Consider the following 225,269-nt stretch of genomic DNA (forward strand, 5'->3'; position numbering starts at 1 on the left):
TCCGGCGAATAGGGATACAGCGGCTCGTAATTCTCCGCCACCACAACATGTTCCACGGTCCAGATCGAGTCCAGCCCGCATTCCTCGGCCGCCGCGGCGAACTCCCGCAGGAATCCCCCGTCGGTCACCAAACCATCCAAATACGGCATGAGCATGCCAATCCGCATCGGCCGCCCTCCATCCTTGCGAGTACGTCCCCTCAACGGGCCATACCTTCGAGCCTGGCGTGTAACCGCAGTCACAAACCGCGCCGATCCCGGTCAGCGAGATAGTAGAAACCCCAGCTCAACACCCCCGGCCGAGCCAACGACCAGAGGCCCCGCACCTGACGGCACGGGGCTGATTCATGGCGCTCTCGGGCGCGCGGAGCCGGCCGGGCGCGACACCCGGGCGGGCCAGGCACCACCCACTCCTCCCTCGGTCCGTGCCCCGGTGCGGAACGCACCGGCGCACGGGAGCTCCCGAGAGCTGGGTTAAATCTCCTTGCGCATCTGGGCGGTCAGCGGCTTCATGTAGCCGGAGCCCAGCAGGCGGCGCATGATGTTCATGGCCTTGGCGTCCTTGCCGATCAGGATGAGCGGCTTGTTCTTTCGGATGCCGCCCACGATGGTCTTGGCGCAGTCCTCGGGGCTGGTCTGGGCCAGGCGGTCGAAGTTGGCGGCCAGGTCGTCGCGGTCGCGGGTGGCGGCAGCCCTTGCCTTCCAAGCGATTTCGGTCTTGATCATGCCGGGGTGGATGCTGGAGACGCCCACGTTGTAGCCGGCGATGATCATCTCCTGGCGCAGTGCGTCGCTGATGGCGTGCATGGCGTACTTCGACGAGCTGTAGCCGCCCTGGCTCGGGCAGGCCACCAGGCCGAACATGCTGGAGACATTGGCGATATGCCCGTCACCGGAGGCGATCACATGCGGCAGGAACGCCTTCACACCGTGCAGGGTGCCCCAGTAGTTGATGCCGAAGATCCACTCCAGGTCTTCCCAGGAGACTTCCTCGATATTGGCGGTCAGCGAGACACCGGCATTGTTGATGACGATGTTCACCTTGCCGAAGTCGGTGACAACCTCGTCGGCGTGCGCATAAACAGCCGCGCGGTCGGTCACGTCCAGCTTGTAGGCGCGCGCCTTCGCGCCCTCCTTCTCGCACAGCGCCGCAGTCTCCGCGACATTCTCGAGATTGCGCCCCGACAGCGCCAGCTGCGCGCCATTGCGGGCGAGCTCCAGGGCCAGCGCCCGGCCGATACCGGCTCCGGCACCGGTGATGACGGCGACCTTGCCGTGGAAGTCCTTCATGGGTGTTTCCTTGTCTCGCAACGGAGTTACTACTGAGAGGTGAAGCCGCCGTCGGCCACGAATTCGGAGCCGGTGCTGTAGGAGGAGTCGTCGGAGATGAGGAACAGGACCAGATTGGCCAGTTCCTCGGGGCGGGCGGGCCGGGCGATCGGCTGATTGGCCGCGATATTCGCCGACCGATCCGAGGTGGCGACCATTTCGGTCGCCACGATCCCCGGGTGCACGGAATTGACGCGGACATTGTCGGCCGCGAATTCCTGTGCCGCCGTTTTGCTCATTCCGCGCACAGCCCACTTGGAGGCCACGTAGCCGAGGATGTTGTTGTAGCCGATCAGGCCGCCGGTGGAGGAGATGTTCACGATGGAACCCACTCCGGCCCGGCGCATGGAGCCGATGACGGCCTTCATGCCCAGGAACACACCGACCTGGTTGACGTCGATCACCTTGCGATAGTCGGCTTCCGAGAGCTTCTCGATCGGGTCCACGTGCACGATGCCCGCATTGTTGACCAGCCCGGACACCGGCCCGAAGGCCGCCTCGGTCCGCGCGACCACGTCGTTCCAGGCGGCCTCGTCGGTCACGTCGAGCGGAAAGAAGCGTGCGGCAGCACCGATTTCGGCCGCGACAGCCTCTCCGGCTTCCACCAGCACGTCGGTGATCACCACCTGCGCGCCCTCGGCGGCCAGCTTGCGGGCGAAGGCCGCCCCCATGCCGCGCGCGCCGCCGGTGACGATGACGACCTTCGAATCGACCCGTCCCATGTCAGTTCTCCTGTGCCTCTTCGGATTCGATGTCGGCGAGATGGTTGGCGGCGATGTAGCCGAACACCATGGCGGGACCGATGGTCGCGCCCGCACCGGCGTAGTCGTTGCCCATCACGGCGGCGGAGTTGTTGCCCGCCGAGTACAGGCCCGGGATGACCGCACCCTGATCGTCGAGCACGCGGGCGTGCTCATCGGTGACCAGACCACCCTTGGTGCCCAGATCGCCCGGCACCATCTCGACCGCGTAGAACGGGCCACGCTCGAGCGGGGCCAGGGTCGGGTTGGGCTTGACGGTTGGATCGCCGTAGTAGCGGTCGTAGGCCGAGTCACCGCGCCCGAAGTCCTCGTCGCGGCCGTTCACGGCGAAACCGTTGAAGCGCTGCACGGTGGCAGCCAGCTTGTCCGCGGGGACACCCAGCTTGGCAGCCAGTTCGGCGAGGGTGTCGGCCTGCTTGATGATGCCCGCGTCGAAGTACTTCTGGGGCAGCGGCCGCTTGGGGAAGTTGCCCAGGAACAGGTACCGGTCACGGAAGTTCTGATCGAAGATGAAGTGCGCCGGAATGCTGCCCGGCGCCTTCTTCTCCTGCTCGTACATCGTGTGCACGACATTCACGTACGGCGCGGACTCGTTGACGAAGCGTTGACCATTCGCGTCGACCACGATCGCGCCCGGCTGCGAACGCTCGGCCAGCATGAAGAACGGCGGGCCGTCGGGGTTGCGGACCGAAGGTCCCCACCACGCGTCGTCCATGAGATCGACTGCGGCCCCGGCCTTCTGGCCCGCCAGGATGCCCTCGCCGACATTCTCGGTCGCGCCCACGGTCCAGCCGGTGTCCTGCGGCCCGTCGATGTACTGCTTGCGCATCTCCAGGTTGTGCTCGAAGCCGCCCGCGGCCAGCACCACACCGCGCCGGGCCTTGATGGTGACCGGGCGACCCTCGTGCTCGGCCTGGATGCCGACCACCACGCCGTTCTCCACGATCAGTTCGGTGAGCGGGGTGTTCAACCACACCGGCACGCCCGCGTCCCGCAGCGACAGCCACAATCGGGCCGCGAGGGCCTTGCCCAGGCTCAGCGGCTTCGCGCCCTTGATCAGGTTGAACGCGGTCTGCGCGCCGACCTTCATGGCGGTCTTCTTGCCCGCCCACGTGCGCGCGATCATGTTCAGGTCGTGGAAGTCCCTGACCGTGATGGCGATGCCCTTGGGCGCGGACATGGTCGGGCGGTTGATCTTGTCCAGATCCGCGCCGAGCAGGCGGCCGTCGATGATCTTGGGCTCGATGCTGCGGCCCTGCGCCAGCCCGCCCGGGAACTCCGGGTGATAGTCGGAGTAGCCGCGGTCATAGGCGAACGCCCAATGCTTGGAGCGAGCCCCGATATAGCGGAACATCTCCGGGCCCTGCTCAAGGAAAGCCCGCTGCTTGGCTTCCGGAACCCGGTCACCGACAACGGCTTTCAGGTAGGTGCGGGCCATCTCCGGGCTGTCCGGCACGCCCGCGGCCTGCAGCACCGGGTTGTTCGGCACCCAGATGCCGCCGCCCGAACGCGCGGTGGACCCGCCGAACAGGCTGCTCTTCTCGATCAGGGTGACCGACAGGCCCCGGTAGGCGGCGGTCAGCGCGGCGGTCATGCCCGCTGCACCCGAACCCACGACGACGACGTCGAATTCGAATTCCATGAATCTCGATCCTTAATAGCCGCAGCTGGTCAGCATGCCGCCGTCGACGACGAATTCGCCTCCGGTGCAATAGCTCGAGGCATCCGAGGCCAGGAACAACGCCACCTCGGACACCTCGACCGGCTGACCCCAGCGCGGAATGGGCAATTCGGAGAAGAAACTGTTGCCGTCCACTCCGGACGCGCCCGCCACGGACGCCGTCATGGGGGTGGCGATACCGCCGGGATGAATCGAGTTCACCCGGATACCCGAGTGCCCCAGCTCCCGGGCGGCCGACTTGGTGAGCCCGCGCAACGCGAACTTGCTTGCGCTGTAGGCGGAAAGACCCGCCGCACCGACGAAGCCCTCGACCGAGGAGACATTCACGATGGACCCGCCACCGGCGGTGGTCAGCGCGGGCGCGGCCGTCTTGATACCGAGGAAGGAGCCGGTCACGTTGATGTTCATGATGGTCTGGAACTCGTCCAGGCTCATCTCGACAATGCGCTTGAACCGCAGGATCCCGGCATTGTTGACCAGCACGTCCAGCTTGCCGAACTTGGTGGTTGCTGCGGAAACCGCTGCCTGCCAATCGGATTCGCTGGTGACATCGTGGTGCACGTAGTGCACGGCATCGCCCAGCTCGGCGGCCAGGGCCTTGCCCTCGTCGTCGAGCACGTCACCGAACACGACCCGCGCGCCCTCGGCCACGAAACGGCGCACATGCTCCGCTCCCATGCCGCGCGCGCCACCGGTCACCAGCGCTACCTTGCCGTCCAGCTGTCCCACCGAATCCTGCCTTCCTCTGCTCGTCTCCCGACGCTAAGTCCGGATGCGCGAAGGCGGCACGGTGTGGTCCCGACCACTGAGACATCCCGATGACCTGAGGTTATGAGTGCAGAAGTATTCCGGTTAGACATAAGGCCCCGGTGGGGGTGCGGAAGCGTCGCGGCAAGGAGTCCGGATGAAGTTCTCGATGATCTTCGAGGCCCAGATGACCGATCCGACCGCCGCCCACGAAGCCCAGGTGCTGCGGGATTGTGTCGAACAGGCGGTGCTCGCCGACGAGATGGGCTTCGACGCGGTGTGGGCGGTCGAGCATCACGGGCTCAAGTGGTACGCGCACATGAGCGCCCCGGAAATCTTCCTGACCTATGTGGCCGCCAAAACCACGCGGGTGCGCATCGGCCACGGCGTGGTCTGCATGCCCTTCGGCTTCAATCACCCCGTCCGCACCGCCGAACGCGCCGCCATGCTGGACGTGCTCTCCGGCGGCCGCCTCAACCTCGGCGCGGGCCGCGGCGCGACCGCCGTCGAAACCTCCATGTGCGGAGTCGATCCCGACCGCACCTATCAGGAGGTCGAGGAATCCCTGCGGATGATCGCCACCGCCTGGCAGGACCCGGAGGGCGAATTCGAGTACCACGGTGAGCTTTTGGACATCGAGCCACACCACCTGCTGCCGCGACCGGTCCAGCGCCCGCATCCGCCGCTGTTCATGGCGTGCACCAAGAAAGACACTCTGAAACTGGCCGCCGACTACGGAATCGGCGCGCTGGTACTGGGTTTCGCGGGCATCGAGGAGATCGCCGAGCTACGCGGCATCTACGACGACGCCATTGCCGCACGCACCGGGGAACGGTTCGTCTCCACCGTCGTCAACGATCACTTCGCGGCACTGTGCCCGACCATCGTGCTCGACGACCGTGAACAGGCCCAGCAGATCGGCGCACGCGGGCAACGCTTCTTCGCACAGTCCATCAAGTACTACTACGGCGCGGGCCCGGTGCCCGACGAGGCCGTGGAACCCGGCGTCGACGAGGTCGCCAAGATGCGCGAAATCGCCGACGAGCACGTCGCTTTCCTGCACGAGGCCAAGATTCCGGTGAAGTCCGGATCCACCGCCATCTTCAATACCGAGCACGCCTACGGCAATGCCGACGACGCCATCGCGTACGTCGAACGCCTGCAAGCCGCCGGGGCCGACGAGATCCTGTGCCTGATCCAGATGGGCACCGTGCCGCAGGAAGCGTGCCTCGAAACCATCCGTCAGTGGGGGGAGAAGGTCATCCCCCACTTCCGAAATAAGTAGCAGAGAGCAGAAGGAAGTCGAAATGGCTGATCTGACAGGCAAAGTCGCCCTGATCACCGGTGCCGCGCGCGGCCAGGGTGCGGCCGAGGCGCGACTGTTCGTCGAGCGCGGCGCGAAAGTGGTCATCACCGACGTACTGGAGACCGAGGGCAAGGAACTCGCCGAATCCCTCGGCGAGGCAGCGCGTTTCGTGCGCCACGACGTCACCGACGCCGACAGCTGGGAGGCCGCCGTCAAGGTCGCCGTCGACACCTTCGGCAAGCTGGACGTCCTGGTCAACAACGCGGCCATCTACATCATGAAGCCGCTCACCGAGACCAGTCCCGAAGAGCTGGACCGGATCCTGCAGGTCAACCTGGTCGGCGCGTTCCGCGGCATCAAGGCCGTGCTCCCCGCCATGACCGCGGCCGGCGGCGGCTCCATCGTGAACATCTCCTCGCAGGCCGGACTCGAGGGCCTGATGAACCACTCCGCCTACGGCTCCTCCAAGTGGGGCCTGCGCGGCCTGTCCAAGATCTCCGCCCTGGAGCTCGGCCCGGCCCAGATCCGGGTCAACTCCGTGCATCCCGGCCCGATCGCCACCCCGATGGTCCCCTACCTGACCACCGGCCCCGGCAGCTTCCCGACCCTGCCGCTCGAGCGCACCGGCCTGCCCGAAGAGGTCGCCGAACTGGTCGCCTTCCTGGCGTCGGACGCTTCGGCCTACATCACCGGCGCGGAGGTGACCGTCGACGGCGGCCTCGCGGCGGGCAAGTTCATCCCGCGAAACATGTAGCAGCACAGCGAGATCCAGGAAGGACCGCAAATGACCCTGTCACCCGAATGGCAGACCTTCGTCGACGCCGCCAGCGCGGCGTTCCCGGCACTGGGCACCGACGTGCTCGACGCCGCCGAAGCGCGGGCCTTCCTGGCCGCCCGCCCCGCCCCCGCCGTGGCACCCATTCCCGTTGCGGCGGTCGAGGACTGGCTGGTCCCCGGACCTGAGGACGCCCCCGAGGTGCCGGTGCGGCTGTACCGCCCACTGGACGCCGAAGCAGTTCCGGGCGTGGTGGTCTTCTATCACGGCGGCGGATTCGTGCTGTGCGGCTTGGATTCCCACGACCGCTTCTGCCGCACCATGGCCAATGCCGCCGGGGTCATCGTGATCTCCGTCGACTACCGCCGCGCCCCCGACGCGCACTTCCCGGCCGCCGCCGACGACGCGTACGCGGTACTGCGCTGGGTCGCCGACAATGCCGAATCCCTGGGCGGCGACCCGGACCGGCTGGCCGTGGCCGGGGACAGCGCGGGCGGCAATCTCGCCACCGTCGCGGCCATCACCGCCCGCGACAACGGCGGCCCCGACATCGCCTTCCAGCTGCTCATGTACCCGATGCTCGACCCGAACTGCGACAGCCCGTCCTACACCTCCAACGCCGAGGGCTACTTCACCACGGCGGCGCATCTGCGCTGGTACTGGCAGCAATACCTGTCCTCGGACGCCGAGCGGTCCGACCCTTACGCCAATCCCCTGATCGCCGACCTGACCGGACTGCCGCCCGCGCACATCGCCACCGCCGAATTCGATCCACTGCGCGACGAGGGCGAGACCTACGGCCGCCTGCTGCGCGAGGCCGGCATCGACACCGAGATCCACCGCTGGAACGGCACCGTGCACGGTTTCATGTCGATGGCCTTCCATCTGCGAGAAACCGAGCGCGCCAACACCATCGCGTTCGAAGCGCTGCGGCGCGCGTTGGCCCGCACACCCGTCATGTGAAATTCCCAGTGGGTTCACAACCGGACGGGTTAGCATCGCTTGCGTTCACCCGTTTGAAACGTGAGGAAATCACTTGTCGGTCGCACGCCACATCTCGTCCGTGACAGGCACCGCTCTGGCGGCCATGACGCTTGCCGCCGCCGTCGCCGGTTCCGCGCACGCCGCGCCCGGCGGCTATGGCACGCTGGCGCTCTCACGCCTGAAGAACAGCGCCGTAGCCGAGTCCGACACCAGCAAGGTCGCCGCCGACGCCGCCGCGATCCGCAGCTGCGCCAACTACGACTGCGAGATCGTGCTGCGCTTCACCGACGGCTGCGGGGCAGTCGCCCAAGGCGCGGACGGCACCTGGGGCTGGGCCGTCGGCGGCAGCCTGGACGAGGCTCAGCAGAACGCCATCGCCGGACTGGGCCAGAGCGCTCCCCCGTTCCCGGACCTCGGCAGCGCCCAGGCCGTCGCCGCCCACGTGGTGGCCAGCACCTGCACCAAGGACTATCAGTAACAACGACTTTCGGGCCGGGGCTCAGTGCGGGTGCTGGGCCTCGTAGGCCGCGCGTTCGGCGGCGCGACGGGCCGCACGGGTCGGGTTCTCCAGATCCTCGGGGAAGCCGTGCTTCACCAGCCGATGCGCCCGGTTCATCGGCATGTAGGCGACGATGTAGAACAGCGCCAGCAGCACGCCGAGCAGGATCACCGCCAGCTTCAGCGCCACCTCACCCGGCAGCAGGAACGCCAGCGCGAAAACCGGGAGCATCGGCACCATTTGGCGCACGATGTGCCGCGGCACCGCCCAGGTGCCGGTGAGATCGTTGCGCACCCACTCCCGTAGATCCTCGGGCAGCACGCGCCCGCAGGTGTAGCCGATCCACTGAACAGGGTTGGGGCGCTTCATTTCCGGTTTCCCTTCATCGACTGTTCGGGGTCGGCTAACACCGATTGCCGCGCCGCGGCGTTGACCCGGCCGAGTACCTCGCGCAACTCCTCGAGATCGGCCAGGCTCACCCCCAGCCGCGCCACCACCGCGGGCGGAATCTTCTCGGCCTCGCGACGCAGCTCCCGCCCGGCGTCGGTCAGATCCACCACGAGACTGCGCTCGTTGTGGGCATCGCGCCGCCGGGTGATGAGCCCGGCCGCCTCGAGCCGCTTGAGCAGCGGGGAGAGCGTGGGCGAATCGAGTTGAATGGCCTCGCCGATGTCCTTGACCGACATCGGCGCCTCACCCCACAGCGCCAGCATCACCAGATACTGCGGATGCGTCAGCCCCATCGGTTCGAGCAGCGGGCGATACACCGCGAGCACCGCCCGATTCGCCACCGCCAGCGCGAAGCAAACCTGCCGGTCCAGCTGCAACGGGTCGATCGCCTCGAACCCGGTCTCCGCCTTCACGTCCACCGCTTCGCCCTCCTCGGTCGCCTTGGTTAGGGCAATAATAGTTAATGCACTAACTGTTAGTCGACGACTCGATGAGTAATTGGCGTCACATGCTCAGCCCTGCTGCTGCGCCAGCGACGCCATGAGGGTGACGATGCGGCCGGTATCCATATAGTCGCGGAACAGCGTGACCAGGCCGTCCTCGACGCGAATCACATTGACGGAGCTGCGAACCCACGCCCGCGGCTGATCCGGGCGGGTGATGTCGATATCGCACTCGGTGATGAAGAGGCCGGGCTCGGTGGTCTCATGCACGGTCGGGCGGATGCTGTGCACGACCACCCCGGCCATGACTCCACCGGACCAGCGTGCGGCGAGATAGTCGCGGATCTGCTCACGGCCTTCGAGGCGATCGGGCTGACCGGGGATCAGGAACGGGATCTCGAAGACGGCATCCGGGGCCATGAGCGCCGCGAAGCGGTCGGCATCACGGGAGGGCAGGCCCTCGAACAGGCGCAGGACGACGTCACGAGGGGTTTCGACGGATGTGGGCACCACTACCTCCAAAAACGGAACGTTGAACCCGTTTAATATTCGGGGCGTGCGCCCCGGTTGTCAACGGTGGGTACGCTGACGGAGTGACGGAACGCCCCCTGCGCGCCGATGCCCGCCGCAATCGCGAGCGGGTCCTGGCCGCCGCCCAGGAAGCCTTTGCCGCCGAAGGCATCTCGGTACCGCTCGACGAGATCGCGCGCCGGGCCGGCGTCGGGGCAGGCACCGTCTATCGCCACTTCCCCACCAAGGAAGCACTTTTCGAGGCGGCCATCGTCGATCAGGTGGACAAGATCACCGCGCACGCGCGCGAACTCACCGAGGCCGACGACCCCGGGACGGTGTTCTTCGACTACCTGGCGAAGCTCGTGCTGCAGGGCGGCGTCAAGCGCGACCTGGCCGACGCCCTGCGAACCGGCGGCGGACAATACCCGCGCACGGTGTCCGAGGATTTCAAAGCCGCTCTGGCCACCTTGCTTTCCCGGGCACAGGACGCCGGAGCGGTGCGGCCGGAGATCGGCGTCGACGACCTGCTGGCCATCATCAAGGGCGTCTTTCTCGCCGTACACGAGTCTGGGGCAGACCCGGGATTGCGCGATCGGATCTTCGCCGTGATCACCGACGGCCTGCGCGCAAACGTCGGGCAATAAGTCGCTGAAATATTGCGGAAGGAACTGAAACGAGGGCGAATCGCCCGCATAGTTCCGCAATGTCCGCACGTTTTTGCAACTCGGATGCTTTGATGCACCATGTGCTGATCGGTTGCCTTTCCGGCACCGCGGCCCGGGGCTGTTCTTCGAAGTTCATTCGTTCGAGTTGACGACAGGAGATCAGGTTCGATGAAGCGTGCGATCCGTGCCGTCGCCGTCACGGCTGGTCTGGCGGTGGCAGCCTGCGGCAACACCCCGAAACCCGAGGCCGCCCCGCAACAGCCACCCCCGCGCACGCTGACCGTCGGGATCAAATTCGATCAGCCCGGACTGTCGGTCCGGGGACCGGACGGCAAACCCCACGGCTTCGATGTCGACACCGCCGTCTACATCGCCGACAAGCTCGGCGTCACCCCCGAACACATCACCTGGCGCGAGGCCCGCTCGGAACAGCGCGAGGACCTGTTGAACTCCGGCACAGTCGATTTCATCGTCGCCTCCTACTCCATCACCGCCGCGCGCCAGCAACTCGTCTCCTTCGCCGGGCCCTATCTGCTGGCCGGGCAGGACCTGCTGGTGCGGCAGAGCGAACGCGCCATCGACCAGCCCGAGGACCTCGACGGGCGCACCGTGTGCACCGCCGAGGGCTCCACCTCCGCCGACAAGATCCGCCGCAGCTTCGCCCACAATGTGAAGCTCTCCACCCGGGATACCTACGCGCAGTGCGTCTCCGACCTGATCGCGGGCACCATCGACGCGGTCACCACCGACGACGTCATCCTGGCCGGATACGCCCACGAGCATCCCGGCGTGCTGCGTGTGGTCGGGCACCGGTTCACCCGCGAGCGCTACGGGGTCGGCGTGCACAAGGGCGATCTCGAGCTGCAGAACCGCGTCACCTCCGCGATCCGGCTGATGATCGACGACGGCAGCTGGCGGCGCGCCATGGAGGCGAATCTGGCTGCCAGTGGCTATAAGCCGATGCCCGCGCCGGTGGTCTTCAACGCACCCGATAAAGCCGTCGAACCCGGCGATCCGACCACCCTGGATCCCGAATTGGTGAATGCCGCCAAGGCCGTCGCCGCCACCTCCAATGCCCGTGACTGGGAAGGTTTCCGCTCCCTGGTCTGCCCCGAAACCGCCGACACCATCGACGAAATCGTTTTCCAGTACACCCCGCAATTCGACAAAAACCTCGGCGCGGAGGTGAAGAACGCGGGCTACACCAATACCGTCACCGGAGTCACACAAAACGACCCGAACTCCGCGACCTTCGCATTCCACGAAACCTTCACAAACGTCCCCGAGAAATACCGCAGCTACTTCAAGGACATCGACTACACCGGAAGCATGGTCCGCCGCAACGGCTCCTGGAAACTCTGCAGCCTGGCCGCCGACTTCGTCGAACCCTGAGCTGCTTCGGAGAACTCCGAGTTGGACGCGACCGCCGAAATAATGCGGTGCACCGGGACGGGCGGTGCACCTACCCTCGACGGCAGTCGAAAGAAAGGACAGTCCAATGTTTCCCGTCGAGCTGCGCGGTACTCGGGCGCAGACGCTCATGTGGGCCCACGAGCACGAGGTCGAACCGGCCGCACTGCAGCAGCTGCGCAATATCGCGCAACTGGAATGGGTCTACGGCGTACGGGTGATGCCGGACGTGCACCTGGGCAAGGGCGCGACGGTCGGATCCGTCATCGCCATGAAGGACGCGGTCGCCCCGGCGGCCGTCGGAGTCGATATCGGCTGCGGGATGGAAGCGGTGCTGACCTCGCTCACCGCGGCCGACCTGCCCGACAACCTGCACTCGCTGCGGTCGCGCATCGAAGCGGCCGTGCCGGTCGGGTTCGGCGCGCACGACGATCCGGTGAACGTGAACCGCTTGAACGCGGAGGTCTTCGGCCAGCACGCGGCCGGCACCACCATGCGGGCGGGCTGGGAGCGGTTCTGGAAGTCGTTCGACACCCTGGATCCGGCCGTGCACGTGCGAGAGTCCAAGGCGCACAAGCAGATGGGCACCCTCGGTGGAGGCAACCACTTCGTGGAAGTCTGCCTCGACACCGAACAGCGCGTCTGGATCCTGCTGCACTCCGGAAGCCGCAATATCGGCAAGGAACTCGCCGAGCGGCACATGGCCGTCGCACGCACCCTGCCGCACAATGTCGACCTGCCCGATCGCGATCTGGCCGTATTCCTTTCCGGGACATCGGAAATGGATGCCTACCGGCGCGACCTGACCTGGGCGCAGGAGTATGCGGCCCGCAACCGTGCCGTCATGCTGGCCCTGGTCTGCAAGGCGGTGAGCACCGAATTCGACGGTCTGGCAGTGCGTTTCGAGACACCCATCTCGTGCCACCACAACTACGTGGCCGAGGAGGTCATCGACGGGATGCCCATGCTGGTGACCCGTAAGGGTGCGGTGCGGGCGGGCGCGGGTGATCTCGCGCTGATTCCGGGCTCGATGGGTACGCGGTCGTATGTGGTTCGGGGCAAGGGAAATCCGGCCTCGTTCCAGTCGGCGTCGCATGGTGCGGGGCGGCGGATGAGCCGTAATGCGGCCAAGCGGCAGTTCACGGTCGCCGACCTGGTCGCGCAGACCGAGGGCGTGGAGTCGCGTAAGGACGCCGGGGTGATCGACGAGATCCCCGCGGCCTACAAGGACATCGACCAGGTCATCGCGGCTCAGGGCGACCTGGTCGACATCGTGGCCACGCTGCGTCAGGTGCTGTGCGTCAAGGGCTGAGTCGGGGCGTGCAGGGTTGAGACGGGTCAGCGGCGGCGGAAGGTCGCCGCTGCACCCGCACCCACCAGCAGGATGCCCACGATCAGCGGGAATCCCGTTTGCAGCCACTGGAACAGCGCGATGTGCATGTCATCGGACACCGGCAGATCACCGATCAGCCGGAAGGTGTCGTCCGGGAAGATGAAATGGATGATCCCGGGCAGCACCCCCCACACCAGCCCGGCGATCATGGTGCCCGCCGGCGAATAGGCGGCCATGGCCGCGACGATCAGGAACAGGATCGCGGCGATCAGGATCTCGAAGGTCGAGCCGACCCGGTCGGCGAAATCCCCGAGAATCGTCCACTGCCTGGTTCCCGCCGCGCCGCGAGCGGCCAGGGCAATGCCGACGGGGGTGATCAACAACCCCACCAGCGCGCCGGTCAGCGTTCGCGACACCCCGCCACTACTGCGAAACTGCGCCCCGGGCGGAGTCCACCCCGCGGGCGATGGGAACTTCTCCGGCATCTGCGTCTCCCTGCGCACCCCCGGACGCCCTTCGTGCCCGGAACCCTATTGTCCGTCCGCCCACGGGATTCCGCGCGATCTTGACCGCTCCGCAACCAAGGCGCTGTTCACCGGTGTTTTACAGCGCGAATGCGTGTCCGGTTGGGAGGATTTGTACGTTTGTCGCCGGTGTGAGATCGGCTGCGGCGGCACGGAAATGCTCCGCCCCGGCCCGGTCACCCTTGGTCATGAGACGGTCGCCGAGGGGCCCGCTGGAGAAGGCGTAGTGGATCGGCACCGCCACCCGTGGACGCAGGACACGGGCGAGATCGGCCGCCTCGACAGCATCCATCACCACCTGCTTGTTGAGCGCCGGGCGGATGCGCAGGCCGTTGACCGGGAGCAGAGCCAGATCCAGATCCGGGAAACGCCTTGCGATGTCGTCCAATTCGGCGATGCGCAGGGTGTCCGCGCCGAAGAAGGCGGCGTGACCGTCGGCGCGCAGCACGAAGGTCACCTCGGGGACGCCGTGGCTGGCCGGAGTGGCGGTCACCTCGACCGGCCCCAGCCGCGTGGACTGCCAGGGCGCGAGCTCGACCACGTTCGGAAACCCCGCCGCGCGCACCTGTTTCGCGAGACCCGGCACCACCGCGAAGGGCACCGACTTATCGGGATAGGTGATCAGCGCAGCCAGATCACAGTGGTCGTAGTGGCCGTGACTGATGACGATGCCGGATAACTCCGGCAGCTGGGCCGCGGTGGCGAAGGCGCGCGGTTCGCCCTGCCGATAGAAGCGGGTCTCCGACAGCCACGGGTCGGTGAGGATTCGGGCTCCGCCGAAATCGAGGAGGGCGCTGGCATGGACGACACGGGTCACGGTGAGCATGACGTTTCCTAACAAGACGGGCGTCTACTTAAACTAAGTAGACGCCCGTCTTGTTACCCTGTCAACGTGCCCGACCGACCCGTCACCGCCCGCAGCCGTAACCGCCGAGGCCAGGGCGCACTCCTGCGCGACGAACTCGTCACCGCCGCCAGCCGCCTCCTCGAAGACCTCGACGGCCAGGAGGCCCTGTCCCTGCGCGCCGTCGCCCGCGCCGCCGGCGTCGCCCCACAGAGCGTCTACCTGCAATTCGCCGATAAACGCGAACTCCTCACGGCCGTCTACCGGCTCCGTTTCGGCGAACTCCGCGAGGCGCTGCTGACCGCCCTCGCACCCATCCCCGAAACCGCTGCCGCCGAACGACTTTCCGCCCTGTGCCACGCCTTCGTCGACTACGGCGTCACCAATCCCGGCCACTACCGCGTCTTGTTCGGCACCGCCGGAACCCCTGGCTGGGAACCCACCACGGGTCAGCTCCCCGGCCTCCCCACCATGGAACTGCTCACCGCCACCGCGGCCGCGACCGGCGCCCCGGACCCCGCCGCCACCGCTCAATGCCTGTGGGCGGGCATGCACGGCCTCATCACACTGCGCCAGGATCGCCCCAGCTTCCCGTGGCTCCCCCTCGACCATCTGGTCGACACTCTCGTCTCCGCGCATCTGGCCGCTGTCCGCTGATCCACCCGAAACGAAGCATTTCAGCCGCCCCCAGGGCCTGAAATCGGGCCACTCGGGTGCGGTGTTCGGCCAACCGAATTCGCTCACGGCCGTGAGTCGGGGGTGCGAAGTTGGACCAAGATGCGGGCGGCGCGGGCGCGGTGTCGGTGCGGTGGGGCACGATGGTCGGCGTGACCTCAGCCGACTCGAATGCCTCCGACCTCGCCCCTGCCCAGCCCGGAGCGGGCGGATTGCGCGAGGACGCGGAACGGCTGCTGCGCGAGCTCGCCGGTCCCGCAGCGCGGCTGCGGGAGGACCAGTGGGTGGCCATCGAGGCGCTGGTGGTGGGGCGGCGGCGGGCGCTGGTGGTACAGCGGACCGGGTGGGGCAAGTCGGCGGTGTACTTCATTTCGGCGAAGCTGCTGCGGGCGCAGGGGCGGGGGCCGACGGTGATCGTGTCGCCGTTGCTGGCGTTGATGCGCAACCAGGTGGCGGCGGCCGAACGGGCGGGAGTCGTTGCGGCGACCATCAATTCGGGGAATGTCACCGAGTGGGACGACATTCACGCGCGCGTCGCGTCCGGGGACGTGGATGTGCTGCTGGTGAGCCCGGAGCGGTTGAACAATCCGGACTTCCGGGATTCGGTGCTGCCCAAGCTGGCCGCCGACGCGGGGCTGGTCGTGATCGACGAGGCGCACTGCGTCTCGGACTGGGGACATGATTTCCGGCCCGACTATCGCCGGATCCGCACGCTCATCGCCGATCTCGGGTCGGATGTGCCGGTGCTGGCCACCACGGCCACCGCCAACGACCGGGTGGTGACCGATGTCGCCACCCAGATCGGCACGGACACACTGGTTTTGCGAGGCAGCCTGGATCGCGAGTCACTGCACCTGTCGGTGGTGCGCATCGCGGACGCGGTCGAACGCACCGCATGGCTGAGCAAGCGCCTGCAGGAGCTGCCGGGCTCGGGCATCGTCTACACGCTGACCGTCGCCGCCGCCCACGATCTCGCCGACGTGCTGAACTCGCACGGGCACACCGTCGCCGCCTATACCGGCCAGACCGACCCGACCGAACGCGAACACCTCGAAATCGCGCTGCTGAACAACGAGGTGAAGGCGCTCATCGCCACCTCCGCCCTCGGAATGGGTTTCGACAAGCCCGATCTCGGCTTCGTCGTGCACCTGGGCGCACCCTCCTCCCCCATCTCCTACTACCAGCAGGTCGGTCGTGCCGGGCGTGGCACCGAACGCGCCGAGGTGGTGCTGCTGCCCGGCCACGAGGACCGCCAGATCTGGAGCTACTTCGCCTCGGTCGCCTTCCCCCGCGAACACATCGTGCGCTCGGTGCTCGCGGCCCTCGACACCGACCGCCCGCTGTCCACCGCCGCCCTGGAACCGCTGGTGGAACTCAACCGCTCCCGCCTCGAGATGGTGCTCAAGGTCCTCGATGTGGACGGTGCGGTGCGCCGGGTGCGCGGCGGCTGGCTGGGCACCGGCGAACCCTGGACCTACGACACCGAACGCTACGAACGCCTCAGCGTCGCCCGCGAGGCCGAACAGCAGGCCATGATCGACTACGAGGCCACCACCGGCTGCCGAATGACGTTCCTGCGCAGTCAACTCGACGATCCCGGCCTGGCCCTGGGCACCGTCTGCGGCCGCTGCGACAACTGCACCGGCACCCGCCAGGACACCACCATCGATCAGACCGCCCTCGCCGAGATCCGCACCCGCCTGGACCGGCCCGGCATCGATCTCGCGCCCCGCAAGCAGTGGCCCACCGGTCTGGCCAAACTCGGAATCTCCTTGTCCGGCAAGATCACCGGCGGAGCCGAGACCGGCCGCGTCCTGGGCCGCCTCAGCGACCTCGGCTGGGGCCAGCGCCTGCGCCCCCTGCTCGACGGCCCCGACGCCCCCATCCCGGACGAGGTATTCCGTTTCTGCACAACGGTGCTGCGCGAATGGGATTGGGCCGAGCGCCCCACCGCCGTCATCGCCCTGGACTCCGGCACCCGCCCGACCCTGACGCGTTCCCTCGCGGCCCGCCTCGCCGAGGTCGGCCGCCTCCGAGATCTCGGCGTCCTGCACCTGCGCCCCGACCTCCCGCCGGTCTCGGCCGCCAACTCCGCCCACCGCATCGCGGCCCTCCACAATGCCTGGGAGACAACGGATCTCAGCGCCGTCGACGGCCCCGTCCTGCTGGTAGACGCCCTCACCGACACCGGCTGGACCTTCACCATGGCCGCCCGCACCCTACGCGCCGCCGGCGCCCCCGCCGTCCTCCCCTTCGCCCTCGCCACCCCGTCCTGATTTCGCGCGTACCGTCGAATCGGGAGGGAGACACCATGACCGACACTCCGAACGACGAACCCGATCCGCGAGCACGCTGGCGCAAGCTACCGCCCGAGCCCACCGAGTTCATCGAGGAGAAGGACACCGAGCCCGCGGCAGTGGACTACGGGTCCGACTACGACCCGGACCGGGATGCTGCCCGGTACGGGACCGGGTAGCCCGGCAGCGCTCAGGCTTCCGCGGTGGGTTTGCGGTTCTTGAGATCGTCGATGGCGTCCACGTAGCGCAGCATCAGGCGGGCGAAGTCGAGCCGATCGGTCTCCGACCACTCAGCGGTGATGTATTCGAACGCGGCGCGCTGCTGCTTGCGGAAGCGGGCCATGAACTCCAGACCTTCGGAGCTGAGTTCGAGCACCGCGCGGCGACCGTCGAGCTGTGAAGGCACGCGGCGCAGATAACCCGCCTTGATGCTGTCGGTGACCATGCGGCTGGCCACCGACGGGTCCACGCACATGGCGGCCGCGATGCCGCCGACGGTCATCTCCCCGCTCTCCCCCACCTGCCCGGGCTGCTCCTGCGCGACCGCCGGGCAGCCGAGCACCACGCCCAACACCATGGCCCGGGTCGAGTCCTTGGTGGAGATGGGGTTCTCGACCTCCTGCAGGACGCCGCGCTTGAGCTTGCCGAATGCCGGGCCGATGGCATCGAGCAGCTCGTCGGGGGTGCGGTCGTCCGGTGTCATGTGCACATCGTATCTGCATGCGGTTCCGAATATATGTGTTGACTGTCAGATGTGTGCATGACAGCATGCATTTGTCCATATGCATGGATTCTCACTCGATCGGAGTTCGCCATGACCATCCTCGTCACCGGTGCCCGCGGCCAGATCGGCCGCGCCGTCCTCGACGCCCTGCACGCCCGGGGTCTCCCCGTCCGCGTCACCAGCAAAGACCCGTCCGCGCTCGACCTCCCCGCCGGAGTCGAGGCCGTCGCTCTCGGCGATGATCCCGAAACACTCTCCGCCGCACTGCAAGACGTGCGCCAGGTCTTCCTCTACGCCAACCCCACACTCGCCGACGCGTTCACCGTCGCCGCCGAGAAGGCCGGGGTCGAGCACGTCGTACTGCTGTCGTCCGCCGCGGTCGACGGCCCGAATCCCGACGGCAATCCCATCGGAGCGATGCACGTCGCCGTCGAAAGGTCGCTCGCCGCTTCGACTCTCGCCACCACGACCTTGCGTCCCGGCGGATTCGACAGCAATGCCCTCGGCTGGATCGAGGCCATCGCCGCCGGGCAGCCGATCGAGCTCCCCTTCCCGCAGGCCGCCCTGGCCATGATCCACCCCCTCGATATCGCCGACATCGCGATCGCCGCCCTCACCGGCGACGAATTGCGCGGTCGCACAGTCTCCCTCACCGGCCCGGAGCCGATCAGCTTCCGCGCGCAGATCGCCGAACTGTCGGCGGCCATCGGGCGCGAGATCCCCGTCGTCACCGTCACCCCCGAGGCCGCCCGGGAGCAGATGTTGCACACCATGCCGCCCTTCATCGCGGACGCGCTGCTGTCGACCTGGGCCGAGGTGGCCGACCACCCGCAGGCGCCGGCCGACACCACCGAAACCCTGCTCGGTGTCCCGGCCCGGACCTTCGGCCAGTGGGCCCGGGAGAACGCGGCCGCCTTCACCGCCGCCTGACCCACCCGTCCGGCGGCCCGCCGGAAGAGTTGCCGGGCCGTCACGGAAACCGCTGTCCACCTGGGGCGCGGCGCGTAGGCTCAGACAAATCCCGCAGTCGCCACAACGATCTTGGGGAGTTCATCATGGCGTCCGCAGCACCCAAAGCCCCGCCGCTGCCCCTCCTGCGCGCACTCGCCTGGTTCCGCGACGGCCTCGCCGCGCTGCACCGGCGCATGGTGCCCGGGCACATCGCATTACTGGAACTGTCCACCATCGGCTATCTCACCCAGGCCACGTGCGCCGCAGCCGAACTCGGCATCGCCGACGCACTCGCCGACGGGCCCCGGCAACCGGCCGACCTCGCGCGCGCCGTCGGCGCGGACGCCGACGCGCTGCGCCGGTTGATGCGGCTGCTCGTCAGCGGCGGCGTGTTCGCACAGCGGCGCGACGGGTCCTATCAATTGACCGCGATCTCGCAGTCACTGCGCGGGGACGCCGCGGTGTCGCTGCGAGATCTGTTCCTGCTCTTGGGTAACGACCTGCACCGCAGGACATGGACCCACCTCACCGACTCGGTGCGGCACGGCCGGTCCCAATGGCCCGAACTGGCGGGCATGGGGTTCTTCGAGTACGCCGAACAGCATCCCGAGGTCGGGGAGGTCTTCGACCGCGCCATGACCAGCGTCAGCTCGCTGGCCTCCGAACCTTTGCAGGCCGCCTATGATTTCGGCCATTTCGCCTCGATCGTGGATATCGGGGGCGGTCGCGGCAGCCTGCTCGTCGATATCCTCGAGCGTCATCCATCGTTGCGCGGCACCGTTTTCGACCTGCCGCGCGTCGTGGAAAGCCTGCCCGAACAACTGCTGGGACCGGGCCTCACCGGCCGCCTCACCTTCGAGAGCGGCAGCTTCTTCGACAGCGTCCCCAAAGGCAGTGACGCCTACCTGCTCAAGCACATCGTCCACGACTGGGGAGACGAGGACGCCGAACGCATCCTGCGCACCGTCCGCACCGCCATGGAGGCCGAGGCGCGCCTGCTGATCATCGAAATCGTCATGCCGGAACACCACCGGCCCCACCCGGGCAAGGTCATCGACCTGGAGATGCTGGTCAATACGCAGGGCGGCCGCGAACGCACCCAGACCGAGTTCGGAAATCTGCTCTCCCGCAGCGGTTTCGTGCTCACCCGCGTGGTGCACACGGCCGCGCCCGACTGTGTGATCGAGGCCCATCCGGCCTGGTGACGTGCCGGGCGCCGACGACGGTCCGGGTGCTGATCGCCCCAGGTAGCGATCACACCCGGACCCGTCGACGCTGCCCGTGTGGGCGGACGCGGCGCAATCCGCCCGCCCGTCACGGGCTGCCGCCTCCCTGCTTCCGTTGTCGCGCAGCAACTTTCAGGCGGAGCGACGGACGCGTGGGCCGACAACCCCTGCGGCCCGATCGGTCCAGCCGTCCGCCATCTGCGCCAACAGGAACCAGGCGGCGTGTACTTGTTCGTCCGAGACGTTCTCGGCCGTCTTGAGCAGATGCACGGCGCGCACATGCGCCGCCGCCATGGCGTCCACCACGGCCCCGAGCGATTCGGCCCGCGCTACACCCCTCGGCAGCGCCCGGCTCGACACCCACTCGTCGATGAACGTGACGAGTTGCGTGCGTAGTTCGTCGATCCCACCGGTATCGCCGGGCTGCTCCCGGCGCTGCAGGTGCAGTTCGGCCAGTGCCCGGGCCCAGCGGGTGACCATGTGGTCGTCGGGCTGATCGCCGATATGACCGCAGAAGGCCGCCAGCAGCTCATGCCAGTCGGGCAGTACCGGGCGATCGGCGAACCTGTCACGGCCGCTCGCCCGCCACAGCTGTGTGCTATCAGGTTGGGGTACGTACATACCTACCTCCACGGCGGTGCGGGCGCACCCGGGGCCGCGGGCGGTCACCGGACCGCGAGCCCGGCGCGGCAAGGGCGGACCGCGCCGGATCCGGGCAACCGCTATCGGCGAAGGGCACATCTCGATGCGGCACCGGGTGCTCTTCCAGGATGACCGCTCGGGCCGTCCCGCCCACTGCCCTTCCCCCGCCCTCCGACTGCCCCTGAACGCCGAGACCAACCGACCGGTCCGGCCCCGTTACTCTCCCTCTCCCCCAACGCAATTCGGCCGTAACCCGAAGCGCCCTTCGATTACACCTTGACCAGATCGTCGGCGTGGACGACCGGGCGCTGCATGCTGTCGGGGAGGTCGGAAGTGGAACGGCCCTTCATGGTTTCGAGTTCGTCGCTGTCGTAGGCGGCCACGCCGCGGGCCACGATCCGGCCGTCGGGGGCGATCAGGTCGATCACATCGCCGCCGTAGAAGTGACCGGTGACCTCGGTGAGGCCGGCGGCCAGCAGGGAGTGGCGGCGCTCGGCCACCGCGGCCACCGCGCCCGCGTCCAGATGCACCGCGCCGCGCGCGTCGGCGGCGTGGCGGACCCAGAACTTGCGGGCGGACAGGCGGGTGGGTCGGGGGGCGAAGGCGGTGCCGACGGTCGCGCCCGAAAGAGCCGCCGCCGCATCGGAAGCCGCGGCCAGCAGCACGGGGACGCCCGCATCCGCGGCCAGGCGGGCGGCCGACAGCTTGGAGGCCATGCCGCCGGTGCCGAGTGCGCCGCCGGAACCGGCGATCACGCCGTCCAGGTCGGCGCTGCTGCGCACCTCGGGAATGAAGTTCGCGGCGCCCTTGCGCGGGTCGCCGTCATAGAGGCCGTCGACGTCGGAGAGCAGGATCAGCGCGTCCGCGCCGACCAGGTGCGCGACCAACGCCGCGAGCCGGTCGTTGTCGCCGAAGCGGATCTCCTCGGTGGCGACGGTGTCGTTCTCGTTCACCACCGCGATCGCGTGCAGCGAGCGCAGCCGGTCCAGGGTGCGCTGGGCATTACGGTGCGGTTCGCGGCGGCCGAAGTCGCCGGCGCTCAACAGCACCTGACCCACCACCCGGTCGTAGCGGGCGAAGGAGGTCCCCCACGCGTGCGCCAAGGCCAGCTGCCCGACGCTCGCGGCCGCCTGCTTGGTGGCGAGATCCTTGGGGCGCTTGGACAATCCGAGCGGAGCCATGCCCGCGCCGATCGCGCCCGAGGACACCACGACGAGGTCCGAGCCCGCGCGCATGCGGGCCTCGACCGCGTCGGCGAGCCGGTCCAGCCGACCGGTGTCGAGACCGCCCTCCAGACTGGTCAGCGCCGACGAACCGATCTTGACCACGACACTGCGCGCGGACGCGATCGCCTGCCGCGCCGCGCTCAGCTCGGTGATCGGAGTGCCACTCGAAACCACTTGCACCACACCTCAATTCGCCCGCGATGCCGCAGCACCGTCGCACCCGAATCCGTCGTCCCACCACACCGGCCGCCCGCCTCGTCGCGAACGGCCCTGCGGCACAGCCCTACTCGTCGTCGTCGATCAGACCGCGGCGTGCACGCGAGGCGTGCTTGCGCTCCGCGGCACCGATACGTTCGGTCTGATCCAGGCGCGGGTCCACGCCACGACGGGTCAGCAACGTCTCCACACCGGCGGAAATCGAAGGCTCCCAATCGAAGCAGTAGTCCGCGATGGTCACCGAGCAACCCGGCTCGGCACCCAGCTTGACCAGCTCGTCCTCGACACCGAGGCGGGCCAGACGGTCGGCCAGGTAGCCCACGGCCTCGTCGTTGTCGAACTGGGTCTGGTTGACCCAGCGCTCGGGCCGCTCGCCGACGACGATGAAGCCGCCCTCGACCTCGGGATCGGGCAGTACCTTGAAACCGCTCTCGCCCTTGGCAACCGGGCGAATGATCTGCCGCTTCGGCTCCGCCTTCGGATGCGCCTTCCGGTACTCGGCGACCATCTCCGCGAGCGCGAAGGTCAAGGGCCGCAGCCCTTCCCGGCTCACCGCCGAAATCTTGAACACCGGCCAACCGCGCTTCTCGAACTCCGGCAGCACGAACTCCGCCAGCTCGTCGGCCTCCGGGATATCGGCCTTGTTGAGGATGACGATGCGCGGGCGATCCGCCAGATCGCCCAGGCTGGCATCGCCCACCAGCGCGGGCTGGTACGCGGACAGCTCGGCCTCCAGCGCATCCACATCCGAGATCGGATCGCGGCCCGGCTCCAGCGTGGCGCAGTCCACCACGTGGGCGAGCACCGCGCAGCGCTCCAGGTGTCGCAGGAAATCCAGGCCCAGGCCGCGGCCCTCGCTCGCACCCGGAATCAGGCCGGGCACATCGGCCACGGTGAAAGTATTGTCACCCGACTGCACCACACCGAGATTCGGCACCAGCGTGGTGAACGGGTAGTCGGCGATCTTCGGCTTGGCCGCCGACAGCACCGACACCAGCGAGGACTTACCGGCCGACGGGAAGCCCACCAGGCCCACATCCGCCACCGACTTCAGCTCGAGCACCAGATCGCGCTCTTCGCCGTCCACGCCGATCAGGGCGAAACCGGGAGCCTTGCGCGACTTGGACACCAGCGCGGCATTGCCCAGCCCGCCGCGGCCACCCTGGGCCGCCACATAGGTCGAGCCGACGCCGATCAGGTCGGCCAGGACCTCACCGTCGGTGCTCATCACCACGGTGCCGTCCGGAACCTTCAACAGCAGGCCCTCGCCCTGCTTGCCATTGCGGTTGGAACCCTCACCGGGCTTGCCGTTGCCGCCCTTGGCATGCGGGTGGAAGTGGAAGTCCAGCAGCGTATGGACATTGGGGTCGACCTCGAGGATCACATCCCCGCCATTGCCGCCGTTACCGCCGTCGGGGCCGCCCAGGGGCATGAACTTCTCACGCCGCACCGAGGCACACCCGTGCCCACCCTTGCCCGCGCTGACGTGCAAAACAACACGGTCGATGAATTTGGACATATCGGTGATCATCCTCCTTCAGGACTAGTCGTTTGCGATGCCGCTCGGGATGGCGGCTGCTTGGAAACAGCAAAGCGGGCCAGGGCTACTTACGAACCCTGACCCGCTAGGAAGCTAGTGGAGCGAACTCCGGTGCGCCGGTCAGGCGTTCACCGGCTCCGGAACCACGATGTTGATGGTCTTGCGACCACGCTTGGTGCCGAACAGCACCGCGCCCGCCTCGAGAGCGAACAGCGTGTCGTCGCCGCCACGGCCGACGTTGACGCCGGGGTGGAAGTGCGTGCCGCGCTGGCGAACCAGGATCTCGCCGGCCTTGACGACCTGACCGCCGAAGCGCTTCACGCCGAGCCGTTGGGCATTCGAATCGCGACCATTGCGCGAGCTGGATGCACCCTTCTTATGTGCCATTTCAAACTCCTCGTGCAGGGGTGACGAACCCCAAGTCGGATTACTTGATGCCGGTGACCTTCAGGACCGTCAGCTTCTGACGGTGGCCCTGACGCTTGTGGTAGCCGGTCTTGTTCTTGAACTTGTGGATACGGATCTTCGGGCCCTTGGTCTGTTCGACGACCTCGGCGGACACGGAAACCTTCGCCAGCTTGTCAGCATCGGTGGTCAGCTCGGCGCCATCAACAACCAGCACCGGCGACAGCGACACCGAAGTGCCCGGCTCACCCTCGATCTTCTCGACCTTCACCAGGTCACCGACCGCGACCTTGTACTGCTTTCCGCCGGTCTTGACGATTGCGTACGATGCCATCGGTCGGCTGCCCTTCTCTCTTTTCAAGTGCTCAGCACTCTGCTCACACGGCGGACATCCGATTCGCATCGGAAACCGCCGCAGACTGGTCTTGGTGGTATTCACCGCCGCCTCGGGCCATTGGCTCTCGGCTCTTTCGAACCGAACCGGCCCGCTCGCAGCACTAGTCACAAGAGAGTGCCATCGCGGGGGGCAGCGACTGACCAAGACTACAGGACCCCGCGACCCCCTCCAAACCGGGGTCATCCAGGTCTCACCTCGAGGTGTCGCGTTCTTACAAGAACGTCCGGCGCACCCCGGGCAGGATGGACCCATGCGAGCCACCGGAACCTTCAACGTCAAGTCCTTCGTCCCCACCGACGTCACCCCCGACCCGGCCATCACCACCGCGCTGCCGGTCGGCGTGGCCAAGCTGGAGAAGCAGTTCGAGGGCGAGATCACCGGGCGCTCGGCGACCCTGTTCACCTCGGCGTTCGACCAGGCGGCGGGCGTCGGGACCTATGTGGCGATGGAGTCGTTCGAGGGTGCGCTCAACGGGCGCGCGGGCACCTTCAATTTCGTGCATTGCGCTTCCACCGACGGCACCACCCGCACCGACATGTACTTCGCGATCGTCGCGGGCAGCGGCACCGGCGATCTGGCGGGCATCACCGGCACGGGTGACCTCCTCATCGACGCCGACGGCACGCATCGCATGGTGTTCGAATACGAGCTCGCCTGACCGTCCCGAAAAGAACTGTGGCCCCACCGGATTCCGGCGGGGCCACAGTCGTCTCTATCTACGGGCTAGTTCTCGCCCTCCGGCGCACCGGCGGGACGGCCCGCGGCACGACGACGCGGGCGAGCCCGCGGCGGAACCACGGCCGGGGCCAGCTCGTCGAGGTTGAAGCCCGGCTTGTCGGACTGATCCGCGCTGGAGAGTACGAACACCGCGGGTGCACTGTCCGCGGCCGGAGCCGAGACGGTACGTGCCACCCGGCGACGGGCGGGACGACGAGTCGACAGCACCGGCTCGGCGGTCACGGCCGTGCCATTGGTGCTCGGCACGGAGGCCTGCTCCTCGGGCTCGGCGTCCTCGGATTCGTCCTCGGCCACCGACCGTTCGGCCAGCGCGGCCTCGGCGGCCGCGTTCTCGGCCTCCCGCACGATGATCGACTCCGCGGCGGCGACATCGGCCACGGTCGCGGAATCACCCTCGGCCAGTACCGCGTTCGCCGCGTCGGCGGCCGCGATGGCATCCTCGTCCGCCGCGTGCGCGGCTTCCTCGGTAGCGTGCACGGCTTCCTCGTGGTGCGAGGCCATGGCCATGGCGACCGGGTGAGCGCGCTTGGCCGCGGCCTTCTCTGCCTGCTCCTCGTGCTTCTCGTGCTGGTCGGCCTTCTCCTCGACGACCGGTTCGACGACCGGGGTCTCGGCGGCGGCCGCGTTGCGGTCCTTGCGCCGGCGACGCGAACCCTCGCGACGCCCCACACCCTCACCGCTGTCACCGCCGGCCGGAGCCGACGACTCGACCGGGTAGTTGTGCACCAGGATGCCGCGACCGTGGCAGGTCTCACACGTGGTGGAGAACGCCTCGACCAGACCGGTGCCCAGCTTCTTGCGGGTCATCTGGACCAGGCCCAGCGACGTGACCTCCGACACCTGGTGGCGGGTGCGATCCCGGCCCAGGGCCTCGGTCAGGCGGCGCAGCACCAGATCCCGGTTGGACTCGAGGACCATGTCGATGAAGTCGACGACGATCATGCCGCCGATATCGCGCAGCCGCATCTGGCGCACGATCTCCTCGGCCGCCTCCAGGTTGTTGCGGGTCACGGTCTCTTCGAGATTGGACCCGCCCGCACCGGTGAACTTGCCGGTGTTGACGTCGACGACGGTCATGGCCTCGGTGCGGTCGATCACCAGGGTGCCGCCCGAGGGCAGCCACACCTTGCGGTCGAGCGCCTTGGCCAGCTGCTCGTCGATGCGCAGGCTGCCGAACACGTCGACGGCGTGGTTGTCGTAGCGCTCGACGCGGGCCAGCATGTCCGGGGCGACCGTGCGGACGTAGTTCTCGACCGTGGTCCAGGCCCGCTCGCCCTCGATGATGAGCTTGGAGAAGTCCTCGTTGAACAGGTCGCGGACGACCTTGACCAGCAGGTCGGGCTCCTCGTACAGGGTCTTCGGCGCGCCGGAACCCTGCTTGGACTGCTCCTCGATGGTGCGCCAAGTGGCCTGCAGCCGTTCGACATCGCGCGCCAGCTCCGGCTCGGAGACACCCTCCGAGGCGGTGCGGATGATGACGCCCGCGTCCTGCGGCACGATGTCGCGCAGGATCTCCTTGAGCCGCTTGCGCTCGGTGTCGGGCAGCTTGCGCGAGATACCGGTGGAAGTACCGCCCGGCACGTACACCAGGAAGCGACCGGCCAGGCTGATCTGCGTGGTCAGGCGGGCACCCTTGTGGCCCACCGGATCCTTGGAGACCTGCACCAGCACGGTGTCACCCGGGCGCAGCGCCTGCTCGATCTTGCGCTCCTTGCCGCCCAGACCGGCGGCCTCCCAGTTCACCTCGCCCGCGTACAGCACGCCGTTGCGGCCACGGCCGATATCGACGAAGGCAGCCTCCATCGACGGCAGCACGTTCTGGACCTTGCCCAGGTACACATTGCCGACCATGGACGCGGAACCCGTCGAAGTCACGAAGTGCTCGACCAGGATGCTGTCCTCGAGCACCGCCACCTGGGTGGTGGAGGTCGGGTGGTCCTGGAAGTGCTTCTCGCGCACCACCATCACCCGGTCCACCGCCTCACGGCGGGCCAGGAACTCCGACTCGGTCAGGATCGGCGGGCGGCGACGCCCGGCCTCACGACCGTCCCGGCGACGCTGACGCTTGGCCTCCAAGCGGGTCGACCCGCTGATGCCCTGCACCTCGTCGACATCCTTCGCGGCGGCGCGGCGCTTGCTGCGCGGCTCCCGCTCGTGCACGACGGTGTTCGGCGGGTCGTCGTCGGAGGTGGTCTCCGGCTCGTTGTCCTCACCGCCCTTGCGGCGGCGACGGCGGCGACGACGACGGCTGCTCGAGCCCTCCGGCACGGCCGCCTCGTCGTCTTCCTCGGACTCGTTCTCGGCGTCCTCGGCCGACTCGTCGGCCTCATCACCCTCGAGCTCATCGGACTCGTTGTCGCCGTGCTGTTCACCGCGACCCCGGCCGCGACCACGACGACCCCGGCGACGGCGGCGCGAGGTGCCCTCACGATCCGCGTCGTCCTTACCGGACTGCTCGCCGTCCCAGTCGCCCTCGTCCTCGGCGTCCTCGGACACCGGCTCCTCGATGACGACCTTGGGGCTGATGGCCTTCGGCGCGACGACCTCGACCTCGGCCTTTTCCTCGACGCGAGGCTTGCGCTCGGTGCGGCGCGCACGACGCGCCTCCTCGGCGGCCGCGGCGTCCGGGGCCTGGAACAGCGGGGCAGCCACGACGGGGGCTGCCACATACTGCACCGGCTCTTCGACGCGCGGGGTGCTCTGGAACGGGCTGGCGAACAGGCTGGTCTGCTTGGCCGCGGGGACGACGGCCGCCTCGGCGGCCTCCACCTCCTCGGCCGCGAGCTCGTCGGCGGCGCGATCGTCACCGGCGGCGATGGCCGCGTCGACGGTCGTCTCGGCGATCGGCTGCGGCGAGACCGGCTCGGCCACCTCGACGTCACGCGGACCGAAGGCGTCGCGCACGGTTTCCGCGACGGTACGGTCCAGACTCGATTGCGGGCTGCGCGCTTGCGCGCCCATCTCGGTCAGATGGGCCAGGATACGTTTGCTGGTAGTGCCCAGCAGCTTCGCCAGTGCGTGCACTCGGATCCGTTCCGGCAATTGTTCGGCAGCCGGGGTGATCTGAGCGCCCTCCCCGTCGCCGTTGCTCTGCGATGCTTCCAGCGGCTCTTGATCGGCCACGAATTCTCCTCGGGGCCCCCGGGCGCGTTCCTCCTAGGGAGTGACGCGGCCGTCGCGGGGGCGCTGTCTTGTCGGCCTCACGCCCGCGGGCGTGATGTCGTAAGTCTTCGCGTCGCGTGGCCCGTTATCACCGGTATCTCGTCGTTCGGGCTAACTGGTCACGTGGCGCCTGGTTGGTTTGGCTCGACGCCGCGTCACGAGCGTTCATCCAGCGTGCCTGCCCGACGGCCGAGTCTTGGGTAGCCGTCGGCGGCAGCGATGATCGTCCGTCGCTCCGCGATGTCAATCGAAGGTGGCTGACACACGCCGCAAACGGCCCGCGTCGGTCACTTCCAGAGCCAGTATCCCACACCACGTCGGGGCGTCGCGCCCACGCGGCCCGGAGCGGGCCTCGCGAGTCTCGCGGGCAGCCGCCGCCTCCGGGGTCCGGGGGTGGGCCCCCGGACCTGAACCGTGGAAAGTACGGGTGAAGATCAGAGAACGAACTCCGGGAACCACAGGGCGATCTCGCGCTTGGCGGACTCGGGCGAGTCGGAGCCGTGCACGAGGTTGTACTGGGTCTCGAGAGCGTAGTCGCCGCGAATGCTGCCGGTGGCGGCCTTCTCGACGGGGTCGGTGCCGCCGGCGATCTGCCGGAAGGCGGGGATGGCGCGCTCGCCATCGAGGACGATCGCGACGACCGGGCCCGAGGTGATGAATTCGATGAGCGATCCGAAGAACGCGCGCTCGCGGTGCTCGGCGTAGTGCTCGACCGCGATCTCCTCGGAGACGTTCACCTGCTTCAGGGCCGCGATCTTCAGACCCTTGCGCTCGATCCGGGTGATGATCTCCCCGATGAGGCCGCGGGCCACGCCGTCGGGCTTGATGAGTACCAACGTCTGCTCAGTCACAGCGCAACCTTAACCGGCGGGTACTCAGCGGGAAAAACGCAGACCGGGGACGATGCTTTGGTCTGTCTGTTTACGGCCCCGGTCTGTCTGTTTACGGCGAATTGTTCACGCGCCGGACATGCGCTGGCTGGGCAGGGTCCCGGCTTCCATGCGCTTCTTCACATCCGAGCGCAGGAATAGGACGAAGATCCAGACGGCGATGAAGACCACGCCGATCACCAGGATCGAAATGTGGATGAAGCCGCCGAGCAGCAGGGCCACCTGGAGAGCCAGGTTGAAGGGAATGGCCCAGGAGCGGCGCTGGACGCCCGCGCCCAGGAACATGATCACGGCCAGGCCGACGATGTAGAGGATCGACCACCAGTGCAGGCCGCCGCCGACCGCGCTGATCACCGGCAGCGCGAGCAGCACGGTGATGGCCTCCAGGACCAGGGTGCCGGCCATGACGCCGCGCAGGCCCTTCCACGGGTCGGTGACGGGCGGCGGCACCTCGGTGGGGCTGGCGTCGGAGGTCATGCGGGATCCTTTCCGAACAAGCTGCGGGCGGCCCCGGCGGTGACGACCGAGCCGGTGATGACTATGCCCGCACCCGAGACCAATTCGCCGTCCTCACCCTCTTCGGCGAGGGCGATGGCGGTTTCGATGGCATCGGCGAGATCGCTTGCCACGGCGACACGTTCGTCGCCGAAGCGCTGCACGGCGAGGTTGGCCAGGTCATCGATCGGCAGGGCGCGCGGGGAACCGTTCTCGGTGATGACGATCTCGTCGAAGATCGGTTCCAGGGCGTCGAGGATGCCGCCGGCGTCCTTGTCGCTGAGTACCGCGATCACGCCCACCAGTTTGCGGAAGTCGAATTCGCTTGTCAGCGTGGCCGCGAGGGCCTGCGCGCCGTGCGGGTTGTGGGCGGCGTCGAGGAAGATGGTGGGCGCGCTGCGCATGCGCTCCATCCGGCCGGGGCTGATGGAGCTGGCGAAACCCGCTCGGACAGCGTCGATGTCGAGCTGCCGGGACGCGCCCGCCCCGAAGAACGCCTCGACCGCGGCCAGCGCCAGCACCGCATTGCGGGCCTGATGCTCACCGTGCATGGGCAGGAAGATGTCGTCGTAGACGCCGCCGAGGCCCTGCAGTTCCAGCACCTGGCCGCCGATGGCGACGCGGCGCGAAAGCAGTTGGAACTCCGAGCCTTCGCGGGCGACGGCCGCGTCCGCGTCGACGGTGCGGCGCAGCAGGACGTCCATGGCTTCGGGTTCCTGCTGGGCGATGACGGCGACGGTGTCGCGCGGAATCAGCTCGTCTTCCGGTGCCTTCTTGATGATTCCGGCCTTCTCCCCCGCGATGGAGGTGAGGTCGGGGCCCAGATAGTCGGTGTGGTCCAAGCCGATCGGGGTGATGACGGCGACCTGGCCGTCGATCACATTGGTGGCGTCCCAGGTGCCGCCCATGCCGGTCTCGATGACGGCCACGTCCACCGGGGCTTCGGCGAAGGCCGCGTACGCCATCGCGGTGAGCACCTCGAACTTCGACATGGCCGGGCCGCCTGCGGCTTCGGACTGCTTGTCGACGAGTTCGATGTACGGCAGCAGCTCGCGGTAGAGCTCGACGTAGCGGCCCGGGGTGATGGGCGCGTTGTCGATGGCGATGCGCTCGGTCGCCAGCTGCAGGTGCGGGCTGGTGATACGGCCGGTGCGGCGGTGCAGCGCGGTCAGCAGGGAGTCGATCATGCGGGTGACCGAGGTCTTGCCGTTGGTGCCGGCGACGTGGATGGCCGGATAGGACTGCTGGGGCGAGCCCAGCAGGTCCATCAGGGTCGCGATGCGGGTGAGCGACGGTTCGATCTTGGTTTCCGGCCAGCGCTTGTCGAGTTCGGCCTCGACCAGCGCCATTTCGGCGAGGTCCACCGGGGAGGTGCCGATGGGGGTCAGCGGGGCGTCGCCGTACTGGCGTTCCGGTTCGTCGTTCACTTGGCGGCCAGCTTCGCGATCTCGGCGAGGCGGGCGGTGATGCGCTCGACGTCGCCCTCGGCGATCTCCTTGCGCGCCTTGATCTTCTCGACCACCTCGTCGGGGGCCTTGGCCAGGAAGGCTTCGTTGCCGAGCTTGCCGTTGGTGCCCGCCAATTCCTTCTGCGCGGCGGCCAGGTCCTTTTCGAGGCGGCGGCGTTCGGCGTCGAGGTCGACCGTGCCGGAGGTGTCGATCTCGACGGTCACCGTGGCAGTGGTCAAACGCACCTCAAGCGAGGCGGTGACGGCGAAGTCGTCGCCCGCGGCGGTGAGCTTGGCCAGGTTGGCGATGCTCGGCTCCTGGCCGGGCAGGTCGGCGGAGTCGATGCCGACCAGCTTGGCGGCCACCTTCTGGCTGTCGGCCAGGCCCTGGTCGGCACGGAAGCGGCGGATCTCGGTGATCAGCTTCTGGGTGTCCGAAATGCGCCGGGCCGCAACCTCATCGGTGGCGTTGCCGGAGACGGTGGGCCAGGAGGAGACCACGATGGACTCGCCCTCCGCGCCCTCGGTCAGGGCCTGCCACAGGGTTTCGGTGACGAACGGGACGGCCGGGTGCAGCAGGCGCAGCACCGAATCCAGGACGTTGCCGAGCACCAGGCGGGTGCTGGCGGCACGCTCCTCGGACTCCGCGAACTGGACCTTCGCCAATTCCAGGTACCAGCTGCAGAATTCGTCCCACGCGAAGTGGTAGAGGCCCTCGAGGGCCTTGCTGAACTCGTAGCGGTCCAGGGCGCCGTCGACCTCGGCGATCACCTCGTCGAGGCGGTCGAGGATCCAGCGGTCGGTGTCGGTGAGGGTGTCGCGGGCGGGCAGGTCGCCCGGCTGTGCGCCGTTCATGAGCGCGAACTTGGTGGCGTTGAACAGCTTGGTGATGAAGCTGCGCGACGCGGTCACGTGCGAGGTGCCGACCGACAGGTCACCGCCGGGCTGCGCGCCACGGGCGAGGGTGAATCGGGTGGCGTCCGCGCCGTATTCCTCGATCCAGTCCAGCGGGTCGATGCCGTTGCCGCGCGACTTCGACATCTTCTTGCCGAACTCGTCGCGAATCAGGCCGTGCAGGAACACATCCTGGAACGGGACCTGCTTGGCCTCCTTGCCCGCGGTGAGCACCGCGTCGTCGGAGACGTACATGCCGAACATCATCATCCGGGCGACCCAGAAGAAGAGGATGTCGTAGCCGGTGACCAGCACGCTGGTCGGATAGAACTTGGCCAGTTCGTCGGTGGCGTCGGGCCAGCCCATGGTGGAGAAGGGCCACAGGCCCGAGGAGAACCAGGTGTCGAGCACGTCCGGGTCCTGGACGTAGCCCTCGGGGGCCTGCTCGTCCGGGCCGACGCACACGATCTCGCCCTCGGGGCCGTACCAGATCGGGATGCGGTGACCCCACCACAGCTGGCGGGAAATGTTCCAGTCGTGCATGTTGTCGACCCACTCGAACCAGCGCGGTTCCTGGCTGGCGGGGTGGATCTTCACGTCGCCGTTGCGGACCGCGTCACCGGCGGCCTTGGCGATGCCCTCGACCTTCACCCACCACTGCATGGACAGGCGGGGTTCGATGGGCTCACCGGAACGCTCGGAGTGGCCGACCTGGTGCAGGTAGGGGAACTTGCGGCCGACCACGCGGCCCTCGGACTCGAGGCGCTCACGGATCTTGAGGCGGGCCTCGAAGCGGTCCATGCCGTCGAATTCGGTTCCGCTGTCGGCGATCTTGCCGGTCTTGTCCATGATCGTCGGCATGGGCAGGTTGTGGCGCAGGCCGAGCTCGAAGTCGTTGGGGTCGTGCGCCGGGGTGATCTTGACCGCGCCGGAACCGAATTCGGGGTCCACGTAGTCGTCGGCCACGACCGGGATCTGACGGCCGGTGATCGGGAGGTAGAGCGTGGTGCCGATGAGGTGCTTGTAGCGCTCGTCGTCGGGGTGCACCGCGACCGCGGTGTCGCCGAGCATGGTCTCCACGCGGGTGGTGGCGACGATCACATGCGGCTCATCGTCGTTCATGGAGCCGTAGCGCAGCGAGACGAGCTCGCCCTCGACCTCCTTGTGGTCCACCTCGAGGTCGGAGATGCCGGTCTCGAGCACCGGCGACCAGTTCACCAGGCGCTCGGCGCGGTAGATGAGGCCCGCGTCGAAGAGGCGCTTGAAGATGGTCTGCACGGCACGGGAGAGCCCGTCGTCCATGGTGAAGCGGTCGCGGCTCCAGTCGACGCCGTCGCCGAGGCGACGCATCTGGCCCTGGATCTGGCCGCCGGACTCGCGCTTCCAGTCCCAGACCTTGTCGATGAACAGTTCGCGGCCGAAGTCTTCCTTCTTCTTGCCGTCGACGGCGAGCTGCTTCTCCACCACGGTCTGGGTGGCGATGCCCGCGTGGTCCATGCCCGGCAGCCACAGCACCTCGAAGCCCTGCATGCGCTTGCGGCGGGTGAGCAGGTCCATCAGGGTGTGGTCGAGGGCGTGGCCCATGTGCAGGGTGCCGGTCACATTCGGCGGGGGCAGCACGATCGAGTAGGCGGGCTTGGCGCTGCTCGGGTCGGCGGTGAAGTAACCCGCGGCTACCCAGCGCTCGTACAGGTCGGCCTCTACCTCGCTGGGGTTCCAGCTCTTGGGGAGGGCATCGGCACGATTACGTGGGTTCTCAGAGGCTGCGCTGGTCACCGGACGATTCTAAGGGCTGGGATTATGACCCAACGACCGGGTTTTTCCCAGACCCCTTCACGGGGCCGCAGCGGGGTGGCCGAAAGGCCGGTGATGGATAGCCGAAGGGCGAGGTTCCCGGTGGATGAGGGACACCGGAAACCTCGCCCTCGAAGGCCAGACTACCGCCGTTTCGGGCCCTGCTCCCGGATCCAAAGGTAATTCTCAGGATCTGACCCAAATGGGCCAGGGTAGACCAGGTTTCGTTGCATCAACGTTGCGTCCGCCGCATTGTTTTCGCGTCGTGACAACCCCGTTGCGAGACGACCGACCGGTAGTCTCTAACCCATGAATCCGATTGTCGCGCGGGTGATGTCGACGGTAGCCGGACAACTGGGGAATCCCCACGGGTTACTGGGCAAGGGCGTGGCCCGATTCCTCAACCGAGGCAACCGCCCGATGATCGCCGCCGCGGTCGCAGCCGCCGAGGTCAGCGGGGTAGACGCCGCAGCCGACATCGGCTTCGGCGGCGGCATCGGCCTCACCCTGCTCCTCGAACGAGTAGGCACCACCGGCTCGGTGACCGGCGTGGAACTCTCCGAGGACATGCTGACCCGAGCCCGCTCGGAGTTCGCGGCCGACCTCACGGAAGGCCGCCTGAAGCTCCTGACAGGCTCACTGACCGACCTCCCCCTACCCGACGCCTCCCTGGACGCCGTGATCACCTGCAACACCGTCTATTTCGTGCCGGACCTGGACCGCGCATGCACAGAACTGGCCCGAGTCCTGAAACCCAAGGGCCGCTTGATCATCGGCATCGGCGACCCCACCGCCATGGCCAAAATGCCTTTCACCTCATACGGTTTCACGCTGCGCCCGGTCACCGAAGTAACCGCGGCTCTCGAGAAGGCCGGACTCACGGTCGAGCGCAAGGATCTACCCAACCGCCCGATCTCCGGCCACCTACTCATCGCCCGCCCCGCCTAACCTCACCCTCACCAATTCGGCGGCGCGGAAATCCCCGACCCGAACTCCTCGTCGTACCAATCCTCATGACTGAGCGCGTCCCCAAACCCACTCGGCTCAACTTCAACGGCCTCGACAACCCGCCGCTCCCGCTCTTCCCGCTCCTGCTGCTCGGCCCGCGCCCACATCTCCGCATACTCCGGCGGCAGCTCGCTGCGCTCCCTCACGATTACCCCTGACTGACGCTGCCGCACATCCGCTTACGTTTATCCATGTAATCGTCCCAAATTTGCTGCCCGATACTGACGTCCGGCCCATCAACTTTTTCGAGCAACTCAGTTATCGAGGCTTGGTTTCTTGCAACATCGTAACTCTTACCTGTAGTGAGGCTGCTATATGACCGTAGTGATCCATTTTCAAACAACAAGGGATATTCTTGCTGCCTTTCCGGCGGTATGGGGAATTTCGTCAATGCGTCGTAGTACAGGTGCTCGAAGTCCGGCCAGGGTTCACTGCAGAGAGCTGGCAATGGCGCACTCTTGGGCGCCTGCTCCGCACACCCAACCGGCATCAAAATCAGCGCCAATGCTGTTGCGACAGTATTAATTCCGCGAATTGCCGAACTCGAGTTCATCGTCCTCCCTCGCCAAGCTTGTCGGGCCGCGCAGGCAATCCGGCAGCCGCCTTATCGTAGGCCCGGATCATCTGCGTGCCACTATCGATTTCACCGTCAATTTTGTTCAGCAATTCGGTCAGACCCGCCCGATTTCGCTCTACTTCATAAAGTTGCCCAGTGGTGAGGTCGTGCCATGATTTCAGTGATCCATTCTCGAACAGCCCGGAATACTGTTGCTGATAGATTTGCGGTATCTGGGCTTGGCTGAGGACATTGTGCGTCCGGAAGACATCGTCAGGCCGCGTCAACTGCGGAGTCTCACCAGGCTCCGGCTTCGGCCCGAGCATCGACTCCTTGATCGGGTCTGACTGCCCATCGGCAAGATCCCAAACGATGTCACCGGCCACCGGGAACTGCTTGACCGCGATCCCAGCGACGGACTTGCCGGTGTTGAACCAGCGCTCCTTACGGTCATAGGCATCCTGGGCCGCCTTGTTCGCGTCATCCACGCGATCTTTCGATTCCTCCAGCAGTGCTGCGTCGATGAGACCGTCGATTCGCCCGGATGTCTCCAGAGTAGTTGTCGCGTGTGGTACCTGAAGGTTTTGCGCAAACTCGATTTCATTGGCGCGAGCCGCTCGGGCCGCGGCGTCGGTGAAGATCTTGCCCGCCTCATCGTCTGTATTCATGAGCGAAAAGACATGGCGTGCCCCCTGAAAGGATCTGTTGCCTCCAGGATCCAACCAGCTGTGTGCATCCTTCATGCCGACATCGAAACCCTGAACGTCCGGTCTATGACCACCAGCCATCTCGGCGATATACGGGCTCATGCTGGTGGAGATCTGGCGGATCAGGAGGGGGTTTCGTTCGCCGACGGATTCGCTCTTGTCGCCTGCCAGGTTCGAGAGTTGCTTCCAGTGTTCGTCGTCCGCAGTGTATTTCGCGACGGCGCTCATGATGTTGCCTGCGCGTTCGGCGGATTTGACGTCGATTTTGTCGTTGGGGTTTTCGACTGTGGCGGCTCGGTCGTCGAAGGTGAAGAGGGTGGCGGCGGCTGCGCCGTCGTCGTTCCAGTTGCGGCTGAGGACTTGGCCGATGAAGCGTTGGCCGTTGTCTCCGTCGGTGACTACGTCGCGGATGGCGGCCTTGTCGTCGCCGACGGCGGTGAAGATTTCCTGGACGGTCTTGGACACCAAGGGGGTTTCGATGGCGACCGGGTTTTGTTTGGCCATGGCGGCGGAGGCGTCGAGGTAGGCACCGGCCTTCTGGAGCAAGGTCTTGTCGAGGTCGCTGCCCGCTCGGTAGCGGATGTCGCTGGTTCCGACGATCGAGGCCAAGGCTCGGGTTTGGTCCATGTCTTGGGTGGGGAGGGTTTGGTTCAGGAGGCCCGACATCAGTAGGGGGCTTTTGCGATTCAGGGAGTCGCGCATGTCGTCCGGGAGTTGGTTGAGGCCGCCGAGTCCGCCGTTGGGTAGGTCCTTGTCGCCGTCCTGGACGGGGCCGGCCGAGACCTTCGGATTGGAGACGATCTGGAGGGAATTGGCCAGCGCCTGAGCCGCTCCGGGCGGCAGTTGGTCCATGAGCTGCTGGATTTCTCTGGGGCTCTTGCCGTCCAGGGAGTTCGCCAGCTGGATCAGGTATTCCATCTGCGAGGCGGGGATGACGGCGGTGTCGCCGGCGCGCAGGGCATCGATCTGCTCCTGTGTCAGCTGTCCGGCCTCGATAAGGCGTTGCAGCGCCACATCATTGAGCGCCGTCGGATTCTTCGCAAGCTGCGCACCATCGGTGTTGCCTTGCTCGGCGCCCAGCGACGCCGCCGAGGTGAAGGCCGCGGCCAGGTCGGTTCGGGCGGCGTTCAAGGCATCCCGCACGGTGCCGTCGGCGGTCATCGCTTGCCAGGTGTAGTCGCGCAGATCGCGGGCGAGATTGTCGACCTTGGTTTGGTCGGTGCCTTCCGGGGCTTGGATCGACAGGGCGGGTCCGACCTGCCAGCCGTAGCCCGCGGCCTCGGTCAGCAGGTTGCGGGCCTTCTGGAGGGGGTCGTTGATCTCCTCGTAGCCCTGTCGGGCTCGGGTCGCCAATGCGTCGAGCTTGTCGGCCAGCGCCTGCATGGTCTTCAGATCCGCGGCCGCCCGCGCCTGTGCCGCGTCGGCCGACCGTCCCTCCCAATATGTTCCGTTCACCGTGGTGACGGCGTTCTTGTACTTGGTGAACACGGTCTCGAGGTTGTCGCCGGTCCATACCCAGGAGGCGGCGAAGCGGGCGAGGATTTGGGGGTCGGCCGTATTCAGCCATTCCAGTGGGGAATTCACGGTCACCGCGTAGCCTCGACCGTCCAGTCGCCGGTGGCTTTGCGGTAGACGTCGACGAAGGCGTCGACCGAGGATTCTTCCGCGGTGGCGAAAGTCTTACCGGCGTTGATCATTACGTCGCCGGTCTCGCTCAGCCGTTCCTTGGCCGTGGGGATGAGCGAGTTGTCGATCAGGTCGACCATGATCTGCCCGGCGGCGACGCCGGACAGCAGTACCTCGTCCGGGCTCGCGGTGGCTGCGGCGGCGGGCTTGGCCTTCGCGGCTTCGCCTGCCAGGTCGTGGAGTTTCCCGCCGAGCGTGCCGAGGATGTCCAGATCCGCCTTGAAAGTCACGCGTCCCCCTCTTCGCCGACCGATCAACTAGCCAGAACGTAACTGAAATCGGACAATTCGGTCAACATGACCGACGGGGGTGACGCGGGATGATCGGCCGGTCAGAGCACGTGTCGAACGACACTCGACGCAGCCCAGGTGAGGCGAGTCGCATACCCCTTGCCACGCCTACCTGCGGTGATGTGTTCTAGCTATCCGGCTGGCGCCAGTCGCTACCAAGTTCATCGCAGTACCGAGACAGCTCCCCCGGGACTCCCGTCCCGCCGCAGGAAAGCGAGTCATCATGCGCGTTCGAACTCTCGCCGCTACGGCCGCCACCGCTACCGGCCTCGCTCTCGCCGGATCGGCCGTGGCCGGAAATGCCTCCGCCGCAACCCCGTTCGTGATTCCGCAGATCGGTGCGGTCGGCGTGGAACTGTCCCCCGGAGAGACCCAGGGCCTGGCGAACGGCCCGCTCCCGGCACTGGTCGACCGGTTCGCGCCGGACGGCGCGGTGTCGGTGATCATCCAGCCCGATTCGAAGCTGCCCCAGGATGCCGATTACATCTACGCGGATATGCCGTCGATCGTCGGGGAAGCCGCAGCTCACCCGGGCGGATCGGTGGACCTGGTGGTCGACTCCGAGGGTCTGGCCGTCATCCAGGTCTGGTGAGCCCCCTCCACTGCCCATATGCATTGCGCCCCATGCTCGTTCGAGCATGGGGCGCAATACTGTGCCGAGAGGCCGCTCGGACGGTCAGGGGACGAGTACGTCCAGGACGCCCGGGTTCGCGCGGAACAGGGCCGGGAGCAGACCCACCGGATCACCGTCGGCGGTAGCGGGGGCACCGGGGGCGGTCAGGCGGATCTCCTTGGCCTTGTACTGGACCATGGCGGGGTGGTCGACGCGCTTGCCGGAGGACAGGGCCGGGAGCAGCCGCAGCATCTCCAGGCGGGACATGGCCTTGACCACGGTCAGGTCCAGCAGGCCATCGTCGATGAGGGCGTCGGGGGCGACGAGCATGCCGCCGCCGTAGGTGCGGGTGTTGCCGACCGCGACCATGACCGCGTCGAGTTCCAGCACGGTGCCATCCGGGTGGTCGGGCGAGCCGGTGAGTTCGATCCGGTAGGGCACGGCCAGCTTGCCCGCGAGTTCGATGAGGGCGGCGACGGTGTAGCGCATCGGGCCGTTGGGCCAGCGCAAGGCGTTGGCGCGCAGGGTGACCCGGGCGTCGAGTCCGGTACCGGTGACGGTGGCGAACCACACTGCGCGGCCGGATTCCTCGGTTTCCACCGTGCCAAGGTCGATGGCGCGGGTCTTGCCGGCCAGCACGGCGGCGACCGCGGCGGCGGTGTCGTCGGGGATGCCGAGTTCCCGGGCCAGGTCGTTGCCGGTGCCGCCGGGCACCAGGCCCAGTGGGATGCCGGTGCCGACCAGGGCCTGCAGCGTCACGCAGGTCAGGCCGTCGCCGCCCGCCGCCACCACCGCGTCCGGACGGGCGTCCGGGTCGGCGAGGGCCTTGCGCACCAGGCGTTCGGTGTCGGCGGCCGAGTCGCCCTGGATCGCGGTGACCGCGATGTCGTGCCCGGCGAAGAGATCGGCCGCCTCGACGGCCACCAGCGCGCCCTTGCCGTGCCCGGACAGCGGGTTGGTGACCAGGGCGATGGAGCGGATCGTTCTCACGGAATCAGCTTCCCAGGGTTGAGGATTCCGGTGGGGTCGACCGCGTTCTTGACCGCGCGTAGCACCTGGACACCCAGGTCGCCGATCTCGTCGGTCATCCACGGGCGGTGATCCGCGCCGATGGCATGGTGGTGGGTGATGGTGCCGCCCGCGGCCACGATGGCGTCACCGGCGGCCCGCTTGGCCTTGGCCCACTGCGCGATCGGATCCTCGGCCTGCTTGCCGACGACCGTGAAGTACAGCGACGCCCCGGTCGGGTACGTGTGCGAGATGTGGCACATGACAAGCGCGGGAGTGCCCTGGGCGGTGAGTGTATCGGTCAGCGCCGCAGTCACCTTCGCCTTGAGGTTGGCGAGATTCGACCAGCTGGTGGCGGTTTCGAGGGTTTCACAGAGCACGCCGACATCCAGCAGCGCGTCCCGCAGGTACGGGGCGGCGAAGCGGCCGTGTTCCCAGTCCTTGGCGGGGTTTTCGCCGAGCGCGGTGCCACCGGCGGCGGCCAGCAGCTCGATGGCCTCGACGCTGCGGGCGGCGACATGCGCGGCGGTGCCCTCGAAGGTGGTGACGGCCAGGCAGCCGCCGACGGCCGCGCCGCCGATGTCCCCGGCGCGGGCCAGGTTCAGGCCGGTCTCGGCCTCGTCGGACAGCCGCATGACGGTCGGGGCGGCCCCGGCCTGGATGACGGTGCGCAGCGCGGCCGCGCCGGTGGCGAAGTCGGGGAACGACCAGGCCTGGTAGGCGGTGGTTTCCGGGACGGGATGCACGCGCAGGGTGACGGTGGTGATGATGCCGAGGGTGCCCTCCGAGCCGGAGAACAGTTCGCGCAGGTCGGGTCCGGCCGCCGAGGCGGGGGCGCGGCCCAGGTCGAGATCGCCTGCGGGGGTGGCGATCCGCATGCGCATGATCATGTCGTCGAAGCGTCCGTAGCCGGCCGACGCCTGCCCGGAGGAGCGGGTGGCCGCGAACCCGCCGATGGTGGCGTATTCGAAGCTCTGCGGGAAGTGGCCGAGCGAAAGCCCGTGCTGGGCAAGCAGTTCCTCGGCCTGCGGGCCGGACAGGCCCGCACCGAGGGTGGCGGTGCCGCTGACCGGGTCGATGTCGGTGAGCGTGTCGAGGCGACGCAGATCGACGGCGATGACGGCCGGGAAGCGGCCGCGCGCGGGGTCGAGCCCGCCGACGACGCTGGTGCCGCCGCCGAACGGCACGACCGCGATCGCCTTGGCGGAGCAGTACTTCAGCACCGCGAGGACTTCGTCGTGGTCGGCGGGGAAGACGATCGCGTCGGGCGCGTCCTGTTCCCCGTCGGCGCGGCGGCGCAACAGGTCCGGCGTGGATTTGCCGCCCGCGCGGAGCAGGCGGTCGCGGTGGTCGATCGACAGGTTCTCGGCTCCGACCACCGCGACCAGCCCGGCGTGCTGTTCCGGCGTGAGCGCCGAGGCGCGCAGCGGCACGTCGCCCTCATCGCGACGGGTCACCGGCTCGCCGGACACCCCGAATACCTGTGCGAGCAGTCCCCGAATCTGATCGGGCAGCGGTTTGTGTCCGGATGGGGAGCCCCAGGCGTCCCACACCATACTCGCGCGGGCCTGCGGCTCGCCCGGGTTTGCGGCAACGGCACCGGCCGTCGATGGGGTGGATGCTTGTGTGTCGACCATGCGTTACAGTGTGACATAGAATGTCAAGCAGTAACGGATACTACTCTCCGGTGGTGCCAGCCATGAGTTCGACCGAATCATCCTCCGCCGTCGACCGCGCCATCCTCGACGCGGCGCGCGCCTGCGTGGCCGAGTTCGGAGTCCGCCGCACCACCCTCACCGAAGTGGCCCGCCGCGCGGGCGTCAGCCGCCCCACCGTGTACCGGCGCTGGCCCGACACCGGGTCGCTGGTGGCGGATCTGCTGGTGCGGGAACTGCGCGAGATCATCACCGACACCGCGCCGCCCACCGGCTCAGCACGTGAACGACTGGTCGGTTCGATCGTCGGCGGGGGCGCGGCCATCCGCCGCAATCCCCTGTTCGCCAAGATCTTCCGCGCCGACACCGACATCATGCTCACCTACGTCTTCGAACGCCTGGGCCGCAACCAGCGCGCCCTCATCGACCTGTTCGCCGCGGCGATCCGGGAAGGCCAGGCCGACAACTCGATTCGCCCCGGCGACCCGGAACACCTGGCCGCCATGCTGCTACTGATCGCCCAATCCGCCGTGCAATCAGCCACCACCTTCTCCCCCGTCCTGGACGCCGACCACCTCGACACCGAACTAACCCACGCCCTAACCGGCTACCTCACCCCCACCCCCTGATCGCCGAGTGGCACATTCTGGGGCCGATTTCGGACAAATCACCTCCGAAATGTGCCACTCGGCGAATCGCAGCACTGATTGAGAGGTCCACTGATGGCTCGGAATGCGACTCGGAGCGATTCGGCGCTGAATTCGGCACGGCGACAGCGGGAACTGGTCGAGCTGGGGGCGGGCGAGACCGTCGACGTCCTGGTGATCGGCGGCGGAATCACCGGTGTCGGTGTGGCTTTGGATGCCGTGGCGCGTGGGTTGCGCACCGTGCTGGTGGAGAAGCACGACTTCGCGTTCGGGACCAGCCGGTGGAGTTCCAAGCTCGTGCACGGCGGGTTGCGGTATCTCGCCAGCGGCGGGGTGGGGATCGCGCACGAGAGCGCGGTGGAGCGCGACATCCTGTTGACCCGCACGGCACCGCATCTGACGCGGGCGCTGCCGCAGGTGGTGCCGTTGCTACCGAATATCGGTGCGGCGCAGAAGATGCTGGTGCGCACCGGGTTCCTGGCCGGGGATGTGCTGCGGCGCGCGGCGGGGACCTCGCCGTCGGTGCTGCCGCGCTCGCGACGTATCGCGGCGGCGGAGGCACTGCGCTTCGCTCCGACCGTGCGACGGGATGGACTGCGTGGCGGATTGCTGGCATGGGACGGGCAATTGGTGGATGACGCGCGACTGGTGGTGGGCATCGCCCGCACGGCCGCACGGGAGGGCGCGACGGTGCTCACCCGGGTCGAAGCCACGAATGTCACCGGCACCTCAGCGACCCTGACGGACACGTTGACCGGCGAAACCCTGGATGTGACAGCCCGTTCGGTGATCAACGCCGCCGGAGTGTGGGCAGATCAAGTGGATTCGAGCATCGAGTTGCGGCCCTCGCGCGGCACCCACCTGGTGTTCGACGCGGCGGCCTTCGGTGGGCTCACCGCCTCGCTGACCGTGCCGATCCCGGGCAGCACCAGTCGTTTCATCTTCGCGTTCCCGGCCGCGCACAACCGGGTGTACCTGGGGCTCACCGACGAGGAAGCGCCCGGCCCGGTGCCGGATGTCCCGCACGCCACCGACGGCGAGATCGACTTCCTGCTCGACACCGTCAACACGGTGTTGCGGGAGCCCTTGAGCCGCAGTGATATCCGCGGCACCTTCGCGGGTCTGCGCCCGCTGCTGCGCACCGGTGACGACAGCACCGCCGACATCTCCCGCGAGCACGCCGTCCTCACCTCACCGACCGGCGTGATCACGGTGGTGGGCGGCAAGCTCACCACCTATCGGAAGATGGCAGAGGACGCCGTCGACGCGGCCGTCGCTCACGCCCGCCTCTCCGCCGCGCCCTGCCGGACCCGCACCCTGCCCCTGGTGGGAGCGGTGACCGGCGCGGCCCGGGATGCCATCGCGGCCCCGCCGCGCCTGGTCGAGCGCTACGGCAAAGAGGCCGCGACGGTTCTCGAACTGGCCGAACGGGATCCGGCTCTGGCCGCGGAGGTCGCCCCCGGAATGGATGTCACCGCAGCCGAATTCGCGTTCGCCGTCGCCTACGAGGGCGCACTGGACGAATCCGATCTGCTGGACCGCCGCACCCGCATCGGACTGGTCGACGCGGACCGCAAGGCCGCCGAACCCGCCGCGCAGGCCGCATTCTCCTGATCGAGAGGCTTTCTCTCGGACCGTCTAGTTGAAGACGTTGCAGCCGGAGCCGGTGGCGAAACCGGTTCCGACGTGGATGTCGACGTACGGGAAGACGTCCTCGCTGTTGGGGTGGTACTGCCAGATCTGGAGGCGGTGCTGCCCGGTGGTGGCGGGTGTCCAGCGGATCTGGGCGAGTGCGCCGGAGGGGTTGGCGACGCCGATCGGAACACTGTTGTCGTAGAAGACGACCGGGGTGACCGGATCGTCCACGCGGGCGTCGAGGTCGTAGCTGCACCCGGTGCCGTAGTTGCTGGCCATGCCGAAGCTGAGGCCCGGGTCGATGCCGACCTGGACGGCGGTCGCCCCGGCGGGGGCGGCCAGTGCGGCGACGGTCGCGAGCGTGGCGCAGCCGGCGACGGCCGCGGTGGTCCTGAAGATCGTGCCCATCATGGTTCGGTCCTCATCGGTGATGCCGGGCCCGGTTGCACCGGCACGATGCCTCGATCCTCACCCGCGGGTCCCCGATATGGGTCGCATTGCGGCAATCTGGCCGGATCCGTGTCGCTGCGCGGGCGCGCCACGGGGCCCTATGCTTGGCTGCGAGTTCGTGAGCGGCTTGGCCGTGATGCGGTGAGCGCCGGGAGAGGGAGGCGCGGATGGGTCGAATTCCGACGACCGTCGGGCTGGTTCCGGGGGCGGGCCTGGTCGCCCGGTTCGGGAACGTGGTCCTGTTCCTGCACGGTGAAAGCGGTTCCACCGATCGGATTCTCGGGGCCGCCGAGGCCGCGGCGAGCGCCGCCGATCCAGGTGTGGCGATCGCGCAACGGCTGGCGGCGACGGTGTTCTCCGCCGGTTCCCAACCACCCCCGTTCGGTGTGGTCGCGCCGACCGCCGACGGCATCCTCATCCTGCTGCGCGGCGCGGTGACGGCTTCGGTCGACGGCCCCGAGGGTGCCCGCACCCTCTCCGGCGAACGCGCCATGACCTGGGCAGACGAGATCGTGCGAGATCCGGTGCGCCGGCTCACCGTGATCGCCGACGGTGCGGGTAGCGCGGTCGCCCACACCGACCTGCGGGCCGGAGTCGTGGTCGGCGGCGGCTTCGTACTGAACGCCCCGGTCTCCGGGCTGGCGACCGCGCGCCCGGCCGAAACCCCACCCCAGGCAGATGCGAAAGCAGCGGAGGCCGGGCGGCTTTCCCCGGCCTCGGCCGCCGAGTCGGCGAATCCACGCAATGCCGCCACCACCCCCGCGCCGGGCTCACGGCTGGACGGGGAGCAGCGGCCACGGGTGCCGGATTCGCGGGTGCGGATCGAGGTGCAGGCGGATGGGCCCGAGACGCGCGCTACACCCGCGGTGAACGAGGTGCCGCCGGAACAGGCGCACGGTCCGCGCGCTGCCGGGCCGGACCTGGCGAAAAAGGGTGGGGCTGCGAGTGGTTCGGGCGCGGCGGGTTCGAATACGCCGGCGCGCCGGGCCGGTCGTCCGGATCCCGAGGATCAGCCGCCTACCGCCGCATACAGTCCCGAAGCGGATGCCCCGGAGGAGCCGCGGGCGCGCGGCGCGGGTCCGGCGTTGCCGATCGCGGCGGCGCAGCCTGCCACGCCGCCGCCCACCACCTCGACGCTCGCGGCCGTGGGTGGCGCGCTCACGGGGACCGGGGGTGAGGTGTATCCGCTGGATCGGCCGTATGTGATCGGGCGCGACCCGATGATCGACGAGGCGGTGCGGCGGGCGGTGGCCTCCCCCATCGTGATCGCGCGCGATCGGCACGTGTCGCGGGTGCATGCCCGGGTGTTCATCGAGAACGGACTGGTCTACGTGCGGGATGCCGGGACGCCCGGCGGGACGTTCGTGGCGGCTCCCGGCGCGGCCGACTGGGTTCGGGTCGGGCAGCGGCCGACGGAATTGCCGATCGGCTGGAGCTTGCGCATCGGCGAACGAATCCTCACATACCGCCTCAACTGAAGCCCACCGCAAGACTCGAGCAGCTGCCGCACCACGGACCAGGCCCCTGACGCGGCACATCCGACCGCCAACCGCTGCACCGACGACGGCCGATCAATGCAGGGCGGACCAGTCTCCCTGCTGCAAGGCGTTGCGCGAGAACGGCGGAATTTCCATCCGAGTGCGGACGGCCTGCTGGGCGGCGGCCACCTCGCCGGGGTGGTGGCCGAGCACGATCGCGCCTACGGCCCGGCCGCCGGAGATGACCAGGCGGCGGTAGGAGGGTCGCGGGGAGGCGTCGACGACGATCACCTCGTCGCGTTGCCCCGGCTCCACCTGACCGATGCTGAACAGTTCCAGGCCCACCCCTTTGAGGATGGTGGCGGGGGTCTCGGCGGTCAGCACCTGATCGCCGCCCAGGGCGTTGACGGCGGCGGCCTGAGCCTGTTCGGCTGCGATCGGCCACAAGCCCAGGACCTTGTCGCGATGCTCGGCCACATCTCCGGCCGCGAAGACGTTGGGTGCGGCGGTGCGCATGCGGTCGTCGACGAGAATGCCTCGGCGCGTGGGGATTCCGGCACGGGCGGCCAGTTCGGAGTTGGGCCGGATGCCGACGGCGGTGAGGAACACCTCGCACGGCAGGACGGTGCCGTCCTTCAGCACCACGGCCCGTACCGGATCGGCGCCGGGGAGCGGGTCGGCCCCGGGCGCTCCGGCGGGCCCGGGCACTCGCGCGACGTGGGTTGCGGCATTCCTGGAATCGCCTGTCAGCGCGGCGGTTTCGGCGCGATGCCGGACCTCGATCCCGGCCCGGGTGAAGTGGTCGAGGACAATCGCCGAGGCGCGGGCGTCGAGTTGCTTGCCGAGCAGGCGGGGGCCGCGTTCCAGCACGGTGACCCGTAATCCCAACTGGTGCAGGGCGTATGCGGCTTCCAGGCCGAGCAGGCCGCCGCCCGCCACCACGGCGCGGGTGCACGACCGCTGCTGGGCGTAGGCGCGGATGTCGAGGGCGTCGGAGGCCGTGCGGAGCACGAAGCTGCCGGGGCGGTGCAGTCCGTCGATCTCCGGCAGGGCGGCGGCCGCGCCGGTGGCCAGGATGAGCCGGTCGTAGGGCAGTACGTCGCCGGTGCCGAGGTGGACGCGCTGGGCACGCGGATCCAGCCGGGTCGCAAGGGTATTGAGCCACGGGTGGATGCCGTGGTCCTCGTACCATTGTTCGGGCAGCAGGTGCAGGCCCTGCATGGCGGAGCGGCCAGGGATCAGCCGGGAGATGCCCATGCGGTTGTAGAAGTCGTGGGATTCCCGGCCGACCAGGTGGATTTCGCAGTCGGGGTGGCCGCGGCGCAGGAAGTCGGCGGCGGTGACACCGGCGATGCCGTTGCCGATGACCACCAGGCTCACCAGCGAGCGATCGAAATTGACGGGACGGTCACCGGCGCCGCGACCGGGTTCGGGGGTGAGCGACACCCGGACCCCGCCACCGTCCACGCGCGCACAGCAGGCCATCCGGGTGTTGGCGGCGAAACCCAATCGCCGCAGGGTGTTCCGCTCATCGGCGGTGGGCTCGCACAACCGCTCGGCACCGTCGAGGACGGCGACCGGGTCGGCGCCGCAGACACCCATCCGGCAGCCCGACTCCAGCGGCAGATTCGCGCGTTCGGCGAGTTCGAGCAGGCTCGCGCCGGGCTCGGCGGCTACGGCGGTGCCGTCGAAGTCCACCGAAGCGCCTGGGGCAGGCGCGTTCTCGTCGGTGCGCAGGCGCGGGAAAGGCAGCACCACGGGCGCGGTGCGGGCCCCGGTGGTCAACGCGTATTGCAGCTCGCTGACTCGGGTGCGGGCCAGGAACGCGACGGTGGCCGCGAGAATGAAAAGACTGATCGGCCAGCGCATCCAGGCCGCACTCACGCCCGTAATAGTGGTGAACGAGCGCATCAGCACGGGTCCGGCGAACCAGTAGAAGACGTTCAGCGCCACGGCCGCGTACACCGCCGACAGCATGGACGAGCTGACCGGGGTCAGGGCCTCGACCGCGAAGTACACCCCGATCGCGACGAGCAGCGAGACACCCAGCGCCAGATAGCGATTCGGCACCGACAGGCTCGTATGCCCGGCCAGCACCAGGAAGCCGAGCACGAATCCGGGCAGTGCCGCCACGAACAGCTTGCGCGGCGCGGCCCAGCCGCGTTCCGGGTCGGCCATATCGGCCTGGTAGGCGGCCCGCGGCTTGAAGTCGAAACAGTTCTTCGCGCAGCCGACGCACGGTTGGCAGTGATTGTTGGCGATGGTGACGAACGGGGTCTGCCCGTAAGCGCGCTGCAGCGGGAAGAGCGGGCAGATGCTGCTGCACCAGCCGCTCTTCCCTTTGAAGACGACGCCGCCGGTGAAGGCCGCCAGCAGGACGGCGGAAAGCACTGCGCCGGTGGCGATTCCGCTGCGGTCCAGGCCCGCCACCCGCGATCCGGCGATTCCGAAGAACAAGGCGACGGCGATCAGATACCCGCGCTTCTGCAACCAGACCGGCGGGGTGAGGGCGCGGGTGAAGCCGAACAGTCGCGGCAGCTGATTGGTGGCGGCCAGTGGACAGGTGTTGCGCCACAGGCCGGGTGCGATGAGGAACAGTCCGGGCAGCAGCGGGACGATCACCGCGAAGAACCAGAACAGCCCCGCGGCGGGTCGCACGAACAGGGTGACGACCAATGCCACGAACAGCGCGATGCTCACGAAACGCGCGGCTCGCCACACCGGCAGCGGGATCCGGCTGGGCAGTTCGGTGAAGGCGGGGAACAGGTTCCGTTCACCGGTGGGGTCGAGGCCGAGGACGCGATTGGCGAGAGTCACCCAGCGCGGGAGGGGCGCGGCCGGGCCGGGCGGGCGTGGGATCGCCCCCGACGGCCCCAGCACGGTCGACGATCCGTCGTGGCCTTCGATGTCGGCGGTGGGGGTGTGCAGCACCAGAATCTCGCAACGCCCCAGCCGCACCACGTCACCGGTGGCCAGTTCGCGCCGCCCGGTCAAGGCCACGCCGTTCACGGTGGTGCCGTTGCGGCTGCCCAGGTCGACCACCGACAGTGCGGTCGGCGTCGGCACCAGCCGCAGATGCTGGCGGGACACCCCGCTGTCCGACAGCACCTCGTGACTGCCGGTACGGCCGAACACGATCGGCCCGTCCAGCGTGCGCCGCCGGGCGGGCCGCCCCCACTCACGAATCTCGATGACCGGCCGCCCCGCCATGCTCTCCACCCCACTCCTGTGCAGCCGGATCCCCGCTGCGCTCGTGCCTATATCGCCTGAATCCAGGCTCACCATTACCGTGACCGGCAATCCGGCCGCGCTCCCGCCGATCGTCCGTCGCGAACCCGCCGACACTCACGGCGTTCAGGCGCGCTCCCGGAGTCGTTGCACCCGCACGTAGCGGTAGCGCTTGCCGACCCTCCGGAACCCGGAAGCCAGCGCCAGCCCCGCCGCGATACCGCCTGCGACACAGGCGATCACGCCGAGCACCGTGGGTTCGTGACCCAGCAACACCCAGGACGCACCGACCGCCGCCACCCCGAGCAGACCCACGCTGATCGCGAGCCCGACGGTGGAGGCGAATCGCGCACTCCCGCGCCGCAGCGTCCGCGCATTGGATTCGGCATACGCACCGGCGAACAGCAGCAGAAGCAGCAGCCCGACCGCGGTCGCCGTAGTCGTCGACCGCTGCTTCGTCCGCATCCCGAACTTGTAGACAGCCGTCTCGGCCCCATTGCGCGACAACGACAATTCCCCGGTCAACCGCCCAGCCAACACATACTTGTTCACCGGCGCACCCACCTCCCCCGCCCCACCCTGCAACGTAGAGGTCTGTCCCCCAACCCCCACCCCGAGCACATCCACCGAAAGCTTCGCCGCATCCGCATCACTCCCGCTGACCGTGATCGCCACCGGCTTCGACAAATCAAGATCAACCACCCCCGCAGCCGGATCCACCCCACCGACCCGAATCATCCCGGCAGGCGGCACATTCCGCTCCGCCGCCCCCACCCCGAGCAAAGCCACCGCCCCGGTAGCGACAACCAGCACCGCCGCCACCAGAAACGGCACCCGAGGCGAAGGCAACGTCACCACCCGCTGCACGGGCACCAGATCCCCCCGCGCCACCTCCGCCAGCCGCACCCCACCATGCTGAATCGGCTCCTTGGGCCGCACCCGAAGCATCTGCCCAGTCGGCGCACCCTGCGCACTCGGCGGGACGAACCCGACCGGCATACCCACCTGGCCGAAACCCCGAGGTGCGCCCGCCGTTCCGGGGCCACCTGGCGCACCGGCTTGCCCAGGCCCTCCCTGCATCGGCGCCATTCCAGGGCCTCCCCCCGGCCGCAGCGTCGGCGCGCTTCGCGACCCGCCCGCGCCACCCATAGCGGCGGACGCCGGTCCTGAGCTCATCCCACGATCGCCGGTCCCATGCGAAGACGCGGGAGAGTCCGAGCGTGATCCGGCCGGGTTCCCTGATCCACTCTGACCGCCCGCTGCTGCCGATCCGCTCGGCTGAGAACCGCGGCCCGGCGGGGTCCGGGGCTGCCCCAAGGCTTCGCGGGAGAGTGAATCGGCGGTCGCAGCGTAGGGCGAATGGCGGGGCGGATTCGATTGCGGGGCAGGAGTCATCGCGCCCGGCGGCGGTGTCATCGCCCCCGGCGTCCTGGAGCCTGGTGGCGGCGTGCTCGCGCCGCCCTGCGGGTTCATCCGGCCGGGTTGCGGGCCTCGCCGAGGAGACTGCGGGAGCGCCCCGCCGGGTTGGGGAGTGTGGGGGGCGGGTTGTGGTGTTCGTCGGCCGGGCTGCGGAGTGGGCGGGCCGGAAGGCGGGTTCCACAGGCTGGATTGGGGTGTGCGCTGGCCGGGGTGGGGGCGGGAGCTGCCGGTGGCGGCGGCGACTATGGTGTCGGCGCCGATTACCGGGATGCCTACGGGGGTTAGCCAATTCGCGCCCCAGAGGTGGGCGGCGGGTTCGGCGAGGGCGATGCCGAAGGTTTCGGCGGTGTCGTAGCGATCGGCCGGGTCGGGGGCCAGGCCGCGCATGACGGCTTCGGCGATGGGCGGGGGGATGAAGGGGGCTACTTCGGTGAGGGGGACGGGGTCGCCGTAGGCGTGGGCGAAGAGCAGGGAGAGGGCGTCGGGGCCGGGCGGAAAGGGGAGCATGCCGGAGAGCAACTGGTAGAGCATGGTCGCCAGGGCGTAGACGTCGGTGGCGGGGGAAAGTTGCTGGCCGCGTACCTGTTCGGGGGCGATGTAGGACGGGGTGCCGATGATTTCGCCGGCCCGGGTCACCAGGGTCTCCTCGCCGCCGACGATCTTGGCGATGCCGAAGTCGGTGAGTTTCAGCGCGCCGTTGGCGGCGAACATGAGGTTGGAGGGTTTCACGTCGCGGTGCAGGATGCCGCCGCGATGCGCCGCGTCCAGTCCGGCGGCGCACGACAGGGCGACGGCCAGGGCGGCGGTGGCCTCGAATCCCGCTGTGATGAAACGATTCTCGACGGTCCCGCCCGGCAGGTACTCGAGTACCAGCAGGCACAGGTCCTCGTGCTCGACGTAGTCGTACACCGGCACCACGTGCGGATGGTCCAGCGCCGCCATCACCCGCGCCTCGGCCACGAAGCGCCGCCGCACCTGCATATCGTCGGCGAACTGCGGCGGAATCTGCTTGATCGCGACCCGCCGGCCGAGCCCCCGATGCACCCCGGCCAGCACCACCCCGCAACCGCCGCGCCCGATCTGACCGCCGACCTCGTACCCGGGCAGCGCTGCCCGCACCCGCGCCAGCTCGGCGTCGGTCAGATTTCCGACACTCATCGCCCGGTCCCCCCGCTCCGAAAGCCCGGCCCCTCAGGCGAATTCCGCGCCGTCTCGGCCGGAGTGTTCAGCACCGTCTCGGCGGGCGAGATCTGCGTCGGGTCACCCGGCAGGCTGCGGATGGTCGGTTCATCGTCGCCCGGTGGTGGCACCGGCGGGCCGGCTTTGCCCAGTTCCACGCCGCGTCCGAAGGTGGTGTCGCCGAAGCCGCGCGGCGTGCGCGGGCCCATCACGGTCGGCAAGCCGCCCGAGTTCGGGTCCATCGCCGAGGCCAGTGGGCCGTGGCCCGGGTAGAGGCCACCGGTGTTGATCTTCTGGGTTCGGTCGTCGGCTCCCGGAATGGGTTGGCTGTAGGCCTGATCGGGCGCAACCGGCTCGAGGTCGCGGAAGGTGCCGCCGGGCTGTCCTTGCGGAGGCAGGTCGGTGTACGTCCCGCCGTAGGGCGGATTCGGTCGCGCCCCGGCCGGGAACAGTGCCTGGGCAGGTATGGCCGCCGCACCGCTGCCGGCCGGGAAGCCGAGCGCGTCGAGTTCCTTGGCGGCGGCGAGGTCTTCGGGATCCAGTCCCAGATCATCGGATTGGCGTGGTGTGGGCGAGAGGTAGCCCACCAGGAAGAACACCGCGGCGATGGCCCCGGCCAGCGACAGCCACAGCGCGGTGCCCGGCACCCACCACCGCGCCACCGAGGCGGTGAAGCCGATCATCAGGCCGATGCCGAGTCCCGGGGCGAACAGCCGCAGCCCGCGCTGCCAGCGATTGGCCGAAAGCCGGTGGCGCGCAACGGTGAGCGCCGCGTCGGCGATCGCCAGGCCGGTGAGCACGGCGAGGATGATGCCGAACAGGCCGTACACCGACACCAGCGAACCGCGCACGTCGATGACGGTGTGCTCGGAAGTGAGCGGTTTGCCGTCCCCGCCGATCAGGGTGAGGTCCGAGCCGATCAATCCGGTGGCCTGCCCGTCGAGTCCGGCCGGATCCAGCCGGTAGGTGAGCTTCTCGGTCTTGCCCGCCGCGACCGTCAATTCGACTGTCGTGGAATAGGAGTAGAAGTTCAGCCCGAGCACGTGCCCGGCCAGATCCACCCGCCGGATCGATACCGAGTTCGCGGTGGGGTTGGTGACCTCGACGACGACCAGCACCACCTTCTTGGGATCCAGGCGCACCGGGTTGTCCGCGTTCGCCCCGGCGATCGCACGGCCGTCGATGGTGGCCTTCGCACTCACCGCACCCGCCGCCTGTGCGGTTCCGGCCTCGAAAACAGCTGCCAGGAACAGGAATACGGCCAGCAGAGCCGCTACCGCGGGCCCCCCTCGCGCGGAACTGCGACTCGTCATCATGGCCTCCGTGCGGGCAGATGGGAGATCAGGCGGTGGCCGTAGAACCAGCCGCCGATGAGCAGGAAGAACAGCAGTACGGTCATGGTGGCCGCGCCGCCACCGACCTGACTGACCAGCACGATGTCCAAGGGAGCGGCCAGTTTCCGGCCGCAGTCGGCGGTCACCTCGTGCTGACCGATCTCGGTGCCGCCGGTGACCAGGGTGGCCTCGAAACCGCCATCCGAACGAGCCTTGGTGTCACCCGCCGACGCACCGCCGATCGCAAGGCGCACATCGGATCCCGGATCACAGCCGGTGCCGCTGGCCGTCACCGGCGCACCGGGCGGCACCGCGGGCGGGTTCAGCGACAGCCCGGAGGTCTGCACCGGAACCGGCGCGGTCGTCGTGGGCACCACGCTCGGCGGGACAGCCGCGGCCGTCGTGGTCGGCGGCGGAGCAGCCGGGACAGTGGTCAGGACCGGCGTGGTCGGTACTGGATTCGGTTGCGGATTCGGTTGCGGCTGAGGTTGATTCCCGGTCGACGGCTTCACCGGCGTGGTGATGACCGGCGGCGGGTTGGACTGGGTGGTCGGGCAGTAACCGCTCGCGGGCTTGACCGACCCGTCGGGACAATATTGCGGCTGTGCCGAGGGACAGACCCCACTCGACGGCTTCACCGAACCATCGGGACAGTACTGCGGCTGGGCCGACGGACAAATCCCACTCGACGGCTTCACCGAACCATCCGGGCAATACTGCGGCACCGCCGAAGGACAAACTCCGCTGCGCGGCTGCACCGAACCGTCGGGGCAGTACACCGGTTGAGCCGAGGGGCAGACGCCGCTGTCGGGCTTTACCGAACCGTCCGGGCAGTACTGCTGTTTCGGTGTCGTCGGGCACGTCCCCCACGTGGGCTTTTCCGAGCCGTCCGGACAGTATTGCTGGACCGGTTTGTCGCAGGCGGTGCCGCAGCCGGGCGTCTTGGGTTCGCCGGTGTCCTTGTTGACGGACGGGCCGTCGTGGGTGCCGCCGCAGTCGGAGCAGTTGTACTTCGGCTGCACGGTAGGCGGATTCACCGTGGTGGCGGGAACTTTCACCGGTGCGGTGTACTGCGGCGCCTGGACCGATACGGTGGTGATCGGAACCTGTTGGGTGGCATCGGGATTGGCCCAGCCGACAGCGGCCGGTGTAACGAGCGCGATGACCGCCGCGACCAGAAGGAACAGCCGCAGGGTTCGGGGTGAAAATCTCACCGCGCGGGTTGGTTTCGCATGCCGGTCCCCACCGGCACGCCGAACAGAATACGGATGTGTCTTCATCGGCGTGACCCCTCGCTTGTTCGATGGTAAGGCCAACCGAGCCCGCCGCCCTGTCTATCGCGGCAACGATCACCCACGTTGACGCAGAAGACTGACCAGTCCGGTAAGTCGGGCGTTCCGGACCTACGATGCGAGTACCGACTGGGACGGCCGCCGCGCCGGAGAGGACAATCGTCACCATGCATCGTGCCGCGCCGAAGAGCGATATCGACGAGTCGGAACTGACCGTCACCGCGCCCAAGACCGAGGCGGCGGGCATCAAGGCGGTCACGGTCGCGCTCGAGCGCGCGGTCGAGGAGATGGGCGTGGTCCGCACCGCCCGCACGCTGACCCGGGTGAATCAGCGGCACGGCTTCGACTGTCCGGGCTGCGCGTGGCCGGAACCGAGCGGGCGACGGCGACCGGCGGAGTTCTGCGAGAACGGGGCCAAGGCCGTCGCCGAGGAAGCGACCCTGCGCACCGTCACCCCGGAATTCTTCGCCCAGCACAGCATCGACGAGCTCGCCGAGAAGTCCGGCTACTGGCTCGGTCAGCAGGGCCGCCTCACCCACCCGATGGTGCTGCGCGAGGGCGACACCCACTACTCCCCCATCGCCTGGGACGACGCCTACCGGCTCATCGCCGACGAGCTGCGCGGCCTGACCTCCCCCGACGAGGCCGTCTTCTACACCTCCGGCCGCACCGCGAACGAGACCGCCTTCCTCTACCAGCTGCTCGTGCGCAGCTTCGGCACCAACAACCTGCCCGACTGCTCCAACATGTGCCACGAGTCCTCCGGCACCGCGCTGACCAGCTCGATCGGCATCGGCAAGGGCTCGGTCACCATCGACGACTTCAACAGCGCCGACCTGATCATCGTGGCCGGGCAGAATCCGGGCACCAACCATCCGCGCATGCTCTCCGCGCTGGGTGAGGCGAAGGCGCACGGGGCCAAGGTCATTGCCGTCAATCCATTGCCGGAGACCGGGCTGATCGGGTTCAAGGACCCGCAGACCGTAAAGGGTTTCACCGGCGGCATCACCATCGCCGACGACTTCCTGCAGATCCGCCTCGGCGGCGATATGGCCCTGTTCCAGGGCCTGGGCAAACTACTCTTCGACGCCGAGGACGCCGCGCCGGGCACCGTGGTGGACCGCGCCTTCGTGGACACGCACACCGCGAGCTTCGCCGAATACGAAAAGCAGATGCGCGCAGTCGATCTCACCGTCGTCGAGCAGGCCACCGGCCTGTCCCGCGCGGATCTCGACCGCACCGCGAAGCTGCTGGCCGAATCCAAGGCCACCATCATCTGCTGGGCGATGGGCCTGACCCAGCAGGTGCACGGCGTCGCCACCATCGAGGAAGCCACCAATCTGCTGTTGCTACGCGGCATGATCGGCAAGCCGGGCGCGGGCGTATGCCCGGTGCGCGGCCACTCCAATGTGCAGGGCGACCGCACCATGGGCATCTGGGAGAAGATGCCCGAAACCTTCCTCGCCGCCCTGGACCACGAATTCGGCATCACCAGCCCACGCGAACACGGCTTCGACACCGTCAATGCCATCCGCGCCATGCGCGACGGCGGCGGCAAGGTGTTCTTCGGCATGGGCGGCAACTTCGTCTCCGCGACCCCCGACACCGAGGTCACCGAGGCCGCGCTGCGCAATTGCGCTCTCACCGTGCAGGTTTCGACCAAGCTCAACCGCAGTCACGTGGTGCACGGCCGGACCGCGCTCATCCTGCCGACGCTGGGCCGCACCGATGAGGACACGCAGAACGATGTGCGCCAACAGGTTTCGGTCGAGGACTCGATGTCCATGGTGCATCTGTCCACGGGCCGACTGACCCCGGTCAGCGATCAATTGCGCAGCGAAGTCGCCATCGTGTGCGAGCTCGGCGAGGCCTTGTTCGGACCCGGCCACTCGGTGCCGTGGGCAGAGTTTCGAAGCGACTACGACAAGATCCGCGACGCCATCGCGAACGTGGTGCCCGGCTGCACCGACTACAACGCGAAGGTACGGGGCCGCAACGGTTTCCAGCTGCCGCATCCGCCCCGCGACGCCCGCGAGTTCCGCACCGCCACCGGCAAGGCCAACTTCGCGGTCAACGATCTGCACTGGCTGCCGGTCCCCGAGGGCCGTCTCATCCTGCAGACCCTGCGCAGCCACGACCAGTACAACACCACCATCTACGGTCTCGACGACCGCTACCGCGGCATCCACAACGGGCGGCGCGTGGTGCTGGTCAATCCCGAGGACATCACCGCCCTCGGATTCGCCGAAGACGATCTGGTGGACGTGATCTCGGAATTCGAGGACGGCACCGAGCGACGAGTGATCGCCTTCCGCCTGGTCGGCTACGCCACCCCGCGCGGCAATGCCGCCGCCTACTACCCGGAGACCAATCCGCTGATCCCGCTGGACCATGTGGCCCGGCGGTCCAACACGCCCGTCTCCAAGGCCGTCACCATCCGCCTCGAACCCCACATCCACACCGCATGAGCAGAGTCACCGCCCGCCGCCGCACGTTGCGCATCTCCCCGAACGGCATCGTCACCCGCCCCGACACCCTGGCCGTGGAGGAGCCGCTCGAAATCCGTACGGGCGGACAGTCTCTGACGGTCACCATGCGCACGCCGGGCGCGGACATCGATCTGATCCACGGGTTCCTCTACGCCGAGGGCATCATCGACTCGGCCGACGACATCGTCACCGCCCGCTACTGCGCGGGCACCGACGAGAACGGGCAGAACACCTACAACGTGCTCGACGTCCAGTTGCGCACCCCCCGGCCGATCACTCCGCGCCCCTTCCTGACCAACAGTTCCTGCGGCCTGTGCGGCAAGACCGCCCTCGACGAGGTCCAAACCAAGCTGCGTCACCGGATCCCGGCGGGCATGCCCCGAGTCGAGATCGACACCCTGGTCAAGCTGCCCACCGAATTGCGGTCCCGCCAACAGGTTTTCGACGCCACCGGCGGCCTGCACGGCGCGGGCCTGTTCACCGCCGACGGCGAGGCGCTGGCGGTGCGCGAGGACATCGGCCGCCACAATGCCGTCGACAAGCTGGTCGGCTGGGCCCTGCGCGAGAACCGGCTGTCGGCGAACGACCTCATTCTCATGCTGAGCGGGCGCGCCTCCTTCGAACTGGTCCAGAAGGCCGCCATGGCCGGGATCCCGATCGTGGGCGCGGTCTCGGCGCCGAGTTCGCTGGCGGCAGATCTGGCCGCCGAGTCCGGCCTCACCCTGATCGGCTTCCTGCGCGGCGAATCCATGAACGTCTACTGCGGAGAGGACCGGCTCGCTCTGTGAGCCCGGACGTCCACAGGGTGGGTCTACGGGGCTTCTTCCCGCCGCCCGGCTGTTAGGCTCCGCAGTAGAACACGTTTCACTTTTGATGGGAGTCTCTCCATGGCAGCGCAGCCCCGGGATGTCGTCGAGCAGTACGTGAAGTTGGTGGCCACCGGCCCGACGTCCGCGATCGTGGACCTCTACGCCGAGGACGCCGTCGTCGAGGATCCGATCGGCACCCCCGAACGCCGCGGCCACGAGGCCATCGGCGAGCTCTACAAGGCCCTGGAAAACCTCGACCGGGAGACCGAACTGCACACCGTCAAGGTCGCGGGCAACAAGGTCGCCGCCCACTTCACCCTGGTCACCGTGTCCAACGGGCACCGCATGACCCTCTCCCCCATCGACGTGATGGAACTGAACGACGAAGGCAAGATCGTCGCCATGCGCGCCTACTGGAGCGCCGACGACCTGAAGATGGAGCAGATCTAGCCTCCGGGCTTGTCCCCTCCCCCTTCCCGAATTACGGTGGCAGCACAGTGATTCGGCGAAGGTGGGAGGGCCTGTGCGGATCTCGTTGCGCGGCACCGGTGATGGACTACGGGTCAACCTCCGCCTGGAGGTGAACCGGCGGCAATGGATGGCACTGTTCGGCCTGCTGGGATTCTTCACCGCGGTCGGCGTGATCACCGGGCTGTGGGCGATCGTCGCACCCGAGTCCTTCTACGACAGTTACCCTTTCGGCCTGCACTGGGTGCGCGGCGACGGCCCTTACAACCACCATCTGATCACCGACGTGGGCGCGTTCTTCCTGGCGCTCGGCGCGATCAGCGGGTCCGGGCTGTGGTACCGCGACAGTGTCATCGCCCGGGTGGCCGGGTTCGGCTGGCTGGTCTTCGGCCTGCCGCATGCCATCTACCACGTCATGCATCGCCCCGAGGCACTCAGCACGATCAGCTACACCTTCGACATCCTCGGGGTGCTCCTGCTGCCGGCGCTGGCCCTGGCGATTCTGCTCGTCGCGCCCCGCGAACGGTTCCCCGTCCCCGAGCCCGCACCCTTCACGCTCAAACTTCCCCGCCGGCAGCCTCCGCGCCGATGAATTCTCCGGTGCCGCACCGTCGTAACAGGTGACCCGACCATACCGATTTTCGGAGTAACGGAGTAAAGGTTCAACGGCGAACCACGGGGGATCAACGGCGATTCTCACCACGGGCGCGATCGGCTCCACCGACCGTCACCGACTCCACGGCCTCCCGGGAACGGCAGGCCCACAGGAGAACATCATGGAACTGTCGGTAACCCAGTTCCTCACGATCGACGGCGTCGACCAGGCGCCGGGGGGACCGGAGGAAGCTCCGAGCGGGGGGTTCGCGCACCTCAGGGGCTTCCCCTGAAACCCCTTCCACGAGAAACAAATCGGCTCCGCGAGAAGTTCTCTCGCGGAGCCGATTCTTGGTTTCGATGTGGGCCTAAGCCGACTTTTCCCGACGCTCCGGGGTCTGACGCTTGCGGGGAACGATCGTGGGTAGCACGTTGTCGTTCACCGTGTCGGCGTTCACGACCACCTTGGCCACGTCATCCCGGCTGGGGATGTCGTACATGACCGGGAGGAGCACTTCCTCCATGATGGCGCGCAGGCCACGAGCACCGGTGCCCCGCAGGATCGCCTGATCCGCGACGGCTTCCAGGGCGTCCTGGGTGAACTCCAGATCCACGCCGTCCATCTCGAACAGGCGCACGTACTGCTTCACCAGGGCGTTCTTCGGCTCGGCCAGAATCCGGACGAGGGATTCCTTGTCCAGGTTGGTGACCGAGGCGACGATCGGGAGGCGGCCGATGAACTCGGGGATCAGACCGAACTTGATCAGATCCTCGGGCATCACATCCGCGAAGTGATCGGCGGTGTCGATCTCGGCCTTGGAGCGGACCTCCGCGCCGAAACCGATGCCGCGCTTGCCGACCCGGTCCTGCACGATCCGCTCGAGACCGGCGAACGCGCCCGCCACGATGAACAGCACATTGGTGGTGTCGATCTGGATGAACTCCTGGTGCGGGTGCTTGCGACCGCCCTGCGGCGGCACCGACGCCTGCGTGCCTTCCAGGATCTTCAGCAGCGCCTGCTGCACGCCCTCACCGGACACGTCACGGGTGATGGACGGGTTCTCCGACTTGCGGGCGATCTTGTCGACCTCGTCGATGTAGATGATGCCCGTCTCGGCGCGCTTCACGTCGTAGTCCGCGGCCTGGATCAGCTTCAGCAGGATGTTCTCGACATCCTCACCGACGTATCCGGCCTCGGTCAGCGCGGTCGCGTCCGCGATGGCGAACGGCACGTTCAGCATCTTGGCCAGCGTCTGCGCCAGATAGGTCTTGCCACAGCCCGTCGGGCCGAGCATCAAGATATTGGACTTCATCAACTCGACCGCTTCACCGCGGGAGTCCCGGCCCTTGTCGCCGGCCTGAATTCGCTTGTAGTGGTTGTAAACCGCCACTGCGAGGGTCCGCTTGGCGGCATCCTGCCCGATCACATACTGCTCGAGGAAATCCCGGATTTCCGCGGGCTTGGGCAACTCGTCGAGCTTGACCTCGCTGGATTCGGCGAGCTCTTCCTCGATGATCTCGTTGCACAGGTCGATGCACTCGTCGCAGATGTACACCCCCGGTCCCGCAATGAGCTTCTTGACCTGCTTCTGGCTCTTTCCGCAGAACGAGCACTTCAACAGATCGCCGCCATCACCGATGCGCGCCATCTCCTGGGTCCCTACTTCCTTGTCCGCGTGCAACCGTCTGTCCCCGGTTGCCGGCGAGCTGCCTTCTTCGAGCGTATGCCGCGACCCCTGAGTTTGCGGATCCGGCGATTCGGCTGTGTATTCCACGATGCCCCATAACGAGCATCTGTGCTGGATCCAAAAGCAGAGCCGACAACCACGAGCAAAGGTCCCTAGAGTGACCGTACCCGCTTCTCGTGACCGAGGTCGACAACTTGGGCACGTTTCTCACCGGACATGTGCGTGGACTCACCCCTGCCCTGGGCAGCGGGGGTGAGTTGTGCCCCGTGGGAACACAACCCGGCCCCGCCGCCCACCCGGATCACTTCTGGGCGCTGAGCTTGCGGTACTCGAACACCGTGTCGACGAGCCCGTATTCCTTGGCCTCGTCGGCGGTCAGGATCTTGTCGCGGTCGGTGTCCTTGCGGATGACGTCCGCGTCCTTACCGGTGTGGCGAGCCAGCGTGGTCTCCATGAGACGACGCATGCGCTCGATCTCCGCGGCCTGGATCTCCAGGTCGGAGACCTGGCCCTGGATGCCGCCCGAGGTGGACGGCTGGTGGATCAGGATGCGGGCGTTCGGCAGCGCGGCACGCTTGCCGGGGGCACCGGCGGCGAGCAGCACGGCCGCGGCCGAGGCGGCCTGACCCAGGCAGACGGTGGCGACATCGGCGCGCACGTACTGCATGGTGTCGTAGATGGCCATCAGCGCGGTGAACGAGCCACCCGGCGAGTTGATGTACATGGTGATGTCACGGTCGGGATCCAGCGACTCCAGCACCAGCAGCTGCGCCATGATGTCGTTCGCGGAGGTGTCATCCACCTGCGCGCCGAGGAAGATGATGCGCTCCTCGAACAGCTTGTTGTAAGGGTTGGACTCCTTGACACCGAAGCTGGAGTGCTCGACGAACGAAGGCAGGATGTAGCGGCCCTGCGGCATCTGCATTCCATTGGAGCCGGCGGCGGCGAAGGTGATGCCCGCGGCCCGCGGATCGATCATGTTGGACATAAACGTCTCCAAAAGTCTTGGTGGGTGGGCTGCGGGGAGCTAGTTACCGTTGGCGCCGTTCGCCTGGCTCGCGTGCGACACGACGTGGTCGATGAAGCCGTACTCCAGGGCCTGGGCCGCGGTGAACCAGCGGTCGCGGTCGGCGTCGGCGGTGACCTGCTCGACGGACTTGCCGGTGAACTGCGACTGCAGCTCGTTCATCTCACGCTTGGTGTAGGCGAACTGCTCGGCCTGGATCGCGATATCGGCGGCGGAACCACCGATGCCGGCGGACGGCTGGTGCATCATGATCCGCGCGTGCGGCAGGGCGTAGCGCTTGCCCTTGGTGCCGGCGGCGAGCAGGAACTGACCCATCGAGGCGGCGAGACCCATGCCGACCGTGCGGATATCGCACTCGGCGAACTGCATGGTGTCGTAGATCGCCATGCCCGCGGTGACCGATCCACCCGGCGAGTTGATGTAGAGCGAGATGTCCTTGGTCGGATCCTCGGCGGACAGCAGCAGAATCTGCGCGCACAGCCAGTTCGCGATGTCGTCGTCGACCTGAGTGCCCAGGAAGATGATGCGGTTGCGCAGCAGGCGCTCGTACACCGAATCACTGAGGTTCAGACCAGCAGTCCCGGATGTCATACGCACCCCTGCCTGATGAATTGTCACGGATACCTGCCCTCTCTCAACGGCTCGGTTACAAGCCACCTACTGATCACTTGAATGTTCCAGCGCTGACACAAACCCTAACGAAGCAGGGCGGCACCAGACTCCCGGTACCGCCCTGCTTCGCTCACAGCGCAAACTTACGTCAACACTGCGCGTTGGCCTGTCTGGGGGTTCTCACGGGTGTCACCCCTGAGAACCCCGAAACTCCAGTTTCGAACCCTTACTTGGCCTCGGCCTCAACGGCTTCGGTGGCATCCGCCACGGTCGCGAGCTCTTCGGCGGACACTTCCTCGGCCTCTTCGGCCGGGTTGCCGAACATCTCGGCGGTGTCCACGGCGTTGCCGGCGGTGTCGGTGACGGTGGCCGCGACCACCACACCGGCGAGGGCCTTACCGCGACGCACGTCGGCGAAGACCGCGCCGAGCTGACCGGCCTGCTGAATCTGCTGGATGAACTGATCCGGGCTCATGCCGTAGCGCTGCGCCTGGAAGATGATCCGCTCGTACAGCTCGTCCTGGCCGACCTGGGTGTTCTCGGCCTCGGCGACGGCGTCCAGCAGCAGCTGGGTCTTGACCGACTTCTCGGCGGCTTCCTTGGTGTCCTTCTTGAACTCCTCCAGCGAGGAGCCCTGGGCCTCGAGGGCCTCCGACAGCTTGGCCTCGTCGTGGTCGAAGCCGTGCACAGCGTCGTGCTCGACGGCGTCGACCTCGGCCTTGACGACACCCTCGGGCAGCGGGATCTCGACGGCCTCGAGCAGGGCCTCGAGGACCTTGTCGCGGATCTCGCCGGCCTGCTGGACCTTCTTGACGCGCTCGACGCGGGTCTTGAGGTCTTCCTTCAGCTCGTCGATGGTGTCGAATTCGCTTGCCAGCTGGGCGAAGTCGTCATCGGCCTCGGGCAGCTCGCGCTCCTTGACCGACTGCGCGGTCACGGTGATGACGGCTTCCTTGCCCGCGTGCTCGCCGGCGACCAGGGTGGAGGTGAAGTCCTTGGACTCGCCCTCCTTGAGGCCGATCAGGGCCTCGTCCAGGCCCTCGATGAGCTGGCCGGAGCCGACCTCGTGGGACAGGCCGGTGGTGGAGGCCTCCTCGACGGCCTCGCCGTCGACGGTGGCGGACAGGTCGATGGAGACGAAGTCGCCGTTCTCGATGGCGCGCTCGACCGCGGTCAGGGTGCCGAAGCGGGCACGCAGCGACTGCAGCTGCTCGTCGATGTCCTCGTCGTTGATCTCGATCGGATCGACGGTGACCGCGAGGGTCGAGAACTCCGGCAGGGTGATCTCCGGGCGGATGTCGACCTCGGCGGTGAAGGCCAGCTCCTCGCCGTCCTCGATCTTGGTGATCTCGATCTCGGGCTGGCCGATGACCTTCACCTCGGTCTCGATGACAGCCTCGCTGTAGCGCTTGGGCAGCACATCGTTGACGACCTGCTCCAGCACGGCGCCACGGCCGACACGGGCCTCGAGGAGCTTGGCCGGGGCCTTACCCGGGCGGAAGCCGGGGATCTTGATCTGCTGCGCGAGAGCCTTGTAGGCGCGATCGAAGTCCGGCTTCAGCTCCTCGAAGGGCACCTCGACATTGATGCGGACCCGAGTCGGGCTCAGCTGCTCGACGGTGCTCTTCACGGACATGCTCCTTGTTCGTTGTACATGGTTGACGTCTGGTTCCCCCCGAACGCATCCCGACCAGGTTAGTTGACGGCCTGCGCGCCCGTGAAACCGGTCGCGGACCGGGCTGGACGGCGGCCGGTCGGTCGACCGGTCGCGCTGGTGGGAGGGGTTGTGCTGTTTAGGAACCGACCTTGACGGCGTCGGTCACGAAGACCAGCGTCTCGTTCGGCTTGATGCCGTGGCCGCCCTGGCCGTAGCCGAGGTTGGGCGGGATCACCAGCAGTCGGCGGGTGCCCTGCGTGATGCCGACCAGGCCCTGGTCCCAGCCCTTGATGACCTGGCCCGCGCCCAGCGTCAGGTCGAAGGTCTGGCCGCGGCTGAAGGAGCTGTCCAGCTTCTTCTTGTCCGACCAGGTGATCAGCGTGTAGTTGGTGCTCAACTGCTGGCCGGCGGCCGCGGCCGGGCCGGTGCCGGTGACCAGATCCTTGGTGAACAGCTCGGTGGGCGGGGTGCAGCCGTCCGGCAGCGTGATGCCGGGGGCTTCGCCGAATCCGCCGGTCACGGTGATGGTGCAGTCCTTGCCGTCGGCCTGCGGCAGCGCGACGGTGAACGTCTGCGCCGGCTTGGCCGAGGTCGAGGCCGCCGAGGTGTCGGTCTTGTTGTCGCTCTTGCTGTCGCTGCTGCCGCAACCGGCCACCAGCACCAGCGCGGCCGCGACCGCACCGATCGCACCGACCTTGCCCACCAAGCGCATTCCCGCTCCTGTCCGTCTGATCCGGATTGCCGCACGGATTGCGACGCCGCGCCGAACCTACACGGCGGGGACGGTTCGCACCGGATCGCAGGGCCGCAATGAGATTGCAGGGCCGGAATCAGGTGGCCCGCACCAGCAGCGCGTACTGCGCGCTCGCCTTGCGGTGGGCGGTCGTCTCGTCCGGGCCGTAGACGACGGCCAGGTAGCGGCCGTGCAGGACCAGGCAGGTGACCGCCTGTGCGTCACCGTTCGCTTCGACGGCCCGGTCAGCCAGGCAGAGGGCGTCCGGTATCCCGGGTGGTGAGGCCGCGAACTGCGACTGCGTCGCTGCCTTGCGCCGCAGCAGGGCCTTGCGTGCGGCGACCGCGTCGGAGAATCGCAGCAGGTGGGTCGAGCCCGCGACTGCCATGGTCTCCGGGGCGGCGTCGGCGAATCCCGACCAGGCGGCGGCCTCGACCGGGCCGTACACCACCCCGGTCGCGTCACGTTGCCCGCCCCATCCGGCGATGCGGCTGTCGTCGTGCACGAAAACCTCTGGGTACGGCCATTTTCCGGGGTCAGCGGGCAGGATGCGGCTGAGCATCCCGGCCGGATCGAGCGGCAGCGCGGACAGTGCCTCGGCGGGGGTCGGTGCGAAGGCGTCCAATCGGGGCAGTTCGGCGTCGAACGTGGCGGTGGCCATGGCGCGCAATGCCGTGCGGTCGGTGCTCGCGGCGGTGATGTAGAGGGTGACGACGAACGGGCCGTGGGCGAGGGTGGCGGCCATGCTCGCCACGTATGGCCGCCAATGTCCGTATGTCGCAAAGTATTCGGGGAACGGGATGTCGACATTGTCGCGGTTGACGGCGGCATCGTCGGCGTCGATCCGCCGGGCCGCGTCGATGGCGGCGGTTTCGTCGTGCATCCGCAGCACGGTGAGGCGCACCGAGCGGGACGTGCCGGGTTGCGGCGGCCCGGAGTCGGCGTCGGTGCCGCCGATACTGAATCCGGCGAGCATGCCGTAGCGGGCGAGATCGCCGACGGTGGCGTCGGCGAGGATGCCGACCGCCGCGGCGGGTGCCGGGACCGGTGCGGCGGCGACGGTGCGCAGCGCAGGGTCGATCGCGCCGGGTGACACCATCGCCTCCGACATGCGCGCCGATTCCAGCAGTCCGCCGTAGGTGGTGTCGGCCGGTGCGGACAGTGCCTGACCGCCGTAGCCGGTCAGGTCGAGACCGCCGAGGTCCGGTTGTGTAGGGCGTGGTGTTCCGGCGATCGCGCAGGCGCTCGCCAGCACTGCCACGGCCAGGCATGACGCCTGTCCGGGTCGCGTGCGGTGAAGCCTCCCCGTGCTGCGACCACCGGTGAGATCCTCCCCTGGAAGCATCTTTTCGAGTGTGATCCGCACCACTGACATGGGCAACCGTTCAACTCGATATTGTTGCCGATTCGATTCCATTGCGGGACTGCGGGATACACGAAAACTCGTTAAATATGTTTGCCGGGACGGTGCTATTACGGGAGCATCGCAGGATGCTGTTGACGATTTCTTGTACGCGACCCGATGATGCCGCCTGGCCTGCCAGCGACCTCGGTTTTCTGCTGCACAAGAATCCCGCCCGCATACAAACTTTCGAGCAGTCCTACGGCGTCGCCCACGTGCTGTATCCCGAGGCGTCCGAACAGCGCTGCACCGCTGCATTGTTGCTGGAGATCGATCCGGTCCGGCTGGTGCGCGGAAAATCCAAAGGGACACCCGAATTCAGTCTCGGGCAGTATGTGAACGATCGCCCGTATGCTGCGTCGTCGCTGCTGTCGGTGGCGATCTCGACGGTATTCGGCACGGCCCTGCACGGGCGCTGCGCGCAGCGTCCGGAATTGGCCGAGACCCCGCTGCCGTTGCGCATCGAACTCCCGGCGGTGCCGTGCAAGGGCGGCGCCGAATACGCCGACCGGGTGTTCGCGCCGCTGGGCTGGAATGTGGTGGCCACTCCCCTGCCACTGGACCCGGCGTTTCCCGAATGGGGCGACTCGCATTACCTGCGGCTCGAACTCACCGGCACCCAGCGGCTTTCCGACGCGCTGTCGCACCTGTATGTCCTGCTGCCCGTCCTCGACGGCAGCAAGCACTACTTCCTCGACAGCGCGGAGATCGACAAGTTGCTGCGCTTCGGCGAGGGTTGGCTGGTCGGTCACCCGGAACGCGAGTGGATCACCCGCCGCTACCTGACTCGGCGCTACACCCTGGTCCGGACGGCACTGGCCCGGCTGGCCGAGTTGGATGACGCGGAGCCGGAGGAGTTGGACGCCGTCGAGGTGGAACTCGACGACGACGGCGATGCCAAGGAAGCCGGGGTGGCCACGGAAGCGGCTGCGGCAGAATCCGATTCGGTGGGGTCGCCGAACAAGGCGGGTACGGCCGAGGGTGCGGTCGCCGACGGCTCGGCGGCCGAGTCCACCGAACAGGGTCCGTCGCTGGCGGTACTGCGGCGACAGGCCGTGCATCGGGCATTGCTCGAGGTCGAGGCGGGCCGGGTGCTGGATCTCGGGTGCGGGCAGGGGGCTCTGCTGCGAGAACTGGTGGCGGACCGGGCTTTCACCGAAATCGTCGGGATCGACGTGTCGATGCGGGAGCTGCACATCGCGGCGCGGCGGATGCGGCGGCTGCCGGAGTGGCAGTCGCGGCGGGTCACCGTGCGGCAGGGGGCGCTCACGTATACCGATGCCTCGCTGCGCGGTTACGACGCGGCCGTGCTCATGGAGGTGATCGAGCATGTGGACGCGCCGCGGCTGGCGGCGCTGGAGCATTCGGTGTTCGGTTCGGCCGCACCGGGTGCGGTGCTGGTGACGACGCCGAACAGCGAGTACAACGTGCGCTACGAGACCCTGCACGCGGGCACGTTCCGGCATACCGATCACCGATTCGAGTGGAGCCGGGCAGAATTCGCGGACTGGGCGCGGCGGGTCGGTGCGACGTACGGCTACGCCGTGCGATTCGTGCCGATCGGGCCCGAGGATGCGGAAGTGGGGGCGTCGACGCAGATGGCTGTGTTCACGAAACAGGTTGCGGGTACGAGCGACAGCGATGAGAAAGGAGCCGCGTAATGGCTGAGCTGTCCATCCCGGTGCTGTCGCTGGTCGTGCTGATCGGCTCCAGCGGTTCCGGGAAATCGACGTTCGCACACAAGCACTTCCGGTCGACGGCGGTGCTGTCCTCGGATGCGTACCGCGGGCTGGTGAGTGATGACGAGGCCGACCAGTCGGCCACCAACGACGCGTTCGAACTGCTGCATCACGTCGCGGGTGTGCGGTTGCGGCGCGGTCTGCGGACCGTCGTCGACGCCACCAATGTGCAGCCGAAGGCACGGCAGGCGCTGGTGGAGCTGGCCCGCGCGAACGATGTGCTGCCGGTGGCGATCGTGCTCGACGTGCCCGAGGCCGAGTGCGTGCGCCGCAACGCACTGCGCCACGACCGCGCGGATCTCGGGCCGCACGTGGTGAACCGGCACCAGCGTGATCTGAAGCGTTCGCTGAAATTCCTGGAACGCGAGGGCTTCCGCAAGGTGCACGTGCTGCGCGGGGTCGAGGAGATCGAGGCGGCGAGCATCCGCGACGAGCGGCTGTGGAACGACAAGTCCGATCTCACCGGGCCTTTCGATGTGATCGGCGATGTGCACGGTTGCCGCAGCGAATTGGAGACGCTGCTCTGCGAGCTCGGGTACTTCATCACCCGCGACGAGGACGGCCGGGCGATCGACGCACGGCACCCCGAAGGGCGTACCGCCGTGTTCGTGGGCGACCTGGTCGACCGCGGACCCGACACCCCGGGCGTGCTGCGGCTGGTCATGGGCATGGTGGGTGCCGGAAACGCCTTGTGCGTCACCGGAAACCACGAGTTCAAGCTGGTGCGCGCCCTGGACGGCCGCCGCGTCAAGGTGGCGCACGGGCTCGCCGAGTCGCTGGCGCAGCTGGAGGCCGAGGACGCCGAATTCCGTAAGACCGCACAGGAATTCATGCGCGGCCTGGTCAGCCACTATGTGCTCGACGGCGGCCAACTGGTGGTCGCGCACGCCGGACTGAAGGAGGCGTACCACGGTCGCACCTCGGGCCGGGTCCGCGAGTTCGCCATGTACGGCGAATCCACCGGCGAGACCGACGAATACGGCCTGCCGGTGCGTTACCCGTGGGCGAGCGACTATCGCGGCAAGGCGCTGGTGCTCTACGGCCACACGCCGATGACAGAGCTGGTGTGGGTGAACAACACCCTGTGCCTGGATACCGGTGTGGTGTTCGGCGGTCGCCTGACCGCCCTGCGCTACCCCGAACGGGAGCCGGTTTCGGTTGCGGCCGAAGAGGTCTGGTTCGAGCCGGTGCGCCCGCTGGAGGCCGGTGTCTTCGCCACCGGTGAGGCGGTCGTGCAGCGGGATCCGGGCGTGCTGGACCTCGACGACGTGCTCGGCCGCCGGGTGGTGGAGACCCGCCACCTGGGCCGGGTGAACGTGCGCGAGGATGCCGCGGCGGCCGCGCTCGAGGTGATGAGCCGCTTCGCGGTGGATCCGCGCTGGCTGGTGTACCTGCCGCCGACCATGTCGCCGTGCGCCACCTCCACCCTGGACGGCTACCTCGAGCATCCCGCCCAGGCCTTCGAGTATTACCGTGCCGAAGGCGTGGACACCGTGGTGTGCGAGGCCAAGCACATGGGTTCGCGTGCGGTGGTGGTGGTTTCGCGGTCGGCGACGGCCGCGCACGACCGCTTCGGCATCGAGGACGGTTCGACCGGCGCGGTGTACACCCGCACCGGGCGGCCCTTCTTCGACGATCCGGCGCGTACCGAGGCACTGCTGGCCCGGGTGCGGTCGGCGGCCGAAACCGCCGGGCTGTTCGAGGAATTGGGCACCGACTGGCTGCTGCTGGATACCGAATTGCTGCCGTGGTCGGCCAAGGCGATGGGTCTGCTGCGCAGTCAGTACGCGGCGGTCGGCACGGCCGCGCGGGCCTCGCTCGCACAGGCCACCGATGTACTGGCGGCTGCGGCCGAAAGGGGTTTGGACGTAGGCGATCTCGCGGCGCGCACGGATGCGCGCCGCGCGGACGCCGATGCCTTCACCACCGCCTACGGCCATTACTGCTGGCCCACCGACGGTCTCGACGGCGTGCGCCTGGCCCCGTTCCAGATCCTGGCCGCCTCCGGCGCGAATCTCGCCGGGCGCGACCACAACTGGCACCTGGAGCACATCGACCGTCTGGTCACCGCCGACCCGGAGTTCTTCACCCGCACCGACCGCCGCCTGGTCGACCTGACCTCCCCCGAGGCAGAGGCCGAGGCGACGGCCTGGTGGACCGAACTCACCACGGCAGGCGGCGAAGGCATGGTCGTCAAACCGCTGGGCTCGCTGGTGACCGGCACCGGCACGCGGAGTGGCCGACCGGTGCAGCCGGGCGTGAAATGCCGTGGCCCGGAATACCTCCGGATCATCTACGGCCCGGAATACCTGCGCCCCGACCAGCTGCAGCGGCTGCGTTCCCGCAACCTCGGTGGCAAACGATCGATGGCGTTGCGCGAATACGCCCTCGGCCTGGAGGCTCTGGATCGCTTCGTCACCCGAGAACCGCTGTGGCGGGTCCACGAGGCGGTGTTCGCCATCCTGGCGCTCGAGACCGAGCCGGTCGACCCGCGACTGTGAGACACCGGATGGCCGGAGACCTGCCAGGTCTCCGGCCATTTGTCAGGCCGGGGTGGTGGTGAGGTGGTCGTGGAGGCGGGTCAGGTAGGGGCGTTGGCCTTTACCCAGCTTCTCCTCCGCGGTCTCCAGGTCGAACCATTCGGCTCGGTCGATTTCAGGGAACTCGGCCATGCGGCCGGAGCGGGGTGGCCACTCCATCTCGAAGGTGCCGGGGACGACTTGGGACGGGTCGAGGTCGGCTTCGACGGCCCAGACGGTGAGTTGTTTCTTGCCGCGGCCGCTGCCGTATTCGACCTCGCCGAGGGGGATCCAGTCGCCGTCGGGGACGGGGAGACCGAGTTCCTCGCCGAATTCGCGGCGGGCGGCAGCCGGGGCTTCCTCGTCGGCGGGGTCGTATTCGCCCTTGGGGATGGACCAGGCGGAGGCGTCCTTCTTGGCCCACAGGGGGCCGCCCATGTGTCCGAGGAGCACTTCGAGGCGGCCTGCGTCGCTTCCATGCCCGGGAGCGCGGCGGAAGAGGAGGACTCCGGCGCTGTATCTGAGGGTCATGGCAAGAGTTTGCCGAATCGGCGGGCAAGCGTGCACGTCGGGCGCTAGTGTCGGCGACACTGCGGCAATCCGGACGTCCAGGATTAATCCCCGATAACGGATGAATAGTTCCCGTCGGACATCTTGCTGCCGAAACCTATTCGGCATCTGTACCTTCCATTACGCTCCAGGCTTTGGACCAGCACCACACCTGATGATGGATTGGATAGCGCATGGAGTTCCGCACCGCCTCCGCGGCTGCCACCCTGGTGATCGGCGCACTCATCGCCCCCGCCACGCTATGGTCGGGCGCGGCCCCGGCGAACGCCCAGCCCGCCGTCACCTCCCCCGACGCGCCGCACCTCACCTACTCGGCCAAGATGGTGGACAAGACCATCGTCACCACCCTGCGCGGCGGCACCTTCGAACTCTCGCAGCAGCTCGGCGGCGATACCGCGCAGCCCGGCGCGGATGCGGCACAGCCGGGCAGCGTCGCGGCGCGAACCGTCGACGTGGTCAACGTCAAGGACCCCGACGGCAAGGTGCTGCTCACCCTGCCGCTGCAATTCCATCTGGGCCCCATCGACATTCCGGTGAAGCCCGAGCTGCGGGAGAACAACACCATCCTGGCGCTCACCCCGGACAAGCCGTCGGGCCTGTCGCTCACCCAGCCGCTGGCCGTGAAACCCGTTGCCTCCCAGTCGGAGAACGACCGCGCACTGGGCAGCTTCGCCCAGCAGTTCGGCCTGGCCACCACCATCGGCACCTTCGTCGGCACCGCCATCGGCGCGACCATCGGCTGTATCGCCACCCTGGCCGCGGGCTGCCTGCCCGGTTTCGCCACCGGCGCGACCGTCGGCGGCATCATCGGCACCATCGCCCTGGGCAGCCCCGTCCTGATCGCGTCGGGCATCGACCTGCTCAGCACCTGGCAGGCCCCGGACGGCACGACCCACTGGGCGGACAAGACGACCCCGGCGGCGACCCCACAGCCGGCCGCGCCCCAGCCTGCCGCCCAGCCCGCCAACTAAGCCCCACCCATCCGCAGGACCCACCCCCCGACGGCCTGACCGGCCGGATGACGAAGGCCTGTCAGGCGGGTGGGATAGGCACCCGCCACACCACGGTGGTGCCGCGCCCGTCCAGGCCCAGGCCGACCTCTACCACGCCGTCGAGTTCGGTGGCGCGTTCGGCGATATTGCGCAGACCGCCGCGCCGGGGGGCATCGCCGACACCGATACCGTTGTCCGCCACCGAAATTCGGAGTTCGCCGCGGACGGCGTGGACGGCCACGTCGATGCGGGTGGCATCGGCGTGGCGGACCGTGTTGGACAGTGATTCGCGCAGCACCGCCAGCGCTTGGCGGGCAGTGTCGGGCGGGACCACCGTGTCGATCGGCCCGTCCTGGTGCAGGCTGGGTGTGAAGCCGAGGTGGCGCGCGGCGGTGGTGACCAATTCGCTTATCTCGCTGCGTAATCCACCCTGCCCGCCGGAGGCGGACTGCAGCGAGAAGATGGTGCCGCGAATGTCCTGGATAGTGTCGTCCAGGTCTGCGACCACCCGTTCCAGGCGGTCGGCGATGTCGGCGGTGGGTTGCAGCCGCAGCGCGCCCTGCAGGGCCAGTCCCGAGGCGTAGATGCGCTGGATGACCGAGTCGTGGAGGTCGCGCGCGATGCGGTCGCGGTCCTCCATGACCGCGATCTTGGCGGAGTCGCGCTGCCGGCGCGCCGTCTCCTGCTGAACCCGTTCGTACATGCGCACATTGGTGATCTTCACCGCGGCGATGACGGCCAGCGCCTCGATGATCCGCTCGTCCTCGTCGCTGAAGCTGCCGCCCCGCTTGTTGGTGAGATAGAGGTCGCCCAGTACGCGTCCGCGATAGCGCACCGGCACACCGAGAAAGCTGCGCATGGACGGATGTCCGGCGGGCCAGCCCTCGAAGGCCGGGTGTTTGGTGAGGTCGGCCATGCGCACGGGGTCCTCCCCCGCCAGCACCGCGCCGAGTACGCCGCGCCCGCACGGCCAGTGCCCGATGCGGTCGATCGTCGCCTGGTCCATGCCGACCGGGACGAACTGCGCCAGCCGCCGCTCACCGGTGCCGTCGTCGGGTTCCAGCAAGCCCAGGGCACCGTATTCGGCGTCGACCAGCCGGACCGCCGCGGCCACCAACTGCCGTAGCACCAGGTCCACGTCGAGGTCCGAGACCACGGTGTACACCGCTTCGACCAGGTCGTGCAGCCGTTCCCGGGATGCGGTCAGTTCCCGCAGTTCGTCGGGTACGGCACCCCACGGCTCTTCGGACATGAACCACAGGCTACCCATCGGCAACCTGGGGACATTTGTCTCTGGGTCCGGGTGTCGCGAGGGAGAAGTCTGTTATCAGACCATTCGGCTGATTTAGGAGTCACACAATGACGATGATCGGAACCGAACCGCGCACCGAAGCCTGGACCGGATTCAAAGGCGGCCTGTGGCGAGACACCGTCGATGTGCGCGATTTCATTCAGCAGAACTACCGGCCCTACGAGGGCGACGGCAGCTTCCTGGCCGGAGCGACCGCCCGCACCCTGGGCATCTGGGACAAGCTGAGCGCCATGTTCCCGGCCGAGCGCGAGCGCGGCATCTACGACGTGGACCAGCACACCCCTTCGACCATCACCGCGCACAAGCCGGGCTACATCGACGAGGACACCGAGCTCATCGTCGGGCTGCAGACCGATGCGCCGCTGAAGCGGGCGATCATGCCCTACGGCGGTTACCGCATGGTGCAGACCAGCCTCGCCGCCTACGGCGTGGAGGAGGACCCGCGGGTCACGGAGATCTTCTCCAAGTACCGCAAGACCCACAATGACGGTGTCTTCGACGCTTACACCGCCGATATTCGCGCCGCCCGCAGCGCGGGCATCGTGACCGGACTGCCGGATGCCTACGGCCGCGGCCGCATCATCGGCGACTACCGTCGCGTCGCCCTCTACGGTGTCGACAAGCTGATCGAGGCCAAGCAGGCCGATCGCGCGGCCCTCGACGATCTGTGGGCCGATGACGAAACCATCCGTCGCCGTGAGGAAGTCAGCGAGCAGATCCGCGCGCTCGGCGAGCTGAAGGAGATGGCCGCCGCCTACGGCTACGACATCTCCAAGCCCGCGAGCACCGGCCAGGAGGCCATCCAGTGGCTGTACTTCGCGTACCTGGCCGCGGTGAAGGAGCAGAACGGCGCGGCCATGTCGCTGGGCCGGACCTCGAACTTCGTGGACATCTACCTCGAGCGTGACCTGGCCGAGGGCCTGATCACCGAGGAGCGCGCCCAGGAACTGGTCGACGACTTCGTGATCAAGCTGCGCATCGTGCGCTTCCTGCGCACTCCCGAGTACGACGAGCTGTTCTCCGGCGATCCGACCTGGGTGACCGAGTCCATCGGCGGCATCGGCTCCGACGGCCGTCCGCTGGTGACCCGCACCAGCTTCCGCTACCTGCAGACCCTCTACAACCTGGGCCCGGCTCCCGAGCCGAACCTGACCGTGTTCTGGTCGCCGGCGCTGCCGACGGGTTTCAAGCGCTTCTGCGCCAAGGTGTCCATCGACACCAGCTCCATCCAGTACGAGTCCGACGAGCTGATGCGGCCGCGCTACGGCGACGACACCGCGATCGCCTGCTGTGTCTCGGCCATGGAGGTCGGCAAGCAGATGCAGTTCTTCGGCGCGCGGGTGAATCTCGCCAAGACGCTGCTGTACGCCATCAACGGCGGACGTGACGAGAAGAAGGGCAAGGTCGTCGCGCGCGGCTTCGAGCCGATCACCGCGGACGTCCTCACCTACGAGGAGGTCGACGCCAAGCTCGATCAGCTGATGGACTGGCTGGCCAAGACGTACGTCCACGCGCTCAACGTCATTCACTACATGCACGACAAGTACGCGTACGAGCGCATCGAGATGGCGTTGCACGATTTGGATGTGCGTCGCACCATGGCCTGCGGTATCGCCGGTCTGGCCGTGGCCGCCGACTCTCTGTCGGCCATCAAGTACGCCAAGGTGACTCCCGTTCGTGACGAGACCGGCCTGGCCACCGACTACGTGATCGAGGGCGACTTCCCGAAGTTCGGCAACAACGACGACCGCGTCGACTCGATTGCCGCCGAACTGGTGGAGCGGTTCATGCAGAAGGTCCGCAAGTACCCGACCTACCGCAATGCCGAGCACACCCAGTCGGTGCTGACCATCACCTCGAATGTGGTGTACGGCAAGAAGACCGGCAACACCCCCGACGGTCGTCGGGCGGGCGAGCCGTTCTCGCCGGGTGCCAACCCGATGAACGGCCGCGACACCCACGGCATCGTGGCCTCGGCCATGTCGGTCGCCAAGCTGCCGTATGAGCATGCGACGGACGGCATTTCGCTCACCACCACGGTGACGCCGGAGGGTCTGGGCCGCAGCGCCGACGAGCGCATCACCAACCTGGTGGGCGTGATGGACGGGTACGTCGCGACCAACGGCTTCCACATGAACGTGAACGTCCTCAACCAGGACACGCTGTTGGACGCCATGGAGCACCCGGAGAACTACCCGCAGTTGACGATTCGCGTCTCGGGCTACGCGGTGAACTTCGTTCGCCTGACCCGTGAGCAGCAGCTCGACGTCATCAACCGCACCTTCCACGCGAGCCTCTAAGCCGCCCGCGCCGACATCGAAAGGTTGAAAGTCATGTCCACACCGGTCCTGCTGCAGCCGAGCATCGATGTCGGCGCACCCGGCGGTGACTCGCTCACCGGATCCGTTCACTCCTGGGATATCTCGACCGGGGTGGACGGGCCGGGCACCCGCTTCGTCACCTTCCTCAGCGGCTGCCCGCTCCGGTGCCTGTACTGCCAGAACCCTGATACTTGGTTGCGCGACAACGGAACTCGCATGAGTGTCGACGATGTGCTCGGCGAGGCGGCCAAATTCGTGCCGTTCATCCGCGCCTCCGGCGGTGGCGCAACCATCAGTGGCGGGGAACCGCTGCAGCAGCCCAAGTTTGCGACCTCACTGCTGCAGGGGTTCCAAGGTCTCGGACTGTCCACTGCCCTCGATACTTCCGGCTACCTGGGGCGCCTTGCCTCCGATGAGCTGCTCGCGGCCACGGACCTGGTGCTGCTGGATATCAAGGCCGGACAGCCCGAGACCTACCGTCGCCTGACCGGTCGCGACCTGAAGCCGACCCTCGACTTCGCTATCAAGCTGGCCAAGCGCGGCAAGCGGGTGTGGCTGCGCTACGTGCTGGTCCCCGGCATCACCGACGCGATCGAGGAGATCGGCGCCGTGGCCGGATTCGCCGGCGGACTGGGCAATATCGAGCGGGTGGATGTCCTCCCGTTCCACACGCTGGGCCAATCCAAGTGGGAGGCCCTCAACCGTCGTTTCGTGCTCGCCGACACCCCGACACCGACCTCCGAGCAGGTCGAAGAGGCACGAGACGTTTTCCGGGCCGCAGGACTGACGGCCTACTAGACCTTGTCGGGGACAAGGAACAGGGAATGAGCGCGGCGGGTAGTGGAGGTTTCGGACCACCACCCGCCGCGTTCGCTACCCGGATCCGCACCGACCACCTGCGAGGATGACACCGTGGACAACTCAGACAAGATCCGAGTCTTCCTGCTCGACGACCACGAGATCGTGCGTCGCGGCCTGCAGGACCTCCTCGAAGCCGAGGGCGACATCGAGGTCGCGGGCGAGGCCGGCACCGCCGCCGAGGCGCTGCGCCGCGTCCCCGCCGTACGCCCCGATGTGGCGGTCCTCGACGTCCGGCTCGAGGACGGCGACGGCGTCACCGTCTGCCGCGACCTCATGTCGGAGATGCCGGACCTCAACGTCCTCATGCTCACCTCGTTCTCCGACGACGAGGCACTGCTGGGCGCGGTGCTGGCAGGCGCGAAAGGCTATGTCCTCAAGCAGCTTCGCGGGCCACAACTGGTGAACGCGATCCGCCGCGTCGCCGCCGGCGAATCCCTGATCGACCCGCGCACCGCCGCCGAGGTCACCTCGCGCCTGCAGGAGCGCACCCCCGCCAACCCCCTCGCCGACGTCGACCTGACCGAGCGCGAGAAGCAGATTCTCCTGCATATCGGTCAGGGCCTCTCCAACAAGGAGATCGCGGGCAAGATCTACCTGTCGGAGAAGACAGTCCGCAACTACGTCTCAGCACTACTGGGCAAGCTGGGCCTCGCCCGCCGCTCCCAGGCCGCCATCCTCGCCGAACACCTCCGCCACGAACACGGCGACAACTGGGCCGACGGGGTCCGCTGAATCCCCTTCGGGTTCAGGGGTCCAGCGTCTTCCGCACCCGGGCCGCCTCTCGGGTCAGGTGGTCGCGCTCGGGGATATTGGTGGCCAGCCGCGACGCCTCGGCATACAGGGCGGCGGCCTGCTCGAGGTCGCCCGCGCGTTCGAGAAGGTAGGCGCGAACCGCGGTGTAGCGCGGCAACTCCGGGTCCAGGTCGGCCAGTGCGGCCAATCCGGCGCGGGGTCCGTCGGCCTCGCCGACCGCCACCGCGCGGTTCAAGCGCACGATCGGGCTGGCGGTGAGGTGCAGCAGTTCGTCGTACCACTCCACGATTTGGACCCATTCTGTTTCGGCCGCGTCCGGAGCATCGGCGTGCAGGGCTGCGATGGCGGCCTGGGCCTGGTATTCGCCGAGCCGGTCGCGGGCCAGCGCATTCTGCAGGATCTCCACGCCCTCGGCGATAGCGCTTGTGTCCCAACGGGATCGGTCCTGCTGCGCGAGCGGCACCAGTCGGCCGCCCGCACCGGTGCGCGACGCCCGGCGGGCATGATGCAGCAGCATCAACGCGAGTAGCCCCGCGACCTCGGGATCGTCGGTGGCGGCCGCAAGCTGGCAGGTGAGCCGGATGGCCTCGGCAGCGAGGTCGATATCGCCGCTGTAGCCCTCGTTGAAGACGAGATAGAGCACGCGCAGCACCGTCGGGAGATCACCGGGGCGATCGAGGGGCTCCCCCGTGATGCGCCGCTTGGCGCGGCTGATGCGTTGCGCCATGGTCGCTTCCGGGACCAGATAGGCCGCGGCGATCTGTCGGGTGGTCAGACCACCGACCGCACGCAAGGTCAGAGCAACGGCCGACCCCGGAGACAGGGCCGGGTGCGCGCACAGGAAGTACAGCCACAGGGTGTCGTCCGCACCGGAGACCGGGCCCGCCTCCGGCTCGATCTCCACGGCGAGTTCCCGTCCCCTGCGCGAGGTTTCGGCGCGAGTGGCATCGAGGAACTTGTGCCAGGCGGCCGCGACGAGCCAGCCCTTGGCGTCGCGCGGCGGATCGTCCGGCCAAGTCTCGAAGGCCCGGATCAGCGCCTCCTGCACCGCGTCCTCGGCCGCAGCGAAGTCGGCTCCGCGGCGAACGAGGACGCCGATCACCGCGGGGACGAGATCACGCAGCAGCGACTCGTTCACTCGCCAACCCTCCCGCCCACCGCGAGGCTCACTCGGTGACCGTGGGCAGCCCGGTGAAGAACGGTCGTATCTCGAGCCACTCCTGGATCGGTTTGCCGCCCGCTCCAGGCGCCGCTGACAGCTCGGCGGCCAATTCGAGTGCGCGCTCATAGGTTTCGACGTCGATGATCATCCATCCGGCGATCAGGTCTTTGGTCTCCGCGAAAGGCCCGTCGGTGACGGGCGGGCGACCGTCGCCGTCGGAGCGTACGAAGGTGCCCTGCGGCGACAGCGCCTGGCTGTCGACGAACTCGCCGGTGGCCTCGAGCCGCGCGGCGAAATCCTCCATGTACTGCACGTGAGCCGTCAACTCCGCCGGCGTCCACTGATCCATCGGCACGTCGTTGGCGGGCGCCGGCGCGCCCCGGTAATGCTTGAGCAGCAGATATTTCGGCATGATGACCTCCTCCGGTCTCAGGCGTTCTGACGCTCGGCCCGCTGCCGCACCAGCTCCTCGACCGCGCTGGGCAGGGTGGTGTCGAAGTCGATGAGTTTCACCCAGGTCGGAGTGATGACAACCCGAACCATCCCGTCGTACAGCGACCGCACCTCGGCCTCCCATTCGACCCGCTGCTCGGCACTCATCTCGTAACTGCCGTTGATCTGCAGGAACTCCTCCGGAATCCCCTCCACCACATCCAACTCCACCGACCCCCGGATAAGCAGAATCTTCGGCGGATGCACCTCGGTATCAATCGTCAACGCGACCTGCGGATTCTGCCGCAACGAATGCAGCTTCGGCGCATTCTTCGTGGTGCAGACAACAATCTGAGACCCGTTCCAGGTGAAGGCGATCGGGATATTGCGAGGCGTCCCATCCTTGGCCACATACGCCATCCGCAACAGATCCCGCCCCAGCAACTCCTGGCTGATCGGACGATCCAGAATCTCGGCGATCTCGTTCGCGTTCATCGTTCGCTCCTTCGTCGGTATCGAGGCCGTTTCGGCTCCTCGTACCCCTAGGACGGAGCCACCCGACCATTCTCGACATCCCGGCTCAGATTTTTCGAAAATCCCCGAGCAAGCGAGCGAAAGACGACGTCAGGACGCTCCGGGCCACTGCGCCGCGGGTTGATGCATCTGCATCTGCGGCTGCGGTGGCATCGCGTACGCCACGGGTCGCGCCCGGCCCGAGCCCGCCAGCGCACCACCGGTCAGCACCAACCCACCGACGAACAGCGCAGCACCGATCAGCACAACATCGCTGACAAGTTCACTGGTCCGCTCCTGAGCAGGCAGCATGTCCTCGCCACGAGTGTTGTACTTCCCATCCCACCAACCCCAATTGCAGTCCTGCAGCCGTGGATTGTCCTGGTTCGCCTGGCAGGTCATCCCCAGATCCCTCGGCGTACGCGCGGCGGTATCCCGCAAATCATGCTGAGCCATATACCCGAGACACATCATCACAGCCCCGGCAACAGCCACCAGAAGCCCGAATATCCCTGCGGTAACCCTCATTCCCCATCCCTCCCGATCACCGCCACATCGTAACGGCCCGCTACCACATGTCGAACCGGGCAGATACAGGTTTTCGAGCAACTCGGTGCCGCCGCTTTGATCCCAGCGTTCAAGCTAGGGCTCGGGCCGATCGTTGTGCCGCTCGCTCTGTATTTTCACGGCCGCATGGATCAACAGCCGTGCCGCTTCGCCCATGACCGCTTGACCTGCCAACAAGTCGAACGCGCGGCCGTAGATGGCGATTTCCCTCGGCTGGGTGACCTTGAGTTCAGCGGTGACGCCTTCGACTATCACCATCCTGCGGTCGTACATCACGAAATTCGTCGCGGGTGCCGGGCAGTAGGCTTCTTCCGGCACGATTCCGAAGGTCACCCTCGGTAATCCGATGACGGCCATGAGCCGGTCCAGTTGCCCGGCCATCACGCCCTCATCGGCTACGCCGGTCCGTAGAGCCTGCTCGCCCATGAGAATGTGGAATCGCCGGTCTCCGCTGTACAAGATGCGCTGTCGCTCCAGCCGTTTCGCGACCCCGTCTTCGAGGTCGTCGGGTATGCGGTAGAAGTCGATTGCCTGCCGCAGGATCGCTCTCGCGTAGTCGGCGGTTTGCAACAGACCCGGCACGACGTATGGCTGATAGACCCGCATGACCTTCGTTCGCTCGGAGAGCTTGGTCAGCGCGTGCTGCCCGCGCCGGGTGCCCGCGCTGAGGACGCGTCGCCATTCCACATAAGCGCTGTCGATGTTTCGGACCGTCGCGAGCAGGTCCGGCAGCTGTTCGGGAGCATCGAGAAGCTCGCAGTACGTTCGGATGTCGGCTTCCGATGGAGGGCGGGTGCCGCGCTCGATCTTGCTGACCTTCGATTCATGCCAGCCTGCTCGCTCCGCGAGGACGCGCCCGGACATGCCCACGGCACGGCGTAACTCTCGAAGCCGTTGTCCGAGCGCTTCTCTCGCTTCCTGGAGGCTCCCGGTCACTTCACCATCTGCGAGCCGGCAGCGGCCACGTAATCGGAGTAGGGGGTCGCGAGTTTCCAGAGCCGCTGCTTGACGCCCTGGCAATACTCGATCACTCCGGGATCGGTGGTTATCGCGACACCGGCCGACTTCATCCGGCTATCGACCAGGTTGAAGGCCACTGTCTCATTGTCCATGAGCCACCAATCGTCGGTTGGCACCTCGCCCGCGAGATGGCGTGGCAGGTATCGAATATCTTCGCCTGCCGCGACATTGCGTGCTGCAACTACGAAGCTCCAGCGCTGGTAGTCGGTGTGCGGCACGGTGACAACGCGGACCCGGCTGATCGCTACGCCCCGACCGGTAGTCGCCCGTACCAAAGCATCCCAATCTTCGAACCACGCGTAATCGTCAGGTTCGTTCGCGAGGAAGCGGCGGAATGGTTCGGACTCCACCGGCACCGCGTAGTCGTCTCTGACCTCGAGATGGAATGCCTCACTTCGACATTGCCGGAACAGGTCCGACCAGTCGCCTTGCCGCAGCAGCACCGTAGAAGGTCCTCTCCAACTTGGGCACTTCGATGGCTGCCTCATCGTCGGCCAGGTCGAGCTGACCGAGGGTGTCGGCATCCGTGATCGGCCGCCCGATAACCGTGAAGGTACCCCTACCTGTGTCCATCAACGGGGAGCCCAGGAACGATTCGGGCTCGAGGAATCCGAGAAGCAGATGCGGTATCTCTACCGTATCGGGCCGGCCGGTACTCCATCCCTGCACGAGATAGCTCGATTCGGTCACGTACAGACTCGGGCAGTCGTTCACCTGTGAGCCGCCCTTGCCGAGGAATGTAAGGCACATGCCTTCGCCTCCTACATGTCTGGCGTTCCGCGCCGGTCTGCGGCGCTCTTCAATCGTCCCGCCCGTGGCCAAATTCCGCTTCAGAACGGCCTAGTCTGGGCAAGTTTCGCCAAGTTCATAGCCTGGTGACTCACAACTTTTCTAGCGTCAACGTCAGGTGCTCAGGGCGGTGGAACTCCTTCTTCTGAGCTGCTTCACCAGCGACGGCAGGGGCGACGGTGACCGACGAACCAGACGATGCGCAGGCCACTCCACGCACACGACTGTTCGAGTTCCCCGGCGGCGTACTGGAACTCCAGAGCAACAGCCAGGACTCCGCCGAGGACTATGGCGGTTTCTTCCTGCAACTCAACGACTCCACGGCCATCGACGGCCACGACGATCAAAGGGCGGTCATGCGGTACACACCCACCGCGCTCGGATACCTGCGCACCGATGTCTCCGGCGTGAGTCAACAGTGGGACGAGTCCGAGATCCGAAGGCTCGCAGCACGATACGGCTACGATCTGGCCGAAATCGTGCTCTACGACCCCGTTAGCGGTCGGCCACCGTTCGCGCGGTTGAAAGCCCAAGCGACCCGCCTGGACGCCGAGGCTGTGTTCGTGCCATCACTCAGCCATTTCGAGGACGGCCAAGCACCCTGCTCGCTGGTGCAGCGCCTGGACGTGGTGACCGTGCACCCGGAATCGACATACTCCCGCCGCGTACCGCCGCCACTGCCGGACCATGTACCCGAAAGCCGCACGGGCCGCGGAACATAACCGCAAGCATGCCGAAGATCAGGGAGTACTCACTGCGGAATTTTGTCCGCTTCGCCTCGCTGACAACTCCCTGATCTTGTCGCTGACGGGCCAGCCCTAAGCGGTGCGGGCTCGGGCGGAACGGAGGCTCACCAAGTCGTCATTGAAGGTAGCTGGCTAAAGCGTCGAGCAGTCCTCGGGTGCCTTGTTCGCGGTTGTGCCCGTCTGCCCAGAATTGGTCGAAGAAGACGCCGTGCTCGGTGTGGGTGAATTGGGTGCCCTCCGGGCTGGGTTCGAATTCCAGGGAGGCCACCGATGTTGACATGTGGGCCCCGTCGATCCACATGTCGTAGGTCGTGACGATGCGGTTGTGCTCGACGATGTCGGTGTAGGTGGCCTCGTACCGCGACACCGGACCGTTGTGGAACTTGTGTTCGGCGATGTCGCGGCCGCCGATACGGAAGTCGAAGGTCCACTCGCCGGGTTCGATGCTGTCCTCGCCGCCCCACCAGGCCAGCTTCTGTTGCTCTTCGGCGAACGCGCCCCAGACGCGCTCGACGGCAACCGGATAGCTGCGGGTCAGGCTGAATTCGGCACGGGCGAATCGGCGTTCGATGGTCATGGGCCCGTCCTAACGGGTGAAGGTGACGTGAATCGTGCCGCTCTCGCCTACTTCTGACGTCACCTTGTGGGTGAGGTCGAGACCGCCGAGGTCGTCCCACAGTCCGGTTCCGCGGCCGAGGATGATCGGCGCGACCATGAGGTGCAAGTCGTCGACCAGGCCGGCGCGCAGGAAGGCGCGCGCGGTGCCGACGCCACCACCGATGCGCACATCCAGTCCGCCCGCGGCAGCGGTCGCCTCGGCGAGGACGTCTTCGATTGCGCCGCTGCGGAAGTGGAATGTCGTGCCGCCCTCCATCGGGATCGACGGCCGCGCGACCACCTGGTGCGGGTATCCACCCGGAGGGGCCGGTTTCGACCAATCTTGGCGTCGCAGTGTGTTGGTGAGGACGTAGACCGGCGTGCCGAACGGGGGCCGATTACCCCACCAGCCCTTCCATTCCGGGTCGCCGGGAAACGCGTGCAGCCCGAACATTCCCGCGCCCATGATCTCGGCTCCGACTCCCTCGAAGAACGCGGCGGTGTGGCGGTCGTCGACGCCGGTCGTGCCGGCGCCGCTGGTGTCGCCGAACACGTGCTCGCGGAACGTGCGGGTCGCGATGTGGCCCGCCGCGAGGCGCCCCCAGTCCTCGCCCATCGGATTGTCGGGGGAATTGTCGGTCGCCGAGGTGAAGCCGTCCAGCGAGACGAACAGGTTGATGCGAACGCGAGTCATATTTCAGGTCTCCTTCGAAGCGGTGCGAGTCAGGTGGATTCCGAGCCGGTCGGCTTGCTGTTCTGCGGGGGTTCGTATTTCGTCGAGCCACAGGTGCAGGACATCGAGCGCGCCCGGTCGCAGGCTCACAGTGCGAACGCGTCCGAGCTTGTGTGAGGTCACCAGCCCGGCGTTCTCGAGGACGCGCAGATGCTGCATCAGTGACGGCAACGCCATCGAGAAGGGTGCCGCCAACTCGGAAACGACGGCCGGTGACTTCACCAGCCGCTCGACGATGGCTCGGCGCGTCGGATCCGCGAGAGCGCGGAGCACCGCGTCCAGTTCGCCATGATACTTAGGCACAAACCTAAGTATCATGGCGGTGCCGGGATCCGTCAACAGATTCGAGGCCGCCGAAGCGGGAAGGTTCGTTAACGCTCGGGGCGGCGAGTTGCGATCTTGAATCGGTGATGCGCGCGCTTCCTCGCGTCTCGCCCGGTTGTCGCACCGAGGGCGGTCAAGGCGGACCCCGACCCGCCTGCCCTCGGGGCGGCAACCTTCAAGAGCGGGTCCAGGATTGGGCGGTGTCGGTGAGGTTCCACCACGAGACGTAGTGGGGGTCTGGGGGATTCGGGTGCCAGGATGCGGCGAGGTGGGCAAAGAAGGCGTCGTCGGCGGTCTTGCCGCCGGGTGGTTCACCGATGTAGATGAGGCGATCGCCGCCTGCGGAGGCGTATTCGGCCAGGGTTGCCGAAGCCATGTGGTCGCCCCAGCCCGGGGGCCAGCACAAGAGCAGTATGTGAGCGTTGCGGCCTGCGGTGCGGGCGGCCTCGGTGGTGTCGGCGGTGACCGGGTGCCACTGGTCGCGTAGGCCCGAAGATGCAGGGAATGACGGGTTTTCGGTGAGGCCGGGGGGTTGGGAGTCGGCGGCATGCACGGGCACACCGGCCCGGGACAGCTGGGCGGCCCAATAGCCGCGACCGGCACCGAGTTCCGTCACGGGACGTCCGGCGCAGACTTCGGCCAGCCACTCGATCGTGGCGGGGGCGGGGATCGCGTAGGCGTAGGCGGACTGCAGGATCGTTTGGGCGAAAGCGAGTCTCGGACTGCCGTTGACTCGGCCGCCGTCGACGACTCGGCGTCCGGCGACCTCGGAGACGGATGGCGCGACGATGTCCCAGTAGGGGTTGTCCGACGATCCGCCGGTCAGATAGTGCACCAACCGCAGGTCGAAGGCCGCGTCGGCGCGCTCGTCGCCGGTGCCGGGTAGGCGGGAGGCGGTGTCGAAATACTCTGCCACGCGCGGGAATTCGGCGCGCAGGCGTACTTCGTCGCCGAGCAGGGCGGCCAGTTCGGTCCGACGTTGCGGGGTGAGCACCAGGTTCGTCACTCGATCGATTGTGCGGCTACACGGTTGAATCGCGGGCCGTGTCGGCGCACTTCGCGTGTTCAGATGCGTAGACCGTTGATCAATGCGAGAACCGTGGGTTCGGTTTGGGCGCGGGCGGTTTCGGGATCCTCGGCGTTCGCGATGAACATGGCGGCCTCGCCGAGGGCGGCGAGGATGATCAGCGACAGCGGGCGGATGTCGAGGTCGGCGCGCAGGACCCCCGTCTGGATTCCCGCTTGCAGACCCGCCACGACGAGCCCCAGGCCGTACTTCTCGTCGACCTCGCGCCACTCCTGCCAGCCGAGGACCGACGGCGCGTCGATGAGGGCGATCCGAACACGCTCGGGGTCCACGCAAGAGAGCAGGAAGTTGTGCAGGCCCGCCTCCAGCGCGGCCAGGGCGTCGGCGGGCGGGGCGGCCGCCATGGTTTCACCGACCTGCTGCAGGATCTCCTGCTGCACCTGCTCGTAGACGGCCCTGAACAGGTCCTTCTTGTCCTTGAACTGGTGGTACAGCGCGCCGCGGGAGCTGCCCGCGCGTTCCACGATCTCGGGGGTGCCGACCGCGGCGTATCCGCGTTCGGCGAAGAGTTCGCGCGCGGCGGCGATCAAGGTCGCGCGGGTCGACTCGGATCGTTCGGCTTGCCTGATCATCAGCACCTTTCTGGGCCCGGTGGGTGGATCGTATCGTGAACCTATTGAAAACAGGCAGCCTGTTTGTTACTTTGAAATCCTCTTCACCGTCACAGCTCCAGAGGGAGTCATCCAGATGACGAACACCATCAGCCCCGAATCCCCCAAGGCCTGGCGCGATCCCGCCCTCGGCACCCGGCGCGAGCTCGCACTGCCGCAAGGCCACCTGACCGTATTCGACAGCGGCAGTGGCGATCCCATCGTTTTCGTGCACGGAGTTCTGGTCAACGCCAACCTGTGGCGCAAGATCATTCCCGCGCTGTCGCGTGAATATCGTTGTGTGGCAATCGATATGCCCCTCGGCTCACACACCACCGCCATGCCCGACGCCGAACTGGACCCGCCCGGGCTGGCCAAGCTGGTCATCACGGCCATCGAAGCCCTCGACCTCGGCCCGGTCACGTTGGTGGGCAACGACTCCGGTGGCGCGGTGAGCCAGCTGGTTGTCGCCACCCGCCCGGATCTCGTCGCCCGCCTGGTGCTGACCTCCTGCGACGCGTACGAGAACTTCCCACCCCCGTTCTTCAACTACCTCGGGACAGCCGCCCGCACCCCGGGAGCCCTCGCCGCCATGGCCCAGTCCCTGCGCATCCGGGCCCTGCGCCGCCTGCCCATCGCCTTCGGCTGGCTGATGCACGGCCCGCTCGACCCCAAGGTCGGCGACTCCTACGCCCTGCCGGTCACCGTCCCCGCCATCCGCTCCGACGTCCGCCGGGTCATCACCGGGCTCGACAGCCACCATCTACTCACCGCCGCAAAGACTTTCGCCGATTTCAAGCATCCGGTACTGCTGGCCTGGTCGGCCGGGGACCGCTTCTTCCCGGACCGCTACGCCGAACGCCTGGCCGCCGATTTCCCGAACGCGCGGATCACCTGGATCCACGATTCACGCACCTTCTCCGCGGAGGATCAGCCCGCCCAACTGACCGCCGCGATTTCCGGATTCCTCAGCGAGACCCGCGCCGAGAGCCGGCAATGACCGTGCTCGAGCACGGGGCGATCGCGCGCGAGCAGGCGATGACAGCGCGCGATCTGCCCCACCTCGCCGGCGTCGAGCACCGTTTCCTCGACGTCGGCGGGTTGCGCACGCACGTGGCACTGGCGGGCAGCGGCGAACCGTTACTCCTGCTGCACGGCTGGCCGCAGCACTGGTGGCAGTGGCGGCACCTGATCGGCCCACTGGCGCAACGCTTCCGGGTGATCTGCCCGGATCTGCGCGGGCTCGGCTGGACCGACGCCCCACCGACCGGTTACCGGCCCGACGTCATGGCCGACGACATCACGGGCCTGCTCGATCAACTCGGCGTCGACCGCTTCCACGCGATCGGCCACGATTGGGGCGGGTTGGTGGGTTACCTGCTGGCGCTGCGCTTTCCGGAGCGCATGCGGCACTACATCGCCATCAACACGGTGAGCCCGTTCCTGCGCCCGAGCCCGCGCGTGCTGGCCGACAGTCTCCGGCTCTGGCATATCGCAGCGAATGCCACCGGTCCGAGACTCGCCGCCCACGCCATTCCGGCGTGGGCGCTGGATCATTGGACTCACCGCACCGAGGCGATGACCGCCGCGGACCGCGCCCTTTTCCTCGACCAGTTCGAGGAACCGGCCCGGGTCGAGGCGACCGTGAGCTACTACCGCAATCTGATCGCCCGGGAGATTCCGTCGCTACTGGCGGGCCGGTACCGCTGGTCACGGCTGCGGGTGCCGACCATGGTCCTGGTCGGCAGCCGAGATCCGCTCCTCCCGGTCACCGCGGCCTGCGACTTCGGTTCTCTCGCAACGGATATCCGGTTCGAGGTGTTCGAGGATGCCGGTCATTTCCCCGCCACCGAGCAGCCGGAGCGGGTCGCCGAATCAGCGATGGAGTTCTTCGGTCAGAAGTCGCCGCCGTCGAATCCGTCGAATCCGCCGAAGTCTCCGTAGTCACCGAAGTCCGAGCCGCCCAGATCGGCACCGGGGTCCATGCCGCCCTGGTCGTAGCCGCCTTGGTCGATTCCGCCCTGGTCGTAGCCGCCGTCCCCGGCGGCGTCGAACCCCGCCTGATAGCCGTCGCCGTAACCGTTTTCGAAGGCGGCGGAGTCGTAGCCGACCCCGGACATCCCGCTGAAGAGCGAGTTGAACAGGATGGCGGAGCCGACGCCCCAGGCTCCGGCGACCAGGGCGGTCTTCCACCACGGCTCGGAATACCAACCGGCCGGAACCGGTCGCCCCGCGACCCGCCCGCCCGGGTAGTAGTTCGGGGTGGCCGCCGACGGGTTGGGCGAGGCTTCGACACGACGACCGTCGAAGTCGATCGCCCGCTCCTCGGTCACGCTGCCCGCGCTGCGCTGACCGTCCAGTTCGGGAACGGCCGGGCCCGGATCCATCCCCATGGCCGCCCGGGCGGCCCGCACGTAGTAGAGGCCCTCGAGCGCGGTCTCCTTGGCCAGCCGGGCCTGCGCCGGGGTCGTGGCCTGCTCGATCTGCGAGCCCGCGGCATTGAACCGCTCACCGGCATCGACCAGCGCCTGCTTGGAGGCGGCATCGGTGCCGCCGAGGTTGTAGACCTGCCCGCCGAGCCGCTCGATCACCCGGCGCGCGTCCGCTTTCGCGTCCGCGAGCGCAAGGTCCGAGCGGGAGCGTTGAGCGCGGTTGACCACCACTACACCGAGCAGCACAACCAGCGCGACGAGAACCAGAACGACGACCGTACCCATGCGCCCAGCCTACGCAGCAATATTCGCCGAACAGTTGCTACTCGCTGTGAGCTGAATGAAGACCGCGACGCTGCGGCCTCACTCGCACACCTATCCGGCGACGGCCGCGAAACGCTCGGTGCGGCGCGCTGGATCAACCTCCTCTTCGTCCGGCTCCGCCACCGCAAACTGGCGCTTACCAGCGGTTTTAGCCGAATACATGGCGCGGTCGGCGCTGCGCAGCAGATCCGAGAAATCGCATTCGCGGCCGGGTGAACAGAACGCGGTACCCACACTCGCCGACGCCGGAACGTGCCCGGCGGCGGTCGGCACCGGCTCACACAGTGCCGACAGCACCCGCATCGCGAGCTCGGCCAGCGTATTGCGCCGGGCCGGCACCGCGACCACGAACTCGTCACCGCCGTAGCGCGCGATCACGGCCTCGGCCGGGCAGGCCGCGCGCAGCCGCTGGGCGATGGTGACCAGCACCTCGTCGCCGACCGTGTGCCCGTAGCCGTCGTTGATCTGCTTGAAGTCGTCGAGATCGATGAGCAGCAGGCCCACACCGCGCGCCGGGTCGGTCGACATCACCCGCACCCGCTCCTGCAGCAGCGAGCGATTGGCCAGATCGGTCAGCACGTCATGGGTGGCCTCGTGCCGCAGCCGTGTCTGCAGTGCCGCGATCTCCTGCACCCGCACCGACACCGCCTCCGACAGGCTGCGTTCCTGCTGGGCGAGGGCCCGCTGCTGCAGCGCCTCCGCGTAGGCGTCGATGGCCTGGCTGGCGATGAACGACCAGCGGGTGGCGATCAGCGAACCCCGCAGTCCCGGTGAGAGACCCAGCAGCGCGCGGCTGGCGGGCGCGAGCATGCGGGTGCGGTCGAACGGTGATTCGGCCAGGCTGCGACCGATGCGGCGGGCCTCCTTCACCGGAAACGGTTCGGACCCGGCCAATTCCAGCAGCTCACCGATGAGGCTGCCGAAGATGCGCTCGAGGTCGTCGGCGGGAACGCCGGGCGTCTGCCCCAGTGCGACGCTGTTCGCGCCGGGGTGCACGGCCCGCACCCATTCCCGGATGGTCACCGCCACAATGGCGGAGGTTCGCGTGTCGAGACGGATGGACATCTGCGTTCACCCGGCGAACTTGAAGCCAGGACCAGCGGCCGCGCCGGTCACGCCCTTCGGATCGAACTCACTACTACGCGGTCGGCCACACCAGTGGTGCATGCTCACCGCCCCCTTTCCGATACCCCCGTCCGGACAAAAAGGATCCTAGCAAGCCACCCGACATCGAAAAGCCCTGATTCAGAACGGGTTCCCGCTGTCTCGCGAATGGCGATCGATGGCTCATCGCTACCATCACGGCGGTGTTACACCGGTTTCCGGCATGTTTTCCGCGACGCGCCGAACATCGGGTCCGACCGGCCCTGACATGCGACAACAGGACCTGATTGGCATTCCGGGAGTGAGGTTCGGTACAGTGCTCAACGCACACGGCATCCACGGATGCGGTGACTGCGGGTGTAGTTCAATGGTAGAACCTCAGCCTTCCAAGCTGATGGTGCGGGTTCGATTCCCGTCACCCGCTCTTCCCCCTCGCGGGGTCACGGGGTGTAGCGCAGCTTGGTAGCGCATCCGCTTTGGGAGCGGAGGGTCGCAGGTTCAAATCCTGTCACCCCGACCAGATTCCTTCTCTACCAGCGATTTCTGATCACACCGCGGGCCAGGTTCGACAACAGCTCGGCTGTTCGCCCGGTGTGTTCCATGTCACCCACCCAGAGTGGGCGGGTGCGGCCCCGAACCCTCCGGTGTCCGCGAATGAGGCTGTTTCCCAGTCGATCTCATCGGCAGTATGTCCGATTCGAGGGCTCGCACGCGATCTCGGAGCAGTTCGGCACGCGCCGTCCGGTCGGCGGCGTACTGCGCGCCCTCGGTGAGTTGGCCGGGATGCTTGCGGTAGTACAGGCCGACCTCGGCGAGAAACCAGCCGTCGCACAGTGTCGAGACGGCGAGCAGCATGCCGGTGTCCTCGGAGGTGGGCAGCGCCATCCAGCCGCCCACCGCGATGAGCAGTTCACGACGGATGCAGATGGTCGCGGGGTGCACGTTGAGCAGATATCCGTGATCCAGCCACCAGGAGTGGACGGCCCCGCGGCGGAGCAGACCTGCCGGTGGGTCGGTAGCGAATTGCCGCAATGATCCGTCGGGCATCCAGTCCAGTGCTCGGCATGTGGTCCAGCCGATTTCGGGTTCGGCGGTGAGCACGTCGATGCTGTCGGCGAGGGCGCGCGGGGTGAGCATGTCGTCGGAGTCGAGGTTGCGGATCAGCTCACCGGAGGAGCGCTCCAATGCGACATTGCGGGTCGTGCCCGGCCCGCCCCGGGGACCGGTTGCGGGTCGGACGCGCGGGTCGGCGAGGGCTTGCGGTGAGAGTGGCGGCGGTTCGTCGCCGTCCGCTTGCACCACCCATTCCCAGGCCCACCCCGCCGGAAGCACCTGATCGCGCAGCGATCGGTATGCGTCGTCGAGGAATTCGGCCGGGGTGCGATAGCAAGGCGTGACAACGGAGATCAGCATCGTTGTCACCGAACATAGTCCAGTCTCGACGTGCACCGGAGACGGCGAACCCCCGGCCCGAATGCGATGTGGGCCGGGGGTTCGCGGGTCAGCTGTTGTCGTGGCCGGTGATCTGCACGGTGGAGATGCGCAGCTCCGGGTCGCTGAGGACCTCGTTGCCGGTGATGGTGACCGTGGCGGTGAAGTAGTCGTTCTCGGCGAGGGTGCCGACGCCGGGGCCGGCGAGTTCGATGGAGGTGCCGTTGAGGACGTAGCTGTCGCTGTTCGGGCCCGCGGTCACGAAGGCGGCGTGGCTGTCGTCGGTGACGTTGTACATCTCGCCGTAGATGGTCAGCGACTCACCCACGTGGTGGTGGTAGTCGGCGAGGATCTCCTTGAGCGACGCCTCCGAGGCCGGGGACTGCTTCTGGATGGTGACCACGGGCTGGGCCACGGCGGTGCCTGCGGTGCCGCCCGTGAACGCGACGGCGAGAACGGCTGCGGTGATGAGCTTGCGCATGAATGCTTCCTGTCGAACAACGCGGAGGACCACGCGCCCCCGCCGGTTCAAGATCGTAAGCAGGCGTGCGGAACGTTAACCGCCGGCGGTGGAAAGCCACCGGACCGGTTGCCGCACGGTCGGCCCGCCACCCAGGTCGTGCAGCCAGCGGTCCAGGTCGGCGAGGTCGCGGGGGCCGAGCTGGTCGGGATCGATGGTGGTCCGGAGTTGATGCGGCACACCGGAATCCAGCAGCACCCGCAGGCTGCGCGCGGCGGGGCGGATACTGCCGGGAGTGCCGGTGATGTCGTCGTAGCGGCCGGGCGGGGCCTTCACATCGAAGCCGACCCAATCGAGCAGCTCGGCCGACAGCAACTGTTCCAGGCGGCGCGGGTAGGCCCCGGCGGTGTGCAGTCCGGTCGCGAATCCCATGGCCCGCACCTCCCGCAGCGCCTCGACCAAGCCTGCTTGCAGCAGCGGCTCGCCACCGGAGAACACCACACCGTCGAGCAATCCGCGACGCCGGACCAGGTGCAGCCGGACGGCATTCCAGTCCACGACGGGAGGCGTTCGCGGCGAGAGCAATTCCCGATTGTGGCAGTAGCCGCACCGCCACGGGCAGCCCTGCGTGAAGAGGGTGGCGACCAGTTTGCCCGGCCAGTCGCAGGTCGACAGGCGCGACCAACCGCCGAGGCGGATCACGCCCGCACCCCGGCGGATTCGAGGAACGGCACCCGTTCGGCGTGCTCACCGCGCTTGCCGATATTGAACGAGGACACCGGGCGGTGATAGCCCATCACCCGGGTCCACACCTCGCACTCGGCACCGCAACTCGGGCAGGTCGGTTGTTCCCCGGCCAGATAGCCGTGCCCGGGGCAGATCGAGAACGTCGGGGTCACCGTCAGGTAGGGCAGCGAAAAGCGTTCCAGCGCACGCCGGACCAGCGTGCGGCACGCCTCGGCGGTGGTGATGCGCTCGGACATGTACAGGTGCAGCACCGTGCCGCCGGTGTATTTGACCTGCAGCTCGTCCTGACGTTCCAGCGCCTCGAAGGGGTCGTCGGTCCAGCCGACCGGCAGCTGCGACGAATTCGTGTAGTAGGGATTGGTTTCCGTCCCGGCCTGCCGAATCCCGAGGTAGCGCACCCGGTCCTCCTTGGCGAACCGGTAGGTCGCGCCCTCGGCGGGCGTGGCCTCCAGATTGAACAGATGCCCGGTGCGCTGCTGGAACTCGACCATGCGGGCCCGCACGTGATCGAGCAGCCGCACCGCCATCGCATGCCCTTCCGGGTCGGTGATGTCGGCCGCGCCGCCGGTGAAATTGCGGATCATCTCGTTGATCCCGTTCACGCCGATGGTCGAGAAGTGATTGTCCAGCGTCCCCAGATACCGCTTGGTGTACGGGAAAAGCCCGTCGTCCATGAGTCGTTGCACGGTCTCACGTTTGATCTCGAGGCTCTCGCAGGCGAGTTCCAGCAGCACGTCCAGCTCCGCGAACAGCGCGTTCTCGTCTCCGGCGCAACGGAATCCGAGCCGCGCGCAATTCATCGTGACCACGCCCACCGACCCGGTCTGCTCGGCGCTGCCGAACAGGCCGTTGCCGCGCGCGAGCAACTCGGTCAGATCCAGCTGCAGCCGACAGCACATCGAGCGGATGTGGTGCGGTTCGCGATCGGAGTTCAGGAAATTCTGGAAGTAGGGCAGCCCGTACTTGGCGGTCATGGCGAACAACCGGAGCGCATTGTCGCTGTCCCAGTCGAAGTCCCGAGTGATGTTGTAGGTCGGGATGGGGAAGGTGAAGACGCGGCCGTCGGCATCGCCCTCGGTCATGACCTCGATGTAGGCGCGGTTGATGAGATCCATCTCGGCCTGCAGCTCGCCGTAACGGAACGGCATGGCGGCACCACCGATCACCGGTGTCTCCTCGCGCAGGTCGGCCGGGCAGGTCCAGTCGAAGGTGAGGTTGGTGAACGGGGTCTGGGTGCCCCAGCGCGAGGGCACGTTCAGATTGTGGATCAGCTCCTGCATGCCCTGGCGCACTTCGCGATAGGTCAGGCAGTCCTTGCGCACGAAGGGGGCCAGATAGGTGTCGAACGAGCTGAACGCCTGCGCCCCCGCCCATTCGTTCTGCAACGTGCCCAGGAAGTTGACCACCTGCCCGCACGCGGCCGAGAAGTGTTGCGGCGCGGCCGAGGCGATCTGTCCGGGCACCCCGTTGAACCCCTCGGTGAGCAGGCTGCGCAGCGACCAGCCCGCGCAGTAGCCCGACAGCATGTCCAGATCGTGGATGTGGATATCGCCCTCGCGATGCGCGCGCCCGACGGTTTCGGGGTACACGCGGTCCAGCCAATAGTTCGCGGTGATCTTGCCCGCCGCGTTGAGGATCAGCCCGCCCAGCGAATAGCCCTGGTTCGCATTGGCATTGACCCGCCAGTCACGGCGTTCGAGGTACTCGGTCACGGAATCGACAGCATCAACAGCGCTCACAGCAACACCATATTGTGCCGAAAACTGTTCTGGCACACCATATCTTGTGGGACATTTGTCCCTGGACAGTCCTCGGCAACCATTACCCGGTCGTCGGACCAGCGCCGACGGCGACGACTTCGATATCCGTCGCGATATCCGGCCCACCACGATGTGATGCAGTGCTCGAAACCCGATTCGGCGGTCGCTCGCCTGCCCCGGGTTCGTCCTGGGTGAACGACCAGGTGTCGCGAGCCGGCGATGGCGTCACCCGGGAGCATTCGTGTGACCGGCCACACCTTCCGAAACCAGACCGCACAGTAACCGGAAGTTGTGCCTCCGTTTAACTTGTGTTATCGATTTACAGTGCTGCTTGACCACGAGATGAACACTTCGCGCTCCTCGTTGTCGAGCGGCGGGGTCGGAGCGCGCGTACTCCCGGTCGCGGCCCTCGCATTGGCGCTGGTCCTGCTGACCGCCGCGCAGGTGTGGGCCACCGCACACGACACGCTCGGACCGCTGCGCAGCCTGCTCGACGACTATCTGGCCAATCCGCAATCGGCGGCCGTGTCGTGGGCCGGGCTCGGACTCGCCTGCGTCGGCGTACCCACCCGGACCCGGATCGTGAGCCTCGGCGCCGCCGCCGTGCTGGACCTGCTAACCCTGGGCCTGCAGGCGGCGTGCGGGTGGCACGTGTCCATCGGCACGGGACCGACGCTGGCCCTCACCGGGCTGATCGTGGCGGTCGCGCGCTGGGACGGACAACGCCGGCGGACGGCATTGCAGGCCATCGCCTTCGGCGTACTGCTGATCATGGCCTCGAAACTGGCCGACACCTGGCTGCTGGTCAGCATCATCGCCGGGCCCCGCGTGCTCGATCAGTACGTCCAGCTCGCCGATCGCGCCCTGGGCGAACCCTCGTGGCTGGTCGGGCATGCCCTGCAGGCGCTCGGTTCGGTGCCGTCGCAGGTGCTGCACGTGGTGTACATCCAGTTGCCGGTGGCGGCGGTCGTGGTCGCGTTCTGGCAGCTGCGCCGGGTCACCGTCGACGGCTGGCCGCGACACCATCTGGTGCGCACCTTCCTGGTGCTGGGCGTGATCGGACCGCTCGGCTACGTGCTGTTCCCGGTCGTCGGCCCGGTCTTCGCCTACGGCCCGCTCGGGCACGGACTGGAGATCGGCGACTGGCCGCAGGTCTGGCCCGCCCTGACCGGCGACCCGCAGCCGATGCTGTTCGACTCCGAGACCGCCCGCAACTGCATGCCGTCGATGCACACCGCCTGGGCCACGGCCCTGTTCATCCACTCCCGCACCGGACCGCGGTGGCTGCGCTGGGCCGGGACGTTCTGGCTGGTGTGCACACTGCTGGCGACACTGGGCTTCGGCTACCACTACGGCAGCGATCTGGTGGCGGGTGCCGTACTGAGCCTGACGGTCGAGTCCGCGCTGCGCGATCCGGAGCGCGGCTGGGATCACAACCGGGCCCGGATCGTCTCGCTGGGCGTGGCGGTGCTCGCCGGATTGTTGCTGTCGTACCGCTTCCTAGCCGAGACCATGGCCGAGTATCCGGTGCCCGCCGGAATTCTCGTGCTGGGTTCACTGGCCGCGGTCGTGATCCTCTTCTACGCGACCTGGTTCGCCCGTCCGGGCAGCCGGTTGGCGCAGTGGGGCGGCCGAGTCCCGATCGACGGATTTGCCACCAATTTGCCCATATCGCAAGGCAATCCGGACATCTTGCGCGAAAGCCGAAAGGGTTAAATTCTCCCTGATGATCACTACGCGGGCGGGGCAACGAAGCTTGCTGGACAACCTGAGGACCGAGGGCCGCGGCGGACTACCGATCATTCCGATCTTGATCGGCGTGCTGCTGTCGGTGGCCATCACGGTGCTGTTCGCGTCCCTGCACGGCTTCCTCGACCTGCAGGTCTACCGCGTCGACACCAAGGGCTGGCTGGAAACCGGCAGGCTCTACGGCGCGACCCTCCCGGTGGCCGGGCACACCGACCTGCCGTTCACCTATCCCCCGTCGGCCGCGGTGCTCATGATTCCGCTCGCCGTCATGCCGCTGTGGCTGGCCGAATTCCTGGTCACGGCCAGTTCACTGACCTGCCTCGGGGTGACGATCTGGCTGGTGCTCGCGCGGGTGCGGCCGGATCTGAACGCGCGCACCAGGATCACGCTGAGCCTGACGGCGGTCGTGCTGGCGCTGGCCATCGAACCCGTGCGCACCACGCTGTGGTTCGGGCAGATCAATCTGGTGCTGATGGCCGCGGTCGCCCTGGACTGCCTCACCGAGAAGCCTCGCTGGCCGCGCGGCGTGCTCATCGGCATCGCGGCGGTGACCAAGCTGACCCCTGCCGCGTTCGTCCTGTACTTCCTGATCCGCCGCGACTGGAAGGCCGCCGGCACGGCCGCGGCCACCGCGGTGGGTGTGATCGGTGCGGGATTCGTGTTGTTCCCCCGCGAATCCCGTGACTACTGGCTGCACGCCATCGTCGACACCAATCGCATCGGCTCGCCCGACTATGTCGGCAATCAGTCGCTCAAGGGCATGGTGTTCCGGGTCGGGGTGCCGCATTCGGCGACCACCGCGGTCTGGCTCGGCCTCGCCCTGATCGTCGCGTGCGCGGGCGCGGCGCTGATGCATCACCTCGTCACCGCCGAACGGTGGAAGGCGGATGCGGGGGGCCCGACGCCGGTGACCATCCTGTCGGTCACGGCGCTGCTCGTGAATGCCGCGGTGCTGCTGCTCATCTCGCCGGTCTCCTGGACCCACCACTGGGTGTGGGTGGCGCCCGCACTGGTGACGGCGGCCGCCTGGGCCTCCACCAGTCCCCGGTTCGCGCCCTCCGCCACCATCGCGGTGGTCACCGTGCTGTTCCTGATCGGCCCCGGCCTGGTGCCCAACGGCAAGCATCGGGAGATGAATTGGGCTTGGTGGCAACACATCCCGGGTGACATCTATGTGATCGCGACGGCCACTCTGTTGTCGGTCGGCCTGGGTAGGCTGATCTGGTCGCGCACCAGAACCGGCGTCGCACGCTAGCCGGGGATCACAGAGATTCGAGAGAATGACCGATCTTTCTGCATTTCCACTGCCCTTCCTCGCCTACGGCACGACAGCGACCGCGCGACCGCGCACGCTGCGGGAACTGCAGATCATGCAGATGAGCGCGCATATCCGGGCCAAGCCGCACTGGTTCGCCAAAATGCACGACGCCGAGATCGCCGCCCGGTGGGCGGCGGAGGCGGCGGCTCAAGGTCTGACCGAGGAGCAAATCCGTTATGTGATGGCGGAATTGGCGTACTACGCGGGGCTGCGGGACGCGCGGACCGGCATCGAAGTGTCGGCGGTCGATGGGGTGTGGCAGTCGGACATCCTGATCGATGACGAGCTGAAAGACCGTCTACGGGAGGCGGTTCGGGTGCTGGAGGAGGTGCCCGCCGCGGAGCTCGATTGGCATCCGGGTTCGGACGGGCAGGTCCTGGATCTGGTGCACCCCTCGCTGTTCTGTCTGGTGCGCGGGGTAAGCCCGGTGGACGACGCGGCCTGGCCGAGCCTGGCGAAAGACTATGAGCGGTACGCCTACTCGGAGAAATTCCAGTGGCTGCCCACCGATGTCGAGGTCGGCGACGATGGTACGGCCGTTTTCTCGTCGTACGTGAACAACGTCCACCCGGTGGCCCATCGCGAGCTCGAATCCGTACTGCCACAACTGTTCACCCGTGTACTGCCGCTGTTCGAGCACGTACTCACCGACCTGCTCAACCCCCGGCCGGTGCGTGATGACGTCGAATTCTGGGACTTCCTCGAGCAGAAGCCGGTCGCGCCGGAGGACGACGACAAGGACGCCTGGAGAGCGTATGAGGACGCCCGGGAAGAGTGGTGGGACAACCGCACCCCCGACCTCGGCGAACTCGCCGCCTTCACCCCGCCCACCCTTCCCGACGACTTCACCCCCGTCGACCTGCGCGGCCGCCGCCTGCAGGTGATCGTCAAACTCGCCAACATCCACCTCACCCCCGAGAAGCCCGAATACGCCGGCGGCAGTTGGCATGTCGAGGCGATGCTGAACGAGCGCATCGTCTCCACCGCGCTCTACTACTGGGACAGCGACAACATCACCGACAGTCGACTGGGCTTCCGCGCCGCCATCGACGACCCCCACTACGACCAGAACGACGACAACGGCGTCCGCGGCGTCTACGGCCTCGAAGACGAAGACCCCATGAACCAGGTCCTCGGCTCCGCCCACACCCGCCCCGACCGCTGCCTGGCCTTCCCCAACATCCTCCAACACCGCGTGGCCCCCTTCCAGCTGGCCGACCCCACGCGCCCCGGCCACCGAAAGATCCTGGCCTTCTTCCTCATCGACCCGTCGGTCACCATCACCTCGACCTCCGACATCCCACCCCAGCAGCCGTGGGCGGAAACCTCGACCATGACCCTGGCCGAGGCCAACGATTACCGCGACCAGCTGATGCAGGAACGCAAGTTCTTCGTCGACCAGCACAACCAAGAGCTCTACGAACGCGAATTCTCCCTCTGCGAACACTGATCCCAGCCGTCGACGGCCCTAGCATGGGTGCATGCGAGCCGCTGGGGATGCCGGTGACAGTGCGGCGCAAAGGGTCAGCGCCTCACCCTGGGGTGTCGCGCGACCCGGGCGAGCCATCCGGATGCCGGGTGTTCGGATGGCGGGATTTCAGGATCTCGGCACGAACCTGATCGAGATGCCGGTGGTCCCCCATCCGTCGGTCACGCTGGTACTCGACTTCGGTACCGGGGCACTCGTGGTGGACGACGGCGGCGGTGCGCGGGAGCCGGGCGGTCTGGTCGCCGGTCTGCTGCCGGGCCCGGTTCGGCTGCGCGGGCGGAACCTGACGTGTGTGGAGGTGCGCCTGTCGCCCCTGGTCGCGCGCACGGTGCTGGGCGAGTGGGATCGCACTGTGATTTCCCTCGAGGACGTGTGGGGGCGGGAGGCGTCCCGATTGCGGGAGCAACTGGCCGAATCATCCTCGTGGGGTGAGCGTTTCGCGTTGACGGAGGCGCAACTCGCTCGTCGCGGCGCGGCGGGGCGGGTGGTGGATCCGGAGGTGGCGCGGGTATGGAACCGGATCCTCGGCACCCGCGGCCGGGCCCGGATCGACGATCTCGCCGTCGAGGTGGGCTGGAGTCGCCGGCGGCTGTGGGGGCGCTTCCGCGACCAGCTGGGGCTACCACCCAAGCAAGCCGCGAAACTGGTGCGTTTCGACCACGCCGCGGGCTTGTTGGCCGCGGGCGAAGCAGCGGCCGACGTGGCGACCGTGTGCGGATTCGTCGACCAGGCTCATATGCATCGAGATGTCCAGGCGTTCACCGGAATGACCCCGGTCATGCTGGCGACCGACCTCGGACTCGCGGTGGACCACAGCGCCTACACGTGAATTCGGGTCGAAATTCATCAATATCCCTTTTATTTCCGTATCGCCTGCGGAAGTAACATGCGCGACCAGCATTCTGATGTGTTCAGACAACACCCAATTCAGGAGGTCGGAATGCTATCTGCGAAGCGGCTTGCTGCCAGCGTTGTCGTCGCCACCGCGGCTGCGGGAACAATGTTCGCGACTGCTGGGGTTGCCCAGGCCGATGACGTGCCGGTATGGGCAGCGAACTGCCAGGTCTTCAACATCTTCAACACCGGCGGAATGTCCACGTGCCAGCTCCCCACCTGGCACCAGGTGAAACTCACCTGCATCGCCTGGCCCGTCCCCTTCACCTATTGGAAATACGGCCCCGCCCAATACGGCACGAACCAATCCTGGGCCAGCTGCGACTCATACAACGCCCTGGTGAATGTCGAGGTCATCCAGGCGTGAACACCCCGGTCCGCAGTGACCGAACATTCGTACAAGATTGTCCGGGGTAGCGCCCATCAAACTGGGATCATGCGAATTCACGATCCCATCACCCTCGCGAAAACCCTCTCCCCCTTCGATTTCCGCGAACTCGAGCCATTCAACGCAGGCATGTTCTGCATGTACTACGGCGACCGCCTCGAAACCTCGGCCTGGGAGCTACACCCGGACACCGACGAACTCCTCATGGTGCTGTCGGGCACCGTCACCGTCGAAATCCTCACCGAAACCGACACCCACCGCCACAAACTCACCCCCGGCTCCTTCGTCATCGTCCCGAAAGCCCACTGGCACAGGCACATCGACATCCACGACGTCGTCGAACTGTTCTATACGCCCGGCACCACGGTCGAATCCACCGCCGCGGACCCGAGAGTCCCTGGCACAGCCACGCAAGTCGTCACCCCGAGCTTCGACGGCCGGAGCAACTGACATGGATCTGCGTGGCGCGAAAATACTGCTGACCGGGGCCACGGGCGGCATCGGACGGACGCTGGCGACGGAGTTGGCACGGCGGGGCGGTGACATGGTGCTGACCGGACGCCGGATCGAGCTGCTCGAGCCGCTGGCCGAGAAAGTAGGTGGCCGAGCCATTCCCGCCGATCTGACCGATCGGGACGAGATCGAGAAACTGATGCGGGAGGCGGGTGAGATCGATGTGCTCATCGCCAATGCCGCCCTTCCGGCCGGAGGCCCGCTACCCGACTTCTCCATCGACGAGGTGGACCGAGCGCTCGACGTCAACCTGCGCGCACCCATCGTGATGGCGAAGCTGGCGGCCGACCACATGTCCGCCCGCCGCCGCGGTCACCTGGTCTTCCTCTCCTCGCTGGCAGGAAAGACCGCTACCGCGCAGGAATCCCTGTACAGCGCCACCAAGTTCGGCTTGCGCGGCTTCGCCCTCGCTCTCCGAGCGGACCTGCGACACCACAACGTCGGAGTCTCGACCCTGTTCCCGGGCTACATCAGAGACGCCGGCATGGTCGTTGATGCCGGCGTCACCCTGCCCCGCGGGGTCGGCACCCGGTCGCCGCGGGACGTGGCGCGCGCGACCGTCCGAGCCATCGAGAAGAACCGTGCCGAGCTCGACGTAGCGCCTCTGAGTCTGCGTTCGATCGCCCTACTGGGCGGACTGGCGCCCAACCTCGCGGCCGCCCTCCAGCGTGGCCTCGGTGCCGAGACGATCGCCGGGCAACTCGCGGAGGGCCAGCGCTACAAGAACTGATGGCGTGCGTCATCGGCATTATGTGATGTCGCGGAGTTGATTCGCGAAGATCTGGTTGCCGAGTGCATGCGCTCGGTCGAGGTCGAGGATGGTGCCGGCGATGTCGGGGTGGTCGGCTGCCCAGGTTTCGGCGGTGGATCGGTCGGTGAAGAAGTTGAGGTAGTTGCAGCAGGTGTCGGCCGAAGGGCCTTGTGCGGCTTGGGCTGCGACGAACACCACGACGCTCGGGGGGTCGGCGAGCGGGCGTCGGCGACGGACGGTGACGGCGATCGGCGCGCCGGTCACCGGATCAACGGAGGCGACGGCGATATCGGTGTCGAGCATCGCCGCCAGGCCGAGGGCGTCCACCGCGCACATGGCGTACACGACCCGGCCGCCGTCGATCTGCACTCGATGCGGCGTCGGGGTGGCGGAGAACGGGTACGCCGAGGCGACCGCGCCGGCGCTGTCGAGGCGGATGGCATCGGCATCGTGCAGCTGCCGTAGCACCTCCGCGAGGGGAATGCCCTGCCCGGCAACGGCTTCGGCCAGTTCGTCGGTAGCCGGAGGGCGACCCTGCTCGGCGAAGAAACGCAGGATCACCCGATGCACGGCTCGTGCGGTGGGATCGGCCGGTCGCGCGCCGGCTCGCCAGGAACGCAGCCCCTCGCCGACGGACAACCCGAACGCCGCACGTAGCGCGTCCACGGCGGGAGCGCCGTCGAGACCCTGTTCGGAGGGGTACAGCCGGCACGACAGGCTCGCGACCGACCCGTCCGTCGCGAAGGGGTCGCGGCCGTCGATGAGCAGGGTCGGCGACCCCGTCATGCCGGTGGCGGCGGCCTCCTCGTGGTCGGTCACCACGTGGTGGACGATCTCGATCGTGAGCGCCGTTCCAGTGAGTGCCTCGCGGATGCGGTCCTCGAGAACGGCCACGTTCGGGCAGTCCGGAACCTGAAGGATTTCGAGTTTCATCGGGTTTGTCCTTGCTGGAGTGAGGCCAGAATCGAGCAGCTGCGCTGGGCCGGAGGGCGCTCGCAGGTGGCGATGAGCTCGGTCAGCGAACGCCGCATGCGTTGCAGATCCGCGATCCGTGCGGCCATTTGGGTCACGCGCTCCTCAGCGAGAGCCCGTGCCGCGTCACAGTCCTCGGGTCCGCCGCCGGCCAGATGAAGCAGGTCCTGGATCTCATCGAGAGTGAACCCCAGATCCTGGGCGCGCTTGATGAATCGCACCGTGGTGACCGCGTCATCGGAGTAGCTGCGATAGCCCGATGGCGAGCGCGGCGGCGGCGTCAACAGCCCGCGACGCTCGTAGTAGCGCAACGTCTGCGTGTTCACACCCGCCAGCGCGGCCAGCTCACCGGATCGCATTCCCACATTCTCAACCTTGTACCCAGGTACAAGGTCAAGGGCCTGACGATCGCGGCGGGGCAGTACGACACTCTGGGACGCGCTGTCCGCGTTTCGCGCGTTCGCCGTGGCTAGAGTGACTCGAACGTGCAGTTACCGGCCAGCAATGGATTGGGGGCGTTGCCATGTCAGCTACGTTGTCGGCCGGATTGGTCGAACTGGGCTCGGCGGCCCTGGCTCTCGCCGACACCGTCACGAGCATCGCCGCCAATGTCGTCTTCATTCTCAGCGCCTTCGGGTTGCTGTGACCGCCCGGCCTCGAGGAGGAGCAGTGAAGTACGCAGCGCATCTGACGGCCGTCGTCGCGGCCGCCCTGCTGGCCGGAATCCCCAGCGCGCAAGCCGATCCCGGCGACGTACCCCGCGTGTGCACCGTGCCCACCGAGTTGGCCAACGGCACCGTCCTGATCCTCTACGGCAGCACCCCCGCCGTCCCCGCCGCACCCATCGGTGACTCGATGACCCTGGTGCGTTTCCCCGCCCCCGGCGCACTCCAGTACATGGTCGTCGGCAGCGGTGTCTGGCAGGACGGCACCTACACCTACAGCTCCCCCGAACAGGGCGTCGCCGTCATCGACAGCACCCAGACCAGCGCACCCCAACCCATTCCCTTCACGATGACCCTGCGCTGCCGCACCAACGACACCGGCCAATACGCCTACACCACCCCGGGCGGTACGCAGGCGACCGACGACAACGTGACGGTGTACCGCATCACCCACGTCAACCGCTGACGCCCCACCGACCACCAGGAGCCCGCCGGTGACCGAACCCTCGAAACCTTCCGTCCTGTCCCGCATCTCGACCAAACAGTGGCTCGCGATCGTCCTGACCGCACTCGCTGTCGCGTTCATCGTCGTGAACCGTCACCAGGTGGACATCAAGTTCCTGCTCATCACCGTCCGCTCCCCCATGTGGCTGGTCCTCCTCGTCACCTTCGCCGTCGGCTGGCTGGTCGGCCTCCTCACCCGCCGCGCCCGCCGCTGACCGGTTCGGTCCTTCGCCACAGCGAATCCGACATCGCGAGGTATAGCGGTCGGGCAGCAGTTCCTCGACGAGTTGTTCCACGCGTGAACGGATTTCGTCGCGAATCGGCCGCACGGCGTCGACACCCTTGCCCGCCGGATCGTCGAGAGCCCAGTCGAGGTAATCGACACCGGGGAAGTACGGGCAGGTATCTCCGCACCCCATGGTGATGACGACGGTCGAGGTCTGCACGGTGTCGGGGGTAAGGATCTTCGGTGTCTGGGCGGTGATGTCGATACCCAGTTCGGCCATGGCCTCGACGGCTGCCGGGTTGATCGTCTCGACGGGTGCGGTCCCAGCCGAACGGACCTCGATGGCATCGCCCGCGAGGTGGGTCAGGAAGCCCTGCGCCATTTGTGAGCGACCGGCGTTGTGGACGCAGACGAACAGCACGCTCGGGGTGGAAGTCATTGTCCGGTGGCGCCTTTCACTAAGTGACAGTGTTCTCGGCAGGAAGTCGGTCGGGGTAGAGCGCCTCGATCAGGGTGAGTCCGAGCGCAGCACCGAGGAATTGAGCGGCGATGAAGGCCGGCACCGAGGTGGGCGCGATCCCGGCGAAGGTATCGGAGAAGATACGCCCCACGGTGACAGCGGGATTGGCGAAGCTGGTGGAGCTGGTGAACCAGTACGCGGATCCGATGTAGGCGGCGACCGCGACCGCCGAGAGCGCGGCACGGCCGGTTCGGGTGAGAGCGAAGATGATCGCGATCAGTCCCGCGGTGGCCACGACCTCGCCGACCAGGTGGCCGGTGGTGACGCGGTGGTGGGTGGAGATCTGAGCGGCGGGCTGGTCGAACATGATGTTGGCCAGCACGGCTCCGGCGATGCCTCCGGGAAGCTGCGCACCGAGGTAGGCGGCAAGCTCGGAGGTGGTGAGGCCGGTGCCGCGGCGGCGCCCGGACCACCAATCCGCCGCCGAGACAACCGGATTGAAGTGCGCCCCCGAGACGGGGCCCAGCATCAGGATCAGAATCGCGAGCCCGAGCACCGTGGCGGTCGAGTTCTCCAGCAATTGGAGCCCGAGATCGTGGGCGGAGAGTTGCTGGGCGGCGATGCCGGAACCGACGACCACGCACACCAGCAGACCGGTGCCGACGAACTCGGCCAGCAGCCGACGTCTCAGCAGCAAGACTGCGTCGAGGCGACGGCCTCGGCCTTCGCGGTGCTGCCACAGCACGCACCCTCGACGGCGGGGCCGCAGCACACCGCCATGGCCTGCTCATCGGTCGCAACCTGCCCCGACGCCAATACCGGTGCGGTGCCGAAGGTTTCGCTGTCGGACAGCACGGTGTAGACCTCCCAGCGCTCCGCGTCGGGGGCGGTGACCCAGACCTTGTCCTGGGTGGCGAAGCAACAGGTGGTGGCGATCTGCTCCTCGGTGAACATGCCCGCGCTCGATAGGCGGGCGATCTCGGAGTGCACCTGGCCGGAGGATTCGACCTCGACGCCGAGGTGGTTGAGGCTGCCGCCGTGGCCGGGGTTCTCGATGAGTACCAGCTTCAGTGGCGGTTCGGCGATGGCGAAGTTGGCGTAGCCCGGCTTGCGCTTGGCCGGTTCGGTTTTGAACAACGTCGAGTAGAACGTGATCGCCTGGTCGAGGTCGTCGACATTGAGGGCGAGTTGTACGCGGGACATGAGACCATACCTCCACTTGTGAGACATATGTCGAAGAAGTTGTGCGACAGAGTTTGCCCCACCTTTTCGACATATGTCAACAAGGTGCGTAGGGTGGTTGTCATGCCCAAGGCGCTGCCCGTGATCGACATGTCCGCCCCGGTCTGCTGCACACCCGTCGCCGCCGCCCCGATCGACGACGAGGCCGCCCTCGCAATCGCCTTGCGGCTCAAGGCCATCGCCGACCCGGTCCGGGTGAAGCTGCTGTCACTCCTGCTCACCAGCCCCGCCGGGGAAGAGAACACCGGCGACCTCGCCGCGGCGGTCGGACTCGCCGAATCGACCGTCAGCCACCACCTCGGGCAGCTCAAGAAGGCCGGACTCGTCGAATCCGAACGCCGCGGCATGAACACCTACCACCACGCCTACCGCGACGCGTTGTCCGCGCTATGCCTGGTCCTCGACCCGAATTGCTGCCGCTGAACACCACCTTCGATTGATCGATGCCGGGCCCGCCTACTGACTCGATCCGCTGGTCAAAGCCCCGAGCAGTCCGGAAAGGACGCTCGCGCCCAGCCCGACCGGCAGGCCGTCCTTCGATCCGGACGCGAATCCGCCCGCGGAGCCGGTCAGATACCCCTTCCCCGGCCCACCGGTCGAGCCGGTGAGCACGCCGGGCGCGTCATTGCCCAACTCGTTCAAACCACAGGTGGCCAGACCGGCCCCGGAACCGCTGGCCAGCGCGGTGAGAATGCCATTGGCCAAGCCTGCGGCGGAACCGGCCTGGGGTCCGCCGCTGGAGCCGCCGAGATATCCGAGTGCCGAACCGGTGACCGATCCGGTCGCACCCGATTTGGCCGAGCCACTGAGGAATCCCTGCACACAGGACTCCCCCGGCGGCAGTGCCGTGGCGTCGACGGCGTCGGCCGTACCCGGGCTCTCCACCGGGAGTGGTTCGGCGACAGCCGGTCCCGCTCCGAGGGCGAGGGAGATAGCGATGAAGGCGGTGAGAAGAATGGTGTTGCGCATGGGATTGCCGCTCTCGTGTGGTTCTCGCCGGAGGCCGCGGCATTCGCCCGCCGCCCCTCCGCTGCACCCCACCGCTCGGATCGCACTGCGGAACAACCGGGTTCGAGCAGCGGGGCATGCCGTCACGGCAATAGCCCTCTCCCACACCAGCAATCACCTGGACGTGCGCCCAATTTAGCGCGCCTGGCACGGTCGTACATGCCGATTGGTCCGCAATCCAGCTCTCCGGTGGCTTCTCGCAGACAAACCGATATCGTGAGCGTCGTAGTTGTTGCGTCAGAAGCGTTGCGGGGGCGTTGGTTTGTGGTTCGGGGTCATCTTCTTGTTTCTCGCGGTCGGTGTCGCGACTGTTCCCTTGAGCGCGAAGGCCGCGCGGCTCGGTATGCGCTTCGCGCGTGACGGGGTCGTGGTTCCCGGCCGGATCGTCGATATCGAACGGACGAGCAAGACGGTCGTCGATGACGACGGCAACGACACGATCCAGGAGAGTTCCGCTCCGACCGTCGCCTACCGCACCATCGACGGGCGCGAGATGCGCGAGTCGGCCATCTTCGCGGTACTCCGCACCATGGCCACCCGCCAAGGCGACGAGTTCGTACCCAATTCCCAACGCGGCCAATGGCAGGGCCCGTCCTGGGAGCCGGGACAGACCGTACAGGTCAGGTACCTCGCCGACGAACCCGAGCGCTTCCACATCGAAGGCAACTCCCGCATCCGCCTACTGTGGTTCCTCCCGCTGACCCTCAGCGCCCTGGCCATCCTGATCGGCCTGACCCTCGTCCTCGTAGTGCTCCTCTGAACGTCGGCAGGTGGGCACCACCGTGCGGACCAATCGTCAGGAGTCCGTGGTGAGTCCGGCGAGCAGGGCCGGTAGGTAGGTCCGGGTGCCGGATCGGCGGCTGGTTGCAGACCGGGGTCAGGCGCGGGGGTTTGCGATGCGGTGGGTGAAGGTGCCGTGGAATCCCCAGGGGATGTGGTGGTCTAGCCAGGCGACGACGAGGGGGCCTTGTTCGAGGTCGCGGGCATCGAGAATCAGTAGCTGGGAGCGGTTTTCGGTGAGTTCGTGGTTGAGGGCCAGGAGCCAGCCGTCGTCTTCGGCGGCGTCGCGGATGCGTGGCACGAACAGCGGTTCGCCGACCGAACTCGATCCCAGTTCGCAGCTGGTGACCTTGCCGGTGTGATGGTCGACCTTGACCACGGCGTTGAACATCCCGGCGGGTCCGCCCGCGCCCGCGAGGTAGCTGTAGCGGTGTTCGCGGGTGCCGCGACGCCAGTCGTATTGCGGGAATTCGCCGGATCGGTCGGTGAGTTCCCGTTCGATCACGGTGCCGTTCCCGGTGATCCGGTACTGCATCAGCCGTGACCGCGGGAACTGCGGCTGCCCGAGGTCCGCGCGGTTGACCAGGCCGGTCATGCGGCGGACTTCGTTCCACTCGGCGTCCAGGCGCACGAGTTCGATCACCACGTCGTCGCCGTCGTCGTAGGCATTGGTCAGGTGCAGATGCAGCAGCGCCTGGTGTTCGATGATGCGCGGGCGGCCCCCGTGTTTGGGTACCAGCAGGAATCGGGTGCCCTTGGCTCGCTTGAATTCCAGGGAGTCGATGAACGAGGTCGTGGCCAACGCGAGTTTGGCGATATTGGGCAGGATCGGGTCGAGCACGAAGACCAGGTAGCGCGCGGTGAGCGCGAAATCGTGGTTCCACGGCACATCCAGCATCGGTATCGACGCGACATTGTGCAGTCGTCCCGAGCGGTCGATCCGGTAGGTACGGATGCGCGGGGTAGGCAGCACATCCAACCCGAAGTTGTACATATCACCGGTGACCGGATCCCATTTCGGGTGTGCGGAGAACGCGCCCAGGAATCCGAGGCGGCCGCCGAAGTCGGTGGGGCCCAGCGTGTCCAGGGTGTCGGGGTCGATGCGGTACGGGTTGCCCATCTCCCACAGCGCGAGCAGGCCGCCGTCGTAGTTGACGATATTGGTGTTGGCCACGTTCTCCGGCAGCCGCCCGATATTGGCGAGCGGTCCGCCCGGAATCTGGTCTCCCACACCGCGATACCGAATCCGGTCGGAGCGCTGTCCGTGGGTGAAGTGCCGCGTCCGTACGTACCGGTTACGGAAGCGCACCGAGGTGCCGTCCAATACGAACTGCGAGATCATGCCGTCACCGTCGAACACATTGTGCAGCAGTGATTTCCCGACCTGATGCTTGCCCGGACCGATCCGGTAGAGCGTGCCGCGCAGGTCCACCGGCAGGGTTCCGTCGACCCGTCCGATCCGGTAGTCGCATTCCTCGAGCAGCGGGGCGGTGATCTGCCGGTAGGCGGTCGGGATGGCGGCGTCGGTGCTGGTCATCTCGGATTCTCCTTTGAATCACCAATCTGATGACGCATGTCATCTGATGACGTATGTCAGCAAATGTAGGAGCGGGCCTAGAGTGTTGTCAATGACGAACATGGCTACCCGCAGCTACGGCGGTGTCAGCGCCACCGAGCGCCGCGCCGAGCGTCGCGTCCGCCTGCTCGCCACGGCCCGCACCCTCTGGGGCGAGTCCGGAATCGGCGCGGTCACCGTGCGCGGGGTATGCAAAGCCGCCGGACTCACCGATCGCTACTTCTACGAACACTTCGCCAACCGCGAAGAACTGCTGCTCGCCGTCGCCGACGAGGTCCGCGATCAGCTGCTGACGACCATGGTCCGAACAGGCATCACGGCGGACGGCCCGGCCGAGCAGAGGCTTCGTGCCGCGCTCGAGGCCTTCCTGGAAATCGTTGCCGCCGACCGTCATATCCACCGCATCGTGGCGACCACCGATACCGGCGATCTACCCGAATTGACTCAGCGCCGACACGACGTGCTCACCATGATCGCCGACCTCGTCGTCGAGAACGCTCCCGCGGCACTCGAAATCACGCTGGAACCGGAGCGACTCCGTCGCGCCGCACTCTTCATCACCGGCGGTGTGAATCAGCTCATCGAGGGATGGCTCACCGACACCACCGAGATGACCGCCGCCGAACTCGCCGCCGAATGCGCCCGCATGTGTATCAGCGTCATCGAGAACGCTCAACCCTGAGCAATCGAATACAGGTTCAGCGGGGCTGACAGGTGGGGCACCAGAAGAGATTTCGGGCGTCCATGACCGAATGCAGGACCGGGGTGCCGCAGAGGCGGCAGGGTTCGCCGACGCGGCGGTAGACGTAGGTGCGGGGGCGGTCGGTCGCGTAGGACGGTGCGCCGTGGTCGTGTTCGGGGCGGACCACGTGCATCTTGCCGCGGCGGACGCCGACCTTCATGAGGTCGACCAGGTCGGCCCAGATGGCGTCCCATTCGGTGCGGCTCAACGACTTTCCGGGGCGGTGCGGTGAGATGTGGTGGCGGAACAGGATTTCCGCGCGGTAGACGTTGCCGACTCCGGCGAGGACCTTCTGGTCCATGAGCATGGCGCCGATGGTGCGCTGGGAGCGGCTGATGCGGGCCCAGGCGCGGTCGGGGTCGGCGTCGCGGCGTAGGGGGTCGGGGCCGAGACGGGAAGTGAGGGCAGCCACTTCGGGGTCGTGCAGGATTTCGCAGGCGTTGGGGCCGCGCAGATCGGTGCCGTGCAGGTCGCCGGTGCGGCCGCCGCCGATGAGGCGCATGCGGACCTCGCCGACCGGATCATCCATGGGGACGGCGGATTCGGTGAATTTGCCGTACAGACCCAGGTGGATGTGCAGGGTGACGCCCGAATCGTAGTGGTGCAGCAGGTGTTTGCCCCAGGCTTCGGCGCGGGTCAGCACGCGGCCGTCGATCAGGGCCGCGCCGTCGGCGAAACGGCCCTGCGGGCTGGAGACTCGGACCTGACCGCCGGCGAAGCGCTGCTGGTGCAGCTTCGCCAGGCGGTGCAGCGTATGACCTTCGGGCACAGGTCAGTTCGGCAGGGCCGGGGGGACGCCGGTCTTCTCGTAGTCGGCGAGGATGTCGATGCGGCGCTGGTGGCGCGCCTCGTCCGACCAGGGGGTGGTGACAAAGGCGTCGACGATGGCGAGGGCTTCCTCGGTGCTGTGCATGCGGCCGCCGATGCCGAGCAACTGCGCATTGTTGTGCTGACGCGCGAGCTGGGCGGTCTCCACGCTCCAGCCGAGGGCGCAGCGCGCACCGGGCACCTTGTTGGCGGCGATCTGCTCACCGTTGCCGGAGCCACCGAACACGAAGCCGAGCGAACCCGGGTCGGCGACGACGCGGCGGGCGGCCTCGATGCAGAAGGCCGGGTAGTCGTCGACGGCGTCGTATTCCAGCGCGCCGCAGTCGACGACCTCGTGGCCCTGGCCCTCCAGGTGAGCCTTGACGTGGTTCTTCAGTTCGAAGCCGGCATGGTCGGCACCCAGGTATACGCGCATGGCAGCGATTCTGTCAGGACGCCCGCATGCCGACACGCACGGGTCCGGACCCACCGCGGTGAGACCGAACCGGCGACACCCGCGAAACGTACTATCCAGGCATGACGTCCGACGACAGTTCAACACCGCCGAACGCCTACGGGGGGCAAACATCCGGCGGCCTACCGGGCCAGCCACCCACCGGGGGTTATCCCGTCGCGATTCCGGTCAACGGCATGACCGGATGGGATCCGCGACTCGGCGCGCCCGGTTGGGCTCCGCAGCAACCGTATTCGCCGCCACCGCCGCCGATGGTGCAGAAGACTCGCGGCCTGTCCCCGTACGGGATGCCCGCGCGGCACAGCTGGGAGATCCCGTTGCTGGTCATCGTGGTCACCATCACGGTGCTCGCGTATCTGCTCGCGCTGCTGCTGTTGTTCACCGGCCATGCGGGCCAGCTGACCCTGGTGCTGGTCTTCGCCCCGCTGATCGTCTACCTGATCCGCGGTATGACCTACGCGACGCAGCGGGTCAACGGCGTGAAGATGTCGCCCACCCAGTTCCCCGAGGGGTATCGGATGGTGCAGGAGGCGGCGCTGCGCTTCGGCATGAAGAAGGTCCCCGACGCCTACGTGGTGCTGGGCAACGGCCAGATCAACGCGTTCGCCTCGGGCCACGGCTTCCGCCGCTTCGTGGTCGTCTACAGCGACCTGTTCGAAATCGGCGGCGCGGCACGCAATCCCGACGCGCTGGCGTTCATCATCGGCCACGAGGTCGGCCACATCGCGGCCGGGCACGTCTCGTACTGGCGGCAGCTCGGCATGTTCGCGGGCGGCTACATCCCGATCCTGGGCAGCTCGCTGATCCGCACCCAGGAGTACACGGCCGACAATCACGGCTTCTGCAATCGACCGCAGGGCGCGGCCACGGCCATGCAGACCCTCGCGGGCGGCAAGTACCTCAACAATCTGGTCGGCTTCGACGAGATGGCCGACCGCGCCGCCCAGGAGAAGGGCTTCTTCGTCTGGATCGTGAACGCCATGGCCAGCCATCCCGTGCTGACCTGGCGCATGTGGGCGCTGCGCGACCGCAGCCGCCACGGCAAGCTGTTCTGGCGGCCGAACGCCCCGCTTCCGATGGCGGCCCCGCTCTACGGCGGTTTCCAGCCGCCCGCCGGGTACGGCCCGCCGCCGGGCTACGGTCCCCCGCCGGGATACGGCGACGCCCCGACCTATCACGAATATCGTGGACCGAACTGAGGTTTCGTGCACGAATCGGGCGGGGTCCGCAATGCGCGGACCCCGCCCGATCAATTATCCGGCCCTACCGAAAACCGTTGCCGCTCAGTCGAAGACGGGATCCTCGTTGCGAGTCCGCTTGAGCTCGAAGAAGTGCGGGTAGGCGGCCAGCGCCACCGCGCCGTCCCACACCTTGCCCGCGTCCTCGCCGCGCGGAATCCGCGAGAGCACCGGCCCGAAGAACGCCACATCGTTGATGTGGATGGTCGGCGTGCCGACATCCGGCCCGACCTTGTCCATGCCCGCGTGATGCGAGGTGCGCAGCAGCTCGTCGAAGTCGGTGCTGTTGGCCGCGGCGGCCAGGTCGGCGGGCAGGCCCACCTCCGCCAGCGACTCGCTGATGATCTGGGCGAGCAGGTCGGCGCGCGAGCCGTCCTCCCGCTCGTACTCGGCGCGCCGGTTGTGCAGACGAGTACCCATCGCGGTGTACAGCGGCAGCAGCACCTTGTCGCCGTGCTCGGCGGCCGCGGCGATGGCGACCCGGACCGGGCCCCAACCGGTGGCGAGCAGTTCTTCGTACTGCGGCGGCAGGCCCTCCCGGCCCTCGTTGAGCACCGACAGGCTCATGACGTGGAAGTGCGTTTCGATATCGCGTACCTGCTCGACCTCGAGGATCCAGCGGGAGGTGATCCAGCACCACGGGCACAGCGGGTCGAACCAGAAGTCGACCTTGTCCTTCTTGGTGTCGCTCACAAGCAAGTCCTTTCACAGTTTCCGGACGGCCGGAGGCAGCACTCGATTCCGAGCACACGAGAGCCGTACTCCATGCGCAACAACCCGGATTGTTGCCGATATTTCCGCGCCGCTCACCTGCACCGGGGTTAGTGTCGGAATATCGGCCTCGAGGACGGCGGTCCCCACCGGCGCAAGCAGGAGGATTCGGCATGACCACATCCAGGTTCGTGATCGCGGGCGGCGGTTTGGCCGCGGCCAAGCTGGCGGAAGCCCTGCGAGCCAATGACTTCGACGGCACGGTGACGCTCGTCGGCGCGGAGGACCACCTGCCCTACGAACGGCCGCCCCTGTCGAAGGAGCATCTGCTCGGCAAGAAGGCGCTGGTCGACTTCACGCCGAACCCGGCGCAGTGGTATCGCGACCATCATGTGGAGGTCATGCCCGGCACCACCGTCACCGCCGTGGATCGGGCCACCAAAACCGTTGTGCTGCCGGACGGTACGACCCTGTCCTACGACAAACTGGCGCTGGCCACCGGTTCGCGCCCGCGCCTGCTGCGCCTGCCCGGTGCGGATGCGGCGGGCGTCCACGTGCTGCGCACCATCGAGGACTCCGACGCCCTGCTGGAACTGTTCGCCACCGCGCGCAGGCTGGCGGTGATCGGTGCGGGCTGGATCGGCCTGGAGGTAACCGCGGCGGCCCGGACGGCGGGCGTGGAAGTGACGGTGCTGGAAGCGGAGTCGGTGCCGCTGCGGGCGGCACTCGGGCCCGAGATGGGTGAGGTCTTCGCGCAACTGCACCGCGATCACGGCGTCGATCTGCGCTTGGGCGTACAGGTCGGTGAGATCACCACCGCCGACGGCCGCGCCACCGGCGTCCGCTTGGCCGACGACACCCGGATCGAGGCGGACGCGGTGCTGGTCGCGGTCGGTGCCCGCCCCAATATCGAACTCGCAGCCGACGCCGGGCTGGCCGTCGGCGCGGGCGTACTCGTGGACGAGAGCCTGGCCACCAGCGACCCCGACATCGTCGCGGTCGGCGACATCGCCGATCAGCAGCATCCGGTGCTGGGTCAGCGCGTCCGCGTGGAGCACTGGGCCAACGCGCTCAATCAGCCCGCCGTCGCGGCACTGACCATGCTCGGCAAACCGGCCGTCTATGACCGGCTGCCGTATTTCTTCACCGATCAGTACGACCTCGGAATGGAGTACACCGGGTACGTAGCGCCCCGGCAGCAAACCCGGGTGGTGGTCAGCGGCGACCTCGGCAAGCGGGAGTTCGTGGCGTACTGGCTCGACTCCGGCAATCGTGTCCTGGCCGGAATGAACGTGAACGTGTGGGATGCGGGAGACAAGATCAAGCAACTGGTGCTCAGCGACGAGGCCGTGAACCCCGACGAGTTGTGACCGTCGCCATAAAATCTGGTGTGCAGAGTACGTCGCACCGGCGTACGCGACTCCGACCCGTGTACATGAGCGCCACCGCGGCGCACCGACGAAGGAGCCGACCGTGAAGTACATCCTGATCAAGACCTACAGCCCCGCCGCCTACTGCGACACCTTCATCGGCGACTGGGCGCCCGAGGAGATCCAGGCGCACATCGACTTCCAGCGCACCCTCGGCGAGGAACTCGCCAAATCCGGTGAACTCGTCGACGCCCAGGGCCTCGCCGACCCGGGCCAAGCCCGCATCGTCATGTCCGACGGGCGTTCCGCACCGGTGGTCACCGACGGCCCCTTCCCCGAAACGAAGGAATTCCTGGCCGGCTACTGGATCATCGACGTCGACTCCCCCGAACGCGCCATCGAGATCGCCGCCCAAGCGTCGGCCGCCCCCGGCCCCGGCGGCAAACCGATCGGCGAATACATCGAGGTGCGCCCGATCATGGGCGCCCCCGCCACCGACGCCTGATGCCCGACGCCCCCCTCGAGGACCTGTTGCGCGACCTCGCGCCGCAGGTCCTCGGCGCGCTGGTCCGCCGCTACGGCGACTTCGACGCCGCCGAGGACGCCCTCCAGGAAGCACTGCTGGCCGCCGCCACCCAATGGCCGACCGACGGCCGCCCTGACAACCCCCGCGCGTGGCTCATCTCGGTCGGCCAACGCCGCATAGTCGACACCATCCGCGCCGAATCCGCCCGCCGAAATCGCGAGGCCACCAACGCGATCCGCGACCCCGACCGGCCGGACGCACAGTCCTATTCGACAGTCCCCGATGACGAAGACAAGGACCGGGACGACACCCTCACCCTGTTCTTCCTGTGCTGCCACCCGGCTTTGTCTCCCGCGAGCGCGATCGCGCTGACCCTGCGGGCGGTCGGCGGGCTGACCACCGAGGAGATCGCGCGGGCCTTCCTGCTGCCGGAACGCACCATGGCGCAACGGATTACGCGGGCGAAGAAGCGGCTGGCGGCCGAGGAGCGGCCCTTCGCCGTGCCCGCCACCTCGAATGGTCAACGCGGAGAGTGGAACGAGCGGCTCGACAATGTGCTGCGGGTGCTCTACCTGATCTACACCGAGGGCCACACCAGCGGCGGCGAGCGATTACATCGCACCGATCTGTCGACCGAGGCGATTCGGCTGGCACGCGCGCTGTATCGCGCACTGCCGGAGAATCCGGAAGTCACCGGACTACTGGCGATACTGCTGCTGACCGACGCCCGACGCGAAGCCCGGACAGGCAGCCACGGTGAGCTGATCCCCCTGGCGGACCAGGATCGCAGCCTCTGGGACCGCGACATGATCATCGAGGGTGTGCGTTTGGCGACGGCGTCGGTGCGCAGCGGCCTCATCGGCCAGTATCAGATTCAGGCCGCCATCGCCGCCCTGCACGCCCAGACCCCGTGCGCGGAGCACACCGACTGGCCCCGAATCCTGCTGCTGTACAACGCCCTCGAGCGCCAAGCCCCCAACCCGATGGTCACCCTGAACCGAGCCGTCGCCCTAGCCATGGTCCATGGTCCGCAAGCGGGCCTGGACCTGACCGACACCCTCGAGTCCACCCTGCCCGGCAACCACCGCCTCGAGGCGGTACGAGCCCACCTCCACGAAATGGCAGGCGACCCCGAGGAAGCCATCACCAGCTACCTAACTGCCGCCCGCCGAACCACCAGCCTCCCCGAACGCAACTACCTCACCCTCCAAGCCGCCCGCCTCCGCCGCGCCTGATCACCGAGTGGCACAAATCGGCGGACATTTCAGACAAATCACCCCGGATTTGTGCCACTCGGCGAGCTAGGCGGCGCGGAAGGCGGTGGGGGACTGGCCTCGGTGGCGTTTGAAGGCGGCGGAGAAGCCGAAAGGGTCTGCGTAGCCTACGGATTTGGCTATTTGGGCGATGGTCAGGTCCGTGTCGGTGAGGAGTTCTTCGGCCTCGTCCATGCGGGTGTCGGTGAGGTAGGACAGGGGCGGGCGGGCCATGACTGCCGTGAAGCGTTTCGCGAAAAGGGCTCGGGAGACGCTGGATTCGGCGGCCAGGGAGGCTACCGTCCAGGGGGCGCCGGGGGTGGTGTGGATGGCGTGCAGGGCGGGGGCCACGATCGGGTCGGCCAGGCCGCGGAACCAGGTGGGGGCGTCGGGGCCGGCTTGTTCGAACCAGTTGCGCATGGTGCAGACCAGGCTCCAGTCGAGGAGGCGGTCCATCATGGCCTGGGAACCGGCACTCTGGTCGACTGCGGTGGCGGCAGCGTGTTCGAACCAGGCACACGTGTCCAGGTCCTCGTGGACGACAAGCACCGGGGGCAGGGCACGCAGCAGGCGGTCATGCCGACGGGAGGATGTCCGGTACGCGCCGACGAGCAATGCGGTCGCCGCCGCCTCTGTGCCCCAGTTGATTCCGGTGAGTTCCTCGTCCGCACAGTCGGAACCCGATGTGAAGCAGGCGATCTCGTACTCGGTGGATCGTTCGCCGGGTCGCCCGGCGTCCGTGGCATCGGAATCGACTGACACCAGCCGGAATTCGTCCGGCCCGCGCACCAGCGCGGTATCGCCGACCGCGAGCGTCCGCTGCCCGCCGTCCGGTTGCACCAGGATGCCGCCGCCACGCAGCACGGTGATCATGGTGAGCGGGGCGCGATCGGCGAAGCGGATGGTCCAGGGTGCGGGGAGGACGGCGTGCGTGAGCACCGAGCCTTCGGCCCGGATGCCGCTCAGCAGTTTACTCAGGGGATCCACGCGTTCAGCGTAGACGAATTCCTATTGTTTGAAGCCTCTCACCTATGGATCGTCCACACCCATTCCGGTGTACTGGAATCACCGAACGGACGCACCACTCGCATTCAGGAGGAATTCCCTTGCCGCACAACGGTATCGATCACCGGAACAGCGATCGACAGACCCGCAATGCCCTGGTCGTGGTCGCCCACCACCGCTCCGATTCCCTGACCGCGCACATCGCCCGTCGCACGATCACGCGGCTGGAGGAGGCCGGATATCGCGTCGACCTGCTGGATCTGCGGGCCGAGGGCTTCGACCCACGCATGAACGACGCCGATCAGCCGGACTGGGGAAACCGCGAGAAGAGCTACTCCCCCGAGGTCCACACGCACATGGATCGCATGCTCGCCGCCGACGTCGTGGTCGCGGTCTTCCCGGTTTACTGGGCGAGCCTGCCCGCCCTGCTCAAGGGCTGGGTCGATCGGGTGTGGAATTACGGGCTCGCGTACGGCCGCAGCAAACCGCGCCTGGCGGGCAAGCGGATGCTGTGGCTCGGCCTGGGCGGGTTGGGGTTGGACGACCCGCTCGTGCCGTTCATGCAGGAGACCCTCGAAGGCCAGCTCAATATGGGAATCGCGTACTACTGCGGCTTCTCGTACTCGGCGGTCGGGCTGCTGTTCGATGCCGAGGAGCGCCGTCAGCGTCTCGACGCCGACGGACAACTGCTCATCGACGAGCCCACCGTCGGCGCGGAACGCGCGGCGCAATACGCCGAGCTGGAGCGCCGGGCCGACGGGTTCGTCACGGACTTCCTTGCGGCCGAAGCGGTTCCGGTCTAGCCCTGGACACCGTTCCAGGTGTTGCCCGTGACCATTTCGTAGGCCTGGACGTACTTCCGGCGGGTCACGTCGATCACCTCGGCCGGGATCTCGGGGCCCGGGTATTCCTTGTTCCAGCCGGTCGAGGTGGACCAGTCGCGCACGAACTGCTTGTCGAACGACTTCTGCGGGCGGCCGGGCTCGTAGTCGTCGGCGGGCCAGAAACGCGAGGAGTCCGAGGTCAGCACCTCGTCGCCGACGGTGAGAACGTCACCGTCCCAACCGAGTTCGATCTTCGTGTCGGCGATGATGACCCCGCGCGCGGCGGCGTGCTCGGCGCCGCGGGCGTAGATGTCGAGGGTCAGGTCACGCAGCCGCTCGGCGATCTCCTTGCCCTCCTGGTTCACCACGTCGGCGAAGCTGATCGGCTCGTCATGCCCGACATCGGCCTTGGTGCTGGGCGTGAAGATCGGTTCGGGCAGCTTGTCGCCGTCGCGCAGGCCGGGCGGCAGCGCGATACCGGAGACGGTCCCGGTGCGCTGGTATTCGGCCAGGCCGCCGCCGGTCAGGTAGCCGCGCGCGACGCACTCGACCTTCAGCATCTTCAGCGGCTTGACCCGCACACCGCGGCCCGCGAACTCGGCGGGCACGTCGGTGGTGGACAGAATGTGGTTGGGCACATCGGCGAAGAACCCGAACCACCAGTTCGACAGCTGGGTGAGCAGCGCGCCCTTGTCCGGAATCGGGGTCGGCAGGACCACGTCGTACACCGACACCCGATCGGATGCGACCAGGATCAGCGAGTCGCCATCCTCGTACAGGTCGCGCACCTTACCGGCGTGGATGTGCTTCAACGGTCCTCCTCGTGCTGGGCGATTGCTGCCGCCGCAGAGCTTACCGACGGACGCTGCCCGCCTCGACGCCCGGTCGCGCGCCCGATCGCCGCGACCAGGACCGACCGGTCCGCGCGGGCGCGGGGCACCCGGCTCGCGCGGGCCGACGCCACGCGTGGATGGGACGTGGCATTGTGGGGAACGTCGTGCCCGTGCCGGGTCGCGAGTGGAGAATTGTTCGGTCCGCTCGATGGCCCGCGTGGACACACCGCATTCCGCACCGAGCCCCGGGCAACGCCGCCCGGTGAGCCGGGTGCACCTGTACGGCAGCAGTTCTCCGAGAGCTAAGGAGCCCCCTTGTCCGAACCGAATCTCACCCGCGAGCAGGCGATCGAACGCGCCGCGACGGTCCAGGTGGAGAACTACCGGGTCGAACTGGATCTGACCGGACAGCCCACCGATGCCGAAGCGCCGCGCCGGGAGAGCTTCCACACCAAGGCGACGGTCACCTTCACCGCGACCCCGGGCGCGCAGACCTTCATCGACTTCGTCGGCGCGGGCGTGCGCTCGGCCGTGCTCAACGGCGTGAGCCTGGACGTCAGCGGCTACGACCAGGAGCAGGGCCTGACCCTGCCGAACCTGGCCGCGAGCAACGAGCTCGTGGTCGAGGCCGACGGTGAGTACTCCAACACCGGTGAGGGCCTGCACCGCTTCGTCGATCCCACCGACAACAAGGTCTACCTGTACTCGCAGTTCGAAACCGCCGACTGCAAGCGCATGTTCGCCTGCTTCGACCAGCCCGACCTCAAGGCCACCTACGACGTGATCGTCACCGCGCCCGAGGACTGGGAGGTCATCTCCAACGGCGCGATCGTCGAGACACACAAGATCGGCGCGGTGCTGCGGCACACCTTCGCCACCACCCCGCGCATGAGCACCTATCTGGTGGCGCTGATCGCCGGTCCGTACGCGAAATGGACCGACTCCTACAGTGATTCGCACGGCGAGATCCCGCTGGGCATCTACTGCCGCGCCTCGCTGGCCGAATTCATGGACCACGAACGGCTTTTCACCGAGACCAAGCAGGGTTTCGGCTTCTACCACACCAATTTCGGTGTGCCGTATGCCTTCGGCAAATACGACCAGCTGTTCGTCCCCGAATTCAATGCCGGGGCCATGGAGAACGCGGGCGCGGTCACCTTCCTCGAGGATTACGTCTTCCGCTCCAAGGTCACTCGCGCCTCCTACGAGCGCCGCTGCGAGACCGTGCTGCACGAGATGGCGCACATGTGGTTCGGCGACCTGGTCACCATGCGGTGGTGGGACGACCTGTGGCTGAACGAGTCGTTCGCCACCTTCGCGTCGGTGCTGTGCCAGGTCGGGGCGACCGAATACACCAATGCCTGGACTACTTTCGCGAATGTCGAGAAGTCCTGGGCGTACCGGCAGGACCAGCTGCCGTCGACCCACCCGATCGCCGCCGACATCCCGGACCTGGCCGCCGTCGAGGTGAACTTCGACGGAATCACCTACGCCAAGGGCGCTTCGGTGCTCAAGCAGCTGGTGGCCTACGTCGGCGAGGAGCCGTTCCTGGCGGGTCTGCGCGACTACTTCACCGAACACGCCTACGGCAACGCCACTTTCGACGATCTGGTGGGCGCGCTGGAGAAGGCGTCGGGCCGTGACCTGTCGGACTGGGGTGCGCAGTGGCTCAAGACCACCGGCCTCAACATCCTGCGCCCCGACTTCACCGTGGACGCGGACGGCAACTTCACCTCCTTCGCCGTCATCCAGGAGGGCGCGGCCCCCGGCGCCGGTGAGCGTCGCGTGCACCGCCTCGCCATCGGCGTGTACGACGATCAGGACGGAAAGCTGGTGCGCACCAAGCGTGTCGAGCTCGACGTCGATCCGGCCGAGCGCACCGAGGTGCCGGAGCTGATCGGTGTCGGCCGCGGCAAGCTGGTGCTGGTCAACGACGACGACCTCACCTACTGCTCGGTCCGCCTCGACGCCGATTCGCTCGACACCGTGGTGGCGCGCATCGCCGATATCGCCGAGCCGCTGCCGCGCACGCTGGCCTGGTCGGCCGCCTGGGAGATGACCCGCCAGGCCGAGATGAAGGCCCGCGACTTCGTGGCGCTGGTGCAGTCCGGCGTCGGCGCGGAAACCGAGATCGGTGTCGTGCAACGGCTTCTCATGCAGGCCAACACCGCGCTCGGCGCGTACGCCGACCCGGAGTGGGCCACCGCGCAGGGCTGGCCCGCCTACGCCGACCGGCTGCTGGAACTGGCGCGCGCCGCCGGAGCGGGCTCGGATCACCAGCTGGCCTTCGTCAACGCGCTGACCGGTGCGCTGCTCTCGCCGCAACACGTGCAGGTGCTGCGGCAGCTGCTCGCGGGCGACCCGGAGGGTGCGGGTCTGCCCGGTCTGACCGTCGACACCGATCTGCGCTGGCGGCTCACCCAGTCGCTCGCGGCGGCCGGAGCCATCGACTCCGACGGCCTCGAAACCCCGCTCATCGACGAGGAACTCGCCCGCGACAACACCGCGGCGGGTCGCCGTCAGGCCGCCGCCGCGGCCACCGCGCGCCCGCAGGCCGCGGTGAAGGAGCAGGCGTGGGACACCGTCATGGGTGACGACTCGGTCGCCAATATCACCGCCCGCGCCATCGTCGCCGGGTTCGCCCCGGCCGGGCAGGCACAGCTGCTGACGCCGTACGTGGAGCGGTATTTCGGCGAGATCGCGTCGGTGTGGGAGCGTCGTTCCAGCGAGGTCGCCCAGACCGTGGTGGTCGGCCTCTACCCGCACTGGGCGGTCACCGAGGACGCCGTCGCCGTCGCCGACAAGTTCCTCGGCGGCGACCACCCGCCGGCCCTGCGCCGCCTGGTGGTCGAGGGCAAGGCGGGCATCGAACGCTCACTGCGCGCCCGCACCTTCGACCGCTCGTAGCAAGCCCGGCAACACCTTTCGACGACGACAGCCCTCCCGTACGCAAATCGGGAGGGCTGTCGTCGTTCTCCCGGGGGCAGCCGGGATGAACGGTCTACCAGGGCATGCCGTTGCAACCCACCCAGTTGGCCGAAATGGTGCACATCGACGTGATGCCGACCAGCTTCAGCAGCGCGCCGATCAGGCTGCCGACATCACTGCCGGTGGAGGTTGCGACGAAGTTCATACTCGATCCTCTCTCTAATTCCCTTGGTGCCCAATAACTTAGGGCGTGAAATCTTCACTTTGAAGACCGCCGAACCGGTGCCCCCGATTCCGGGGTCGCGGCGCACGCTGCTGTGAGCGGATCCGCTCTGGGCAGCGTGGCAGAACTTTTCGGTCGCCGCTGGGGCACCGTGAAGTCATGGCCGACAACAAGACTCCGATGTTCAACTGGCGCACCCGCGAACAGCTCTACGCCCGCCGGGTGCTGGTGCTGGACGGTGCGCTCGACGACGACAACGGCACCCTGCTCATGACCCAGCTGATGGCGCTCGCGGCCGAGGACCCCGAGGCGGGTATCTCGCTGTGGATCCACTCGCCCGGCGGCTCGGTGCCCGCCATGCTCGCCATCCGCGACGTGATGCGGCTGGTGCCGTGCGAGGTGTCCACTCTCGCGCTCGGATTGGCCTGCAGTGCAGGGCAATTCCTACTCTCCTCGGGCACCCCGGGACACCGCTTCGCGCTGCCGCACGCCCGCGTCCTCATGCATCAGGGTTCGGCGGGCATCGGCGGCAGCGCCGTCGAGGTGGAGGTGCAGGCCGACGATCTGCGCTACACCGTCCAAACGGTGCTCGGCCTGATCGCCGCCGACACCGGCCAGCCCTACGACCAGGTCTTCGAGGACTCCCTGCACGACCGCTGGTTCACCGCCACCCAGGCCCGCGACTACGGCTTCATCGACCACATCGTGGAGTCCTTCCACCAGGTCATCCCCGAACGCCCGCGCCTGGGCATTTCCGTCTAGCCAGGAGGCACCCCATGACCAGCTACACCATCCCGAATGTGATCGCCCGCGACCCACGCGGCGAACGCATCATGGACGTCTACTCGCACCTGCTCACCGAGCGCATCGTCTACCTCGGCACCCCCATCGACTCGGGCGTCGCGAACGCCCTCATCGCACAACTGCTGCACCTGGACGCCGAGAGCCCCGGCCAGGACATCGACCTCTACATCAACTGCGAGGGCGGCGATCTCACCGCCATGCTCGCCATCTACGACACCATCCAGCACATCCAATCCCCGGTGGTCACCACCTGCGTCGGCCAAGCCATCGCAGTCGGCGCGGTCCTACTGGCGGGCGGCGCCCCCGGCCGCCGCAACGTCCTCCCCCACTCCCGAATCGTCCTGCACCAACCCGCGATCCGAGGCCAGGGCACCATCCCCGACCTCATCCTCCAAGCCGACGAAATAGTCCGCATGCGAGCCCAGATCGAAGCCATCCTCGCCACCCACACCGCCCAATCCCCCGAAACCCTCCGCCGCGACACCGACCGCGACCGCGTCTTCACCGCCGAAACCGCCGTCGCCTACGGCCTCGCCGACACCATCCTCGGCCCGCGCTGAAGGAGACCTCGGCCCTCAGTTCGGGCTCGTGTCGACCGCGATGTTCACGTCCCTGCCCTGCGAACCGGTGACGGTGACCATCACGTACATACGTGAACTGTCTTGTTTGACAGCGGTACAGCGAACCGAGGCACCGACCGCAGAGCTCAAACGATCGGGGCAATCGGCAGATTGCAAGTCGGCGTACGCGGACATGACGGCCCGCTCCACACTGCTGCGATTGACGAACGCCGCCGGCGAGTCGTCCGCGAACCGGTTGAGGACGATGGCGACGATGCCCGCGGCCGCAGCGACGATCGTCAGTACGCCGACGATGATTCGCCACGGATGCCGTCGCCACCGCCGAAGTAACGGGGTCGACGTTGCGGCCGCGCCGTGCGGACCGTCGGTGTGCGGTGCCGGAGCAACCCCCTCGGGGCCAAGGTATTTCGCGGGCGGCGAGGGCGTCGTCCGGTGATCCGGTTGCCGAATCAACGCGTCGACCTCGATACTCGCTCCGCCTTCCGGCACCGTCTCGCCCGTCCGGGAAGGCTGCTCCGCCGCAGGAGCATTCGCCGGTCGCGCGAACGAGACACGCAACGTGCACGCGGCGAGCGCGGCGTCGGCGAGCGCGCTGCAACTGGGGTAGCGGTCACCGGGCTGCTTGGCCATCGCGGTCGCGATCACGGCGTCGAGTGCTGCGGGCAGTTCCGGCCACACCGCCCGCGGCGAGGGCGGCGGTTCCATCAGGTGCGCACCGATGACGGCTGCCTGATCCTTGCGCGGGTAGGGAGGTTTCGCGGTCAGCAACTGATACAGGGTGCAGCCGAGGGAGTAGATGTCGCTGCGGTGGTCGGCGGGCTGGTTGGTGAAGCGCTCGGGGGCGGCGTAGGCGAAGCTGGCGGCGATGCCGGAGAGGGTGACGGTGTCGTCGAGGGTGCGGGCGATGCCGAAATCGGTGAGGACCGCGCGTTCGCCGTGCCGCCGGTCGTGATCGATCAGCAGGTTCGCGGGTTTGACGTCGCGATGCAGAACCCCTTGGGCGTGAGCGTGATCCAGGGCGTCGGCGGCATCGGCGATCAAGCGGATCGCGCGCTGCGGATCCAGCCCCCGGGGATTCGAGGCGAGCAAACTCATCGCATCGCCTCCGGCGAGGTAGCGCATGGACAGCCACAATGCCGGGTCGCCCGGACCACTGCGGTCGTACACCGCGACGATATTGGGATGCTCCAGGCGGGCGGCAAGCCTGGCCTCTCGCTCGAAGGCGGCGCGAGCACCAGGATCGGCGGCGAACACGTCGCCGAGAACCTTCAGTGCGACAAGGCGTTCCAAGCGCGGATAGCGCGCGAGATAGACCACGCCCATCCCGCCCGCGCCCAGCCGCCGCTCTACGACGTAACCGGCGAAGTCAGTCCCCGCGCGCAGCTCCACGCCGACTCCTGAACCCGTGAATGTCAGGTGGACTGTAGAACACCCGGCGGCCCGACATGCCGGAACCGACCGAGCCACCACGCTCGGCGACGGCGATTCGAACCGTTCAGGCGACCAACGACAGCATGGCCTGCCCGGAGTACCGCTGGGGAACGGCAGTGCGCGCGAACGAGCTGAGCTGACGACGGCGCAACCCCTCGGCGACCTGCAACGTGAGCGCCCCCAGGCTGATGCCGAGCGCACCCGCGAGCGCGGCGATCATCTCGCTGGAGGGCTCCTTGCGCCCGCGTTCCACCTCGGACAGGTACTGCGGCGAAATCCCGGCCCGCCCAGCGGTTTCGGTGAGCTTTTCGCCCTGTTCGAGCCGCATCGCCCGCAATTGCTCGCCGAGCGCCTCCCGCCACAGCGGCTCGCGTTCGGTCGCACGCGGAGCGGGTCGCCGCTCACCGGGCCGGGCCGGAACCTGACGTTCCTTGGGGCGCGCCGACTCGTCGAGACCACCGGGGATAGCTGTCAAACGCGGATGCTCGGCCATAGTCCGAGCCTAAGTTCCCCACCCCGGGCCTCGCGCCCCGATCTGCTGTGGGCGAACTTCATCCCCTGGAAAAGCGCTCTGCCCGCACCGTTCAGGTGCGGGCAGAGCGTATTCGTCTTCGCGTGTCGGCTAGACGCGGCCGATGGCAGCGGCCATCACACGCACGGCCGAAACGAGTCCGTCGATCAGCTCGCCCTGACGGAAGGAGCTGGTGGCGGCGGTCGCGCCGAGCTGGCAGACGCGATCGTTGGCGCGCTCGGCAACATCGCGGCCGGAGCGGACCTCGACGGAGCTGGTGTTCGGGTCCACCGCGATGAGGACCGAACGGGCGGCCTCGGGGGTGGAGGGGAACAGCGCGTCGACACCGGCGCCGGAGTCGGCACCCAGGTCACCGATGAAGATGTTGAAGCGCACCTTGGTAGCGCGGGTGGCATCGGTGAGCGCGTTGTCCATGAGCAGCCGCTCGCGATCGGTGAACGGCACGTCGGCGAAGATGTCGCCGGCCTCGTGCACACCGGAGACACGACCGCTGACCGTGACCGCCCAGCCGTGGGGTAGGTCGGCTTCGTTCACCGCGGGCCAATTAGAACTTGCCACTTGCCCGGCCTCCGATCAGCTCCGCAGGGGCGGAATCAATAGCCGCATGGCTGCCATGCGAATCAGCAGTGTCGTGGTGACCGGATCCGGTCACCTCATCGGTCGCGCTCCACAGCACCGGAGGCTGCGTCCACTGGTCACCGAGTTCGTAGTGATCCGGTCGCTTGCCCGGCAACGGCTTGCCGAGGAACGACAATCCGGCGATCACCAGATAGATCGCGACCGGGATGCCGACGTAGATCAGCACTGTCTGGAGAATGCTCACGCGGGCAACGGTAGTCGATGCCACGGCGACTACTACGACCGGTAAGGGTTATGCGACCGTGTCGTAACAATCGCCTTTCAGACCAGCCAGGCGGTCGAGTTGGCGGGCAGCTTCCGCCCGCTGATGGGTGCGCTGGTCAGCAACACCTCCCCCGCCGGCAACAGAATCGGCGCGTCGGTGGCGTTCAACACGCACAGCAATCCGCCGTCGCGCCGGAAGGCCAGGCAGCCGGGCGGACTCCCGTACCACTCCAGCCCCAGACCGGTGAATTCCGGCCGGACGGCCCGCAATTCGATCGCCATCCGATACAGCGACAGCATCGAATCCAAGCGCTCGAGCTGAGCCTCCACGGTCAGCGCCGCCCACTCCGGCGGCATCGGCAACCACGGTGTGCCCGTGGTGAACCCGAACGGCGGCCGCTCACCCTCCCACGGCAGCGGCACCCGGCAGCCGTCCCGGCCGCGCTCGGTGTGCCCGGAGCGTTCCCAGGTCGGATCCTGCAACGCCGACTCCGGCAGGTCGTCGACGTTCGGCAACCCCAATTCGGCTCCGTTGTAGACGAATACCGCGCCCGGCAGCGCCAGCTCCAGCATGATCATGGCCCGCGCCCGCGCCTGCCCGACGGCCCCGCCGCCATAGCGGGTGACCTCGCGTTCGATGTCGTGATTGGACAGCGTCCAGGTGGGCGACGCCCCGACCCCGGCGACCGCCTGCAGCGAATTGTCGACGGCGGCCCGAATCCGGTCCGGGTGGAAGGGAGTCTGGGCCAGCCGGAAGTTGAACGCCAGGTGTAACTCGTCCGGACGGACGTACTCGCCGAATCGGATGTTGTCGTTGACCCACACCTCGCCGATCGACACCGCCTTCGGGTAGTCGTCCATGACCGTGCGGATCAGCCGGTGGATCTCGTGCACACCGGGATTGTTGAACCGCGGATCGTCGTCCTCGAGATGCAGCATCTGCGTCGGAACATGCTCCATATCGGGCAGTCCCGCAGGTTTGGCCATGCCGTGCGCGACATCGAGCCGGAAACCGTCCACGCCGCGATCCAGCCAAAACCGCAGGGTGTGCTCGAAATCGGCTGCGATCTCCGGGTTTTCCCAGTTCAGATCGGGTTGCTCGGCCGCGAAGATGTGCAGGTACCACTGCCCGGGTCTACCGTCCGGTTCTTTCACCCGGGTCCAGGCCGGACCACCGAAGATGCTCGGCCAATTGTTGGGCGGCACAGCACCGTCCGGCCCGCGCCCGTCCCGGAAGTGGTAGCGCGCCCGCTCCGGACTCCCCGGCCCCGCCGCCAGCGCGGCCCGGAACCACGGATGCTGATCGCTGGTGTGATTGGGCACCAGGTCCATGGTCACCCGCATATCGCGGTCGTGCGCCTCGGCGATGATCGCGTCCATCGCCCCGATCCCACCGAAGAGCGGGTCGATATCGCGCGGGTCCGACACGTCGTAGCCGCCGTCCGCCATGGGCGAGCGCATCACCGGGCAGATCCACAGCGCGTCCACCCCGAGCAGTTCGAGATAGCCCAGCTTCTCGCGCAATCCGCCCAGATCGCCCACCCCGTCACCGTCGGAATCGGCGAAGGAACGGGGATAGACCTGGTAGAACACGGCCGATCGCCACCACGGAACCGGCGCAGCTGCCGCTGGTTCCGCTCCGGCTGCCGCGGCTGTGTTCCCCACCGAAATGTCGCTCACAGCCGTAATGGTGCCAAAGCACAGCACCTTTCGCGGGCGCGTCGTATGGAGTTGTCCAGTTTCAGCAAATGATCAGCGCCCGAGCGTGGGCAGCCGGAAACGCTGTGGGGCGCGGGGTCTTCTACGAAATGAATTCAGTAAGGCGAGTTCATGAGCGAATTGGCAGCCATCTCGAAGTAGTTGAGCAACTGCTGCCGGTGCTCGTTGTCGAGCACCTCGGGCTCGATCTCGGCCACCGCGATGTACATGGCCCGCAGCCACGCGTCGCGCTCGATCGGGCCGACCTTGAACGGGTGGTGCCGCATCCGCAGCCGCGGATGCCCGCGCTCATCGGAGTAGGTGCGCGGGCCACCCCAGTACTGCTCCAGGAACATCCGCAACCGGCGCTCGGCCGGGCCCAGATCCGCTTCCGGATACAGCGGCCGCAGCACCTCGTCGTCGGCCACCTCGCGGTAGAAGGCCGCCACGATCCGATGGAAGGTCTTCTCGCCGCCCACGGCTTCGTAGAAGGAGGTTGCAGTCTGCTCGCCGGAAGTCACGCCCCCATTCTGCCGTGTCGGTTTCGCGGACCGCTCGGTCCAGCATCGATACGGCCACAAACCCGGCGATGACCTGGTGAAATTGCCCACATCACCACCCCGCCGAGCCCCCCTGCGCGATTGTCACGCCGTGTTCATCCGAATGTGCCCGACAATGTGTCGAAAGAGATGGCATTGTGCGCGATTCCATGGTCAACTGGGTGCTGTCTGCCGAGATACCACACAATCGGACGAATACGAAACCGGGGTATGGCCCATGAAGCAGCGGCACTCCGCCCGCGAGGCGCGGACGCATCGACAACTCCAGCCCGCCGACGTCCACAATCGTGGGTCGGGGGCTACTCCGCTGCACTTGCTGTCCGAACATTCTCATGCCGAGCATCACCCGGGCGCTCATCCCGAGCCTGCCCATCCGGGCGACCATCGCGAAAATTCGCATCATCCGCCCGCCGCAGCACCCGTTCCCGCCTGGGCGAAACGCCGTGTGCTGCTGCTGAACGCCACATACGAGCCGCTCACCGCCCTGTCCGCGCGCCGCGCCATCGTGCTGCTGATCTGCGACAAGGCCGACACGGTGCACGACAACCCGGAGGGTCCGGTCGTCCATTCCGCCGGGACCGCGGTGGCGCTGCCCTCGGTCATCCGATTACGCAACTATGTGCGCGTCCCCTACCGGGCACGGGTACCCATGACCCGGGCCGCCCTCATGCACCGCGACCGCTATCGCTGCGCCTTCTGCGGTGGCAAGGCCGAGACCATCGACCACGTGATTCCGCGCAGCCGCGGCGGCGCGCACTCGTGGGAGAACTGCGTCGCCTCGTGCGCGCCGTGCAATCACCGCAAGGCCGACAAACTCCTGAGCGAACTGGGCTGGACCCTGCATCATCCGATGGTCGCCCCGAAGGGCCCGCATTGGCGGTTGCTGTCGGCCAGTTCCGAATTGGACCCGACCTGGCTGCAATACCTGGGCGAGGGCGCGGCCTGACCGGCAGCTGATCAGCTGTATTCGCTGATCAGCATTCCCCAGGTGCCCGGCTCGAGCGCTTCGAAGACGTGCGGCATATCGCCGGGGTAGCAGATGTAGTCGCCCGGCTCGAGGTGCACGGGGGCGTCGGCGGGACCGACCCTTGCGCTGCCCACACACAGGACGACGTGCTCGACGACACCTCGGCTGTGCGGATCGGATTCGCGGGGATGACCGGGCTCGGCGGTGAGCCGGTAGATGTCGCGGCGAACCGCGGGCGGCGAGGCGGCCAGCAGGGCGATGCGATATTCGGACTGACCCGACGCCAGCGCCGGCGCCTCACCCGCGCGGATGACCTGCACCGCCGGGCTCGGCGGATCCAGCAACCGTGAAAACTGGATGTCCAGGGCGATGCAGAGCGCCCACAGGGTTTCGATGCTGGGATTGCCCGCGCCCGACTCCAGTTGCGACAGTGTGGATTTGGCGATTCCGGCGCGCTTGGCCACCTCGGTCAGCGAGAGCCCGGAGCGGGCCCGCTCCCGGCGCAGGGCGGCGGCGATGGCCTCTTGCGGGGACCCGGGCGGCTCCGGCGAAGGCACCGGTGCAATGTCTGACGGGGTCATGATGTGGTTCACAGTACCGGGATATGGGGGTGCCCCTTTGACGAACCCGGCCCCCTGTGTTCATTATAGAAAACATGCGTTCGGCATGGCGAACACTCGATCGGGGTGTGCTCACAGGTATCGCGGCGATCTGCTTGGCAGTCGCCATGATCGGCATATCCTATGGCGCTACCGCCGTGACCTCGGGATTCCCCGCCTGGTTGCCGGTGCTCATGAGCGTTGCCGTGGTGGCGGGCGGCTCGGAGTTCGTGTTCATCGGCATCCTCACCGCAGGCGGCGGCCTGGTCGCGGCCGTGCTGGCCGGACTACTGGTCAATGCCCGGCACCTGCCCTACGGGCTGTCGGTCCCCGATGTGGTCGGCACCGGCTGGCGGCGGCTGCTCGGCACCCACGTCATGAACGACGAATCCGTCGCCATGGCCCTGGCCCAGCCGGACCGGGATCGGCGACGGGCCGCCTACTGGCTCTGCGGGCTGGCGGTGCTGGCCGCCTGGCCGCTCGGCGCGGCCATCGGCGCGGTCCTCGGATCCGTGGTCCCGGACCCGAACGCGTTCGGCCTCGACGCCGTCTTCCCGGCCGTCCTGTTCTCCCTCGTCCTGCCCGCCCTGCGCGAACCCCTCACCCGCACAGCAGCTCTCGCCGGTGCCGCCATCGCCGCCGCCACCACCCCGTTCCTGGGCGCGGGCCTCCCGGTCCTGCTGGCCCTGGCAGCGATCCTGCTGGTCGCGCGGCGCGCGGGCGCCAAGGAATCGAACGCCACCAGCGACACCGCAGTCACGGAATCCGGCGGGCATGACGGCGATGGCACCGAGACCGCCGCCGTGACAGCGGGATCCGTCTGATGCGGGGCGATCCCGGCCGCTCGGACGCGCGAGGGGTGCGCCGATGACCAAGGCATTGCTGATGGGTGCCATGGCCCTGGCCGTGGGCACCTTCCTGTTCCGATTCGCGGGTCCGCTGCTGCGCAGCCGGGTGAAGATCTCGCCGCGCACCATCAGGCTGCTGGAGATCGCGTCGGTGGTGCTGCTGACGGCGCTCGCGGTCACCACGCTGATGCCCGCGGGCGGAAGCCAATTCGGCTGGGCATTGCCCGTGGGCGTGCTCGTCGCGGCCGGGCTCGCCTGGAAGCGTGCACCGCTGCTGGTGGTGATCCTGTCCGCGGCCGTGGTGACGGCCGGGCTGCGGATGCTCGGCGTGCACTGACGGCCGCTCAGCGCGCACCGACCACTCGGCATGCGTCGGCAGCCGTACGGGCCGAGACGAATTCGCTAGCCGCGCAGCAGATCCGCGAGCTTGGACCAGGCATCCTCGGCGACCTCGGGCCGGTACCAGTCGCGGCCCGGGAACAGGAAGCCGTGCGGGGCCTCGTCGTAGACGACGATCTCGTGCTGGATGTTGTTGGCGCTCAGGGCCGTTTCGAGCTCGTCGCGGGCCTCGGCATCGATCAGCGGATCCTCGCCACCGAAGAACAGCACGATCCGGCCGGTGATGCCGGGGCTGGACTCGATCGTCGGTTCCGGCGTGGACAGCGGAATGTCGGTATTGGTCAGCCAGCCCGGATAGAACGAGGCGGTGGCGGCCAGTGGCAACTGGGTCGCGGCGTAGTAGGCCACGTGGCCGCCCGCGCTGAAACCGACCATGTTCAGCGAATCCGTTCCGCGACGGCGCAGTTCGTCGAGGCAGGCGGCGACATCGTCGACGACGCCGGGACGGCTGAGGGTGCGCAGTAGTTCCAGGCCGCGATCGCGGTCCACGTGCAACTCCAGCTCCGCGCGCGGGGCGGCACGATGGAACAGATCCGGCATGATGGCCACGGTTCCCAGCGCAGCCAGCCGGTCGGCGGCCGCCCGGGCCGTGGCGTGCAGTCCGTAGATCTCGTGTCCGACAACGACTCCGGGGTAATTCCCGGGCGCGGCCGGGCGGGCGACATAAGCACTCATTACGGAATCGCCGACCTTCAGGTCGACCCACTCGGTCACGATCGCGACATCGGTCATGCCGCCAAGGTAGATCAACGGCCCCCGGTTCGGCACTCCGTGAGCGCCCGGTTCAACACCCCGTGGCGGGTCCGAAGGCCGGAGCCAGCAGCGCGATAGCCAGTGCTACACCCGCGAGCATGCTTCTCAAGATCATCATGGCGATCAACCTCCCGATGGTTGCGTTCGTCCCGCATCGAACGTAACCCGACCCGAAATCCCTGACGAGCCAGGAGATCCGGTGCCCCACGCATTGGGGGCGAGCTCAGTGGGCGAGCAGCGGCAGCGCCGGGCCGCGGCGGCGGGCGACCGAGCCGTAGCGGGCGTCCAGGCGCAGCCAGGTGCGGGCCGCGCGGACCCGCACGATCTCGTCGGCCGCGATGCGCCGGGAGTCGGTCTTCTCGCCACCGTGTGGAATGAAATCCATGGCGGCGAGCGCGAACACCACCCGCATCGGCACCTCGACCTGCTCGCCGGCGCCGGAAACGGTCAGCACCGGCTGATCCAGCAGCGCGGCGGGCGGACCGTGCCGACTGCCGTGCTCCTGCGCCAATTCGGCTCCGCGCTCGGCCAATTCGACGAGCATGCGGGCGGGCACGTCGTCGATGTGGACGAACCCGGCCTCCGGGGGCAGGGCGGCACGCCAGGCCGAGTCCATGGCGTAGCCGAGGCCGAAGGCGCGTGCGGCATCCGGGCCGTGCAGGCCGGCGAGGATCGCGTCCGCGCCGACCGTCACGTCGTCGATGCCGAGTTCGGCCACCACCGTGCGCACCGCCAGCGCCTCGAATCCGGTACCGGCCCAGGCGGAGACGTAGCGGTCCCCGCGACGGCGCAGCCGGATGACGGCCGCCGGGTCGAGGCGCACCGCGTGCGATATGAAGGTGGCCAGGTTCTCTCGTTCCGCGGGGTCCGGAACGGACAGGGTCAGTTGTCCCGACACAGTCGATCTCTGGTCAGTCGTTCAGCCACAGCGCCAGATAGTCGCGTTCCTCGGTGGAGAGACGGCGTAGGCGTTGGGTGTCGATATCGAAGGCGGCCAACTGGGTGGAGGCGACCACCGCGGGCGGCGAATCCGGGGCGGCACCGGCGGCACGCACCTCGTAGCCGACGGTGAAGTCCACCGCGCGCAGCCGATCGATCCACATGGACACGTCCAGGGGCGTGTCCTCGTGCCGCAACTGCCCCTTGTACTGCACCCGCAGATCGGCCAGCACGCACCCGGTCCGCAGCTTGACCGTCGGTCGCTCATCGCCGAACAGCCACGGAATGCGAGCCTCCTCCAGCAGCGTCACCATGCGGGCATGGTTGATGTGCTGAAAGGCGTCCATATCCGACCAGCGCACCTCGACCTTGGTGTGGAAACGCCTGGGCTCGGCCGAGGCCGGGGTCTCCCCCGGCATGGGCTGGGCCGTCTTCGCATGGCCGTTCAGTGAACCGACACTCGTCAACGCGGTACCTCCGATTGCGCACCCACCCCGCTCACCATGCTGCGCACCTGCCGCGCCGCAACCGACAGCGTGGCCAGGTCGTGGGTTCCGGACTCGAACAGTTCCGAGAGGGCACTGCGTGCGCGACCCAGACGGGACTGGTTTTTCGACTCCCAGTATGCAATTTTCTCTTCGGCCGTCTCCTCCGGGTCACCCGCGGAGAGCACATCGAGGGTCAGCGAGCGCAGCGAACCGTACATATCGTCGCGCAGCGCGAGCCGGGCCAGCGCGTGCCAGCGGTCACCCCGTTCCAGGTGGCTGACCGCCTGCAACAGCCAATCGATCTTGAGGTGATCGTTGAGCGCGTAGTACAGCGCGCCCACCTCCTCACCGCTGCGATCGGTGATGTCCGCGATATCCAACACATCCAGCAGCGGGAACTGATTGAGCAGCCCGAAGACCTCGGTCGCCAGCGCCGAGGGCGCACCCTGATCGACGATGGCCTGGCACTGATCGTTGAGGGTGTCGATGTGGTGGCCGCGCAGCCAGCCCGGCACCTTGGGCGAGAGCTGGCGCACGCCTTGGGCGTAACGATGGATCTCCGCGCCCACCGCGACCGGCTGCGGACGGTTGTTGAGCAGCCAGCGCGAGGCGCGATCCAGCGTGCGCTTGGTCTCCAGCTCCAGCGCGTCCTTCATGCTCGTGGAGACATTCGCGGCGCGAATGCGGTTCCACACCTGATGCAGATCGAAGATCTGGGTGGCGGCGGTGAACGCGCGCACCGAATCCGAGGCCGAGGCCCCGATCTCCTCGCCGAGCCGGAAGGCGTAGGTGATGCCGCCCAGATCCACCACCTCGTTCACGAGCATGGTGGAGGTGATCTCGCGGCGCAGGCGATGCCGCTTGATGGCCGTGGCGAAACGGGTACGCAGCGGTGTCGGGAAGTACTGCGGCAGGCGGGCCGAGAAGTACACGCTGTCGGGCAGATCGCTGGTCAGCAGGTCGGCCTTGAGCGAAAGCTTCACGTGCGCCATGAGATTCGACAGTTCGGGCGAGGTGAGGCCGGTGCCCTGCTCGCGGCGCAGCTTCATCTCCGCGTCGCTGGGCAGCGCCTCGAGCTCACGGTCGAGGCCACGGCTGTCCTCGAGATCCTCGATGACGCGCTGGTGCACATTGAGCATGTTCGGGGCCTCGGCCCGGGACATGCCCATGAGGATGTTCTGGGAGACGTTGTCCTGCAACACGAGCGCGGAGACCTCGTCGGTCATCGAGGCCAACAGCGAATTGCGGTCGGACTCGGGCAGTTCGCCGCTGGAGACCACGCCGTCGAGCAGGACCTTGATATTGACCTCATGGTCGGAGCAGTCCACGCCCGCCGAGTTGTCCAGCGCGTCGGTGTTCATCTTGCCGCCGTGGCGGCAGAACTCGATGCGACCCAGGGCGGTGACACCCAGGTTGCCGCCCTCACCGATCACCTGCAGACGCAGTTCGTTCGCGTTCACCCGGACCGCGTCGTTGGACTTGTCGCCCACATCGGCATTGGTCTCGGAGCCGGCCTTGATATAGGTGCCGATGCCGCCGTTCCACAGCAACTGCACCGGGGACTTCAGGATCGCCTTGATCATCTCCGGCGGCGACAGCACGGTGACTTCGGGGGCCAGACCCAGTGCCTCGCGGACCTGGTCGCTGACCGGGACGGCCTTGACCGTGCGGTCGTAGACGCCGCCGCCCTCGCTGATCAGGTCACGGTTGTAGTCGGCCCAGGACGAGCGGGGCAGCGCGAACATGCGCTCGCGTTCCGAGAACGACGCTGCCGCATCGGGATCCGGGTCCAGGAAGATGTGGCGGTGGTCGAACGCCGCGACCAGCCGGATATGCCGCGAGAGCAGCATGCCGTTGCCGAACACGTCACCGGACATGTCACCGACGCCGACCACCGTGAAGTCCTGCGACTGGGTGTCGATGTCCATTTCGGCGAAGTGCCGCTTCACGCTCTCCCACGCGCCCTTGGCGGTGATGCCCATGGCCTTGTGGTCGTAGCCCACCGAACCGCCCGAGGCGAACGCGTCGCCCAGCCAGAAGCCGTAGGACGCGGCCACGTCATTCGCGATATCGGAGAAGGTGGCGGTGCCCTTGTCGGCGGCGACCACCAGGTAGGTGTCGTCGCCGTCGCGGCGCAGCACCCGGGCGGGCGGCAGCACCGCGCCGGTCGCGCGGTCCACATTGTCGGTGATGTCGAGCAGGCCCGAGATGAAGGTGCGGTAGCAGGCGATGCCCTCACCCTGCAGGGCTTGGCGATCGGCGACCGGGTCGGCGGTGGCGGCGGGCGGATTCTTGACCACGAAACCGCCCTTCGCGCCGACCGGCACGATCACGGCGTTCTTCACCGCCTGCGCCTTGACCAGGCCCAGGATCTCGGTGCGGAAGTCCTCCAGACGATCCGACCAGCGCAACCCGCCACGCGCCACCGGGCCGAACCGCAGGTGCACACCCTCCACCCGCGGCGAGTAGACCCAGATCTCGAATTGCGGCCTGGGCTTGGGCAATTCGGCGATCTCGCGCGGTTCCACCTTGAACGACAGGTAATCCCGCGGCCGACCCTCATCGTCGGTGATGTAGTAGTTGGTGCGCAGCGTGGCCTTGATCAGCCCGAGGATGGCGCGCAGGATGCGGTCGGCATCCAGGCTCACCACCTCGTCGATGCGGTGGCGGACCGCGGCCTCCAGCTCGGTGGCGTGGTCCGGGTTGGCCGAATCCGGGTCGAAGAGCGCGCCGAACAGGTCGACGAACATGCTCGCCGCTTCCGGGTACGCCAGCAGCACGCGGGTGATGGCGGCCTGGCTGTACGGGAATCCGGCCTGCTGCAGGTACTTCGAGTAGGCGCGCAGGATGGCGACGGTGCGCCAGTCCATCTCGGCGCGCAGCACCAGTTCATTGAGGCCGTCGGCCTCGGCGCGGCCGTACCAGAGCGCCTCGAAGGCGGCCGTGAAGCGTTCCCGCAGCCCGCGCACATGGGCGTCGAGGGCATCGAGGCGGCTGACCGACTCGGCGAGTTCGGCGTCCATATTGCGGTCCATGGCACTGCGCAGCAGTTCCGGGCGGGCCAGCAGGCCGAAGTCGTAGACCCACTGGTCGGGACCGTGATCAAGTTCGACCTGATGGGGCCGCTCGTCGATCACTTCGACGCCGAGGCTCTGCAGCAGGGGCAGCACCTGGCTCAGCGAGATGCCGCTGCCGTCGATGTAGAGGGTGAAACGCCATGAGCCCGGGGCGGAATCGGGCCAGCGGTAGAGGTGCTGATCGATGCGGCCCTCGGCGAGGCCCTGCAAGCGCAGGATGTCGGCCACGGCGCGGGCGGCATCGAAGTCTTCCTTGTAACTCTCCGGGAGGGCCTCGGAGTAGCGCTGGGCCACGGCCGGGTCCAGCGCGGCGGAGTCGGAGACCTCGTCGCGCAGGTGGTCATCCCAGGTGCGGCTGGCCTCGGCGAGCAGGTGTTGCAGGCGCAGCCGGTTGCTTTCCGAGGTGTCGGCCACCGAGCCCTGATCGGGCAGGCGGACGGTGAAATAGACACTGGCGAGGTCGCTTTCGGACACCCGCGCCGAGTAGTCGATGGAGACGCCGCCCAGTTCGCGCGTCAGGATGTCCTGGATCTCCAGGCGCACCCGGGTGGTGTAGCGGTCCCGGGGCAGATACACCATGCAGGCCACGAACCGGCCGTAGCCGTCCATGCGCATGAACAGCCGAACCTGGCGGCGCATACCGACATTCAGGACGGCGCTGGCGGTGCGGCGCAGGGCGTCGCCGTCGGAGGAGAACAGCTCGGTGCGCGGGAAGGACTGGATGACCTCCAGCATCTCCTGACCGGAGAAGGACTCCAGATCGAAGCCGCTGGCCTCGATGAGCGTGCGCACCCGGCGGTCGATGACCGGGATGTCGAGGACGTTCTCGTGCAGGGCGGTGACGGTGAAGACACCGATGAACAGGTGCTCGCCCGTGACAGTGCCGGATTCGTCCATTTCGGCGACGCCGACGAAGTAGGGGTAGACCGCGCGGTGCACGGTGGCCGGGACCAGGCCCTGGGTGAGCATGAGCAGTGGCTGGTCGCCGCTGTTGTCCGGGACGCGGAAGTCGGTGCCGACATTGGGGCGCAGCACGCCCAGGCTGGTCTCGGGCACGATGATCGACTTGGCCTGACCGTCCACCGTGCTGCGCTCGTAGCGGGCATAGCCGAGCACGGTGAAGTGACCGTCGGCCAGCCAGCGCAGCAGGTTGGCGCAGTCGGTGAGATCCATTGCGGGAAAGTCGGATCTGCCCTGGGCGGCGGCGGTGTCGAGTTCGTCGGCGACCCGCTCCTGGGCCTCGCGCATGGCCTCGGTGTCCTCGATGACGCGACGCACGTCGGTGAGGACGTCGGGCAGCGCGTTCTCGATCTTGGCGAGCTGGGCGCGGCTGGTGGAGGGATGCAGCTGGACGTGCATCCAGGACTCGCGCAGCCCGGTGGAACCGTTGCCGTCGACCTCGTGGGGCACCGCGGTTTCCAGGTGACCCGCGGCGTCACGGGTCACCTCGAAGATGGGGTGCACGACCTCGCTGACGCTGACACCGGTGCGGCTCAGGAACGAGGTGACCGACTCGACCAGCAGGGGCATGTCATCGGTGACCATCTGCACGGCGACGCCGAGAGCGGCCTCGTCATCCGCCTGGTACACACGGACATTCGCGGTGCCGGGCGTGCGCTCGATGGCCAGATCGACATGGCAGCGGAAGATATGGGTGGAGGTCGTCGGGATGGCGCAGTCCGCGTCCCCGGCGTCCACGTGTCGGAAATACGCCTCCTCCAGGGACACCAGGTTGCCACGCAGCGACGCGGGCAAACTCGCAGCCCAGGCTGCGCTGGACAAATCGGACGAGACCGTCATTTCGCCAACTCCTCGGATTCGGTTCCGTAACAAAGTGACGCCGATGCGAGAGTAGCTGGACGCAAGATGTGCCGGGCTGAATTCCTCTCAATGCCGCGCCGCGTCTCACAATACGGACGAACCAGACGGTTCGGGGCCGCAAACCCCCGCTCGAAACCTCCAGGTCGTCCCCGACAAACCTTGCACCCAAGCACAATTCACGCAAACGTGCGAATGCGAAACCACCTAGTTCGCTGTCGAATAGCCGTTCACCAGCAGGGCAATCACCCGCCACCCGGCGAACCCACAACCCTCCAGCAAACAACCGCTAGACCAACAAGCAGGTGACAAACGCATCACTCACACACCCACCGTGATGAACGGATCTCACCCGGCGCCATCGGCCAAGCTACTCCCCCTGCCCCACACCGTCTTTCGTACGCCGTCAGCTCACCCCCAACGGCCACTCAAGTGTGAGGTCGATGCCGATATCACTGACCGATACGGACAGGCCAGAAGGGGAAACGGGTGGCCATGCGCTCCACGCGGTTGCCGCGCACGGTCTTTCACGACCTTGAACGGACGGGAATCATCCCGGACTGCGGTCGTCGACCGCCGATGTGTCGTACGGTGCCCGCCGCGTGGCGTGCGCGGCGGGCGTCCGCAGGATGGGTGCGACTATCCGCGGGTGAGCTTGCGGTGGGTGACGCGGTGGGGGCGGGCGGCGTCGGGGCCGAGGCGCTCGATCTTGTTGGCCTCGTAGGCCTCGAAGTTGCCCTCGAACCAGAACCAGGCGGCCGGATTGTCGTCGGTGCCCTCCCACGCCAGGATGTGGGTGCAGGTGCGGTCCAGGAACCAGCGGTCGTGGGAGATGACGACCGAGCAGCCGGCGAAGTTCTCCAGCGCGTTCTCGAGCGAGCCCAGGGTTTCGACGTCGAGGTCGTTGGTGGGCTCGTCGAGCAGGATCAGGTTGCCGCCTTGCTTGAGGGTCAGCGCCAGGTTCAGGCGGTTGCGCTCACCACCGGAGAGCACGCCGGCCTTCTTCTGCTGATCCGGGCCCTTGAAACCGAACGCGGAAACGTAAGCACGGGAAGGCATTTCCACATTGCCGACCTGGATGAAGTCCAGACCCTCGGAAACGACCTGCCAGACATTCTTGTTCGGGTCGATGCCGCCACGGTTCTGGTCGACGTAGCTCAACTTGACCGTGTCACCGACGCGGACATCGCCGCTGTCCGCGTTCTCCAGGCCGACAATGGTCTTGAACAGCGTCGACTTACCGACACCGTTCGGGCCGATGACGCCGACAATGCCGTTGCGCGGCAGGGTGAACGACAGATCCTTGATCAGCTGGCGATCGCCGAAGCCCTTGTCCAGGTGATCGACCTCGACCACGACACTGCCCAGGCGCGGACCCGCGGGGATCTGAATCTCCTCGAAGTCCAACTTGCGCATCTTCTCGGCCTCGGCGGCCATTTCCTCGTAGCGGCCCAGACGCGCCTTGTTCTTGGCCTGCCGCGCCTTCGCGCCGGAACGGACCCAGGCCAGCTCCTCCTTGAGGCGCTTCTGCAGCTTCTGGTCCTTCTTGCCCTGCACCTCGAGACGCTCGGCCTTCTTCTCCAGGTAGGTGGAGTAGTTGCCCTCGTAGGGGAAGGTGCGGCCACGGTCGAGCTCGAGGATCCACTCCGCGACATTGTCGAGGAAGTACCGGTCGTGGGTGACGGCCAGGACGGCGCCCGGGTAGGAGGCCAGGAACTGCTCGAGCCAGAGCACGGATTCGGCGTCGAGGTGGTTGGTGGGCTCGTCGAGCAGCAGCAGATCGGGCTTGCTCAGCAGCAGCTTGCAGAGCGCGACACGACGACGCTCACCACCGGAGAGGTTGGTGACCGGCTCGTCCGGCGGCGGGCAGCGCAGCGCGTCCATGGCCTGCTCGAGCTGGGAGTCGATATCCCAGGCGTCGGCGTGGTCGAGGTCCTCCTGCAGCTTGCCCATTTCTTCCATGAGCTCGTCGGAGTAGTCGGTGGCCATGAGTTCGGCGATCTCGTTGAAGCGGTCCAGCTTCACCTTGATGTCGCCGAGGCCCTCCTCGACATTGCCGCGCACGGTCTTCTCTTCGTTGAGCGGCGGCTCCTGCATGAGGATGCCGACCGTCGCGCCGGGCGCGAGCCAGGCATCACCGTTGTTCGGCTGGTCCAGTCCCGCCATGATCTTCAGCACACTGGACTTACCGGCACCGTTCGGGCCGACGACACCGATCTTCGCGCCGGGAAGGAAGTTCAAGGTCACATTGTCCAGCACGACCTTGTCGCCATGGGCCTTTCGCACCTTGATCATCTGGTAAATGAACTCAGCCATAACGGCAAGCCTAACTGTGTGTAGTGGCGGGTTCTCCGGCAGTATCCGCATCCACGGACGGCCGTTGAACGGGGTCGGTCCGGTCGGTTCGACCGAAGGTTTTGCGCACCACCGGGGCGGTGCAGCGACCCAGGTCGGGTCCGACTGCGAGGGCTCGCATCTCGAGGTCGGTGCGCTCCGCGCCATCTCGGGTGGTGTATTCGTTCGAGCGCAGTTGCCCGTACGCGATGATCGGATCACCTCGCTGCAACGACGCTTCGACTCCTTCGACGATCCCCCGTCGCCAACAGCTTACGGTGAGATACAGGGTGCCTCCGTCGACCCAGTCGCCGGCGCCCTGATCGTAGCGGCGGGCGGTGCTGGCCAACCGGAAGCTCAGGACATGGTCCCCGTTCTGCATCACCCGCCGCACCGGATGGGTGACGATCCGGCCGATGACCGCGGTGTTCGCCTCGTACATTGCACTCCCCCTTGCCGATTCGAGCAACTGTTTTCCGACGAACTCCAGCTTCGTCGGTCGGCAAGGCCGGAGACAGCCCCGAGGCGGCGAGTGTGGACAACACGCGGCCTGTGGACAACTACCGAGCGAGGAATTGCTACAGCGTCGCGAGATCGGTATTGGCCCCGCACAATACGATGACCGGCCGCTCCCCCGGCGCGGGCACGTACACCCCGCTCTGGATCGCCGCCACCGCCGTCGCGCCCGCGGGCTCCACGACAATGCGGAACTCCCGCCACAGGTACTCCCGCGCCATCACGATAGCGTCATCGTCGACCAGGATGGAGCGCACTCCGTAGCGCAGCGCCACCTCCATGGCGATATCGCCGATCCGGTTCGCGCCCAGCGCATCCGAGGCGATGCTGGCCACGTCGACATCCACCGGATGTCCCGCCGCCAGCGCCGCGTGCAGCGTCGGCGCGCCCTGCGGCTCGACCCCGATCACCCGGCCGCGCAGTCCCAGCGCCACCGCGACCCCGGCGACCAGTCCGCCCCCGCCGACCGCCACCAGCACCGGCGGCCGCCCCCGCACCTGCTCCTCGATCTCGAGTCCGACCACGCCGGCCCCCGTCACGATCTCGGGCAGGTCGTAGGCGTGCAGCGCCATGGCGTTGCGCTCGGCCGCCAATTTCCGCGCGTACTCGTGCGCCTCGGCGTAAGTCGTTCCGTGCCACAGCACTTCGGCCCCGTGCGACCACATCGCCGCCACCTTGGTGTGCGAGGCCGACTCGGGAACCACCACGGTGCACGACATTCCACGCAAGGCGCTGGCCAGCGCCGCCGCGATCCCGGCATTGCCGGCCGAGGCCAGCACCACGCCGGTCTTGTCGCCGCGCGCCTGCAGCAGCGCGTTGAGGCAGCCGCGCACCTTGAAAGTGCCGCCGTGCTGCAGGTGTTCGAGCTTCAGGGTCACCGGCACCGGACCGTGCGGGCCCTGGATGTCGGTGTGGAACACGGGGGTCTTGCGGGTGTGCCCACGCAACAGGCGGCGGGCCTGCCGCACGTCGGATCGGTAGAGCCGCTTGACTTTCCGGGTCGCCATGGCGACGTCGTTCACTTGCGCACCTCTCCGTCACGCCGGGCGAGCTCGGCGAACATGGCGTTGTACGCGGACAGGTCCGCGTTGTCGTCACGTTCGGCCTTGCGGTCGATCCGGTTCGCCAGGCGGGTGTCGCTGCGCGACCACTGGATGAGCAGCGCGAGCATCACCACCACCAGTGGTATCTCACCACTGGCCCACGCGAGGCTACCGCCGGTGTGCTGATCGGAGAGCAGGTCTTTGTTCCAGCCGAGGCCGAGACTGCGGTAGAACCAACCGCCCATCACGGTGTCCATGCTCATCAACGCGATGCCGAAGAAGGCGTGGAACGGCAGCGAGCCGAACACCATGCCCAGCTTGGTCAGCGGCTCGACCTGGCGTGGCTTGGGGTCGATGCCGATCACCACCCAGTAGAAGAGGTAGCCGCTGAGCAGGAAGTGCACGTTCATGAACAGGTGCGCGCCGTGCGTGCCGACGAACTTGTCGAAGATGCCGCCCAGGTACAGGGCGTAGAACCCGGCTACGAAGAACACCGCCGCGATCACGGGCTGGGTCATGAAGCGCGACACCGGGTTGTGCACGGCCGCCAGGATCCACTCGCGCGGTCCGGGCGGCGCGTCCCGACCGGCCGGTTGAATTGCCCGCAGCGACAGCAGCACCGGACCGCCCAGCGCGAACAGAATCGGCGCCAGCATCGACAGCATCATGTGCTGAGCCATGTGCACGCTGAACATGGCCGGGGCGTATCGCCCGACGCCGGAACTGGTCGCGATCAGCAGCGTCGCGCAACCGGCCAGCCAGGCGATGGTCCGCCCGACCGGCCACGCGTCACCGCGCCGGCGCAGTCGCCACACGCCCACCGCGTAGAGCCCGGCCAGCACCAGGGCGAGGGTGCCGAAGATCAGATCGAAGCGCCAGTCGAAGGCCAGGCGCGCCACGGTCGGCGGACCGGCCAGGTTGTAGCCGATCTCGACCTCGGTCGGGGTGGGCACGGTGCCGAGGTCGGGCGGCGGAGTGCGGCCGAGGCCGACCGCGAGGCCGACGGTCGCGGCGAACACCAGTGCCTCGACACCCGCGAAACGAATGAGCGCGCCGCGATCCTGCGGGTCCCGCTCCAGATCCGGGATGGCGCGGCGGCGCTGCAGGAATCCGATGATGCCGAGAATGATCAGCGCGGTGGTCTTGGCGAGCACCAGCTTGCCGTAGGTGGTATCGAACAGCTGCGACAACGGCACCCGCACATAGGCGTTGATCACACCGCTGATCGCGATCACCACGAAAGAGACGGTCGCCACTTTCGAGAATCGTTTGACCGCCAGCGCCGTGTGCTTACCGTCCCGCAGCGCGTAGGCGAGTACGGCGAACAGTCCGCCCACCCAGAAACACGCCGAAAGCAGGTGCAGGATCAGGCTGTTGGTGGCCAGATCGTGCGCGCCACCCGAGGACGAGTGACCGGTCAGCGCCACCGGCAGCAGCGACAGCACCGACAGCCACAGCAGCACCGGAGTCCAGCCCCAGCGCAGCGCGATCCGGCAGGCGATCGCCAGCACCACCACCATGAACACGGTGAATCGCCACGACCCGGCGACATCGACCTTGTCCGCGGCGCGCCAGACCTGCTCGGGCCGCAAGGAATTCTGCAACGGTTGCCCGGTGGTGTCCGACAGCGTCAGCGGCACCAGCAACGCCGCCGCACCCGCCCACACCAGGGCCGCGTTCCCGGCGCGCCGCAGCGCCCGATAACCCCCGACATCCAGCACTCCACTGCTCTGCGGCGGCACGAAGAACGCCGCGAACAACAGTGAGCCCACGGTCAGCGCCGCCGCGAAATCCGCGATCGCCCGCACCGCAGGCAATCCGTAGGTGGTCAGCGGTCCCGGATCCGGGATCCCCAGCAGCGTCAGTGCCTGCGCCGCCGACAACGCCACGACCAGCGCCGCCACCAGCGCGACCACCGCCGTACCCACCGCCGTGATCACCGCGAACCGCAGCCCCGACCCCGACCCACTGGCTGAAACGTCCGATCCTGCGGGCGGGTCCTGCGCTGACGACATGCGCCCAGCGTAGTTCGAAGCACCCATCCGGACTCCCCCAGGGTTTCCGGTCCTCCGGTACGCACACCCCGCCCGACGCGCCGAACAGTTGCTAAGCGACCCACCTTCCCTGATCTGGACGCTCGCTATACTTAACGCGCTGGACACCGAGATCGATTTGGGTCAAGGTGTTTGGTGCCCGCATCACCACGATGCCCGCACTGCCTCCGTAGCTCAGTTGGATAGAGCAAGGGCCTTCTAATCCCTAGGTCGCAGGTTCGATTCCTGCCGGGGGCGCATCACGGGTGACCTGCGCGAATATCGCCAGGTTCACTCATACCCACACCCCGCCCCGCTCAAACAGCGGCGCCACACCCCATAGCATCAAGACATGACCGCCGATGAGGCACTCATCACGACCGAGGAGTTCGAGCAACTCGCCCGAGCGGCCGATCGCATTGCGGAGGGTGTGCGACTCTCGAGGAAAAGGGCCGTATCGCAATCACACTCGGGCCCATCGAATGCCAATACAACGGCTACTGGGCCGGTCTGTATCTCTGACGTGCGGCTCACATCGTCGTCGACTCGATCTAGTCGATGTCCTTGTGGCTGACGACGACGGTTACTCTGCCGTCGGTCTTGATTTTCACCCATGTGCAGGCCTCGTAGGAATCGAGGATCCAGCCTTGATGGCGGCACGAGCCACTCCAGGTACTGGAATCGCCGAGGGAAGTCCGTTCCGGTGTGTAAGTCCATCCTTTGGTGTCGGTCAGGTGCTGCCGGACTTGTTCAGCGATCTGCTCGGGTGTTCCGCTCTTTCCTGCGATGTAGAAAGTTCGCTCGCAGTCGGTGCCGTCGGAATCGTTGGCGCAGTTGGAGGCTTCGGTCTTGGTCATCGACAGGCCCTCGGGGAGTGAGCCGATGGCGTCGACAGGAGGCGTGGTCGCGGTTCCCAGCTCTATCAGGCCCGTTGTGGTGACCATCAGCACCACAAACCCGCTCAGCAGACAGTACAAACCTCCGAGCGTCCAACCAATGCCTATGCGCACCTTGACGCCCCGGCCGAGCGGCACCCCTCGGGTGGGCGCCAACTCCATGATCGGCGCGAGGATCAGCACCACCATGACGAATACGGCCAGCACTACGCCGACGGTGAACTGGAAATCGGTACCGAACACCCCGTACTGCAGCGGGATCTGCACACCTGCCGCGATGGTCAGCATCGTGACCCCGACCCATCGCCCTCTCGGGGTCTGCGCCGCCAATGCCCAGCACAGCACCGGGAGCAGAAACACCAAGCATATGAACAACATGAGCCGGATTATCATGCCGCGAAAAGGAATTCGCTCCTCATTTTGGTGCACGCCTACGGTTAACACCGGGGGCCGTTGTGTCGATCTTGTCAGCGATCGCGATCTGGGGGTGTGGTGAAACCTGTTGTGGCAAGGCTGGTCCGGGGGATCGGCCTACTTGGGGTTGGGTGGGCGTTGATGATACCGACGGGTTGCGCGCGAGATCATGTGGCGCAGGGCGGGTCGCCGATGTCGGCGTCGGGCACCGCACCCTTGACCCAACTGTTTGTTCCGATACCGGTGCCGACCACGACGACTCAGGTCCCAGGACGCACATTGCCGCCGCAGACCACGATCGCGGCACCGCCGCAGGGCAATCTGCTGATCGGAGTTTGGCGTTCGGTGGAAGATCCAACCGATGTGCGGACTTTCGACGCCGACGGCACTGCCACCGAGCACGCCGGCGTCACTCCGTCCATCGCGACGACACGGTCGCGGTGGGCCTGGGTCACGCACGCGAGCGCGGTCGGAGGGCCTCCGGTCACGGATCTGGTTCTCAGATTGAGCAATATTGACGATCCAACCCCACTGGGACTCGGTGGCGTGTACTTCTATTCAGTCGATTTCGACGATCCGAACACGCTTGAACTGATGTATCTCGACGGGCCCGCCGGCGCATCACAGTACAGACGTGTGGGATGACGGGGAGGTAGGCGTGTTGCGGAATATGTTGGGGCGGGCAATTTTCCGTAGTCACGTCGGCAGGATCTGCGTGGTGCTGGTGGTCGCTGTGGCGGTGATCGGAGCGGCAGACGTGGCGAGCCATCGATCGCCGGCATCGGGCGGCCGGATGTCCCCGGAGCTGCATTCCAGTGGCGATAGCGCGTGGCTGATCGTGCGCGGGCCGGCCGCGATCGATGCGATGCGCCTGGTAGATGGCGTCTGGCAGAAGTGGGACACGCTACCCTGTGGCACCACCGGTGACCTGGATGCGTTCTCCCCCACCACGCTTCCACTGATCTGCGGCTTTCCGGACTACTTGCCGCGACGCTTCCGCACCCCCACCGGGTATGTGTTCGAAAACGCCGGCGTGCCATCCCTGCTCATTACTTACGACAGCGGTCGGTCATGGAACCGGGCGACCTTCACCGAGTGAACCGCACACAGTTCTTCCACCGACGAGTGTCAGTGCTGCGAAGATCCCCTACTCCGCAAGCTGGTCGCCACCGCCAGCCATAGAACGCCACCACCAATACCCCGGCCATCAGGCCCGATCGCCGCGAAAACCGCACTGCTCACCCCTCCGCGTTCAGTCTCCGAAGCTGACGGGCGTCCACGACGCTCCCCCGTCGTTTGTGACCAGCAGACTGCCGGCATTGGCGGTCCATTGCATCACCACACCGAATGACAGCGTGGGCAGGACGAGATCGCGGAAGTGAGCGAGTTCCGGGCTCGAGTACGCCGTTGTCCACTGCTCGCAACACTGAGCCGAGACCAGCAAATCCTCACCGGCAGCGAGCACCGCCCTGCCATTGTCGTTCGCAGCGAATCCTTGTGCCTCCATGACACTTTCGCCAGGAGCGGTACCTGCTGTGGAATAGGCGTCGGCGCTTTCATCGGATCGCATCAGAGGCAGCCCCAGGCCGGGGCCGGCGGAATCGCATGCCACCAGGATGTCATTCGCGGTCGCAGCGACTTTGACCCCGCCGGTGTCCGCGCACGGCAGTTGCCACGAAATCCAGTGACCGCCAACCAACCGAGCGCCATGAGGGGTCGGCCTAACCGGACTTTGACGGCTGACGTTCTCTGCGACGATCCACCCCGAGTCCGCCCTCAGCACGATCCGGGCGCTCGGTGCGGGACCGTTGTCCGGGAACGTCACACCCGTGTCCGACCACGGATCGGTGTCGATCCCCTGGGTGATGACATGGAGTCCTTCAGAGCCGTCGAGCACGACCGCGGTCACCAGACCTGCCGCGACCGCAAGGGCCAGTGGTCCCCTCATCCCGGTCGGCAGGTTGTCGGCTCGCCAGGTCACGCCGCCGTCGTGCGTCACCCAGGGCCCGGCCGGACCTATCCCGTTGCCGAACATCCATCCGTTGCGTTGATCGGCGAACTGGATGGTGCTCCCCTCCTTGGGGTAGGCGTGCTCGGACACCAGTTCGCCCGGCACCGCCAGCACCTGCCACGTCCGACCGCCGTCAGCCGTCCGAAGCACCTGTGTGCAACGCGAGTCCGCGCATCTCACCGAGCCCAGGACCCAGCCATCCTGGGCAGAAACGAAACTCACCGCAGCAGGCTGGAAGTCGGGGCCTGGACCTTGGCTTCCTGCACTGGTTGCCGTTGTGGGCACCGACGGTGGGGCGGCCGTCTCGATCCATGACGTTCCGCAGGACGCCGCCGAACCGACGATCGCGCTGACGGCCACCACCAGCGCTCCGACCAAGAGAACCGATCTCCGCGCAACTCCCATTGCCCCGCCCCGCTTCTTCCGCTGTTCGCCGCCGCAAGTTGGATCACCCTGCTGCACAGCTGCTCTGGGAGCACAACGTACCTCGCGGTCCGTGGACCGGCCGCGGGGAACCAATTCCCGGTGGCATGATCAGAATCGTTAATGCTCAGCCCCCTCACAACGATCTTGTTCACGGTCGAGGGTAGGGGAGAGATGAAATCCATTGCAGCGATGGCAATCTGCTTGATTGCCCTGATGGGGTGCCTGAGTGCCTCCGCGGCCGAATCGGGGTCGCCTGCCGGCCCTGCGACTTCCACGCCTGCAGCCCAAGGGTCGTATCGGGACCTGCTGACGCCCGAGGCGCGAAAGGCACTCGTCGACGCGGAGGCCGTCCGAGCCCTCGATCCATGTGGATTCCTCGACTACCGCGTCTTCGACCAGGTGGGGGCGCCCGCGTATATCGGAGCCGGCCGCGAGGTAGCCACGGAGCTCGGACTGAACAGTTGCGACATGCTTTTCGGCAGCGCCGCGGCCGGACAACTGAGTGTCACCGTCCAAGGTCGCTACCGGGGGGATACCTCGTTGCCCGGAACACCTCTTCAGGTCGGCGACACGACCGGGATGGTGGAGCCGTGGAAACCGTACGGCGGGTGCGATATTCGGATTCAGCTCGACATCCTCGACATCGACTATTTCGAACTCGGGTCAATGTGGCCGGAAAAGGATTCGTGCGCAAGCCTTTCGGCGATCGTCGAGGCGTCGGCTCGTCTCATCCACACCCGGCCACTGCGCGAGAACTCCCCCTACCCCGGCATGAAGACGAAACTCGGCCACGTCGACCCCTGCGGAGTCCTGGACAGCCTGCTGAAGACCTACCCCCTCGGCCCCGGCGGCATCTTCGACATCCACCCCGGCTGCACCTTCCACTATCAGCGATCGACCGATCACTACCCCAAGACGGTGACGATCACCTTCGGCATCGATGAACCGAAGCGGGTGGATGTCCCCCACTCTCAGCCGGATGACTTCCGCTCCGCGGATCCGATCGACTCGGTGCCCATCGCGACCCAAACCTGGAACGGCGGCATCGTGACAGTGCTCGAACTCGGATACTCCACCCCGATTCCCGTCAAGGTGGCCGCCGATGAAGCCGCAACGGAATTCGACACCGCCGCCGTGCAATGCAGCGGACAAGGCTGCGCCGATCTGGTCCATGCGATCACCGTCGCACTGGTCGAGCTCTACCACCGAACCCCGTAACCCGGTGTCCGAAGTCCGATGCGACTCAGCACGGTTCGGCGGTGATGCGGAGGACTGCTTTGCCGGGGATTCGGCGGGACATCAGGTCGGCGAGGACCGAGGGGGTGTCGGTCCAGTCGGCGGTTCGGCCGATCTGAGGGTGCAGGCGGCCGGTGTTCATCAGAGCGACCAGGGTTGCCAGGTCCTCGGCGTCGGTGTGGTCGGAAACGAAGTGCGCGAAGTGGCGCAGGGTGAAGCCGGTGCCGGCGGTGAGGAAGGAGAAGAAGTCCAGGGTTATCGGTTGGCGGCTTGCCTGGCCGAACCAGAGGATCAGGCCGCCGGGGGCGAGCCGGGCGGCCGCGTTGGAGAACTCCTGGCCGCCAATGGATTCCATGACCACGCCGAAGGGGCCGGTGGTGTGCTCGGAGGCGGATACCACCTCGTGTGCGCCAAGTCGGCGGAGTTGTTCGGCTGCTCGCGGGTCGGAGGTTACCGCGGTGACGATCGCGCCGGCCGCGGTGGCCAGTTCGACCAGGTAGTGGCCGACTCCCCCGCCCGCGCCGGTGATCAGCAGGCGTTGTCCGGTGAGTTCGCCTGCGGCGCGGCGCAATCGCACTGCGGTGAGGCCCGCCAGTGGCAGGGCCGCCGCGGCGATCACATCCACCGTTTCCGGCAAGGTCGCGAGCGCCGAGGTCGAGATCACCACGCGTTCCGCCCAGCCGCCTGCGGCCTTGCCCACCACTCGGGTCCCGGCCGTCGGACCCGATCCGTCGGCGGCGGCGCGCAGAACTGTTCCGGCCACATCCTGCCCACGTACCGAACCGGCCGCGGGCAGCGAGCCGTAGGTGCCGTTCATGGCGAATCCGTCGCCACGGTTGATCGAGAATGCCTCGACCGCGACCAGTGCCTGATCCGGGGCCGGTACCGGGTCGAGCACGTCCGCGAATTCGACGGGTTGGGCCGGGTTTCCGCTGAACACAAGAGCTTTCATCACGACTCCTTGGCGAGTGGTCGGTGCGGCACCGGTTGTGCGTCGCACGAGCCGAGAACACCGCACCGGGCCCCAGTGCCGCCAACAACCATCGTCGCAATTTGACAACCGCGGGTTGTCACTCCAGGTTGAACCGATGGAGATCGATCTGGGCGGCGTGCGGGCGCTGCTCGCCGTCCTGGAGCACGGGCACTTCGGCCGGGCGGCGCAGGCACTGGACATCAGCCAGCAGGCGTTGTCCAAACGCATCGCGGCTCTGGAACGGATGGCCGGGACTCGACTGGTGGATCGCGGCACCCATCCGATCGGCCCGACACCGGCCGCTACTCGCTTTCTGCCCGCCGCCCACCGGCTGATCGATGCCGCCGATCAGGCGCGAGGGGCATTGCACCCGCCGACCACACCGCTGCGAATCGATGTCTGGGGACACCTGTTCGACCCGATGCGGACCCTGCGCACCGCACTCGGTCACGGCAGGCCCATCGCCGCCACCATTGGGCACGCCCGCGATCTGGCCGCCGCCGCATCCGCCTTGCACCGCACGGAGATCGATGTCGGCTTCGGGCGCAGCCACCACCTCGATGGCGAGAATGCGCTGGCGGCGCGCATCGTGCGGTTGGAGCCCCTGGACGCACTGCTGAGCGCCGACCACCCGCTGGCCGACGCGGCCGAAATCCGTCTCACACAACTGCGCGAGGACAGGCTGTGGTCGCCCCTGCCCCTGGCGAGACTGGACTTCCTCGACCACCTTGCCACCCATTTCGGACTCACCACCCACGTCGCCGACGGCAACCTCGGCCTGGACCACCTGCTGGACGAAATCAGTAGCAGCCCAGACCTGTTCACCGTCATACCGGCCGACCGCCCGCTGCCCGCCCACCCCGGCATCCGCACCGTCCCGTTGACCCATCCCACCCCGCTCTACGCCTGGTCACTGCTGCACCGCCGCACCGACCACGGGGAACGACTCACGCAACTCCACACCGCCTTCGCCGAAACCGCCCGCATTCGCCGCTGGCTCGAATACCACCCCGACCGGGACTGGCTGCCCGAACCCGACCTGACGCGATTCCGCCGTCAGCAAACCCGGTGCGAGGTTGGCGAAGTCGGGTGATCGACGCGGCGATTCAGTCGGGCAGGACCGTGGCAGGCGGCGGGAGGGTTCCGTCTACGAGGTAGCGGGTGATGGCGTCTCGGGTTCGACCGGGGAGGAGGAAGGAGGTGTGGCCGTCGCCTTCTCGGGTCAGCAGGACCGCGTTCGGGATTTGGGTGGCGAGTAGTTGGGCCCAGCCGTAGGAGGTCGAGGGGTCGTGGGTGGCGTTTACCAGGAGGGGGACGATTGTGGGGGTGGCGGTGCCGGTGTGGGGCGGGTTGCTGAAAGCGGCTGGCCAGCCCACGCATTGGGCTAGGTAGCTGTAGCTCTGGCTGGCGCCGAGGGTGGTGGGGGCGAGGGTTCGGAGCAGGATCTGTTGGGTTTCGAATCGTGGGTAGGTGTCGAAGTCGGCGCGGAATTCGGCGCAGCCGACCGCCAGTCCGGAGTCGCCGGTTTCGGTGGCGGTCGGTGCGGACAGGGCGCTGGCGTCGCCCTTGCGCGCCTGGTCGAGGGCGGAGGCCAGGGCGGGCCGGCCGCCGAAACGTGGGGTGGGAACGGCGGGTTGGAACAGCAGGTCTTCCTGGACGTTCAGCAGCAGGTCACCCGGGCGAACTTCGGCTGCGCAGAGTCCCGAGGTTGCACAGCCGGGTGCGGGTAGCGGCGTTTGCCGGGCTCGGGTCACCAGATCGCGGACGACAGCGGTGGCGTCGTCGCCGTGCAGGGCGCAATCGGTGGTGGTGTTGCACCAGGCGGCGAAGCGGTCGAGGCTGTCCTCGAACGCGGTGGATTCGTAGACGCTCATGGTGCTCGGCGGTAGCGAATGAACCAGCGCCCCATCGAGAGCCAGGGCACGGCTGTTGGCGGGAAACAGGCGGGCGTATTCGTAGCCGATCTCGGTGCCGTAGGACAGTCCGAGGTAGCTCAGCGGTGCTCCACCGAGACGCTGTCGCACCACTTCGAGATCTCGCGCGACGCTGACGGTGTCCACGTGATCGAGCAACGGTCCGGTCCTGGCCTGGCAGCTCTGCCCGAATGCTCGGTTGGCCGCGACCATTTCATCGAACGCGGCCTGATCGGCGGGAAAGATGTCGGGCAGTTTGTTCTGTAGCGCGGGGTCGCAGCGCACCGCCGGCCGACTGGTCCCGATGCCGCGCGGGTCCAGGCCGATGAGGTTGAATCGCGCCTTGATCTCGTCGGGAATCAGGCCCGGGTGCTGACTTTCGACCCCGATGATCTCGGTGCCCGAACCGCCAGGTCCGCCGGGGTTGATGATCAGATCGCCGAGACTGCGCCCCGAATCGGTCGCGGGCAACCGGTCGATGCCCACCGTGATCTTCTCCCCGTCGGGCTTGTCCCAATCCAACGGCACCTCGATATCCGCGCACTGCACCGTCGTGCCGTACTCGGTCGGGCAGGGTTTCCACGTGATCGGTTGCGGCGCAGCACGAGTGGTGTTACTGGACCCGCACGCCGTACAGATTGCGGCGAGCAGCACGGTGGAAAGCAGCAACTTCGTGACCGGAGCAATTCGCAAGCCCACAAAGAGAACCATACCCACGCCTCAGACACTTGTTCTGCCTCCGCGCGTTTCCCTGTGGCACGTTGGTGGCATGTCCGACAGTCGAATCGCCGCAGACGGCCGCCCCGAGGTGCGCATCGTGCACCTGAATCTGGAGACGTTCCGAGCGCTCGCCGACGGCGATCTGACGGCCGCCAATGCGGTGAGCCCGGTCCCGCTGACGGCGCACTTCGCGGAGCCGGAGTGGCGGGGTACCTGGTTGCGGCGCAGGGTTCAGGTGGAGCGGGAACCGGAGAGTGCGGCATGGGTCACCGGCGTCGTGTGGGACGAGCGGCGGCGAGTCGCCGTGGGGCGAGCGGGTTTTCACGGTACCCCTGACGAGTCGGGCATGGTCGAGATCGGCTATGCCGTCGATCCGGCGCATCGGCGGCGCGGCTATGCCCGCGCAGCGCTGGAGAGTCTGTTGCGTCGCGCCGCTCGCGAGCCTCGGGTGCGGACAGTTCGAGTTTCGATCAGTCCCGACAACCTGGCCTCGAATCAACTGGCCGCGCAATACGGTTTCGTGGAAACCGGCCGGCAATGGGACGACGAAGACGGCCTCGAAATCATCTACGAGATTGCCGCCGACCAGCTGTAGGCCGGATGTCTACTTCGGCGCGGTCAGTTCGAGGGCGATGTTGTCGGGGTCCCGGAATTCCAGGATGTAGCTGACGCCGATGTCCTTGATCTCCTCGTGGGGGATGCCGGAGGCGTCGAGGTGGGCGGCAGCGGCTTTCAGGTCGACCAGGGAGGGCAGGGAGAAGGCCAGGTGGTCGAGGCCGACACGGTTCTCGTCGAAGCGGTCGGCGGCGGCGGGGCGCAGGCCGAGCAGCCCGTGTTCCAGGCGGTAGATGACGCCGCCGTGCAGGAAGCTGAGGCGGGCACGGGTTTCGGCGTCGGCGTCGGCTGGGACCTCCAGGGCCACCGGCCAGCCGAAGACGTTCTCGTAGAAGGCCCGTGAGCGTTCGATGTCGCACACGGTGAGGCGGATATGGGCGAAGGATCCCGCGGAGATCGGCACGGTACCGATGCTCGCACACCGCCGCGCTACCCACCGGTTCGTTCATCGGCCGCCGATTCGCCGAGCCACGGACGCGGCCGGTTGGCCAAATCCCGCTGGTCGACGCGGGCGGAGGGCAGAATGCCGCCATGCGAACATTTGCCCGGTTGTTGCAGGCTGTCGTCGTCGGGGCGTTGGTTGTGGTGGTCGGGCAGGGTGTCGCGGTGACGCCCGCCGCGGCCGCGCCGCGAATCTCGTTGCCCTGGTTGGATTCCGAGCCGGACGGGGTGCAGGCTCCGGGGGCGGCGCTGGCGGATGGGGTGACCGGGACGATGTTGTGGTCGCGGGAGGCGGATACGCCGGTGCCGATCGCGAGCATCGCGAAGGTGATGACCGCGCTGCTCGCGATCACCGCGGGGGATCTCGATCGGGCCGTCACCGTGCCGCCGGAGGCCGTCGCCTACTGCGTCAGGCTCGACGGCAGTACCGCGGGCCTGGCCCCAGGCGAGGTGCTCACGACCCACCAACTGCTCTACGCGATGATGCTGCCGTCCGGCTGCGACGCCGCCTACACCCTGGCCGACGCCTACGGACCCGGACAGGACGGCTTCATCGGGCGAATGAACGACACCGCCCGCCAGATGGGTTTGGCCGCAACAGCTTTCAGCGACCCCAGCGGCCTGCCCACCCCGACCGACTATTCCACCTACTCCACCCCGTCGGACCTGATCGCCCTCGGACTCCGCGCCATGATGCTGCCCGTCTTCCGGGAGGTTGCCGGCGCCCAGACCTACCACCTCCCCGCCGGCCCGGCCAACCGTGACCACGTCTGGAAAACCACCAACCAACTGCTCCGCACCTACCCCGGCACCATCGGCATCAAAACCGGATCCACCGACGCCGCCGGCGCCTGCCTCCTGTTCGAATCGGTCCGCGCGGGCATCCCCCTGATCGGCGTGGTCCTCCACAGCTCCCCCGGCAGCGGCATCGCCGCCAAGAACGACGCCGAACGCATGCTCAACTGGGCCTACGACCCCGTCCTCAGCAGGCTCCCGATCGGCTAGCGGAACCTACCGCCTGCCGACCTGGATGGACGCGGGTCTCGAGGGAAGATGCTCGGCATGAAGGTGATTCTCTTCGGGGCGACCGGAATGATCGGGCAGGGCGTGCTCAACGAATGTCTGCGGGACGGACGGGTCGAGGAGGTGCTGGCCGTCGGGCGGAGTTCGGTCGGGATCGAGAATGCCAAGCTGCGGGAGTTGGTGGGGAACGATCCCACCGATCTCTCGTCGGTGGCCGGTGAGCTGGCGGGGTTCGACGCTTGCTTCTTCTGCCTCGGGGTTTCCTCCGTCGGCATGAAGGAGGAGGACTATCGGCGGATCACCTACGACCTGGCGTTGTCGGTCGGGCGGACGCTGGCGGCGGCGAATTCGGAGTTGACGTTCATCTATGTGTCCGGGCAGGGCACCGACAGCACCGAGCGGGGGCGGTCGATGTGGGCGCGGGTGAAGGGAAAGACGGAGAACGATCTGCTCGCGCTGCCATTCCGGGGGTACATGTTCCGGCCGGGATTCGTGCAGCCGATGGATGGCGTGGTCTCCAAGACCCGGTTGTATCGCGCGGGGTATGCGGTGGCGGGGCCGTTGATTCCGTTGCTGCGGCGGATTGCGCCGAACGCGGTCAATGACAATCGGGAGATCGGGCGCGCCATGATCGCCGTCGCGGCTGCCGGCGCGGACACCCGCGTGCTCACGCCTCGGGAGATCGCGGCCCACGCTCGATAGCTTCTGGAACGCTATCCCTTCTTATCGCATGAAATTGGTGGGTGCGAAGTTCTGAATTGTTCGGGCGCTAGGGCGTGGGCGAGCGCATTCTGGGGATAGCGACGAATTTCCGGAGGTTCAGGGAGAAGGAATCATGGTCAAGGTGACTGCTATCGAGGCCAATGGGGAACACTGGCATCCACATCCGGGGGATGCGATCGAGGATCCGGGGGAAGGTGCAGCTCTGGTGTTGTGTCTGCTCGGGATCGGGGCGATGGGGTTGACGATTACGGCGCTGGCGTCCGGGTATCACGGGTGGGCGTTGCTGGGCGGTATCGCGACCGTGCTGCTTATTGCTTCGGGGCTGCTGTTGATTCGGTTCGAGTATTTCCGTGAGTTCCGGCGGGAACAGCGGCATGGGCGGCATGGGCACAATCCCTTGGTCGCCGGGAAATGGCGTCCGGGAATGGTGAGTTCATGGCAGGAACGGCGTGGGGTCGTATCCATGCCGCCGGAGAGCTAGATCGGCCGCCGGAGAGCTGGATGGGCTGCCGGAAGGGTTGTGACAGCGCCTAATCGGTGGCGACGGCCAGCATTCCGAAGCGGCTGACGGCGGCGTGGTGGTGGCCGTCGGCGCTGGTGATCACGACCTCGGCGGGGTTGGTAAGGGCGATACAGCAGAAGTTGCCCGCGTCCGGGTGGACCGACAGGGACAGGAAGCGGGTGTCGTTGGCGCGCTGCCACTCGTCGAGGGCGGTGTAGAGCTCGCGCATGCTGGGGGCCTCGAAGTAGACGAGATTGTGCTTGTTCACGTCGGTCATGAGTCGATAGTGCATCGGCGCGCCGGGGCGGGGTGTGGCATTGCCGTGAGCAGGGCCGTGCGCAGGTCGAGGCGGTCATCCAGGCGGGACAGGTCGCGGCCGGTCAGTCGTTCGACGCGTTCGATGCGGTAGTGGACGGTGTTGACGTGCAGGTGCATGGCCTCGGCGGTGCGGGTCCAGGATCCGTTGTGGTCGAGGAAGGCGACGAGGGTGTCGCGCAGCGCGGCGTGCGCGTCGTCCTCGAGCAGTTCGCCGAGGACCCGGGTCCGGTAGGTGTCGCGGACGGGTTCGGGGATGCCTGCCAAGAGTTCCGGCAGGGTGGTCAGGTCGTCGGCCGCGGTGACGTGAGCGTCGAGGGTCTGGGCGGCGCGGCGGGCGTAGGTGGCCCGGATGCGGGCGTCGCCGAGTTCGGCGAGCGTCGTCGGCGTCGAGATGCCCACGGTGAGTGTGGTTTTCGGGTCACAGGCCGCGACGGCGGAGTGGTGCTCACGCAGGACCGCGGGCAGGTCCGGCCGGTCGGGGACGACCGCGAGCGCCTGGTGGCCGTCGATCACCACGGGCACGGTTCCCGGCGCGAAGGCGGCCAGCAGTTCACGCAGGGCGTCGGCGCTGGCGCGGGATTGCCGGGATGCCAGTACCGCGGTCACGACGCGGTAGTGCCCGGATACGGGCAGCCCGAGCGAATCCGGTTCCACCGCAATGGAATCGGTAACGGCGCTCATGACGAGGTCGGTTGCGGCCCGGTCGCGTTCGTCGCGCTGCGCCAGTACCCAGTCCCGATATCGGCGCAACACGTCGATGATCTCCCGCAGCAGCCGTGGCGGTGCGGCGGATCCGGCGGGCAGGTGCAGGTACCAGCCGTCGTACGGCGAATCCGGTTCGCCGACGGCATGATTGGATTCCGGCACGCTGCGTAGTTCGCGGCGCACGGTCGCAGGTACGGAGACCAGCGCCTGGGCGGACCGCGCCAGCACCCGGCCGGTGACGGTGACCAGTACGCACGGCATGCCGCCCAGCTCGGCGGCGATCTGGTCGAGCAGCAGTTCGGGTGCCGCTCCCCCGTGGATGAGCCGATTCAGCGTCTGCCGTGCGCCTTCGGGCAGCGACCGGTGCTGCGACTCGCTGAGGTCGCTCCAGCGGCGCAGATAGACCGCGTCGGTGATGGTCCGGAAGGTGGTGTCGGCCGGGACGGCCAGCAGCGGGATCCCCTGCTCGCGGCAGGCCGCCACCAGGTCGTCGGGAATGCCGTTGTGCCGGGCGATCCCGGCGACCAGCGCGGCCGCCCCGGCCTCCCGCAGCGCGCCCACGAACCGGTCGGCCTTGCCGCGGCCGCCGCGCGCGGTCCACCACACCAGCCCGGTGAGCACGATCTCGCCGGATCCGAGGTAGGCGGCCGGATCCTGGAGGTCGGTGACGGTGACGCCGCTGACCTCGCGGCGCAGCAGCGCGGGCTCGCCCCACACCAGCTGTAGTCCCAATGTCTCCAGCGCAAGCAGGTCATCCACTCGCATGACGTGCTCCTCGAAACCTTGGTGGATCAACCGATAACTCACGGCAGGCTACCCAATTTTCCGTACGCCACCGCCGATGGCAGCCGTGACCGGCGCGGATTGAATCGGGAGCATGGATTTGAACACGGTGTTCGAGGTGTGCGACGCCCGCCACCACCGCGATTGGCGGGCCGGGGACGCCTGGCTCGGCGGCGGCACCGACCTGTTCTCCGAACCGCGCCCGCAGCTGCGCCGACTGGTCGATCTGAACCGGATGGGGTGGCCGCCGCTGCGCCGGACCGCCGGCGGCGGTCTGGAGATCGCCGCGACCTGCACCATCGCGCAGCTGATCGCCGGTGTCGACCGTCCGCTGTTCCATGAGTGCTGCCGGGCCTTCCCGGCCGCCTTCAAGATCTGGACCATGGCGACGGTCGGCGGGAACCTGTGCACGTCGCTGCCTTCCGGGCCGATCATCGCGTTGACCACGGCGCTGGACGGGGTGTGCCTGCTGCGCTCGCCGACCGGGGCCGAGCGGCGGGTGCCGGTCGCCGACTTCGTGATCGGTGTCGGCCGCAATGTTCTGCGACAGGGTGAGCTGCTGCGGTCGGTGACGCTGCCGGGCGCGGCGCTGGCCCGGCGCACCGCGTTCCGGCAGGCGTCGCTGTACGGGCTGGGGCGTTCGTCGGCGCTCGTCGTCGGAACCGGCGATGACGAGGGGACGGTGCGGCTCACCCTCACGGCCTCGACGACACACCCGTTCGTGCTGTCCTTCGCGCAGCGGCCGACTCGGATCGAGCTGGCCACCGCGATCGAACACGCCGTGCCCGACGAGGCGTGGTGCGATGACATCGACGGCCTGCCGCAGTGGCGCAGGCATATCACCTTCCGGCTGGCCGAGGAGATCCGGATGGAACTGGCATGAGCTTCGAAATCCAGGTCGACGGAATGTCTTTCGACGACGAGCCCTGGCCCGGCCAGTGCCTGCGCAGCTATCTGCGCGATCGAGGCTGCCGCGAGCCGGACCCGGGTTGCGACACCGGCGACTGCGGCGCGTGCACGGTCAAGGTGGACGGCGCACCGGTACACGGCTGCGTGTATCCGGCGTTCCGGGCCGAGGGTCGCGTAGTCACCACCGCGGCAGGCTTGGCCCGCGACAGCTCTGAGATTCCCGGCCTGCTGCGCATGAAGCTCTTGCGATCCCCGCACGCACATGCGCGGATTCTGGATATCGATGTCTCCGCGGCACTTTCGGTGCCGGGCGTCGAGGCGGTATTCACCCATCGCGACACTCGATTACTCGATGAGGTGGTCTGCTACCGCGGGCAGCGGCTGGCAGCCGTGGTGGCCGACACCGAGGCCGCGGCGGAGGCCGGGCGCCGTGCGATCCGAGTGAACTGGCAGGTCCTGCCCGCCGTCATCGATCCTCAGGAGGCGATCGGCCCCGGCGAACCCCTCGTGCACAGTGCGATCGGCGATGTGGAGGCAGGTTTCGCCGAGGCCGCGGTGGTCTACGAACAGACCTTCCGCACCTCGCGAGTCCGGCCCACGAGCCTCGAATCACCCTGTACTGCCGCCTGGTTCGACGACGATGACCGGCTCATCGTCCGCTCGGACACCCAAGCGCCGTCCCTGACCCGGCGCGCCCTGTGCGCGCTGCACGATCTGCCCCTCGATCGGATGCGAGTGGTGGCGGGCCGGGTCGGGAACGGTTTCGACGGCGCACCGGAGCTGCTCGGCGCGGACATCGTGGTGACGGCCGCGCTGGCGTTGCACCGGCCGGTTCGGCTGGAAGACACACGCGCCGAACAGTTCCACGGCGCAACCGCCCGGAACTCGCTCGCCGTGCATATCAAGGCGGGAGCCCGTGCGGACGGCCGGTTGACGGCACTGCACGTTCGGGTCGTCGCCGATCTCGGCGCTTCCGGAAAGTACGGTCCCACAGCGGTTTTCCGTGGAGTCGGCGAGTCCATCGCGGCGTATCGCTGCCCGAACAAGAAAATCGATGGGCACGCCGTCCACACGAATACCGTTCCCTACGCGGCGTTGCCCGGATACGGACTCGGTCCGGTGGTTTTCGGGATGGAATCGGTGATGGATGAGCTGGCGCGCCGGGTGAGTATCGATCCGCTGGAGTTCCGGCAGCGCAATATGAGCGGTGGCGGTGTGGATCAGCACATCGCCATGCTCCACTGCACCATGGCCGATCCGTTTCCCGATGCTCCGCCGGGCTGGCTCATCGGCTGCGGCTCCGCGGTGTCGATGACCGGTACGACTCCGCCGGACGGTCGTTGCGCCGATGCTCGGATCACGTTGTTACCCAATGGTTCCTACGAGATGCTGATGCGCACAACCGAGTACGACGGTGACACCGCCGAAGGTGGCACCGCGACCATGTGTCGGCGGATCGCGGCGCAGGAGCTGGCCACCACCGCCGACCGAGTCACTGCCCGCCGGTTCGACACCGGGGTGGTCCACGGCACGTCCGAGGTCGCGGACACCGCGACGGCCGATCGGGCCGTGCGGCACGCGGCGCAGGAACTGGCCGCGCGGCTGCGTGCCCTGGCCGCGACACATCTCGAGGCTCCCGTCGAGAACTGCTATCTGACAATGGATTCGGTCCGCTCCGGCCACCGCCGCATCTCACTGCAGGTGTTGCGCGCGCTCGCGCTCGCGGCGGGCGAACCCGTTGCCGCCGAGGGATACCGCGACGGCACTCCGCGTTCGGCGGCCTTCGCTGCCCAGCTGTTCCACGTCGCGGCGAACCCGGGCACCGGTGAACTACGCATCCTGCGCAGCGTGCATGTCACCGACGCCGGTTCGGGGATGGAACCCCCACACCGACGTCGGGTGGAAGCCGGTGTGGCGCAGGCAGTCGGCGCGACCGTGTCCGACCATGTCGCCGCCGTCGACACCGTCGCCGATATGCCGCGCACCGAAGTCGCCTTCACCCGCGCCTGGGATTCGCCGGGTGTCCCCTGGACCGGGAGCCCCGTCGATCCGGTGGCCCCGGCCCTGGCCAATGCCCTGCGCGACGCGACCGGCATCCGTTTCACCGAGCTACCGCTGACCCGCGACCGCATCTGGCTGGCCCTGCACCGCAAGTACACTCGCCAACCCGTCCGGATTCACGACGTGGCGACCCCGACCCGCGCCGAACTGACCCTGCTCACCGACTATCAGGTGCCGTGAGCACGAGACGAATTCCCTACCGCCCGAGCAGCTCACGCAACCGATCATGCGGCAACGCCGGTGACCGGTGCCCGTCACGCCCGGTCATATCGGAATTGACGATGAGCGCGTTGAGCACCGACTCCTCGACCGCCTCGACGACGGCGGTATAGAAGGCGTCCATGCGATTCCACGGCAGCCGCGGTGTGTTCACGAGCTCCTCGGCCGACGGCTCCCCACGCGGAAACCCGGTGTCCGAAGGCCGATCCGAAGCAGTCGAGAACGCCAGGAACAAGTCCCCCGAGAACAAACTCCCGGTGGTCCCCGTCCGTGCCAGCCCGAACGGCACCCGCCGCGCCATGGCCTTGCACTGCAACGCATCCAGTGGCGCGTCGGTCGCGACAATGACGATGACCGACCCCGCCCCACCCGGCACCCGAACCCCCGAATCCCCTGATCCCCACACCCCACCATGCCTGCCTGCGCCTCCCACGTCACGCGCGCTCCCACCCTCCACGCCGTGCGCGCTCCAATCCTCCGGGCCGCGCACACTCCGCCCCTCCGCAATGCGCGCGCCTCCGCCTTCCGCGCCGCGCGCACTTCCGCCCTCCGGGCTGTGCGTGGCAGTGCCGACCGGGCCACCCACGACGCCGCTCTGGGCGCGGTGTGATGCCGCATCTCCCGGGGCTCGATGCCAGGGGGTCGTCTCCTGGGGGTTGTCGGTGGTCAGGGCTGCGCCGAGGCGGTGGCCCGCGATGGTGAGTTCTTCGCGGGCACCGAAATTGGCTTGGATGAGGACGCCGACGGTGTAGGTGTCGGGGCCGAAGGGGAGTTGGCGGGAGGCGGTGCCGGTGCCGCCTTTGAAGCCGTAACAGTTCATGCCGGTGCCGCCGCCTACCGAACCTTCGAGGAGGGGCCAGGTGCGGGCCGCGTCGAGGGTTTCGGCGACCAGGGCGGGGGTGATGTGGCCGCCGTTGATGTCGTTGAGGTAGCCGTCCCAGGTTTCGGCGCAGACCGGGAGCAGCCATTCGCGGGCCAGGGCGGGGTGGGCGCGGTTGATCCATTCGACGACGCCGGCGTGGCAGGGGCCGATGGCGTGGGTGTTGGAAATCGTGATGGGCATGGACAATTGGCCGACCTCGTCGATCCACGCGGTGCCGGTCATCTCACCGTTGCCGTTGAGCGAATACCAGCCTGCCGCGCACGGCCGCCCCACCCCGTCGCGCCCGCGCGGCAGGATGGCGGTGACGCCGGTGCGGGCGGGACCGGCACCGACGCGCAGCGGGCCCTCACCGAAAATCACCGTGCGATAGCCGACTTCGACGCCGGGCACGTCGGTGATGGCGTTCCACGGGCCGGGCCGTCCGGCGGGCGCGATGCCCAGGCTGCGGGCACGCGGGCGGCCATCGGGTGAGAACAGCTGGGGATCGGTCATGCGCGGACCTCCTCGATGGGTGCGGTGATGTCGGGGCAGCGGGTGGCGGTGCGGGCATAGGAGCAGATGAGCCCGGCGGCGGCGAGTTTGGTCATGGACCGGTTGCGGCTGATGATGTGCAGGCCGTAAGCGTCCTCGAGCGCCACCAGATTGCGGGCGACGGTCAGGATCGGCTCCTCGATCGTGAAGTGCCCCTGGGCGATTCCCACTTCCAGCGCACTGGCGTAGACCGCAACCTGCTGATTGAACAGGGCCGTGATGAGGTCGCCGTGCCGGGCGGACACGGCATGGTAGGAGGCGAGCCGGTAGAGCGCGGTGACCAGGGTGTCGTCCGGCGACTCGGGCAGTCCGGCCCACACCATCGCGCCGATTTTCGTTCTGGCGTCCGGGATTTCGGTCACCATGGCCAGCCGGTCGCCGAAGAACCGGTCGCTGGCGAAGCGGTGCACCTCGTGCAGCAGGTTGGACAGGTCCTCGAAGTAGTAGTGCACGGTGGCGGGTGACACCCCCGCGCTGCCCGCGATCTCACGGATGCGCAGCCCGTCCGGACCGGGCTCGGCCGCCGCCGCCAGCGCCGCGTCGATGATCGCCCGCCGCGCCCGCTCCTGATCCTTCTTCCGTGCCACCCGAGAACCCTTCCGCCGATCGACAGTTAAGTCATTGTTACGTTGCTTCGCCCCACTTGTCCTGCTGAGTTACCTCATTCTTTGATGGTAAGTCAAAGAAAGGCTCGGCCATGGCGACCTATCCCCAGCAGCTCTCCCGCGCACTCGGCATGGGCGAGAACATCCTCATCACACTGTCCGCGGTGACACCGGCGTCCAGCGTGTTCATCATCATTCCGGCCGTCCTGCTCGCGGCCGGGGGCGCGTCCGTGCTGACCCTCGCGCTCGCCGCGGTGGCCTCGGTGTTCGTGGGCCTCTGCTATGCCGAACTGGCCACCGCATTCCCGATCGCGGGCGGCGAATACACCTGGGCGGCAAGACTGTTGGGACGGTCCAGCGGCTTCGCCATCTTCGTGCTGACGCTGGTGAACGGGGTCCTGATCATCGCGGTGATCGCACTCGGCACCGGCGACTATCTCAGCGTCGCGATTCCCAGTCTCGGCGGGAAATGGGTCGGCGTGGGTGTCATCGCGGTGACCACGGTGGTCGCGCTGCTCAATATCAAGGCGAACGCCTGGGTCACCGGAGTCTTTCTGTGCGTGGAGGTTTCGGCCATCGCGGTACTCGTCGCGCTGGGCGCGACACATGTCGAGCGCGGTCCGGCCACCTTCGTGCACGCGCAGACCATCGGCTCGGACGGCCTGGCGAACGTGGGCATCGGATCCCTGGCGACGCTCATCCCGGTGGCGTTGTTCGCCTACAACGGTTACGGCGCGGCGGTCTACTACGCGGAGGAGACGCGCAACGCCACCCGCACGATCGGCCGCGTGATCATGATCTGCCTGGCTGCCACGGTCGCCATCGAGATCCTGCCGCTGGCCGCCGTGGTGCTGGGCGCGCCGTCGCTCACCGACCTGCTGCACAGCGACGCACCGATGAACTACTTCCTCACCGCCCGTGGCGGTTCGGCGGTGAATACCGCGGTGAGCGTGGGGATCGCGATCGCCATCGTGAACGCCGTCATCGCGATCATCCTGCAGATCGCGCGCCTGCTGTTCGCCTCGGCCCGCGATCGCAGCTGGCCGGATCCGATCGATCGGGCCCTGGGCGCGGTGCATCCGCGCCTGCACACCCCGGTGGTGGCGACCCTGGTGGTGGGTGCGCTCGCGGTGCTGGCCGCCGCACTGCTGCCGATGCACTGGCTCATCGTGGCCACCGGTGCGGGTCTGGTGCTGGTGTATCTGTTCGTGGCGCTCTCGGCGCTGCGAATCCGGCTGGCAGGCAGCGAGATCCGGGGTGGCTATCGCATGCCGTTGTGGCCGTTGCCGCCGGTGATCGTCATCGCGGTGATGCTCTACTCGGCCTACAGCCTGGGCCGCGACGACTGGCAGCAGATCGCGTTCGCGGCGGCGGCCATGGCCGCGGGCTACCTGTACTACGCGCTCTACCTGCATCCGAAGCGCGCTGAGCGCTGGACCCTGCCCGACCCGATCCACGAAGACGGCCCGGCATAGACGAAGGCCCCGGTCGCGCCCTCATCGACACGACCGGGGCCCGAGCCCACGGCGACTACTTCGTCGGAGCCGGGACGAAGGGCTGGTTGATGGTGGTGAAGTACTGGACAGCGGCGGCGATGGCGACGGGGGCCGTGACGAGGATCATGCCCGCGATCGCACCCAGGGCGCCCATGGCCGCGGCACCCGCGAGGCAGCCGACGACGGCACCCGGCAGGAAGAAGAACAGACCGCCGATAATGCCGGTGGCCAGCGACGCGCCGGCTCCCACGGCGATGCCGCCCAGGGCACACCCGACGGCCGCGCCGCCGATGCCGCCGACCAGCGTGCCGATGGTCGCGCCGACGGAGATGGTGTCCTTCATGCGGTTCCAGGCCGCCTGCTCACGGTCGTACGGAGTCTTCCACGGAGCGGTGTCCTCGAACGGCAGGGCGACCGGCTGATAGACGGCGTGCTGCATATCGAACTGCGGTGTCAGAGTGGCGGTCAGGCCACGGATTTCGGCCGCGATGGGGAATACGAAATCGTCGACACGGAAGGTGAGTTCTTGTCCAGCAACTACCGAGCCATCGGCACCGTGGATCTTGAAGACGCCGTTGTCGACGTCCATGGATCCGATATCGGTGGTGATGGTCGCGGTCCGGTCGGTGGCCGATGCCGTGTAGTGGATGGCACCCACATCACCGGTGGTGGGATCGGCATTCACCGTTCCCGCTGTAATTGCTGTGACGGCGGCCACCAATGCGGTAACCGCGGCTAATCCGCTCTTGCGCACTTGATTTACCTCGATTTAATAGGCCCGCGTCATCAGAACTCATCGCAGGTTCAGTTATTGACAAGCAAACTTTAAGTCTGTTCTCAGGGGCAGCAATGGACATTTGCCCTTTAGTGACTCGATACACATATTCAGACCCCGTTGCGCGGCGAATATTCTTGCCGTTCACCTGGATTTCAAAAAGGGGTCACCGACACCGTCCGCGGACCGGCTTGCGGCGCAAGAAGATTCCGGAGAACCGACCGGACCGGATTTGACAACGTCCAGGACCAGGCCCACCATTGCTCAGTCAGCACCTCGCTAGGCGAGGCTCCTGTACGAACACAGGCCACTGATCCGACGACGTCGAGAGACGCCCAGGGTTAGGACAGATCACCCCGGATTAAGGGGTGATCCGAAGTGGCTTCCCCGGGCCGCGAGCCCCCGGATACGTCGTGCAGTGCCGAAGCTCTGACGAGAGGGGTGCGGGGCGACGCCACAGGTGTGTGCCCGAATCCCCTCTTGCCGTGCGCGATGCGACATCACAGGCGGTGACACGGTGGTCACCCGGCAGCGACGTCCCCGTACGTCCCGGCGGCAAGGAGGTGAGGGACGAACAATGAGTTCCGGCGATAGTCCGTATCCGAGTATGGATTTCCGAATCCCCACGTCCCCGGCTTGCCGCATTCCGGTCACCGGCTGATCCGTTCCCACACCGCTCCGCCCCGCGTCGTCCCGACGCCGGTCGCGGACCGACGTGTGCCTCGAACCGGTTCACCGTGCCCGAAATCGCTTGGCGGCCGGGTGTATTCCGCATGCCGATACACCCGATGATCGAAAGCGAGGGAAGGGCCATGGCCTTCTTCGCGAACGGCTCCCGCCGCTCCACCACCGTCGCCGCACCCGCCGGCGCAGTAGATGCCCGTCCCACCGGTGCTGTCATGGACAGTGCGCACGTCGGCGATATCGTCGGCGCGCTGGGCTCCATCGGCCAGCACGACACCCTCGAGGGCCGCACCCGCGGCCAGCGCCTGCGCATGCTGCTGGCCATCATCGGCCCCGGCCTGATCGTGATGGTCGGCGACAACGACGCCGGCGGCATCGCCACCTATGCGCAGGCCGGACAGAACTACGGCATGGCGCTGGTCTGGACGCTGGTGCTGCTCATCCCGGTGCTGTACGTGAACCAGGAGATGGTGGTGCGCCTCGGCGCGGTCGCCGGGGTCGGGCACGCGCGCTTGATCTTCGATCGGTTCGGCAAGTTCTGGGGCGCGTTCAGCGTGGGCGACCTGTTCATCGTGAACGCGCTGACCATCGTCACCGAGTTCATCGGTGTCTCGATGGCGCTCAACTATTTCGGCCTGCCCAAGGCGATCTCGGTGCCGCTGGCGGCGGTGACGCTGTTCGCCATGGTGGCGGGCGGCTCGTTCCGGCGCTGGGAGCGGTTCCTGTTCGGGCTGATCGCGCTGAACATCGTGATGTTCCCGCTGGCATTCCTGGTGCACCCCAAGGTCTCCGAGGTGGCGCACGGGTTCCTGCCGTCCTTCCCGGGCGGGCTGAACTCGACGCTGCTGCTGCTCATCGTCTCCATCGTCGGCACCACGGTCGCGCCCTGGCAGCTGTTCTTCCAGCAGTCCAATATCGTCGACAAGCGCATCACGCCGCGCTGGATCCGCTACGAGCGCATCGATCTGTGGGTCGGCATCGTGGTCGTCATGGTCGGCGCGGTGGCCATCATGGCCGCGGCGGCCTTCGGTCTCGCGGGCACCGACGCGGTCGGCAACTTCACCGACGCCGGGGCTGTGGCCCAGTCCCTGCACGATCACATGGGCACCACGGTCGGCGCGCTGTTCGCCATGCTGCTGTTGGATGCCTCGCTGATCGGCGCGAACGCGGTCGGCCTGGCCACCACGTACGCCCTCGGCGACACCCTCGGCAAGCGGCACTCGCTGCACTGGAAGGTCAGTGAGGCACCGGCGTTCTACCTCGGTTACGCGGCGCTGCTGGCCGTCGCGGGCGCGGTGTCCTTCAGCCCCGACCATGTGCTGGGTCTGCTGACCCAGGGCGTGCAGGCGCTGGCCGGTGTCCTGCTGCCCTCGGCCACGGTGTTCCTGGTGCTGCTGTGCAATGACAAGGCGGTGCTCGGGCCGTGGGTGAACACGGTGCGCCAGAACATCGTCGCCGGAATCATCGTGTGGTCGCTGGTGCTGCTGTCGCTGGCGCTGACCGCGGCGGTGTTCTTCCCGGGTCTGTCCACGCTCACCATCGAGGTCGGTTTCGGTGTCGGCGCGCTGGTCGGCGTCCTCGGCGGGGCGGGCATGCTGATCGCCTGGCAGCGCGGCAAGCGCCGTGAAACCGAGCGCACCGCACGGGAACTCGGAAACCTGGACCCGGACCAGGTGGAGGAGCTGGAGTCCACTCCCCTCACCCGGGCCGAGCGCAAGGCCATCCGCGAGACCGACCGCGACACCTGGCGCACCCCCGCCCTCGATACCCTCGAGCGGCCGGCGTTCTCCACGGCGCGCACGGTGGGCATGTTCGCACTGCGCGGCTACCTGGTGCTGGCGGTGATCCTGGTGGGCGTCAAGATCTTCCAGTCGATCGGCGGCTGAGTTTCAGCAGGCGGCCGGGATGCCCGACAGGTCGACCCGGCCGTCATGCTGGACCGCATCGCACGTGCTCGCGACGCCGTCCAGCGTGAGATCACTCAATGCGAGTGCGGCACTGCCGATCTCCCCGCCACTACTGCTGGCGCGCAACAGCGACTCCCGGGCCGCCGTGATCGAGGTGCGCGCGATGGAGCCGCGCAGCACCGCGGTATCACCGACATTGCGAATGCTGATGCCGTTGGCGGCGCTCGCGCCGAGCACGGTGTCGTGGATGTCGAAGGTGAGTTCGGCCGTGCTGGGCTCGGATCCGGCCGGGGTGTAGGCGATCAGGCCGATGCCGTCGGCGCTGCAGTCGCCGAGATCGGAGTCGGCGATGGTCAGGTCGGTGTGGGCTGCTCGGCCGAAATTGGTGGTCACCACGCAGGTTCCGAGGTTGGCGGGGACCAGGGAGTTCAGCACGGCGCCGGGGAAGGTGCTGTGATGCGCGTACACGTTGCGCAAGGCCAGCGACTGGTGTGCGCCGCTGGTGCTCAGGTTGTAGTTCTCGATGACGTCACCGGCCACATTGTCGAACACGCTGTCGGTCACCACGACTCGGCTCTCGGGGGTGCCGCTGGTGGTCACGTACTCGAGTCCATTGGCGGAGAATTGCCGTAACCGTTGTGGAATTGGTTGGCGGACACCGTGATATCGAGATGCGCCTGCCCGAGCGGGTTGATGAACACCCCTTCGCTGTCGGCCGTGACATTGAGCAAAGACGTGGCGGGCGTGGCGATATCGGTCTCGGAGTTGCCGGTCAGGCGGCCGGTCAGCACGGCATTATCACCGGCCTGCACGCCGAGGGCGAGCACCGACAGTTTGGCCAGGCCGAGATTGATGGTGCGCAGCGCATTTCCGGTCACCTCGGCGTCGATGCGACTACTGCCGTGGGCGCGGATATCGATGCCGTCGCCACAGGCGGTGTCGTGCACGGTATTGCCCTCGATGCGGACGCTGCCCGCCGCGTCGTGGAAGTCGGTCATGATCGCCGCCCAGCCATTGTTGAGCGTGATGAAGTCGGGCAGTGCGGGAATCGCCGCACCCAGCGGCAGGGTGGGCGGCAGTCCGAACGGGCCGATCAGGAAGCCGTCGGCGCATTGTTGATTGGTATTGGTGACGTCATTGCCGGTGATCACGGTGTCCACCGCATCGGCACCGTAGATGCCGCCGCGCCGGGCCCCGGTGATGACCAGATTGCTGACCTCGGTGTCGGAGGCCAGCCGCACGGCATCGCCGTCGTGGTTGCCGGTGGTGTTCGCGATGCGCGGCAGCGCAGCGCTGTCGGAAGCACCGATCACCGCCGAGCCGTCGCCGCGGAGCTGCTGCCCGGGTTTGAGCGCGATGCCGCCGTCGAGGGTGCCGGTGGCGGGCTGCACGAGGATGGTGTCGCCGGCACGGGAGGCCGATTCCACCCGGGCAAGGGAGTCGAAGGGCGCGTCAGCGGTGCCGGTTCCGTTCGCGGGCGCACCCGCGCGGACGTACCAGGTGTTCGAATCCGGTTGCGCCGCAGCGAGTCCGGTGGTGTGCGCGCCGAGGGCCAGCAGGGCGGCCACTAGCGCCGCGGTACGGGCTCGGGGAGGGTGGGCGGTGGTCGGCCGCACGATGTTCATGCTCGCTGACCATGCCAGGCGGGAGCGCCGGAGCCATCCGGCAAAATCCCAGGATCCGGCCGTACGGGCTGGCCGGTCGCACAAACCTCAGAGTTCGTCGAGATCCGGGATGGGGGGCAGGACCGGTTCGGGCCACTCCTCCAGGGTTGCCACCTGCAGGTGGATGAAGGCTGCGATGCGGTGCCGGGCCGAGGACGGGAGTCGCTCGATGTCGGCCGCGCTCAGGACGTGTGCGCCGAAGGAGTGGGGCTGTGGCGCTTCGGGGTCAGGCGATTCGGGAACAACCTCTAGCTTTGGCCGCGAAGCAGTGGCCGGAATGACTGGTTCATCCGGGTCTGCGGCTGCGGCGGCGGTTCGCACCATGCCGTGACCATAACCCTTTGATAACGCTCGCGGGAGGCGTTGGCGCACTTGTGTCTTCGCGCTGCGAATTCAGCGAAGGCATTGTAAAGGCGAAAAGAATGTGCAGGCAGGCTTGGTCCTCGCAAAATCCACTGGGCCCGCGCCGGAAGATTATGGTGATGGGAGTCACTCTGTCAACACTTCGGGCAAAACTCGCAGAGAGGACTCAAATCGGGCGGCGCGCAATGGCATACAAGTCACGCGCCGGACCGGTCGGCTGCTGTCCGGTCGGCCAGATCGCCCGCAATCGCCGCTCGAGATCCGGGCCGCCGGTCACGGTGGGCGAGACCAGCATGCCCTCGGCCAATTCGGTGGCCACCGCCAGCGAGGACAGCACCGCCGGCGCGAGACCCTCGGCCACCGCGGTCTTGATGGCCGTGGTGGAGGACAGTTCCAGCGCGACATTCGGTTCCCAGCCCGGCATATCGGCGCGCATGGCCCGCTCGAAGGAATTGCGGGTCCCCGAGCCGGACTCGCGGTAGATCAACGGGGTGCGGGCCAGTTCGGCGGCGTCGACCTGCGCCCGCCGGGCCCAGGGATGACTCGCGGCCACCACCACCAGCAGCCGATCCCGGCCCACCTCATGGCTTTCCAGACCGTTCGGCAACTGCGGGCCCTCCACGAACCCGATGCCGGCCCGGCCCTCGAGCACCGCCTTGGCCACCTCTGCCGAATTTCCCGATTCCAAGGCGATGGAGGTATCGGGCATCCGCGCCCGCAAACCCATCACCCACTTGGGGAACAGATACTCCGCCACGGTCTGGCTGGCCGCCACCCGCAACCGCGAATCCCGCTGCGTCCGAAGCGTATCGATTCCGACGTCCAGCCGCGCCGCCGCATCCACCACATCCCGCGCCCACTCCGCGATCAACGCCCCCGCCACCGTCGGCCGCGACCCCAGCGTCGTCCGCTCCAGCACCGGCACCCCTACCAACTGCTCGAGATACCGAATCCGCGAACTGGCCGAAGGCTGACTGATCCCGTGCGCCTTCGCCGCCCGCCCCAAACTCCCGAGCTCGATCACCGAGAGCAGCAGGTCCAATGCGGCAAGATCGGGCACCCTCGGCGACAACGGCATAGAGCGAGTCTATGCAGCACCGCAGAAATCCAGGTCAGCGGGCTGCTGCGACGCGTTCGACGACCGATCGCCACGTATCGAGGGGCTGCACGATCAGGCCGATGACCTTGCCCGCGTCATCCGCGCGACGCAGAGCGATCGCCGCGTCGAAGTCCGGATCGGACTCGAAGGCGGCCGCTTCCTCCGGTGTCATCGGGCCGCCCTGAGCGATCAGGGTGCGTTGGCTCGACGGGGAAAGGGCGGTGGCGTGGGCCGCATCGGTGGCTGCCAGGTAGCGCTTGGCGACGACGTGGAGTTCGACCAGGCGGGCGACACGGTCGCCGAGCAGGGCGCGCACCATGTTTCCGCCGTGGATGCCGTGGCCCGCGTCGTCGCCGGGGATCAGGACGTGGCCGATGTCGTGGACCAGACCGGCGACCTGGAGTTCTTCGTCGGCGGGGAAGTCGCGGCGGAGGATTTCGGCGCATTGGCGGTCGTGGTCGAGGATGTCGACCGGGTCGCCGCTGCGGTCGGGCATGTCCCAGGCGTCCTCGCAATCGGCGAGCAGGGCCATGAGGTCGTCGACGGTGGTGAGGGGTTCCAGGGCGCGGGTCACGGGCGAACCCTAAAGGGAGGCGGTCAGGTAGCACCACCGCGCACGGGGAAATTTTCAGCAAACGTCCCCCAGGGACAAAGGATTGGCGGGAGTTGTCGGCCTGAATTCGGGGCGGGGCGGGGTTGGCCGGAAATCTCTGCTCGGGATGAGCGGGGAAACCTACGCTTCAGCCATGGCTGGCAAGACTCCCGCGACGTTGGAAGCGGCTGCGGCGGGGAAGATTCCGACCGAGTTCCGGTATTGGGATCGGTTCGAGGATCCGTGGGTGCAGCGGGCGCGGCGGGTGTGGCGCGGGGTGTTCCGGTTCGATCCGCAGCCGGACGAGGAGTTGGTGCGGGCCTTCGCGGGGGCCTACTACCAGGCCGATCCGGTGGCCGAGGCGTTCGTCGACGAGGTGTATCTCGGGGAGATCGGGCCGAAGGCCGGGCGGGCCATGCTGGATCGGGCGCTGGCGGACGGGGTGGACAGCGTTGCGGACGCACCGCCGTCGCTGGTGCGGTTGTTCGAGGAGTTCGAGACCGCGCCCGAGTGGCTGGATCCGGAGCTGGTGGCACAGGGGGCGAAGGTGTTCCGCCGCTGGGGCACTTCGGTTTTCAGCTTCGCCACCACCAGCACGCTGGAGATGTACTCGGAGAGTTCGATCACCAAACCGCTGTCGTACGCAGGCGGGTATGCCGGGGACAAGGCTCACAAGCGGCAGTTGGAGACCGTCCGCTTCTGGATCGACGTGTCCGAGCCGGGTGGTTTGGACCCCGGTGCGCGCGGGCGGCAGACCGCGATGCGGGTGCGGATCATGCACGTGTTCATCCGGCGCAAGCTCATGCAGCGGCCCGAATGGGATTACGACGCTTGGGGTGTGCCGATCAGCATCGGCGACGCCACCCTCACCCTGATGGGCGGCAGCGTGGTGCCCGGATTGGCGCTGTGGAGTCTCGGGCATCAGACGACCGTCTCGGAAATCGAAGCGACACTGCATTTCTGGCGTTACGTCGGCCATCTGCTCGGGGTGCAGCCGAGCTGGTATCCGCAGAATTTCCGGGCGGCCGTGCGACTCATGTTCGCCGCCTTCGTCAAACGCGCGTACACGGCGGGCACGGACGGCGAGGAGCTGGTGGAGTCGTATCTGCCGGCATTCGCGCCGAAGCCGGACAGCCCGTGGGCCAAGCGGATTCACGACGAGTTCAACTATCGCGTACAGATCGGCTACACCGGATTCTGGCTGCCGCCGGCCACCTATGCCCGCCATCGCATGCCGCGCCGTTTCCCGTGGGTGCTGCATCCGCTGTTGCAGGCACCGGTGGTGTTCGGCGCGGAAACATTGCGCCGCACCGTGCCCGGACTCGACGCGGTGGCCGATCGGGTGCAGCGGCAGCGGCGTGAGCAGTGGTATCGCAACGAGGTCGGCGACCGGGATGCCGAGTTCACCCCGGTCGAGGAGTTCCGGCGCTGATCGCTACTTCTTCTCGATCCGGCTACTTCTTCTCGATCCGGCTCTGCGGCGGGTTCACCGCGAGGTGGGCGCGCAGGTAGGTCTCCAGGGCGTCGAGATCGATGGGCCCGACCAGGGTTTCACTGGCCTGCTTGAACACGGTGAAGCCGTCGCCGCCGGTCGCCAGGAAGTTGTTGGTCGACACCCGGTAGGAGGCAGCGAGATTCAACGGCTGGCCACCGACCCGGACGCTGCCGTCGATCACCTTGCGCCCCTTGGGGGCGGTGTCGGAGTAGGAGTAGGTGATGCCCGCGACGGACAGCACGGCGGGCTTGCTCACGTTGTCCCATTGCTGCTCCAGCAGATTCAGGATCTGCTGCCCGGTCAACGCCAGCGCCACCACCTGATTGCCGAACGGCTGCACCGTATACGCCTGCTCATAGGTGATATTGCCGCCGTTCAGACCCGCGCGCACGCCACCGGGATTCATGAAGGCCGCCACCACCTGCACATTGGTCATGGCATCGAGCATGGAGTCGGCGATGACATCGCCGAGCGGCGAATCCCCCGCCGGGGCCGGATCGGCGGGTAGCGCGGCGGTCGAGCTGCCGATCACCCGATCGGCACGTGATTTCGATTGCCCGGCAAAGAAATCCACCAGCTGCGCCGAGGCGGCGGCCGGCGGGATGTCCCGGGTGACGACCCGGTTGACGGCCTTGGCGTCGACCTTGCCGTCGTGGAAGCGCAGGTTCACGTCGGTGATAAGGCGGCCGTAGGAGGCGGCCTGGGTGACGACCTTGCCGTTCAGGGTGCAGTTGTAGGCCTGATGGCTGTGCGCGGTCAGCATGACCGACACCGCGCCATCGGTCTTGTCCGCCAGGGCTTTCACATCCGGTGAGATGTTCGCGCACCCGTTGTAGTCGACGGGTGCGTCGTGCGCCTGCTGTGCACCGCCGTCGTGCAGCAGCGCCACCACGGTCTCCGCGCCCGCCTTCTTCATCTCGGGCACGTATTTGTTGATGGCGGCGGCCTCGTCACCGAAGTGGTAGCCGCGGATGCCGTCCGGCATGACGATGTGCTCGGTGTCGGGGGTGACCGTGCCGACGATGCCGATCTTGTGGTCACCGACCGTCAGCAGGGTCCAGGCCCGCAGTCCGGGCGGCAGCTGACCGTTGGCGTCGGTGACATTGGCCGCCAAGTACGGGAAGTTCGCGCCGGTGAACTTGTCGCCCGGGGTGCAGCCGTCGGCCGCGCAGCCGCCCTCCTGCAACCGGCGCAATTCGGTGACGCCGTGGTCGAATTCGTGATTGCCGACCGAGGAGGCCACCACGCCGATCGAGTTCAGGAAGTCGATGGTGGGCTCGTCGTGGAACAGCGACGAGATGAGCGGGCTGGCCCCGACATTGTCCCCGGCCGACACCACGGCGCTGTCGGGGTAGGCGGCCTTCAACCGGGACAGGTGAGCGGCCAGGTAGGCGGCTCCCCCGGCCGTGTACGCGCCCACCTTGCCATTGGCCCCGTCCGGCGGCTGCAGGTTGCCGTGCAGGTCGTTGATGCCGAACAGGTGCACCTCACCGGTCCGCGCCGCGGGCAGGTCCCCGGTCGAAATCAGCGGCACCCCGGCCGAAGTGGCGGGCGCGCCGGAGTCCGGGCTACTCCCGCACCCCGCCACCAGCCCGAGACTCAGCACCGCCGCACACAAACCCACAACCCGCCGCCCGCTCATAACCTTCGACTGTGGCAGACGCCGTCGACGCATGCCCGTCGAGCAGGTGAATTCACCGCCCCGCGGCTCATCCGGTGCCCGTCGCCGTGACTTCGAATACCCACGGTCGCGGGGCATTTTGCGCGGCGGCAGCTTTCCCCAGGCCAGGGCGACGCTGCGAAAATACCCATGGCCGTGGTGTGTTTCGGATCCGCTATCGGTGAAATTCCGCGCGGGGTAGACAGAATTTCATGACCACCCGGAATCTGACGCTCGCTACGGCGGTCTTCGCCCTGACCTTCTGGGCGTGGAATCTGATCGGGCCGCTGTCGTCGAGTTACACGAAGATGCTGGGGCTCTCGCCCGGCCAGACCTCGCTGCTGGTGGCGACGCCGGTGCTGGTGGGGTCGCTGGGGCGGATCCCGGTGGGTGTGCTGGCCGATCGGTTCGGCGGGCGGCGCATGCTGGCGGCGATCTGCTTTCTCACCATCGTGCCGGTGCTGTTCGTGGGGTGGGCGAATTCCTTTGCGGGGCTGATGGTCTGGGGCTTTCTGCTGGGTATCGGCGGCACCTCGTTCGCGGTCGGCGTGCCGTTCGTGAACAACTGGTACGAGCCCGCGCGGCGCGGCTTCGCCACCGGCATGTTCGGGCTCGGCATGGGCGGTACCGCGCTCTCGGCGCTGTGCACCCCGCGCCTGGTCGAACATCTCGGGCGGGCGCAAACCCATGCGCTGCTGGCGGTGGCGCTGGCCGCGCTGGGCGTGGTGGTGCTGTTGTTCGCGCGGGACGCGCCGAGCTGGACGCCCGCCACCGATCCGGCGCTGCCGCGGATTCGGGAAGCGTTGCGGCTCAAGGCGACCTGGCAGGGGTCGCTGCTGTACGCGGTGGCGTTCGGCGGGTTCGTGGCCTTCTCGACCTACCTGCCGACGGTGCTGCACAACGTCTACGAGTTCGCCCAGTCGGACGCGGGCATCCGTACCGCCGGGTTCGCCATGGCCGGAGTGCTGGCCCGCCCGATCGGCGGCATCCTCTCCGACAAGGTCGGCCCGATCCGCGTGCTGACCGCCGCGTTCGCGGGGGCCGCGGTGCTGGCCTTGGTGCTGGCCGTCGAGCCGCCCGCCGAACTGCCGGCCGGTGCGGCGCTGGTGGCCATGGCGTTCTGCCTGGGCCTGGGCACCGGCGGCGTGTTCGCCCTGGTCGCCAAGCTGGTGGATCCGGCCCGGGTCGGCACGGTGACCGGATTGGTCGGTGCCGCAGGCGGTCTGGGCGGATACTTCCCGCCGCTGGTCATGGGGTTCGCCTACGGGCAGACCGACAGCTACACCATGGGTTACCTGCTGCTGGCCGGAACGGCCTCCGCCGCATTGGTTTACACCGTGGCCCTGCGTCGCGCGGTGACGGGTAACCCCGACCGGACCGCAGCCCCCACCTCAGCCCCGGCGGTGCACCGCTGAGCCCCTCGACGCAGGTTCCGCGCGGGGAAACCGCAGCCGCCGCACCTGACGGGAGTGCGGCGGCTGCGGGCGTTGGATTCCGGCCGAGAGCACGCCGGAATGACGGGGCGGGGCGGGACCGCTAGCTGCTCGAGGCGTTGGCGAAAGGCGTGACGGCGGGGTGGACGGGGCGGCGATTCGGGTGCTGCCACAGGCCCTTTCGCTCGAGGATGGGCAGGACGCCCTCGCCGAACCAGTACGCCTCTTCCAGGTGCGGGTAACCGGACAGGACGAACTGGGAGATGCCCGCCTTCGAGTATTCGATGAGGCGTTCGGCCACTTCCTCGTGCGAGCCGACCAGGGCGGTGCCCGCGCCGCCGCGGACCAGGCCGACACCGGCCCAGAGGTTCGGAGCGATCTCGAGCCGGTCGGTGCTGCCGTTGTGCAGTTCCGACATGCGGCGCTGGCCCTCGGATTCGCTCTTGCCGAGCGCGGCTTGGACGCGTTCGATATCGGCGGGGTCGATGCCGGACAGCAGTTTGTCGGCGACCGCCCACGCCTCCTCGGACGTGTCGCGGGTGATGACGTGGATGCGCAGGCCGTAGTCGAGCTTGCGGCCGTGATCCACCGCGAGGCCGCGAATCCAGTCCAGCTTGCGGCTGACCGCGAGCACCGGCTCACCCCAGGTGAGGTAGGTGTCGGCGTAGCGGGCCGCGACCGGTCCGGCGGGGGCCGAGGAGCCGCCGAAGAAGATCGGCGGGATCGGGTCCGGCCGGTTGCTCAGCAGCGCGTTCTCGACGCGAATGTGCTCGCCCTGGAACGAGGTCGGCTCGTGCGACTCCCACAGTGAACGCACCACGTGCAGGAATTCACCGGTTCGGGTGTAGCGCGATTCCTTGTCGGCGAAGTCGCCGTAGGCGGCCTGTTCCAGGGGTTCGCCGCCGGTCACCACATTGATGAGCAGCCGTCCGGCGGAGTGCCGCTGGAAGGTGCCCGCCATCTGCGCGGCCAGGGTCGGGCTCATCAGTCCGGGGCGCAGGGCGACCAGGAATTTCAGCGTCTCGGTGGTCTCCACCAGCATGGCCGTGGTCAGCCAGGCGTCCTCGCACCAGGAGCCGGTGGGGGTCAGCACGGCCTCGAAGCCATTGGATTCGGCGGCCGCGCCGATCTGGTTGAGGTAGTGCAGCGAGGCGGGCCGGTCACCCGACATCGGCGTGCCGTGCCCGCCGACCACGAGGCCGCGGGAGTCGCCGGAGGTGGGCAGGAACCAGTGGAACGACAAGCTCATTCGGGGACTCCTAGGAGTTGAATCGGTCGTTGAAGCGGGTGTCGATGAAGTCGGAGATCTTCAGCTTTCCGGGAATCAACTTGGCGTCGGAGAAGGCGTCGGCGACCTGCTGTTCGGCGGCGATGGTGGCGTCGTCGAGCGGATGATCCTGGAAATTGGCGCGATTCACCGCCAGCAGGGTGACGTCGTAGGGCACGCCGGTGATGGCCGAGGACTGCTTGGCCCACTCCTCGCGATGCCCGGTGATCCAGGTGTGCGCGCGCTGGATGCGGCCCAGCAGATCCCGCACGGCCGCGGCATTCGCCTTGTTCTCCAAGGTCTTCGAGCCCACCACCCAGAAGCTGTCCGGCTTCAGGTAACCGGTGCCGTCGACCAGCACGCGGTTACCCGCCACTTCGGCCTGGGCCACATAGGGATCCCACACCGTCCAGGCGTCGACCCGGCCGGTGGACAGCGCGGCCAGCGCGTCGGCGGGCTGCAGGTACTGCGGTTCGATGTCGTTGAAGGTGAGCCCGTTCTTGGTCAGCACCGAGAGCAGGTGATAGTGCGCCGAGCTGCCCTTGGTGACCGCGATCTTCTTGCCGCGCAGGTCCTTCGGATCCTTGATGGCCGAATCCTTGGGCACCAGCACGCCATTGCCCGCCGAGCCCGAGTCGTACACGCCAGCGATCTTGATCTGCGATTTGGCCGCGGCCGCGAAGACCGGCGGCGCGTCGCCGACGCCGCCGAAGTCCACGGATCCGGCATTGATGGCCTCGAGCATGGGCGGGCCGGCGGTGAAGCTGGCCCATTCCACCTTGTAGGGCAGGTCCTTGCCCTGGCCGGACACGTCGAGCAGGGCCTGCAGGGCCATGCCCTTCTGATCGCCGATGTGCAGGGTCACCTTCGACAGATCGACCGAACCGTCCGCGTTCACGCCCCTGTTGTCGTCGCTGCTCGAGCCGCAGGCCGCGGTGAGCAGGGCCGTGGCGACCGCGAGCGCGGCAATGAGGCGTTTGCGTTTCATTCGGTGGATCCTTCTTCGGAGGTGACGCCCAGCTCGGCGAGCAATGCGGTACGCAGGGCCAGGAATTCGGGGTGGTCGCGCCGACGGGGGCGCGGCAGGTCGATGGGGATTTCGCGGGCGATGCGGCCCTCGGCCAGCACCAGTGCGCGATCGGCGAGCAGCAGCGCCTCGTCCACGTCGTGGGTGACGAGCAGGACGCCGGGGCGGTGCTTGGCCCACAGGTCCAGCACCAGGTTGTGAATCGTGATGCGGGTCAAGGCATCCAGTGCGCTGAAGGGCTCGTCGAGCAGCAGCAGTTCGGGCTCGCGCACCAGGGCGCGGGCCAGCGAAGCGCGTTGCGCCTCACCGCCGGAGAGGGTGAGCGGCCATGCCCCGCCACGTTCGGCCAGACCGACTTCGGCCAGCGCGGCTTCCGCTGCGGCCTTGGGGTGCTGACGACGCAGGCCCAGAGTGATGTTGTCGCGCACCCGCTTCCACGGCACCAGGCGGGGCTCCTGGAACGCGACGGCCACCTCGCCCGAGACGGCCAGTTCACCTTCGGTCTTGTCGTCGAGTCCGGCCAGCGCGCGCAGCAGCGTGGATTTGCCGGAGCCGCTGCGGCCGAGCAGGGCCACGAATTCGCCGGGCCGGATATCGAGGTCCAGGCCGTGCAGCACCCGACGCTCGCCGAAGTCCTTGACCAGCCCGCGAATTCGCACCACCGCGTCGGCGGGAACGTCCGGGGTGGAGTTCTTCTCGATCTCGGCCAGTGTCGCCGCGATCACCGAATCGGTCAGGGTGCCAGGAAGCCGCGTCGCCATGACAGCGCTCTCCTCTCGATCGAACGGACCAGTGCGTCGGTCAGCAGACCGAGCACGCTGTAGACGAGCAGGCCGACCACGATCACGTCGGTGCGCAGGAATTCACGGGCGTCGTTGATCATGGCGCCCAGGCCCGCATCGGCATTCACCTGTTCGGCCACGATCAGCGCCAGCCAGGCCACACCCAGCGATTGCCGCAATCCGACCAGCGCCTGCGGCAGTGCGCCCGGCAGCACGATGTGGCGGACCAGCTGCAGCCGGTTGAGCCGCTGGACCTGCGCCAGCTCGGCGAGTTTGCCGTCCACACTGCGGATTCCGGCGAAAGTATTGAGGTACAACGGCACCGCCACCCCGAAGGCGACCAGCACGATCTTGGGCAGCTCCCCGATCCCGAACCACAGGATGAACAGCGGGATCAGCCCGTAGAACGGCAGCGTCCGCAGCATCTGCAGGATCGGATCGACGAGGTACTCCCCCACCCGGCTCAACCCGGCCACCAGCGCCAGCGCGATGCCCGCGACCGCGCCGATGACGAAGCCCACCGCCGCCCGCTGCAGCGACACCGAGAGCGCCTTGGTCAGCGTCCCGTCCTTGATCAGGTCGATCGCGGTCTGCACCACGGTCACCGGCGAGGCCAGCAATCGTTCCGGCAGCACACCGGTGGCGCTGGCCAGCTGCCAGATCACCACCAGCACGATCGGCGCGACGAACCGCGCGAGCACGGATACGCTCGGCAGGTGCAGCCGGGCCGCGATGGGCCTGGCCTGCACGGCTATTGAGGACACGACAGCACCTCGGGGCACAGGGGACGGGGACGTTGGCGGACGAGGGCCTTCACCCACCGATACAGACCATGCCGGTCCGAAACCGCCCGGTCACCGTTTGTAATCCGCGTGATTCTGGGCTTGCCCGATCCCCCGACTGCCACAATGGATCCGCAGCGAGGAGCCGAGGACCGGAATGAACAGTCCGAATCACCCGCTCACCGTCGGATCCCGGTTCGGTCCCTATCGGCTCGACCGGCTGATCGGACGCGGGGGTATGGGGGAGGTCTATCAGGCCTACGACACGGTCAAGGACCGGACCGTGGCCATCAAGGTGCTGCCCGAGCGCCTGGCCGGGGACAGCGTCTACCGGCAGCGCTTCCAGCGGGAATCCCATGCGGCGGCACGGCTTCGGGAAGCGCACGTCATCCCGATCCACGATTACGGCGAGATCGAGGGCCGCCTCTACATCGATATGCGGCTGGTGGACGGCGACAGTCTGCGCTCCCTGCTGCACCGGCACGGGCCGGGCAATCCGGAGGACGCGGTCACCGTCGTCGAACAGGTCGCCGCCGCACTGGATGCCGCGCACCGCGACGGGCTGCTGCACCGAGATGTGAAGCCGGACAACATCCTCGTCACCCACACGGGCTTCGTGTATCTGGTGGACTTCGGCATCGCCCAGTCGGCCACCGACGAATCGCTCACCCAGGACGGGGGCGCGGTCGGCTCCTACCGCTATATGGCTCCCGAGCGCTTCGCGGCCGTCGAGATCGGTCCGCCCTCCGATGTCTATGCGCTGGCCTGCGTGCTGTTCGAATGTCTCACCGGCACCCGGCCGTTCGCGGGCGGCAATGACGCACAGATCATGGCCGCGCACATGTTCGACCCGATCCCCCGCCCGAGTCTGGTCCGCCCGACCGTCCCGGCCGCCCTCGACGCGGTCGTCGCGCGCGGCATGGCCAAGGAGCCCGCGCAGCGCTACGGCAGCGCAGGCGAACTCGCCGCCGCGGCGCGGACCGCCCTCAACGATCGCACCGGCGGCCGCACCCCCGACCCGAGCGCGCCGCGCCCCACCGGCACCGCCCCGCGAGCGACCACGAATCCGGCTCGGGCCCAGACCGATACGACGGGAACGGTGGTCAGCGCCGCCACCGGATCGGCCTCGACGGTCGCGCCCGGGGACCCGAGCAACGCCGACTTCCAGGCGAAAACCGATGGCGGCCGGGCGGATACCGGCGGGAGCAGGGCTGATACCGGCGGGAGCAAGGCGGATGCCGGTGGCAGCGAGGCGAAACCGCCGACCCCCCGGTCCCGCCGTCGGCTGCGCCGGGTGGGTGCGCTGCTCGCCACGACGGTACTGCTCGCCGCCTCACTGACCTTCGCCGGCTGGGCCTACCTCCGGCACACGACCGCGGGCACCCCGGTCGGAGATGCCGCGACACTACGCGGACCCGATATCGACTTGCTCGCGATTGTCGGCTGGGCCGGATATCACCGCGCCAATTGCGTGCACGGCAACCCCGACGTCTCCACCACGTCTTTCGTCGTCTGCGATCCCAATCCCGACGCCTCCGCACCGGCCGCCCGGTTCTTCCGGTTCAAGACCGCGACCGCGATGCACGACCTCTACAACAGCAATTTCCTGGGCACGCTCGGCGCGACCGCCTGCCCGTCGGATCCGGCAGGCAAGGACGGGCCGTCGCTGAAGGACGGTGTGGAGGTAGGCCGCAAGGCCTGCTACATCGACCACACGACAGGCGTGCCGAAACCGGGCTTGGTGCTGACCGACGAAGCCCGGCTGACGCTGGCCACCTACATCTGGGACGCCGCGAACCAGACCGCACTGCGCGACTACTACGCCAAATCGAACCTCGGACGGTTCCGCGCGCAGGAGAGCGCCCGCGATCCCGACGACTTCACCGCGGCCGACTACTACCTGCTCGATCGCCTCAACGACCCGTATGTCCGCCGCAACTGCCGCCACACCGATCCGCCGGTCGGTCCGGTGACCGCGATCATCGACTGCGACACCAAACTCGATGCCCCCGGCGTCTCGTTCGTGGGCGCACCCAACACCGACACGGCGAAAACGCTCTATCAGGCTGATCTCAACCAGTTCCCCGGACACGGGTGCGGCGGTTCCGGCACCGACGAGGTGTGGCGCAAACAGAGCACGCCCGTCGGGCGGTACTTCTGTTTCACCGACAAGACCTCGGATCCGTCCCGCCCCGCCCTGGTCGCGGTGTACGAGGAGCTGCACCTGTTCGTCCTGGTGACCGGCTCCCCGGCCGACTATCCCGGCGACAGCCCCAAAGACGATGCGGCACTACGCGCCTGGTTCGAGAAGTACTTCACCACATAGATGGTGCCGGGTTCCCTCCGCAGCTGGGAACCCGGCACCGGGGTCGGCCACCGGTGTGGGCGGCGGCCGACGTCTTTACAGACCGTCGCGGACGATATCCACCGCGCGGCTGAGAATGCCCAGGCCGTGGGTGATTTCGTCATCGGTGACGGTGAGCGGCGGCAGCAGCTTCACGACTTCGTCGTAGGAGCCGGAGGTTTCGACGAGCAGCCCGTGCTCGAAGGCGACGCGGCAGACCTTGGTGGCCTGCGAGGCGTCGGCGAAGACCAGACCCTGCACCAGGCCGCGTCCGCGGGTGGTGATGCCGGTGAAGGATTCGGTCAGCGTGGTCAGGTGCGCGGTGATGCGCTCGCCCTTGGCGAGGGTCGCGACTTCCAGGCGGTTGTCGGACCAGTAGTGGCGCAGCGCGACCTCGGCGGTCACGAAGGCGGCGTTGTTGCCGCGGAAGGTGCCGTTGTGCTCGCCCGGGGCCCACTGATCCAGCTCGCGGCGCATGAGCACCAGCGCCATCGGAAGTCCGTAGCCGCTGATGGATTTCGACAGCGTGACGATGTCGGGGGTGATGCCGGCGATCTCGAAGGAGAAGAACGGGCCGGTGCGGCCGCAACCCATCTGGACATCGTCGACGATGAGCAGAATGCCACGGTCGGAACACAGTTCGGCGAGGTGGCGCAGCCACTGCGCGCGGGCCACATTGACGCCGCCCTCACCCTGCACGGTCTCCACGATCACCGCGGCGGGCTTGTCCAGGCCCGAGGAGCTGTCGTCCAGTGCCCGGCGCATCCACGAAAGGTCCTCGGCCTCATCGAGATAGCCGTCGTAGGGCATCGGGGTGGTGTGCACCAGCGGGACGCCCGCGCCGGCGCGCTTGGCGGCATTGCCGGTGACCGAGAGCGCGCCCAGCGTCATGCCGTGGAAGGCATTGGTGAAGTTCAGGATGCTGGTGCGGCCGGTGACCTTGCGCGCCAGCTTGAGTGCGGCCTCGACCGCGTTGGCTCCCGTCGGGCCGGGGAACTGCACCTTGTAGTCCAGTCCGCGTGGGGTCAGCAGCAGTTCGCGAATCGTCTCCAGCAGGCGGCGTTTGGCGACGGTGGACATGTCCAGGCCGTGGGTGATGCCGTCGCCGACGATGTAGTCGATGAGCGACTGCTTGAGCACGGGGTTGTTGTGCCCGTAGTTCAGCGTGCCCGCGCCGGCGAAGAAATCGAGGTAGTCCTTGCCGCTCTCGTCGGTGAGCCAGGCGCCGCGGGCGGTGTCGAAGACGGTGGGCCAGGAACGGCAGTAGCCACGCACATTGGACTCGAGCGCCTCGAAAACGGTCGATTCGGCAATGGTCATCAGCAGGTCCTAGCGTCGCAACAAAGTGAAACGCTGATGTTTCTACCAGTCCTCAGAGTGAAACACGACCATTTTCGACAAATCCCGCCAGACCTCGCAGCGTTTTGGCCGAACCCGGCCCCCGACACCGCCTTTGCCCGTAGCGTCAACCAGTTGTGCGCAGCGACGTGGGGGTCTACTGGCAGCTGGTCAAGGCAGGGTTTCGCAGACAATCGCACTACCGGCTCGCCATGCTGGCCGGTCTGTTCACCAACCTGATCTTCGGCTTCGTCCGGGCCGCCGTACTCGGCGCGGCCGTACACGCCAACAGCGGCTTCGGCGGCTACGACCGCAGCACCATCGGGGCCTACATCTGGCTCTCGCAGGGCCTACTGGGGGCCATCGCCTTCTGGATCGTGCCCGACATCGTGGAGCGCATCCACACCGGCGACGTGGTCATCGACTTCCTGCGGCCCATCGACATCCAATTCGCGCATCTGGCCGAATATCTCGGGCGGGCCGCCTGCACCCTGCTCGCCCGCGCACTACCCAGCATCCTGGTCGGTGTGGTCACTTTCGGCCTCGCCTTCCCGACCACCGCGGGCCCCTACGTGCTGGGCGGAATCAGCCTGCTGCTGGCCATGACCCTGTCGTTCCTGTCCATGTTCGCGGTCAGCCTGGCCGGGTTCTGGCTCATCGAGACTCGCGGGCTGCGCGCGCTGCACATGATCCTGGGCACCTTCCTGGCCGGACTGTTCGCACCCCTGCACCTGTTCCCGGACTGGCTGCGCGCCATCGCCTACGCGACGCCCTTCCCGTCCATGCTGCAGTGGCCCATCGATGTGCTCTCGGGCCGAACCACCGGGATCGCCGCATTGGAACTCGTTGTCGTGCAATGCTTCTGGTTACTGATTCTGGTGGGGGCAGGCCAGCTGCTGCTCCGTGCCGGACGCCGCAAGCTGGAGGTGCAGGGTGGTTGAGACACTCCCCTCCCGCCTTACGCCCTACCGCGCCGTACTCGGTTCGCGACTGCGTGCCCAGCGCGCCTATCCACTGTCCTTCGCCACGGATCTGCTGAGCGCCTTCCTGATCGGGCTGGTGGAATTCGGTGAAATGTGGGTCATCTTCCACAATGTGCCGCGGCTGGGCGGCCTGGATCTCGACGGCATGCTGCTGCTGTTCGGGCTCAGCAATACCTGTTTCGCCATCGCCGACATGGTCGTGGGGCACGCCGACACCCTGCCCACCTATATCCGAATGGGCCGATTGGACGCCTTCTACCTACGGCCCCAACCATTACTGCTGCAACTGATGACCAGCGATCTGCAACTGCGCCGGGTCGCGCGCATTGCGGTCGCGACCACCGTGCTCTCATTCGGGTTGGCACGCAACGACATTGCCTGGACGCCCGCGCACGTCATCCTGTTCGCGCTCACCCTGCTGTCCGGAATCATCATCTTCGCGGGACTTTTCGTGTGCGCGGCGGGAGTACAGTTCTTCCTGATCGACGGCGCGGAGCTGACCAATTCCTTCACCTATGGCGGGTCGTACGCCTCCATGCAGCCGACCTCGGTGTTTCCCGCACCGATGAAACTCGTTTTCGGATTTCTGGTTCCGGTCGCCTTCACCTCGTATCTGCCCACCATCGCCCTGCTCGGTCTGCCCGGCCCGGCCCTGCTGCCGAACTGGCTCGCCTGGGCAGCGCCGCTGGCGGCGCTGTGGGTGTGGAGCGCGGCGCTGTTCCTGTGGCGACTGGGGACCCGGCACTATCAAGGAGGCGGCGGGTGAGCGGTGCGATCATCGATATCGAGGACCTGACACGAACTTTCGTGCTCAGCCGCAAGGAGGGCCGCTGGCGGCGACGCCGGGAACTGGTCACCGCCGTGGACTCGATGAGCTTCCGCGTGGAACCCGGCGCGGCGGTCGGATACATCGGCGCGAACGGGGCCGGCAAGTCCACCACCATCAAGATGATCACGGGCATCCTGGTGCCCACCGCCGGCCGGTTGCGCACCTGCGGCCTGGACCCGGTCCGGCAGCGGCGCGAACTGGCCGGGCGGATCGGCGTGGTGTTCGGGCAGCGCTCGCAGCTGTGGTGGGATCTGCCACTGCGCGAATCGTTCTCGATCCTGGCGGCCATCCATCGGCTGCCCCCGCACACCGCGCGCGACCGCACCGACGAACTGGTCGGGCGACTGGAGATGGACGGCACCCTCGACACCCCCGTGCGGCAGCTCTCGCTGGGCCAGCGCATGCGCGCGGAGGTCGCCGCGGCCCTGCTGCACGAACCCGAGCTGATCATTCTCGACGAACCGACCATCGGCCTGGATGTGTTGTCCAAGCAGCGATTACGTGAATTCCTGCGCTACGAGCGCACCCAACGCGGCACCACGCTGCTGCTCACCACCCACGACATGGGCGATATCGAGCGGCTGTGCGAGCGGGTGCTGGTGGTCGATCACGGGCGGCTGGTCTACGACGGTTCGCTGACCGGGCTCGGCGCGACCGTCGGCGCACAACGCGTGCTGACCGTCGACCTCGCCGAGCCCACCCCGGACCTGTCGGATCTGCCCGGGGCCAAACTGCTCGACAGCGCCGGTGCGGGCATGCGGCAGCGGCTCGCCTTCGACAGCGAGATCACCACTGCCGCACAGTTGCTCACGGCCGTCTCCGCCCGCGCGGAGGTCCGCGACCTGTCCATCGAGGAACCCGATATCGAGGACGTGGTGCGGCGGCTCTACGAGGCGGCGGCGTCGGGCTCCCTCGCACCCTGATCGAGGCGGAACGGCGGATAGGCGTCGGTCATCAGGGAGGCGTAGACGCGCACCCGGATCCCCCAGCGGTTGATGCCCATGGCGAAGTCGTAGAGGCCGGGCAGGTACGCGCCGGTGAACAGCAGGCCGACGGCCGCGATCACGATCAGAATCGGCAACAGCGACATCATATTCCGGCCGCCGCCCATGAATGCCGCGACGATCAGATACTGCGGAATCGCCAGCAGCCACCATTTGATCAAGACCATCCAGCGATTGAGTTGTTCGGGATAGTCGACTTCCAGATCAGCGGGATAGTTCGGATCCGGCTCGAGGCTGAACGGCGGGTAGCGGTCGGTTCCCAGTTGTGAGAGCGCATAGAAGCGAACGCGCCAACTCCAGCGCAGCACACCGACATTGAAGTCGAACAGCGCTCTCGGATACACGCCCGTGAAGAGGATGGCGAAGAACGCGATGATCGAAACGACAAGATAGGCGATCGTCAGGAAAAGCAACACCACATAATGTGGAATAGCAAGTATCCACTTGACAATCCACATCCAGCGGGACAACCCCGGGTCGAGGTCGCCGCGTACACGCACCGGATAAGCAGGACTGGGCTGCATGGCCCTCACTCCTCTCGAGCGCCGGCGATCGGCTTGCTCGCGACCGCCGCCCAAACAACGGTGAGGCGTTGTTCACCCCATTGTTTCCCCGCCGACGCGGAGATCACATCTGCTTCTCACACATTGTGACCAGATTTGTAATAGCGCGCCCGACGGCGAGTTCCGCACACCACACAGACCCGTTTTCACATTGCGGCACCCGCTCCCGTGTGCGACGTTGCTGACCATTCTCCAAGTGCGCGGCTCGGGTCGGCACACCAGCTGAGTTACGGGAGACGGAGTGAAATTGCGTCCGGCAAAGGCGTTGCCATCGGGTGATGCGAAGCTGCCGCCGAGCCTGGAAATATTGCGGCCCCGCACCATTCGGGCCCGGCTACGCCGGATTCTGATCGTGTCGGTGGCGCTGGTACTGGCGCTGCTGACGGTCATCGTCGCCCGCGAAGTCGGCGGATATCGCGAAACCGGCGACACCACCCGCGCGGTTCACCTGGCACTCGACGTCCAGGACCTGGTGCACGAGGTGCAGCGCGAACGCGGCCTCACCAACGGCCTGCTAGCCGGTGACGCGGCCTCGCGACCGGCGCTGGGCAATCAGCGGATGGCCACCGACAGCGCACTGCAGGAACTGAATTCGACGCTGGCCGGTACGCCGCCGGGCGCGGATCTGGTGCGCACCGCGCTCGGGCAGTTCTCCGGGGTGACCGCCAACCGCGCCGACGTGGACGCCGGCCGCGCCGACCGGTCGGCCTCGTTCAGCTTCTATACCAATGCGATCGCGGCCCTGAACCAGACGCGACCGGGCCTGGACAACGCGCCCGACGGCCAGCTGTGGCGCGGACTGGAAACCCTCTACGCGCTCGGCGACGTCAAGGAATTCACCGGGCAGGAACGCGGATTCCTCAACGGCGTCTTCGCCGCGGGCGGCTTCGGGCCCGGCGAGTACGTCAAGTTCCTCGATATTCGCGCCGCCAAGCAAGCCGCGGTAACCGCCTTCGAACGTGATGCCACCCCCGAGCAGCGCTCCCTGCTGGCCGACGCCACGCGGACGGACGCCGCGGTGCGCGCGGGCGAAGCCGAAACCGTCGCCATCGGCTCCGAGCGCGGGCCACTCACCGAACCCGTGAACGACGGGGACTGGTGGCGCGATATGAGCGCCGTCATCGACGGCCAGCGCCAGGTGCAGCGCAGCGTAGGCGACCAGATCACCTCCCGGGCAAGCGATCTGCGCCGCGACGCCGCCCTGCGCCTGGGGCTTTACGTGCTGGCCGCCGCACTCGCCATCGCCGCCGAGGTGGCGCTGGTGGTGGCCAGCGTGCGGGCCATCGTACGGCCGCTGGCCGAACTCGCCGACGAGGCCGATCTGGTCGCCGGGCAACGACTTCCGCAACTCATCGCCGCCTGGCAGGACTCCGAGTCCGCCGACCCCGACCCGCCGGAACCGGTGCGCGCCGATGAGAACGCCGGGGCGGAGATCGCTTCCGTGGCGCGCGCGCTGGACCGGGTGCAGACCACCGCCTACGAACTCGCCTCCGCCCAGGCCCGGCTGCGCCGCAACACCACCGAGTCCATGGCCAACCTGGCGCGGCGCAATCAGAACCTGGTGCGTCGCCAGCTCGGGCTGATCAGTGATTTCGAGCGCGAGGAACTCGACCCCAGCGCGCTGGGCAATCTGTTCGAGCTCGACCATCTGGCCACCCGCATGCGCCGCAATGCCGAAAGCCTGCTGGTGCTGGTCGGCGAGTCCAGCCCGCGCCGCTGGTCCAAACCCATTCCGCTGACCGACGTCATCCGCGCCGGTCTCTCGGAGGTCGACGACTACCGCCGCGTGGTGCTGCGCCGGGTGGACGAAACCGCCATCGCGGGCGCACATGTCAGCGAGGTCGCGCACATGCTGGCCGAACTCATCGAGAACGGGCTGTCGTTCTCACCACCCGACCTCGAGGTGGAGATCTACGGGCGGCGACTCGGCGCGAAGTACATGATCGCCGTCGTCGATCACGGCGTCGGCATGCCGCCCGACCAGCTCGCCACCGCCAATGCCCGGCTCTGCGGTGAGGCCGACTTCCTCGTCGCGCCGACCCGCTTCCTCGGCCATTACGTCGTCGGCCGGTTGGCCCGGCGGCTGGGCGTCGAGGTCGAGCTGACCGTTTCGCCGACCAGTGGCGTGGTGGCGCGGATGCTGCTGCCCGCCGAACTGCTGGGCGATCCCGCCAGCGAACGGCCCGCACCGCCCGTGGATGCCAAACACGCTGTGGGAGCCCAGCTTCCGACGGTCTCGGACGCCATGCCGGAACCCACCCGCGGGCGGCACAGTTCCACGCCCGGCGGCGGCGAACAATCGGTTCCCGCGGCACCTGCGGCCACCGATCCCTTGTTCGATACCGCCACCGTGTTCGGCACCGACCACGTCTTCGCGAGCGGTCAGGCGCTCGGGAGCGGCCGCGTGTTCGACAGCAGCGCAGCATCATTCAGCGGCACGCCACCATCGGGCCCCGCCGCGCCGACCGAGGCGGAGCAACCGGTCGCCGCCACCGAACCCGCCGCCGCCACGGCCGGGCAGGGCGCTACCGCTGGACCATCAGTGGGCGCTACCGCTGGGCCATCGCATGCCACCGCGGCCGAGCGGCTGCTCGGCGGCCCCGCCACCGGATCGTTCGCGCTCCCGCAGATCGGCGCACCCCAGCCGGTCGGGCCGCAGCCCGCGGCGCTTCGGTCCGACGCGCCGCGCAACGGTGCGGCGGTCGCCACCGCGCCGCCACAGCCGATTGCGGCCCCGGTGAACGGGAGTGCGGTGCGCCCGGTTTCGGCGGGCTCACCGAGCGCCGAGGCGGAGGTTTCGGGAGCCGTCCCCGGGGTGCAACGTACGCGAAACGGTCTCGTCAAGCGCACCAGGAAGACTCACGAGAATTCGGAACCCACGCAGAGCAACGGATCAGCGCCCGCGCAGGGCAACACACCAGCAGCCGAGCAATCCGCATCAGGGAGTGCGGGCCGCTCACCCGACCAGGTGCGCAGCATGCTCGCCGGATTCCGGAACGGGCATCAACGCGGGCTGGGCGGCGAACCGCCCGTACCCGGATCGAAAGCATAGGAGGGACCACGGGTGACAACCCACTACACCGACACCGATCCGCACACCTTCAACTGGCTGCTGGCCGACTTCGTGCGCACCACCGACGGCGTGCGCGACGCCGTGGCGGTGTCCTCCGACGGTCTGCTCATGGCGATGTCAGCGGGCCTGGACCGCTCGGCCGCCGACCGGCTCGCCGCCATCGTCTCCGGGCTCACCAGCCTCGGCCGAAGCGCCTCGCGCAGTTACGATTTCGACGGTCTGCGGCTGATCATGATCGAGATGGGGCGCGGCTTCCTACTGGTGTCCTCGATGGCCAACGGCAGCTGCATCGGCGTGATCGCCGATATGGCCGCCGATATCGGCCTGGTCGGCTATCAGATGGCGGTACTCGCCGACCGGGCCGGTGCACTGCTGACTCCCGCCCTGATCTCCGAGTTGCGGGAATCGCTGAGCCGATGAACGATTCGCACCGGCTTCCGGACGAGCGCATGATCGCGCTCACCCGCCCCACCGGGTGGTCCGGCGCCGCAGCGTCCGACGGAGATGCCTTGCGGGAAAAGGGATTCGCCGAGGCCGAAGAGCAGGTCGTGCGGCCTTTCATGATGACCTCCGGCCGCACCACCCCGGTGGTCGACGGGCTCCGCATCGAGACCCTCGTACGCGCCACTCCCGCAGCGCTTTCCGCGCCATTACGCTTCGAGCTCGAACGGGTGGTAAGACTGTGCCAGCGCCCGCACTCGATCGCCGAAATCGGTGCCGCCCTGCGGGTTCCGATCGGGGTGGCCCGGGTGCTGGTCAGCGACCTGGTGTCCGCGGGACACGTGTCGGTGGGCGGCACCGACGAACTCTCCACCGCTGCTCTGGAAAGGATCCGGGACCTTGTACGGAACCTCTGACAATCCCCCACTGGCGTCGTCGGTGAAGATCGTGACCAGCGGCGGCTTCGGTGTCGGGAAGACCACCTTCATCGGGGCCATCTCCGAGATCGAACCGCTGGCCACCGAGGCCGCCATGACCGAAGTGTCGATGGGGGTGGACGATCCGGGCCTGGCCACCGGCAAGACCACCACCACCGTGGCGCTGGACTTCGGCCGCATCACCCTCGACACCAGTCTGGTGCTCTATCTGTTCGGCACGCCCGGCCAGGAACGCTTCGAATTCCTCTGGGACGACCTGCTCGACGGCGCGCTGGGCGGGGTCATCCTGGTCGACACGGGTCGCGTCGAGGACTGCTATCCGGTGCTGGACTTCTTCGAACAGCGCCGCACCCCGTTCGTGGTGGCCGTCAACCGATTCGAGACCGGATCGCGCTTCGACCTCGAGGAGGTGCGCGAGGCCCTGGATCTGGCCCCTACCGTGCATCTGATGGATTGCGATGCCCGCGATCGGGAATCGGTGAAATCGGTGCTGGTGGCGCTGCTCGAGCAGATTCTGCGCTCGCGGCGCACCCCTGCTCTCGCCGGTTGACCAAAAATCGCCCCGGGTGCCGACGGCACCCGGGGCGATTGCCCGAAAACCCTTCGCGTAACGCGAATTAGCGGCCGAAAGAACCGGTCCAGAGGGTGTTGAGGAGGCCGCCCAGGGCGGCGCTACCGGTGTTCAGAACGCCGTTCAGTGCAGCGGAACCAGTGTCGATGATAACCGGGATCATGTTTCAACCTCTCTCTAGTGACGCCGCCGCTCGGGATTTCCGCTCGACGACTGGGCCCACACTGCCGACCGTTTCTTAGGCGAACCTTTTCTGTAGCTAAGAGGTTGCTAAGACGGGGTGTGTGGCCCGTCACATGAGAGAGAACTGTCCAGTTTCTACTGCGGCGGCGCGGCGCCCTGCGAGTAGAGACTCACCTCGCCGTCCTCGCCGAGAAACGCGTTGACCAGCATCGTTCCGCTGGAACGCAATTCGTCGGGGTCCGGCGCGGTGGTGGTGATGGCGATCTGCGGGAGGGCTCCCCAGTTGACGACGAATCGGTCGGGCGGTCCGTTGTCGTCGGACAGATGCGCGAGACGGAACACCGACACCGTCCGGCGAACAATCAGATTCCGGACGACTTCGGCAATTCGCTCGGGGTCTTCCAGCGCGAACATGAAACCGAATCGCAGCTCCGGCGAAGACGCATAGGCGGGCACGAATACCGAGGCTAATGGACCAAGGCGCGTCGCGCCCCCGGCGCGCCGCACAGATAGCTATTCATAAGCCTCGGTAACCGATCTCGCGCGGCACAGGGCGCGTACCGGTGGCGGCCGGTGATCGAACCCATCTCACTCGCCGCCCGCGCAGGTGTCGATCAGCCTTCAACCGCAGCGCCCATGTGACCGTCTTGTAATGCTGTATAACAATTTTCAGGCAGCTTCGACGATCACGCGCCGGATGGTTGCGCCCCTCCGACTATCGCGCTTTCCTGAATATGTCCCGCATTATCGGACAGTCTTCTCACCGCATCGTCGCGGATTTCCCGGTTACTTCACCGTGTCGCTGGTGGTGGGCTGTTGCGTTCCGGGTGCGGGGCTGCGCCGGAGCCGAGGGGAGCCCCTCCCCGAAACCCCCTCGGCCCTGGCGCATCCAAGCATGCGACGGCGAGGGTGGGATTTTCATGGCAACCGACTACACCGGAGCGGGATTCGGGGCCGAACTCCCATCGCCATCAACGCTGTTGCGCGCCTTCCGGGAACCCATCGGCTCCGATCGCTCCGATCGCGACATCCTCGAATCAGCCCACGAGCTGGTGCGATGCCATGAGAATCGACATCGCGCCCTCGACGCGGCACATGCCGCCGACGCCACCCCCGACGATGTCGCCGACTGGACCCACCGCATCGACAAGATCGACATCCAGCGCGACGATCTGGTCACCCGCATCGACGACTGGGTGGCGGCCAATATCCCGCACCGCGCCGGCGCCTCCCTGCACACCGAGACCCTCGGCGCGGTGATCGACCGCATGGCCGCGAAATGGGTTGTCGCACAACGGGCCCTGGGCAACAACGGTCAGGAACCGGGCAACAACGGTCAGGAACCGATACGGAATCCGAAAGCAGCCGACGGGCGAACCCGGCGACGGGCCGGCGCGCACCGCATCAGCGAGGACCGGCCCCACCGCGGCGTGGACACGGAAGCCCACCTGCAGTGGTACCGGCTCGCCGAGCTCGCCGACGGCTATCGGGATCTGATCACGGAAGTCGCCCAGCACCGCAGGCGACTTCCGACTTGGTGAAACCCCAAGAGCATCGCGTCTAGCGGGGGTCGATGACTTCGGCGTCGATGAAATCGGCGTCCACGCGCTCGCTCACGACCGGCTTCGTTGCCGAATTGTCCTGGGCGGGTGCGGGTTCCGGAGTCTCGTCGAAGTCGTCGTCGAGGTCGTCGGCCAGGCTCTCAGCTTCCGCGCGCTGGGCGCGGGCGTCCTGCTCGGCGGCCGCGGCGGCCTCACGCATCTCGATGGCGTCGGTGATCCAGTCACCGATCTCGCGCGTCACCTCGGCGACGGTGCCGGTGATGATCGAGGCGATATTGCCGACGTGCCGCGCTCCGGACGACGTCAATTCCTGGATCAGATCCTTGTTGCTCTCGAATTTGGAAATCATTCACACGCCCACTTCTGTATGCGATGCCGCGCTCGCTCGGGTATCCGATTCCGTGCTCGCCCCCCGCCGCATCACGATAACACCGGGCCCAGCTGAATTCTTGACCAGGAACGGCGGCAGCGCCAGCTTGAACAGCTTGCCCCAGACCGAACCGATCTGCCGGGAGAAGCCTCCGGTGTTGTAGGGCAGGCCGTGCTTCTCGCACAGCGCGGCCACCTCGGGCGCGATCTCCGGGTAGCGGTTGGCCGGCAGGTCCGGGAACAGGTGGTGCTCGATCTGGTGCGACAGATTGCCGGACATGATGTGGAACAGCTTGGAGCCCTTGATATTGGCCGAGCCCAGCATCTGCCGGACGTACCACTCACCCTGGGTCTCCTCGGCGCACTCGTCCTGGGTGAACGTCTGTACGCCGGACGGGAAGTGCCCGCAGAAGATGATCGAGAAGGTCCACAGGTTGCGCACGATATTGGCGGTGAAGTTGGCCGTCAGCGTGGACAGGAACAGCGGTCCGGTCAGCGCCGGGAACACCACGTAGTCCTTGAGCACCTGCCGGCTGGCCTTGCGCCACTGTCCCTTGACCAGCGTCTTGATCTCCGACCAGGACTTCTTGCCGCGCACGATGTTCTCGACCTCGAGGTCGTGACCCATCACGCCCCACTCGAAGGCCAGCATGAGCATGAACGCGTAGAGCGGGTTGCCCAGTCGCAGCACGTTCCAGCTCTGCGCCTCGTCGATGCGCAGGATGCCGTAACCGATGTCGCGGTCCATGTCGAGGATGTTGGTGTAGGTGTGGTGCATGTAGTTGTGCGAGTGCCGCCACTGGTCGGCCGGGCAGACCGTATCCCATTCGAAGACCTGGGAATTCAGGGTCGGCTCACGCATCCAGTCCCACTGGCCGTGCATGACGTTGTGGCCGATCTCCATATTGTCGAGAATCTTGGAGATGCTCAGCGCGGCCACGCCGGCCAGCCAGAACGGGGGCAGGAAGCCCAGGTAGAGCAGGCCACGGCCGGCGATCTCGAAGCCGCGCTGGGCGCGGATGACGTTGTAGATGTACTCGCGGTCGGCGTCGCCGAGGTCGGCGGTGATGCGGGCGCGCAGCGCGTCGAGCTCGCGGCCGATCTCCTCGACCTGATCGACGGACAGGACGAGCGGGCCTTCGGTGGTCTCGGTGAGAATAGCCATTGGATTCCCCTTTTCAGATCTATCTCAAAGAGCGATGTCGACGTCCCCGACGGGGGCGTTGATGCAGAGCTGGATGGGCTGATCCGGGTCGCTGTCGAGCTCCCCGGTGCGCAGATTGCGGGTGCAGCCGCTGCGCTTGACGGCCGTGCAGGTGAAGCAGATGCCCATGCGGCAGCCGTACTGCGGCTTCAAGCCCGCGGATTCGGCCTGGTCGAGCAGGGATTCACCGGAGTTCTCGGCGACCACGCCGCTGTCGGAGAAGGTCAGCTTGCCTTCGGCGTCGGCGTCCACCACGGCCGTGGCCAGGGTGAACTCCTCGCTGTGCAGCCGGTCGCCGAGCTGCTCGGCCTCGTAGACGGTGCGGACGGCGGCCATCAGTCCGGGCGGACCGCACAGGTAGGTCTGCGCGATGGGGAACCAGGGCGCGAGCGATTCCAGCTCGTCGTAGCCGAAGTTGGCGTGGCGCTGGGTCTCCGGGTAGCGGAATTCGACGCGGACATTGCCGTGCTGCATGGCGATCGCCTCGAGCTCCTGGCGATGCGGCACGAATTCGGGAGAACGGTTGTAATGCAGGAACAGGATGCGACCCTTGTAGCCCTCGTTGGCGAGGGTGCGCAGCATGGACAGCACGGGGGTGATGCCGCTGCCGCCGCTGATCAGCACGATCTGTTCCGGGCGCGGGGTGGGCAGGTGGAAGACGCCGGCGGCGGGCTCGAGATCGATCACCATGCCGGGAATCGCGTTCTCGTGCAGGTGGTTCGAGACCAGCCCCTGCGGGTGCGCCTTGATGGTGAGCTCGATGTGCCGGTCGCGGCGGCCGTCGGCATTGACGGGCGAATAGCAGCGGTTGTGACGGACGCCGTCGATCACCACACCGATCTGGATGTACTGCCCCGCGATATGCCCGGCCCACTGCCGACCCGGCTTCAGCGTCAGGGTGACCGATCCGACCGCGCTGCGCCGCACATGGGTGATCTCCGCGCGCATCGCGCCGCGGGCCAGGGTGGGGCGGACCAACTCCAGGTAGCGGTCCAGCGGGTGCGGGGTGGTCATGGTCTTCTGCACGAGGTCGAGTAGTCCGACCATGCGAGCCTCCTGGATTTCGGTGCACATCTGTACACTGAGATAGTGTGCCCGGTGAAGCCACTCCAGTTCAACCGGCAGTTCGTGTGACCCACACGACATCTCACGAATGGAACGAATGTGAACGCATGTATGCTCATCGACGTGAGCGAGCAGGCAGCTACCCGAGGCGAACGCAAGGAGCGCACCCGCGCCGCACTGCTCGACGGCACCCTCGCCCTGGCCGCCGACCGCGGCTTCGCCGCCCTCTCGCTACGGGAGATCGCCCGCTCGGCCGGCATCGTGCCGACCGCGTTCTATCGGCACTTCACCTCGCTCGACGAGCTCGGCACCACACTGGTCGAGGCGGGCGTGCGGCAATTGCGCCTGGCGCTGCGGGAAATGCGGCGCACCCCGAATTCGACGCTGGCACAGACCGTGCGCTTCGTGTTCGAGCAGGTCGACGGCAATCGTGACCTGTGGGGCTTCCTCATTCGTGAACGCCACGGCGGCTCGGCGGCGCTACGCGGGGCCATTTCGGTCGAAATGCAGCTCATCGAGCGGGAACTGGTGGTCGACCTGTCGCGGGTGCGGGCGCTGGACGCCTGGTCACCCGACGATCTGGAACTGGCCTCCGACCTCATCGTCTCGACGGTCGCCGACCGGATCGCCGACTATCTGATGGCCGAATCCCGGGAGAGCGGGCGCACCGTCGAACGCGCGGTGCTCCAGGTGCGGCTCATCGCCCTCGGCATGGGTTCCTGGCAGCCCTGATTCGGGTTCAACGGCCGCGCAAGTCATCTCCGCGAACCGGTAGCAGCAACATCAAGCCGACGATCAAGACCAGCAGCAGGCCGACGATGCCCGCACGCTCGGCATCGAAAGCCCACACGAAGAAGCCGAAAAGGGTTGGGGCGAGAAACGATACGGCCCGGCCCGTGGTGGCGTAGAGGCCGAACAGCTGGCCCTCACGTCCCGGCGGGGCCAGCCGGGCCAGGAACGAGCGCGCCGAAGCCTGTGCGGGACCGACGAATACGGTCAGCAGCAGGCCGAAGATCCAGAACATGAGCGGTCCCGAGACCACCAACAGGAACGCCCCACAGATGATCATGCCGATCAGCGCGGTGACGATCACCGACTTCGGACCGGTCCGGTCGTCGAACCGTCCGCCCACCAAGGCGCCCAGTGCCGCAACCACATTCGCGGCGATACCGAACAACAACACATCCGAATCGGCGATGCCGTACACCCGCACGGCCAGGATCGCACCGAAGGTGAACACGCCCGCCAGCCCGTCCCGGAAGATCGCGCTGGCCAGCAGGAAGCCCACGGTGCGCCGGTCGACCTGCCACAGTTCCCGAATATCCCGCCAGAGCACGCGATACGAGCTCAGCAGCGCTCGTGCGGGCACCGCCGCACCGGGATCTGCTGCGGTACGTGGCACTTCGGGCACGTAACGGAACAGCGGCAGCGCGAAAACCGCGAACCATACCGCCGCCAGCACCGCCACCACCCGGATGTTCAACCCGTCCGCGATCGGCACCCCGAGCAGCCCGCGATGCTCCCCCTTACCCGCGATGAACCCGACATAGCAGATCAGCAGCAGCAGAATCCCGCCGAAATACCCCATCGACCAACCGAATCCGGAGATCCGGCCGACCGTGGCCGGCGTCGACACCTGCCGCAACATCGCGAAATACGGCACATGCGACAACTCGAACGCGGCCGACCCCACCGCCAGCAACAGCAACCCCACCCACAGGTAGTGATAGTCCTCCCGCACGAAGACCATGGCGGCCATCATCACCACGGTGAACGCCGTCAAAACCCCCAGCGCCCGTTTACGTTTCGCCGTCGCATCGAACCACTGCCCCGCCACCGGCGCAGTCACCGCCACCACCAACCCCGCTGCCCCCAACGCCCACCCCAACCACGAACTGGGCGAAATCCCGCCCGGCAACCCCTTCCCCACATGATCGGTCAGATACACCGAGAACACGAACGTCAGAATCACCGCATTGAACGAGGCCGCCGCCCAATCCCACAACCCCCACGCCACCACCGCCGTCCGCCCGGTGGCCTGCCCCACAACCGCCTCGTCCACGCTGCCCACCTCGGAGCCGTCGCTCATGCAGCGCAGACTACTGACCCCCGACGCCCGATGCAGGGCACTAGGCCGGAACTCGGCCGGGGACTTGTTCGGTGGGGTCGGCGGGCCAGGTGAGAGAGCGGCCGTGGACGGTCTCCACGTGCTCGGCCCAGGGGCGGCGGCGTTGGGCGTGGGTCATGGCGAGGAGGGCGTGGAGTTTGTCCCAGGCCGCGGGGTCGGCGGGAGTCCAGACCTGCATCCAGGCTCCCGCTATCGAGGGCAGGGACATGCTGGTCATGAACATCTCCAGTTCGCCGACGGCCATATTGCGGATGACGCGGGTGCGGCCGAGCGGGAGGGCGACGTCGTTGCGAGCCCAGAGCTCCGCGAAATGTGGGCTGTCACGAACCATTTCGTCGATGAAGCCGGTCCATTCCGGGTCACCGAGGTTGCGGGCGTAGGCGGCGCGCAGGTAGCCGACCATACGGGCCAGGTGGTCGGGTTCGGAATGCGTGGGATACGGCGTGCAGCATTCGTCGGCCAGGAAGACCTTGCGCAGGACGTTGCGTGAACCACTCAGGAACACCGGATACATCGCGAGATAGGCGGCGTTGTGGGCGATCACGTCGTATTTGGCGCTGAACAGGGAGGCGGGCAGCGGGTGCAGGTGATCGAGGATGGTCTGCACCTCCTCCGGAACCGGTTCCTCGTCCACCGGCATCGGAATCGCCGGAACATCCGCAAGCCGGTACAGATGCGCGTGCTCAGCCCCGTTCAGAGCCAGCGCCCGGGCGATGGCATCGAGAACCTGCACACTGCAATTGATATCGCGCCCCTGCTCGAGCCACGTGTACCAGGTGATGCCCACCCCAGCGAGCTGCGCGACTTCTTCACGCCGCAGCCCCGGCGTCCGCCGGCGGGTACCCACCGGCAATCCCACATCCCCAGGAGCAATCCGCGCCCGCCGCGACTTCAGGAACGTCGACAACTCCTCCCGCCGCACCTTCCGCACCGCCCGCGAATTCCCGTTCCGCACCGCCGCACCCGTAACCGTATCGATCAGCGGGCTACACGCCTCCGCACCAGACACCATGACTCCATGGTGACGCCATCCACCACCGGTATCCAGGTGGTGTCAGTACCCGTATAACCAGCCACCCGTCAGGCGAGGTGCTCGGCGAGAGTCACTTCGTCGGAATCCTTGTGGCAGTCGATCGGACGAACCGGCAACGTGGACGAACCGCCATACGGATTGACTACCGTGCACCGCCAACCACCATCGGCCGCCGCAAACTCCGTACCGAAATTCTGAACGCGCAGATAAGCATTCGTGATCACAGTCCGAGCAAGACCACAGGTGACAGACCCCTGGGGCACGGTGATCAAGTAGCCCGTCGAGTACACCGACGCGTCAGGAGTACCGGCCTCTCCGACAGGTTGAAATCGCCCGCAGCCATGATCCGGCGACGCAACGACCGAGTCGGGACTCGGAGCAGGCGCATCGGCCCACGGATTGTGGTGTGGCGAAAAGAATTCCGCTTTGATCACAATCACCCCGAAGACCACGATCCCCACGACAACGACAGAAACCGCCCACAGGCGTTGCTGGAGTGATCGCTTCACCGCGCAACCTACTTCTCACCGACAGCCAAATGTCCAACAAGCTTCCGCGGCCTGCTCCACAACTGCAGCCGAAGCACCAGTATCCAGGTGGTGCGGGTACCCGTATAAGCAGGCTCCTGTTATCGGTTGCCGGTGCGCCGCAGGCTCATTCCATGACACAGAGTTCGACCCAGGCTTCACCCGTGGCGGTTCCCGCCGCGGCAACCGGTAGGCGGCCGTTTGCCGTGCTGGCCGTCATCCTGCTCGGCCAGTTCATGGCGGTGTTGGATGCCTCCATCGTTAATGTCGCCATTCCTTCTATTCGAAACTCGCTGCACGCCACGGGTTCCGGGCTGCAGCTCATTGTTTCCGGGTATGTGATCGCGTATGCGGTGTTGCTGGTGACCGGGGCGCGGCTGGGTGACCGGTTCGGGCAGCGCAGCATGTTCATTGCTGGGCTCACGGTGTTCACCGTTGCTTCGCTGGCGTGTGGGCTGGCCGGGAATGCGGGATCGCTCATCGTGTTCCGGTTCCTGCAGGGTGCGGGGTCGGCGGCGATGGTGCCGCAGGTTATGACGCTCATTCAGCGGACGTTTACGGGAACCACACGGGCGCGGGCGCTTTCGGCGTATGCGGCTGTCATCTCCGGCGGCATGGTGGTCGGGCAGATCGCGGGCGGTGCGATCGTGAGCAGCGACATCGCCGGAACCGGCTGGCGCGGTGTGTTTCTCGTGAACGTGCCGATCGGGCTGGCCCTGTTGGCGGTCGCGCCGGGGATTCTGCCCGCCACTGCCCGGGTGGATCGCAAGCTGGATCTCCCCGGCTTGGCCGTGCTCACCGCAGCGGTGCTGGCGCTGGTGGTGCCGCTGGTGCTGGGGCACGAGCAGGATTGGCCGGTGTGGACTCGGATCACGCTGGGCGCGTCTGTGATCGGCTTCGCGGGGTTCGCGCTGGTGGAGCGCTGGGTGCATCGGCGGGGTGGTGAACCGCTGTTCGCTGATCGGGTGCTGCGTGCACCCGGGCTGGCCACCACCGCCGTCACCCTGTTCCTGGTGATGTGCACGTTCGGTGGTTGGATCTTCGTGCTCACCATCCATCTGCAGTCCACCCTGGGCTACAGCGCGCTGCACGCGGGGCTGCTGTTCCTGCCCAATGGCGTGACTTTCGGTCTGGTGAGCCTGAATTGGACGCGCATCCCGGCCCGCTTCCACCGTGCCATGATCCCGGCCGGCCTGCTCATCGCGGCCGTCACCACGATCATCATGGGCCTGCTGATGCGCACCGGCCACGGCTTCGGCGTGCTCGACATGATCGTGTTCGCCGTTATGGGTGTCGGCTACGGACTGTCCTTCAGCCCGCTCATGGCCCGCGCCACCAGCAAGATTCCGCTGGCCCTGGCCGCGGACGCCAGCGGCATCCTGGTGACTTGCGTGCAGCTGGGCGTGGTGATCGGCATCGCGTCCTTCGGCACGGTCTTCCTCACCGTCGCCGGATCCACCGCGCTGTCGGCGGCCCATGCGGTCGGCGTCACCGCGATCGCCGAGGGCATCACCGTCCTCGTCGCCGCAGCCTTCGCCCTTCGTGCCGCCCGCTAGTCGGCCATGAGCATGCCCACGCTCAAACCGCCGTGACAGTAGACGGTCGCGCTGAAGGGAATATCGATCGTGGCCGAGTCGCCGGGAACGCCTGCCCGCAGGAATGCGGTCGGCACCGGCTTCTCGCCCTCCGGTCCACAGATCGGGCCGTCCACATAGGCGCCGTGCATGACACCGGTGCTGCCGGCTGGGATAACGATGGATCTGACGTCAATCGGGGATGTGGATTGTTTTGGCACTTCCGGGTATTGGAGATTGTGCTCGCGGTCGACCAGTTGCAGAGTCGGACCATATCCCGCGATGACGCAGGCGCGATCGGTGTGGTTGGTGACCTTCACCCCGAATCCCAGTTTGCTCATGCCGGGATTGGAGTCGCGGCCCGTCACAATGGTGAGATCCGCTATCCGACAGGGGGTTTCCTGCCCCGTCCAGATCGAGCCGTCGAGCCCGTAGACCGCCGCGGCGAGCGGGCCCATCTCGATGGGATGCCCGGCACACATGAGTGGGCCGTAGGTGTTGATCGGCGCGGTGAACTCGCCGATCTCGTCCGGGAGTGTCACCAGCAGTCCGATGGCCTGCGAGCAAGGAGCGGAGTCCCTGCTACTCGCCGTGTCGTATTCGAGGGTGCTGACCAGCGGCGAGCCGGGCGGCAGGTCCAGCGGACCGGTCACCGCGCCGGTGCGATGCACCTCGACGTCGCTCGACCTCGAGTTCTTGTCGCGCAGACGCAGTCCCGGATACCCCTCGAGCCGGCAGCTGCGATTGGAGGTGTTGGTCATCCGGATCTCGGCTTTGATGTGCTCGCCCGACTGATCGTCGGGCACGGTCGACACCACCGTGGACACCACGGTCAACTCCACCGGGTGACAGCGATCGCCCTCCGGGATCGCCGATTGCCGAACCGGTTCGTTGTGTGCGTTGTCCTGCCCGCAACCTGCCACCGCCAGCAGCACGACAGACACGGCTATACCCACCAGGTGACGCTTCCTCCCCATGGTGATCAACAGTAATCGGGTGTGGTCATCGACACAGGGAGGTGATGTCACGATTGTCGGCGTGGGCGGTGTCTCAGAGCATGTCCGCAACATCAAGAGCGAAGGGGTGGCGTGATGAAGGCGCTGATCGTGTGTGTTTCGGTGTCACATGGGAATACGCGGCGGGTCGCGGAGGCCATGGGTGAGGTGCTCGAGGCCACCGTGGTGGAACCGGAACAGGTAGTGATCGACGAGCTCGGCGACTACGACCTGGTGGGGTTCGGATCGGGGATCTTCAACCAGAGGTTCCACCCGCGGCTGCGCAACTTTGTGCGGTCGCTGCCGAAACAGCAGCGCGGCAAGGCATTCGTGTATGTCACGAGTGGGTTCCCGCCTCAGATCTGGCAGATGACGCGGCTGGTCCGCGGGCGCGGGTTCGAGGTGGTCGACACCTTCTCGGTTCGCGCGTTCGATACGTGGGCCCCGCTGCGATTGGTCGGCGGGATCAACAAGGGCAAGCCCGATGCCGCGGATCTGGAAGCGGCGCGGGTGTTCGCCGCCGGACTGCGCGCCCGGGTGACCGTCGGGTCCTGAAATACCCGGGCGCGCAGCGGAACTCAGCTGACGGTGAAGGCGTAGGTGGGAACGGCGCTCGCACCCTTGGTCGCGTCGTAGCTCACCACGTAGTTGCCGGTGCCCGGGGACGGGACCACGAAGGTGGCGACCAGGTCGGCCTTGTCGATGGTCTGGTTGCGGTCGAGCAACTCGTCGATGAAGCCCCGCGCGTCCGCCACCAGGGACTGGCCGTCGGGCGTCTTGATGCTGAAGTACTCGGTGAAGATGTTCGAGCCGCCGGCGCTGATGCCCGCGCCCCCAACCAGTTTGATGTGCAGCGACACTTCCATCTTGTTGCGCTCACCCTTGGTGTAGCTGGGGGTGAGGGTACCGCCGGTGATCATGACGGTGGTCTGGTCCTGCACCAGGGTGCCGCTGACGTTCAGGGTCTTGGGCTGGACGCTGTCGACCTTCGCGTCGGTCTTCAGCGGGATGATCGTCTGATTCTCGGCGGCCGTGCCGTACACGATATTGATGGTGTCGAGCAGGTGATCGGCGCTGTCGAACTTCTTCACCGAGGTGGTGAGATCACCTGCGGCCGAACCCTTTCCGGGGACGGTCGGGGTGTCGTAGGACGCACCCTGATCAATCGCGCCGTTGATCTGCAGGCCCGCAGCGGCACTCAGCGTCTTGTCCTTGGTGGTGTCGTTCTTGTAGGTGATGTCGACCCGGATGCTCGCGCCGCCGGAACCATCCGGCGTGACGGTGGCCTTGTCGACCGTGATCTCGAAGCCCTCGTACCAGCCGGTCTTGCCGATTGTCCGAACGGTCGCTTGCGAATTCGAGCCGCCCTTGTCGGTCGAGCCGGGCGCGGCCCCGCCGCCGGTGGTGGCTCCGCCGAGCGGCACGGCACTCACCGAGGTCACGGGCGAGCCCTTGACGTCCTTGTCATTGCATGCGGTCAACAACATCGCAGATGTCGCGACCAGTACCGCCGCTCCCACCGTGGTCAATTTCGAACGAGTGAATTTCGTACGCATGGCTGCCTCCCCGGTTGCCAAAACAGTGTGCTCCGCCCCGACCCTGCGAGCGAATGATTCGCTCTGAAATCCGCCCCGAGGTCGGGCGCGTTAACCGTAGGCGACAAACCGTACGGTCGCGACTTTTAGAAACACCCTCGAAGCTATGCACTGAATTGCATAGTACGTAGCGTCTCAGTTATCCTGACGGCATGGCCCTCGAACACGCGCTGCTGGTGTCGCTGACCGAACGCGCCAGCTCGGGGTACGACCTGGCCCAGCGCTTCGACAAGTCCATCGGCTTCTTCTGGAACGCTACCCACCAGCAGATCTATCGCGTGCTCAAGCGCATGGACGAGCAGGGCTGGGTGATCCCGGAGACGGTCCCGCAGGAGGGCCGCCCCGATAAGAAGGTCTACACCGTGTCCGAGGCCGGTCTGGACGAATTGATCCGCTGGATCGGCGAGCCCATCGAACTCGAACCCATGCGCAACGAGATGGGCGTGAAGCTGCGCGCGGCCTCGCTCGTCGACCCGGCCATTCTCGTAGCCGAGGTGAAGCGACACCGCGACCAGCACGAGCATCGACTCGACCTCTACCGCGCCTTCGAAAAGAAGGACTACCCCGCGCCGGATCAGCTCTCCGGCAAGAAACTGCACCTGTACCTGGTCCTCCGCGGCGGTATCCGCGTCGAGGAAGGGATCATCGACTGGTGCGACGAAGTACTCGACGCCTTGGCACGCGACACAGCCCGGTCGCAGGCGTCCGAAACGAAAGGCACTCAGCGATGAGCGCGTACCCGCACCTGTTCGAACCCCTGGATTTGGGATTCACCACGCTGCGCAACCGCGTGGTCATGGGTTCCATGCACACCGGCCTCGAGGATCGGGCCTGGCACATCAACCGGCTCGCCGCCTACTTCGCCGAACGTGCGAAAGGCGGTGTCGGCCTGATCATCACGGGCGGCTACGCCCCCAACCGCACCGGCTGGCTGCTGCCCTTCGGCGCGAAACTGACCAACAAGACCGAGGCCTACCGGCACCGCACCATCACCAAGGCCGTGCACGCCGAGGGCGGCAAGATCGCGCTGCAGATCCTGCACGCAGGCCGGTACTCCTACATGCCGACCAGCGTCTCCGCCTCCGCCATCAAGGCCCCGATCAACCCGTTCAAGCCGCGCGCGCTGTCGGGCAAGGGCGTCGAGGAGACCATCGACGATTACGCACGCTGCGCGTCGCTGGCCAAGTTCGCCGGGTACGACGGCGTCGAAATCATGGGCGGTGAAGGCTATTTCATCAACCAGTTCCTGGCCGAGCGCACCAACAAGCGCAAGGACAAGTGGGGCGGCTCGGCCGAGAACCGCCGCCGCATCGCCGGTGAGATCGTGCGCCGGGTACGCAAGGCGGTAGGCCCCGACTTCATCATCGTCTTCCGGCTGTCCATGGCCGACTTCGTCGAAAAGGGTCAGACCTGGGACGAAATCGCCGCCGTCGCAAAGGATGTGGAGGCCGCCGGCGCCACCATCATCAATACCGATATCGGCTGGCACGAGGCCCGGGTGCCGACCATCGTCACCTCGGTGCCGCGCGCCGCGTTCGTGGAGTGGACCGCCAAGGTCAAGGACATCGTGAACATTCCGGTGTGCGCGTCCAACCGCATCAATATGCCCGAGACCGCCGAGGAGATCCTCACCCGCGGCGACGGCGACCTGGTGTCGCTGGCCCGGCCGCTGCTCGCCGACCCGGAGTGGACCCGCAAGGCGCAGGACGCGCGCGCGGACGAGATCAATACCTGCATCGCCTGCAACCAGGCTTGCCTCGATCACGCCTTCCAGGCCAAAACCGTTTCCTGCCTGCTGAATCCGCGGGCCGGACACGAAACCGACCTGCAGCTGCTGCCGACCCGGCGCACCCGTAAGTTCGCGGTCGTCGGCGCGGGCCCGGCCGGGCTCTCCGCCGCGGTCAGCCTGGCCCAGCGCGGGCATCACGTGGACCTGTACGAGGCCGACGACAAGATCGGCGGACAGTTCGACATCGCCCGGCGCATCCCGGGTAAGGAAGAGTTCAGCGAGACCATCCGCTACTACACCCGGCAGATCGAAATCACCGGCGTGCGTTTGCATCTGCGCACCAAGGCCACCGCCGAGCAGCTCATCGCGGGCGGCTACGACGAGATCATCCTGGCCACCGGTGTGAAGCCGCGCATCCCGAACATTCCCGGCATCGATCACCCGAAGGTGCTCACCTACGCGCAACTGGTGCGCGAGGGCAAGCCGGTCGGCAAGAAGGTCGCGGTCATCGGCGCGGGCGGCATCGGCTTCGACGTGAGCGAATTCCTCACCGTCGAAGGACATCCCAGCCTCAAGCTCGACGAGTGGAAGGAAGAGTGGGGCGTCTCCGACGATCCCAACATCCCCGGCTTCCTCACCACCCCGCGCCCCTCCCCCGCCGCCCGCGATGTCGTGCTGCTGCAGCGCAAGTCGTCCAGCTTCGGCAAGGACCTGGGCAAGACGTCGGGCTGGGTGCACCGCGCCGCGGTCAAGGCCAAGGGCGTCGAGCAGATCGGCGGCGTCAACTACGAGCGCATCGACGACCGCGGGCTGCACATCAGCTTCGGTGAGAAGCGGCAGCGTCCGCGAATCATCGAGTGCGACAACGTGATCCTGTGCGCCGGGCAGGAATCCGTGCGCGATCTGCAGGAGCCGCTGCAGAACGCGGGCGTGAAGGTGCACCTCATCGGCGGTGCCGACCTCGCCGCCGAGCTCGACGCCAAGCGTGCCATCAATCAGGGCACCCGGCTGGCGGCGGCCCTGTAATGCCGAACCTCACCCGCCTGGGCCTGCCCGGAGACGAGCAGGCCTGGGCGGCATTGGGTTTCACCCTGCGCGACGGGCACATCCGGATCGGGCAGGTCGACTGCACCCTGGGCGAGGCCGCCTGGGGTTTCGACGAAACCCACTCCGCGCCCACCGCGCTCGGCGTCCCCTACCTCGGTATCCCTGCGGCGGAGGTCGATTGGCCGCCGGTGCATCCGAACGGGGTCACCGCCGTCGACCATGTCGTCTACTGGGCCCCCGACCTGAACGAGGCGGTCACCAATCTGACTGCCGTCCTGGGGATTCCGCCGCGCCGCCGGTTCTTCCCGCGCGGCCCGAAGGGTCCGGAGATGGCGTTCTATCGGGTGGGCGAGCCGTTCATCGAGGCGGTCACCTCCGGTATGCCGCCCGCACTGGTCGGCGTCGCCTTCCTGACGCCCGACCTGGACGCCACGGTCGCCGCCGTCCGTGCCTCGGGCGGCCCGATCAGCGACCCCAAACCGGCCGTGCAGGGCGGTCGCATCGCCAGCGTCTGGCATGGCCATCTGACCTGGGGCATCGCCTTCATGGAGCCGAAAGCCAAAGAGCCGATCATCGCCGACTGAACATTTCCCACGAAGGCCCCGCCGAATTTCGGTGGGGCCTTTCGGCTATTCCGCGCACGCGAACAGCGCCGGCGCTCGGGAAGTTCCGTCCGGAAGCGAAATGACCGATACGGCAACCGATCCAACTGGTCAGTACTGTCGTACCGCTCTGCCATGATCGCGGAGCACGTGATTCATCGATCTGGGGGAGAAATTCTCTAATGCATCTGTCCCGCAAAACCGCTGCCGGAATGGTTGTTTCGGCAGCCGCCGCACTGCTGACCGGCAGCATGGGCACCGCCCACGCCGACTATGACCGCTACGGCTCCTACGCCGTAGCCGATATGGGCGACCACTGGCGCATCGGCTACTCGCTCAACCGGCCCGACCAGGCCGCCGCCGACTCCCACGCCCTGGCCCAGTGCCAGTACGCCAACTGCGCCACCGTCGTGCGCTGGGTGAACGGCTGCGCCGCGCTCGTCGATCGCGACGGCAACCTCTACTGGGGTCTGGGCGGGTCGCTCGTCGAGGCCTCGCGCAACGCCCTGGCCGCTGCGGGCCCGGACCCGGCCCCGTTCCTGGTCAGCCTGGGCAGCGCGGAACCGAGCCAGGCCACCGTCCTGGACTCCCGCTGCACCGACTGACCGACACCGGTCCACCGGCCCCGCCGTTCCCCGGCGGGGCCTTCGCCGTTTCCAGCTTTGGGGGAGAAATTCTCTATGCCTCTGTCTCGTAAGGCCGCCGCCGGTGTGGTCGCCTCCGCCGCGGCCGCGCTGATCACCGCCGGAATGGGCTCGGCCCACGCCGGCTACTACGACTACTACGGTTCCTTCGCGGTCGGCGACCTCGGCGACCAGTGGATCGTCGGCATCGCACTCAATGCCGAGGATCAGGCCACCGCCGACCAGCACGCCATGGAGCAATGCGGCGACGCCACCTGCTACATCGCGATCCACTGGGCCAACGGCTGTGCGGCCCTCGTCGAACGCGACGGCCGCCTCTACACCGGACGCGGCAACAATGTCGGCGTGGCCGAGCATGCGGCCCTGGCCGCCAGCGGTTCCGACCCGAACCCGCTGTTCGTCTCGCTGGGCAGTGCCGAACCCTCCACGGCCACCGTCCTCATCTCCAAGTGCACCGCCTGATCTCGCAGTACACCGCCTGATCTCGAAACGTGCGGCAGGTAGGCTCCGTGGTCGTGAGCCTGCCTGCACCCACTGCTGACAATCGCGCCGTCGTCACCGGATCCTCCTCCGGCATCGGAGTCGCCCTCGCCGAAGAGCTTGCCTCCCGGGGCTACTCGCTGATCCTCGTCGCCCGGCGCGGCGACCTGCTGGCCGACCTGGCGCAGCGGCTGACCGAGCGGTACGGCATCGTCGCCGAGGTGCGCGCGGTGGATCTGTCCAACCGCGAACAGCGCGCCCCGCTGGCCGAGGAACTGGCCTCCCGCGATATCGCGATCCTGTGCAACAACGCCGGTGTGGCCACCTTCGGACCGCTGGCCAAGCTGGATCTCGCCTACGAGCGCGACATCATGGAACTCAATGCCGTTGCGGTGCACGACCTTACGCTGGCCGTGCTGCCCGGCATGCTGAAGCGCGGCGCGGGCGGCATCATGATCACCGGATCCGCCGCGGGCAATATGCCGATCCCGCACAACACCACGTATTCCGCGAGCAAGGCGTTCGTCAACACCTTCTCCGAGTCGCTGCGCGGGGAGCTCAAGGGCACCGGCGTGCACGTCACGCTGCTGGCCCCCGGCCCGGTGCGCACCGACAACCCGGACCAGGAGGAGATGGGCAGCAAGATCCCGGAGTTCATCTGGGTCACCGCCGCGCACACCGCCAAGATCACCGTCGACGCGCTCGCCCGCAACAAGATGCGGGTGGTTCCGGGCCTGATCAGCAAGGGTATGAGCCTGGCCGGGCAGTTCGGGCCGCGCTCGCTCACCTCGGTCGTGGCGGGAGCCGCCTACAAGAAACTGGGCGAGTGACCGCCTCCAAGGTCAACAAGCCGTAAGGATCGGACCGAGCCGCGTCAAGGCCGCGTAGCCGGAGGTTCACCGGCTACCGGTACGGGCGTACTCCTGAAGTGACCCCGCAGAAAGGAAAGCGGGGACACCCACAGGAGAAGCCTTGACGCTGCTCGAGATCTTTCCGTCGCTGCGTGACGGGGGCATGATGCCCCGCCTCGACCCGGCCATCTGGCCCGCGGACACCCACTACGACGGCGAGGGACGCATCACGATCGGCGGGGTCGCCCTGTCCGATATCGCCGACCGATTCGGCACCCCCACCTACGTCCTCGACGAGGGCGAGGTACGCGGCCGCTGCCAGGCCTACCGCAAGCGGTTCCCCGACGCCGAGATCATCTACGCGGGCAAGGCGCTGCTCACCCGGGCAGTGGCCGAATGGATCACCGACGAGGGCCTCTCGCTGGACGTGTGCTCGGCCGGGGAACTGGCGGTGGCACTGTCGTCCTGGACCGATCCGGCGCGAATCGTCCTGCACGGCAATGGAAAACCCTTCGCCGAACTGGAGACCGCGATCAACTGCGGGGTCGGACGCATCGTCGTCGACTCACTGACCGAGATCACCCTGCTCTCCGCGCTGGCCAACCGGCCACAGCGAGTGCTGCTGCGCGTCACCCCCGATATCGACGTGCACGGGCATCCGGCCGTGCGCACCGGAGTCACCGATCAGAAGTTCGGCTTCCCGATCGGCGGCCAGGCGGTGCTGGAGGCGGTGGATCGCATTGTGCGGCAACCCAATCTGGAATTCGCGGGGCTGCACTGCCACATCGGCTCGCAGATCTACGACACCTTCCCCTACGGCGAGGCCGTGCGCCGGATGATCGCCGAAATGGCCCGCATCCGTGACGAATTCGACGTCACCCTGACCGAACTGGACCTCGGCGGCGGGCACGCGGTGGCCTACCGCAGCGGCGACGCGGAAATGAACCTGGCCGAACTGGCCGACATCATCGAGGACTCACTCGACGCGGCCTGCGCCCGGCACGGATTCCCGCGCCCGCACATCTCCCTGGAGCCCGGCCGCGCCATCGTCGCCCGCGCGGGCGTCACCCTCTACCGGGTGCTGTCGGTCAAGCACGTCGAGAACGGGCACACCTACGTGACGGTGGACGGCGGCATGAGCGACAACCCGCGCGTCGCGCTCTACGACGCGCACTACGAGACCGTCGTCGTCAACCGGCATCCCACCGGACCGCACATGACCGCCACCATCGCGGGCCGCTACTGCGAGGCGGGCGACATCCTCGCCCGCGACGTCCGCCTGCCGGCGGACCTGCGCCCCGGCGAAGTCCTCGCCATGCCCTGCACCGGGGCCTACCACCACAGCCTCGCGTCCTCCTACAACGGCGTGGGCCGCCCGCCCATCGTCGCCGTCCGCGACGGCGACTGCCGCGAGCTGATCCGCCGCGAGACGATCGACGACCTCATGTGCCGCGACATCGGCCACTGAGTGACCGAAAGGGCGGGATCGCTCAGCGTTTACGCGTGCCGAAGATGCTGCGGCTGATCTCGCGACCGGCGACGGTGGCGGCGGAGCGGAGAAGGTTCTTGAACGCCGGGTTGTTCACGATCTTCTCCGCCATGGACTCCGGCTCGGGGGCCGGTTTGGCCGAGCGGGAGGATTTGGCCGGGGCCTGTTCCTGGGCCTGCTGCTGTGCGGCCGCCAGCTTCTCGGTCAGGATCTCGTAGGCCGACTCGGCGTCGACGGTGGTGCCGTACTTGCCGTACAGCGTGGACTGCTGTGCGCGGGAACGGATTCCGTCGTCGCCGATGGTATCCATGAGCGAACGCGGCGGCTGCATGCGCGCCCACGCCACCGGGGTCGGCGCGCCCTTCTCCGACAGCACTGTCACGACCGCCTCACCGATACCCAGTGAGGTGAGCGCCTTTTCGAGATCGTAGGTGGCGGTCTTGGGGTAGGTGCGGACCGTCTTCGAGAGCGCCGCCTGGTCCTCGGGCGTGAACGCGCGCAGGGCGTGCTGCACCCGCGCACCCAGCTGCGACAGCACAGAATTCGGGATATCGGTGGGCAACTGGGTGCAGAAGAACACGCCGACACCCTTGGACCGGATCAGCTTGACCGTCTGCTCGACCTGGTTCAGGAACGCCTTGGACGCCCCGTTGAACAGCAGATGCGCCTCGTCGAAGATGAACACCAGCTTCGGCTTGTCCATATCGCCGACCTCGGGCAGCGTCTGGAACAGGTCGGCCAGCACCCACATCAGGAAGGTCGAGAACATCTGCGGGCGCGCGGCCTGCGCACCCAGTTCGAACAGGGTGATGACGCCCATGCCGCCCGCGGTGCGCATGAGGTCGGCCGGGTCGAGTTCGGGCTCACCGAAGAAGGTGTCGCCGCCGTCGGCCTCCAGATTCACCAGGGCACGCAGGATCACGCCCGCGGTCGTCGCGGAGACGCCGCCGATGCCCTTGAGATCCTCCTTGCCCTCCGGACTCGTGAGGTACTGGATCACGGCGCGCAGATCCTTCAGGTCCAGCAGGGCCAGACCGTTCTGATCCGACCAGTGGAAGATCAGGCCGAGCGTCGACTCCTGGGTTTCGTTGAGCCCCAACGCCTTACTGAGCAGGATCGGGCCGAACGAGGTGATGGTGGCGCGGATCGGGACACCGATGCCCTCGGTGCCCAGGGAGACGAATTCGCAAGGGAAGCCTTGCGGTTTCCAGTCCGGGTCGCCGGTCTCCTGGGCACGCGCCAGCAACTTGTCGTTGGTCTGACCCGGCTGCGCCAAACCCGACAGGTCGCCCTTGACGTCGGCGACCACCACCGGCACACCCGCCGCCGAGAGCTGTTCGGCGATGCCCTGCACGGTCTTGGTCTTACCGGTACCGGTGGCGCCCGCGATCAGGCCGTGCCGGTTCATGGTCTTCATCGGAATCCGTACGCGCGCATCGGGATGCACGGTGCCGCCGGTGATGACGGTGCCCAATTCGAGCGCCAGGCCCTCCATGGCGTAGCCGGCCGCGATCTCCTGCGCGGCCGCCGCGTCCTTGTCCGGGGCCGCCGAATCGGCTTTCGCGGCAGTGCTTTTCGCAGTATCGCCAGTGCTTTTCGCAGTCTCGGCGGCTTCCTGATCGGCCGCCTCTTTTTCGGCTGCCTCGGCCGCCGCGACGGCCTCGGCCGCGATCCGCGCCGCCTCCTCCGCTGCCTTCCGTGCCGCCGCTGCCTTCTCCTGCGGGGTGGTCATCGCGCATTCCTCCTGCGAACTATTGCTCCGGGAAAACTGCCCAACCAAACATGCCGACCGCTCGTTACGTGTGGATCCGATGTGAACGATACTGCCGGAGAGTAGATTTATCGAAGATTGCCCGACGGGGGGCGCGACACATGGGTCCTCGGAACACCGCCGACATACTCCTGACCAACGACGACGGCTATTCCTCCATCGGCTTCTACCCAGTGCTCCACGAACTCTCACGCCACCACACGGTGTGCGCGGTCGCACCGGAAACACAGCAGAGTCTGGTCGGGAAATCCATCACCGCGCACAATCACCTCTCGGTCGAAGAGCGGCTACTGGAAGACCTTCCCATTCTCACGGTGAGCGGAACACCCGCCGACTGCGTCCAACTCGGCCTCTATCACCTGCTCGAACGCAAGCCCGCGATGGTCGTGTCCGGCATCAACCTGGGCGTCAATCTCGGGCACGGCTACATCCTCAGTTCGGGAACCATCGGGGCCGCCATGGAAGCGGCCATCGACGGAGTGCGCGCGGTCGCGGTGTCGATGCACATTCCGCCGGACCCCGAACCACGCATCGACCTGTTCGATCGAAACAATTTCCCGCTGTACGAAACTGCCGCCGCGATCACCGCGAAACTGGTGGACATCCTGCTGAATACCGAGCTCTGCAATGGATTCGACCTGCTGTCGGTCAACATTCCCTTCGACGCGACACTCGGCACGGAATTCGAGGTGACCACTCCGTACCGGGCCTCGTACGGCCGATTGTTCGACCGGGCCGACGGCACATTTCGCATCAGCCTCCCACCGGCCCGATTCGAAAGCACCGTGCCCGGCACCGACGCGCACGCCGTGGCAGCGGGCCGTATCTCCATCACCCCGCTGAGTCTGGAGTTGCTGGTGCCGCAGGACACCCTGCGCACCCTCGATCGGCAATTGCGAAACCATTGGTAGCCCAGGCTCGAACACCCGCGCCGAACGGCTACGCTGACCCCGGTGAGCGACAAATACGTGGTGTGGATGGACTGCGAGATGACCGGCCTACAGCTGGACAGCGACAAGCTGATCGAGGTGGCCGCGCTCGTCACCGACAGCGACCTCAATATTCTCGGCGAGGGCGTGGACATCGTGATCCACGCCGACGACGCCGCGCTGGCCGCCATGCCGCCGGTGGTGACCGAGATGCACGCCCGCTCCGGGCTCACCGAAGAGGTCCGTCGCTCCGTGGTGACGCTCGAGGAAGCCGAACAGCAGATCCTCGACTACATCAAGCAGTACGTGCCCACCCCGCGCACCGTCCCGCTGGCCGGCAACTCCATCGCCACCGACCGCGGCTTCATCGCCCGCGACATGCCGATCCTGGACAACCACCTGCACTACCGCATGATCGACGTCAGCTCCATCAAGGAACTGGCCCGCCGCTGGTACCCCCGCATCTACTTCGGCCAGCCGGAGAAGGGCCTCGCCCACCGCGCGCTCGCCGACATCCAGGAATCCATCCGCGAACTCCAGTACTACCGCCGCACCGCCTTCGTCGCGCCCCCCGGCCCCTCCACCTCCGAGATCGCCGCCGTCGCCGCCGAACTCTCCACCCCCGCGGCAACCACCCCGAAAGCCCCCTGAACCCCGCCTGAACAGCCGATTAGGTACTTGCCGCGACGGCACGTTAATATCTACCGCGCCGGAAAGTTACGGCAATGGTGGCTGTAGTTCAGCTGGTAGAGCGCCAGGTTGTGATCCTGGAAGTCGCGGGTTCAAGTCCCGTCAGCCACCCCTACGAAGGCCCGGGCCGGAGATTTTCTCCCGCCTGGGCCTTCTTGCTTATTCGCCGTCTTTCCAGCTTCCGAGTGTCCGCCCCTCCTGCTGCGTGCTGTACTCGACGGTGATCGACGGCCCGATCCATCCGTCCTCGGCGACCGGTGCCCACGAGCCGTCCTCGTATTGCAGCCAGGCGCGCGGGCGCTCATCGTTCAGAGCGGCTAATAGCCCTTGTATCGACATCACACGGCCTCAGTTCGGCAATGGAGTCCGAGCCGTCGCGCTGCCGGGTGACACCGTGATCACGGTCGCCACCGCGAGCAACTCGGCCGGTATGTCGTGGCTGTCGAAATGCGCAGTGCTGGGCACGATTACGGCGTCGACGTTCAAGCGATCGATCGCCACGCGCAAACGACGTGCCCGGTCCTCGGTCTGATCGCTGAACACGATCATCTTGCGCAGGTCGTAGCCGGTCCGCTCGGCGGCGCGGCGAATCTGAAGTTCGTCGTGCGGCTGGCTCAGTCCGGAAATATCGCTACGCAGGAATCCGATTGCGGAGGGCAGCAGGCCCATCGTCACCACCTCCGACTGATCGGAACGTAGGTGCGCGTTGGCTCGGCCGCGAGCCGAGCCTGGATGTCGGCAACCGTGAGCCGAGAATTGGTGTGCCTATCGGCATCAGCAATCCGGCTGACCAGCGCAGCGGCGAACGACAGTAGCGAAGCAACGGTTATCGCGACGATGATCGTCATGTCGGGTGTACTCCTATTCCCTGGAACGGTTCTGGAGTGCACCCGGCGCCGGAGAGTTCGCCCGATGTCGAGTGCCTACTGACCGTGACAGGTGCCACAATGGGTGCGGGGCACAGTTTGTGCCCCTATGTCGATGCGGTGCGTGCGGAGATATCGCCATGGTGCGAGACAACGAATTCGGCCCACGATTGAGGCGACTGCGGCAACAGGCCGGCATGTCGCGACCCGTGCTCGGCGAACTCGCCGGGCGCTCGGGCAGTTGGGTCAAGGGCCTGGAAGTAGGGCGACTCGGCCAACCTCGGCTGCCGATGCTGATCCGTCTCGCCGAGATCCTCGACGTCAACGACCTGACGCAGCTGACCGGCGAGCAGCCGCTCGTGCGCTCGGTGTACGCAAAAGCCCAGCACCCGGCCTTGCCGAAGGTGACCGAAGCGCTCGCGGCGTATCCGGTCGTACCCAGCACCGCGGACGCCGACCTGTCACCGACAGCCCTGAGCGCACGAGTCCAGCAGGCATGGGTTTTGTGGCACGGTGCGGCACACCAGCGTTCGGCCGTCGCGACGGTACTGCCAAATCTATTGTGCGACACGCGAGTCGCGGTGCGACAGCTCGACGGTATCGAACGCCGCAAGGTCCAAGCGCTACTCGCGCAGGTTTATCACCTCACCCAGCTGTATCTGTCGTTTCAACCCCCGGCGGCACTGGTGTTGATGTCCGGCGACCGTGCAATGAACGCGGCGCAGGACGCAGACAACCCGCACGCCATGGCCGCCGCAGCGTGGTACGTCAATCACGTCTACCGCGACGCCGGGGAGGAACACGAGGCGCGCGTCCAGCTCGCAAACCAGATGTGCGCGTTGCTGAGTCCGGACAAGCAGGGCCCGGATCTCGCGCTGTGGGGGCTACTGCGCTTGGCAATGGCCTTGTCTTACGCCAAGATCGGACGCGAGGGCGACGCACTGCGTCATTGGGACGAGGCCGATCGAGCGGCCCGCGCGCTCGGCGACGATTACGTCCACCCCTGGCTGATCTTCGGTCGTGCCATGGTCGATGCTTACATGATCACCATTCAGGCCGACCTCATGCACAGCGGCTATGCGATTGCGCAGGCCGCCCGAGTCGAGCTCGGTGCGATGCCCTCGGCGACGCGGCGCAGTTTCCACACCGCCGAAACCGCACGTGCACACCACATGCGCGACGAACCCCTTGCGACAGTGGCCCTCCTGACAAAGGCGAACCGGGAATCACCGGACACGTTCGGGTTCTCTCTGTTCGCCCGCTCGGCAATACCCGACCTCGCCGAGTCCGGCGGCGCGACAGTACGACCCGACGCCGAACGGCTCGCATCGGTTCTCGGCCTGGAGCTCGATACCTAACGAAGCGCCCGGCGGGTTCCGCGACGCCTTCACCGCTTGGGAGGCGGAAGGTTGGCTCGACCCTATGTAGTGCTGTCCGTTGCCGTCAGCCTCGACGGCTATATCGACGACACCATCCCCGAACGCCTCTACCTGTCCAACGACCGGGATTTCGACGGTGTCGACGCACTGCGCGCCGAATGCGACGCCATCCTCATCGGAGCCGAAACAGTACGCCGCGACAACCCCCGGCTGTGGCTGCGCAGCGACGAACGCCGGGCCGCACGGGTCGCCTCGGGCAAGCCCGCCAACCTGCTGAAGGTGACCGTCACCCGATCCGGCGATCTCGACCCGGCAGCACGCATGTTCCATCACCACATCGAGGCTGGAAAACCGTTGGTGTACACCACCATCGAAGGTGCGGAGAAGATCGGTGACCAGCTGAGCGAGGTCGCCCAAGTCGTTGCAGTGACGGAACCGGAATTCTGGCAAGGTGTGCTCGCTGATCTCGGCCGGCGCGGGATCGAGCGCCTGATTGTCGAAGGTGGGACACACATCCACACAGCCTTCCTTTCCGAAGGGCTCGCGGACGAGTTGCGCTACGCGGTGGCACCACTGTTGATCGGCCAGGCTGACGCACCGCGGTTCGTCAGCCCCGCCCTGTTCCCTGGCGGCACTCGGCGACGCCTGGAATTCGTCGATGCCACGGTGCTAGACGATGTCGTAGTCCTGCGTTATCGCCCGAAGGCAACCAGCACAACCGAATCCGGTAGTTAGCAAGTGAGCATGATGCGTATCGGTGTCACCGGCCACATGAACATCACCACGGACACAGCCGCCATGGTCTATGACGAAATCGCCCGAATGCTGTCTGCCGCAGGCCCCTCCGACGAACTAATCGGCATCAGCTGTATCGCTCGCGGTGCCGACAGCGTGTTCGCTCAGGCTGTCCTCGACATCGGCGGACGGCTCGAGGTGGTACTGCCTTGCCGGAACTACCGCGAGCGCAAGGTCAAGCCGGACCATGCCGAACAGTTCGACGCACTACTCGATCGCGCGGACGTGGTGAACGTTCTAGATTTCGATGTGGCCGGCCCCGAAGCCTACGAGGCCGCCAACGAAACTCTCGTGGGATCGAGCGACCGCCTCATCGCGGTATGGGACGGTATGCCCAGCGAGCAAGGTGGAACCGGCACGGTGGTCGAGTTCGCTCGCAGCAAGGGGGTTCCGGTGAATGTCGTTTGGCCGACCGGATCCAGCCGCGCCTGATCGACAGTCGTCATCGGCAACGCACCGCGATTTCCGGCAGCTCGTTGAGGTCGCGGATCTTCCAGTCGGAGAGCTCCGCGACCTCCGGCCTATCCCGTTGGATCCAGCCCCACGGGCCACGCTGAAGATAGGCGGTCCGCATACCGTCTATCGACGCTTTCCCCAGAAGGAACAGATGCTCGACTCCGACAGCGGCATGAGCGGCCTGGTCATCTCCGAAAACGGCTCACCCCTACTCGAATTGGGCCACGGCTTCATCGCGACCATCATCCGACGCCGGCAAACCGACCGCGCCCGCCGCTTCGCCCGCACCCACCTGATCCCCCTGCTGCAGCCGAACCTGCCCACCGCACACCGGCAATGAACCGGTCGCCCAGACGCTCCGGCGCGGCAGCCCTGGGACCCCGGTCTAGTTTCGAAGCGCGGCGCTCGCGATACTGCTGAGCCGGGCCCGTGCGGGCACTGCGGCGTTGACGGTCCGGATGGTGGTCCCGACCCTGCTGAGGCGTCGCTGATCCCTCGCCGTCCAGTCCAGTTCGAACTGTGCGCGGGCGCTGGGGCGCAGCAGACCGATCGCGAACAATCGCACGAACGACCCTGCCTGCGGGCGTAGGAAATTCCACACCCGGTCGGGCAGATATGGCGCCGGTGACGCTGTAATGCCGTCGAATTGCAGTGATCCGAACATCGCGTGGAACACCGGGCCGGTTCGCAGTCGTTCGGCGATCATCGTTTCGTAGTACGCGTCGAACTCGGGAAGTTCGGCCGGCAGATGTCCCGGGCGCAGCCCCAGTACTGCGCCGACTTGTCGCCAATCCTGATACAGCCGCGCCCGATCGGATTCGGAAATGGGCGCGTTGATCGCCCGGCGATACCGCACCAGACCGTCGAACAACGTCGCGACAACCCACGCATAGGCTTCCGGATGTAGTGCGTGGTATCGATTTCCGTCCGCGTCGATGCCTTTCATCGCCTTATTAATTTCGAACAATCGTTGTGATTCGTCGAGCGCGGCCTGCCCGCCGTAGATGAGCCGCCGGATCGAATCGATGGTTCGAATCAACCGGGCGACCAAATCAGCCTCGGGCGTGGAATGATCGAGAACTGCCGCAGCGATCTTGGGATGCGCAACCTGCATCAGAATGCACGACGCGCCCTGCAAGGACACGGTCCGATCCCCTGCCAACTGCCAGGCCACACAGCCCGGTCCCAACGGTTCCGCAACAGCCGCACTACGCCTCGCGATAGCGTCCACGCTTCCTCCATCCGACCGTCGACCCTCCCGTGGCAATTCAACAGTGACGCGCGGCAATCGGACCGCAAGAATGCGGGAAGGGTTACTGTGTCGCCCGTTCGATGCGCTGGGAAGAACTTGTCGTATTCACCCGACAGCAGCAATACCGGACGATCGAACCCATGCAATTTCTCGGCGGCCTCGACTGTGTAGCGGGAGTCGAGCACCTGCTCGACGAGGGGCGGCCGGCCCGGAGGGCGCTGGGCGCAGCGGATTCCCAGCGCACTCACAGCCATCGACTCCTGCGGGTCGCATAGGATCCCCTTCGATTGCTTAACCAGGCTCGAAGGGTCAGTGCAGGTTGAATTCGAGAAGACAAGGCCGACTTGGGGTTATCGGCCTCGGCCTCGCCGTGCTGATGCTCGGACCGGCCGTCGCGCACGCCGACAGCGTGACCCCACTGCCCGATGGCGAACAGGCGCTCACCACCGCCACCGGGGTCGACGTGGATCTGACCCGCACCGGTGAACAGGCCGTCGTGTCGCCGTCCTTGGCCGCCAACGGTCTCTCGCGGGCCGCGAGTGTCACGGGGATCGTGATGGCCAAGGTCGCGCATGCCACCAAGGGGAGCTTGGTGACCGGGTATCTGGTCGGCTGTCAGGTCGATCTGAGCGGCGGACTGTCGCTGAGCGGTGATGCGTACATCTCGCCGAGTTCGATCACTCCGGAGGTCGCGCCCAGCATCAGTCTGGTGCCCGGCGGCGTCTCGCAGGTCATCCTCGACACGAAACAACTCGATCCCGCGGCCGGGGCGGTCGGCATCGCCTATTCCGGGCGCGGCATCCAGTTGTCCGGGTGCGCCGGATACGCGCAGGCGCGGGCGTTCAGCACCCTGACGGTGATCAATGACCAGGGTTCCACCGAGGTGTCGCTGTACGGCCAGCCGTTCAGCGTCGGATGAGAGACAGCCACATGCGGACTTCTATCGGGCTGGCGATGACCGCTGGCCTCATCACGAGCGTCCTGCTCGCGGCCGGTCCGGCGACCGCCGACACCCAGGTGGCGCTGCCGGGCGGGACCGGTGAATTCACCGGGCCGGACGGCGTGGTGGTGCAGCTGACGCGCAGTGGTGAGCAGGCCGACATCTCCGGATCGATGGCGGCCAGCCCGCTTTCACGCAATGTGATGGTGTCCGCAGTGGCGGCGGTGACCGTCACCGCGCCGCCCGGGGTCACCGTCACCGGCGGGCGCATCGAGACCGGCTACCTGGTGGGTTGCCAGGTCGATCTCGGCAGCAAGTCGACGGTCGAGGGCAGCGGAAACGCCGCGGGCAACGACAATTCGAAGCCGGGCAACGGCGGGGGCCAGACACCGGGCGACGGCGGCGGCGCAGCCGGGGGTGGCGGCTACGGCGGCGGCGGAGGCAACGGCGGCGGTTTGACCGTCGGCACCGGCGATCTCGGCGCAGGCATCTCCCCCAGCGGCATCACCCCCTACGCCGACCCGTCCATGTCGCTGACGCTCAAGCCGGGCAAGGTCGGCACCAAGGCGATCCAGACCTACAACTTCACCGGCACCTCCGGCGTCACCCAATACGTGGGCCACGACCTGACCATCGACGGCTGCGCCGGCTACGCCGAAGCCCGCTCGTACACAACGGTTCTGGTCCAGGACAACGTCATGGACGTCACCCAGACCCTCTGGGGCCAGCCCTTCAGCATCGGCTGACCGGACGCGGTTACGGCGCCTGCACGAAGGCCAGCTCGGAGCGCTTGCGCAGGGTGAATCCCAAAGTCTCGTACAGGCTTATCGCCGTGGTGTTGTGGGCGACCGCGTGCAGGAACGGGATGTCGCCGCGGGCGCGGATGCCCGCGCCGACCGCGCGGATCAGGCGGGAGGCCAGGCCGCGGCCGCGGAATTCGGCGTCGGTGCAGACGGCACTGATCTCGGTCCAGCCCTGCGGGCGCAGGCGCTCGCCCGCCATGGCGATCAGCCTGCCCTCGGAGCGCAGACCCAGATAGGTGCCCATTTCGATGGTCCGCGGCGCGAACGGGCCAGGCTCGGTGCGGGCGATCAACTCGAGGATCTCGGGCACATCGGCGGCGGTGAGCACCTCGAGGTCCGGATCGTGCGCGACGCGCAGGCCGGAGCCGTCCATCTGCACCGACCCGATGGTGTCGAGCACCGTCCAGCCGTCCGGCGGCACGTGCCCCCGGCCGCGCACCGCGGTGACGCCGCCCGGTCCGAGCAGGGTGGCCAGATCGGCCCAGTCCTGTTCATCGAGCACCTGGGGATGCCCGAAGAACCGGGCGACCTCCGGGTCGTAGCGTCCGACCCTGCCTTCCCAGGTGGCGAATCGCCGGTGCGCACCGTGCAGGGACGACCGCACCGGGTCGTCGAGCGGGTGCAACGAGGTTTCGACATCGATGGCCGACTCCGTGGTCAAGGGCACACTCCTCCGCATCAGGCGTCCGACCCTAAGACGTTAGCCTGGCGTACTAGTACCCGAACCGGTTGCACTCACCGGGATTTCGACCAGCCGAGCGCTCCGGCGTGTCAGGCGAACTTGCCCGGATTCGCGGACACCGCGCGGCGCAGGGCGGGACGGTTGGCCCGGTAGGCGTCGATGACCGACTCCAGTTCGTGCGGACTGGCCCCGTGCATGATCACCGAGTGGCAGCCCAGGTCGTATTCGCGGGAGATCTTCTTCACGCACTGCTCAGGGGTGCCGTAGGCGGCGGGGGCGAGCCACTCGTCGGGGATGAGCTCGTCGATCCGCTGCAGGGTCTCGAACGAAGCGGAGGCGTCGATGGGTCCGGCCGCCGCAGCGTCTTGATACAGCCGCGTGGCGCGAATACGGTCCCACACCTGCGGGTCCCAGCCATTGGTGGTGAGCAGGATGTCGGCGTACGCCTGCAGGTAGGTGACCAGCCGACCGGTGCGGCGGCGCAGCTGATCCTCTTGCGAGAGCGCGTCGCTCGCGGTCGCCAGGCAGGACCAGATGCGCACGCTGTCGGGATCCTTGCCCGCCCGCTCCGCGCCGCGGCGCACGGCCGCAACGGAATTCGCGGTCGCCTCGTCGGAGAAGAAGGTGTGCAGGACGACGAAATCGCCGATTGCGCCCGCGAGCTCCATGGTCTTGGGGCCCACCGCGACGAAGCCGATCGGAGGCGCGTCATCCAGACCGTTCTGGTGATAGAGGACCGGCCATTTACCCGCGGGGCCATCGTGATTCACGATCGTCTCCCCCGCCCAGAGCCGGCGCAGGATGCCGACGAAATCCCGCAGTTGCGCCTCGGTGACGGCGGGCAGGCCGATCGCCTTCCAGTTCGCCGCCATCCCGCGCCCGAACGCCATGGCGTACCGGCCCTCGGTCATGGCCTGCATGGTGGAGCCGATGGTGGCCGTGACCATCGGGTGGCGGGTGTGGTGATTGGTTGCGGCCGCGGCGATTCCGAGATCGGTCGTGCATCCGGCGAGGCCGCCGGACAGGACCGCGGAGTCCTTCACGGTCATGCGTTCGCCGATCATGCACGAGCCGAGCCCGAGCCGCTCCGCGTCGCGGGCCTCCGGGAGCAGCACCCGGGCGTCGGCGGGGTGGCGGGTGATGCAGTAGTAGGCCAATTCGTTGAGTTGTTCGGTCACGAGAGTCGCACTTTCCCACGGGTTTTCGGAACGGTGAAGTCGAACTTCGGTGTCAGGCACCGAGTTCGGTGAGCAGCTGCTCGACGAGGGCCCGGTGGTGCAGCAGCACCTCGATGTCCGCGGGCCGCTCCATCTCACCGAAGTGGATCTGGCGGCCACCGGCGCGCAGGAACACCACGCTGTAGTTGAGCGCGGCGTACATCGTGTACCAGGTGAGGTCGGCGAGCCGCACGCCCGAGTGCTCGGCGTAGGCGGCCCGCACGTCGTCCTCGCGCATGAACTCCGGCATCCCGGGGAAGCCGAAGTTCTCGGCGATGGCGTGAAAGACGCGGTGCCCGAAGATGATCCAGGCCACATCGAGTTCGCGGGGGCCGATCGTCGCCATCTCCCAGTCCAGCACCGCGACCGGCGTGAAGTCCCGGTACATCACATTGCCCAGGCGAGCGTCGCCCCAGGACAGCACGGCATCCTCCGGCGCGGTCTCCGGAAGATTCGCGGTGAGCCAGGCCAGGATTCGCTCCACCAGCGGCGAGGGACCGGTGTCCCGCACCGAGTACTCGTACCAGGCGCGGGCGCGGTTCAGGTTCCGCTCGAGCAGGGTGGCACCGGGCTGCCCCTGGTCCAGGAAGGCGAAAGTGGTTGCCGCGTCGGGGATCGCGTGCAGGGCGGCGAGGGTCCGAATCGTGCTGTCCTGCAGGCGGCGCTGTTGCTCTTCGTCGGCGTCGAAGAGCCAGTTGCCGCCGAAGGTGTATGGCATGACATCCGGCGGCACCAGCCCGTCGATGCGGTCCATCAGCAGGAAGGGCGTGCCCAACACGTCACCGGTCGGCTCGAGGAACCGCACCCGGGGGACGCGGACGGCACCCGACTCGCCGACGATGCGCATCACCTCGAACTGGTCGGGCAGGTTGTAGTGCTCGTAGACGGGGAAGTCCCCGGGGGCCGGGACCACTCGCGCGATCAGGTCGGCGACCTGCGGTGCTCCGTCCGCGCGCCAGGCCAGGGTCAAGGTCAGGGTCTCCGCCGACATGCCGTTGCTGTCGATGCCGGACCCCAGCGTGAGTTCCGGCTCGGCGCCCTCGGGCAGCTGGGTGGCCAGCCATGCGGTGAGGCGCGGGATCAGGGCGGCGGTATCGCGGCTGCTGCGTTGCAGGCGCATGCCCTGATCATCGGGAGACGGAGACATGGATCACTCCTGACTGATCGCGAAAAGCTGGAGGTAACAGTGGACCTCCCCTCCGCAATTGTCAACGAGGGTTCTCAAAGAATGTGGATCACTCCAGGTAGACCGCTATCGCGTCGACCAGGCAGTGGCGTGCGCCGGACAGTTCGGCGGGGGACGACAACCGCCGCTCGTTATTGATGCCGCGCATGGCCATCGGGATGAGCCGCTGCACGCCGCGCACCTTGTCCGGGTCGAGGGACAGGTCCGCCAGGAAGTATTCGAAGGCCCGCAGCCAGGCATCCTCGTACCCGGCCATGGCCGCGGCGGTCAGTGGAAAGTCCGCCAACCGTTCCGTCTGACCGGTGGGCAGACCGCCGCGCAGCGTTTCGACCGCCCGCCCCTCCGGCGTGTCCAGGATGGTCCACATCGCATCGACCATCTCCCACACCCGATCCCGGATCGAGCCGGAGACCCGCGGCCACACCTCGGGGCTGTTGCCGCCGCTCCGATCGGTCAGTTCGATCAGCACCGCGGCCCACAACCCGTCGATATCGCCGAACTGATGTTTCAAGGTGCCCCAGCTGACCCCGGCCTCGCGCGCGACCCGGTTCGCCGACAACGGTTCACCGGATCCCTCGGCGAGACAGCCGATCGCGACGTCCAGCAGTCGCTGCCGGGTCTCGCGCCCCCGTCGATTGAGCCGGGTCCCGGCCGCGGATTGCATTGCCTGAGCCTCGGTGTGCACCGTCGAACGATAGCGTCGGGTTCACCCCGGCTGTAGTCCGGCAGCGAGCGCGGCCCGCTCCGATTACCCACATCTCGACCGATGCGGGCCCGGCGGCGACCGGCATAGCTTCGGCGCCATGAGATTCCACAGCACCCAGGAAAGCACCGACCCGAAATCGCCCCGGCCGAAACGTCCCGTTCTGCGGGCCGCGCTGCTGTGCACAGGCGCGTGCGCGTTGGCCACGGTCTCGGCCGGCCAGGCTGCGGCCGAGACCCCACATACCGATTCACCCCCGACCGCAGCGGACATCGCCTGGGTCCAGCCGACCCCGTTACGCCCCTTCGCGGGTCCGGTCATTCACCTGGGTTCGGCCGCACCCGTACCCAGGATCATCGTCACGCCGACCCCACTGCGCCCCTTCCTGGGCCCGGAGATCCGCCTCATCCCGTAGCGACCGGCGACGCCGACCGTCAGGCGCAGGGCTGGGTGCCTGCGGCGGCTACCGGCAACCACATCTCACCGGCGAAGCCGGGGAAAATCACTGCGTCGCTGAGGAAGCCGGGCTGGGCGCCGGTGTCGTACTGGCCGGTCAGGTGGTGGAGTCCGGCTGCCGCCGGGGTCCACTTGAAGCTGACGGAGTTGCCGTTGATCGCGGTCGTGCCGGTGTTGGTCCCGTTGTCGACGACCCACGCGTTGCGGACGGTGGATCCCGCGCTCAGGCTCGACAGCACGGCCGAACCCGATGACGCCGCCAGCGAGGCCGGGATGTTCGAAATGGTCACGGTGAGTGCGCATCCCGCTTCGGGGGTGCCGTGGACGGTCGTGCAGAGCGTCGAGGCCGCGTTGCCACACGACTCGGGGTCCGTGCTCGCGCCGCCGCCGACCTCAACGGTCGCGGTGCCGAGGTTGGTGTAGGGCGGGAGGTTCGCGTTGTTGTTGCCGTAGCCGAGGCCCAGCACATGCGTGCCCGGAACCAGCGGCGTCCACTGGATGGTCTCGGTGGATGTCGTCCCGCTGCACGGTGTGCCCGCGGCCATACTCGACGTGACGGCCCAGCCGGACCGGACGGTCACGCCACCAACGGTGTCCGACAGCCCGGGGGCCGAGCAACCCGATACCGGCACTACGACGTTGTACGTCTGCCCCGCTTGAAAGTTGCTGCCCTGCACTGTCATTCCGGTACCGACAACGTCGGCGTGGGCCGCCGTTCCGGCACTGAGCACGGTCAGGGTGGAGGCTGCGGCGGTGATACCGGCCGCGGCGAGGGCACGGGCTGATGTCCGGGTACGCATGAAGCGGTCATTCTCGATTCGGCGACGATGTGAATGGTTTGTATTTCAGTTTGCGAATCGCACTGTTCACCGATCGACGTCCCCTCGCATGCCCCCGCTTTTGGGGGCCACCATTCACGCCCGCCGACCGCCCCTGCGGGCTAGACCATGGCTATTTGGTCGGGACCGGGCAGTTGGCCACCTGAACCTCCTGCAGATGAAGCGTCGCCTTGGCCAAGGTGGGCCCTTCGGCCGTCACCGTGGTGGTACCCGCGGCGATCGCCCGATACTTCGCGCTCATGGTCTCGATATCGGCGACCGCGTCAGCGGGCGCGGACGCCTTCAACGCGTCGAACTGGTCGGCGGTCTTGCTGTACTCGGCCGGCGTGATCGTCGACTTCGAGGCGATCTCGCGGGTGGACTTGGCCAGGTCGCGCATGCCGGAGCAGAAGTCGGTGGCCGGGGCGGCGGCAACACTCGCCGGGGCGTTCGCGGCGGAACTCGGGGC

223 protein-coding genes, 4 tRNA genes, 1 pseudogene and 1 riboswitch (2 of these 229 running past the window's edge) are annotated in these 225,269 nt (G+C 67.4%); of the genes and pseudogenes, 100 read left to right on the top strand and 128 right to left on the bottom strand.

What is annotated here, in order from left to right; genetic code table 11:
* The 5 genes from ACFXHA_RS15640 to ACFXHA_RS15660 all read right to left on the bottom strand — a co-directional run.
* Positions 1-167 carry the beginning of an LLM class F420-dependent oxidoreductase gene (locus ACFXHA_RS15640; RefSeq protein ID WP_379357117.1) on the bottom strand. It extends 736 nt beyond the left edge of the window, so the window shows 167 of its 903 coding nt (coding positions 1-167); it begins with the start codon at positions 165-167; its stop codon lies beyond the left edge, outside the window.
* 306 nt (positions 168-473) lie between these two features.
* Positions 474-1,289, bottom strand: a complete 816-nt coding sequence (locus ACFXHA_RS15645) for an SDR family NAD(P)-dependent oxidoreductase (protein ID WP_379357119.1) — start codon at positions 1,287-1,289, stop codon at positions 474-476.
* A 29-nt stretch (positions 1,290-1,318) separates the two neighbouring features.
* On the bottom strand, positions 1,319-2,050 hold the full coding sequence (locus ACFXHA_RS15650; RefSeq protein ID WP_379357121.1) for a glucose 1-dehydrogenase: 732 nt from the start codon (positions 2,048-2,050) through the stop codon (positions 1,319-1,321).
* Between the two features lies 1 nt (position 2,051).
* Positions 2,052-3,731 carry a 3-oxosteroid 1-dehydrogenase gene (kstD, locus tag ACFXHA_RS15655; RefSeq protein WP_379357123.1) on the bottom strand — a complete coding sequence of 560 codons (1,680 nt, stop codon included), beginning with the start codon at positions 3,729-3,731 and terminating at the stop codon, positions 2,052-2,054.
* Between the two features lie 12 nt (positions 3,732-3,743).
* Positions 3,744-4,499 (bottom strand): glucose 1-dehydrogenase, encoded by a 756-nt coding sequence (locus ACFXHA_RS15660; RefSeq protein ID WP_379357125.1) that lies wholly within the window; start codon positions 4,497-4,499, stop codon positions 3,744-3,746.
* A 175-nt stretch (positions 4,500-4,674) separates the two neighbouring features.
* On the opposite strand from ACFXHA_RS15660, the gene ACFXHA_RS15665 reads away from it, so the two are divergent.
* From ACFXHA_RS15665 to ACFXHA_RS15680, 4 genes are all read left to right on the top strand, one after another.
* Positions 4,675-5,802, top strand: a complete 1,128-nt coding sequence (locus ACFXHA_RS15665; RefSeq protein WP_379357127.1) for an LLM class flavin-dependent oxidoreductase — start codon at positions 4,675-4,677, stop codon at positions 5,800-5,802.
* 22 nt (positions 5,803-5,824) lie between these two features.
* Positions 5,825-6,577, top strand: a complete 753-nt coding sequence (locus tag ACFXHA_RS15670) for an SDR family NAD(P)-dependent oxidoreductase (protein WP_379357129.1) — start codon at positions 5,825-5,827, stop codon at positions 6,575-6,577.
* A gap of 30 nt (positions 6,578-6,607) precedes the next feature.
* On the top strand, positions 6,608-7,561 hold the full coding sequence (locus ACFXHA_RS15675; protein ID WP_379357131.1) for an alpha/beta hydrolase: 954 nt from the start codon (positions 6,608-6,610) through the stop codon (positions 7,559-7,561).
* Positions 7,562-7,661: 100 nt separating this feature from the next.
* Positions 7,662-8,060, top strand: a complete 399-nt coding sequence (locus tag ACFXHA_RS15680; protein WP_379357132.1) for a DUF4189 domain-containing protein — start codon at positions 7,662-7,664, stop codon at positions 8,058-8,060.
* 21 nt (positions 8,061-8,081) lie between these two features.
* On the opposite strand, the gene ACFXHA_RS15685 is transcribed toward ACFXHA_RS15680, so the two are convergent.
* The 3 genes from ACFXHA_RS15685 to ACFXHA_RS15695 form a co-directional block, all read right to left on the bottom strand.
* On the bottom strand, positions 8,082-8,450 hold the full coding sequence (locus ACFXHA_RS15685; protein WP_379357134.1) for a DUF5313 family protein: 369 nt from the start codon (positions 8,448-8,450) through the stop codon (positions 8,082-8,084).
* On the bottom strand, positions 8,447-8,944 hold the full coding sequence (locus ACFXHA_RS15690; RefSeq protein ID WP_379358274.1) for a MarR family winged helix-turn-helix transcriptional regulator: 498 nt from the start codon (positions 8,942-8,944) through the stop codon (positions 8,447-8,449). The genes ACFXHA_RS15685 and ACFXHA_RS15690 overlap by 4 nt, the downstream gene beginning before the upstream one ends.
* Positions 8,945-9,043: 99 nt before the next feature.
* Positions 9,044-9,484: a nuclear transport factor 2 family protein gene (locus ACFXHA_RS15695; protein ID WP_379357136.1), complete on the bottom strand. Its 441-nt coding sequence runs from the start codon at positions 9,482-9,484 to the stop codon at positions 9,044-9,046.
* A gap of 83 nt (positions 9,485-9,567) precedes the next feature.
* On the opposite strand from ACFXHA_RS15695, the gene ACFXHA_RS15700 reads away from it, so the two are divergent.
* The 3 genes from ACFXHA_RS15700 (at position 9,568) to ACFXHA_RS15710 (ending at position 12,874) form a co-directional block, all read left to right on the top strand.
* Positions 9,568-10,131 carry a TetR/AcrR family transcriptional regulator gene (locus ACFXHA_RS15700; protein ID WP_379357138.1) on the top strand — a complete coding sequence of 188 codons (564 nt, stop codon included), beginning with the start codon at positions 9,568-9,570 and terminating at the stop codon, positions 10,129-10,131.
* A 189-nt stretch (positions 10,132-10,320) separates the two neighbouring features.
* Positions 10,321-11,544, top strand: coding sequence for a glutamate ABC transporter substrate-binding protein (locus ACFXHA_RS15705; protein WP_379357140.1), 1,224 nt, complete (start codon positions 10,321-10,323; stop codon positions 11,542-11,544).
* 106 nt (positions 11,545-11,650) lie between these two features.
* The gene (locus ACFXHA_RS15710; RefSeq protein WP_379357142.1) at positions 11,651-12,874 is read left to right on the top strand and encodes an RtcB family protein; all 1,224 of its coding nucleotides are present in this window, start codon (positions 11,651-11,653) and stop codon (positions 12,872-12,874) included.
* Between the two features lie 26 nt (positions 12,875-12,900).
* On the opposite strand, the gene ACFXHA_RS15715 is transcribed toward ACFXHA_RS15710, so the two are convergent.
* Together ACFXHA_RS15715 and ACFXHA_RS15720 are read right to left on the bottom strand one after the other, a co-directional pair.
* Positions 12,901-13,380, bottom strand: a complete 480-nt coding sequence (locus tag ACFXHA_RS15715; protein WP_379357144.1) for a hypothetical protein — start codon at positions 13,378-13,380, stop codon at positions 12,901-12,903.
* A gap of 118 nt (positions 13,381-13,498) precedes the next feature.
* Positions 13,499-14,245 (bottom strand): MBL fold metallo-hydrolase, encoded by a 747-nt coding sequence (locus ACFXHA_RS15720; RefSeq protein WP_379357146.1) that lies wholly within the window; start codon positions 14,243-14,245, stop codon positions 13,499-13,501.
* Positions 14,246-14,311: 66 nt separating this feature from the next.
* Here ACFXHA_RS15720 and ACFXHA_RS15725 point away from each other — a divergent pair, with 66 nt between their 5' ends.
* The 3 genes from ACFXHA_RS15725 to ACFXHA_RS15735 all read left to right on the top strand — a co-directional run bounded on the left by ACFXHA_RS15725 (position 14,312) and on the right by ACFXHA_RS15735 (position 17,414).
* Complete coding sequence (locus ACFXHA_RS15725) at positions 14,312-14,920, top strand: TetR/AcrR family transcriptional regulator (protein ID WP_379357148.1); 609 nt, start codon at positions 14,312-14,314, stop codon at positions 14,918-14,920.
* Positions 14,921-15,081: 161 nt separating this feature from the next.
* Positions 15,082-17,214, top strand: coding sequence for a RecQ family ATP-dependent DNA helicase (locus ACFXHA_RS15730; RefSeq protein WP_379358276.1), 2,133 nt, complete (start codon positions 15,082-15,084; stop codon positions 17,212-17,214).
* Positions 17,215-17,249: 35 nt separating this feature from the next.
* Positions 17,250-17,414, top strand: a complete 165-nt coding sequence (locus tag ACFXHA_RS15735) for a hypothetical protein (protein ID WP_379357150.1) — start codon at positions 17,250-17,252, stop codon at positions 17,412-17,414.
* A gap of 11 nt (positions 17,415-17,425) precedes the next feature.
* Here ACFXHA_RS15735 and ACFXHA_RS15740 read toward each other — a convergent pair whose 3' ends face one another.
* Positions 17,426-17,938: a MarR family winged helix-turn-helix transcriptional regulator gene (locus tag ACFXHA_RS15740; RefSeq protein ID WP_379357152.1), complete on the bottom strand. Its 513-nt coding sequence runs from the start codon at positions 17,936-17,938 to the stop codon at positions 17,426-17,428.
* Positions 17,939-18,049: 111 nt separating this feature from the next.
* On the opposite strand from ACFXHA_RS15740, the gene ACFXHA_RS15745 reads away from it, so the two are divergent.
* Together ACFXHA_RS15745 and ACFXHA_RS15750 are read left to right on the top strand one after the other, a co-directional pair.
* Positions 18,050-18,889 carry an SDR family oxidoreductase gene (locus ACFXHA_RS15745; protein WP_379357154.1) on the top strand — a complete coding sequence of 280 codons (840 nt, stop codon included), beginning with the start codon at positions 18,050-18,052 and terminating at the stop codon, positions 18,887-18,889.
* Between the two features lie 125 nt (positions 18,890-19,014).
* Positions 19,015-20,115, top strand: coding sequence for a methyltransferase (locus tag ACFXHA_RS15750; RefSeq protein WP_379357156.1), 1,101 nt, complete (start codon positions 19,015-19,017; stop codon positions 20,113-20,115).
* 153 nt (positions 20,116-20,268) lie between these two features.
* On the opposite strand, the gene ACFXHA_RS15755 is transcribed toward ACFXHA_RS15750, so the two are convergent.
* The 5 genes from ACFXHA_RS15755 to rplU all read right to left on the bottom strand — a co-directional run bounded on the left by ACFXHA_RS15755 (position 20,269) and on the right by rplU (position 24,499).
* Positions 20,269-20,757 carry a DUF4254 domain-containing protein gene (locus ACFXHA_RS15755; RefSeq protein WP_379357158.1) on the bottom strand — a complete coding sequence of 163 codons (489 nt, stop codon included), beginning with the start codon at positions 20,755-20,757 and terminating at the stop codon, positions 20,269-20,271.
* A gap of 290 nt (positions 20,758-21,047) precedes the next feature.
* Positions 21,048-22,148, bottom strand: coding sequence for a glutamate 5-kinase (gene proB, locus ACFXHA_RS15760; RefSeq protein ID WP_379358278.1), 1,101 nt, complete (start codon positions 22,146-22,148; stop codon positions 21,048-21,050).
* Positions 22,149-22,287: 139 nt separating this feature from the next.
* Complete coding sequence (obgE, locus tag ACFXHA_RS15765; protein WP_379357160.1) at positions 22,288-23,739, bottom strand: GTPase ObgE; 1,452 nt, start codon at positions 23,737-23,739, stop codon at positions 22,288-22,290.
* A 141-nt stretch (positions 23,740-23,880) separates the two neighbouring features.
* Positions 23,881-24,147, bottom strand: coding sequence for a 50S ribosomal protein L27 (rpmA, locus tag ACFXHA_RS15770; RefSeq protein ID WP_379357162.1), 267 nt, complete (start codon positions 24,145-24,147; stop codon positions 23,881-23,883).
* Positions 24,148-24,187: 40 nt separating this feature from the next.
* Positions 24,188-24,499: a 50S ribosomal protein L21 gene (rplU, locus tag ACFXHA_RS15775; protein WP_379357164.1), complete on the bottom strand. Its 312-nt coding sequence runs from the start codon at positions 24,497-24,499 to the stop codon at positions 24,188-24,190.
* A 313-nt stretch (positions 24,500-24,812) separates the two neighbouring features.
* Here rplU and ACFXHA_RS15780 point away from each other — a divergent pair, with 313 nt between their 5' ends.
* Positions 24,813-25,220 (top strand): DUF3224 domain-containing protein, encoded by a 408-nt coding sequence (locus ACFXHA_RS15780; protein WP_379357166.1) that lies wholly within the window; start codon positions 24,813-24,815, stop codon positions 25,218-25,220.
* Between the two features lie 65 nt (positions 25,221-25,285).
* Here the strand turns inward: ACFXHA_RS15780 and ACFXHA_RS15785 are convergent, their stop codons facing one another.
* From ACFXHA_RS15785 to ACFXHA_RS15805, 5 genes are all read right to left on the bottom strand, one after another.
* Positions 25,286-28,423, bottom strand: coding sequence for a translation initiation factor IF-2 N-terminal domain-containing protein (locus ACFXHA_RS15785; protein WP_379357168.1), 3,138 nt, complete (start codon positions 28,421-28,423; stop codon positions 25,286-25,288).
* A 473-nt stretch (positions 28,424-28,896) separates the two neighbouring features.
* A complete protein-coding gene (gene ndk / locus ACFXHA_RS15790; RefSeq protein ID WP_379357170.1) occupies positions 28,897-29,313 on the bottom strand; it encodes a nucleoside-diphosphate kinase in 417 nt (138 codons plus the stop codon).
* 105 nt (positions 29,314-29,418) lie between these two features.
* Complete coding sequence (locus tag ACFXHA_RS15795) at positions 29,419-29,829, bottom strand: DUF4233 domain-containing protein (protein WP_379357172.1); 411 nt, start codon at positions 29,827-29,829, stop codon at positions 29,419-29,421.
* Entirely contained in the window at positions 29,826-31,196 is a 1,371-nt protein-coding gene (locus ACFXHA_RS15800; protein WP_379358280.1) for a bifunctional folylpolyglutamate synthase/dihydrofolate synthase, read from the bottom strand. Before ACFXHA_RS15800 ends, ACFXHA_RS15795 begins: the two co-directional genes overlap by 4 nt.
* 74 nt (positions 31,197-31,270) lie before the next feature.
* Complete coding sequence (locus tag ACFXHA_RS15805) at positions 31,271-33,964, bottom strand: valine--tRNA ligase (RefSeq protein WP_379357174.1); 2,694 nt, start codon at positions 33,962-33,964, stop codon at positions 31,271-31,273.
* A 327-nt stretch (positions 33,965-34,291) separates the two neighbouring features.
* On the opposite strand from ACFXHA_RS15805, the gene ACFXHA_RS15810 reads away from it, so the two are divergent.
* Positions 34,292-34,930, top strand: coding sequence for a class I SAM-dependent methyltransferase (locus tag ACFXHA_RS15810; protein WP_379357176.1), 639 nt, complete (start codon positions 34,292-34,294; stop codon positions 34,928-34,930).
* An 8-nt stretch (positions 34,931-34,938) separates the two neighbouring features.
* Here ACFXHA_RS15810 and ACFXHA_RS15815 read toward each other — a convergent pair whose 3' ends face one another.
* The 4 genes from ACFXHA_RS15815 to ACFXHA_RS15830 are packed head-to-tail and all read right to left on the bottom strand — an operon-like array spanning position 34,939 to position 38,169.
* Positions 34,939-35,136 (bottom strand): hypothetical protein, encoded by a 198-nt coding sequence (locus tag ACFXHA_RS15815; protein WP_379357178.1) that lies wholly within the window; start codon positions 35,134-35,136, stop codon positions 34,939-34,941.
* 2 nt (positions 35,137-35,138) lie between these two features.
* Entirely contained in the window at positions 35,139-35,543 is a 405-nt protein-coding gene (locus ACFXHA_RS15820) for a hypothetical protein (RefSeq protein WP_379357180.1), read from the bottom strand.
* Entirely contained in the window at positions 35,540-37,843 is a 2,304-nt protein-coding gene (locus ACFXHA_RS15825) for a hypothetical protein (protein WP_379357182.1), read from the bottom strand. The genes ACFXHA_RS15820 and ACFXHA_RS15825 overlap by 4 nt, the downstream gene beginning before the upstream one ends.
* On the bottom strand, positions 37,840-38,169 hold the full coding sequence (locus ACFXHA_RS15830; RefSeq protein WP_379357184.1) for a hypothetical protein: 330 nt from the start codon (positions 38,167-38,169) through the stop codon (positions 37,840-37,842). The genes ACFXHA_RS15825 and ACFXHA_RS15830 overlap by 4 nt, the downstream gene beginning before the upstream one ends.
* Before the next feature lie 283 nt (positions 38,170-38,452).
* Between ACFXHA_RS15830 and ACFXHA_RS15835 the strand changes: the two genes are divergently transcribed.
* Entirely contained in the window at positions 38,453-38,821 is a 369-nt protein-coding gene (locus ACFXHA_RS15835) for a hypothetical protein (RefSeq protein WP_379357186.1), read from the top strand.
* Between the two features lie 84 nt (positions 38,822-38,905).
* Here the strand turns inward: ACFXHA_RS15835 and ACFXHA_RS15840 are convergent, their stop codons facing one another.
* Together ACFXHA_RS15840 and ACFXHA_RS15845 are read right to left on the bottom strand one after the other, a co-directional pair.
* A complete protein-coding gene (locus ACFXHA_RS15840; RefSeq protein ID WP_379357188.1) occupies positions 38,906-39,832 on the bottom strand; it encodes a diacylglycerol/lipid kinase family protein in 927 nt (308 codons plus the stop codon).
* The gene (locus ACFXHA_RS15845) at positions 39,829-41,406 is read right to left on the bottom strand and encodes an FAD-binding oxidoreductase (protein WP_379358282.1); all 1,578 of its coding nucleotides are present in this window, start codon (positions 41,404-41,406) and stop codon (positions 39,829-39,831) included. Before ACFXHA_RS15845 ends, ACFXHA_RS15840 begins: the two co-directional genes overlap by 4 nt.
* A 143-nt stretch (positions 41,407-41,549) precedes the next feature.
* Between ACFXHA_RS15845 and ACFXHA_RS15850 the strand changes: the two genes are divergently transcribed.
* Both ACFXHA_RS15850 and ACFXHA_RS15855 read left to right on the top strand, forming a co-directional pair.
* The gene (locus tag ACFXHA_RS15850) at positions 41,550-42,134 is read left to right on the top strand and encodes a TetR/AcrR family transcriptional regulator (protein WP_379357190.1); all 585 of its coding nucleotides are present in this window, start codon (positions 41,550-41,552) and stop codon (positions 42,132-42,134) included.
* Between the two features lie 93 nt (positions 42,135-42,227).
* Positions 42,228-43,766: a glycerol-3-phosphate dehydrogenase/oxidase gene (locus ACFXHA_RS15855; RefSeq protein WP_379357192.1), complete on the top strand. Its 1,539-nt coding sequence runs from the start codon at positions 42,228-42,230 to the stop codon at positions 43,764-43,766.
* 24 nt (positions 43,767-43,790) lie between these two features.
* Here the strand turns inward: ACFXHA_RS15855 and ACFXHA_RS15860 are convergent, their stop codons facing one another.
* Complete coding sequence (locus ACFXHA_RS15860) at positions 43,791-44,198, bottom strand: hypothetical protein (protein WP_379357194.1); 408 nt, start codon at positions 44,196-44,198, stop codon at positions 43,791-43,793.
* 206 nt (positions 44,199-44,404) lie between these two features.
* On the opposite strand from ACFXHA_RS15860, the gene ACFXHA_RS15865 reads away from it, so the two are divergent.
* The gene (locus ACFXHA_RS15865) at positions 44,405-45,715 is read left to right on the top strand and encodes an FHA domain-containing protein (RefSeq protein ID WP_379357196.1); all 1,311 of its coding nucleotides are present in this window, start codon (positions 44,405-44,407) and stop codon (positions 45,713-45,715) included.
* A gap of 93 nt (positions 45,716-45,808) precedes the next feature.
* On the opposite strand, the gene ACFXHA_RS15870 is transcribed toward ACFXHA_RS15865, so the two are convergent.
* The 4 genes from ACFXHA_RS15870 to ACFXHA_RS15885 all read right to left on the bottom strand — a co-directional run bounded on the left by ACFXHA_RS15870 (position 45,809) and on the right by ACFXHA_RS15885 (position 54,089).
* The gene (locus tag ACFXHA_RS15870; RefSeq protein WP_379358284.1) at positions 45,809-48,925 is read right to left on the bottom strand and encodes an FAD-dependent oxidoreductase; all 3,117 of its coding nucleotides are present in this window, start codon (positions 48,923-48,925) and stop codon (positions 45,809-45,811) included.
* Positions 48,926-49,069: 144 nt separating this feature from the next.
* Positions 49,070-51,520 (bottom strand): protein kinase, encoded by a 2,451-nt coding sequence (locus tag ACFXHA_RS15875; protein ID WP_379357198.1) that lies wholly within the window; start codon positions 51,518-51,520, stop codon positions 49,070-49,072.
* The gene (locus tag ACFXHA_RS15880; RefSeq protein WP_379357200.1) at positions 51,517-52,854 is read right to left on the bottom strand and encodes a hypothetical protein; all 1,338 of its coding nucleotides are present in this window, start codon (positions 52,852-52,854) and stop codon (positions 51,517-51,519) included. Before ACFXHA_RS15880 ends, ACFXHA_RS15875 begins: the two co-directional genes overlap by 4 nt.
* The gene (locus ACFXHA_RS15885; protein ID WP_379357202.1) at positions 52,854-54,089 is read right to left on the bottom strand and encodes a hypothetical protein; all 1,236 of its coding nucleotides are present in this window, start codon (positions 54,087-54,089) and stop codon (positions 52,854-52,856) included. Before ACFXHA_RS15885 ends, ACFXHA_RS15880 begins: the two co-directional genes overlap by 1 nt.
* Positions 54,090-54,334: 245 nt before the next feature.
* On the opposite strand from ACFXHA_RS15885, the gene ACFXHA_RS15890 reads away from it, so the two are divergent.
* From ACFXHA_RS15890 to ACFXHA_RS15905, 4 genes are all read left to right on the top strand, one after another.
* Positions 54,335-56,635, top strand: coding sequence for an FdhF/YdeP family oxidoreductase (locus ACFXHA_RS15890; protein WP_379357204.1), 2,301 nt, complete (start codon positions 54,335-54,337; stop codon positions 56,633-56,635).
* Positions 56,632-57,444 carry a formate dehydrogenase accessory sulfurtransferase FdhD gene (fdhD, locus tag ACFXHA_RS15895; RefSeq protein ID WP_379357206.1) on the top strand — a complete coding sequence of 271 codons (813 nt, stop codon included), beginning with the start codon at positions 56,632-56,634 and terminating at the stop codon, positions 57,442-57,444. The genes ACFXHA_RS15890 and fdhD overlap by 4 nt, the downstream gene beginning before the upstream one ends.
* A gap of 99 nt (positions 57,445-57,543) precedes the next feature.
* Positions 57,544-57,915, top strand: coding sequence for a nuclear transport factor 2 family protein (locus ACFXHA_RS15900; RefSeq protein ID WP_379357208.1), 372 nt, complete (start codon positions 57,544-57,546; stop codon positions 57,913-57,915).
* Between the two features lie 73 nt (positions 57,916-57,988).
* Complete coding sequence (locus tag ACFXHA_RS15905; RefSeq protein WP_379357209.1) at positions 57,989-58,525, top strand: hypothetical protein; 537 nt, start codon at positions 57,989-57,991, stop codon at positions 58,523-58,525.
* Between the two features lie 370 nt (positions 58,526-58,895).
* Here ACFXHA_RS15905 and clpX read toward each other — a convergent pair whose 3' ends face one another.
* The 6 genes from clpX to ACFXHA_RS15935 all read right to left on the bottom strand — a co-directional run bounded on the left by clpX (position 58,896) and on the right by ACFXHA_RS15935 (position 65,589).
* Positions 58,896-60,176 carry an ATP-dependent Clp protease ATP-binding subunit ClpX gene (gene clpX, locus ACFXHA_RS15910; protein WP_379357211.1) on the bottom strand — a complete coding sequence of 427 codons (1,281 nt, stop codon included), beginning with the start codon at positions 60,174-60,176 and terminating at the stop codon, positions 58,896-58,898.
* Positions 60,177-60,516: 340 nt separating this feature from the next.
* Positions 60,517-61,140, bottom strand: coding sequence for an ATP-dependent Clp protease proteolytic subunit (locus ACFXHA_RS15915; protein WP_379358286.1), 624 nt, complete (start codon positions 61,138-61,140; stop codon positions 60,517-60,519).
* A 102-nt stretch (positions 61,141-61,242) separates the two neighbouring features.
* Entirely contained in the window at positions 61,243-61,833 is a 591-nt protein-coding gene (locus ACFXHA_RS15920; RefSeq protein WP_379357213.1) for an ATP-dependent Clp protease proteolytic subunit, read from the bottom strand.
* Positions 61,834-62,080: 247 nt separating this feature from the next.
* Entirely contained in the window at positions 62,081-63,484 is a 1,404-nt protein-coding gene (tig, locus tag ACFXHA_RS15925; RefSeq protein ID WP_379357215.1) for a trigger factor, read from the bottom strand.
* 163 nt (positions 63,485-63,647) lie between these two features.
* Entirely contained in the window at positions 63,648-64,223 is a 576-nt protein-coding gene (locus ACFXHA_RS15930; RefSeq protein WP_379357217.1) for an FKBP-type peptidyl-prolyl cis-trans isomerase, read from the bottom strand.
* Between the two features lie 118 nt (positions 64,224-64,341).
* Positions 64,342-65,589 (bottom strand): hypothetical protein, encoded by a 1,248-nt coding sequence (locus ACFXHA_RS15935; protein WP_379357219.1) that lies wholly within the window; start codon positions 65,587-65,589, stop codon positions 64,342-64,344.
* Between the two features lie 146 nt (positions 65,590-65,735).
* Between ACFXHA_RS15935 and ACFXHA_RS15940 the strand changes: the two genes are divergently transcribed.
* Both ACFXHA_RS15940 and ACFXHA_RS15945 read left to right on the top strand, forming a co-directional pair.
* Entirely contained in the window at positions 65,736-67,307 is a 1,572-nt protein-coding gene (locus tag ACFXHA_RS15940) for a 3' terminal RNA ribose 2'-O-methyltransferase Hen1 (protein WP_379357221.1), read from the top strand.
* Positions 67,307-69,886 carry a polynucleotide kinase-phosphatase gene (locus ACFXHA_RS15945; RefSeq protein ID WP_379357223.1) on the top strand — a complete coding sequence of 860 codons (2,580 nt, stop codon included), beginning with the start codon at positions 67,307-67,309 and terminating at the stop codon, positions 69,884-69,886. Before ACFXHA_RS15940 ends, ACFXHA_RS15945 begins: the two co-directional genes overlap by 1 nt.
* A 42-nt stretch (positions 69,887-69,928) precedes the next feature.
* Here the strand turns inward: ACFXHA_RS15945 and ACFXHA_RS15950 are convergent, their stop codons facing one another.
* Complete coding sequence (locus tag ACFXHA_RS15950; RefSeq protein ID WP_379357225.1) at positions 69,929-70,435, bottom strand: NUDIX domain-containing protein; 507 nt, start codon at positions 70,433-70,435, stop codon at positions 69,929-69,931.
* Between the two features lie 212 nt (positions 70,436-70,647).
* On the opposite strand from ACFXHA_RS15950, the gene ACFXHA_RS15955 reads away from it, so the two are divergent.
* A complete protein-coding gene (locus ACFXHA_RS15955; RefSeq protein ID WP_379357227.1) occupies positions 70,648-71,445 on the top strand; it encodes a hypothetical protein in 798 nt (265 codons plus the stop codon).
* Positions 71,446-71,506: 61 nt separating this feature from the next.
* Here ACFXHA_RS15955 and ACFXHA_RS15960 read toward each other — a convergent pair whose 3' ends face one another.
* A complete protein-coding gene (locus ACFXHA_RS15960) occupies positions 71,507-72,718 on the bottom strand; it encodes a GAF domain-containing protein (protein WP_379357229.1) in 1,212 nt (403 codons plus the stop codon).
* 107 nt (positions 72,719-72,825) lie between these two features.
* Between ACFXHA_RS15960 and pflB the strand changes: the two genes are divergently transcribed.
* The 3 genes from pflB (at position 72,826) to ACFXHA_RS15975 (ending at position 76,692) form a co-directional block, all read left to right on the top strand.
* Positions 72,826-75,078, top strand: coding sequence for a formate C-acetyltransferase (gene pflB, locus ACFXHA_RS15965; protein ID WP_379357231.1), 2,253 nt, complete (start codon positions 72,826-72,828; stop codon positions 75,076-75,078).
* 33 nt (positions 75,079-75,111) lie between these two features.
* Entirely contained in the window at positions 75,112-75,897 is a 786-nt protein-coding gene (gene pflA, locus ACFXHA_RS15970; protein WP_379357233.1) for a pyruvate formate-lyase-activating protein, read from the top strand.
* Between the two features lie 114 nt (positions 75,898-76,011).
* The gene (locus tag ACFXHA_RS15975) at positions 76,012-76,692 is read left to right on the top strand and encodes a response regulator (RefSeq protein ID WP_379357235.1); all 681 of its coding nucleotides are present in this window, start codon (positions 76,012-76,014) and stop codon (positions 76,690-76,692) included.
* 13 nt (positions 76,693-76,705) lie between these two features.
* Here the strand turns inward: ACFXHA_RS15975 and ACFXHA_RS15980 are convergent, their stop codons facing one another.
* The 7 genes from ACFXHA_RS15980 to ACFXHA_RS16010 form a co-directional block, all read right to left on the bottom strand.
* Positions 76,706-77,851: an RNA polymerase sigma factor gene (locus ACFXHA_RS15980; RefSeq protein WP_379357237.1), complete on the bottom strand. Its 1,146-nt coding sequence runs from the start codon at positions 77,849-77,851 to the stop codon at positions 76,706-76,708.
* 28 nt (positions 77,852-77,879) lie between these two features.
* A complete protein-coding gene (locus tag ACFXHA_RS15985; protein WP_379357239.1) occupies positions 77,880-78,287 on the bottom strand; it encodes a YciI family protein in 408 nt (135 codons plus the stop codon).
* A gap of 17 nt (positions 78,288-78,304) precedes the next feature.
* A complete protein-coding gene (locus ACFXHA_RS15990) occupies positions 78,305-78,802 on the bottom strand; it encodes a pyridoxamine 5'-phosphate oxidase family protein (protein ID WP_379357241.1) in 498 nt (165 codons plus the stop codon).
* A gap of 129 nt (positions 78,803-78,931) precedes the next feature.
* Complete coding sequence (locus ACFXHA_RS15995) at positions 78,932-79,222, bottom strand: hypothetical protein (protein ID WP_379357243.1); 291 nt, start codon at positions 79,220-79,222, stop codon at positions 78,932-78,934.
* Between the two features lie 240 nt (positions 79,223-79,462).
* A complete protein-coding gene (locus ACFXHA_RS16000; protein WP_379357245.1) occupies positions 79,463-80,323 on the bottom strand; it encodes a helix-turn-helix domain-containing protein in 861 nt (286 codons plus the stop codon).
* Positions 80,320-80,850 (bottom strand): DUF6879 family protein, encoded by a 531-nt coding sequence (locus tag ACFXHA_RS16005; RefSeq protein WP_379357247.1) that lies wholly within the window; start codon positions 80,848-80,850, stop codon positions 80,320-80,322. Before ACFXHA_RS16005 ends, ACFXHA_RS16000 begins: the two co-directional genes overlap by 4 nt.
* On the bottom strand, positions 80,798-81,157 hold the full coding sequence (locus ACFXHA_RS16010; protein ID WP_379357249.1) for a hypothetical protein: 360 nt from the start codon (positions 81,155-81,157) through the stop codon (positions 80,798-80,800). Before ACFXHA_RS16010 ends, ACFXHA_RS16005 begins: the two co-directional genes overlap by 53 nt.
* Positions 81,158-81,375: 218 nt before the next feature.
* Between ACFXHA_RS16010 and ACFXHA_RS16015 the strand changes: the two genes are divergently transcribed.
* Positions 81,376-81,918: a hypothetical protein gene (locus ACFXHA_RS16015; protein ID WP_379357251.1), complete on the top strand. Its 543-nt coding sequence runs from the start codon at positions 81,376-81,378 to the stop codon at positions 81,916-81,918.
* 139 nt (positions 81,919-82,057) lie between these two features.
* On the opposite strand, the gene ACFXHA_RS16020 is transcribed toward ACFXHA_RS16015, so the two are convergent.
* The 5 genes from ACFXHA_RS16020 to ACFXHA_RS16040 form a co-directional block, all read right to left on the bottom strand.
* A complete protein-coding gene (locus tag ACFXHA_RS16020; RefSeq protein WP_379357253.1) occupies positions 82,058-82,519 on the bottom strand; it encodes an SRPBCC domain-containing protein in 462 nt (153 codons plus the stop codon).
* A 9-nt stretch (positions 82,520-82,528) separates the two neighbouring features.
* Positions 82,529-83,233 carry a dihydrofolate reductase family protein gene (locus ACFXHA_RS16025; RefSeq protein WP_379357255.1) on the bottom strand — a complete coding sequence of 235 codons (705 nt, stop codon included), beginning with the start codon at positions 83,231-83,233 and terminating at the stop codon, positions 82,529-82,531.
* 3 nt (positions 83,234-83,236) lie between these two features.
* Positions 83,237-83,575, bottom strand: coding sequence for an ArsR/SmtB family transcription factor (locus tag ACFXHA_RS16030; RefSeq protein ID WP_379357257.1), 339 nt, complete (start codon positions 83,573-83,575; stop codon positions 83,237-83,239).
* Between the two features lie 196 nt (positions 83,576-83,771).
* Positions 83,772-84,602: a hypothetical protein gene (locus tag ACFXHA_RS16035; RefSeq protein WP_379357259.1), complete on the bottom strand. Its 831-nt coding sequence runs from the start codon at positions 84,600-84,602 to the stop codon at positions 83,772-83,774.
* Between the two features lie 59 nt (positions 84,603-84,661).
* Positions 84,662-85,255 carry a TetR/AcrR family transcriptional regulator gene (locus tag ACFXHA_RS16040; protein WP_379357261.1) on the bottom strand — a complete coding sequence of 198 codons (594 nt, stop codon included), beginning with the start codon at positions 85,253-85,255 and terminating at the stop codon, positions 84,662-84,664.
* Positions 85,256-85,370: 115 nt separating this feature from the next.
* Here ACFXHA_RS16040 and ACFXHA_RS16045 point away from each other — a divergent pair, with 115 nt between their 5' ends.
* Both ACFXHA_RS16045 and ACFXHA_RS16050 read left to right on the top strand, forming a co-directional pair.
* Positions 85,371-86,273: an alpha/beta fold hydrolase gene (locus ACFXHA_RS16045; RefSeq protein ID WP_379357263.1), complete on the top strand. Its 903-nt coding sequence runs from the start codon at positions 85,371-85,373 to the stop codon at positions 86,271-86,273.
* The gene (locus ACFXHA_RS16050; protein ID WP_379357265.1) at positions 86,270-87,217 is read left to right on the top strand and encodes an alpha/beta fold hydrolase; all 948 of its coding nucleotides are present in this window, start codon (positions 86,270-86,272) and stop codon (positions 87,215-87,217) included. Before ACFXHA_RS16045 ends, ACFXHA_RS16050 begins: the two co-directional genes overlap by 4 nt.
* Here ACFXHA_RS16050 and ACFXHA_RS16055 read toward each other — a convergent pair.
* Complete coding sequence (locus tag ACFXHA_RS16055; protein ID WP_379357267.1) at positions 87,169-87,990, bottom strand: DUF1542 domain-containing protein; 822 nt, start codon at positions 87,988-87,990, stop codon at positions 87,169-87,171. The two genes, ACFXHA_RS16050 and ACFXHA_RS16055, sit on opposite strands and share 49 nt — an antisense overlap.
* Before the next feature lie 90 nt (positions 87,991-88,080).
* Positions 88,081-89,094, bottom strand: a complete 1,014-nt coding sequence (locus tag ACFXHA_RS16060; protein WP_379357269.1) for a diguanylate cyclase domain-containing protein — start codon at positions 89,092-89,094, stop codon at positions 88,081-88,083.
* A gap of 392 nt (positions 89,095-89,486) precedes the next feature.
* Between ACFXHA_RS16060 and ACFXHA_RS16065 the strand changes: the two genes are divergently transcribed.
* Positions 89,487-89,557 (top strand) — tRNA-Gly (locus ACFXHA_RS16065).
* A gap of 19 nt (positions 89,558-89,576) precedes the next feature.
* A tRNA-Pro gene (locus ACFXHA_RS16070) sits at positions 89,577-89,653 on the top strand.
* Positions 89,654-89,736: 83 nt separating this feature from the next.
* On the opposite strand, the gene ACFXHA_RS16075 is transcribed toward ACFXHA_RS16070, so the two are convergent.
* The 4 genes from ACFXHA_RS16075 to ACFXHA_RS16090 form a co-directional block, all read right to left on the bottom strand.
* Complete coding sequence (locus ACFXHA_RS16075) at positions 89,737-90,546, bottom strand: glycosyltransferase family 2 protein (RefSeq protein ID WP_379358288.1); 810 nt, start codon at positions 90,544-90,546, stop codon at positions 89,737-89,739.
* 88 nt (positions 90,547-90,634) lie between these two features.
* A complete protein-coding gene (locus ACFXHA_RS16080) occupies positions 90,635-91,045 on the bottom strand; it encodes a hypothetical protein (RefSeq protein ID WP_379357271.1) in 411 nt (136 codons plus the stop codon).
* Positions 91,046-91,120: 75 nt separating this feature from the next.
* Complete coding sequence (locus ACFXHA_RS16085; protein ID WP_379357273.1) at positions 91,121-91,726, bottom strand: anaerobic ribonucleoside-triphosphate reductase activating protein; 606 nt, start codon at positions 91,724-91,726, stop codon at positions 91,121-91,123.
* On the bottom strand, positions 91,723-93,510 hold the full coding sequence (locus tag ACFXHA_RS16090; protein ID WP_379357275.1) for a ribonucleoside triphosphate reductase: 1,788 nt from the start codon (positions 93,508-93,510) through the stop codon (positions 91,723-91,725). Before ACFXHA_RS16090 ends, ACFXHA_RS16085 begins: the two co-directional genes overlap by 4 nt.
* A gap of 345 nt (positions 93,511-93,855) precedes the next feature.
* Between ACFXHA_RS16090 and ACFXHA_RS16095 the strand changes: the two genes are divergently transcribed.
* The 7 genes from ACFXHA_RS16095 to ACFXHA_RS16125 all read left to right on the top strand — a co-directional run bounded on the left by ACFXHA_RS16095 (position 93,856) and on the right by ACFXHA_RS16125 (position 100,612).
* On the top strand, positions 93,856-95,247 hold the full coding sequence (locus tag ACFXHA_RS16095; RefSeq protein WP_379357277.1) for a phosphatase PAP2 family protein: 1,392 nt from the start codon (positions 93,856-93,858) through the stop codon (positions 95,245-95,247).
* Between the two features lie 10 nt (positions 95,248-95,257).
* Complete coding sequence (locus tag ACFXHA_RS16100; RefSeq protein ID WP_379357279.1) at positions 95,258-96,535, top strand: glycosyltransferase 87 family protein; 1,278 nt, start codon at positions 95,258-95,260, stop codon at positions 96,533-96,535.
* Positions 96,536-96,560: 25 nt separating this feature from the next.
* Positions 96,561-98,048 carry a DUF4246 domain-containing protein gene (locus ACFXHA_RS16105; protein WP_379357280.1) on the top strand — a complete coding sequence of 496 codons (1,488 nt, stop codon included), beginning with the start codon at positions 96,561-96,563 and terminating at the stop codon, positions 98,046-98,048.
* 31 nt (positions 98,049-98,079) lie between these two features.
* Positions 98,080-98,916 (top strand): helix-turn-helix domain-containing protein, encoded by an 837-nt coding sequence (locus ACFXHA_RS16110; protein ID WP_379357282.1) that lies wholly within the window; start codon positions 98,080-98,082, stop codon positions 98,914-98,916.
* A gap of 57 nt (positions 98,917-98,973) precedes the next feature.
* The gene (locus tag ACFXHA_RS16115; protein WP_379357284.1) at positions 98,974-99,348 is read left to right on the top strand and encodes a hypothetical protein; all 375 of its coding nucleotides are present in this window, start codon (positions 98,974-98,976) and stop codon (positions 99,346-99,348) included.
* Positions 99,349-99,417: 69 nt separating this feature from the next.
* On the top strand, positions 99,418-99,819 hold the full coding sequence (locus ACFXHA_RS16120; RefSeq protein WP_379357286.1) for a cupin domain-containing protein: 402 nt from the start codon (positions 99,418-99,420) through the stop codon (positions 99,817-99,819).
* A 1-nt stretch (position 99,820) separates the two neighbouring features.
* The gene (locus ACFXHA_RS16125; RefSeq protein ID WP_379357288.1) at positions 99,821-100,612 is read left to right on the top strand and encodes an SDR family NAD(P)-dependent oxidoreductase; all 792 of its coding nucleotides are present in this window, start codon (positions 99,821-99,823) and stop codon (positions 100,610-100,612) included.
* A gap of 18 nt (positions 100,613-100,630) precedes the next feature.
* On the opposite strand, the gene merB is transcribed toward ACFXHA_RS16125, so the two are convergent.
* Both merB and ACFXHA_RS16135 read right to left on the bottom strand, forming a co-directional pair.
* Positions 100,631-101,566, bottom strand: coding sequence for an organomercurial lyase (merB, locus tag ACFXHA_RS16130; protein WP_379357290.1), 936 nt, complete (start codon positions 101,564-101,566; stop codon positions 100,631-100,633).
* Entirely contained in the window at positions 101,563-101,964 is a 402-nt protein-coding gene (locus tag ACFXHA_RS16135) for a MerR family transcriptional regulator (protein WP_379358290.1), read from the bottom strand. Before ACFXHA_RS16135 ends, merB begins: the two co-directional genes overlap by 4 nt.
* A gap of 164 nt (positions 101,965-102,128) precedes the next feature.
* Between ACFXHA_RS16135 and ACFXHA_RS16140 the strand changes: the two genes are divergently transcribed.
* Positions 102,129-102,251, top strand: coding sequence for a hypothetical protein (locus ACFXHA_RS16140; protein ID WP_379357292.1), 123 nt, complete (start codon positions 102,129-102,131; stop codon positions 102,249-102,251).
* Positions 102,252-102,274: 23 nt separating this feature from the next.
* Positions 102,275-102,736 carry a hypothetical protein gene (locus ACFXHA_RS16145; RefSeq protein ID WP_379357294.1) on the top strand — a complete coding sequence of 154 codons (462 nt, stop codon included), beginning with the start codon at positions 102,275-102,277 and terminating at the stop codon, positions 102,734-102,736.
* Positions 102,737-103,040: 304 nt separating this feature from the next.
* Here ACFXHA_RS16145 and ACFXHA_RS16150 read toward each other — a convergent pair.
* From ACFXHA_RS16150 to ACFXHA_RS16160, 3 genes and pseudogenes are all read right to left on the bottom strand, one after another.
* A pseudogene (locus ACFXHA_RS16150) lies at positions 103,041-103,439 on the bottom strand (arsenate reductase ArsC); the annotation flags it as partial.
* 19 nt (positions 103,440-103,458) lie between these two features.
* Positions 103,459-104,157 carry an aquaporin gene (locus ACFXHA_RS16155; protein WP_379357296.1) on the bottom strand — a complete coding sequence of 233 codons (699 nt, stop codon included), beginning with the start codon at positions 104,155-104,157 and terminating at the stop codon, positions 103,459-103,461.
* Positions 104,148-104,663 carry an ArsI/CadI family heavy metal resistance metalloenzyme gene (locus ACFXHA_RS16160; protein WP_379357298.1) on the bottom strand — a complete coding sequence of 172 codons (516 nt, stop codon included), beginning with the start codon at positions 104,661-104,663 and terminating at the stop codon, positions 104,148-104,150. The genes ACFXHA_RS16155 and ACFXHA_RS16160 overlap by 10 nt, the downstream gene beginning before the upstream one ends.
* A 102-nt stretch (positions 104,664-104,765) precedes the next feature.
* On the opposite strand from ACFXHA_RS16160, the gene ACFXHA_RS16165 reads away from it, so the two are divergent.
* Positions 104,766-105,125: an Rv2640c family ArsR-like transcriptional regulator gene (locus tag ACFXHA_RS16165; RefSeq protein WP_379357300.1), complete on the top strand. Its 360-nt coding sequence runs from the start codon at positions 104,766-104,768 to the stop codon at positions 105,123-105,125.
* Between the two features lie 33 nt (positions 105,126-105,158).
* Here the strand turns inward: ACFXHA_RS16165 and ACFXHA_RS16170 are convergent, their stop codons facing one another.
* Positions 105,159-105,671 (bottom strand): hypothetical protein, encoded by a 513-nt coding sequence (locus ACFXHA_RS16170; RefSeq protein WP_379357302.1) that lies wholly within the window; start codon positions 105,669-105,671, stop codon positions 105,159-105,161.
* Positions 105,672-105,972: 301 nt separating this feature from the next.
* Here ACFXHA_RS16170 and ACFXHA_RS16175 point away from each other — a divergent pair, with 301 nt between their 5' ends.
* Positions 105,973-106,470: a DUF3592 domain-containing protein gene (locus ACFXHA_RS16175; protein ID WP_379357303.1), complete on the top strand. Its 498-nt coding sequence runs from the start codon at positions 105,973-105,975 to the stop codon at positions 106,468-106,470.
* Positions 106,471-106,587: 117 nt separating this feature from the next.
* Here the strand turns inward: ACFXHA_RS16175 and ACFXHA_RS16180 are convergent, their stop codons facing one another.
* Entirely contained in the window at positions 106,588-108,027 is a 1,440-nt protein-coding gene (locus ACFXHA_RS16180) for a carotenoid oxygenase family protein (protein ID WP_379357305.1), read from the bottom strand.
* Between the two features lie 91 nt (positions 108,028-108,118).
* On the opposite strand from ACFXHA_RS16180, the gene ACFXHA_RS16185 reads away from it, so the two are divergent.
* Positions 108,119-108,748: a TetR/AcrR family transcriptional regulator gene (locus ACFXHA_RS16185; protein WP_379357307.1), complete on the top strand. Its 630-nt coding sequence runs from the start codon at positions 108,119-108,121 to the stop codon at positions 108,746-108,748.
* 16 nt (positions 108,749-108,764) lie between these two features.
* On the opposite strand, the gene ACFXHA_RS16190 is transcribed toward ACFXHA_RS16185, so the two are convergent.
* Positions 108,765-109,577, bottom strand: a complete 813-nt coding sequence (locus tag ACFXHA_RS16190; protein WP_379357309.1) for an Fpg/Nei family DNA glycosylase — start codon at positions 109,575-109,577, stop codon at positions 108,765-108,767.
* Positions 109,578-109,580: 3 nt separating this feature from the next.
* Entirely contained in the window at positions 109,581-110,051 is a 471-nt protein-coding gene (locus tag ACFXHA_RS16195) for a ribose-5-phosphate isomerase (protein WP_379357311.1), read from the bottom strand.
* A gap of 215 nt (positions 110,052-110,266) precedes the next feature.
* Between ACFXHA_RS16195 and ACFXHA_RS16200 the strand changes: the two genes are divergently transcribed.
* A complete protein-coding gene (locus ACFXHA_RS16200; RefSeq protein WP_379358292.1) occupies positions 110,267-111,289 on the top strand; it encodes a M48 family metallopeptidase in 1,023 nt (340 codons plus the stop codon).
* Between the two features lie 84 nt (positions 111,290-111,373).
* Here the strand turns inward: ACFXHA_RS16200 and ACFXHA_RS16205 are convergent, their stop codons facing one another.
* Positions 111,374-112,021, bottom strand: coding sequence for a DsbA family protein (locus ACFXHA_RS16205; protein ID WP_379357313.1), 648 nt, complete (start codon positions 112,019-112,021; stop codon positions 111,374-111,376).
* 191 nt (positions 112,022-112,212) lie between these two features.
* On the opposite strand from ACFXHA_RS16205, the gene ACFXHA_RS16210 reads away from it, so the two are divergent.
* The 3 genes from ACFXHA_RS16210 (at position 112,213) to ACFXHA_RS16220 (ending at position 115,170) form a co-directional block, all read left to right on the top strand.
* Positions 112,213-113,409 carry an NAD(P)/FAD-dependent oxidoreductase gene (locus tag ACFXHA_RS16210; RefSeq protein WP_379357315.1) on the top strand — a complete coding sequence of 399 codons (1,197 nt, stop codon included), beginning with the start codon at positions 112,213-112,215 and terminating at the stop codon, positions 113,407-113,409.
* 103 nt (positions 113,410-113,512) lie between these two features.
* Positions 113,513-113,914, top strand: a complete 402-nt coding sequence (locus ACFXHA_RS16215; RefSeq protein ID WP_379357317.1) for a YciI family protein — start codon at positions 113,513-113,515, stop codon at positions 113,912-113,914.
* Positions 113,914-115,170, top strand: a complete 1,257-nt coding sequence (locus ACFXHA_RS16220; protein WP_379357319.1) for an RNA polymerase sigma factor — start codon at positions 113,914-113,916, stop codon at positions 115,168-115,170. Before ACFXHA_RS16215 ends, ACFXHA_RS16220 begins: the two co-directional genes overlap by 1 nt.
* Before the next feature lie 66 nt (positions 115,171-115,236).
* Here ACFXHA_RS16220 and ACFXHA_RS16225 read toward each other — a convergent pair whose 3' ends face one another.
* Positions 115,237-116,175, bottom strand: a complete 939-nt coding sequence (locus ACFXHA_RS16225) for an AraC family transcriptional regulator (RefSeq protein WP_379357321.1) — start codon at positions 116,173-116,175, stop codon at positions 115,237-115,239.
* A 119-nt stretch (positions 116,176-116,294) separates the two neighbouring features.
* Here ACFXHA_RS16225 and ACFXHA_RS16230 point away from each other — a divergent pair, with 119 nt between their 5' ends.
* Entirely contained in the window at positions 116,295-116,996 is a 702-nt protein-coding gene (locus tag ACFXHA_RS16230; protein ID WP_379357323.1) for an NAD(P)H oxidoreductase, read from the top strand.
* On the opposite strand, the gene ACFXHA_RS16235 is transcribed toward ACFXHA_RS16230, so the two are convergent.
* Positions 116,993-117,829: a phosphoribosylaminoimidazolesuccinocarboxamide synthase gene (locus ACFXHA_RS16235; RefSeq protein WP_379357325.1), complete on the bottom strand. Its 837-nt coding sequence runs from the start codon at positions 117,827-117,829 to the stop codon at positions 116,993-116,995. The genes ACFXHA_RS16230 and ACFXHA_RS16235 overlap by 4 nt on opposite strands.
* Positions 117,830-118,165: 336 nt before the next feature.
* Between ACFXHA_RS16235 and pepN the strand changes: the two genes are divergently transcribed.
* Positions 118,166-120,757 (top strand): aminopeptidase N, encoded by a 2,592-nt coding sequence (gene pepN, locus ACFXHA_RS16240; protein WP_379357327.1) that lies wholly within the window; start codon positions 118,166-118,168, stop codon positions 120,755-120,757.
* Positions 120,758-120,851: 94 nt separating this feature from the next.
* Here pepN and ACFXHA_RS16245 read toward each other — a convergent pair whose 3' ends face one another.
* A complete protein-coding gene (locus ACFXHA_RS16245) occupies positions 120,852-120,983 on the bottom strand; it encodes a hypothetical protein (RefSeq protein WP_379357329.1) in 132 nt (43 codons plus the stop codon).
* Between the two features lie 177 nt (positions 120,984-121,160).
* Between ACFXHA_RS16245 and ACFXHA_RS16250 the strand changes: the two genes are divergently transcribed.
* The gene (locus ACFXHA_RS16250; RefSeq protein ID WP_379357331.1) at positions 121,161-121,763 is read left to right on the top strand and encodes a ClpP family protease; all 603 of its coding nucleotides are present in this window, start codon (positions 121,161-121,163) and stop codon (positions 121,761-121,763) included.
* Between the two features lie 14 nt (positions 121,764-121,777).
* On the top strand, positions 121,778-122,365 hold the full coding sequence (locus tag ACFXHA_RS16255; protein WP_379357333.1) for a ClpP family protease: 588 nt from the start codon (positions 121,778-121,780) through the stop codon (positions 122,363-122,365).
* Between the two features lie 15 nt (positions 122,366-122,380).
* Here ACFXHA_RS16255 and ACFXHA_RS16260 read toward each other — a convergent pair whose 3' ends face one another.
* The 6 genes from ACFXHA_RS16260 to ACFXHA_RS16285 form a co-directional block, all read right to left on the bottom strand.
* Positions 122,381-123,775 (bottom strand): protein kinase, encoded by a 1,395-nt coding sequence (locus ACFXHA_RS16260; RefSeq protein ID WP_379357335.1) that lies wholly within the window; start codon positions 123,773-123,775, stop codon positions 122,381-122,383.
* Positions 123,776-123,881: 106 nt separating this feature from the next.
* Complete coding sequence (locus tag ACFXHA_RS16265; RefSeq protein ID WP_379357337.1) at positions 123,882-124,310, bottom strand: helix-turn-helix domain-containing protein; 429 nt, start codon at positions 124,308-124,310, stop codon at positions 123,882-123,884.
* A gap of 129 nt (positions 124,311-124,439) precedes the next feature.
* Positions 124,440-124,883, bottom strand: coding sequence for a DUF5130 domain-containing protein (locus ACFXHA_RS16270; protein WP_379357339.1), 444 nt, complete (start codon positions 124,881-124,883; stop codon positions 124,440-124,442).
* Positions 124,884-124,893: 10 nt separating this feature from the next.
* Positions 124,894-125,172, bottom strand: coding sequence for a hypothetical protein (locus tag ACFXHA_RS16275; protein ID WP_379357341.1), 279 nt, complete (start codon positions 125,170-125,172; stop codon positions 124,894-124,896).
* A 77-nt stretch (positions 125,173-125,249) separates the two neighbouring features.
* Positions 125,250-126,857 carry a glycoside hydrolase family 13 protein gene (locus tag ACFXHA_RS16280; protein ID WP_379358294.1) on the bottom strand — a complete coding sequence of 536 codons (1,608 nt, stop codon included), beginning with the start codon at positions 126,855-126,857 and terminating at the stop codon, positions 125,250-125,252.
* A 149-nt stretch (positions 126,858-127,006) separates the two neighbouring features.
* Positions 127,007-127,411, bottom strand: coding sequence for a globin (locus tag ACFXHA_RS16285; protein ID WP_379357343.1), 405 nt, complete (start codon positions 127,409-127,411; stop codon positions 127,007-127,009).
* Positions 127,412-127,667: 256 nt separating this feature from the next.
* Here ACFXHA_RS16285 and ACFXHA_RS16290 point away from each other — a divergent pair, with 256 nt between their 5' ends.
* Positions 127,668-128,396, top strand: a complete 729-nt coding sequence (locus ACFXHA_RS16290; protein WP_379357345.1) for an HNH endonuclease — start codon at positions 127,668-127,670, stop codon at positions 128,394-128,396.
* Between the two features lie 11 nt (positions 128,397-128,407).
* Here the strand turns inward: ACFXHA_RS16290 and ACFXHA_RS16295 are convergent, their stop codons facing one another.
* Positions 128,408-128,974, bottom strand: a complete 567-nt coding sequence (locus ACFXHA_RS16295) for a helix-turn-helix domain-containing protein (RefSeq protein ID WP_379357347.1) — start codon at positions 128,972-128,974, stop codon at positions 128,408-128,410.
* A 98-nt stretch (positions 128,975-129,072) separates the two neighbouring features.
* Between ACFXHA_RS16295 and ACFXHA_RS16300 the strand changes: the two genes are divergently transcribed.
* Both ACFXHA_RS16300 and ACFXHA_RS16305 read left to right on the top strand, forming a co-directional pair.
* Positions 129,073-129,840: an AzlC family ABC transporter permease gene (locus ACFXHA_RS16300; protein ID WP_379357349.1), complete on the top strand. Its 768-nt coding sequence runs from the start codon at positions 129,073-129,075 to the stop codon at positions 129,838-129,840.
* A 43-nt stretch (positions 129,841-129,883) separates the two neighbouring features.
* Positions 129,884-130,201 (top strand): AzlD domain-containing protein, encoded by a 318-nt coding sequence (locus tag ACFXHA_RS16305; RefSeq protein ID WP_379357351.1) that lies wholly within the window; start codon positions 129,884-129,886, stop codon positions 130,199-130,201.
* 65 nt (positions 130,202-130,266) lie between these two features.
* Here ACFXHA_RS16305 and ACFXHA_RS16310 read toward each other — a convergent pair whose 3' ends face one another.
* The 8 genes from ACFXHA_RS16310 to ACFXHA_RS16345 form a co-directional block, all read right to left on the bottom strand.
* Positions 130,267-130,995, bottom strand: coding sequence for a dienelactone hydrolase family protein (locus tag ACFXHA_RS16310; RefSeq protein WP_379357353.1), 729 nt, complete (start codon positions 130,993-130,995; stop codon positions 130,267-130,269).
* A 244-nt stretch (positions 130,996-131,239) separates the two neighbouring features.
* Positions 131,240-131,914 (bottom strand): hypothetical protein, encoded by a 675-nt coding sequence (locus tag ACFXHA_RS16315; RefSeq protein ID WP_379357355.1) that lies wholly within the window; start codon positions 131,912-131,914, stop codon positions 131,240-131,242.
* A 13-nt stretch (positions 131,915-131,927) separates the two neighbouring features.
* Complete coding sequence (locus ACFXHA_RS16320; protein ID WP_379358296.1) at positions 131,928-132,374, bottom strand: acyl-CoA thioesterase; 447 nt, start codon at positions 132,372-132,374, stop codon at positions 131,928-131,930.
* 44 nt (positions 132,375-132,418) lie between these two features.
* Complete coding sequence (locus tag ACFXHA_RS16325) at positions 132,419-137,320, bottom strand: NAD-glutamate dehydrogenase (RefSeq protein ID WP_379357357.1); 4,902 nt, start codon at positions 137,318-137,320, stop codon at positions 132,419-132,421.
* A 657-nt stretch (positions 137,321-137,977) separates the two neighbouring features.
* Entirely contained in the window at positions 137,978-139,654 is a 1,677-nt protein-coding gene (ettA, locus tag ACFXHA_RS16330) for an energy-dependent translational throttle protein EttA (protein ID WP_379357359.1), read from the bottom strand.
* A gap of 10 nt (positions 139,655-139,664) precedes the next feature.
* Positions 139,665-140,114: a single-stranded DNA-binding protein gene (locus ACFXHA_RS16335; protein WP_379357361.1), complete on the bottom strand. Its 450-nt coding sequence runs from the start codon at positions 140,112-140,114 to the stop codon at positions 139,665-139,667.
* A gap of 136 nt (positions 140,115-140,250) precedes the next feature.
* Positions 140,251-141,195, bottom strand: coding sequence for a threonine/serine dehydratase (locus tag ACFXHA_RS16340; RefSeq protein WP_379358298.1), 945 nt, complete (start codon positions 141,193-141,195; stop codon positions 140,251-140,253).
* Between the two features lie 11 nt (positions 141,196-141,206).
* Positions 141,207-143,246, bottom strand: a complete 2,040-nt coding sequence (locus ACFXHA_RS16345) for a cytochrome c oxidase assembly protein (RefSeq protein ID WP_379357363.1) — start codon at positions 143,244-143,246, stop codon at positions 141,207-141,209.
* A 202-nt stretch (positions 143,247-143,448) separates the two neighbouring features.
* Between ACFXHA_RS16345 and ACFXHA_RS16350 the strand changes: the two genes are divergently transcribed.
* Positions 143,449-143,522: transfer RNA gene (locus ACFXHA_RS16350), tRNA-Arg, on the top strand.
* A gap of 293 nt (positions 143,523-143,815) precedes the next feature.
* Here the strand turns inward: ACFXHA_RS16350 and ACFXHA_RS16355 are convergent.
* A complete protein-coding gene (locus tag ACFXHA_RS16355; RefSeq protein WP_379357365.1) occupies positions 143,816-144,448 on the bottom strand; it encodes a hypothetical protein in 633 nt (210 codons plus the stop codon).
* Between the two features lie 405 nt (positions 144,449-144,853).
* Here ACFXHA_RS16355 and ACFXHA_RS16360 point away from each other — a divergent pair, with 405 nt between their 5' ends.
* Together ACFXHA_RS16360 and ACFXHA_RS16365 are read left to right on the top strand one after the other, a co-directional pair.
* Positions 144,854-145,219 carry a hypothetical protein gene (locus tag ACFXHA_RS16360; protein ID WP_379357367.1) on the top strand — a complete coding sequence of 122 codons (366 nt, stop codon included), beginning with the start codon at positions 144,854-144,856 and terminating at the stop codon, positions 145,217-145,219.
* Positions 145,220-145,289: 70 nt separating this feature from the next.
* Positions 145,290-145,673 (top strand): hypothetical protein, encoded by a 384-nt coding sequence (locus ACFXHA_RS16365; RefSeq protein ID WP_379357369.1) that lies wholly within the window; start codon positions 145,290-145,292, stop codon positions 145,671-145,673.
* 153 nt (positions 145,674-145,826) lie between these two features.
* On the opposite strand, the gene ACFXHA_RS16370 is transcribed toward ACFXHA_RS16365, so the two are convergent.
* Entirely contained in the window at positions 145,827-146,690 is an 864-nt protein-coding gene (locus ACFXHA_RS16370) for a hypothetical protein (protein ID WP_379357371.1), read from the bottom strand.
* 510 nt (positions 146,691-147,200) lie between these two features.
* Between ACFXHA_RS16370 and ACFXHA_RS16375 the strand changes: the two genes are divergently transcribed.
* Positions 147,201-148,229: a hypothetical protein gene (locus ACFXHA_RS16375; RefSeq protein WP_379357373.1), complete on the top strand. Its 1,029-nt coding sequence runs from the start codon at positions 147,201-147,203 to the stop codon at positions 148,227-148,229.
* Positions 148,230-148,254: 25 nt separating this feature from the next.
* On the opposite strand, the gene ACFXHA_RS16380 is transcribed toward ACFXHA_RS16375, so the two are convergent.
* Positions 148,255-149,199: a zinc-binding dehydrogenase gene (locus ACFXHA_RS16380; protein ID WP_379357375.1), complete on the bottom strand. Its 945-nt coding sequence runs from the start codon at positions 149,197-149,199 to the stop codon at positions 148,255-148,257.
* Between the two features lie 136 nt (positions 149,200-149,335).
* On the opposite strand from ACFXHA_RS16380, the gene ACFXHA_RS16385 reads away from it, so the two are divergent.
* Positions 149,336-150,313: a LysR family transcriptional regulator gene (locus ACFXHA_RS16385; RefSeq protein ID WP_379357377.1), complete on the top strand. Its 978-nt coding sequence runs from the start codon at positions 149,336-149,338 to the stop codon at positions 150,311-150,313.
* Positions 150,314-150,326: 13 nt separating this feature from the next.
* Here the strand turns inward: ACFXHA_RS16385 and ACFXHA_RS16390 are convergent, their stop codons facing one another.
* Positions 150,327-151,832, bottom strand: a complete 1,506-nt coding sequence (locus ACFXHA_RS16390) for an alpha/beta hydrolase (protein WP_379357379.1) — start codon at positions 151,830-151,832, stop codon at positions 150,327-150,329.
* 70 nt (positions 151,833-151,902) lie between these two features.
* Here ACFXHA_RS16390 and ACFXHA_RS16395 point away from each other — a divergent pair, with 70 nt between their 5' ends.
* On the top strand, positions 151,903-152,448 hold the full coding sequence (locus ACFXHA_RS16395; protein ID WP_379357381.1) for a GNAT family N-acetyltransferase: 546 nt from the start codon (positions 151,903-151,905) through the stop codon (positions 152,446-152,448).
* A gap of 9 nt (positions 152,449-152,457) precedes the next feature.
* Here the strand turns inward: ACFXHA_RS16395 and ACFXHA_RS16400 are convergent, their stop codons facing one another.
* Positions 152,458-152,871 carry a VOC family protein gene (locus tag ACFXHA_RS16400; protein WP_379357383.1) on the bottom strand — a complete coding sequence of 138 codons (414 nt, stop codon included), beginning with the start codon at positions 152,869-152,871 and terminating at the stop codon, positions 152,458-152,460.
* Positions 152,872-152,999: 128 nt separating this feature from the next.
* Here ACFXHA_RS16400 and ACFXHA_RS16405 point away from each other — a divergent pair, with 128 nt between their 5' ends.
* From ACFXHA_RS16405 to ACFXHA_RS16415, 3 genes are all read left to right on the top strand, one after another.
* On the top strand, positions 153,000-153,914 hold the full coding sequence (locus ACFXHA_RS16405) for a D-alanyl-D-alanine carboxypeptidase family protein (protein WP_379357385.1): 915 nt from the start codon (positions 153,000-153,002) through the stop codon (positions 153,912-153,914).
* A gap of 57 nt (positions 153,915-153,971) precedes the next feature.
* Positions 153,972-154,634: an NAD-dependent epimerase/dehydratase family protein gene (locus ACFXHA_RS16410; RefSeq protein WP_379357387.1), complete on the top strand. Its 663-nt coding sequence runs from the start codon at positions 153,972-153,974 to the stop codon at positions 154,632-154,634.
* 133 nt (positions 154,635-154,767) lie between these two features.
* Complete coding sequence (locus ACFXHA_RS16415) at positions 154,768-155,136, top strand: hypothetical protein (protein ID WP_379357389.1); 369 nt, start codon at positions 154,768-154,770, stop codon at positions 155,134-155,136.
* Positions 155,137-155,185: 49 nt separating this feature from the next.
* Here ACFXHA_RS16415 and ACFXHA_RS16420 read toward each other — a convergent pair whose 3' ends face one another.
* The gene (locus tag ACFXHA_RS16420; RefSeq protein WP_379357391.1) at positions 155,186-155,434 is read right to left on the bottom strand and encodes a hypothetical protein; all 249 of its coding nucleotides are present in this window, start codon (positions 155,432-155,434) and stop codon (positions 155,186-155,188) included.
* Positions 155,431-156,945 carry a PucR family transcriptional regulator gene (locus tag ACFXHA_RS16425; RefSeq protein WP_379357393.1) on the bottom strand — a complete coding sequence of 505 codons (1,515 nt, stop codon included), beginning with the start codon at positions 156,943-156,945 and terminating at the stop codon, positions 155,431-155,433. The genes ACFXHA_RS16420 and ACFXHA_RS16425 overlap by 4 nt, the downstream gene beginning before the upstream one ends.
* A 112-nt stretch (positions 156,946-157,057) precedes the next feature.
* On the opposite strand from ACFXHA_RS16425, the gene ACFXHA_RS16430 reads away from it, so the two are divergent.
* Both ACFXHA_RS16430 and ACFXHA_RS16435 read left to right on the top strand, forming a co-directional pair.
* Entirely contained in the window at positions 157,058-157,846 is a 789-nt protein-coding gene (locus tag ACFXHA_RS16430; protein ID WP_379357395.1) for an FAD binding domain-containing protein, read from the top strand.
* The gene (locus ACFXHA_RS16435; protein ID WP_379357397.1) at positions 157,843-160,113 is read left to right on the top strand and encodes a molybdopterin cofactor-binding domain-containing protein; all 2,271 of its coding nucleotides are present in this window, start codon (positions 157,843-157,845) and stop codon (positions 160,111-160,113) included. Before ACFXHA_RS16430 ends, ACFXHA_RS16435 begins: the two co-directional genes overlap by 4 nt.
* A 16-nt stretch (positions 160,114-160,129) precedes the next feature.
* Here ACFXHA_RS16435 and ACFXHA_RS16440 read toward each other — a convergent pair whose 3' ends face one another.
* Positions 160,130-161,527 carry a P1 family peptidase gene (locus tag ACFXHA_RS16440; RefSeq protein ID WP_379357399.1) on the bottom strand — a complete coding sequence of 466 codons (1,398 nt, stop codon included), beginning with the start codon at positions 161,525-161,527 and terminating at the stop codon, positions 160,130-160,132.
* Positions 161,524-162,153, bottom strand: coding sequence for a TetR/AcrR family transcriptional regulator (locus ACFXHA_RS16445; RefSeq protein WP_379357401.1), 630 nt, complete (start codon positions 162,151-162,153; stop codon positions 161,524-161,526). The genes ACFXHA_RS16440 and ACFXHA_RS16445 overlap by 4 nt, the downstream gene beginning before the upstream one ends.
* A 110-nt stretch (positions 162,154-162,263) precedes the next feature.
* On the opposite strand from ACFXHA_RS16445, the gene ACFXHA_RS16450 reads away from it, so the two are divergent.
* Positions 162,264-163,646, top strand: coding sequence for an APC family permease (locus ACFXHA_RS16450; protein WP_379357403.1), 1,383 nt, complete (start codon positions 162,264-162,266; stop codon positions 163,644-163,646).
* Between the two features lie 55 nt (positions 163,647-163,701).
* Here ACFXHA_RS16450 and ACFXHA_RS16455 read toward each other — a convergent pair whose 3' ends face one another.
* Positions 163,702-164,421, bottom strand: a complete 720-nt coding sequence (locus ACFXHA_RS16455; RefSeq protein WP_379357405.1) for a hypothetical protein — start codon at positions 164,419-164,421, stop codon at positions 163,702-163,704.
* Between the two features lie 289 nt (positions 164,422-164,710).
* A riboswitch (M-box (ykoK) riboswitch) is annotated at positions 164,711-164,890 on the top strand.
* A gap of 364 nt (positions 164,891-165,254) precedes the next feature.
* Here ACFXHA_RS16455 and ACFXHA_RS16460 point away from each other — a divergent pair.
* A complete protein-coding gene (locus ACFXHA_RS16460) occupies positions 165,255-167,012 on the top strand; it encodes an NRAMP family divalent metal transporter (protein WP_379357407.1) in 1,758 nt (585 codons plus the stop codon).
* Between the two features lie 3 nt (positions 167,013-167,015).
* On the opposite strand, the gene ACFXHA_RS16465 is transcribed toward ACFXHA_RS16460, so the two are convergent.
* The 5 genes from ACFXHA_RS16465 to ACFXHA_RS16485 all read right to left on the bottom strand — a co-directional run bounded on the left by ACFXHA_RS16465 (position 167,016) and on the right by ACFXHA_RS16485 (position 170,733).
* On the bottom strand, positions 167,016-167,633 hold the full coding sequence (locus ACFXHA_RS16465) for a hypothetical protein (protein ID WP_379357409.1): 618 nt from the start codon (positions 167,631-167,633) through the stop codon (positions 167,016-167,018).
* Positions 167,630-168,658, bottom strand: a complete 1,029-nt coding sequence (locus tag ACFXHA_RS16470) for a hypothetical protein (RefSeq protein ID WP_379357411.1) — start codon at positions 168,656-168,658, stop codon at positions 167,630-167,632. The genes ACFXHA_RS16465 and ACFXHA_RS16470 overlap by 4 nt, the downstream gene beginning before the upstream one ends.
* 87 nt (positions 168,659-168,745) lie before the next feature.
* Positions 168,746-169,021 (bottom strand): hypothetical protein, encoded by a 276-nt coding sequence (locus ACFXHA_RS16475; protein WP_379357412.1) that lies wholly within the window; start codon positions 169,019-169,021, stop codon positions 168,746-168,748.
* Between the two features lie 205 nt (positions 169,022-169,226).
* Positions 169,227-170,138, bottom strand: coding sequence for a LysR family transcriptional regulator (locus tag ACFXHA_RS16480; protein WP_379357414.1), 912 nt, complete (start codon positions 170,136-170,138; stop codon positions 169,227-169,229).
* Between the two features lie 34 nt (positions 170,139-170,172).
* Positions 170,173-170,733: an HD domain-containing protein gene (locus tag ACFXHA_RS16485; RefSeq protein ID WP_379357416.1), complete on the bottom strand. Its 561-nt coding sequence runs from the start codon at positions 170,731-170,733 to the stop codon at positions 170,173-170,175.
* Between the two features lie 172 nt (positions 170,734-170,905).
* On the opposite strand from ACFXHA_RS16485, the gene ACFXHA_RS16490 reads away from it, so the two are divergent.
* Positions 170,906-172,183 (top strand): oxygenase MpaB family protein, encoded by a 1,278-nt coding sequence (locus tag ACFXHA_RS16490; RefSeq protein ID WP_379357418.1) that lies wholly within the window; start codon positions 170,906-170,908, stop codon positions 172,181-172,183.
* 22 nt (positions 172,184-172,205) lie between these two features.
* Here ACFXHA_RS16490 and ACFXHA_RS16495 read toward each other — a convergent pair whose 3' ends face one another.
* Positions 172,206-173,888, bottom strand: coding sequence for a bifunctional metallophosphatase/5'-nucleotidase (locus ACFXHA_RS16495; RefSeq protein WP_379357420.1), 1,683 nt, complete (start codon positions 173,886-173,888; stop codon positions 172,206-172,208).
* 230 nt (positions 173,889-174,118) lie between these two features.
* Between ACFXHA_RS16495 and ACFXHA_RS16500 the strand changes: the two genes are divergently transcribed.
* Complete coding sequence (locus ACFXHA_RS16500; protein ID WP_379357422.1) at positions 174,119-175,321, top strand: nitrate/nitrite transporter; 1,203 nt, start codon at positions 174,119-174,121, stop codon at positions 175,319-175,321.
* 121 nt (positions 175,322-175,442) lie between these two features.
* Here ACFXHA_RS16500 and ACFXHA_RS16505 read toward each other — a convergent pair whose 3' ends face one another.
* Genes ACFXHA_RS16505 through ACFXHA_RS16520 form a run of 4 tightly spaced genes read right to left on the bottom strand, consistent with a single transcriptional unit; the run spans position 175,443 to position 179,179 of the window.
* Positions 175,443-176,588: an LLM class flavin-dependent oxidoreductase gene (locus tag ACFXHA_RS16505; RefSeq protein ID WP_379357424.1), complete on the bottom strand. Its 1,146-nt coding sequence runs from the start codon at positions 176,586-176,588 to the stop codon at positions 175,443-175,445.
* A 10-nt stretch (positions 176,589-176,598) separates the two neighbouring features.
* The gene (locus ACFXHA_RS16510) at positions 176,599-177,594 is read right to left on the bottom strand and encodes an ABC transporter substrate-binding protein (RefSeq protein WP_379357426.1); all 996 of its coding nucleotides are present in this window, start codon (positions 177,592-177,594) and stop codon (positions 176,599-176,601) included.
* Entirely contained in the window at positions 177,591-178,394 is an 804-nt protein-coding gene (locus tag ACFXHA_RS16515; RefSeq protein ID WP_379357428.1) for an ABC transporter ATP-binding protein, read from the bottom strand. Before ACFXHA_RS16515 ends, ACFXHA_RS16510 begins: the two co-directional genes overlap by 4 nt.
* The gene (locus tag ACFXHA_RS16520; protein ID WP_379357430.1) at positions 178,367-179,179 is read right to left on the bottom strand and encodes an ABC transporter permease; all 813 of its coding nucleotides are present in this window, start codon (positions 179,177-179,179) and stop codon (positions 178,367-178,369) included. Before ACFXHA_RS16520 ends, ACFXHA_RS16515 begins: the two co-directional genes overlap by 28 nt.
* Before the next feature lie 175 nt (positions 179,180-179,354).
* On the opposite strand from ACFXHA_RS16520, the gene ACFXHA_RS16525 reads away from it, so the two are divergent.
* Positions 179,355-181,523 carry a protein kinase gene (locus tag ACFXHA_RS16525; RefSeq protein ID WP_379357432.1) on the top strand — a complete coding sequence of 723 codons (2,169 nt, stop codon included), beginning with the start codon at positions 179,355-179,357 and terminating at the stop codon, positions 181,521-181,523.
* 75 nt (positions 181,524-181,598) lie between these two features.
* Here ACFXHA_RS16525 and ectB read toward each other — a convergent pair whose 3' ends face one another.
* Positions 181,599-182,861 (bottom strand): diaminobutyrate--2-oxoglutarate transaminase, encoded by a 1,263-nt coding sequence (gene ectB / locus ACFXHA_RS16530; protein ID WP_379357434.1) that lies wholly within the window; start codon positions 182,859-182,861, stop codon positions 181,599-181,601.
* A 155-nt stretch (positions 182,862-183,016) separates the two neighbouring features.
* Between ectB and ACFXHA_RS16535 the strand changes: the two genes are divergently transcribed.
* From ACFXHA_RS16535 to ACFXHA_RS16545, 3 genes are all read left to right on the top strand, one after another.
* Positions 183,017-183,820 (top strand): ABC transporter permease, encoded by an 804-nt coding sequence (locus ACFXHA_RS16535; RefSeq protein ID WP_379357436.1) that lies wholly within the window; start codon positions 183,017-183,019, stop codon positions 183,818-183,820.
* A complete protein-coding gene (locus ACFXHA_RS16540; RefSeq protein WP_379357438.1) occupies positions 183,813-184,628 on the top strand; it encodes an ABC transporter permease in 816 nt (271 codons plus the stop codon). The genes ACFXHA_RS16535 and ACFXHA_RS16540 overlap by 8 nt, the downstream gene beginning before the upstream one ends.
* A gap of 104 nt (positions 184,629-184,732) precedes the next feature.
* Positions 184,733-185,614, top strand: a complete 882-nt coding sequence (locus ACFXHA_RS16545) for an ATP-binding cassette domain-containing protein (protein WP_379358300.1) — start codon at positions 184,733-184,735, stop codon at positions 185,612-185,614.
* Here ACFXHA_RS16545 and ACFXHA_RS16550 read toward each other — a convergent pair.
* Complete coding sequence (locus tag ACFXHA_RS16550; RefSeq protein ID WP_379357440.1) at positions 185,578-186,219, bottom strand: DUF4389 domain-containing protein; 642 nt, start codon at positions 186,217-186,219, stop codon at positions 185,578-185,580. The two genes, ACFXHA_RS16545 and ACFXHA_RS16550, sit on opposite strands and share 37 nt — an antisense overlap.
* Positions 186,220-186,499: 280 nt before the next feature.
* Here ACFXHA_RS16550 and ACFXHA_RS16555 point away from each other — a divergent pair, with 280 nt between their 5' ends.
* The 4 genes from ACFXHA_RS16555 to ACFXHA_RS16570 are packed head-to-tail and all read left to right on the top strand — an operon-like array spanning position 186,500 to position 190,759.
* On the top strand, positions 186,500-189,310 hold the full coding sequence (locus ACFXHA_RS16555) for a nitrate- and nitrite sensing domain-containing protein (RefSeq protein ID WP_379357442.1): 2,811 nt from the start codon (positions 186,500-186,502) through the stop codon (positions 189,308-189,310).
* Between the two features lie 12 nt (positions 189,311-189,322).
* Positions 189,323-189,751, top strand: a complete 429-nt coding sequence (locus ACFXHA_RS16560) for a roadblock/LC7 domain-containing protein (protein ID WP_379357444.1) — start codon at positions 189,323-189,325, stop codon at positions 189,749-189,751.
* Positions 189,748-190,188: a DUF742 domain-containing protein gene (locus ACFXHA_RS16565; RefSeq protein WP_379357446.1), complete on the top strand. Its 441-nt coding sequence runs from the start codon at positions 189,748-189,750 to the stop codon at positions 190,186-190,188. The genes ACFXHA_RS16560 and ACFXHA_RS16565 overlap by 4 nt, the downstream gene beginning before the upstream one ends.
* Before the next feature lie 10 nt (positions 190,189-190,198).
* Complete coding sequence (locus ACFXHA_RS16570) at positions 190,199-190,759, top strand: ATP/GTP-binding protein (protein WP_379358302.1); 561 nt, start codon at positions 190,199-190,201, stop codon at positions 190,757-190,759.
* A gap of 339 nt (positions 190,760-191,098) precedes the next feature.
* Here the strand turns inward: ACFXHA_RS16570 and ACFXHA_RS16575 are convergent, their stop codons facing one another.
* Complete coding sequence (locus ACFXHA_RS16575; RefSeq protein ID WP_379357448.1) at positions 191,099-191,419, bottom strand: hypothetical protein; 321 nt, start codon at positions 191,417-191,419, stop codon at positions 191,099-191,101.
* Positions 191,420-191,883: 464 nt separating this feature from the next.
* On the opposite strand from ACFXHA_RS16575, the gene ACFXHA_RS16580 reads away from it, so the two are divergent.
* The gene (locus ACFXHA_RS16580) at positions 191,884-192,504 is read left to right on the top strand and encodes a DUF4254 domain-containing protein (RefSeq protein WP_379357450.1); all 621 of its coding nucleotides are present in this window, start codon (positions 191,884-191,886) and stop codon (positions 192,502-192,504) included.
* A gap of 19 nt (positions 192,505-192,523) precedes the next feature.
* Here ACFXHA_RS16580 and ACFXHA_RS16585 read toward each other — a convergent pair whose 3' ends face one another.
* Genes ACFXHA_RS16585 through ACFXHA_RS16595 form a run of 3 tightly spaced genes read right to left on the bottom strand, consistent with a single transcriptional unit; the run spans position 192,524 to position 195,145 of the window.
* The gene (locus ACFXHA_RS16585; protein ID WP_379357452.1) at positions 192,524-192,874 is read right to left on the bottom strand and encodes a hypothetical protein; all 351 of its coding nucleotides are present in this window, start codon (positions 192,872-192,874) and stop codon (positions 192,524-192,526) included.
* The gene (locus ACFXHA_RS16590; protein WP_379357454.1) at positions 192,875-194,059 is read right to left on the bottom strand and encodes a fatty acid desaturase family protein; all 1,185 of its coding nucleotides are present in this window, start codon (positions 194,057-194,059) and stop codon (positions 192,875-192,877) included.
* Between the two features lie 24 nt (positions 194,060-194,083).
* A complete protein-coding gene (locus tag ACFXHA_RS16595) occupies positions 194,084-195,145 on the bottom strand; it encodes a ferredoxin reductase (protein ID WP_379357456.1) in 1,062 nt (353 codons plus the stop codon).
* 129 nt (positions 195,146-195,274) lie between these two features.
* On the opposite strand from ACFXHA_RS16595, the gene ACFXHA_RS16600 reads away from it, so the two are divergent.
* Positions 195,275-195,895: a TetR family transcriptional regulator gene (locus ACFXHA_RS16600; protein ID WP_379358304.1), complete on the top strand. Its 621-nt coding sequence runs from the start codon at positions 195,275-195,277 to the stop codon at positions 195,893-195,895.
* 7 nt (positions 195,896-195,902) lie between these two features.
* Here the strand turns inward: ACFXHA_RS16600 and ACFXHA_RS16605 are convergent, their stop codons facing one another.
* From ACFXHA_RS16605 to ACFXHA_RS16615, 3 genes are all read right to left on the bottom strand, one after another.
* Complete coding sequence (locus ACFXHA_RS16605; RefSeq protein WP_379357458.1) at positions 195,903-197,252, bottom strand: MFS transporter; 1,350 nt, start codon at positions 197,250-197,252, stop codon at positions 195,903-195,905.
* Positions 197,253-197,292: 40 nt separating this feature from the next.
* The gene (locus tag ACFXHA_RS16610; protein ID WP_379357460.1) at positions 197,293-198,303 is read right to left on the bottom strand and encodes a helix-turn-helix transcriptional regulator; all 1,011 of its coding nucleotides are present in this window, start codon (positions 198,301-198,303) and stop codon (positions 197,293-197,295) included.
* Positions 198,304-198,371: 68 nt separating this feature from the next.
* Positions 198,372-198,833, bottom strand: coding sequence for a hypothetical protein (locus ACFXHA_RS16615; protein WP_379357462.1), 462 nt, complete (start codon positions 198,831-198,833; stop codon positions 198,372-198,374).
* Positions 198,834-198,985: 152 nt separating this feature from the next.
* On the opposite strand from ACFXHA_RS16615, the gene ACFXHA_RS16620 reads away from it, so the two are divergent.
* Positions 198,986-200,407 (top strand): MFS transporter, encoded by a 1,422-nt coding sequence (locus ACFXHA_RS16620; protein WP_379357464.1) that lies wholly within the window; start codon positions 198,986-198,988, stop codon positions 200,405-200,407.
* Here the strand turns inward: ACFXHA_RS16620 and ACFXHA_RS16625 are convergent.
* Positions 200,404-201,402 (bottom strand): DUF4232 domain-containing protein, encoded by a 999-nt coding sequence (locus ACFXHA_RS16625; RefSeq protein ID WP_379357466.1) that lies wholly within the window; start codon positions 201,400-201,402, stop codon positions 200,404-200,406. The two genes, ACFXHA_RS16620 and ACFXHA_RS16625, sit on opposite strands and share 4 nt — an antisense overlap.
* Positions 201,403-201,516: 114 nt before the next feature.
* On the opposite strand from ACFXHA_RS16625, the gene ACFXHA_RS16630 reads away from it, so the two are divergent.
* The gene (locus ACFXHA_RS16630; protein ID WP_379357468.1) at positions 201,517-201,975 is read left to right on the top strand and encodes a flavodoxin family protein; all 459 of its coding nucleotides are present in this window, start codon (positions 201,517-201,519) and stop codon (positions 201,973-201,975) included.
* A gap of 23 nt (positions 201,976-201,998) precedes the next feature.
* Here ACFXHA_RS16630 and ACFXHA_RS16635 read toward each other — a convergent pair whose 3' ends face one another.
* The gene (locus ACFXHA_RS16635) at positions 201,999-202,976 is read right to left on the bottom strand and encodes a hypothetical protein (protein WP_379357470.1); all 978 of its coding nucleotides are present in this window, start codon (positions 202,974-202,976) and stop codon (positions 201,999-202,001) included.
* A 191-nt stretch (positions 202,977-203,167) separates the two neighbouring features.
* Here ACFXHA_RS16635 and ACFXHA_RS16640 point away from each other — a divergent pair, with 191 nt between their 5' ends.
* The 7 genes from ACFXHA_RS16640 (at position 203,168) to lysA (ending at position 209,836) form a co-directional block, all read left to right on the top strand.
* Entirely contained in the window at positions 203,168-203,746 is a 579-nt protein-coding gene (locus ACFXHA_RS16640; protein ID WP_379357472.1) for a PadR family transcriptional regulator, read from the top strand.
* Positions 203,743-205,770, top strand: coding sequence for an FAD-dependent oxidoreductase (locus tag ACFXHA_RS16645; RefSeq protein ID WP_379357474.1), 2,028 nt, complete (start codon positions 203,743-203,745; stop codon positions 205,768-205,770). The genes ACFXHA_RS16640 and ACFXHA_RS16645 overlap by 4 nt, the downstream gene beginning before the upstream one ends.
* The gene (locus ACFXHA_RS16650) at positions 205,770-206,375 is read left to right on the top strand and encodes a VOC family protein (protein ID WP_379357476.1); all 606 of its coding nucleotides are present in this window, start codon (positions 205,770-205,772) and stop codon (positions 206,373-206,375) included. Before ACFXHA_RS16645 ends, ACFXHA_RS16650 begins: the two co-directional genes overlap by 1 nt.
* Before the next feature lie 230 nt (positions 206,376-206,605).
* Positions 206,606-206,998: a DUF4189 domain-containing protein gene (locus tag ACFXHA_RS16655; protein WP_379357477.1), complete on the top strand. Its 393-nt coding sequence runs from the start codon at positions 206,606-206,608 to the stop codon at positions 206,996-206,998.
* Between the two features lie 75 nt (positions 206,999-207,073).
* Positions 207,074-207,499 (top strand): DUF4189 domain-containing protein, encoded by a 426-nt coding sequence (locus tag ACFXHA_RS16660; protein WP_379357478.1) that lies wholly within the window; start codon positions 207,074-207,076, stop codon positions 207,497-207,499.
* 53 nt (positions 207,500-207,552) lie between these two features.
* On the top strand, positions 207,553-208,347 hold the full coding sequence (gene cmrA, locus ACFXHA_RS16665) for a mycolate reductase (RefSeq protein WP_379357479.1): 795 nt from the start codon (positions 207,553-207,555) through the stop codon (positions 208,345-208,347).
* Between the two features lie 142 nt (positions 208,348-208,489).
* Complete coding sequence (lysA, locus tag ACFXHA_RS16670; RefSeq protein WP_379357481.1) at positions 208,490-209,836, top strand: diaminopimelate decarboxylase; 1,347 nt, start codon at positions 208,490-208,492, stop codon at positions 209,834-209,836.
* A gap of 22 nt (positions 209,837-209,858) precedes the next feature.
* Here the strand turns inward: lysA and ACFXHA_RS16675 are convergent, their stop codons facing one another.
* Positions 209,859-211,589 carry a helicase HerA-like domain-containing protein gene (locus ACFXHA_RS16675; RefSeq protein ID WP_379357483.1) on the bottom strand — a complete coding sequence of 577 codons (1,731 nt, stop codon included), beginning with the start codon at positions 211,587-211,589 and terminating at the stop codon, positions 209,859-209,861.
* Between the two features lie 140 nt (positions 211,590-211,729).
* Here ACFXHA_RS16675 and surE point away from each other — a divergent pair, with 140 nt between their 5' ends.
* The 3 genes from surE to ACFXHA_RS16690 all read left to right on the top strand — a co-directional run bounded on the left by surE (position 211,730) and on the right by ACFXHA_RS16690 (position 213,358).
* Complete coding sequence (surE, locus tag ACFXHA_RS16680) at positions 211,730-212,539, top strand: 5'/3'-nucleotidase SurE (RefSeq protein ID WP_379357485.1); 810 nt, start codon at positions 211,730-211,732, stop codon at positions 212,537-212,539.
* Positions 212,540-212,581: 42 nt separating this feature from the next.
* Positions 212,582-213,208 (top strand): oligoribonuclease, encoded by a 627-nt coding sequence (gene orn / locus ACFXHA_RS16685; RefSeq protein ID WP_379357487.1) that lies wholly within the window; start codon positions 212,582-212,584, stop codon positions 213,206-213,208.
* A 77-nt stretch (positions 213,209-213,285) separates the two neighbouring features.
* Positions 213,286-213,358: transfer RNA gene (locus ACFXHA_RS16690), tRNA-His, on the top strand.
* Positions 213,359-213,406: 48 nt separating this feature from the next.
* On the opposite strand, the gene ACFXHA_RS16695 is transcribed toward ACFXHA_RS16690, so the two are convergent.
* From ACFXHA_RS16695 to ACFXHA_RS16705, 3 genes are read right to left on the bottom strand one after another with little or no spacing between them, the layout of a single operon-like run.
* A complete protein-coding gene (locus ACFXHA_RS16695; RefSeq protein ID WP_379357488.1) occupies positions 213,407-213,586 on the bottom strand; it encodes a hypothetical protein in 180 nt (59 codons plus the stop codon).
* 9 nt (positions 213,587-213,595) lie between these two features.
* Positions 213,596-213,916: a hypothetical protein gene (locus tag ACFXHA_RS16700; RefSeq protein ID WP_379357490.1), complete on the bottom strand. Its 321-nt coding sequence runs from the start codon at positions 213,914-213,916 to the stop codon at positions 213,596-213,598.
* 2 nt (positions 213,917-213,918) lie between these two features.
* Entirely contained in the window at positions 213,919-214,095 is a 177-nt protein-coding gene (locus tag ACFXHA_RS16705; RefSeq protein WP_379357492.1) for a hypothetical protein, read from the bottom strand.
* A 158-nt stretch (positions 214,096-214,253) separates the two neighbouring features.
* Here ACFXHA_RS16705 and ACFXHA_RS16710 point away from each other — a divergent pair, with 158 nt between their 5' ends.
* The 4 genes from ACFXHA_RS16710 to ACFXHA_RS16725 all read left to right on the top strand — a co-directional run bounded on the left by ACFXHA_RS16710 (position 214,254) and on the right by ACFXHA_RS16725 (position 217,083).
* Complete coding sequence (locus tag ACFXHA_RS16710; RefSeq protein WP_379357494.1) at positions 214,254-215,471, top strand: helix-turn-helix domain-containing protein; 1,218 nt, start codon at positions 214,254-214,256, stop codon at positions 215,469-215,471.
* A 51-nt stretch (positions 215,472-215,522) separates the two neighbouring features.
* Positions 215,523-216,227, top strand: a complete 705-nt coding sequence (locus ACFXHA_RS16715; protein WP_379357495.1) for a RibD family protein — start codon at positions 215,523-215,525, stop codon at positions 216,225-216,227.
* 9 nt (positions 216,228-216,236) lie between these two features.
* The gene (locus ACFXHA_RS16720) at positions 216,237-216,719 is read left to right on the top strand and encodes a hypothetical protein (protein WP_379357497.1); all 483 of its coding nucleotides are present in this window, start codon (positions 216,237-216,239) and stop codon (positions 216,717-216,719) included.
* Positions 216,720-216,894: 175 nt separating this feature from the next.
* On the top strand, positions 216,895-217,083 hold the full coding sequence (locus ACFXHA_RS16725; RefSeq protein ID WP_379357499.1) for a hypothetical protein: 189 nt from the start codon (positions 216,895-216,897) through the stop codon (positions 217,081-217,083).
* A gap of 45 nt (positions 217,084-217,128) precedes the next feature.
* Here ACFXHA_RS16725 and ACFXHA_RS16730 read toward each other — a convergent pair whose 3' ends face one another.
* On the bottom strand, positions 217,129-217,974 hold the full coding sequence (locus tag ACFXHA_RS16730; RefSeq protein WP_379357501.1) for an oxygenase MpaB family protein: 846 nt from the start codon (positions 217,972-217,974) through the stop codon (positions 217,129-217,131).
* Positions 217,975-218,314: 340 nt separating this feature from the next.
* On the opposite strand from ACFXHA_RS16730, the gene ACFXHA_RS16735 reads away from it, so the two are divergent.
* Positions 218,315-218,914, top strand: coding sequence for an MspA family porin (locus tag ACFXHA_RS16735; protein ID WP_379357502.1), 600 nt, complete (start codon positions 218,315-218,317; stop codon positions 218,912-218,914).
* Positions 218,915-218,949: 35 nt separating this feature from the next.
* Positions 218,950-219,681 carry an MspA family porin gene (locus ACFXHA_RS16740; RefSeq protein WP_379357504.1) on the top strand — a complete coding sequence of 244 codons (732 nt, stop codon included), beginning with the start codon at positions 218,950-218,952 and terminating at the stop codon, positions 219,679-219,681.
* A 10-nt stretch (positions 219,682-219,691) separates the two neighbouring features.
* Here ACFXHA_RS16740 and ACFXHA_RS16745 read toward each other — a convergent pair whose 3' ends face one another.
* From ACFXHA_RS16745 to ACFXHA_RS16760, 4 genes are all read right to left on the bottom strand, one after another.
* Positions 219,692-220,399 (bottom strand): GNAT family N-acetyltransferase, encoded by a 708-nt coding sequence (locus tag ACFXHA_RS16745; RefSeq protein WP_379357506.1) that lies wholly within the window; start codon positions 220,397-220,399, stop codon positions 219,692-219,694.
* A 110-nt stretch (positions 220,400-220,509) separates the two neighbouring features.
* Positions 220,510-221,598, bottom strand: coding sequence for a TIGR03857 family LLM class F420-dependent oxidoreductase (locus ACFXHA_RS16750; protein WP_379357507.1), 1,089 nt, complete (start codon positions 221,596-221,598; stop codon positions 220,510-220,512).
* 52 nt (positions 221,599-221,650) lie between these two features.
* The gene (locus tag ACFXHA_RS16755) at positions 221,651-222,784 is read right to left on the bottom strand and encodes a phosphotransferase family protein (protein WP_379357509.1); all 1,134 of its coding nucleotides are present in this window, start codon (positions 222,782-222,784) and stop codon (positions 221,651-221,653) included.
* Positions 222,785-222,872: 88 nt separating this feature from the next.
* Entirely contained in the window at positions 222,873-223,508 is a 636-nt protein-coding gene (locus ACFXHA_RS16760) for a TetR/AcrR family transcriptional regulator (RefSeq protein ID WP_379357511.1), read from the bottom strand.
* A gap of 118 nt (positions 223,509-223,626) precedes the next feature.
* Between ACFXHA_RS16760 and ACFXHA_RS16765 the strand changes: the two genes are divergently transcribed.
* The gene (locus ACFXHA_RS16765) at positions 223,627-223,941 is read left to right on the top strand and encodes a hypothetical protein (protein ID WP_379357513.1); all 315 of its coding nucleotides are present in this window, start codon (positions 223,627-223,629) and stop codon (positions 223,939-223,941) included.
* Positions 223,942-223,960: 19 nt separating this feature from the next.
* On the opposite strand, the gene ACFXHA_RS16770 is transcribed toward ACFXHA_RS16765, so the two are convergent.
* Together ACFXHA_RS16770 and ACFXHA_RS16775 are read right to left on the bottom strand one after the other, a co-directional pair.
* A complete protein-coding gene (locus ACFXHA_RS16770) occupies positions 223,961-224,782 on the bottom strand; it encodes a hypothetical protein (RefSeq protein WP_379357514.1) in 822 nt (273 codons plus the stop codon).
* Between the two features lie 151 nt (positions 224,783-224,933).
* Positions 224,934-225,269, bottom strand: partial view of a hypothetical protein gene (locus ACFXHA_RS16775; RefSeq protein ID WP_379357516.1) — the 3' portion only. Its footprint extends 90 nt past the window's final position; the window shows 336 of its 426 coding nt (coding positions 91-426); the start codon falls outside the window, past its right edge; the stop codon is at positions 224,934-224,936.

This window comes from Nocardia sp. NPDC059240 (genome assembly GCF_042753865.1).
Lineage (GTDB): Bacteria > Actinomycetota > Actinomycetes > Mycobacteriales > Mycobacteriaceae > Nocardia.

Bases quoted from the DNA above. Each gene is read 5' to 3' on its own strand.
- ACFXHA_RS15645 (WP_379357119.1), bottom strand. From the start codon at position 1,289: ATGAAGGACTTCCACGGCAAGGTCGCCGTCATCACCGGTGCCGGAGCC.
- ACFXHA_RS15650 (WP_379357121.1), bottom strand. From the start codon at position 2,050: ATGGGACGGGTCGATTCGAAGGTCGTCATCGTCACCGGCGGCGCGCGC.
- kstD (WP_379357123.1), bottom strand. From the start codon at position 3,731: ATGGAATTCGAATTCGACGTCGTCGTCGTGGGTTCGGGTGCAGCGGGC.
- ACFXHA_RS15665 (WP_379357127.1), top strand. From the start codon at position 4,675: ATGAAGTTCTCGATGATCTTCGAGGCCCAGATGACCGATCCGACCGCC.
- ACFXHA_RS15670 (WP_379357129.1), top strand. From the start codon at position 5,825: ATGGCTGATCTGACAGGCAAAGTCGCCCTGATCACCGGTGCCGCGCGC.
- ACFXHA_RS15675 (WP_379357131.1), top strand. From the start codon at position 6,608: ATGACCCTGTCACCCGAATGGCAGACCTTCGTCGACGCCGCCAGCGCG.
- ACFXHA_RS15685 (WP_379357134.1), bottom strand. From the start codon at position 8,450: ATGAAGCGCCCCAACCCTGTTCAGTGGATCGGCTACACCTGCGGGCGC.
- ACFXHA_RS15705 (WP_379357140.1), top strand. From the start codon at position 10,321: ATGAAGCGTGCGATCCGTGCCGTCGCCGTCACGGCTGGTCTGGCGGTG.
- ACFXHA_RS15710 (WP_379357142.1), top strand. From the start codon at position 11,651: ATGTTTCCCGTCGAGCTGCGCGGTACTCGGGCGCAGACGCTCATGTGG.
- ACFXHA_RS15715 (WP_379357144.1), bottom strand. From the start codon at position 13,380: ATGCCGGAGAAGTTCCCATCGCCCGCGGGGTGGACTCCGCCCGGGGCG.
- ACFXHA_RS15720 (WP_379357146.1), bottom strand. From the start codon at position 14,245: ATGCTCACCGTGACCCGTGTCGTCCATGCCAGCGCCCTCCTCGATTTC.
- ACFXHA_RS15730 (WP_379358276.1), top strand. From the start codon at position 15,082: ATGGTCGGCGTGACCTCAGCCGACTCGAATGCCTCCGACCTCGCCCCT.
- ACFXHA_RS15735 (WP_379357150.1), top strand. From the start codon at position 17,250: ATGACCGACACTCCGAACGACGAACCCGATCCGCGAGCACGCTGGCGC.
- ACFXHA_RS15740 (WP_379357152.1), bottom strand. From the start codon at position 17,938: ATGACACCGGACGACCGCACCCCCGACGAGCTGCTCGATGCCATCGGC.
- ACFXHA_RS15745 (WP_379357154.1), top strand. From the start codon at position 18,050: ATGACCATCCTCGTCACCGGTGCCCGCGGCCAGATCGGCCGCGCCGTC.
- ACFXHA_RS15750 (WP_379357156.1), top strand. From the start codon at position 19,015: ATGGCGTCCGCAGCACCCAAAGCCCCGCCGCTGCCCCTCCTGCGCGCA.
- ACFXHA_RS15755 (WP_379357158.1), bottom strand. From the start codon at position 20,757: ATGTACGTACCCCAACCTGATAGCACACAGCTGTGGCGGGCGAGCGGC.
- obgE (WP_379357160.1), bottom strand. From the start codon at position 23,739: ATGTCCAAATTCATCGACCGTGTTGTTTTGCACGTCAGCGCGGGCAAG.
- rpmA (WP_379357162.1), bottom strand. From the start codon at position 24,147: ATGGCACATAAGAAGGGTGCATCCAGCTCGCGCAATGGTCGCGATTCG.
- rplU (WP_379357164.1), bottom strand. From the start codon at position 24,499: ATGGCATCGTACGCAATCGTCAAGACCGGCGGAAAGCAGTACAAGGTC.
- ACFXHA_RS15780 (WP_379357166.1), top strand. From the start codon at position 24,813: ATGCGAGCCACCGGAACCTTCAACGTCAAGTCCTTCGTCCCCACCGAC.
- ACFXHA_RS15795 (WP_379357172.1), bottom strand. From the start codon at position 29,829: ATGACCTCCGACGCCAGCCCCACCGAGGTGCCGCCGCCCGTCACCGAC.
- ACFXHA_RS15800 (WP_379358280.1), bottom strand. From the start codon at position 31,196: ATGGCGCTGGTCGAGGCCGAACTCGACAAGCGCTGGCCGGAAACCAAG.
- ACFXHA_RS15810 (WP_379357176.1), top strand. From the start codon at position 34,292: ATGAATCCGATTGTCGCGCGGGTGATGTCGACGGTAGCCGGACAACTG.
- ACFXHA_RS15820 (WP_379357180.1), bottom strand. From the start codon at position 35,543: ATGAACTCGAGTTCGGCAATTCGCGGAATTAATACTGTCGCAACAGCA.
- ACFXHA_RS15835 (WP_379357186.1), top strand. From the start codon at position 38,453: ATGCGCGTTCGAACTCTCGCCGCTACGGCCGCCACCGCTACCGGCCTC.
- ACFXHA_RS15845 (WP_379358282.1), bottom strand. From the start codon at position 41,406: ATGGTGTGGGACGCCTGGGGCTCCCCATCCGGACACAAACCGCTGCCC.
- ACFXHA_RS15850 (WP_379357190.1), top strand. From the start codon at position 41,550: ATGAGTTCGACCGAATCATCCTCCGCCGTCGACCGCGCCATCCTCGAC.
- ACFXHA_RS15855 (WP_379357192.1), top strand. From the start codon at position 42,228: ATGGCTCGGAATGCGACTCGGAGCGATTCGGCGCTGAATTCGGCACGG.
- ACFXHA_RS15860 (WP_379357194.1), bottom strand. From the start codon at position 44,198: ATGATGGGCACGATCTTCAGGACCACCGCGGCCGTCGCCGGCTGCGCC.
- ACFXHA_RS15865 (WP_379357196.1), top strand. From the start codon at position 44,405: ATGGGTCGAATTCCGACGACCGTCGGGCTGGTTCCGGGGGCGGGCCTG.
- ACFXHA_RS15870 (WP_379358284.1), bottom strand. From the start codon at position 48,925: ATGGCGGGGCGGCCGGTCATCGAGATTCGTGAGTGGGGGCGGCCCGCC.
- ACFXHA_RS15875 (WP_379357198.1), bottom strand. From the start codon at position 51,520: ATGAGTGTCGGAAATCTGACCGACGCCGAGCTGGCGCGGGTGCGGGCA.
- ACFXHA_RS15880 (WP_379357200.1), bottom strand. From the start codon at position 52,854: ATGACGAGTCGCAGTTCCGCGCGAGGGGGGCCCGCGGTAGCGGCTCTG.
- ACFXHA_RS15890 (WP_379357204.1), top strand. From the start codon at position 54,335: ATGCATCGTGCCGCGCCGAAGAGCGATATCGACGAGTCGGAACTGACC.
- fdhD (WP_379357206.1), top strand. From the start codon at position 56,632: ATGAGCAGAGTCACCGCCCGCCGCCGCACGTTGCGCATCTCCCCGAAC.
- ACFXHA_RS15900 (WP_379357208.1), top strand. From the start codon at position 57,544: ATGGCAGCGCAGCCCCGGGATGTCGTCGAGCAGTACGTGAAGTTGGTG.
- clpX (WP_379357211.1), bottom strand. From the start codon at position 60,176: ATGGCGCGCATCGGTGATGGCGGCGATCTGTTGAAGTGCTCGTTCTGC.
- ACFXHA_RS15915 (WP_379358286.1), bottom strand. From the start codon at position 61,140: ATGCAGATGCCGCAGGGCCGCTACATCCTGCCTTCGTTCGTCGAGCAC.
- ACFXHA_RS15920 (WP_379357213.1), bottom strand. From the start codon at position 61,833: ATGACATCCGGGACTGCTGGTCTGAACCTCAGTGATTCGGTGTACGAG.
- ACFXHA_RS15930 (WP_379357217.1), bottom strand. From the start codon at position 64,223: ATGCGCTTGGTGGGCAAGGTCGGTGCGATCGGTGCGGTCGCGGCCGCG.
- ACFXHA_RS15935 (WP_379357219.1), bottom strand. From the start codon at position 65,589: ATGCTTCCAGGGGAGGATCTCACCGGTGGTCGCAGCACGGGGAGGCTT.
- ACFXHA_RS15940 (WP_379357221.1), top strand. From the start codon at position 65,736: ATGCTGTTGACGATTTCTTGTACGCGACCCGATGATGCCGCCTGGCCT.
- ACFXHA_RS15945 (WP_379357223.1), top strand. From the start codon at position 67,307: ATGGCTGAGCTGTCCATCCCGGTGCTGTCGCTGGTCGTGCTGATCGGC.
- ACFXHA_RS15950 (WP_379357225.1), bottom strand. From the start codon at position 70,435: ATGACCCTCAGATACAGCGCCGGAGTCCTCCTCTTCCGCCGCGCTCCC.
- ACFXHA_RS15955 (WP_379357227.1), top strand. From the start codon at position 70,648: ATGGAGTTCCGCACCGCCTCCGCGGCTGCCACCCTGGTGATCGGCGCA.
- ACFXHA_RS15960 (WP_379357229.1), bottom strand. From the start codon at position 72,718: ATGTCCGAAGAGCCGTGGGGTGCCGTACCCGACGAACTGCGGGAACTG.
- pflB (WP_379357231.1), top strand. From the start codon at position 72,826: ATGACGATGATCGGAACCGAACCGCGCACCGAAGCCTGGACCGGATTC.
- pflA (WP_379357233.1), top strand. From the start codon at position 75,112: ATGTCCACACCGGTCCTGCTGCAGCCGAGCATCGATGTCGGCGCACCC.
- ACFXHA_RS15985 (WP_379357239.1), bottom strand. From the start codon at position 78,287: ATGCCGAAATATCTGCTGCTCAAGCATTACCGGGGCGCGCCGGCGCCC.
- ACFXHA_RS15990 (WP_379357241.1), bottom strand. From the start codon at position 78,802: ATGAACGCGAACGAGATCGCCGAGATTCTGGATCGTCCGATCAGCCAG.
- ACFXHA_RS15995 (WP_379357243.1), bottom strand. From the start codon at position 79,222: ATGACCTGCCAGGCGAACCAGGACAATCCACGGCTGCAGGACTGCAAT.
- ACFXHA_RS16010 (WP_379357249.1), bottom strand. From the start codon at position 81,157: ATGTGCCTTACATTCCTCGGCAAGGGCGGCTCACAGGTGAACGACTGC.
- ACFXHA_RS16020 (WP_379357253.1), bottom strand. From the start codon at position 82,519: ATGACCATCGAACGCCGATTCGCCCGTGCCGAATTCAGCCTGACCCGC.
- ACFXHA_RS16025 (WP_379357255.1), bottom strand. From the start codon at position 83,233: ATGACTCGCGTTCGCATCAACCTGTTCGTCTCGCTGGACGGCTTCACC.
- ACFXHA_RS16040 (WP_379357261.1), bottom strand. From the start codon at position 85,255: ATGATCAGGCAAGCCGAACGATCCGAGTCGACCCGCGCGACCTTGATC.
- ACFXHA_RS16045 (WP_379357263.1), top strand. From the start codon at position 85,371: ATGACGAACACCATCAGCCCCGAATCCCCCAAGGCCTGGCGCGATCCC.
- ACFXHA_RS16050 (WP_379357265.1), top strand. From the start codon at position 86,270: ATGACCGTGCTCGAGCACGGGGCGATCGCGCGCGAGCAGGCGATGACA.
- ACFXHA_RS16055 (WP_379357267.1), bottom strand. From the start codon at position 87,990: ATGGGTACGGTCGTCGTTCTGGTTCTCGTCGCGCTGGTTGTGCTGCTC.
- ACFXHA_RS16060 (WP_379357269.1), bottom strand. From the start codon at position 89,094: ATGTCCATCCGTCTCGACACGCGAACCTCCGCCATTGTGGCGGTGACC.
- ACFXHA_RS16075 (WP_379358288.1), bottom strand. From the start codon at position 90,546: ATGCTGATCTCCGTTGTCACGCCTTGCTATCGCACCCCGGCCGAATTC.
- ACFXHA_RS16080 (WP_379357271.1), bottom strand. From the start codon at position 91,045: ATGCGCAAGCTCATCACCGCAGCCGTTCTCGCCGTCGCGTTCACGGGC.
- ACFXHA_RS16100 (WP_379357279.1), top strand. From the start codon at position 95,258: ATGATCACTACGCGGGCGGGGCAACGAAGCTTGCTGGACAACCTGAGG.
- ACFXHA_RS16105 (WP_379357280.1), top strand. From the start codon at position 96,561: ATGACCGATCTTTCTGCATTTCCACTGCCCTTCCTCGCCTACGGCACG.
- ACFXHA_RS16110 (WP_379357282.1), top strand. From the start codon at position 98,080: ATGCGAGCCGCTGGGGATGCCGGTGACAGTGCGGCGCAAAGGGTCAGC.
- ACFXHA_RS16115 (WP_379357284.1), top strand. From the start codon at position 98,974: ATGCGCGACCAGCATTCTGATGTGTTCAGACAACACCCAATTCAGGAG.
- ACFXHA_RS16120 (WP_379357286.1), top strand. From the start codon at position 99,418: ATGCGAATTCACGATCCCATCACCCTCGCGAAAACCCTCTCCCCCTTC.
- ACFXHA_RS16125 (WP_379357288.1), top strand. From the start codon at position 99,821: ATGGATCTGCGTGGCGCGAAAATACTGCTGACCGGGGCCACGGGCGGC.
- merB (WP_379357290.1), bottom strand. From the start codon at position 101,566: ATGAAACTCGAAATCCTTCAGGTTCCGGACTGCCCGAACGTGGCCGTT.
- ACFXHA_RS16135 (WP_379358290.1), bottom strand. From the start codon at position 101,964: ATGCGATCCGGTGAGCTGGCCGCGCTGGCGGGTGTGAACACGCAGACG.
- ACFXHA_RS16140 (WP_379357292.1), top strand. From the start codon at position 102,129: ATGTCAGCTACGTTGTCGGCCGGATTGGTCGAACTGGGCTCGGCGGCC.
- ACFXHA_RS16160 (WP_379357298.1), bottom strand. From the start codon at position 104,663: ATGTCCCGCGTACAACTCGCCCTCAATGTCGACGACCTCGACCAGGCG.
- ACFXHA_RS16165 (WP_379357300.1), top strand. From the start codon at position 104,766: ATGCCCAAGGCGCTGCCCGTGATCGACATGTCCGCCCCGGTCTGCTGC.
- ACFXHA_RS16170 (WP_379357302.1), bottom strand. From the start codon at position 105,671: ATGCGCAACACCATTCTTCTCACCGCCTTCATCGCTATCTCCCTCGCC.
- ACFXHA_RS16180 (WP_379357305.1), bottom strand. From the start codon at position 108,027: ATGACCAGCACCGACGCCGCCATCCCGACCGCCTACCGGCAGATCACC.
- ACFXHA_RS16185 (WP_379357307.1), top strand. From the start codon at position 108,119: ATGACGAACATGGCTACCCGCAGCTACGGCGGTGTCAGCGCCACCGAG.
- ACFXHA_RS16195 (WP_379357311.1), bottom strand. From the start codon at position 110,051: ATGCGCGTATACCTGGGTGCCGACCATGCCGGCTTCGAACTGAAGAAC.
- ACFXHA_RS16200 (WP_379358292.1), top strand. From the start codon at position 110,267: ATGACCGGATGGGATCCGCGACTCGGCGCGCCCGGTTGGGCTCCGCAG.
- ACFXHA_RS16210 (WP_379357315.1), top strand. From the start codon at position 112,213: ATGACCACATCCAGGTTCGTGATCGCGGGCGGCGGTTTGGCCGCGGCC.
- ACFXHA_RS16220 (WP_379357319.1), top strand. From the start codon at position 113,914: ATGCCCGACGCCCCCCTCGAGGACCTGTTGCGCGACCTCGCGCCGCAG.
- ACFXHA_RS16245 (WP_379357329.1), bottom strand. From the start codon at position 120,983: ATGAACTTCGTCGCAACCTCCACCGGCAGTGATGTCGGCAGCCTGATC.
- ACFXHA_RS16250 (WP_379357331.1), top strand. From the start codon at position 121,161: ATGGCCGACAACAAGACTCCGATGTTCAACTGGCGCACCCGCGAACAG.
- ACFXHA_RS16255 (WP_379357333.1), top strand. From the start codon at position 121,778: ATGACCAGCTACACCATCCCGAATGTGATCGCCCGCGACCCACGCGGC.
- ACFXHA_RS16265 (WP_379357337.1), bottom strand. From the start codon at position 124,310: ATGGCCGAGCATCCGCGTTTGACAGCTATCCCCGGTGGTCTCGACGAG.
- ACFXHA_RS16290 (WP_379357345.1), top strand. From the start codon at position 127,668: ATGAAGCAGCGGCACTCCGCCCGCGAGGCGCGGACGCATCGACAACTC.
- ACFXHA_RS16300 (WP_379357349.1), top strand. From the start codon at position 129,073: ATGCGTTCGGCATGGCGAACACTCGATCGGGGTGTGCTCACAGGTATC.
- ACFXHA_RS16305 (WP_379357351.1), top strand. From the start codon at position 129,884: ATGACCAAGGCATTGCTGATGGGTGCCATGGCCCTGGCCGTGGGCACC.
- ACFXHA_RS16310 (WP_379357353.1), bottom strand. From the start codon at position 130,995: ATGACCGATGTCGCGATCGTGACCGAGTGGGTCGACCTGAAGGTCGGC.
- ACFXHA_RS16320 (WP_379358296.1), bottom strand. From the start codon at position 132,374: ATGCCGGGGGAGACCCCGGCCTCGGCCGAGCCCAGGCGTTTCCACACC.
- ACFXHA_RS16325 (WP_379357357.1), bottom strand. From the start codon at position 137,320: ATGACGGTCTCGTCCGATTTGTCCAGCGCAGCCTGGGCTGCGAGTTTG.
- ettA (WP_379357359.1), bottom strand. From the start codon at position 139,654: ATGGCTGAGTTCATTTACCAGATGATCAAGGTGCGAAAGGCCCATGGC.
- ACFXHA_RS16335 (WP_379357361.1), bottom strand. From the start codon at position 140,114: ATGTACGAGGCGAACACCGCGGTCATCGGCCGGATCGTCACCCATCCG.
- ACFXHA_RS16340 (WP_379358298.1), bottom strand. From the start codon at position 141,195: ATGGCGACCCGGAAAGTCAAGCGGCTCTACCGATCCGACGTGCGGCAG.
- ACFXHA_RS16345 (WP_379357363.1), bottom strand. From the start codon at position 143,246: ATGTCGTCAGCGCAGGACCCGCCCGCAGGATCGGACGTTTCAGCCAGT.
- ACFXHA_RS16355 (WP_379357365.1), bottom strand. From the start codon at position 144,448: ATGCTGACCATCGCGGCAGGTGTGCAGATCCCGCTGCAGTACGGGGTG.
- ACFXHA_RS16375 (WP_379357373.1), top strand. From the start codon at position 147,201: ATGGCAATCTGCTTGATTGCCCTGATGGGGTGCCTGAGTGCCTCCGCG.
- ACFXHA_RS16380 (WP_379357375.1), bottom strand. From the start codon at position 149,199: ATGAAAGCTCTTGTGTTCAGCGGAAACCCGGCCCAACCCGTCGAATTC.
- ACFXHA_RS16385 (WP_379357377.1), top strand. From the start codon at position 149,336: ATGGAGATCGATCTGGGCGGCGTGCGGGCGCTGCTCGCCGTCCTGGAG.
- ACFXHA_RS16395 (WP_379357381.1), top strand. From the start codon at position 151,903: ATGTCCGACAGTCGAATCGCCGCAGACGGCCGCCCCGAGGTGCGCATC.
- ACFXHA_RS16405 (WP_379357385.1), top strand. From the start codon at position 153,000: ATGCGAACATTTGCCCGGTTGTTGCAGGCTGTCGTCGTCGGGGCGTTG.
- ACFXHA_RS16410 (WP_379357387.1), top strand. From the start codon at position 153,972: ATGAAGGTGATTCTCTTCGGGGCGACCGGAATGATCGGGCAGGGCGTG.
- ACFXHA_RS16415 (WP_379357389.1), top strand. From the start codon at position 154,768: ATGGTCAAGGTGACTGCTATCGAGGCCAATGGGGAACACTGGCATCCA.
- ACFXHA_RS16420 (WP_379357391.1), bottom strand. From the start codon at position 155,434: ATGACCGACGTGAACAAGCACAATCTCGTCTACTTCGAGGCCCCCAGC.
- ACFXHA_RS16425 (WP_379357393.1), bottom strand. From the start codon at position 156,945: ATGCGAGTGGATGACCTGCTTGCGCTGGAGACATTGGGACTACAGCTG.
- ACFXHA_RS16430 (WP_379357395.1), top strand. From the start codon at position 157,058: ATGGATTTGAACACGGTGTTCGAGGTGTGCGACGCCCGCCACCACCGC.
- ACFXHA_RS16435 (WP_379357397.1), top strand. From the start codon at position 157,843: ATGAGCTTCGAAATCCAGGTCGACGGAATGTCTTTCGACGACGAGCCC.
- ACFXHA_RS16440 (WP_379357399.1), bottom strand. From the start codon at position 161,527: ATGACCGATCCCCAGCTGTTCTCACCCGATGGCCGCCCGCGTGCCCGC.
- ACFXHA_RS16450 (WP_379357403.1), top strand. From the start codon at position 162,264: ATGGCGACCTATCCCCAGCAGCTCTCCCGCGCACTCGGCATGGGCGAG.
- ACFXHA_RS16460 (WP_379357407.1), top strand. From the start codon at position 165,255: ATGGCCTTCTTCGCGAACGGCTCCCGCCGCTCCACCACCGTCGCCGCA.
- ACFXHA_RS16470 (WP_379357411.1), bottom strand. From the start codon at position 168,658: ATGAACATCGTGCGGCCGACCACCGCCCACCCTCCCCGAGCCCGTACC.
- ACFXHA_RS16475 (WP_379357412.1), bottom strand. From the start codon at position 169,021: ATGGTGCGAACCGCCGCCGCAGCCGCAGACCCGGATGAACCAGTCATT.
- ACFXHA_RS16480 (WP_379357414.1), bottom strand. From the start codon at position 170,138: ATGCCGTTGTCGCCGAGGGTGCCCGATCTTGCCGCATTGGACCTGCTG.
- ACFXHA_RS16490 (WP_379357418.1), top strand. From the start codon at position 170,906: ATGGCTGGCAAGACTCCCGCGACGTTGGAAGCGGCTGCGGCGGGGAAG.
- ACFXHA_RS16495 (WP_379357420.1), bottom strand. From the start codon at position 173,888: ATGAGCGGGCGGCGGGTTGTGGGTTTGTGTGCGGCGGTGCTGAGTCTC.
- ACFXHA_RS16500 (WP_379357422.1), top strand. From the start codon at position 174,119: ATGACCACCCGGAATCTGACGCTCGCTACGGCGGTCTTCGCCCTGACC.
- ACFXHA_RS16505 (WP_379357424.1), bottom strand. From the start codon at position 176,588: ATGAGCTTGTCGTTCCACTGGTTCCTGCCCACCTCCGGCGACTCCCGC.
- ACFXHA_RS16510 (WP_379357426.1), bottom strand. From the start codon at position 177,594: ATGAAACGCAAACGCCTCATTGCCGCGCTCGCGGTCGCCACGGCCCTG.
- ACFXHA_RS16515 (WP_379357428.1), bottom strand. From the start codon at position 178,394: ATGGCGACGCGGCTTCCTGGCACCCTGACCGATTCGGTGATCGCGGCG.
- ACFXHA_RS16525 (WP_379357432.1), top strand. From the start codon at position 179,355: ATGAACAGTCCGAATCACCCGCTCACCGTCGGATCCCGGTTCGGTCCC.
- ectB (WP_379357434.1), bottom strand. From the start codon at position 182,861: ATGACCATTGCCGAATCGACCGTTTTCGAGGCGCTCGAGTCCAATGTG.
- ACFXHA_RS16545 (WP_379358300.1), top strand. From the start codon at position 184,733: ATGAGCTTCCGCGTGGAACCCGGCGCGGCGGTCGGATACATCGGCGCG.
- ACFXHA_RS16550 (WP_379357440.1), bottom strand. From the start codon at position 186,219: ATGCAGCCCAGTCCTGCTTATCCGGTGCGTGTACGCGGCGACCTCGAC.
- ACFXHA_RS16565 (WP_379357446.1), top strand. From the start codon at position 189,748: ATGAACGATTCGCACCGGCTTCCGGACGAGCGCATGATCGCGCTCACC.
- ACFXHA_RS16580 (WP_379357450.1), top strand. From the start codon at position 191,884: ATGGCAACCGACTACACCGGAGCGGGATTCGGGGCCGAACTCCCATCG.
- ACFXHA_RS16585 (WP_379357452.1), bottom strand. From the start codon at position 192,874: ATGATTTCCAAATTCGAGAGCAACAAGGATCTGATCCAGGAATTGACG.
- ACFXHA_RS16590 (WP_379357454.1), bottom strand. From the start codon at position 194,059: ATGGCTATTCTCACCGAGACCACCGAAGGCCCGCTCGTCCTGTCCGTC.
- ACFXHA_RS16595 (WP_379357456.1), bottom strand. From the start codon at position 195,145: ATGGTCGGACTACTCGACCTCGTGCAGAAGACCATGACCACCCCGCAC.
- ACFXHA_RS16600 (WP_379358304.1), top strand. From the start codon at position 195,275: ATGCTCATCGACGTGAGCGAGCAGGCAGCTACCCGAGGCGAACGCAAG.
- ACFXHA_RS16605 (WP_379357458.1), bottom strand. From the start codon at position 197,252: ATGAGCGACGGCTCCGAGGTGGGCAGCGTGGACGAGGCGGTTGTGGGG.
- ACFXHA_RS16610 (WP_379357460.1), bottom strand. From the start codon at position 198,303: ATGGTGTCTGGTGCGGAGGCGTGTAGCCCGCTGATCGATACGGTTACG.
- ACFXHA_RS16620 (WP_379357464.1), top strand. From the start codon at position 198,986: ATGACACAGAGTTCGACCCAGGCTTCACCCGTGGCGGTTCCCGCCGCG.
- ACFXHA_RS16625 (WP_379357466.1), bottom strand. From the start codon at position 201,402: ATGGGGAGGAAGCGTCACCTGGTGGGTATAGCCGTGTCTGTCGTGCTG.
- ACFXHA_RS16630 (WP_379357468.1), top strand. From the start codon at position 201,517: ATGAAGGCGCTGATCGTGTGTGTTTCGGTGTCACATGGGAATACGCGG.
- ACFXHA_RS16635 (WP_379357470.1), bottom strand. From the start codon at position 202,976: ATGCGTACGAAATTCACTCGTTCGAAATTGACCACGGTGGGAGCGGCG.
- ACFXHA_RS16640 (WP_379357472.1), top strand. From the start codon at position 203,168: ATGGCCCTCGAACACGCGCTGCTGGTGTCGCTGACCGAACGCGCCAGC.
- ACFXHA_RS16645 (WP_379357474.1), top strand. From the start codon at position 203,743: ATGAGCGCGTACCCGCACCTGTTCGAACCCCTGGATTTGGGATTCACC.
- ACFXHA_RS16650 (WP_379357476.1), top strand. From the start codon at position 205,770: ATGCCGAACCTCACCCGCCTGGGCCTGCCCGGAGACGAGCAGGCCTGG.
- ACFXHA_RS16655 (WP_379357477.1), top strand. From the start codon at position 206,606: ATGGTTGTTTCGGCAGCCGCCGCACTGCTGACCGGCAGCATGGGCACC.
- ACFXHA_RS16660 (WP_379357478.1), top strand. From the start codon at position 207,074: ATGCCTCTGTCTCGTAAGGCCGCCGCCGGTGTGGTCGCCTCCGCCGCG.
- ACFXHA_RS16675 (WP_379357483.1), bottom strand. From the start codon at position 211,589: ATGACCACCCCGCAGGAGAAGGCAGCGGCGGCACGGAAGGCAGCGGAG.
- surE (WP_379357485.1), top strand. From the start codon at position 211,730: ATGGGTCCTCGGAACACCGCCGACATACTCCTGACCAACGACGACGGC.
- ACFXHA_RS16695 (WP_379357488.1), bottom strand. From the start codon at position 213,586: ATGTCGATACAAGGGCTATTAGCCGCTCTGAACGATGAGCGCCCGCGC.
- ACFXHA_RS16700 (WP_379357490.1), bottom strand. From the start codon at position 213,916: ATGGGCCTGCTGCCCTCCGCAATCGGATTCCTGCGTAGCGATATTTCC.
- ACFXHA_RS16705 (WP_379357492.1), bottom strand. From the start codon at position 214,095: ATGACGATCATCGTCGCGATAACCGTTGCTTCGCTACTGTCGTTCGCC.
- ACFXHA_RS16710 (WP_379357494.1), top strand. From the start codon at position 214,254: ATGGTGCGAGACAACGAATTCGGCCCACGATTGAGGCGACTGCGGCAA.
- ACFXHA_RS16720 (WP_379357497.1), top strand. From the start codon at position 216,237: ATGATGCGTATCGGTGTCACCGGCCACATGAACATCACCACGGACACA.
- ACFXHA_RS16725 (WP_379357499.1), top strand. From the start codon at position 216,895: ATGCTCGACTCCGACAGCGGCATGAGCGGCCTGGTCATCTCCGAAAAC.
- ACFXHA_RS16740 (WP_379357504.1), top strand. From the start codon at position 218,950: ATGACCGCTGGCCTCATCACGAGCGTCCTGCTCGCGGCCGGTCCGGCG.
- ACFXHA_RS16755 (WP_379357509.1), bottom strand. From the start codon at position 222,784: ATGTCTCCGTCTCCCGATGATCAGGGCATGCGCCTGCAACGCAGCAGC.
- ACFXHA_RS16765 (WP_379357513.1), top strand. From the start codon at position 223,627: ATGAGATTCCACAGCACCCAGGAAAGCACCGACCCGAAATCGCCCCGG.
- ACFXHA_RS16770 (WP_379357514.1), bottom strand. From the start codon at position 224,782: ATGCGTACCCGGACATCAGCCCGTGCCCTCGCCGCGGCCGGTATCACC.